Annotated in this window: 211 protein-coding genes, 2 tRNA genes and 3 pseudogenes (1 of these 216 only partly in view); 118 read left to right on the top strand and 98 right to left on the bottom strand. The window is 60.2% G+C overall.

All coding sequences use genetic code 11. From position 1 onward, the window contains the following. Positions 1 to 242 precede the first annotated feature (242 nt). From HBO23_RS15205 to HBO23_RS15215, 3 genes are all read left to right on the top strand, one after another. The gene (locus HBO23_RS15205; RefSeq protein ID WP_170037369.1) at positions 243 to 455 is read left to right on the top strand and encodes a type II toxin-antitoxin system MqsA family antitoxin; all 213 of its coding nucleotides are present in this window, start codon (positions 243 to 245) and stop codon (positions 453 to 455) included. Positions 456 to 541: 86 nt separating this feature from the next. Continuing rightward, positions 542 to 919, top strand: coding sequence for a hypothetical protein (locus tag HBO23_RS15210; RefSeq protein WP_170037372.1), 378 nt, complete (start codon positions 542 to 544; stop codon positions 917 to 919). Positions 920 to 1,423: 504 nt separating this feature from the next. Continuing rightward, entirely contained in the window at positions 1,424 to 1,585 is a 162-nt protein-coding gene (locus HBO23_RS15215) for a hypothetical protein (protein WP_170037375.1), read from the top strand. Between the two features lie 312 nt (positions 1,586 to 1,897). Here the strand turns inward: HBO23_RS15215 and HBO23_RS15220 are convergent, their stop codons facing one another. The 3 genes from HBO23_RS15220 to deoC form a co-directional block, all read right to left on the bottom strand. After that, positions 1,898 to 2,152, bottom strand: coding sequence for a hypothetical protein (locus HBO23_RS15220; protein WP_170037378.1), 255 nt, complete (start codon positions 2,150 to 2,152; stop codon positions 1,898 to 1,900). A 238-nt stretch (positions 2,153 to 2,390) separates the two neighbouring features. Continuing rightward, complete coding sequence (locus HBO23_RS15225) at positions 2,391 to 2,906, bottom strand: cupin domain-containing protein (RefSeq protein WP_170037381.1); 516 nt, start codon at positions 2,904 to 2,906, stop codon at positions 2,391 to 2,393. Between the two features lie 78 nt (positions 2,907 to 2,984). Then, positions 2,985 to 3,668 carry a deoxyribose-phosphate aldolase gene (deoC, locus tag HBO23_RS15230; protein WP_170037384.1) on the bottom strand — a complete coding sequence of 228 codons (684 nt, stop codon included), beginning with the start codon at positions 3,666 to 3,668 and terminating at the stop codon, positions 2,985 to 2,987. A 127-nt stretch (positions 3,669 to 3,795) separates the two neighbouring features. Here deoC and deoR point away from each other — a divergent pair, with 127 nt between their 5' ends. After that, the gene (gene deoR / locus HBO23_RS15235; RefSeq protein ID WP_017135707.1) at positions 3,796 to 4,554 is read left to right on the top strand and encodes a DNA-binding transcriptional repressor DeoR; all 759 of its coding nucleotides are present in this window, start codon (positions 3,796 to 3,798) and stop codon (positions 4,552 to 4,554) included. On the opposite strand, the gene HBO23_RS15240 is transcribed toward deoR, so the two are convergent. The 3 genes from HBO23_RS15240 to rbsK are packed head-to-tail and all read right to left on the bottom strand — an operon-like array spanning position 4,551 to position 7,871. Then, the gene (locus HBO23_RS15240; protein ID WP_138451775.1) at positions 4,551 to 5,597 is read right to left on the bottom strand and encodes an aldose 1-epimerase family protein; all 1,047 of its coding nucleotides are present in this window, start codon (positions 5,595 to 5,597) and stop codon (positions 4,551 to 4,553) included. The two genes, deoR and HBO23_RS15240, sit on opposite strands and share 4 nt — an antisense overlap. After that, positions 5,594 to 6,922 (bottom strand): L-fucose:H+ symporter permease, encoded by a 1,329-nt coding sequence (fucP, locus tag HBO23_RS15245; protein WP_017135709.1) that lies wholly within the window; start codon positions 6,920 to 6,922, stop codon positions 5,594 to 5,596. The genes HBO23_RS15240 and fucP overlap by 4 nt, the downstream gene beginning before the upstream one ends. Before the next feature lie 28 nt (positions 6,923 to 6,950). Beyond that, positions 6,951 to 7,871, bottom strand: a complete 921-nt coding sequence (gene rbsK, locus HBO23_RS15250) for a ribokinase (protein WP_170037387.1) — start codon at positions 7,869 to 7,871, stop codon at positions 6,951 to 6,953. 207 nt (positions 7,872 to 8,078) lie between these two features. Between rbsK and HBO23_RS15255 the strand changes: the two genes are divergently transcribed. Then, a complete protein-coding gene (locus tag HBO23_RS15255) occupies positions 8,079 to 9,275 on the top strand; it encodes a multidrug effflux MFS transporter (protein WP_017135711.1) in 1,197 nt (398 codons plus the stop codon). A 95-nt stretch (positions 9,276 to 9,370) separates the two neighbouring features. Beyond that, the gene (locus HBO23_RS15260; RefSeq protein ID WP_017135712.1) at positions 9,371 to 10,228 is read left to right on the top strand and encodes an SDR family oxidoreductase; all 858 of its coding nucleotides are present in this window, start codon (positions 9,371 to 9,373) and stop codon (positions 10,226 to 10,228) included. A gap of 196 nt (positions 10,229 to 10,424) precedes the next feature. Here HBO23_RS15260 and HBO23_RS15265 read toward each other — a convergent pair whose 3' ends face one another. Together HBO23_RS15265 and HBO23_RS15270 are read right to left on the bottom strand one after the other, a co-directional pair. After that, positions 10,425 to 11,339, bottom strand: coding sequence for a tyrosine-type recombinase/integrase (locus HBO23_RS15265; protein WP_099549753.1), 915 nt, complete (start codon positions 11,337 to 11,339; stop codon positions 10,425 to 10,427). Positions 11,340 to 11,460: 121 nt separating this feature from the next. Then, on the bottom strand, positions 11,461 to 12,279 hold the full coding sequence (locus HBO23_RS15270) for a hypothetical protein (RefSeq protein WP_170037390.1): 819 nt from the start codon (positions 12,277 to 12,279) through the stop codon (positions 11,461 to 11,463). Between the two features lie 468 nt (positions 12,280 to 12,747). Here HBO23_RS15270 and arnC point away from each other — a divergent pair, with 468 nt between their 5' ends. The 12 genes from arnC (at position 12,748) to HBO23_RS15330 (ending at position 25,773) form a co-directional block, all read left to right on the top strand. Then, the gene (gene arnC, locus HBO23_RS15275) at positions 12,748 to 13,782 is read left to right on the top strand and encodes an undecaprenyl-phosphate 4-deoxy-4-formamido-L-arabinose transferase (RefSeq protein ID WP_099549751.1); all 1,035 of its coding nucleotides are present in this window, start codon (positions 12,748 to 12,750) and stop codon (positions 13,780 to 13,782) included. Continuing rightward, the gene (arnA, locus tag HBO23_RS15280) at positions 13,779 to 15,770 is read left to right on the top strand and encodes a bifunctional UDP-4-amino-4-deoxy-L-arabinose formyltransferase/UDP-glucuronic acid oxidase ArnA (RefSeq protein WP_170037393.1); all 1,992 of its coding nucleotides are present in this window, start codon (positions 13,779 to 13,781) and stop codon (positions 15,768 to 15,770) included. The genes arnC and arnA overlap by 4 nt, the downstream gene beginning before the upstream one ends. Next, positions 15,770 to 16,654, top strand: coding sequence for a 4-deoxy-4-formamido-L-arabinose-phosphoundecaprenol deformylase (arnD, locus tag HBO23_RS15285; RefSeq protein WP_099549750.1), 885 nt, complete (start codon positions 15,770 to 15,772; stop codon positions 16,652 to 16,654). Before arnA ends, arnD begins: the two co-directional genes overlap by 1 nt. After that, the gene (gene arnT / locus HBO23_RS15290; RefSeq protein ID WP_017135716.1) at positions 16,651 to 18,306 is read left to right on the top strand and encodes a lipid IV(A) 4-amino-4-deoxy-L-arabinosyltransferase; all 1,656 of its coding nucleotides are present in this window, start codon (positions 16,651 to 16,653) and stop codon (positions 18,304 to 18,306) included. The genes arnD and arnT overlap by 4 nt, the downstream gene beginning before the upstream one ends. Further along, positions 18,303 to 18,650 carry a 4-amino-4-deoxy-L-arabinose-phosphoundecaprenol flippase subunit ArnE gene (gene arnE / locus HBO23_RS15295; RefSeq protein WP_017135717.1) on the top strand — a complete coding sequence of 116 codons (348 nt, stop codon included), beginning with the start codon at positions 18,303 to 18,305 and terminating at the stop codon, positions 18,648 to 18,650. Before arnT ends, arnE begins: the two co-directional genes overlap by 4 nt. Further along, entirely contained in the window at positions 18,647 to 19,060 is a 414-nt protein-coding gene (gene arnF, locus HBO23_RS15300) for a 4-amino-4-deoxy-L-arabinose-phosphoundecaprenol flippase subunit ArnF (protein WP_017135718.1), read from the top strand. The genes arnE and arnF overlap by 4 nt, the downstream gene beginning before the upstream one ends. Further along, positions 19,057 to 20,436: a UDP-glucose/GDP-mannose dehydrogenase family protein gene (locus HBO23_RS15305; protein ID WP_017135719.1), complete on the top strand. Its 1,380-nt coding sequence runs from the start codon at positions 19,057 to 19,059 to the stop codon at positions 20,434 to 20,436. The genes arnF and HBO23_RS15305 overlap by 4 nt, the downstream gene beginning before the upstream one ends. Before the next feature lie 4 nt (positions 20,437 to 20,440). After that, positions 20,441 to 22,063: a phospholipid carrier-dependent glycosyltransferase gene (locus tag HBO23_RS15310; protein ID WP_170037413.1), complete on the top strand. Its 1,623-nt coding sequence runs from the start codon at positions 20,441 to 20,443 to the stop codon at positions 22,061 to 22,063. 267 nt (positions 22,064 to 22,330) lie between these two features. Beyond that, positions 22,331 to 22,519, top strand: coding sequence for a type VI secretion system contractile sheath small subunit (locus HBO23_RS15315; protein WP_256349256.1), 189 nt, complete (start codon positions 22,331 to 22,333; stop codon positions 22,517 to 22,519). A 164-nt stretch (positions 22,520 to 22,683) separates the two neighbouring features. After that, positions 22,684 to 23,397 (top strand): HPP family protein, encoded by a 714-nt coding sequence (locus HBO23_RS15320; protein WP_170037416.1) that lies wholly within the window; start codon positions 22,684 to 22,686, stop codon positions 23,395 to 23,397. A 117-nt stretch (positions 23,398 to 23,514) separates the two neighbouring features. Continuing rightward, on the top strand, positions 23,515 to 24,618 hold the full coding sequence (locus tag HBO23_RS15325) for an enoyl-CoA hydratase/isomerase family protein (RefSeq protein ID WP_170037419.1): 1,104 nt from the start codon (positions 23,515 to 23,517) through the stop codon (positions 24,616 to 24,618). 3 nt (positions 24,619 to 24,621) lie between these two features. Beyond that, on the top strand, positions 24,622 to 25,773 hold the full coding sequence (locus tag HBO23_RS15330; protein WP_099549746.1) for an acyl-CoA dehydrogenase family protein: 1,152 nt from the start codon (positions 24,622 to 24,624) through the stop codon (positions 25,771 to 25,773). A 146-nt stretch (positions 25,774 to 25,919) separates the two neighbouring features. On the opposite strand, the gene HBO23_RS15335 is transcribed toward HBO23_RS15330, so the two are convergent. The 5 genes from HBO23_RS15335 to HBO23_RS15355 are packed head-to-tail and all read right to left on the bottom strand — an operon-like array spanning position 25,920 to position 31,474. After that, complete coding sequence (locus tag HBO23_RS15335; RefSeq protein ID WP_017138783.1) at positions 25,920 to 26,693, bottom strand: enoyl-CoA hydratase; 774 nt, start codon at positions 26,691 to 26,693, stop codon at positions 25,920 to 25,922. A gap of 11 nt (positions 26,694 to 26,704) precedes the next feature. Beyond that, positions 26,705 to 27,832: an acyl-CoA dehydrogenase gene (locus tag HBO23_RS15340; protein ID WP_017138784.1), complete on the bottom strand. Its 1,128-nt coding sequence runs from the start codon at positions 27,830 to 27,832 to the stop codon at positions 26,705 to 26,707. 9 nt (positions 27,833 to 27,841) lie between these two features. Then, positions 27,842 to 29,026 carry an acetyl-CoA C-acyltransferase gene (locus HBO23_RS15345; RefSeq protein WP_138450501.1) on the bottom strand — a complete coding sequence of 395 codons (1,185 nt, stop codon included), beginning with the start codon at positions 29,024 to 29,026 and terminating at the stop codon, positions 27,842 to 27,844. A 12-nt stretch (positions 29,027 to 29,038) separates the two neighbouring features. Continuing rightward, a complete protein-coding gene (locus tag HBO23_RS15350; protein WP_099549743.1) occupies positions 29,039 to 29,806 on the bottom strand; it encodes an SDR family NAD(P)-dependent oxidoreductase in 768 nt (255 codons plus the stop codon). A gap of 21 nt (positions 29,807 to 29,827) precedes the next feature. After that, complete coding sequence (locus tag HBO23_RS15355) at positions 29,828 to 31,474, bottom strand: AMP-binding protein (protein WP_017138788.1); 1,647 nt, start codon at positions 31,472 to 31,474, stop codon at positions 29,828 to 29,830. A 227-nt stretch (positions 31,475 to 31,701) separates the two neighbouring features. On the opposite strand from HBO23_RS15355, the gene HBO23_RS15360 reads away from it, so the two are divergent. The 4 genes from HBO23_RS15360 (at position 31,702) to HBO23_RS15375 (ending at position 37,145) form a co-directional block, all read left to right on the top strand. Then, positions 31,702 to 32,595: a bestrophin family protein gene (locus tag HBO23_RS15360; RefSeq protein WP_170037422.1), complete on the top strand. Its 894-nt coding sequence runs from the start codon at positions 31,702 to 31,704 to the stop codon at positions 32,593 to 32,595. Between the two features lie 78 nt (positions 32,596 to 32,673). Beyond that, positions 32,674 to 33,732: a HEAT repeat domain-containing protein gene (locus HBO23_RS15365; protein ID WP_017138790.1), complete on the top strand. Its 1,059-nt coding sequence runs from the start codon at positions 32,674 to 32,676 to the stop codon at positions 33,730 to 33,732. A 243-nt stretch (positions 33,733 to 33,975) separates the two neighbouring features. Beyond that, a complete protein-coding gene (locus HBO23_RS15370; protein ID WP_017138791.1) occupies positions 33,976 to 35,478 on the top strand; it encodes an ATPase domain-containing protein in 1,503 nt (500 codons plus the stop codon). Further along, positions 35,475 to 37,145 (top strand): ATP-binding protein, encoded by a 1,671-nt coding sequence (locus HBO23_RS15375; protein WP_170037425.1) that lies wholly within the window; start codon positions 35,475 to 35,477, stop codon positions 37,143 to 37,145. Before HBO23_RS15370 ends, HBO23_RS15375 begins: the two co-directional genes overlap by 4 nt. Positions 37,146 to 37,171: 26 nt before the next feature. Here HBO23_RS15375 and HBO23_RS15380 read toward each other — a convergent pair whose 3' ends face one another. From HBO23_RS15380 to HBO23_RS15400, 5 genes are all read right to left on the bottom strand, one after another. Continuing rightward, positions 37,172 to 37,549: a response regulator gene (locus HBO23_RS15380; protein WP_003217591.1), complete on the bottom strand. Its 378-nt coding sequence runs from the start codon at positions 37,547 to 37,549 to the stop codon at positions 37,172 to 37,174. Between the two features lie 78 nt (positions 37,550 to 37,627). Beyond that, positions 37,628 to 38,821: a hybrid sensor histidine kinase/response regulator gene (locus tag HBO23_RS15385; protein WP_017138793.1), complete on the bottom strand. Its 1,194-nt coding sequence runs from the start codon at positions 38,819 to 38,821 to the stop codon at positions 37,628 to 37,630. Continuing rightward, positions 38,815 to 39,414, bottom strand: a complete 600-nt coding sequence (locus tag HBO23_RS15390; RefSeq protein ID WP_017138794.1) for a chemotaxis protein CheB — start codon at positions 39,412 to 39,414, stop codon at positions 38,815 to 38,817. Before HBO23_RS15390 ends, HBO23_RS15385 begins: the two co-directional genes overlap by 7 nt. Then, positions 39,411 to 40,226 (bottom strand): protein-glutamate O-methyltransferase CheR, encoded by an 816-nt coding sequence (locus tag HBO23_RS15395; protein WP_026013819.1) that lies wholly within the window; start codon positions 40,224 to 40,226, stop codon positions 39,411 to 39,413. Before HBO23_RS15395 ends, HBO23_RS15390 begins: the two co-directional genes overlap by 4 nt. Before the next feature lie 15 nt (positions 40,227 to 40,241). Beyond that, positions 40,242 to 43,739 (bottom strand): response regulator, encoded by a 3,498-nt coding sequence (locus HBO23_RS15400; protein ID WP_170037428.1) that lies wholly within the window; start codon positions 43,737 to 43,739, stop codon positions 40,242 to 40,244. Positions 43,740 to 44,004: 265 nt separating this feature from the next. Here HBO23_RS15400 and HBO23_RS15405 point away from each other — a divergent pair, with 265 nt between their 5' ends. From HBO23_RS15405 to HBO23_RS15415, 3 genes are all read left to right on the top strand, one after another. Then, positions 44,005 to 47,520, top strand: a complete 3,516-nt coding sequence (locus tag HBO23_RS15405; protein WP_170037431.1) for a hypothetical protein — start codon at positions 44,005 to 44,007, stop codon at positions 47,518 to 47,520. 212 nt (positions 47,521 to 47,732) lie between these two features. Continuing rightward, on the top strand, positions 47,733 to 48,098 hold the full coding sequence (locus HBO23_RS15410) for a response regulator (protein WP_170037434.1): 366 nt from the start codon (positions 47,733 to 47,735) through the stop codon (positions 48,096 to 48,098). 284 nt (positions 48,099 to 48,382) lie between these two features. Continuing rightward, positions 48,383 to 49,783 carry a DUF1254 domain-containing protein gene (locus HBO23_RS15415; RefSeq protein WP_099549738.1) on the top strand — a complete coding sequence of 467 codons (1,401 nt, stop codon included), beginning with the start codon at positions 48,383 to 48,385 and terminating at the stop codon, positions 49,781 to 49,783. Positions 49,784 to 49,880: 97 nt separating this feature from the next. On the opposite strand, the gene HBO23_RS15420 is transcribed toward HBO23_RS15415, so the two are convergent. Continuing rightward, complete coding sequence (locus HBO23_RS15420; RefSeq protein ID WP_099549737.1) at positions 49,881 to 50,549, bottom strand: DUF3313 domain-containing protein; 669 nt, start codon at positions 50,547 to 50,549, stop codon at positions 49,881 to 49,883. A gap of 216 nt (positions 50,550 to 50,765) precedes the next feature. Beyond that, a complete protein-coding gene (locus tag HBO23_RS15425; protein ID WP_170037437.1) occupies positions 50,766 to 51,764 on the bottom strand; it encodes a succinylglutamate desuccinylase/aspartoacylase family protein in 999 nt (332 codons plus the stop codon). Positions 51,765 to 51,848: 84 nt separating this feature from the next. Here HBO23_RS15425 and HBO23_RS15430 point away from each other — a divergent pair. Then, positions 51,849 to 52,394, top strand: a pseudogene (locus tag HBO23_RS15430) (TetR family transcriptional regulator C-terminal domain-containing protein); the annotation flags it as partial. Here HBO23_RS15430 and HBO23_RS33880 read toward each other — a convergent pair. From HBO23_RS33880 to lpxO, 6 genes are all read right to left on the bottom strand, one after another. Continuing rightward, complete coding sequence (locus tag HBO23_RS33880; protein WP_186616871.1) at positions 52,350 to 53,348, bottom strand: DMT family transporter; 999 nt, start codon at positions 53,346 to 53,348, stop codon at positions 52,350 to 52,352. The pseudogene HBO23_RS15430 and the gene HBO23_RS33880 sit on opposite strands and share 45 nt — an antisense overlap. Next, a complete protein-coding gene (locus HBO23_RS15435; RefSeq protein WP_017138806.1) occupies positions 53,345 to 54,043 on the bottom strand; it encodes an ABC transporter permease subunit in 699 nt (232 codons plus the stop codon). The genes HBO23_RS33880 and HBO23_RS15435 overlap by 4 nt, the downstream gene beginning before the upstream one ends. Before the next feature lie 7 nt (positions 54,044 to 54,050). Continuing rightward, positions 54,051 to 54,755 (bottom strand): ABC transporter permease subunit, encoded by a 705-nt coding sequence (locus tag HBO23_RS15440; RefSeq protein ID WP_170037440.1) that lies wholly within the window; start codon positions 54,753 to 54,755, stop codon positions 54,051 to 54,053. Beyond that, positions 54,755 to 55,609: a transporter substrate-binding domain-containing protein gene (locus tag HBO23_RS15445; RefSeq protein ID WP_170037443.1), complete on the bottom strand. Its 855-nt coding sequence runs from the start codon at positions 55,607 to 55,609 to the stop codon at positions 54,755 to 54,757. Before HBO23_RS15445 ends, HBO23_RS15440 begins: the two co-directional genes overlap by 1 nt. 24 nt (positions 55,610 to 55,633) lie before the next feature. Next, positions 55,634 to 57,628, bottom strand: coding sequence for an aminotransferase class I/II-fold pyridoxal phosphate-dependent enzyme (locus tag HBO23_RS34060; RefSeq protein WP_026013822.1), 1,995 nt, complete (start codon positions 57,626 to 57,628; stop codon positions 55,634 to 55,636). Between the two features lie 323 nt (positions 57,629 to 57,951). Beyond that, positions 57,952 to 58,851 (bottom strand): lipid A hydroxylase LpxO, encoded by a 900-nt coding sequence (lpxO, locus tag HBO23_RS15455; RefSeq protein WP_017138809.1) that lies wholly within the window; start codon positions 58,849 to 58,851, stop codon positions 57,952 to 57,954. 363 nt (positions 58,852 to 59,214) lie between these two features. Between lpxO and HBO23_RS15460 the strand changes: the two genes are divergently transcribed. Beyond that, on the top strand, positions 59,215 to 59,601 hold the full coding sequence (locus tag HBO23_RS15460) for a TIGR03067 domain-containing protein (RefSeq protein WP_017138810.1): 387 nt from the start codon (positions 59,215 to 59,217) through the stop codon (positions 59,599 to 59,601). Positions 59,602 to 59,742: 141 nt separating this feature from the next. Here the strand turns inward: HBO23_RS15460 and HBO23_RS15465 are convergent, their stop codons facing one another. Further along, complete coding sequence (locus tag HBO23_RS15465) at positions 59,743 to 60,555, bottom strand: class I SAM-dependent methyltransferase (RefSeq protein ID WP_017138811.1); 813 nt, start codon at positions 60,553 to 60,555, stop codon at positions 59,743 to 59,745. A gap of 154 nt (positions 60,556 to 60,709) precedes the next feature. Here HBO23_RS15465 and HBO23_RS15470 point away from each other — a divergent pair, with 154 nt between their 5' ends. The 3 genes from HBO23_RS15470 to HBO23_RS15480 all read left to right on the top strand — a co-directional run bounded on the left by HBO23_RS15470 (position 60,710) and on the right by HBO23_RS15480 (position 65,157). Further along, complete coding sequence (locus tag HBO23_RS15470) at positions 60,710 to 61,948, top strand: MFS transporter (protein ID WP_170037754.1); 1,239 nt, start codon at positions 60,710 to 60,712, stop codon at positions 61,946 to 61,948. Positions 61,949 to 62,090: 142 nt separating this feature from the next. Then, entirely contained in the window at positions 62,091 to 63,677 is a 1,587-nt protein-coding gene (locus tag HBO23_RS15475) for an ABC-F family ATPase (protein ID WP_074854431.1), read from the top strand. 304 nt (positions 63,678 to 63,981) lie between these two features. Then, on the top strand, positions 63,982 to 65,157 hold the full coding sequence (locus HBO23_RS15480; protein ID WP_170037446.1) for an MFS transporter: 1,176 nt from the start codon (positions 63,982 to 63,984) through the stop codon (positions 65,155 to 65,157). Here the strand turns inward: HBO23_RS15480 and HBO23_RS15485 are convergent. The 3 genes from HBO23_RS15485 to HBO23_RS15495 form a co-directional block, all read right to left on the bottom strand. Then, positions 65,151 to 66,188 (bottom strand): dienelactone hydrolase, encoded by a 1,038-nt coding sequence (locus HBO23_RS15485; protein WP_017138815.1) that lies wholly within the window; start codon positions 66,186 to 66,188, stop codon positions 65,151 to 65,153. The genes HBO23_RS15480 and HBO23_RS15485 overlap by 7 nt on opposite strands. A 241-nt stretch (positions 66,189 to 66,429) precedes the next feature. After that, positions 66,430 to 67,041, bottom strand: coding sequence for an FMN-dependent NADH-azoreductase (locus HBO23_RS15490; protein WP_017138816.1), 612 nt, complete (start codon positions 67,039 to 67,041; stop codon positions 66,430 to 66,432). A gap of 129 nt (positions 67,042 to 67,170) precedes the next feature. Continuing rightward, positions 67,171 to 68,097 carry an AraC family transcriptional regulator gene (locus HBO23_RS15495; protein WP_017138817.1) on the bottom strand — a complete coding sequence of 309 codons (927 nt, stop codon included), beginning with the start codon at positions 68,095 to 68,097 and terminating at the stop codon, positions 67,171 to 67,173. Positions 68,098 to 68,254: 157 nt separating this feature from the next. On the opposite strand from HBO23_RS15495, the gene HBO23_RS15500 reads away from it, so the two are divergent. The 3 genes from HBO23_RS15500 (at position 68,255) to HBO23_RS15510 (ending at position 71,005) form a co-directional block, all read left to right on the top strand. Then, a complete protein-coding gene (locus HBO23_RS15500) occupies positions 68,255 to 69,634 on the top strand; it encodes an NAD-dependent succinate-semialdehyde dehydrogenase (RefSeq protein WP_170037449.1) in 1,380 nt (459 codons plus the stop codon). A gap of 112 nt (positions 69,635 to 69,746) precedes the next feature. Then, positions 69,747 to 70,655, top strand: a complete 909-nt coding sequence (locus HBO23_RS15505; RefSeq protein WP_017138819.1) for a LysR substrate-binding domain-containing protein — start codon at positions 69,747 to 69,749, stop codon at positions 70,653 to 70,655. Further along, a complete protein-coding gene (locus HBO23_RS15510; protein ID WP_017138820.1) occupies positions 70,652 to 71,005 on the top strand; it encodes an MmcQ/YjbR family DNA-binding protein in 354 nt (117 codons plus the stop codon). The genes HBO23_RS15505 and HBO23_RS15510 overlap by 4 nt, the downstream gene beginning before the upstream one ends. Before the next feature lie 4 nt (positions 71,006 to 71,009). Here the strand turns inward: HBO23_RS15510 and HBO23_RS15515 are convergent, their stop codons facing one another. The 3 genes from HBO23_RS15515 to HBO23_RS15525 form a co-directional block, all read right to left on the bottom strand. Further along, a complete protein-coding gene (locus tag HBO23_RS15515; RefSeq protein ID WP_170037452.1) occupies positions 71,010 to 72,296 on the bottom strand; it encodes an amidase in 1,287 nt (428 codons plus the stop codon). Between the two features lie 121 nt (positions 72,297 to 72,417). After that, positions 72,418 to 72,801, bottom strand: a complete 384-nt coding sequence (locus tag HBO23_RS15520; RefSeq protein WP_170037455.1) for a DUF1294 domain-containing protein — start codon at positions 72,799 to 72,801, stop codon at positions 72,418 to 72,420. Beyond that, the gene (locus HBO23_RS15525) at positions 72,798 to 73,628 is read right to left on the bottom strand and encodes an undecaprenyl-diphosphate phosphatase (RefSeq protein ID WP_170037458.1); all 831 of its coding nucleotides are present in this window, start codon (positions 73,626 to 73,628) and stop codon (positions 72,798 to 72,800) included. Before HBO23_RS15525 ends, HBO23_RS15520 begins: the two co-directional genes overlap by 4 nt. A 224-nt stretch (positions 73,629 to 73,852) precedes the next feature. Between HBO23_RS15525 and HBO23_RS15530 the strand changes: the two genes are divergently transcribed. The 3 genes from HBO23_RS15530 to HBO23_RS15540 all read left to right on the top strand — a co-directional run bounded on the left by HBO23_RS15530 (position 73,853) and on the right by HBO23_RS15540 (position 76,744). Further along, positions 73,853 to 75,487: a methyl-accepting chemotaxis protein gene (locus tag HBO23_RS15530; RefSeq protein ID WP_170037461.1), complete on the top strand. Its 1,635-nt coding sequence runs from the start codon at positions 73,853 to 73,855 to the stop codon at positions 75,485 to 75,487. A 175-nt stretch (positions 75,488 to 75,662) separates the two neighbouring features. Beyond that, positions 75,663 to 76,226 carry a nicotinamide riboside transporter PnuC gene (gene pnuC, locus HBO23_RS15535; RefSeq protein WP_017138825.1) on the top strand — a complete coding sequence of 188 codons (564 nt, stop codon included), beginning with the start codon at positions 75,663 to 75,665 and terminating at the stop codon, positions 76,224 to 76,226. After that, a complete protein-coding gene (locus tag HBO23_RS15540; protein ID WP_017138826.1) occupies positions 76,223 to 76,744 on the top strand; it encodes an AAA family ATPase in 522 nt (173 codons plus the stop codon). Before pnuC ends, HBO23_RS15540 begins: the two co-directional genes overlap by 4 nt. 36 nt (positions 76,745 to 76,780) lie before the next feature. Here HBO23_RS15540 and ggt read toward each other — a convergent pair whose 3' ends face one another. After that, complete coding sequence (ggt, locus tag HBO23_RS15545; protein ID WP_170037464.1) at positions 76,781 to 78,505, bottom strand: gamma-glutamyltransferase; 1,725 nt, start codon at positions 78,503 to 78,505, stop codon at positions 76,781 to 76,783. Between the two features lie 159 nt (positions 78,506 to 78,664). On the opposite strand from ggt, the gene HBO23_RS15550 reads away from it, so the two are divergent. Further along, positions 78,665 to 79,312: a TetR/AcrR family transcriptional regulator gene (locus HBO23_RS15550; protein ID WP_170037467.1), complete on the top strand. Its 648-nt coding sequence runs from the start codon at positions 78,665 to 78,667 to the stop codon at positions 79,310 to 79,312. Between the two features lie 349 nt (positions 79,313 to 79,661). Here HBO23_RS15550 and HBO23_RS15555 read toward each other — a convergent pair whose 3' ends face one another. The 3 genes from HBO23_RS15555 to HBO23_RS15565 form a co-directional block, all read right to left on the bottom strand. Next, entirely contained in the window at positions 79,662 to 79,973 is a 312-nt protein-coding gene (locus tag HBO23_RS15555; RefSeq protein WP_017138829.1) for an AzlD domain-containing protein, read from the bottom strand. Continuing rightward, positions 79,970 to 80,665: an AzlC family ABC transporter permease gene (locus HBO23_RS15560; RefSeq protein WP_017138830.1), complete on the bottom strand. Its 696-nt coding sequence runs from the start codon at positions 80,663 to 80,665 to the stop codon at positions 79,970 to 79,972. The genes HBO23_RS15555 and HBO23_RS15560 overlap by 4 nt, the downstream gene beginning before the upstream one ends. Positions 80,666 to 80,740: 75 nt before the next feature. Further along, the gene (locus HBO23_RS15565) at positions 80,741 to 80,956 is read right to left on the bottom strand and encodes a hypothetical protein (protein ID WP_017138831.1); all 216 of its coding nucleotides are present in this window, start codon (positions 80,954 to 80,956) and stop codon (positions 80,741 to 80,743) included. A 179-nt stretch (positions 80,957 to 81,135) separates the two neighbouring features. Between HBO23_RS15565 and HBO23_RS15570 the strand changes: the two genes are divergently transcribed. From HBO23_RS15570 to HBO23_RS15615, 10 genes are all read left to right on the top strand, one after another. Then, entirely contained in the window at positions 81,136 to 81,492 is a 357-nt protein-coding gene (locus HBO23_RS15570) for a metalloregulator ArsR/SmtB family transcription factor (RefSeq protein WP_138454111.1), read from the top strand. Between the two features lie 19 nt (positions 81,493 to 81,511). After that, positions 81,512 to 82,795 (top strand): arsenic transporter, encoded by a 1,284-nt coding sequence (locus HBO23_RS15575; protein WP_170037470.1) that lies wholly within the window; start codon positions 81,512 to 81,514, stop codon positions 82,793 to 82,795. Positions 82,796 to 82,808: 13 nt separating this feature from the next. Next, positions 82,809 to 83,279 carry an arsenate reductase ArsC gene (locus tag HBO23_RS15580; protein ID WP_170037474.1) on the top strand — a complete coding sequence of 157 codons (471 nt, stop codon included), beginning with the start codon at positions 82,809 to 82,811 and terminating at the stop codon, positions 83,277 to 83,279. 12 nt (positions 83,280 to 83,291) lie between these two features. Continuing rightward, the gene (arsH, locus tag HBO23_RS15585) at positions 83,292 to 83,978 is read left to right on the top strand and encodes an arsenical resistance protein ArsH (RefSeq protein WP_170037494.1); all 687 of its coding nucleotides are present in this window, start codon (positions 83,292 to 83,294) and stop codon (positions 83,976 to 83,978) included. Positions 83,979 to 84,026: 48 nt separating this feature from the next. After that, entirely contained in the window at positions 84,027 to 84,821 is a 795-nt protein-coding gene (locus HBO23_RS15590; protein WP_170037497.1) for an AraC family transcriptional regulator, read from the top strand. Positions 84,822 to 84,893: 72 nt separating this feature from the next. Next, entirely contained in the window at positions 84,894 to 85,505 is a 612-nt protein-coding gene (locus tag HBO23_RS15595) for a LysE family transporter (protein ID WP_170037500.1), read from the top strand. 318 nt (positions 85,506 to 85,823) lie between these two features. Beyond that, on the top strand, positions 85,824 to 86,132 hold the full coding sequence (locus HBO23_RS15600; RefSeq protein ID WP_099549718.1) for a hypothetical protein: 309 nt from the start codon (positions 85,824 to 85,826) through the stop codon (positions 86,130 to 86,132). Positions 86,133 to 86,367: 235 nt separating this feature from the next. Further along, positions 86,368 to 89,082 carry a magnesium-translocating P-type ATPase gene (mgtA, locus tag HBO23_RS15605; RefSeq protein WP_170037503.1) on the top strand — a complete coding sequence of 905 codons (2,715 nt, stop codon included), beginning with the start codon at positions 86,368 to 86,370 and terminating at the stop codon, positions 89,080 to 89,082. 65 nt (positions 89,083 to 89,147) lie between these two features. After that, a complete protein-coding gene (locus HBO23_RS15610; RefSeq protein WP_026013827.1) occupies positions 89,148 to 89,495 on the top strand; it encodes a DUF2493 domain-containing protein in 348 nt (115 codons plus the stop codon). Positions 89,496 to 89,513: 18 nt separating this feature from the next. After that, positions 89,514 to 90,335, top strand: a complete 822-nt coding sequence (locus tag HBO23_RS15615) for a hypothetical protein (RefSeq protein WP_170037506.1) — start codon at positions 89,514 to 89,516, stop codon at positions 90,333 to 90,335. Here HBO23_RS15615 and HBO23_RS15620 read toward each other — a convergent pair. Then, positions 90,332 to 91,048: a tellurite resistance TerB family protein gene (locus HBO23_RS15620; RefSeq protein WP_170037509.1), complete on the bottom strand. Its 717-nt coding sequence runs from the start codon at positions 91,046 to 91,048 to the stop codon at positions 90,332 to 90,334. The genes HBO23_RS15615 and HBO23_RS15620 overlap by 4 nt on opposite strands. A gap of 122 nt (positions 91,049 to 91,170) precedes the next feature. On the opposite strand from HBO23_RS15620, the gene HBO23_RS15625 reads away from it, so the two are divergent. Next, positions 91,171 to 91,698 (top strand): DinB family protein, encoded by a 528-nt coding sequence (locus HBO23_RS15625; RefSeq protein ID WP_170037512.1) that lies wholly within the window; start codon positions 91,171 to 91,173, stop codon positions 91,696 to 91,698. Positions 91,699 to 91,700: 2 nt separating this feature from the next. On the opposite strand, the gene HBO23_RS15630 is transcribed toward HBO23_RS15625, so the two are convergent. Further along, positions 91,701 to 92,159 (bottom strand): GFA family protein, encoded by a 459-nt coding sequence (locus HBO23_RS15630; protein WP_017138845.1) that lies wholly within the window; start codon positions 92,157 to 92,159, stop codon positions 91,701 to 91,703. A 184-nt stretch (positions 92,160 to 92,343) separates the two neighbouring features. Between HBO23_RS15630 and HBO23_RS15635 the strand changes: the two genes are divergently transcribed. Further along, the gene (locus tag HBO23_RS15635; RefSeq protein ID WP_017138846.1) at positions 92,344 to 92,625 is read left to right on the top strand and encodes a hypothetical protein; all 282 of its coding nucleotides are present in this window, start codon (positions 92,344 to 92,346) and stop codon (positions 92,623 to 92,625) included. Positions 92,626 to 92,690: 65 nt separating this feature from the next. On the opposite strand, the gene HBO23_RS15640 is transcribed toward HBO23_RS15635, so the two are convergent. The 4 genes from HBO23_RS15640 to HBO23_RS15655 form a co-directional block, all read right to left on the bottom strand. Then, positions 92,691 to 93,926 (bottom strand): cytochrome c, encoded by a 1,236-nt coding sequence (locus HBO23_RS15640; RefSeq protein ID WP_170037515.1) that lies wholly within the window; start codon positions 93,924 to 93,926, stop codon positions 92,691 to 92,693. A gap of 2 nt (positions 93,927 to 93,928) precedes the next feature. Continuing rightward, positions 93,929 to 94,468: a (2Fe-2S)-binding protein gene (locus HBO23_RS15645; protein WP_017138848.1), complete on the bottom strand. Its 540-nt coding sequence runs from the start codon at positions 94,466 to 94,468 to the stop codon at positions 93,929 to 93,931. Further along, positions 94,461 to 97,292, bottom strand: coding sequence for a xanthine dehydrogenase family protein molybdopterin-binding subunit (locus HBO23_RS15650; protein ID WP_170037519.1), 2,832 nt, complete (start codon positions 97,290 to 97,292; stop codon positions 94,461 to 94,463). The genes HBO23_RS15645 and HBO23_RS15650 overlap by 8 nt, the downstream gene beginning before the upstream one ends. Positions 97,293 to 97,668: 376 nt before the next feature. Then, positions 97,669 to 97,755 (bottom strand) — tRNA-Leu (locus HBO23_RS15655). A gap of 263 nt (positions 97,756 to 98,018) precedes the next feature. On the opposite strand from HBO23_RS15655, the gene HBO23_RS15660 reads away from it, so the two are divergent. Further along, entirely contained in the window at positions 98,019 to 98,429 is a 411-nt protein-coding gene (locus HBO23_RS15660; RefSeq protein WP_017138850.1) for a VOC family protein, read from the top strand. A gap of 20 nt (positions 98,430 to 98,449) precedes the next feature. Here HBO23_RS15660 and HBO23_RS15665 read toward each other — a convergent pair whose 3' ends face one another. The 12 genes from HBO23_RS15665 to HBO23_RS15720 all read right to left on the bottom strand — a co-directional run bounded on the left by HBO23_RS15665 (position 98,450) and on the right by HBO23_RS15720 (position 114,451). Then, entirely contained in the window at positions 98,450 to 98,995 is a 546-nt protein-coding gene (locus tag HBO23_RS15665) for a GNAT family N-acetyltransferase (protein ID WP_170037522.1), read from the bottom strand. 81 nt (positions 98,996 to 99,076) lie between these two features. After that, on the bottom strand, positions 99,077 to 99,496 hold the full coding sequence (locus tag HBO23_RS15670; protein WP_017138852.1) for a hypothetical protein: 420 nt from the start codon (positions 99,494 to 99,496) through the stop codon (positions 99,077 to 99,079). 35 nt (positions 99,497 to 99,531) lie between these two features. Further along, positions 99,532 to 100,656 (bottom strand): fimbrial protein, encoded by a 1,125-nt coding sequence (locus HBO23_RS15675; protein WP_099549708.1) that lies wholly within the window; start codon positions 100,654 to 100,656, stop codon positions 99,532 to 99,534. Further along, positions 100,653 to 103,238 carry a fimbria/pilus outer membrane usher protein gene (locus tag HBO23_RS15680; RefSeq protein WP_225932990.1) on the bottom strand — a complete coding sequence of 862 codons (2,586 nt, stop codon included), beginning with the start codon at positions 103,236 to 103,238 and terminating at the stop codon, positions 100,653 to 100,655. The genes HBO23_RS15675 and HBO23_RS15680 overlap by 4 nt, the downstream gene beginning before the upstream one ends. A gap of 33 nt (positions 103,239 to 103,271) precedes the next feature. After that, positions 103,272 to 104,018, bottom strand: coding sequence for a fimbria/pilus periplasmic chaperone (locus HBO23_RS15685; RefSeq protein ID WP_017138855.1), 747 nt, complete (start codon positions 104,016 to 104,018; stop codon positions 103,272 to 103,274). A gap of 74 nt (positions 104,019 to 104,092) precedes the next feature. Next, positions 104,093 to 104,641 (bottom strand): fimbrial protein, encoded by a 549-nt coding sequence (locus HBO23_RS15690; RefSeq protein ID WP_017138856.1) that lies wholly within the window; start codon positions 104,639 to 104,641, stop codon positions 104,093 to 104,095. Between the two features lie 285 nt (positions 104,642 to 104,926). Further along, positions 104,927 to 107,218, bottom strand: coding sequence for a transporter substrate-binding domain-containing protein (locus HBO23_RS15695; RefSeq protein WP_169986157.1), 2,292 nt, complete (start codon positions 107,216 to 107,218; stop codon positions 104,927 to 104,929). Beyond that, positions 107,218 to 109,608, bottom strand: coding sequence for an ATP-binding protein (locus HBO23_RS15700; protein WP_262378168.1), 2,391 nt, complete (start codon positions 109,606 to 109,608; stop codon positions 107,218 to 107,220). The genes HBO23_RS15695 and HBO23_RS15700 overlap by 1 nt, the downstream gene beginning before the upstream one ends. Continuing rightward, on the bottom strand, positions 109,605 to 110,270 hold the full coding sequence (locus tag HBO23_RS15705) for a response regulator transcription factor (protein WP_017138859.1): 666 nt from the start codon (positions 110,268 to 110,270) through the stop codon (positions 109,605 to 109,607). Before HBO23_RS15705 ends, HBO23_RS15700 begins: the two co-directional genes overlap by 4 nt. A 134-nt stretch (positions 110,271 to 110,404) precedes the next feature. Further along, positions 110,405 to 111,070 (bottom strand): response regulator transcription factor, encoded by a 666-nt coding sequence (locus tag HBO23_RS15710; RefSeq protein ID WP_170037525.1) that lies wholly within the window; start codon positions 111,068 to 111,070, stop codon positions 110,405 to 110,407. A 234-nt stretch (positions 111,071 to 111,304) separates the two neighbouring features. Continuing rightward, positions 111,305 to 112,642, bottom strand: a complete 1,338-nt coding sequence (locus HBO23_RS15715) for an EAL domain-containing protein (RefSeq protein WP_017138861.1) — start codon at positions 112,640 to 112,642, stop codon at positions 111,305 to 111,307. 90 nt (positions 112,643 to 112,732) lie between these two features. Continuing rightward, complete coding sequence (locus HBO23_RS15720) at positions 112,733 to 114,451, bottom strand: hydrogenase maturation protein (protein ID WP_170037527.1); 1,719 nt, start codon at positions 114,449 to 114,451, stop codon at positions 112,733 to 112,735. A 211-nt stretch (positions 114,452 to 114,662) separates the two neighbouring features. Between HBO23_RS15720 and HBO23_RS15725 the strand changes: the two genes are divergently transcribed. The 3 genes from HBO23_RS15725 to HBO23_RS15735 are packed head-to-tail and all read left to right on the top strand — an operon-like array spanning position 114,663 to position 116,237. Further along, positions 114,663 to 115,277, top strand: coding sequence for a 2OG-Fe(II) oxygenase (locus HBO23_RS15725; protein WP_170037530.1), 615 nt, complete (start codon positions 114,663 to 114,665; stop codon positions 115,275 to 115,277). Next, complete coding sequence (locus HBO23_RS15730) at positions 115,270 to 115,539, top strand: metal-binding protein (protein WP_099549701.1); 270 nt, start codon at positions 115,270 to 115,272, stop codon at positions 115,537 to 115,539. The genes HBO23_RS15725 and HBO23_RS15730 overlap by 8 nt, the downstream gene beginning before the upstream one ends. Then, positions 115,536 to 116,237: a 2OG-Fe(II) oxygenase gene (locus HBO23_RS15735; protein ID WP_170037533.1), complete on the top strand. Its 702-nt coding sequence runs from the start codon at positions 115,536 to 115,538 to the stop codon at positions 116,235 to 116,237. The genes HBO23_RS15730 and HBO23_RS15735 overlap by 4 nt, the downstream gene beginning before the upstream one ends. Positions 116,238 to 116,243: 6 nt before the next feature. Here the strand turns inward: HBO23_RS15735 and HBO23_RS15740 are convergent, their stop codons facing one another. Continuing rightward, entirely contained in the window at positions 116,244 to 117,113 is an 870-nt protein-coding gene (locus tag HBO23_RS15740) for an alpha/beta fold hydrolase (protein WP_170037536.1), read from the bottom strand. 228 nt (positions 117,114 to 117,341) lie between these two features. Between HBO23_RS15740 and HBO23_RS15745 the strand changes: the two genes are divergently transcribed. Next, positions 117,342 to 117,947: a cysteine hydrolase gene (locus HBO23_RS15745; RefSeq protein WP_170037539.1), complete on the top strand. Its 606-nt coding sequence runs from the start codon at positions 117,342 to 117,344 to the stop codon at positions 117,945 to 117,947. A 48-nt stretch (positions 117,948 to 117,995) separates the two neighbouring features. On the opposite strand, the gene HBO23_RS15750 is transcribed toward HBO23_RS15745, so the two are convergent. From HBO23_RS15750 to HBO23_RS15760, 3 genes are all read right to left on the bottom strand, one after another. Further along, positions 117,996 to 118,388 carry a tautomerase family protein gene (locus HBO23_RS15750; RefSeq protein ID WP_169986173.1) on the bottom strand — a complete coding sequence of 131 codons (393 nt, stop codon included), beginning with the start codon at positions 118,386 to 118,388 and terminating at the stop codon, positions 117,996 to 117,998. A gap of 185 nt (positions 118,389 to 118,573) precedes the next feature. After that, positions 118,574 to 120,640 carry a maltose alpha-D-glucosyltransferase gene (gene treS / locus HBO23_RS15755; RefSeq protein ID WP_170037542.1) on the bottom strand — a complete coding sequence of 689 codons (2,067 nt, stop codon included), beginning with the start codon at positions 120,638 to 120,640 and terminating at the stop codon, positions 118,574 to 118,576. Between the two features lie 72 nt (positions 120,641 to 120,712). Continuing rightward, the gene (locus tag HBO23_RS15760; RefSeq protein WP_017138870.1) at positions 120,713 to 121,471 is read right to left on the bottom strand and encodes an AraC family transcriptional regulator; all 759 of its coding nucleotides are present in this window, start codon (positions 121,469 to 121,471) and stop codon (positions 120,713 to 120,715) included. Between the two features lie 321 nt (positions 121,472 to 121,792). Here HBO23_RS15760 and HBO23_RS15765 point away from each other — a divergent pair, with 321 nt between their 5' ends. From HBO23_RS15765 to HBO23_RS15785, 5 genes are read left to right on the top strand one after another with little or no spacing between them, the layout of a single operon-like run. Beyond that, a complete protein-coding gene (locus HBO23_RS15765) occupies positions 121,793 to 123,418 on the top strand; it encodes an APC family permease (RefSeq protein WP_017138871.1) in 1,626 nt (541 codons plus the stop codon). A gap of 11 nt (positions 123,419 to 123,429) precedes the next feature. After that, positions 123,430 to 124,356: a 4-hydroxyproline epimerase gene (locus HBO23_RS15770; protein ID WP_170037545.1), complete on the top strand. Its 927-nt coding sequence runs from the start codon at positions 123,430 to 123,432 to the stop codon at positions 124,354 to 124,356. Positions 124,357 to 124,394: 38 nt separating this feature from the next. Then, the gene (locus HBO23_RS15775; protein ID WP_169986179.1) at positions 124,395 to 125,342 is read left to right on the top strand and encodes a dihydrodipicolinate synthase family protein; all 948 of its coding nucleotides are present in this window, start codon (positions 124,395 to 124,397) and stop codon (positions 125,340 to 125,342) included. 60 nt (positions 125,343 to 125,402) lie between these two features. Beyond that, positions 125,403 to 126,974 carry an aldehyde dehydrogenase (NADP(+)) gene (locus HBO23_RS15780; protein WP_170037548.1) on the top strand — a complete coding sequence of 524 codons (1,572 nt, stop codon included), beginning with the start codon at positions 125,403 to 125,405 and terminating at the stop codon, positions 126,972 to 126,974. A 3-nt stretch (positions 126,975 to 126,977) separates the two neighbouring features. Beyond that, positions 126,978 to 128,234 carry an FAD-dependent oxidoreductase gene (locus HBO23_RS15785; protein ID WP_170037551.1) on the top strand — a complete coding sequence of 419 codons (1,257 nt, stop codon included), beginning with the start codon at positions 126,978 to 126,980 and terminating at the stop codon, positions 128,232 to 128,234. 167 nt (positions 128,235 to 128,401) lie between these two features. Here the strand turns inward: HBO23_RS15785 and HBO23_RS15790 are convergent, their stop codons facing one another. The 4 genes from HBO23_RS15790 to HBO23_RS15805 all read right to left on the bottom strand — a co-directional run bounded on the left by HBO23_RS15790 (position 128,402) and on the right by HBO23_RS15805 (position 132,273). Beyond that, positions 128,402 to 129,385 (bottom strand): GlxA family transcriptional regulator, encoded by a 984-nt coding sequence (locus HBO23_RS15790; RefSeq protein ID WP_170037760.1) that lies wholly within the window; start codon positions 129,383 to 129,385, stop codon positions 128,402 to 128,404. A gap of 447 nt (positions 129,386 to 129,832) precedes the next feature. Beyond that, on the bottom strand, positions 129,833 to 130,438 hold the full coding sequence (locus HBO23_RS15795; protein ID WP_170037554.1) for a LysE family translocator: 606 nt from the start codon (positions 130,436 to 130,438) through the stop codon (positions 129,833 to 129,835). A 235-nt stretch (positions 130,439 to 130,673) separates the two neighbouring features. Next, the gene (locus HBO23_RS15800; protein ID WP_017138878.1) at positions 130,674 to 131,138 is read right to left on the bottom strand and encodes a hypothetical protein; all 465 of its coding nucleotides are present in this window, start codon (positions 131,136 to 131,138) and stop codon (positions 130,674 to 130,676) included. Between the two features lie 424 nt (positions 131,139 to 131,562). Beyond that, positions 131,563 to 132,273, bottom strand: coding sequence for a CerR family C-terminal domain-containing protein (locus tag HBO23_RS15805; RefSeq protein WP_170037557.1), 711 nt, complete (start codon positions 132,271 to 132,273; stop codon positions 131,563 to 131,565). Between the two features lie 112 nt (positions 132,274 to 132,385). Between HBO23_RS15805 and HBO23_RS15810 the strand changes: the two genes are divergently transcribed. From HBO23_RS15810 to HBO23_RS15835, 6 genes are read left to right on the top strand one after another with little or no spacing between them, the layout of a single operon-like run. Next, on the top strand, positions 132,386 to 133,495 hold the full coding sequence (locus HBO23_RS15810) for an HlyD family secretion protein (protein WP_170037560.1): 1,110 nt from the start codon (positions 132,386 to 132,388) through the stop codon (positions 133,493 to 133,495). Then, entirely contained in the window at positions 133,488 to 135,056 is a 1,569-nt protein-coding gene (locus HBO23_RS15815; protein ID WP_099549688.1) for a DHA2 family efflux MFS transporter permease subunit, read from the top strand. Before HBO23_RS15810 ends, HBO23_RS15815 begins: the two co-directional genes overlap by 8 nt. Further along, positions 135,053 to 136,474, top strand: a complete 1,422-nt coding sequence (locus HBO23_RS15820; RefSeq protein ID WP_170037562.1) for an efflux transporter outer membrane subunit — start codon at positions 135,053 to 135,055, stop codon at positions 136,472 to 136,474. The genes HBO23_RS15815 and HBO23_RS15820 overlap by 4 nt, the downstream gene beginning before the upstream one ends. 31 nt (positions 136,475 to 136,505) lie before the next feature. After that, the gene (locus HBO23_RS15825) at positions 136,506 to 137,039 is read left to right on the top strand and encodes an N-acetyltransferase (protein WP_170037565.1); all 534 of its coding nucleotides are present in this window, start codon (positions 136,506 to 136,508) and stop codon (positions 137,037 to 137,039) included. Further along, positions 137,040 to 137,291 carry a hypothetical protein gene (locus HBO23_RS15830; RefSeq protein ID WP_099549685.1) on the top strand — a complete coding sequence of 84 codons (252 nt, stop codon included), beginning with the start codon at positions 137,040 to 137,042 and terminating at the stop codon, positions 137,289 to 137,291. A gap of 26 nt (positions 137,292 to 137,317) precedes the next feature. After that, the gene (locus tag HBO23_RS15835; RefSeq protein ID WP_017138885.1) at positions 137,318 to 137,551 is read left to right on the top strand and encodes a Pathogenicity locus; all 234 of its coding nucleotides are present in this window, start codon (positions 137,318 to 137,320) and stop codon (positions 137,549 to 137,551) included. A gap of 202 nt (positions 137,552 to 137,753) precedes the next feature. Here the strand turns inward: HBO23_RS15835 and arr are convergent, their stop codons facing one another. Continuing rightward, a complete protein-coding gene (gene arr, locus HBO23_RS15840; protein WP_017138886.1) occupies positions 137,754 to 138,170 on the bottom strand; it encodes an NAD(+)--rifampin ADP-ribosyltransferase in 417 nt (138 codons plus the stop codon). Between the two features lie 118 nt (positions 138,171 to 138,288). Between arr and HBO23_RS15845 the strand changes: the two genes are divergently transcribed. Beyond that, positions 138,289 to 138,930, top strand: a complete 642-nt coding sequence (locus tag HBO23_RS15845; RefSeq protein ID WP_170037568.1) for a hypothetical protein — start codon at positions 138,289 to 138,291, stop codon at positions 138,928 to 138,930. A gap of 64 nt (positions 138,931 to 138,994) precedes the next feature. Here the strand turns inward: HBO23_RS15845 and HBO23_RS15850 are convergent, their stop codons facing one another. Beyond that, positions 138,995 to 139,336, bottom strand: coding sequence for a hypothetical protein (locus HBO23_RS15850; RefSeq protein ID WP_225932992.1), 342 nt, complete (start codon positions 139,334 to 139,336; stop codon positions 138,995 to 138,997). A gap of 229 nt (positions 139,337 to 139,565) precedes the next feature. Between HBO23_RS15850 and HBO23_RS15855 the strand changes: the two genes are divergently transcribed. Next, the gene (locus HBO23_RS15855; RefSeq protein WP_170037571.1) at positions 139,566 to 139,820 is read left to right on the top strand and encodes a DUF3077 domain-containing protein; all 255 of its coding nucleotides are present in this window, start codon (positions 139,566 to 139,568) and stop codon (positions 139,818 to 139,820) included. 118 nt (positions 139,821 to 139,938) lie between these two features. On the opposite strand, the gene HBO23_RS15860 is transcribed toward HBO23_RS15855, so the two are convergent. The 7 genes and pseudogenes from HBO23_RS15860 to HBO23_RS15885 form a co-directional block, all read right to left on the bottom strand. Further along, positions 139,939 to 140,133 carry a hypothetical protein gene (locus tag HBO23_RS15860; RefSeq protein ID WP_170037574.1) on the bottom strand — a complete coding sequence of 65 codons (195 nt, stop codon included), beginning with the start codon at positions 140,131 to 140,133 and terminating at the stop codon, positions 139,939 to 139,941. Positions 140,134 to 140,912: 779 nt separating this feature from the next. After that, positions 140,913 to 141,893 (bottom strand): MBL fold metallo-hydrolase, encoded by a 981-nt coding sequence (locus HBO23_RS15865; protein WP_217858118.1) that lies wholly within the window; start codon positions 141,891 to 141,893, stop codon positions 140,913 to 140,915. Positions 141,894 to 141,998: 105 nt separating this feature from the next. Next, positions 141,999 to 142,193 (bottom strand): annotated as a pseudogene (locus HBO23_RS33895) (kinase); the annotation flags it as partial. 116 nt (positions 142,194 to 142,309) lie between these two features. Further along, entirely contained in the window at positions 142,310 to 143,248 is a 939-nt protein-coding gene (locus HBO23_RS15870; RefSeq protein WP_225932993.1) for a DUF481 domain-containing protein, read from the bottom strand. 311 nt (positions 143,249 to 143,559) lie between these two features. Continuing rightward, positions 143,560 to 144,312 (bottom strand): alpha/beta hydrolase, encoded by a 753-nt coding sequence (locus tag HBO23_RS15875; RefSeq protein WP_017138893.1) that lies wholly within the window; start codon positions 144,310 to 144,312, stop codon positions 143,560 to 143,562. 338 nt (positions 144,313 to 144,650) lie between these two features. Next, complete coding sequence (locus HBO23_RS15880; RefSeq protein WP_170037577.1) at positions 144,651 to 145,955, bottom strand: serine hydrolase; 1,305 nt, start codon at positions 145,953 to 145,955, stop codon at positions 144,651 to 144,653. Positions 145,956 to 146,043: 88 nt separating this feature from the next. Then, positions 146,044 to 146,142, bottom strand: a pseudogene (locus HBO23_RS15885) (hypothetical protein); the annotation flags it as partial. A gap of 123 nt (positions 146,143 to 146,265) precedes the next feature. Here HBO23_RS15885 and HBO23_RS15890 point away from each other — a divergent pair. Further along, positions 146,266 to 147,228: a LysR family transcriptional regulator gene (locus tag HBO23_RS15890; protein ID WP_017138895.1), complete on the top strand. Its 963-nt coding sequence runs from the start codon at positions 146,266 to 146,268 to the stop codon at positions 147,226 to 147,228. On the opposite strand, the gene HBO23_RS34115 is transcribed toward HBO23_RS15890, so the two are convergent. The 3 genes from HBO23_RS34115 to HBO23_RS15905 form a co-directional block, all read right to left on the bottom strand. After that, positions 147,208 to 147,624 carry a hypothetical protein gene (locus HBO23_RS34115; protein ID WP_026013832.1) on the bottom strand — a complete coding sequence of 139 codons (417 nt, stop codon included), beginning with the start codon at positions 147,622 to 147,624 and terminating at the stop codon, positions 147,208 to 147,210. The two genes, HBO23_RS15890 and HBO23_RS34115, sit on opposite strands and share 21 nt — an antisense overlap. Before the next feature lie 294 nt (positions 147,625 to 147,918). Beyond that, positions 147,919 to 147,992, bottom strand: a tRNA-Cys gene (locus HBO23_RS15900). A gap of 212 nt (positions 147,993 to 148,204) precedes the next feature. Beyond that, positions 148,205 to 150,484 (bottom strand): acylase, encoded by a 2,280-nt coding sequence (locus HBO23_RS15905; protein WP_170037580.1) that lies wholly within the window; start codon positions 150,482 to 150,484, stop codon positions 148,205 to 148,207. 239 nt (positions 150,485 to 150,723) lie between these two features. Between HBO23_RS15905 and HBO23_RS15910 the strand changes: the two genes are divergently transcribed. Beyond that, a complete protein-coding gene (locus HBO23_RS15910) occupies positions 150,724 to 151,101 on the top strand; it encodes a fe2+ zn2+ uptake regulation protein (RefSeq protein ID WP_099549681.1) in 378 nt (125 codons plus the stop codon). A gap of 27 nt (positions 151,102 to 151,128) precedes the next feature. On the opposite strand, the gene HBO23_RS15915 is transcribed toward HBO23_RS15910, so the two are convergent. Then, positions 151,129 to 151,323, bottom strand: a complete 195-nt coding sequence (locus HBO23_RS15915) for a hypothetical protein (RefSeq protein WP_017138898.1) — start codon at positions 151,321 to 151,323, stop codon at positions 151,129 to 151,131. A gap of 172 nt (positions 151,324 to 151,495) precedes the next feature. Here HBO23_RS15915 and HBO23_RS15920 point away from each other — a divergent pair, with 172 nt between their 5' ends. Continuing rightward, positions 151,496 to 151,639, top strand: a complete 144-nt coding sequence (locus tag HBO23_RS15920) for a hypothetical protein (RefSeq protein WP_169986206.1) — start codon at positions 151,496 to 151,498, stop codon at positions 151,637 to 151,639. Between the two features lie 47 nt (positions 151,640 to 151,686). Here HBO23_RS15920 and HBO23_RS15925 read toward each other — a convergent pair whose 3' ends face one another. The 5 genes from HBO23_RS15925 to HBO23_RS15945 are packed head-to-tail and all read right to left on the bottom strand — an operon-like array spanning position 151,687 to position 156,091. Beyond that, complete coding sequence (locus HBO23_RS15925; protein WP_170037583.1) at positions 151,687 to 152,448, bottom strand: ABC transporter permease; 762 nt, start codon at positions 152,446 to 152,448, stop codon at positions 151,687 to 151,689. Next, on the bottom strand, positions 152,445 to 153,644 hold the full coding sequence (locus HBO23_RS15930) for an ABC transporter substrate-binding protein (RefSeq protein ID WP_170037586.1): 1,200 nt from the start codon (positions 153,642 to 153,644) through the stop codon (positions 152,445 to 152,447). Before HBO23_RS15930 ends, HBO23_RS15925 begins: the two co-directional genes overlap by 4 nt. Next, positions 153,631 to 154,434, bottom strand: coding sequence for an ABC transporter ATP-binding protein (locus HBO23_RS15935; RefSeq protein ID WP_170037589.1), 804 nt, complete (start codon positions 154,432 to 154,434; stop codon positions 153,631 to 153,633). The genes HBO23_RS15930 and HBO23_RS15935 overlap by 14 nt, the downstream gene beginning before the upstream one ends. Then, positions 154,431 to 155,492 carry an acyl-CoA dehydrogenase family protein gene (locus tag HBO23_RS15940; RefSeq protein WP_169986208.1) on the bottom strand — a complete coding sequence of 354 codons (1,062 nt, stop codon included), beginning with the start codon at positions 155,490 to 155,492 and terminating at the stop codon, positions 154,431 to 154,433. Before HBO23_RS15940 ends, HBO23_RS15935 begins: the two co-directional genes overlap by 4 nt. 38 nt (positions 155,493 to 155,530) lie before the next feature. Continuing rightward, complete coding sequence (locus HBO23_RS15945; protein WP_170037592.1) at positions 155,531 to 156,091, bottom strand: carboxymuconolactone decarboxylase family protein; 561 nt, start codon at positions 156,089 to 156,091, stop codon at positions 155,531 to 155,533. A 102-nt stretch (positions 156,092 to 156,193) separates the two neighbouring features. Here HBO23_RS15945 and HBO23_RS15950 point away from each other — a divergent pair, with 102 nt between their 5' ends. From HBO23_RS15950 to HBO23_RS34065, 22 genes are all read left to right on the top strand, one after another. After that, a complete protein-coding gene (locus tag HBO23_RS15950) occupies positions 156,194 to 157,105 on the top strand; it encodes an AraC family transcriptional regulator (protein WP_017138905.1) in 912 nt (303 codons plus the stop codon). Positions 157,106 to 157,429: 324 nt separating this feature from the next. Next, positions 157,430 to 158,326 carry a calcium-binding protein gene (locus tag HBO23_RS15955; protein ID WP_080593797.1) on the top strand — a complete coding sequence of 299 codons (897 nt, stop codon included), beginning with the start codon at positions 157,430 to 157,432 and terminating at the stop codon, positions 158,324 to 158,326. 161 nt (positions 158,327 to 158,487) lie between these two features. After that, complete coding sequence (locus tag HBO23_RS15960; RefSeq protein WP_170037595.1) at positions 158,488 to 160,482, top strand: methyl-accepting chemotaxis protein; 1,995 nt, start codon at positions 158,488 to 158,490, stop codon at positions 160,480 to 160,482. Between the two features lie 90 nt (positions 160,483 to 160,572). After that, complete coding sequence (locus tag HBO23_RS15965; RefSeq protein ID WP_017138908.1) at positions 160,573 to 161,031, top strand: SRPBCC family protein; 459 nt, start codon at positions 160,573 to 160,575, stop codon at positions 161,029 to 161,031. Positions 161,032 to 161,143: 112 nt separating this feature from the next. Next, positions 161,144 to 161,590 carry a DUF411 domain-containing protein gene (locus HBO23_RS15970; protein ID WP_169986211.1) on the top strand — a complete coding sequence of 149 codons (447 nt, stop codon included), beginning with the start codon at positions 161,144 to 161,146 and terminating at the stop codon, positions 161,588 to 161,590. A gap of 3 nt (positions 161,591 to 161,593) precedes the next feature. Beyond that, positions 161,594 to 162,037 carry a YqaA family protein gene (locus HBO23_RS15975; RefSeq protein WP_017138910.1) on the top strand — a complete coding sequence of 148 codons (444 nt, stop codon included), beginning with the start codon at positions 161,594 to 161,596 and terminating at the stop codon, positions 162,035 to 162,037. Between the two features lie 44 nt (positions 162,038 to 162,081). Further along, positions 162,082 to 163,098, top strand: coding sequence for an alpha/beta hydrolase (locus HBO23_RS15980; protein WP_170037598.1), 1,017 nt, complete (start codon positions 162,082 to 162,084; stop codon positions 163,096 to 163,098). Positions 163,099 to 163,124: 26 nt separating this feature from the next. After that, positions 163,125 to 164,075, top strand: a complete 951-nt coding sequence (locus HBO23_RS15985; protein WP_170037601.1) for a D-2-hydroxyacid dehydrogenase family protein — start codon at positions 163,125 to 163,127, stop codon at positions 164,073 to 164,075. Between the two features lie 603 nt (positions 164,076 to 164,678). Then, positions 164,679 to 166,235, top strand: a complete 1,557-nt coding sequence (gene glgA / locus HBO23_RS15990) for a glycogen synthase GlgA (RefSeq protein WP_169986213.1) — start codon at positions 164,679 to 164,681, stop codon at positions 166,233 to 166,235. A 39-nt stretch (positions 166,236 to 166,274) separates the two neighbouring features. Beyond that, on the top strand, positions 166,275 to 168,020 hold the full coding sequence (gene treZ, locus HBO23_RS15995; RefSeq protein WP_170037604.1) for a malto-oligosyltrehalose trehalohydrolase: 1,746 nt from the start codon (positions 166,275 to 166,277) through the stop codon (positions 168,018 to 168,020). After that, entirely contained in the window at positions 168,017 to 170,101 is a 2,085-nt protein-coding gene (gene malQ / locus HBO23_RS16000) for a 4-alpha-glucanotransferase (protein WP_099549667.1), read from the top strand. The genes treZ and malQ overlap by 4 nt, the downstream gene beginning before the upstream one ends. After that, a complete protein-coding gene (locus HBO23_RS16005; RefSeq protein ID WP_170037607.1) occupies positions 170,098 to 172,854 on the top strand; it encodes a malto-oligosyltrehalose synthase in 2,757 nt (918 codons plus the stop codon). Before malQ ends, HBO23_RS16005 begins: the two co-directional genes overlap by 4 nt. A gap of 24 nt (positions 172,855 to 172,878) precedes the next feature. Then, entirely contained in the window at positions 172,879 to 173,148 is a 270-nt protein-coding gene (locus HBO23_RS16010; RefSeq protein WP_017138916.1) for a DUF2934 domain-containing protein, read from the top strand. Between the two features lie 124 nt (positions 173,149 to 173,272). Further along, positions 173,273 to 175,432 carry a glycogen debranching protein GlgX gene (glgX, locus tag HBO23_RS16015; protein ID WP_170037610.1) on the top strand — a complete coding sequence of 720 codons (2,160 nt, stop codon included), beginning with the start codon at positions 173,273 to 173,275 and terminating at the stop codon, positions 175,430 to 175,432. 1 nt (position 175,433) lies between these two features. After that, positions 175,434 to 176,432 (top strand): acyl-CoA dehydrogenase family protein, encoded by a 999-nt coding sequence (locus HBO23_RS16020; RefSeq protein ID WP_170037613.1) that lies wholly within the window; start codon positions 175,434 to 175,436, stop codon positions 176,430 to 176,432. Next, positions 176,429 to 177,187 (top strand): PIG-L family deacetylase, encoded by a 759-nt coding sequence (locus HBO23_RS16025; protein ID WP_099549663.1) that lies wholly within the window; start codon positions 176,429 to 176,431, stop codon positions 177,185 to 177,187. Before HBO23_RS16020 ends, HBO23_RS16025 begins: the two co-directional genes overlap by 4 nt. Then, a complete protein-coding gene (locus tag HBO23_RS16030; RefSeq protein ID WP_099549662.1) occupies positions 177,184 to 177,783 on the top strand; it encodes an SAM-dependent methyltransferase in 600 nt (199 codons plus the stop codon). Before HBO23_RS16025 ends, HBO23_RS16030 begins: the two co-directional genes overlap by 4 nt. After that, on the top strand, positions 177,780 to 178,439 hold the full coding sequence (locus tag HBO23_RS16035) for a glycosyltransferase family 2 protein (RefSeq protein WP_170037617.1): 660 nt from the start codon (positions 177,780 to 177,782) through the stop codon (positions 178,437 to 178,439). Before HBO23_RS16030 ends, HBO23_RS16035 begins: the two co-directional genes overlap by 4 nt. Before the next feature lie 177 nt (positions 178,440 to 178,616). After that, the gene (locus tag HBO23_RS16040; RefSeq protein ID WP_017138922.1) at positions 178,617 to 179,378 is read left to right on the top strand and encodes a PIG-L family deacetylase; all 762 of its coding nucleotides are present in this window, start codon (positions 178,617 to 178,619) and stop codon (positions 179,376 to 179,378) included. 244 nt (positions 179,379 to 179,622) lie between these two features. Then, a complete protein-coding gene (locus HBO23_RS16045) occupies positions 179,623 to 182,172 on the top strand; it encodes an autotransporter outer membrane beta-barrel domain-containing protein (RefSeq protein WP_170037620.1) in 2,550 nt (849 codons plus the stop codon). 139 nt (positions 182,173 to 182,311) lie between these two features. Further along, complete coding sequence (locus HBO23_RS16050) at positions 182,312 to 183,331, top strand: alpha/beta hydrolase (RefSeq protein ID WP_170037623.1); 1,020 nt, start codon at positions 182,312 to 182,314, stop codon at positions 183,329 to 183,331. 148 nt (positions 183,332 to 183,479) lie between these two features. Continuing rightward, positions 183,480 to 184,973, top strand: a complete 1,494-nt coding sequence (locus HBO23_RS34065) for a methyl-accepting chemotaxis protein (RefSeq protein ID WP_170037626.1) — start codon at positions 183,480 to 183,482, stop codon at positions 184,971 to 184,973. Positions 184,974 to 184,997: 24 nt separating this feature from the next. Here HBO23_RS34065 and HBO23_RS16060 read toward each other — a convergent pair whose 3' ends face one another. Together HBO23_RS16060 and HBO23_RS16065 are read right to left on the bottom strand one after the other, a co-directional pair. Continuing rightward, the gene (locus HBO23_RS16060) at positions 184,998 to 185,978 is read right to left on the bottom strand and encodes a 2-dehydropantoate 2-reductase (RefSeq protein WP_099549658.1); all 981 of its coding nucleotides are present in this window, start codon (positions 185,976 to 185,978) and stop codon (positions 184,998 to 185,000) included. A 244-nt stretch (positions 185,979 to 186,222) separates the two neighbouring features. Then, positions 186,223 to 186,711 (bottom strand): DUF2867 domain-containing protein, encoded by a 489-nt coding sequence (locus tag HBO23_RS16065; protein WP_170037629.1) that lies wholly within the window; start codon positions 186,709 to 186,711, stop codon positions 186,223 to 186,225. Positions 186,712 to 186,961: 250 nt separating this feature from the next. Between HBO23_RS16065 and HBO23_RS16070 the strand changes: the two genes are divergently transcribed. The 7 genes from HBO23_RS16070 (at position 186,962) to HBO23_RS16100 (ending at position 193,505) form a co-directional block, all read left to right on the top strand. After that, positions 186,962 to 187,582 (top strand): LysE family translocator, encoded by a 621-nt coding sequence (locus HBO23_RS16070; RefSeq protein ID WP_170037632.1) that lies wholly within the window; start codon positions 186,962 to 186,964, stop codon positions 187,580 to 187,582. 39 nt (positions 187,583 to 187,621) lie between these two features. Then, positions 187,622 to 188,035, top strand: coding sequence for an ester cyclase (locus HBO23_RS16075; RefSeq protein WP_170037635.1), 414 nt, complete (start codon positions 187,622 to 187,624; stop codon positions 188,033 to 188,035). 35 nt (positions 188,036 to 188,070) lie between these two features. After that, positions 188,071 to 188,550, top strand: a complete 480-nt coding sequence (locus HBO23_RS16080; protein WP_017138934.1) for a VOC family protein — start codon at positions 188,071 to 188,073, stop codon at positions 188,548 to 188,550. 162 nt (positions 188,551 to 188,712) lie between these two features. Then, positions 188,713 to 189,687 carry an alpha/beta hydrolase gene (locus HBO23_RS16085; RefSeq protein ID WP_170037638.1) on the top strand — a complete coding sequence of 325 codons (975 nt, stop codon included), beginning with the start codon at positions 188,713 to 188,715 and terminating at the stop codon, positions 189,685 to 189,687. Positions 189,688 to 189,974: 287 nt separating this feature from the next. Further along, positions 189,975 to 190,826 carry a 4-hydroxy-tetrahydrodipicolinate synthase gene (gene dapA / locus HBO23_RS16090; RefSeq protein WP_170037641.1) on the top strand — a complete coding sequence of 284 codons (852 nt, stop codon included), beginning with the start codon at positions 189,975 to 189,977 and terminating at the stop codon, positions 190,824 to 190,826. A 139-nt stretch (positions 190,827 to 190,965) separates the two neighbouring features. After that, on the top strand, positions 190,966 to 192,342 hold the full coding sequence (locus HBO23_RS16095; protein ID WP_170037644.1) for a cystathionine beta-synthase: 1,377 nt from the start codon (positions 190,966 to 190,968) through the stop codon (positions 192,340 to 192,342). Next, positions 192,339 to 193,505, top strand: a complete 1,167-nt coding sequence (locus tag HBO23_RS16100) for a cystathionine gamma-synthase (protein ID WP_099549649.1) — start codon at positions 192,339 to 192,341, stop codon at positions 193,503 to 193,505. The genes HBO23_RS16095 and HBO23_RS16100 overlap by 4 nt, the downstream gene beginning before the upstream one ends. A 120-nt stretch (positions 193,506 to 193,625) precedes the next feature. Here HBO23_RS16100 and HBO23_RS16105 read toward each other — a convergent pair whose 3' ends face one another. Then, entirely contained in the window at positions 193,626 to 195,824 is a 2,199-nt protein-coding gene (locus HBO23_RS16105) for an OsmC domain/YcaO domain-containing protein (RefSeq protein ID WP_169986243.1), read from the bottom strand. A gap of 134 nt (positions 195,825 to 195,958) precedes the next feature. Here HBO23_RS16105 and HBO23_RS16110 point away from each other — a divergent pair, with 134 nt between their 5' ends. Continuing rightward, the gene (locus tag HBO23_RS16110) at positions 195,959 to 196,579 is read left to right on the top strand and encodes a LysE family translocator (protein WP_017138939.1); all 621 of its coding nucleotides are present in this window, start codon (positions 195,959 to 195,961) and stop codon (positions 196,577 to 196,579) included. A gap of 3 nt (positions 196,580 to 196,582) precedes the next feature. On the opposite strand, the gene HBO23_RS16115 is transcribed toward HBO23_RS16110, so the two are convergent. Beyond that, entirely contained in the window at positions 196,583 to 197,239 is a 657-nt protein-coding gene (locus HBO23_RS16115) for a class I SAM-dependent methyltransferase (protein ID WP_170037647.1), read from the bottom strand. A gap of 111 nt (positions 197,240 to 197,350) precedes the next feature. On the opposite strand from HBO23_RS16115, the gene HBO23_RS16120 reads away from it, so the two are divergent. After that, complete coding sequence (locus HBO23_RS16120; RefSeq protein ID WP_170037650.1) at positions 197,351 to 197,983, top strand: TetR family transcriptional regulator; 633 nt, start codon at positions 197,351 to 197,353, stop codon at positions 197,981 to 197,983. A 265-nt stretch (positions 197,984 to 198,248) separates the two neighbouring features. Beyond that, complete coding sequence (locus HBO23_RS16125) at positions 198,249 to 198,809, top strand: cysteine hydrolase family protein (protein ID WP_017138942.1); 561 nt, start codon at positions 198,249 to 198,251, stop codon at positions 198,807 to 198,809. On the opposite strand, the gene HBO23_RS16130 is transcribed toward HBO23_RS16125, so the two are convergent. From HBO23_RS16130 to HBO23_RS16140, 3 genes are read right to left on the bottom strand one after another with little or no spacing between them, the layout of a single operon-like run. Then, a complete protein-coding gene (locus tag HBO23_RS16130; RefSeq protein WP_138451234.1) occupies positions 198,806 to 199,255 on the bottom strand; it encodes an NUDIX domain-containing protein in 450 nt (149 codons plus the stop codon). The two genes, HBO23_RS16125 and HBO23_RS16130, sit on opposite strands and share 4 nt — an antisense overlap. Further along, positions 199,248 to 199,679, bottom strand: a complete 432-nt coding sequence (locus HBO23_RS16135; protein WP_170037653.1) for a VOC family protein — start codon at positions 199,677 to 199,679, stop codon at positions 199,248 to 199,250. Before HBO23_RS16135 ends, HBO23_RS16130 begins: the two co-directional genes overlap by 8 nt. Next, positions 199,676 to 200,122: an HIT domain-containing protein gene (locus tag HBO23_RS16140; RefSeq protein ID WP_170037656.1), complete on the bottom strand. Its 447-nt coding sequence runs from the start codon at positions 200,120 to 200,122 to the stop codon at positions 199,676 to 199,678. The genes HBO23_RS16135 and HBO23_RS16140 overlap by 4 nt, the downstream gene beginning before the upstream one ends. An 85-nt stretch (positions 200,123 to 200,207) precedes the next feature. On the opposite strand from HBO23_RS16140, the gene HBO23_RS16145 reads away from it, so the two are divergent. Both HBO23_RS16145 and HBO23_RS16150 read left to right on the top strand, forming a co-directional pair. After that, positions 200,208 to 200,852, top strand: a complete 645-nt coding sequence (locus tag HBO23_RS16145; RefSeq protein ID WP_170037659.1) for an aspartate/glutamate racemase family protein — start codon at positions 200,208 to 200,210, stop codon at positions 200,850 to 200,852. Between the two features lie 140 nt (positions 200,853 to 200,992). Next, a complete protein-coding gene (locus tag HBO23_RS16150; protein WP_169986249.1) occupies positions 200,993 to 202,933 on the top strand; it encodes a methyl-accepting chemotaxis protein in 1,941 nt (646 codons plus the stop codon). A gap of 58 nt (positions 202,934 to 202,991) precedes the next feature. Here HBO23_RS16150 and HBO23_RS16155 read toward each other — a convergent pair whose 3' ends face one another. Both HBO23_RS16155 and HBO23_RS16160 read right to left on the bottom strand, forming a co-directional pair. After that, positions 202,992 to 203,753: a nucleotidyltransferase domain-containing protein gene (locus HBO23_RS16155; protein WP_170037662.1), complete on the bottom strand. Its 762-nt coding sequence runs from the start codon at positions 203,751 to 203,753 to the stop codon at positions 202,992 to 202,994. After that, complete coding sequence (locus HBO23_RS16160; protein ID WP_170037665.1) at positions 203,750 to 204,229, bottom strand: ATP-binding protein; 480 nt, start codon at positions 204,227 to 204,229, stop codon at positions 203,750 to 203,752. The genes HBO23_RS16155 and HBO23_RS16160 overlap by 4 nt, the downstream gene beginning before the upstream one ends. Positions 204,230 to 204,352: 123 nt before the next feature. Between HBO23_RS16160 and HBO23_RS16165 the strand changes: the two genes are divergently transcribed. From HBO23_RS16165 to HBO23_RS16175, 3 genes are all read left to right on the top strand, one after another. Beyond that, positions 204,353 to 204,865, top strand: a complete 513-nt coding sequence (locus HBO23_RS16165) for a GNAT family N-acetyltransferase (RefSeq protein WP_017138949.1) — start codon at positions 204,353 to 204,355, stop codon at positions 204,863 to 204,865. A gap of 126 nt (positions 204,866 to 204,991) precedes the next feature. After that, a complete protein-coding gene (locus tag HBO23_RS16170) occupies positions 204,992 to 205,417 on the top strand; it encodes a DUF2231 domain-containing protein (protein WP_170037668.1) in 426 nt (141 codons plus the stop codon). Continuing rightward, entirely contained in the window at positions 205,414 to 206,706 is a 1,293-nt protein-coding gene (locus HBO23_RS16175; RefSeq protein ID WP_170037671.1) for a sorbosone dehydrogenase family protein, read from the top strand. Before HBO23_RS16170 ends, HBO23_RS16175 begins: the two co-directional genes overlap by 4 nt. A 137-nt stretch (positions 206,707 to 206,843) precedes the next feature. On the opposite strand, the gene HBO23_RS16180 is transcribed toward HBO23_RS16175, so the two are convergent. Further along, complete coding sequence (locus HBO23_RS16180) at positions 206,844 to 208,247, bottom strand: MFS transporter (protein ID WP_099549644.1); 1,404 nt, start codon at positions 208,245 to 208,247, stop codon at positions 206,844 to 206,846. 143 nt (positions 208,248 to 208,390) lie between these two features. Then, entirely contained in the window at positions 208,391 to 208,921 is a 531-nt protein-coding gene (locus tag HBO23_RS16185) for a GNAT family N-acetyltransferase (protein WP_017138952.1), read from the bottom strand. A gap of 153 nt (positions 208,922 to 209,074) precedes the next feature. On the opposite strand from HBO23_RS16185, the gene proP reads away from it, so the two are divergent. Continuing rightward, on the top strand, positions 209,075 to 210,577 hold the full coding sequence (proP, locus tag HBO23_RS16190; RefSeq protein WP_017138953.1) for a glycine betaine/L-proline transporter ProP: 1,503 nt from the start codon (positions 209,075 to 209,077) through the stop codon (positions 210,575 to 210,577). Between the two features lie 52 nt (positions 210,578 to 210,629). Beyond that, positions 210,630 to 211,136 carry a GAF domain-containing protein gene (locus HBO23_RS16195; protein WP_017138954.1) on the top strand — a complete coding sequence of 169 codons (507 nt, stop codon included), beginning with the start codon at positions 210,630 to 210,632 and terminating at the stop codon, positions 211,134 to 211,136. On the opposite strand, the gene HBO23_RS16200 is transcribed toward HBO23_RS16195, so the two are convergent. Next, positions 211,111 to 212,028: an AraC family transcriptional regulator gene (locus HBO23_RS16200; RefSeq protein ID WP_170037674.1), complete on the bottom strand. Its 918-nt coding sequence runs from the start codon at positions 212,026 to 212,028 to the stop codon at positions 211,111 to 211,113. The genes HBO23_RS16195 and HBO23_RS16200 overlap by 26 nt on opposite strands. Positions 212,029 to 212,194: 166 nt before the next feature. On the opposite strand from HBO23_RS16200, the gene HBO23_RS16205 reads away from it, so the two are divergent. Together HBO23_RS16205 and HBO23_RS16210 are read left to right on the top strand one after the other, a co-directional pair. Continuing rightward, positions 212,195 to 213,217 (top strand): alpha/beta hydrolase, encoded by a 1,023-nt coding sequence (locus HBO23_RS16205; protein WP_099549642.1) that lies wholly within the window; start codon positions 212,195 to 212,197, stop codon positions 213,215 to 213,217. Beyond that, positions 213,217 to 214,404: an MFS transporter gene (locus HBO23_RS16210; protein WP_170037677.1), complete on the top strand. Its 1,188-nt coding sequence runs from the start codon at positions 213,217 to 213,219 to the stop codon at positions 214,402 to 214,404. The genes HBO23_RS16205 and HBO23_RS16210 overlap by 1 nt, the downstream gene beginning before the upstream one ends. On the opposite strand, the gene HBO23_RS16215 is transcribed toward HBO23_RS16210, so the two are convergent. After that, positions 214,397 to 215,218 (bottom strand): helix-turn-helix transcriptional regulator, encoded by an 822-nt coding sequence (locus HBO23_RS16215; protein ID WP_065931628.1) that lies wholly within the window; start codon positions 215,216 to 215,218, stop codon positions 214,397 to 214,399. The two genes, HBO23_RS16210 and HBO23_RS16215, sit on opposite strands and share 8 nt — an antisense overlap. A 97-nt stretch (positions 215,219 to 215,315) precedes the next feature. Between HBO23_RS16215 and HBO23_RS16220 the strand changes: the two genes are divergently transcribed. After that, positions 215,316 to 216,527: an MFS transporter gene (locus HBO23_RS16220; RefSeq protein ID WP_017138958.1), complete on the top strand. Its 1,212-nt coding sequence runs from the start codon at positions 215,316 to 215,318 to the stop codon at positions 216,525 to 216,527. A gap of 110 nt (positions 216,528 to 216,637) precedes the next feature. Then, a complete protein-coding gene (locus tag HBO23_RS16225; protein ID WP_017138959.1) occupies positions 216,638 to 217,798 on the top strand; it encodes a GGDEF domain-containing protein in 1,161 nt (386 codons plus the stop codon). On the opposite strand, the gene iolG is transcribed toward HBO23_RS16225, so the two are convergent. Both iolG and HBO23_RS16235 read right to left on the bottom strand, forming a co-directional pair. Beyond that, complete coding sequence (iolG, locus tag HBO23_RS16230; protein WP_099549640.1) at positions 217,795 to 218,799, bottom strand: inositol 2-dehydrogenase; 1,005 nt, start codon at positions 218,797 to 218,799, stop codon at positions 217,795 to 217,797. The two genes, HBO23_RS16225 and iolG, sit on opposite strands and share 4 nt — an antisense overlap. 33 nt (positions 218,800 to 218,832) lie before the next feature. Beyond that, positions 218,833 to 219,858, bottom strand: coding sequence for a LacI family DNA-binding transcriptional regulator (locus HBO23_RS16235; RefSeq protein ID WP_099549639.1), 1,026 nt, complete (start codon positions 219,856 to 219,858; stop codon positions 218,833 to 218,835). A gap of 123 nt (positions 219,859 to 219,981) precedes the next feature. Between HBO23_RS16235 and HBO23_RS16240 the strand changes: the two genes are divergently transcribed. The 3 genes from HBO23_RS16240 to HBO23_RS16250 are packed head-to-tail and all read left to right on the top strand — an operon-like array spanning position 219,982 to position 222,917. Next, a complete protein-coding gene (locus HBO23_RS16240) occupies positions 219,982 to 220,827 on the top strand; it encodes an SDR family oxidoreductase (RefSeq protein ID WP_017138961.1) in 846 nt (281 codons plus the stop codon). Further along, the gene (locus HBO23_RS16245; protein WP_170037680.1) at positions 220,827 to 221,951 is read left to right on the top strand and encodes a phytanoyl-CoA dioxygenase family protein; all 1,125 of its coding nucleotides are present in this window, start codon (positions 220,827 to 220,829) and stop codon (positions 221,949 to 221,951) included. Before HBO23_RS16240 ends, HBO23_RS16245 begins: the two co-directional genes overlap by 1 nt. A gap of 42 nt (positions 221,952 to 221,993) precedes the next feature. Beyond that, positions 221,994 to 222,917: a sugar ABC transporter substrate-binding protein gene (locus HBO23_RS16250; RefSeq protein WP_017138963.1), complete on the top strand. Its 924-nt coding sequence runs from the start codon at positions 221,994 to 221,996 to the stop codon at positions 222,915 to 222,917. A gap of 91 nt (positions 222,918 to 223,008) precedes the next feature. On the opposite strand, the gene HBO23_RS16255 is transcribed toward HBO23_RS16250, so the two are convergent. Both HBO23_RS16255 and HBO23_RS16260 read right to left on the bottom strand, forming a co-directional pair. After that, a complete protein-coding gene (locus HBO23_RS16255) occupies positions 223,009 to 223,431 on the bottom strand; it encodes an MAPEG family protein (protein ID WP_099549637.1) in 423 nt (140 codons plus the stop codon). Then, positions 223,424 to 223,729 carry a DUF2834 domain-containing protein gene (locus HBO23_RS16260; RefSeq protein WP_170037683.1) on the bottom strand — a complete coding sequence of 102 codons (306 nt, stop codon included), beginning with the start codon at positions 223,727 to 223,729 and terminating at the stop codon, positions 223,424 to 223,426. The genes HBO23_RS16255 and HBO23_RS16260 overlap by 8 nt, the downstream gene beginning before the upstream one ends. Positions 223,730 to 223,812: 83 nt before the next feature. Between HBO23_RS16260 and HBO23_RS16265 the strand changes: the two genes are divergently transcribed. Both HBO23_RS16265 and HBO23_RS16270 read left to right on the top strand, forming a co-directional pair. Continuing rightward, on the top strand, positions 223,813 to 224,595 hold the full coding sequence (locus tag HBO23_RS16265) for a helix-turn-helix domain-containing protein (RefSeq protein WP_170037686.1): 783 nt from the start codon (positions 223,813 to 223,815) through the stop codon (positions 224,593 to 224,595). 55 nt (positions 224,596 to 224,650) lie between these two features. Further along, positions 224,651 to 225,381 carry the 5' end (the start) of an amidase gene (locus HBO23_RS16270; protein ID WP_170037690.1) on the top strand. Its footprint extends 970 nt past the window's final position, so 731 of the gene's 1,701 nt are visible here — the first part of the coding sequence; its start codon is at positions 224,651 to 224,653; its stop codon lies beyond the right edge, outside the window.

The following is a 225,381-nucleotide window of genomic DNA, read 5'->3' on the forward strand; positions in this document are numbered from 1 at the left end:
ACTATGTCAAGCCCATGGCACGCAACATAATTAGCGGTATGCTTTCGAGCTTAGAGCTCGAGGACTACTTTCGAGACCTTGGCGGGCCCCGAAGGTAGAGTGTCGGTGTAAAGGTGCGCTATTTGGGTATGAGCAGGAAGCCATGAGATACGTTTACCGCCCCCAAACCCCTGCCGTCCGGGCCTACCTGAAACTCACTGTGATCGAGGACGTATTGGTCGTCTCGGTCAAGAGGTTATGACATGAAATGTCATATTTGTGGCGGCGCCGACCTGGTGGTAGACACCAGGGACTTACCGCATACCTACAAAGGCGAAACTACGGTTATCGCTGGTGTGCATGGCTCTTTCTGCCCTGCATGCGGGGAGGCGATTCTTGACGCGGCCGAGTCGCAACGCGTAAGCGTGGCCATGGTGGTGTTCAACAAGAGCGTAGCCAAAAGCGGGACGTGTTAAGGCTTGAAAGTATGGAAAACCATACCAAAGTGGGGGTGTAACAGCACCCCCACCCGCTTCGCTCCCGTACAAGCCAGAGAATCGATATGCAGCAAGAAAGTCAAAACGTCACTGCGCTACGAACAGCAGTGAAAATCCTGAAAAAATGGCAAGCCTCAGAAGAACAGATTGAGGCCGTCTTGAAGGTGTCTGAAAGCATCTATAAGGGCGAAAATCAGGACGACGAATCAGCTACGGACCTGGACAAAAATCAGTTACAGCGCATCAGCATGGTGCTGAACATCCACGCAGCTCTACGCACAGTGTTTGAAAATCCCAAAAACCTGTATGCCTTCCCAAGCATGAAAAACGACAACACCTTTTTTAATGGGAAAACGCCGCTGGAAGTAATGTCTCAGGGTGGCCTTGCAGATCTGCAAGGCACGCTAAACAGCATCGAATCACTAAAAAATGCAGCCTGGTAAGCGACTGACGCGCTGCGCTTGTCGGCCATATCTGTGCACCTGACTAACTCGTCACGTTGTTCCTCATCTAGCCAGGCACACAGCTGCGGCTGAGACCAAAAATCATTTTATAAAACAAAAAAACCAGAGTTCAAAAGAACACTGGGTGTGATTTTTCGCATTGCGAAATTTCAGCCTGATCGATGAAAAATGCGCCTCGCATAATGGACGTTATGGCTAAATTCAGCGCCGGGGCTTCGCGATTATCCCGGCGCTAAATTCGTCGATTCCGACGGCATAGCTACCATAACGTCACAGAAATTATACGTAACACGATGTTACTTAATCAGGAGCAGTACGCGTCAGATTTTGAGTCAGCGTCTCCAGGCTTTTCCTCCTCTCACTGATCATCACCACTCAGTTGCCAGTACGCCGCAACCTCATCGTTTTCACCCACCACATGGCAACGCCCTCAGGTTTGATCTTTACTCGTCCCAACGCCACCCGTGCTCAAGGAAGATCTGCATGAAGCTCTATGCCGCCGTATTGCTCACTGCTGCGTTGCTCGGCGGCTGCGACGTCAGTAAGCGCTGCGTCTCGATCTGGGTTCTTTACAGGCGCGAAAACCCGAAAGCATTGGCTTTATTGTTGATCTGCCAGATGCATCTGCGGGACTCCAAGCAGTGATCAAATTCGCCTCGACGATACTGCAGGCCGGTACGGGATTCCGTACTAAAGTGGGGGTGTAACAGCACCCCCCCCCCCACTCCAATCACCAAGAATGCGAATCCAGTTTGTAGGTTTGATTGACCGCGCCTGTGAAAGACGCTTTGGGGAAATCAGAGGCTCAAGGTGAGATAACATCTCTAGCATTCGTCTCGCGAAGAAAAACCCCAGAGTTCTGGTGATCTCTGGAGTTTTCCGTCTGGGTTGAGATCAGCCGGCTTAGCCGGTTACCGGCGCGGATGTTGATTTTCCTGACTGTCAATCAGGTGGCGGCTATTGCTTTGCGGGCAGGTCGAGGTTTTCTGAAAAGTTCAGGTCCTCATCTGATTGGTACATCTCCTCTATTTCTTTGGCGTACTTCTGTGAGACCGTTATAACCTCATCCATGGTGCTCCAATCGACGGGATTAGTTTCCCGTTCTCGCTGCTCGCGCAGTAATTCGTCTCGCTTTTTCAATTGCTGTGATGTCAGATTTATCAGTTTTTCTTTAGGAAGATCTAAGAGTTGTTGTTCCGTGTAATCGGGCATGGGAGTTCTCCTTGTGTAGAAAATACAGCATTCCAACAATCCCCATACTTCGGTAATCAACTCTATTTTTGTACTGTTAGAAATAACAGGGTTTTAGACTTTTTTACGTTAATCGTCATTCAGAAAAATCATAAAAAATCCTCTGATATGGACGTTCTGGATAAATCTTCACCGGAACTTCATCATTTTCCCGACTACGCTTTCCCTCCAACCTGATAATCCATTGAATCCGCATCCCTCAATCCTCATCCCGCGTCAGCTTTTCAATCAACGCTCGATGCTGTGGAAACGCTGTCGTGAGCTTATGGCGATTTCCCATCTCCATGTCGGCAAAATCAAATCCTGGCGAAACCGCTTCACTGATCAATCCAAATCCGTTTGTCCCGTCCAGCAATCGTGATGATTTCCAGATGCCACCCGGTACGTGCAATTGCAAACACTGTTCTGCGAGAACATCGTTGCCCATGATGACTGTCTGCAATGAACCGTCCGCATGGATCAGGCTGTATTCGAGTGCGTCGCCCAAGTGGAAATAATGCAGGATGTCAGACTGATTGAAATGAAACTGGCCCACCGCTGATTGCTCGGTCAGCAGATAGTAGATCGACGTCATCAGGTAACGCGGTCCTGCAGCGGTTTCGAGCCAGTCGCGATGGTCCGCCTGATAGGTTCTGCGAAAGTAGCCGCCTTCGAGATGCGGTTCGAGATCCAGCGCATTGATTACGTCTTGTGCGCTTGCTTTACGTTGAATCATCGCCCGCTCCCTTGATTTTATGGTGGTTTTTTATAGCTCAACTAAATGTCTATTTAGTTGAGTTATATAAGCAGCGTTTTAATAACCACCCACCGCCGCCATTTCCCCACCCACAATCGCAACCCCCGAACTGCTGCCCAAACGCGTAGCCCCGGCCTCAATCATCTTCAGCGCCGTCGCATAATCACGTACGCCACCGGAGGCCTTGACCCCAACCTTGGCACCCACGGTTTTACGCATCAGTGCCACGTCCTCAACTGTGGCACCACTGCGGCTGAACCCCGTGGACGTCTTGACGAATGCCACGCCCAAATTCCGGCAGATTTCGCAGGCCTGGACCTTTTGTTCGTCGCTGAGCAGGCAGGTTTCCAGGATCACCTTCAATGGCACGGCGCCGCAGGCTTTATGCACCAAGGCTATGTCTTCGCGCACGGCTTCAAGCAGGCCTTCCTTCAGCCAGCCGATATTGAGCACCATGTCGATCTCCCCTGCCCCGGCGGCTATCGCCCGTTCGGCTTCAAAGGCCTTGGTGTCGCTCAGGCCGGCGCCCAACGGGAAGCCCACCACCGCACAGATCACCACGCGATCGTCGGTCAGGCAGGACGCGGCGTAAGGCACCTGCCCCGAGTTCAGGCATACGGAATAAAAGCCGTGCGCCTGTGCTTCTTCGCACAAGGTGCGAATCTGTTCACGGGTGGCATCGGGGGCCAGCAAGGTGTGATCGATGTACTTGGCCAATGCTGCGGGTTGAAGCGTATTCATATAACGTGCCCTTGCCTGTATGTTGCCAATGGTGGTGTGCCGCGTGTTGCGGCGCTCACATTAAACGTTACAATATTCACAATTAATGTTACTTAGTTAACACAAACAATCAAGCCCTGGAATGCCCGTGGACAGTAAAAAAGCCGAGCGACTCAAGCTTATCCAGCAAGCCCTGCAGGACCAGAGCGCCATTCACCTGCGGGAAATGGCGGCGCTGCTGGATGTTTCCGAGATGACCCTGCGCCGCGACCTCAGCCACTTCAGCGAGCATTTGCGCCTGCTCGGTGGCTACATCACACGGGTCGGCAGTGAGGCCGGTGATTACCGGGTCGCCGACCAAGGCACGCGTCACGTCGAAGAAAAACGCCGCATCGGCAAACTCGCTGCGCGGTTGATACAGCCCGGCGACACGGTATTTTTTGACTGCGGTACCACCTCGCCGTTTGTGATTGATTTCATCCCCGACGAGTTGGAGTTCACCGCGGTGTGCAGCTCGTTGAACGTGTTGCTCAAGCTGCAGAACAAGCCCAACTGCCATATCGTGCTGTGCGGCGGCACCTTTCACCGCAAGAACCAAGTGTTTGAAAGCAGCGCCGAAAGCAGCATTCTCGACAGCGTGCGCCTCACGTGGGCCTTTGTGACGGCGGCGGGCGTCAGCCAGGAATTTGGCGTGACCTGCTTCAACTTCAATGAAGTCGAGGTCAAGCAAAAGGTCCTGCGCCAAGCCCAGCAGCGCGTGCTGCTGGCGGACTTCAGCAAGTTCGACACGGTGCGCACTGCGCACTTTGCCAGCCTTGCAGACTTTCAATACGTGGTCAGCGACAAGAAAATCCCCCAAGCGTACAAAGAAGCCATCCAGGCCAGCGGCGCGCAATTGCTGGTTTAACCCAGCAACGTTTGGCGCTCCCGCGCATTCAAGTAGCCGGTGGTCACGCTGAACGAAGCGCTGGCCCCGGCCGCCAGCACACGCACGTGACCTTTGGCTTTTTCGGCGTTATAACCTTCGGGTTCACAGGTTGACGGCAGTACGAACGCCGCCACTTGCTGGTCCGGTGAGTGCAGGATCCAGCGTGCGGCGTGCTCGAACTCCTTGGGGCGATAACGGGTGTAAAACGCCGCACCATTCGGGTGGTCCAGCAGAAAATGTGCATGGCCGCTGGCGTCTGTGCCCACGTCGTCGAAGAAAAACACGATTTCAGGGTCGTACAACGCCGGTGTGTCGAGACACGCCAACTGCGCCGGATGCTCGGCCAGTTGCGCCATATAGGCGCTCCAGTCAGGCGTGGGCTTGACGTGGTCCGGCACGCTGGTGCGCAGGCGCAGGCGCTGCATGCCCAGCGGCTCGACAAACCGCGCGCCGGCCACATAGGCGTAGTTCATATGGGCCATGTACATCAGTTCCATGGGCTTGCCGGCCAGGTTGGTGACGTCCATATCGATATCGAACAGGGCTGAATCGGCGCGCAGTGTCACGCTCGGGGTTGCCCTGTATCGATCGCCAAAGCCCTTGGCATATTGGTAAGTGCCACCCAGGCTCACAACGCCCTCGCCTATTTCCAGCCAAGCTGTGTCCATGGGCGCGCAGGGCATTTCGCCGTGCAAGGCATGGGTGTCATCCGGCGCCGGGCAACCGTTGCGCAGCAGGCCACTGTGAAACATAAAGCAGCCATAAGTATCAATGACGGTCGGGCTGGGCCTTGGCTGCTCGAACAGGTTGGTCATGGTCAGGTCGCAGCCGTCGAACACCGCCGACCAGATCATCTGCCCTTGATAAGGCAACACCACCAGGCGTCCACGGCTGTTCTCCAGGCCCACGGCCAGCACGCCGGACGGGTAAACCCAGGCGCTGACCTTGAAGTCTTCGGACTGTAGCAAGACCTTTTCCTGCTCGCTGAACAGCACCGGATACAGCGGGATACGCGTGTTCATGAGGCCACCGCCGCCGCACCCGACGGCACGCTGTCCGACTGGCGCATGCACTTGAGCGCATACATCACGATCACGATAAAGCACAGCAACGGCACGCTGTAGGCCAACTGCATGTTGCCACCGCTGGCGTCAGACAACAGGCCCTGGAAGATCGGAATCACCCCGCCACCGACAATGCTCATCACCAGCAGTGAACCGCCGACACCGGTGTCCTCACCCAGGCCATCGATGGTCAGGCCGTAGATGGTTGGCCAGCACGGTCCGAGAAAAATGCTCACGCCAACCGCCGCATACACCGCCGAAATATTCGGCACCAGGATGGTGTAGGCCAGCAGCACAATGCACAGCACGCCGTAAATCGCCAATACCCGGGCCGGGTGCAGGCGGCGCATCAGCAGGTTGGCGATCATCTTGCCGACAAAGTAGGCGGCAAAGGTCGTCAAAAGGAACCATGAAGCGCTGCGCTCATTCATGCCGCCCATCTGCATGGCCAGGCGAATGGTGAAACTCCACACACCAACCTGCGCGCCCACGTACAGAAACTGCGCGAGTACACCAAAGGTAAAGCGCGGGTTGCGCCACAGTCGGCCCAGGCTTTGGCGCAGGCTGCCGGATTTATTGTCGACGGGCTTATTGCCCTTGCAGGCCGGGAACCGGGTGATGGCGATCAGGATAAACATCAGCACCAGTACGGCGATCATCCATTTGTAGGGCAACAGCGTGGACTGGATCATCTGCAACTGCTGCACCGCCGCCTCGGAGGCGCTCATCTGCGTCAGTTGCTCGGTGGTGGCATCGGTGTCCTTGAACATCACAAAGCTGCCCACGTACACCCCGGCCATGGCGCCGAACGGGTGAAAGGTTTGCGAGATATTCAAGCGCCGCGTCCCGGTTTCCCTTGGTCCCATCAGGGTTGAATAGGTATTGCACGCGGTTTCCAGGAACGACAGACCGGCGGCAATCACAAACAGGGCCAGCAGGAACATGCCGTACTTGGCGGTGGACGCCGCAGGAAAAAACAACAGGCAGCCCAGCATGTACAGCAACAGGCCGATCAGAATGGTGCTTTTGTAGCTTAAGCGGCGCACCACCATCGCGGCCGGAATCGCCACGAAAAAGTACCCCAGGTAAAACGCCGACTGCACAAAGGCGGTTTGGAAATCGCTGAGCAGGAAGGCTTTCTTGAAGTGCGCGATCAGCACGTCGTTCATGCTCGCCGCTGCAGCCCACAATGCAAAAATGCTGCACAGCAGGATAAACGCGAACCAGGGCGTGCGGTTCAGATAGAAGCCATCGGGTGTCTGTTGCAGCGCAGGTTTGTTCATTATTGTTCTCCGGGCTGGGTTGAGAGTCTTACCGCTGTTGCTGGAAACGGGCGAACGCTTCGGCGTCGGGATAGGAGGTCTGTGTACCCAGCGCTGTGACCGAACAGGCGGAATACGCCACCGCTTGCTCCATGGCCTGGCGAATAGCGCCGTCGCGGCTCCAGTGCTGGATGAAACAACCGATAAACGCATCACCGGCGCCGGTAGTGTCGCGGGCCACCACCCGCTGGCCGGGCACCTGGAACTCGCCCTCCGCGCCCACGTACAGCGCGCCGTGCTCGCCGAGGGTGACGATCACGTGGCGAATGCCGCTGGCCACCAACGTACGCGCGGCGCTGCGGGCCGAGTCCGGCGAGTCCACGACGCGACCGGTGATCAACGCCAGTTCCGATTCGTTGGGAATCAGGAAATCCAACTGCGCCAGGTGCTCGGCACTCAAGTCGGCCAGGGCCGGCGCCGGGTTGAGCAGCACCGTAATGCCATGACGGCGGGCAAATTCGATGGCGTAGTAGACCGTGTCCAGGTTGATCTCCAGTTGCAGCACGATCAGCGTGCATTCACGCAGGTCGGCAGCGGCCGTCTCGATGTCCGCTGGCAACAAATGCGCATTGGCACCTTTGACGATCAAAATGCTGTTATGGGAATCGGCGCGCACAAAAATCGGCGCCACGCCGCTGGAGACGCCCGGCACACGCTGCACGTAACGGGTGTCGATACCAAAACGCTGGAAGTTGGCCAGGGTGTTGTCGGCGAACATGTCGTCACCGACTTTACTCAGCATCAGCACCTGCGCCCCAAGCTTGGCTGCCGCCACCGCCTGGTTGGCGCCTTTGCCGCCACACCCCAGGGCAAAGCCCGGCGCTTCCAGGGTTTCGCCCTGGTCCGGCATGCGGTCGATGTAGGTAATCAAATCCACCATGTTGCTGCCGATGACTGCGATCTTGCCCATTGCTATCTCACCTTGTTGCGGCACGACCAGGCAGGTCGTAGCGCTCTTGTTTTGTTATTTAAATAACATTAAGTGTGATTATTCAATCTTTATTTTATGAAGATCAGTCAAGCCGCAGGAAAATGTAGCGTCTGTGTAAGCATCATCTTGTGTGCCCAGGTACAGCTCACTAAGCTGGCCGATCTTTTGCTGTGACCCGGAACCCCCATGTCTCGAAGTATTGCCCACCTCGCCTTGTTGCTCGGGTTGATCACCGCCATCGGCCCTTTCGCCATCGACAGCTATCTGCCTGCGCTACCCACCCTGGGTGCCAGCCTGCAGGCGTCGCCGGCGGCCGTGCAGATGAGCCTGACGGTGTTCTTCATGATCATTGGCGTGTGCCAGTTGTTTTACGGGCCGATCAGCGATGTGTACGGTCGCAAGCCGCCGATTTACGCGGGTCTGGCGATTTTTGCGGTGGCCAGCGTCGGCTGTGCGCTGGCGCCGACGATTGAAGTGCTGATTGGTTTTCGTGCCCTGCAAGCCTTTGGCGCCTGCGCCGGCATGGTGATCCCGCGGGCGGTGGTGCGTGACCTGTACACCGGCCACGAAGCCGCACGGTTGATGGCCCTGCTGATGCTGGTGATGAGTGTTTCGCCGATCCTCGCGCCCTTGGCCGGCAGCGTGGTGATTTCACTCTGGAGCTGGCGTGAAGTGTTCGTGGTGCTCGCAGTGGTTTCGCTGTTGTGCCTGGTGATGACCTTTGTGCAACTGCCCGAAACCCATCCTGCCGAACGCCGCCTGGGCAAGACCCTGGGCAGTGCGATCGGCAGCTACGGCGCCTTGCTGCGCGACCCGGTATTCACCGGCCTGTCGGTGGTGTGCGGGTTTGGCTTGGCGACGTTCTTTGTGTTTATCGGCAGCGCGCCGTTCGTGTACATCGAGTATTTCGGCCTGACGCCTACGCAATTCAGCCTGTGTTTTGCAGTAAACGCCGCGTCCTTCTTCGCCATGAGCCAACTGACCGCACGCCTGAGCGCGCGTTTTGGCCTGGCGCCGCTGATTCGCGGGTCGGTGATCGGCGTGGCGGTGGTTATGAGCGCGCTGGCCGTCACCACCTTGTGGAGTGACAACCTCGCCTTGATGATGGCACTGCTGTTTATCGGTTTCGGTTTTCTCGGCCTGTTATTGCCAGCCGCGGGGGTGTTGTCCATGGAGGATCACGGCGCAGTGGCAGGTTCTGCCTCGGCGCTGCTCGGTGCTATCCAGATGATCACGGCGGCCGTGTCCATGACGCTGGTTGGCGTGTTTGCCGACCATACACCTGCGCCCATGCTGGTCGGCATCGCGCTGTGTGCGGTGGCGGCGATGCTGGTGACCTTATGGACCCTGCGTCGTTTGCCGGCTCACCTGGCGCGTGATTGACGCCATTCGTCGGGGGCGTGGCCCATCCATTACAACTATCGCGGGCGGCAAAACACCTAACTCCATAGCACCTTTGACGTTCTATGGAGTTAGACATGACCGACTACCCTCGCCCACCCTTCGCGCCTCAAGCCCAGTCCGTACCGGGCACCCAGAAGAAAATGGACCCGTACCCCGACTGCGGCGAGAAGAGCTACAAAGGCTCCGGCCGGTTGGCCAACAAGATCGCCCTGATCACCGGCGCCGACAGCGGTATCGGCCGCGCGGTGGCGATCGCCTTTGCCCGTGAGGGCGCCGACGTAGCCATCGCGTACCTGGATGAGCATGAAGACGCCCAGGAAACCGCACGCTGGGTCGAAGAAGCGGGCCGTCAATGCCTGTTGTTGCCGGGCGATATCGCGCAAAAAACCAACTGCCAGGCGCTGGTGGACAAGACCGTCGAGCAGTTTGGCCGCATCGATGTGCTGGTCAACAACGCCGCGTTCCAGATGACCCACGAAACCCTCGAAGAGATCGAGGATGAAGAATGGGTCAAGACCTTCGATATCAACATCACCGCGATGTTTAGGATCTGCAAGGCGGCCCTGCCGCATATGAAAGCCGGCAGCTCGATCATCAACACCAGTTCGGTTAATTCCGATATGCCCAAGCCAACCCTGTTGGCCTACGCCGCCACCAAAGGCGCGATTGCCAACTTCACCGGTGGCCTGGCGCAGTTGCTGGGTGACAAGGGTATTCGCGTCAACAGTGTGGCACCAGGGCCGATCTGGACGCCGCTGATTGTAGCGACCATGCCCGACAAGGATGTGCAGAGCTTTGGCAGCGAAACACCGCTCGGGCGGCCAGGCCAGCCTGTGGAGGTGGCACCGATCTATGTGCTGCTGGCCTCGGACGAAGCCAGCTACATCTCCGGCTCGCGGTACGCGGTCACTGGCGGCAAACCGATTCTCTAACTCATTGCGACTGTGTGGCAACGGCATTCTTGTGGCGAGCAGGCTTGCCCTGCGTTGGGATGCGAAGCAGCCCCAAACTCAGAGACTGAGTTCTTTCAGGAGAAATTCAGTACCTTTACTGGGACTGCTTCGCAGTCCAACGCAGGGCAAGCCTGCTCGCCACAGAGGGGCTCCAAAATCTTTGCTGTGTTAAGAACTACAAATCAAACCTGTCCACCGCCCGGCGCCGCTCATTGTCATCGCGCACGTCATAACTGGCGGTGGTCTGGATATTGGTGTGATGCGCCAGTTTCTGCGCAATCGACAGGTCGTGTTCTTCAATCACCCGCGTGATGAACGAGCGTCGGAAGTCATGGGGCATGATCTTCACGCCCACCTGCTCACCGCGTTGACGGGCGATGTAGTAAATCGCGTGCTTGGTGATGCGTTCACGGGTGATATGGCTGCCACGGCGAATACGATTGAACAGGAAGCTATCGTCCTGCTCGCCTTCCTTGAGCTGCTCGCGACGAAACGCCAGCCAGGCCTGCAACTTGTCAAACGCCCAGGCTGGGGCGTACTTGATCAGTTCTTTGTTGCCTTTGCCAATCACACGCAAGCTGCGTTCATCGAAGTTGATCTGCGCCAGGTCCAGGTTGACCGACTCCGACTTGCGCATGCCTGAACCATACAAAATGCCGATCACGGCGGCATCCCGCAGGCCTTGAGGGCGTGGGTCGGCGGCACAGACTTCCATCATTTCGCGGATCAGGGTGCGGCGCAGGTTACGGCCCTGGCTGAGGCGTGTGCCTGGCGTGGCCTTGACCGAGCGCATCTTCAACAGGTGGTCCTGGCTGATCAGGCTCATTCGCCAGGCCTCGTTCATCACCCCGCGTACCGCATTCACATACAGCGAAGAAGTGTTCGGCGCGCAGCCGTCCTCGCGCAATGCGCCGACCAGCGCAATCACCTGTTCGGGTTGCAGCAGGTGCCAGTCGATCTCTTCCAGGTTGATATCTTCATAGCCCAGGCGGTCGGCGGCATCTTGCAGCACGTAGCGCATGGTCAGTTGGCTGGAGGGCGCCAAGCGGGTGAGGTAAAGGGTCAGTGGGTTGCGGATAGACTCAGTCAAGGTAGATCAGCCTTTGGATTAAATACCTCATTCAAGCCTTTGTTTAATCAAGGTATTTAGTGAATTGGCGAAGGTCGAGTCTAACTCAGGACCGGGCTTGGCACCAAATCACGGCACAACATCACGGCGCCGATTCGTCGTCCTCGGTCGGGTTTTCAGCCTGAGGTTGCGCCTGGGATTGGCTCCAGTCGGCATCCTGTTTGTGCATCAGTGCAAACCAGTGCTGACGCATGAACGCCAGGTAGCTTTCCGGCGCTTTCGCAAAGTCGCTTTCATCGCCATAACAGCCCGGCAGCGGCAACTCGGTGCCCTGCTCCTTGTACTGGCTGACCAGTGCCTGCTGTGCGGCAACGCTGCAGTCAGTAGGCAGCGGCATACCTCGCAGGGCACCGGCATCCTCGTCCCACCAGCTTGCACCGACGCGATCGACACCGCGCAGGCGGTACTTCTGGGACTTGCCGACATGCATGATCAGCTTGAACTCACGCGGGCTGACATCGCTGGTGCAGGTGCGCGAGTAACCCACCGTGGCCTGGGTAATGCCATCGCCGGCAAGGTCAGTGACCTTGGTTGCCGCCCTGTCAAAACGCAGCCCTGCATCGAATTCGCAATGCTGCACATCGTCATAGAGCATCCAGACACGCTTGGGGCGGTCGCCGCCGAGCAAATACTGGGCCGCGTAGACAAATGCCGACTGGGTACCGTCGTCATCACGCTCGCTGACTTGCTCGGCGAGTACCAGCAAGTTCTTGCCTTGGTGGTCGTCCCAGGTATAGGCCGCGACCTGTTTGCCGCGCACTTCCACGCCGTCCGGCACCTGCTCGATGCTGGTAAGCGCCACGCCATCGTCGGCTCGAACGGTGGTGACACAGGCCACCACCATCAACAAGCCCATCAATGCAGGCCGCAACTGGCCGTGCAAAATCCGCACACTATTCATCCGAGTACCCTGGCAAGAGATGGCTTACTTTACCGGCACTTGAGGGCCATTGCAGAGAAGTTTGTTGAATTACCTTACGCGCCTGCGCAGTGGTGCAGAATCCGTCGCGGTTTTGCCTGCAGAACCAATCCCCAGGCGCTTCAGCGGTTTAGCTGAACCCTACCTGTCTACCTGTCAAATAAACGAGTTTTTCATCCGCCTTTCATATTCGTTCAACAATTTTCCGCTTAATCTTGACCGCAGGACTTGAGAACGAACCGCGTCTTCCCCGACTAACCTGTTGATTACGCTTTACCTTTCATAGTTTTCGTCTTTACTCTGCTAGCCCATGGAAGAAACCGTTGCCCGTCCTCAGGAAAGTCGAACGAATGCCGCACACCCACGCTACATTTAATCGGCCGGCGTTGTTGCCGACTGATTACTGCTGTTTTCACGCTCCAATTGTTCTAGCCCCGAGGTCATGAATCTTTGAAACCCTACCCTATTCATTGCGTGTCGATCGTTATCCCGGTCTACAACGAACAAGAGAGCCTGCCTGAATTGCTGCGTCGCACGACTGCAGCTTGCAAGCAATTGGCTTACGAATACGAAATCATCCTGGTGGATGACGGTAGCCGCGACAACTCGGCCCAATTGCTGGAAGACGCTGCCGCAGAAGACGGCAGCAACGTGGTGGCGGTGATTCTCAACCGCAACTATGGCCAGCATGCCGCGATCATGGCCGGCTTCGAGCAGTGCCGTGGCGAGGTGGTCATCACTCTTGACGCCGACCTGCAGAACCCGCCCGAAGAAATCCCGCGGCTGGTCGAGCAAGCCGCCCTGGGCTACGACGTCGTCGCCACTGTGCGTAACAACCGTCAGGATTCGGCCTTCCGCCGCTGGCCTTCGCGCCTGATCAACCTGGCCGTGCAACGCTCCACCGGCGTGGCCATGACCGATTACGGCTGCATGTTGCGTGCTTACCGACGCACCATCGTCGACGCCATGCTCGCCTGCCGTGAGCGCAGCACCTTTATTCCGATTCTGGCCAACGGCTTTGCCCGGCACACCACCGAGATCCTGGTGCACCACGCCGAGCGTGAGCATGGCGAGTCCAAATACAGCGCCATGCGCCTGATCAGCCTGATGTTCGACCTGCTGACCTGCATGACCACCACCCCGCTGCGTCTGCTGAGCATCGTCGGCTTCAGCCTGGCGGCACTGGGCATGCTGTTTGCCTTTGCGCTGGTGTTCCTGCGCTTGGTCTTCGGCGCCGAATGGGCCGGTTCAGGCATGTTCGTGCTGTTCGCGGTGCTGTTTGTGTTCACCGGCGGCCAATTCATCGGCATGGGCCTCTTGGGTGAATACCTGGGCCGCATGTACAGTGACGTGCGTGCCCGTCCACGGTTCTTTATTGAAAAGGTGCTGCGTAACCAACCCGCAGAGCCGGCTCCGGTCGTCGTGGTCGACGGCCTTACAACTTCCCACTCTCCTACTTCTCCTTCCGATCAGGTTTCGTCATGAATTCAAAAGCTGTTGTCTTCGCTTACCACGATATTGGCTGTGCAGGTATTGAAGCCCTGCTGACCGCCGGCTACGACATTGCTGCCGTGTTCACCCATGCCGACGACCCCAAGGAAAACAATTTCTACGGCTCCGTCGCCCAACTCTGCGCACGCAACGGCATCCCGGTACATGCTCCGGAAGACGCCAACCACCCGCTGTGGATCGAGCGTATTGCCAAGCTGAACCCGGATTTCATCTTCTCGTTCTACTACCGCAACCTGCTGAGCGAAGCCCTGCTGGCCACTGCCAAAAAAGGCGCGTTCAACCTGCACGGTTCCTTGCTGCCTAAATACCGTGGCCGCGCTCCGGCCAACTGGGTGCTGGTCAACGGCGAAACCGAAACCGGCGTGACCCTGCACCGCATGGTCAAGCGTGCCGATGCCGGCGCGATCCTGGCCCAGCAAAAAGTCATTATCGACCGCACCGACACCGGCCTGACCCTGCACGCCAAACTGCGTGATGCGGCCACCAACTTGCTGCGTGATGCCCTGCCACACCTGGCCCAAGGCAAATTGGCCGAAACGGCCCAGAACGAAAGCCAGGCCACCTACTTCGGTCGCCGCACTGCCGCTGACGGCAAGCTGGACTGGAAAAAACCGGCTGAAGAGCTGTTCAACCTGGTTCGTGCCGTGACCCAACCGTACCCAGGCGCATTCTGCGCTGTCGGCGAGCACAAACTCATCGTTTGGCAAGCTGAAGTGGTCAAGGGCAACGAAGGCCTGGCGCCAGGCCGTGTGATCAGCGTCAACCCGCTGCGCATCGCCTGCGGTGAAGATTCCCTGGTGGTCAAGTTCGGCCAGCGCAACGAAAACGGCCTGTACCTGGCCGGCCCTTCCCTGGCTGACGAACTGGGCCTGGTCGACGGTTCCGTGCTGCGCGGCGCCGAGTCCGGCCGCAAGCCACGTCGCACTCGTGTACTGATCCTGGGTGTGAACGGCTTTATCGGTAACCACCTGTCCGAGCGCCTGCTGCGTGACGACCGTTATGAAATCTACGGCCTGGACATCGGCTCCGACGCCATTGAGCGCCTGCGCAGCCACCCGAACTTCCACTACGTGGAAGGCGACATCAGCATCCACTCCGAGTGGATCGAGTACCACATCAAGAAGTGCGACGTGGTCCTGCCGCTGGTGGCCATCGCTACGCCAATCGAATACACCCGTAACCCGCTGCGCGTATTCGAACTCGACTTCGAAGAGAACCTGAAACTGGTTCGCTACTGCGTCAAGTACAACAAGCGCGTGATCTTCCCGTCGACCTCCGAAGTCTATGGCATGTGCCAGGACCAGTACTTCGACGAAGACACCTCCAATCTGGTGGTTGGCCCGGTCAACAAGCAGCGCTGGATCTACTCGGTCTCCAAGCAACTGCTGGACCGCGTGATCTGGGCTTACGGCGACAAGGGCCTGAACTTCACCCTGTTCCGTCCGTTCAACTGGATGGGCCCGCGCCTTGACCGTCTGGACTCGGCACGTATCGGCAGCTCCCGTGCCATCACCCAGTTGATCCTGAACCTGGTGGAAGGTACCCCGATCCGCCTGTTCGACGGTGGTGAGCAGAAGCGTTGCTTCACCGACATCGCCGACGGCATCGAAGCCCTGGCACGCATCATTGATAACGACAACGATATCTGCAACGGTCAGATCATCAACATCGGCAACCCGGAAAACGAAGCCAGCATCCGTCAGCTGGGCGAAGAACTGCTGCGTCAGTTCGAAGCTCACCCGCTGCGCAGCAACTTCCCTCCGTTCGCCGGTTTCCGCGACGTAGAAAGCAAGGCGTTCTACGGTACCGGTTACCAGGACGTGGCGCACCGCAAGCCAAGCATCGAAAACGCCAAGCGCCTATTGAACTGGGAGCCAACCGTTGAGATGAGCGAGACCATTGGCAACACGTTGGACTTCTTCCTCAAAGAAGCCATGCTCGAAATCGCGGACAAGAAGTAATGCAGGCAGGCTTGCGAATCGACGTCGACACCTACCGTGGCACCCGTGAAGGTGTGCCGCGGTTGCTCGAATCCCTGGATGAAGCCGGGGTAAAAGCGACGTTCTTCTTCAGCGTCGGGCCGGACAACATGGGGCGCCACTTGTGGCGCCTTATCCGCCCGCAATTTCTGTGGAAGATGCTGCGTTCCAATGCTGCCGGCCTGTATGGCTGGGACATCTTACTGGCCGGCACCGCCTGGCCAGGCAAGCCGATCGGCCGTGACCTGGGGCACTTGATGCGCCAGGCCAAGGCCGCCGGCCATGAAGTCGGCCTGCACGCATGGGACCATCACGGTTGGCAAGCCAACACCGGGCGCTGGAGCGACGCACAGCTGGTCGAGCAGATCCGTCGTGGCGTGGACACCCTGAGCGACATCCTGGGTGAACGCATCGACTGTTCCGCAGCCGCCGGCTGGCGTGCCGATGAGCGCGTGGTGCAAGCCAAGCAAGGTTTCAACTTTCGCTACAACAGTGATTGCCGGGGCACCAGCCTGTTTCGACCAACCCTGGCCGATGGCAGTGCGGGCACCCCACAAATTCCGGTAGACCTGCCGACCTTCGACGAAGTCGTCGGGCCGGTGGTGGCTGCCAAAGATTTCAACGGCTTCATTCTTGACCGGTTCGCCGAGTCGAAGCTGAACGTCTATACGATCCACGCAGAAGTAGAAGGGATTCTGATGGCTGAAGATTTTCGCCAACTGCTCGCCCAGGCCGGGCAGCGCGGCATTGACTTCAAACCCTTGGGCGACCTGTTGCCCGCGGATGTGACCACCCTGCCCCAGCAACAGCTGGTACGCGGCGCGCTCAGCGGCCGCGAGGGTTGGCTCGGAGTACAGCAGGCATGATCCGGCGCTGGGCATTGCCCCTGCTCCTGTTGGCGTTTGCTGTGTTCTACCTGTTGCCACTGGCCAGCCATGGCCTGTGGATCCCGGATGAAACCCGTTACGCGCAGATCAGCCAGGAAATGCTGCTGACCGGCAAATGGGCCTCGCCGCACTTCATGGGTATCCGTTACTTCGAAAAACCCGCTGCCGGCTACTGGATGATCGCGCTGGGCCAGGCGATTTTCGGGCAGAACCTGTTCGGCGTGCGCTTTGCGTCGGCCTTGAGCACCGGGCTGAGTATCCTGCTGGTCTATCTGGTCTCGCGCCGGCTGTGGAACAACCCGCAAAAAAGCCTGGTCAGCAGCGTGCTGTACATGAGCTTTGTCAGCGTGGCGCTGCTTGGTGGTTACGCCAACCTGGACCCGCAGTTCACCTTCTGGGTCAACCTCACCGGCGTTGCGCTGTGGTTCTGCTTCGACAGCACCACGCGCAACGGCCGCTTGGGGTCTTGGGCCTTGCTCGGCTTTGCCTGCGGCATGGGCTTCATGACCAAAGGGTTTCTTGCCTGGCTGCTGCCAGTGTTGATCGCCCTGCCCTACGCTATTTGGCAGAAACGCTTTCGTGAATTGCTTGGCTATGGTGTGGTCGCTGTGGCCGTCGCAATTATCGTCAGCCTGCCGTGGGCACTCGCCGTGCACCTGCAAGAGCCGGACTACTGGAACTTCTTCTTCTGGCATGAGCACATCCAACGCTTTGCCGGCGATGACGCCCAGCATGCCGAGCCGTTCTGGTTCTACCTGCCGCTGATGGTTGCGTTCTCGTTGCCATGGATCGCCCTGCTGCCGTCCACGGTCAAACAGGCCTGGCTGGAAAAGCGCCTGCCCAAGACCGCGTTCCTGCTGCTGTGGCTGTTGATGCCTCTGGCGTTCTTCAGTTTGGCCAAAGGCAAGCTGCCGTCCTATGTCATGCCGTGCCTGCTGCCCTTGGCCCTGCTGATGGGGTCGACGCTCAGCGACAAGTTGGCCAAGGGCCATGGCCGCGCCTTGCGCATCAACGGCTGGTTGAACCTGGCTATCGGAATCGTGGCGTTGCTGGCCATCAGTTGGTTCCAATTGAAAAAACCGGTGTATGAGCCGGGTCAGGAGACTTTCAGCCTGGTGCTGGTGTTTACGTTCCTGTTCGGCTGGATCGTGGTCAACCTGCTGCAAGCTGCACGCCCATTGAAGCTATGGGCTGCGCCGGCCATCGGCAGTTGGTTGCTGGTGGCCCTGGTGCCGGCTGCGCTTCCGCATTCGGTGGTTTATAACAAGACCCCGGACCAGTTCATCATCGACCATTTGCCCGAACTGCAACCCACCGCGGCACTGCTCAGCAATGACCTTGGCGCTGCCTCGGCGCTGTCGTGGCGCCTGGGCCGCCCAGACGTTGCGCTGTACAACACGGTCGGTGAAGTGAAGTACGGCATTGCCTATCCAGACACTGCGTATCGCAAGATCGGCACCGCCGACGTCCAGCAATGGATGAGCGAGGCGCGTAAAAAAGGCTCGGTTGGCGTCGTCATGCGGGTCAAGGGCGACGATGAAGTGGCCGAAGTGAACCTGCTGCCCCAAGACGGCAAGCGCTATGAGCAAGGCAATATCGTCATCCTGATCTTCCCACAGGCTGCGCAATGATCACCTTGCTTCTCCTGTTGAGCGCCTGTCTGCTCACCTGCATGGGCCAGGTTTCGCAAAAGTTTGCGGTAGAAAGCTGGCGTGACCAGCCCGACGGTTGGGCGCCGAAACTGCGCTCGCCGTGGCTGTGGTCGGCGCTGGTGTGCCTGGGCCTTGGCCTGCTGGTATGGCTGCTGGTGTTGCAGCGCCTGGAAGTGGGCATCGCCTACCCCATGCTCAGCCTCAATTTTGTGCTGGTGACACTGATGGCGCGGTTTGTCTTCCATGAGCAGATCGATGGCCGTCATTGGCTGGGTGTCGCGCTGGTGATTGGCGGCGTTGTGCTGCTAGGGCGTCACGTATGAGCCGCACACAAGGGTTTGCCCTGGCCTTGGGCAGTGTTGGCCTGGTCAGTGCTGCTCAATTGGGCATGCGCTGGAGCATGACGCGCCTGCCGTTGCCCACTGAGTGGCTCAATGCGTTTAACAGTCAATCGATTGATCTTGGCGCCCTGGGCGTGGTGATCCTGGCGATCATCGCCTATGCGCTGTCGATGCTGTGCTGGCTCGGCGCGCTCAAGCACTTGCCCCTGGGCCGCGCCTATTCGCTGCTAAGCATCAGCTACGCGCTGGTGTACCTGCTGGCGGCCAGCCTGCCGGTGTTCAACGAACATTTTTCGCTTTCAAAAACCCTGGGGGTGGCCTTGGTCATTCTCGGTGTTCTGGTTATTAACTCTCGTCGTGCTAGCGTTGCAAGCCCCAGGAATGCCCCATGAAAATCAGTGTATTTGGTAGCGGTTACGTCGGTCTGGTACAGGCCACCGTATTGGCCGAAGTCGGTCACGATGTGATCTGCATGGACGTGGACAAGAGCAAAGTCGAGTCGCTGCAAAAAGGCCACGTGACCATCTTCGAGCCAGGCCTGGCGGCCATGGTCAAGGAAAACCTGGAAAGCGGGCGCCTGCACTTTACCTATGATGAAAAACTCGCCGTAGAACACGGTGAGGTGCTGTTTATCGCCGTGGGCACGCCGTCGGACGAAGACGGCTCGGCCGACCTCAAGTACGTGCTTTCGGTGGGCGATGCCGTATCCCGCCATCGCGTGGAACCGGTGATCCTGGTGGAAAAATCCACCGTGCCGGTCGGTACGGGCGACACCCTGCGTGCCCATATCGAAAAAAACCTGCACATTGCCGGTCGCCACCTGGAGTTCGATATCGTCTCCAACCCCGAATTCCTAAAGGAAGGCTCGGCCGTTGCCGACTGCCGCCGCCCGGACCGCATCATCATCGGCTGTGAACGCGAAGAAGTGCGCGAAGTGATGCGTGATTTGTACGCGCCGTTCAACCGCAACCATGACCGCATCATCTTCATGGACCTGCGCAGCGCCGAACTGACCAAGTACGCCGCCAACTGCATGCTGGCCACCAAGATCAGCTTCATCAACCAGATCGCCGAGTTGGCCGAACACTTGGGCGCCGACATCGAAGCCGTGCGTTTGGGCATTGGCGCCGACTCACGCATCGGCTACCACTTCATCTACCCGGGCTGCGGCTACGGCGGTTCGTGCTTCCCCAAAGACATGCGCGCCCTGATCCACAGCGCCAAGGAAGCCAACTGCTCCAGCGACCTGCTCGAAGCGGTCGAAGCGATCAACCAGCGCCAGAAGAGCAAGCTGTTCGAGCGTATCAATGCGTATTTCAAAGGCGAACTGCAAGGCAAGACCTTCGCCTTGTGGGGCCTGGCCTTCAAGCCCAACACCGATGACATGCGCGATGCCCCAAGCCGCGTGCTGATGGAAGCCCTGTGGGCGGCCGGCGCCAATGTCCGTGCGTTCGACCCCGAAGCCATGCAGGAAACCCAGCGCATCTACGGTGACGAGTCGCGTCTGACCCTGCTGGGCACGCCGGAATCAGCCTTGAGCGGCGCCGATGCGTTGATCGTGTGCACCGAGTGGCAGCAATTCAAGGCGCCGGATTTCGAACTGATCCACGCCCGCCTGAAAAACCCGGTGATCTTCGACGGTCGCAACCTGTACGACGGCGAGCGCCTGGCGCGCAAGGGCTTCAAATATTTCCCGATGGGCCGTGGCGACTCCTGCGAGCTGCCGATTCCACAGCAAAACTGGGTAGCGCCAGCCAAGGAAGACTAAAGACGTGAACAAAGCTCAATCGCCGCTGCTTACAGCAACGATCCGCAATCAGTCGCTGGGGCTCGGGCTCCTGGCGCTGGTGCTGTTTATTGTCGGCAACTGGCACCAGGCAATCATCGGCTTTGACTCGCGTTTCGTGGTGTTTGCCCAGGAAATGCTGCGCCATGGACCGAGTTTTTTCCCCACCACCTATGGCCAGCCTTACGCGGACTACCTGGCGACCTCGACCCTGCTGACCTGGCTGTTGTCCCTGCCGTTTGGCGAGGTCAGCAGCCTCACCGCGTGGTTGCCTACCTCCATCGCCTCGGCGGTGATCGTGGTGCTGGTGTATCGCCTTACGGCGCCCTACTCCACGCGCTGGGGTTTGCTCAGCATCGCGATGCTGCTGCTCAGCAGCACCTTCATCAGCGAAACCCGCGCGGTGTCGCTGGACCAGATGCTCGCGGCCATCGCCTTGACCGTGTTCTATCTGGGCTATGCCCATGACCACTTCGGGGCAGCCAAACGCTTGCATTGGCTGTTTTTGCTGCTGATCCTGGGCTTTGCGGTGCGTGGGCCAATCGGCCTGGTGATCCCCACTGGCGTGCTGTGCAGCTATTACCTGATCAACCGCCAATGGCGCCAACTGTTCACCTTCGGCTTTATCGCGCTGGCAGTGCTGTCGGCGTGTGTCGGCCTGTTGTTGCTGCTGGCCAAGCTCAGTGGTGGCGAGGACTTCATGCAGGACGTGATCCGCATGCAGTTCCTGGGGCGTATGGACGGCACCGAAGGTTCCAGCGGCGTGCTGTATTACTTCACCAGTTCCATGGGCAACTACGCGCTGGCTTATCCGCTGGCGTTGCTGGTGCTCCTGGCAATCGCCATCGGCGGTCGTCGGTCACCCGACCCGGCACTGAAACTGGTGCTGTATTGCGCGGCGGCAGGTTTGCTGGTGATGCTCGGCCTGTCGGTCCCTCAGGCCAAGAAGGCACGTTACATCCTGCCGATGCTGCCCATGGCGGCGATCATTGCAGCCTACCCGTTCCAGGTCAGCCAAGGGCGGCTGTTCGCCTGGCTGCGCGGCTTGATGCTGGGCATCTGGACACTGCTGCCGGCGCTGCTGATAGTCGGGCTGGTGGTGGCGCGCAAGCGTTACCCGGCACAGCTGGACAACCTGGGCGTGGTCTTCGGCGTGCTTGGCGTGCTTCAGGTCGTGTCGCTGCTGTCACTGCTCAAGGCGCGTCTACGCCCGCTGGGGTCGGCACTCGCGGCGGTGCTGGCGCTGTGGTCGACCTACATTGTGGTGGTCGAGCCATTGGAGCGTACGCTTTACGACACCCGCACATTCAGCCTTGGCGTCAAAGAACAGATCATGCAGCAACCGGCCCCCGTGGTGCTGCATGGTTTGGGCAAAGATGCAAAAGCCATCAAGTTCATGGTCAACTTCAACTGCGATAAGGTGCCGCTGTTTACCCAGTCGGCTGCAGACCTGGCGCCACTGCAAGGTCCGGCATGGCTGGTAATGAGCACGAAAGACTTCGAAAATCTGCAGGATCCGCGCTTGCGTTCGATCACCCCGACACTCACCGGGGAGTTCGACAAAGACCCGTATGTGTTGCTCCATCTAGAGAAAGTCAGCGCGCCGTAATTACGCTGACAGTGGTCTGACGGAAACAGCGCCCACTCCTTCAAGAGTGGGCGTTTTTCGTTATGACTGCCCGGAAAGCCCCTACATGGCTATGCGTAAACGCTGGCGCACTTTGCCTTTCGATGCCCGGAACCCAAATGTAGACTCCTTTGTCATGTGCGTTAACTATCTACTACCGGGCGCCGTCAGCCTTCCACGCACACAGACCTGCTTGATCAAAAGGGCAATGCCGTGCCAGAAGACCTGTTGCTTATCCCTGCGCCGAGGCTGGATCGATTGATGGCATTGCGCGATGCCTTGGTGGCATTGAAGGGGCCTTTGGCCGACGACCCTGCCTTGCGGGAGAACCTGCAAAGGCAGCTGTTCAACGAAGAGGCTGATAGCCGCGTGCTCGGACGCATCAGCACGCCGCTGCCGCAACCGACGCATCGCATCACCTATGACGAGGGACACTAACTGCATTATTTTTGCATTTAACCCTCATTAATATGCATTGGCGCCATAGCATCAAGCTCGGCACACTGCACAGGTTCCTCCCCCAAATGTTGGAACGTTCAAAGGGCTTATCCGGGCAACCAGGCGAGCCTTTTTTTTCGTCTGCTGCTTTATGGATCGTGTCGATGCTCGCTCGCTGGTTACCCGCTGCAATCAGTACCCGCCCCGCCGAATGGAGCCGCGCCGCCATTGGCATGGCCTTGGGCACGCTATTGAGTGTCTGGGTGTGTGCCCAGGTATTCGGTATGGAAGTCGCCTTGCACCTGCTCGGCCCGCTGGGGGCATCGGCGGTTTTGCTGTTTGCCGTGTCCTCCGGTGCGTTGGCACAGCCCTGGTCGATTATCGGCAGCTACTTGTGCGCTGCCATTGTGGCTCTGCTGGTGGCGCGGGTGCTTGGCCGCACGCTGGGCAGCGCATGCCTGGCTGCGGGCATGACCGTCGTGTTGATTTGCTGGCTGCGCTGCCTGCACCCGCCCGCCGGTGGCTTGGCCATGACGCTGGTGCTCGCCGATCCGGCCTCTATCGCCCTCGGTTGGCAGGAAGTGGGGCCGGTGATGCTCGGGGCTGGCGCGCTGCTGGCCGGTGCGCTGGCCTATAACAACGTGACACGCACGCGTTACCCCAAAGGCGCGATCGAATCGCCCGCCGTGGTCCTGGGCAGCACAGCGCCGGTGACAGATGCCGCCATCACGGCAGCCGATCTGAAACTGGCCCTGGCCGAGATGGAGCGGTTCTTTGATGTGGAGCCGACGGAGTTGGAGCAACTGATACACGCGGCTGAAGGGCATGCCCGGCGCCGCAGCATCGGTGAAGTGCTGGGTGGCCGCAGCGCTGCATAAATGCAAAAACGACCTGCATGATTCCGGGTTGTACTGGGCAAATTTGCACTGGTACGATCGCGAGATAGTTCGTGCGCGAACATCTTGATAAAGAACAATAAAAGCAGGGAGTTAGTGATGACTGCTCAGGTTTCATCCGAAGCAAGCCACACCAGGATTCTTCAGGGCGAGGTGCTGGCCGAAGTCCGTAACCATATTGGCCACCTCACCCTCAACCGCCCCGCTGGCTTGAATGCCATCACTCTGGAGATGGTCCGCAGCCTGACCACACAACTGCTGGCTTGGGAGAGCGATCCGCAGGTGTATGCCGTGGTCCTGCGCGGTGCCGGTGAAAAAGCGTTCTGCGCCGGTGGCGACATTCGCTCTCTCTACGACAGCTTCAAGCAGGGCGACAGCCTGCACCAGGACTTCTTCGTCGAGGAATACGCCCTCGACCTGGCGATTCACCATTACCACAAGCCCGTGCTGGCCCTGATGGACGGCTTTGTCCTCGGCGGTGGCATGGGCCTGGTGCAAGGCGCCGACTTGCGTGTGGTGACCGAGCGCAGCCGCCTGGCGATGCCGGAAGTGGCCATTGGTTATTTCCCGGACGTAGGTGGCAGCTATTTCCTCTCGCGCATCCCTGGCGAGCTGGGGGTTTACCTGGGTGTCACCGGCGTGCAGATTCGCGCCGCCGATGCGCTGTACTGCGGGCTGGCGGACTGGTGTATCGACAGCGCGAAACTCGCCGAACTCGACCAGAAGCTCGACCACCTGCAATGGCAGGATTCGCCGCTCAAGGACCTGCAGGGCGTATTGGCAAAGCTCGCGGTACAACAATTGCCCGACGCCCCGCTGGCCGCGCTGCGCCCGGCGATCGACCACTTCTTTGCGTTGCCGGATGTGCCGAGCATGGTCGAGCAACTGCAGCAAGTCACTGTCGCCGACAGCCACGAATGGGCGCTCAGCACCGCCAGCCTGATGCAGACCCGCTCGCCGCTGGCAATGGCCGTGACCCTGCAGATGCTGCGCCGTGGCCGGCGCTTGTCGCTGGAGCAGTGCTTCGCGCTGGAATTGCACCTGGATCGCCAGTGGTTCGAACGCGGCGACCTGATCGAAGGCGTTCGCGCGTTGATTATCGACAAGGATAAAACCCCGCATTGGAACCCCGCGACGATCCATGAGTTGGACGCCAGCCATGTCGAGAGCTTCTTCAGTGACTTCAAGCAGAGTGGGAAATAAGCCATGCAAGATATTGAATACACTGAAGAACAAGTGATGATTCGCGACATGGCGCGCGACTTTGCCCGTGGCGAAATCGCCCCGCATGCGCAAGCCTGGGAAAAAGCCGGCTGGATCGATGACGCCCTGGTCGCGAAGATGGGCGAACTCGGCTTGCTGGGCATGGTGGTGCCGGAAGAATGGGGCGGCACCTATGTCGACTACGTGGCGTATGCCCTGGCCGTCGAGGAGATTTCCGCCGGTGATGGCGCCACCGGCGCACTCATGAGTATCCATAATTCAGTCGGTTGCGGGCCAATCCTCAACTACGGCACCGATGCGCAGAAACACACCTGGCTGGCTGACCTGGCCAGCGGCCAGGCCATTGGTTGCTTCTGCCTCACCGAGCCTCAGGCCGGTTCCGAAGCCCATAACCTGCGCACCCGCGCCGAGCTGCGCGACGGCCAGTGGGTGATCACCGGTGCCAAGCAGTTCGTCAGCAATGGCAAGCGCGCCAAGTTGGCCATTGTGTTTGCGGTGACGGACCCGGAACTGGGCAAGAAAGGTATTTCTGCCTTCCTGGTGCCCACTGACACACCAGGCTTTGTGGTCGACCGTACCGAACACAAGATGGGCATTCGTGCCTCGGACACCTGCGCCGTCACGCTGAACCAGTGCACAGTACCCGAAGCCAACCTGTTGGGTGAACGCGGCAAGGGCCTGGCCATCGCCCTGTCCAACCTCGAGGGTGGACGCATCGGCATTGCCGCCCAAGCGTTGGGCATCGCCCGTGCAGCCTTTGAGGCGGCGCTGGCGTATGCGCGTGATCGGGTGCAATTCAACAAGGCGATTATCGAGCACCAAAGCATTGCCAACCTGCTGGCCGACATGCAGACCCAGCTCAATGCCGCCCGCCTGCTGATCCTGCACGCCGCACGCCTGCGCAGCGCCGGCAAGCCGTGCCTGTCGGAAGCCTCCCAGGCCAAGCTGTTTGCTTCGGAGATGGCCGAAAAGGTCTGCTCCTCGGCGATGCAGGTCCATGGCGGGTATGGGTATCTTGAGGACTACCCGGTGGAGCGCTACTACCGGGATGCGCGGATTACGCAGATTTACGAAGGCACCAGCGAGATTCAGCGGATGGTGATTGCCAGGGAGCTGAAGAACTACCAGCTCTAAAAGCCACACAAGACCAATGTGGGAGCTGGCTTGTCGAATCGTCGCACCGCTGCGATAGCATCACCTCGGTCTAACCGATAAACCGAGGTGTCTGCATCGCAGGCAAGCCAGCTCCCACATTTTGATCTTCAGTGTTTACAGCCGGGTTACTGGTCCTTGAACTCCGGCGCGCGCTTGGCCACAAACGCCGCCATGCCTTCCTTCTGGTCCTGGGTGGCAAACGCGGCATGGAACACCCGCCGCTCAAAGCGCACGCCTTCAGACAGGCTCACCTCAAACGCACGGTTCACGCTTTCCTTGACCATCATGCTGATCGGCACGGACTTGCCGGCAATCAAGGTCGCGGTTTTCAGCGCTTCTTCAAGCAGGTCATCGGCCGGCACAATGCGCGCCACAATCCCGCAGCGCTCAGCTTCAACGGCATCAATAAAGCGCCCGGTCAGGCACATTTCCATGGCCTTGGCCTTGCCCACGGCGCGGGTCAGCCGTTGGGTGCCGCCCATGCCCGGCAGTACGCCGAGGTTGATTTCCGGCTGGCCGAACCTGGCGCCGTCACCGGCCAGGATAAAGTCGCACATCAAGGCCAGTTCACAGCCGCCGCCCAGGGCGAAACCGTTGACCGCAGCAATGATCGGCTTGCGGCGGTTGGCGACGCGGTCGCTGTCGCTGAACAGGTCGTCGAGGTAGATCTGCGGGTAGGTCAGCTCGGCCATCTCTTTGATGTCGGCGCCGGCGGCGAAGGCTTTTTTCGAGCCGGTCAGCACGATGCAGCCGATCTGCGGGTCGGCTTCCAGGCCGTCCAGTGCCTGGTTCAACTCGCTCACCAACTGGGCGTTCAAGGCGTTCAGGGCTTGCGGGCGATTGAGGGTAATCAGCCCGACGCGGCCCTGGACTTCGAGCAAAAGGGTTTCGTAACTCATGTATCGGCTCCTTAAAGGTTGCGTGAGATGACCATGCGCTGAATATCGCTGGTGCCTTCGTAAATCTGGCAGACCCGCACATCGCGGTAGATCCGCTCCAATGGGAAGTCGCTCAGGTAACCGTAACCGCCCAGGGTTTGCAAGGCGGCCGAGCAGACTTTTTCGGCCATTTCCGAAGCAAACAGCTTGGCCATCGACGCCTCGACCAAGGCCGGCTTGCCGCTGTCACGCAGGGCTGCGGCGTAATGCACCATCTGCCTGGCCACCGCGATTTGCGTGGCCATGTCGGCCAGACGGAAGGCCACCGCCTGGTGTTCGATCAACGCCTTGCCAAAGCTTTCGCGCTCACGGGCATAGTCACGCGCGGCTTCGAAGGCGGCGCGGGCCATGCCCACCGATTGCGAGGCGATGCCGACGCGGCCGCCTTCGAGGTTGGCCAGGGCGATCCTGTAGCCTTCGCCCTCCTCGCCCAAACGGTTGGCGACTGGCACTTTTACGTCTTCGAAGAGGATCTGGCAGGTGTCGGACGCATGTTGGCCGAGTTTGTCTTCAACCCGCGCCACCGTGTAGCCCGGCGAGTCGGTCGGCACGATAAACGCGCTGATCCCACGCTTGCCTGCGGCCGGGTCGGTGACGGCAAACACAATCACGATCCCGGCGTTCTGCCCGGAGGTAATGAACTGTTTGCAGCCATTGAGCACGTAATGGTCGCCCTCAAGGCGTGCGCGGGTTTTCAGGCTGCTGGCATCGGAGCCTGCCTGCGGCTCGGTCAACGCAAAGGCACCGAGCATGGCGCCACTGGCCAGCGGCGTGAGGAACTGCTGTTTCTGCTGCTCGTTACCGAATTTGAGGATCGGCACGCAACCCACCGAGTTGTGCACACTCATGATGGTCGAGCACGCGCCATCGCCGGCGGCAATTTCTTCCAGGGCCATGGCGTAGGCCAGGTAGCCCGTGTCGCAACCACCCCACTGTTCCGGTACCAGCATGCCGAAAAAGCCCAGCTCGGCCATTTCGCCAATGGCTTCCTTGGGGAAACGGTGCTCGCGGTCCCACTCGGCGGCGAAGGGTTTCAGGCGTTCCTGGGCAAATTGCCGGGCCGCTTCGCTGATTTGCAGTTGTTCGTCATTGGGCAGCATGTTGAGTCCTTAATACAGGCATTCGACGGCCATGGCCGTGGCTTCACCGCCGCCGATACAAATGGCGGCAACCCCGCGCTTGAGGCCTTTCTGGCGCAGGGCCGAGAGCAACGTCACCAGGATGCGCGCACCGGAAGCACCAATTGGATGCCCCAAGGCACAGGCGCCGCCGTGAATATTGACCTTGCTGTGGGGGATTTCCAGCTTGCTCATGGTCACCAGGCTGACCACCGCGAAAGCTTCGTTGATTTCAAACAGGTCAACGTCGCCCAGGTTCCAGCCGGTCTTGCTCATGAGCTTGCGAATCGCACCCACGGGCGCCACCGGGAACAGCCCCGGCTCGTCGGCAAAGGCCGCATGCCCGTGGATCACCGCCAAGGGCTTGAGGCCACGCTGTTGCGCCTCGGACTGGCGCATCAACAGCAACGCCGCCGCACCATCGGAAATCGAGCTGGAGTTGGCCGCCGTCACCGTACCGCCCTCGCGGAACGCCGGTTTCAGGCTGGCGATCTTGTCCAGCTTGGCCTTGGGCGGTTGCTCGTCATGCAGGATGGTCTTTTGCTCTTTGCCGACGGTGACCTGCACCGGGACGATCTCAGCAGCAAAGCTGCCATGGGTGATGGCCTCTTGCGCGCGGGTCAGCGAGGCAATGGCGAAGGCGTCCTGGGCTTCACGGGTGAAGCCATTGTGCTCGGCGCAGTCTTCGGCAAAGGTGCCCATCAGGCGGCCCTTGTCGTAGGCGTCTTCGAGGCCGTCGAGGAACATATGGTCAAGCACCTTGCCGTGGCCCATGCGGTAGCCGCTGCGCGCGCGGTCGAGCAGGTACGGCGCGTTGGACATGCTTTCCATGCCGCCGGCGACCACCACGTCGACACTGCCGGCCAGCAGCGAGTCGTGGGCGAGGATGGTCGCTTCCATGCCCGAGCCGCACATCTTGTTCAAGGTGGTGCAGCGCGTGGCCTTGTCCAGCCCGGCGCCCAGCGCCGCTTGACGCGCAGGCGCCTGGCCCAGGCCCGCGGGCAGCACGCAGCCGAACAGCACTTCGTCCACGGCATCCGGGGCAATCCCGGCGCGTTCGACGGCGGCGCGGATCGCGGCAGCGCCCAGTTGCGGCGCGGTCAGGCCCTTGAGGTCGCCCTGGAAGCCGCCCATGGGTGTGCGCACGGCGCTGACAATAACAATCGGATCGTTCATGGGGTGTTCTCCTTACTTGGCTGCCATACGCAAGGCGCCGTCGAGACGGATCACCTCGCCATTGAGCATGCTGTTTTCAATGATGTGGCGTACCAGCGCGGCGTACTCGGACGGTTTGCCCAGGCGTGGCGGGAATGGCACACCCGCGGCCAGGGAATCGCGCACTTCGGGGGTCATGCCGGCCATCATCGGCGTTTCGAAAATGCCCGGGGCAATAGTCATCACGCGGATGCCAAAGCGCGCCAGTTCGCGGGCAGCGGGCAAGGTCAGGCTGGCGATGGCGCCTTTGGAGGCGGCATACGCCGCCTGGCCTATCTGCCCGTCAAAGGCGGCTACCGACGCGGTGTTGATGATCACGCCGCGCTCACCGTCGGCGTTCGCCGCGGTTTCAGCGATGGCGGCAGCCGCCAGGCGCAACAGGTTGAAGCTGCCGATCAGGTTGACGTTGATCACCTGGGCAAAGCTGGCCAAGGCGTGTGGGCCATTTTTGCCGAGGATTTTTTCGCCGCGTACCACCCCGGCGCAGTTCACCAGGCCGTGCAGGCCGCCAAAGGCTGCAACGGCGGCGTGTACGGCCGCTTCGGCGGCGGCTTCCTGGCTGATATCGGCCACAGCGCTGCGGGCGTTATCGCCCAGTTGCTTGGCTTTGGCCGCCACAGCGTCGGCGTTCAGGTCGACCAGCATCACCTTGGCACCAGCGGCAATCAACATCTCAGCGGTGGCCGCGCCGAGGCCCGAAGCACCGCCGCTGACCAGGAATACCTTGTTTTCAATCTGCATCATTGTTTCCTTAAAAGTGGATCAGGCGATGGCCTGTGCCTTCGCAATTTCCTGATTACGCAAAATAAAACGTTGCAGCTTGCCGCTAGGGGTCTTGGGCAAGTCGCTGACAAATTCGATTTCCCGTGGGTAGGCGTGGGCCGCCAAACGCTTGCGCACGTGCAGACGCAGCTCCTCGGCCAGCTCGGGCGTAGCGCGGTACTGTTCGTTGATCACCACAAAGGCTTTGACCAGCTCGGTGCGCTCCGGGCAGGGTTTGCCGACCACAGCGGCTTCGATCACGGCCGGGTGCTCGACCAGTGCGCTTTCGACATCGAATGGCCCTACGCGGTAGCCGGATGTGGTGATCACATCGTCACTGCGCCCGACAAAGCTGATGCTGCCGTCCGGGTTGAGCTCCACGGTGTCGCCACTGAGGTAGTACTTGCCGACAAACGCCTTGGTCTTTACGCCGTCGTAGCCGGCGAACCAGCACATCGGCGACTGTTCACGGTCGATGGCGAGAATACCGGGCTGGCCTGCCGGCAATTCCTGGTTCTGATCATCGAGCACCACAATGCGGTGGCCCGGTGAGGCAAAGCCTGCCGAGCCGACGTGCACGGGGTGTTCCAGGCCGTGGTGGTTGCACAGCACCATGCCCAGTTCGGTCTGGCCGTAATGGTCATGAATGGTCACGCCCAGGTTGTCGGCAAACCAGCGGATCACTTCCGGGTTCAGCGGCTCGCCGGCGCTGCTGACGATACGCAGCTTGCCCTTGATAGCGCGCGCGAACTGTTCGCCACCGGCAATCAGCAGGCGGTAAGCGGTGGGCGAACCGGTGAGGTTGGTAATCCCATATTTATTGATCACCCGGCAGGTGCTTTCCAGGGTGAACGGCCCATCGTAGAACGTAATCGGGTGGCCCATGGACAACGGCCCGGTCACGCCAAAATAGATGCCATAGGCCCAGCCCGGGTCGGCGACATTCCAAAACGCGTCTTCGGGGCGCAAATCCACCGCGTCGCGGGTGTAGCTCTGGAAGGCGACAATGGCCTTGAGCGGCACCGACAGGGCTTTTGACGGGCCGGTGGTGCCCGAGGTGAACATCAGCAGGAACGGGGCTTCTGCGCCCAGCAGCACCGGTTCGCAGGTATTCGAATAGTTCGGCAGTTCAGCCCAGAAGCTGTAGTCGCCGCGCACGATGCCTTCGCCCTTGTCCCCGGCCACCGTGACGATGGTCGGGCAGCCTTCGACTTCAGCCAGCTTGGGGCGGTTGACCGCATCCGTGACCACCAGTACGGCGCCGGAGCTGTTCAGCCGATGCTCGATGGCCTTGGGTCCGAAGGCGGTAAACAGCGGCTGATACACCGCGCCGATACGCCAGGTGGCGAACACCACCACCAATAACTCTGCCGTGCGTGGCAGCAGCCCCGCCACCTTGTCACCCTGTTGCACGCCTTGGGCCAGGAGGAAATTGGCAAAGCGCGCCGCCTGGTCCTGCAATTGGGTGAAGGTCACACTGGCGCTGCGCCCATCCTTACCTTCCCAAAACAACGCAATGCGCCCCGGCAGCGCGTGGCGATCGCAACACTCCACACAGGCATTCAGGGCTTGCAGGTTGCCGGACAGGGCGGCGTTGACGGTGTGCTGGTAGTCGAAGGCAGTGGTGGCAGCCAAATACTCACGCATGGTTCCAAATCCTTGTGTGTTTTTATTTTCAGGACATTTTTCACGACGAGAATCGCTGAAATAGTCGCTCTAGAGCGCTTTGGCGGCAATGGTCAAAGCCTTCAACTTGGCTGACTGGTTTGGCCAATCATTGATCCGGCTTATCAGCCGGTCAGCCGCAGTGATTGGACGCTCTGGGCGCAAACTCCTAATCTCCAGGCCTGCGCCGCCAAAGAAGCCGTGTCCCGATGATCGTCCGCCCCAAACCCAACCTAATGGGTATCCTGTTTTCCCTTAAAGGTTCGATTGCCAAGCGCATTGCCTTGCGCAGCCTGATGGTCACGTTGCTGGCTTCAGTGATCGTGCTGGTGGAGACCCTGCACCCGGCCTACTTCTCCAAGGTCAATGCCACGCCGTTCACCTTGCTCGGGTTGTCGTTGTCGATCTTCATGAGCTTTCGCAACAACGCCTGCTACGACCGTTGGTGGGAAGGCCGCAAGCAGCTGGGGCAGATGATCATTGAGGTGCGCTCGCTGATCCGCGAAACCCAAGTGCTGGGCAACTCACCCGAGCGCGCCAGCCTGCTGCGTGGGGTGTGCGGGTTTGCCCACGGCCTGGTCGCGCACCTGCGCCATGAAGACGAGGCCCGCGTTATCACACCCTGGATAACTGTTGACCGGGCGCATCCCAATCTTCCCGACAACGTGCTGCAACAACTGGGCGCGCGCTTTTCGCGGCTGGCCGAACAGGGTGTGATCAGTGAATGGCGCTACACCCAGCTGGAAACCCGGCTGGTCAGCCTCAGCCTGGTGCAGGCCGCCTGCGAGCGGATCAAAAGCACGCCACTGCCCTTCCCTTACACGCTGCTATTGCACCGCACCATCTACCTGTTCTGCATTTTGCTGCCGTTCGCCATGGCCGAACCGCTGGGCTGGTTGACGCCGGTGTTCACCGCCATCGTCAGCTACACGTTCTTCGGTTTGGATGAAATCGGTGATGATCTGGAAGACCCGTTCGGTTTCGATGAAAACGATCTGCCCTGCAATGCGATAGTGCGCACCCTGGAGCGCGAGATTCTCGCCGCCCTGGGCGAGATCAATCTGCCTCCTGCCCTGGAACCAGTGGAATACGTGCTCGGCTGATACGGGTTTGACACTCGTCGTGGTCTGACCGAAGCTTGAGGCTTTGCGATTAGCTGCCCCCAGCTTTTGGACGCCTGCATGTCAAAGTCACGCCGTTACTCCATCGTCGGCCTGTGCGCCCTGTTGTTGCTTGTCCTGGTCACCTGGTTTTTCTCCCGCTCCACTCCGGTGGCCGTGCCGCCGGCGATCGCCCATGGTTACGCCAAGGCGTTGAAGCAAGCACGTAACGGCGAACCCGGCGCCGCCCGTGTGCTGTATCAACAGCTGGGCCGCCCGGACTTGTCGCCTGAACGTCGCGCCGCATTGCACGCCGAACTGCCCAATTACCCAAGCCCTCAGGCGTTGAAGCTGGCGGATAAAGACCTGGCTGATGAGTCGCCGTTGGTTCGTGAAGCGGCGATTCACAGTATTGTTGGCCTGGTGCCCAGCGGCCAACGCACCTTACTGCTTGGCCCGGCACTGGACGATCCTGAACAAGCCGTGCGTTTTGCCGCCGCCAACGCCCTGCTCGGCCTGTCGCCGGATACCCTGGGCCTGTATTTCGGGCCTTTGCAGCAAGTGCTCGATGAGTTTGTGAAAAAGCTCAAGGCTGAGCCCGAAACCGCCGAAGGCTGGATTCAGCTCGCGCGCTTGTACATCCACAGCGCCCTGCTGCCGGACGCGCAACATGCACTGGAGCAGGCCATGCGCCTGCAACCGGACAACCTGCAAGCTGTGGTCGCACAAATCGAATTGCTCGATAAGCAGGGCAAGACCGATGAGTCCCGCCAGTTGCTGGCGCGGCAATTGGCGGCACATCCGGAGTCGGCCTACCTGCAACACGCCCTGGGCATGTGGCTGTTGCACCATGGGGAGCGGCCATACGCGTTGCTTGGCCTGTCCAAAGCCGTGGAGCTTGAGCCTGACAATCAGGATTACCGCTTCGACCTCGCCACCACGCTGCACGACCAGGAAGAGGTGGACGCCGCCCAGCGTCAGCTGGAAGAAATCGTCCAGCGCCACCCCGCCAATCGCAAGGCGCGTGTGTTGCTGGTCAGCTATTGGAAGGAAACCGGGCAGTTGCAGAATGTGCAGGTGCTACTGGCGCAGCTGGAGCAGCAGAATCCGGATGATCCGGCATTGCAGCAAGGGCTTTAGTTTCGCGCGCTATGTGGGAGCTGGCTTGCCTGCGATGCAGACACCTCGGTCTGACAGATAAACCGAGGTGATGCTATCGCAGGCAAGCCAGCTCCCACACAAAAGCAGCGCTTTGGCGCAGGTCACAAATCCACCACGATTTATACGACAGGTTGAACCGCCACAACCCGCTACGGTCAAGTAAATATGGCGCGTCCAAGCCGACGCGCCTCCCTTTACTTGTACGTGACCCGAGGGCACTTCTTGTCTACATCCAAAGAGCTGTTCAGTGAAAAGGCGGCCACCGGCATCGAAGGTCTTGATGACATTCTTTCCGGGGGGCTATCACGCAGCCACCTGTTCCTGCTGGAAGGCGAACCCGGCACCGGGAAAACCACCGTAGCGCTGCACTTTCTGCAAGCCGGCGCGAAAAACGGTGAGCGATCCTTGTACATCACCCTGTCAGAAACCGAACGCGAGTTGCGTCAGGGCGCCAAGTCCCACGGCTGGGACCTGGACGACAACATTCACATCTTCGAGCTAACCCCGCCAGAAAGCCTGCTCAACGCCGAGCACCAGCAAAGCCTGCTGTATTCCTCCGACCTGGAGCTGGGTGAGGCAACCCGGCAGATTTTTGAAGTGGTGGAACGGATCAAGCCCACTCGCGTGGTGGTCGACAGCCTTTCGGAAATCCGCCTGCTGGCGCAAAGCTCGCTGCGCTATCGCCGCCAGATCCTGGCGATCAAACACTACTTTGTGCGCTACGACGCCACCGTACTGCTGCTTGACGACCTGACCACCGAATCCCTGGATAAAACCGTGCACAGCGTGGCCCACGGCGTGATTCGCCTGGAAGAGTTGACGCCCACCTACGGCGCTGAACGCCGCCGCATCCGCGTGGTGAAGTACCGTGGCCAGAAATACCGTGGTGGCTTTCACGACTTCACCATCATGCAAGACGGCATCCACGTGTTCCCGCGCCTGGTGGCCGCCGAGCATCGTGGTGGTTACGTGCGTCAGACTTTGAGCAGTGGCATCCGTGAAATGGACGCCTTGATGGGCGGCGGCGTAGAAACCGGCTCCAGCACGCTTATCCTCGGCCCGGCCGGAACCGGCAAATCCTTGATCTCGATGATATTTGCCGCCGCCGCAGTGTCGCGTGGCGAAAAAGCTGCGCTGTTTATTTTCGATGAAGAGCTGGGCCTGTTGTTCGAACGCATGAAAAATATGGGTATCGACCTCGCTGCGCTGCAAGACACCGGCAACCTGCTGATCGAGCAGGTGGATGCGGCAGAGCTGTCACCTGGCGAATTCTCCCACCGAGTCAGGCGTTGCGTCGATGAACGCGGGATCAAAACCGTGGTCATCGACAGTATCAACGGCTACCAGGCGGCGATGCCTGAGGAAAACTCTCTGATCCTGCATATGCATGAGTTGCTGCTGTACCTGAACCGTCGCGGCGCGGCGACGTTCATGACGGTGGCCCAACATGGGTTGGTAGGCGACATGCAGGCCCCCGTCGATATTACTTACCTGGCTGATACCGTGATCCTGTTGCGTTATTTCGAAGCACTCGGCAAGGTTCGCCGGGCCATTTCGATCATCAAGAAACGTACCGGCAGCCACGAGTCCACCATTCGTGAATACCGTATCGGCGGCAGTGGTTTGACAGTGGGCGAGCCGCTCGACAACTTCCAGGGCGTACTGCGCGGTATCCCGACTTATATGGGCGCCGGTTCCCCACTGCTCAAGGAAGAGGGCGTGTGACCGGCCTTTCTCCCCTCTCCGAGCGCGCAATTATTCTCGCGCCACTGGGCCGTGACGGCTCCCTGGCGCTGATGATGCTCAAGGAAGCCGGCTACACCGGCATGGTTGCCGGGAACCTGACTGAACTCTGCGAAGCACTTGGGCAAGGCGTCGGTATGTTGGTGATTGCCGCTGAAGCCCTGCGCGGTGTCGATCTGGAGCCCCTGCTGCATTACCTGCATGAGCAGCCGGCCTGGTCCGATTTGCCCATCGTGCTGATGACCCACCATGGCGGCCGTGAACAGAACGGCTCATCCCACCTGAGTGGCCTGCTGGGCAACGTGACCTTCCTGGAGCGCCCTTTCCATCCAGTAACCCTGATCAGTCTGGTGAGCGCGGCCCTGCGCGGCCGGCGCCGGCAATACGAAGCGCGTGACCGCCTGATCGACTTGAGCGAGAGCGAGTTGCGCCTGCAACGCACCCTGGAAACCCTTGAGCAGCAGGTTGAAGAGCGCACGGCGCAACTGCGCAACAACGAAGATGCGCTGCGCCAGTCACAGAAAATGGAGGCCGTCGGCCAGTTGACCGGCGGTATCGCCCATGACTTCAACAACATGCTCACCGGCATTATCGGCAGCCTGGAGCTGCTGCGCAGGCGGGTGGCCCGCGGCAAGTTGGACGACCTGGACAGCTTGATCGACTTGGGCGTGACCTCGGCCAACCGCGCTGCCGGCCTGACCCACCGCTTGCTGGCGTTTTCACGGCGCCAGTCGCTGGACCCCAAACCCGTAGAGATCAACCAGTTGGTCAGTTCCATGGGTGAACTGCTGCAACGCAGTATCAATGAAAGCATCGCCTTGGACATGCGTCTGACCGATGAACTCTGGACCGCCGAGGCCGACCCCAATCAGCTGGAAAGCGCCCTGCTCAACCTGGTGATCAATGCGCGCGATGCCATGCCCAGCGGCGGTAGCCTGACCGTTGAGACCACCAACCGCCACCTCGACAATGTGTTCACGGCCGCCTATGGCACCTTGCTGCCAGGCGATTACGTGGAACTGAGCGTCAGCGACACCGGCTGTGGTATTCCCGAAAGTCTGTTGGGTCGCGTCTTCGACCCGTTCTTCACGACCAAGCCAATCGGCCAGGGCACCGGCCTCGGCTTGTCGATGATCTACGGCTTTGCCCGCCAATCCCATGGCCATGTCACCATCCATAGTGAAGTCGGCAAGGGCACGACAGTCAGCCTGTTCCTGCCGCGTTTTATCGGTGAGCGCGTCGCGGACGCCGTCACCAACCCGGCACTGCTGCCATTCGCCAATGCCGGTGAGACAGTATTGATCGTCGAAGACGACGCCGCCGTACGCGTGCTGGTCAGCGCAGTGCTCAAGGAATTGGGCTATGCCTTTGTCGAGGCTGGCGATGCCAATACCGCCGTGCCGATCATCGAATCCGACCAACGCATTGACCTGTTGATCAGTGATGTGGGCTTGCCCGGCATGAACGGGCGACAGCTGGCAGAAATCGGGCGGCAATTGCGCCCGGAGCTCAAGGTATTGTTTATCACTGGCTACGCCGAGCATGCGGCGGTGCGCGGCGGGTTCCTGGACCCAGGGATGCAACTGATCACCAAGCCGTTCACCTTCGACCTGCTGACGGCCAAGGTGCGTGAGATGATCAAGCAATAGGGCTGCTGCGAGGCAGCCCTATTGCTTCAGGCCAGCAGGCGCTGGATATGCTCTTGCAAGGTGTCCAGATCAAACGGCTTGGCCAGGATTGGCGCGTTGCGCGTGATCGGGCTGTTGCAGTCGAGTATTTCTTGCGGGTAACCGCTGATAAAGATCACTTTCAATTCAGGTCGCAGCTTGATCGCAGGCTCAGCGATCTGCACCCCGGAAATCCCGCCCGGCAGGCGGTAATCCGTGACCATCAGGTCCAGGTGCGGCTTGGTCGCCAGAATCTCGAAGGCCTGCTCCCCATCGATCGCCTTCAGCACCCGGTAGCCCAGGCCTGCCAGGTATTCACCCAGCACAAACATAATGGATTCGTCGTCTTCGACGATCAGTACGACATCTTGTGCATCTTCACTCATGGGAAGCCTTTGTCCGGTCAGTTGCTGCAAGTACGACCATGGGGTCACGCAGAGGTTGCGTCGAGGCGACGATTGATTTCATTGCGGCTCGCCAAGTGGCAGGCACACCCTGAACAACGCGCCCTCGCCTATCTGGCTTTCCACCTCGATGGTGCCGCCATGGGCCGTCACGATCTGCTCGGAAATAAACAGCCCCAAGCCCAGGCCTGCCGCTACATGGCTGGCCGAAACGCGTTCGAATTGCTGGAAAATGCGCTTCTGGTTGTCTGCGCTGATGCCGATGCCACGGTCACGCACCTCGACGCGCGCCTCACCGTGCTCGGTGTACACACGCACATCCACTGGGCTTTTGGCACCGTAACGCAAAGCGTTGGTGAGCAGGTTGGTGACCACTTGCTCAATACGGAACTCATCCCAATTGCCCTCCACAGGTTCATCGGCAACCAGGTGCATCGAAGAACCGGCGGATGCCACTTGCGGGGCGAAGTTTTTCACCAGGTTGCGCACCAGTTGCGCCAGGTCGAAGCGCGCCGGACGAATCGACAATTTGCCGGTGCGGATGCGCGACACGTCGAGCATGTCCTCGATCAGACGGATAAGGCTCTGGATCTGACGCTCGTCGCGGTCAACCATGGCGTGCATCTTGTCCAGGGTAAACGCGGCGGCGTTATCCCGAGCCAGGTGCATCTTGCGCAGCTGCGTTTCCAGAATCAGCCCGTTAAGCGGTGTGCGCACTTCGTGAGCGACGATCGACATGAAGTCGTCACGCATGCGCACGGCCTGTTCAAGCTCTGCCTGGGTGGCCTGCAGGCGCGTCAGCAGCAGCTCCTGCTCGCGGCGGCTGCGCTCCAGGGCTTCGACCTGCTGTTTCATGGCCTTGCTCTGGCGGTACAGGTCGACGAACACATTGACCTTGCTTTTCACCGCATGGATATCCAGCGGCTTGTGCAAAAAATCCACCGCACCGCTTTCATAGCCTTTGAAGGCATAGTTGAGTTCGCGGCCGGCGGCGCTGACGAACACAATCGGGATGTTCTTGGTCTTTTCGGTGCCGCGCATCAGTTCGGCCAGCTCGAAACCGTTCATGCCGGGCATCTGCACATCGAGAATCGCCATGGCGAACTCATGCTCCAGCAACAGTGACAAGGCCTCGTCAGCGCTCAAGGCCTTGAAAACCTGCCGATCTTCGCGCTTGATCAGCGCCTCAAGGGCCAGCAGGTTTTCCGGCAGATCGTCGACGATCAGCAGTTTGGCCTGGACAGTACTTAACATGGGGAAGATTCCAGGGAAGCCAGCAGTGAGCCAATCCGGCTCAAGGTGAGAATATGATCAGGTGTGTGCAAGGCCAGCGCCGCCAAGGGCATCACGGCGATACGTGCTTCTGTGGGCTCTTGGACGATGGTGGTGCCACCCGAGTCTTTGACGTGGGCAAGGCCACGCGCGCCATCCTGGTTGGCGCCGGTCAGCAGAATCGCCAGCAGGCTGTTGCCGTAGGTGTCGGCAGCCGAGGCGAAGAGGTAATCGATGGCCGGCCGCGAATGGTGCACGCGGTCTTCCTGGCTCATCGACAGGCTACGGTCGCTTTCTACCGACAGGTGATAGCCGGGGCCGGCGAAATACAGGGTGCCTGGCGTAATCGTTTCCTTGTCGCGTGCTTCTTGCACCGGAATGCTCAGGCGCCGCGCAAAGACTTCGGCCAGCTGGCTGCGGCGCTCATCCGGCAGGTGCAACACGGCAATAATCGGCAAACTGAAGGTGTCAGGCAACGTACCAAAAATCGTCAGCAACGCCTCAACACCGCCGGCGGAGGCGCCGACGACGATGGCTTCAATCCCGCGTGGCGGGTTAGTTGCGGCCTCGCTCATGATTTTCGGTAGATCCGTTCCTGTTTGACCAAGGGTTCGAATTGCTTGCTGTAGGCGGAGAAATCCAGGGTTTCCTTACTGCCCAGCACCAGGAAGCCGCGATGGCACAGCGATTCATGAAACAACCCAAACGCTCGATCCTGAAGCTTTTTATTGAAATAAATCAGTACGTTGCGACATGAAATTAACTGAGTTTCTGAGAAGACGCTATCGGTTGCCAGGCTGTGATCGGCAAAGGTCACGTTCTCGCGCAGCGTCTTGTCGAAGATCGCGTAATCGTAAGCCGCTGTGTAGTAGTCGGCAAATGAACGTTGGCCGCCCGCCTGCTGATAATTGGCAGTGTACGCACGCACGTTCTCCAGGGAGAAAATCCCTTGCTTGGCTTTGTCCAGGGACGCCGGGTTGATGTCCGTGGCGTAAATGATGGTGCGCTCCAGCAAACCCTCTTCGCGCAGCAGGATCGCCATGGAGTACACCTCCTCGCCCGTGCTGCACCCGGCGATCCAGATTTTGATCGAGGGGTAGGTCTTGAGCAGCGGCACCACTTCCCGGCGAATCGCCAGAAAGTGCGACGGGTCGCGAAACATCTCGCTCACCGGGATCGTCAGAAACTGCAGCAACTGCATGAACGCCGTCGGATCATGCAACACCCGCTCCTGCAGCGCAGAAATGGTCGCGCAATCGAACTGGCGCAGTGCGTGGGCCACGCGGCGCTTGACGGACGCGCCGGAATAGTCGCGAAAGTCGTAGCTGTACTTGAGGTAAATCGCCTCAATCAGCAGGCGCAGCTCAATGTCGCTGCTTTTTTCCAAGAAAACTTGCTCCACTTAAATGCGTTCCATCTTTGGCAGCCATACGCGAATCAGCGAGAACAGCCGGTCCAGGTCAATCGGCTTGGCCAGGTAATCGTTGGAGCCCGCCGCGAGGCAGCGTTCCTGATCGTCCTTCATGGCTTTGGCCGTCACTGCAATAATCGGCAGTTTCTTCCAGCGTGGGTCCTGGCGGATCAAGGCAGTCGCCTCGTAACCGTCCATCTCCGGCATCATTACGTCCATCAGCACCAGGTCGATGTCCTCGACTTCATTGAGTTTGTCGATGGCTTCATGACCGTTACGCCCGATCACCACCACCGCGCCTTTGTGCTCCAGGGCACTGGTCAGGGCGAAGATGTTGCGCACATCGTCGTCGACCAGCAGGATCTTGCGCCCCTCGAAGACCTTGTCGCGGCTGCGGGCGGTCTTGAGCATCTTCTGGCGGTCATGGGACAGCTGGGATTCGACTTTGTGCAGAAACAGTGTCACTTCGTCCAGCAAGCGTTCAGGTGAGCGCGCGCCTTTGATGATGATCGAGCGCGAATACTTGCGCAGCTCGGCTTCTTCATCGCGGGTCAGGTTACGCCCGGTGTACACGATCACCGGCGGGAACGAGCAGATATCCTCGGTGGCCATGCGCTTGAGCAGCTCATTGCCGAGCATGTCCGGCAGCTTGAGGTCGATGATCATACAGTCGTAGACGTTAGTGCGCAGCAGGTCCAAGGCGGCCTGCGCGTAGCCGACGTCGGTGATTTCGATGTCATCGTCGCCGATCAGGCGGGCAATGCTGTCGCGCTGCAGGTCATCGTCCTCCACCAGCAACACGCGCTTGACCTTCTGGGTCAGCTTGGCTTCCAGGCGCGCAAACACGTCCTTGAGCTCTTCGCGGGTGGTCGGCTTCACCGCATAACCGATGGCGCCCATGTGCATGGCGGCTTCGACGCGGTCTTCAACGGAGATCACATGCACGGGAATGTGGCGGGTATTGGCGTGCTCCTTGAGGCGTTGCAACACGGTCAGCCCGGAATGGTCGGGCAGGCGCATGTCCAGCAGAATCGCGTCCGGGATGTACTCCTCGGCCAGACTGTAGCCTTCGTCTGCGCCGTGGGCGACCAGGCAGTTGTAGCCCAGTTCGTGGGCCAGGTCGTAAAGGATGCGGGCGAAATTGGGTTCATCTTCCACCACCAGGATGCAGCGGGTAGCGAACGGTGCCTTGTCGCGGTCGTCGGCAAAGCGCGGAATCTGCTTGGCATCGGCCACCGGCAGCGGCGAGATCGCGATGGGCTTGGGTGCAGGTGCCGCCACCACTTGGCGCGGCGGCTCGATCGGCGCGGCACCTTCCTCGCGCTCTACATATTGCTCCGGCAGTACCAGGGTGAATACGCTGCCCTTGCCCGGTTCGCTGGTCACGCTGATATAGCCGCCGAGCAAGGTCGCCAGATCACGGGAGATCGACAGGCCCAGCCCGGTGCCGCCGTAACGGCGGTTGGTGGTGCCATCGGCCTGGCGGAAGGCTTCGAAGATACTTTCCTGCTGGTCTGGCGCGATGCCAATGCCCGAGTCGCGCACGGTAAAGGCTACGCCCTCCCCTAGTGCACGGGATACCGACAGGCTGACATCACCCTGCTCGGTAAACTTGACCGCGTTGGACAGCAGGTTCTTGAGGATCTGCTCCAGGCGCTGGCGGTCGGTGAACAGCATCGGCGGCGCATCCGCTTGAATGTCCACCTGGAAGCCCAGCTTGCGGTCAGCCGCCAGCGGCTCGAACATCCCGCGCAGGCCATCGACCAGGCGCGCCACGCTGGAGTTTTCCGGGCGCATTTCCAGCTTGCCGGCTTCGACCTTGGAAATATCCAGAATATCGTTGATCAGGTTCAACAGGTCGTTGCCCGCCGAATAGATCGACTCGGCAAACTTGACCTGCTCGGTGCTGAGGTTTTCCTGCGGGTTCTCGGCGAGCAATTTGGCCAGAATCAACGAGCTGTTGAGCGGCGTGCGCAGCTCGTGGGACATGTTGGCGAGGAATTCGGACTTGTACTTGCTGGAGCGCTGCAGCTCGTCGGCACGGTCTTCCAGTTCCAGTTGAGCCTTGTTCAACTCGACGTTCTTGCGATCCATGGCGTCGCGCTGTTCGGCCAGGGTCTGGGTCTGTTCGGCCAGTTGCTCGTTGGTCTGCTCAAGCTCAGCCTGCTGGGTTTCCAGATGGGCCTGGGACTCCTTGAGGATACGTGACTGTTCTTCGAGCTCTTCGTTGGCGGTTTTGAGTTCTTCCTGCTGCACTTGCAGCTCTTCGTTGAGCTGCTGGGTTTCGGCGAGCACTTCCTGCAGGCGTTGGCGATAGCGCGCCGCTTCGATGGAGGTGCCGATATTGCCGGCAATCAGCTCCAGCAGCTCGACGTCACGATCATCCAACGGGCGCAGGAAGCCGAGTTCGATCACGCCGTTGACGCGATCATCGTCGCTGGTCGGTACCACCAGTACGCTGCGGGTCGAACCTTCGCCCAGGCCGGAACTGACCTTGAAGTAATCCACCGGCACATCATCCAGGCGAATCAGGCGATCAAGCTGGGCGGCCTGCCCGACGATGCCCTCGTCGCTGTAGATCGCCTGCTCTTTTTGCTCCTGCTCACGGGAGAAGCCGTAGGTGGCCACGCGCTTGAGGCCGCCGTGCTCTTCGCGCACATACAGCGCCGCTACCGCCGAGCCCATGTATTGGGCGAAAAACTGCAGGATATTGCGCCCAAGCATGTTCAGCGTCAGTTGGCCGAGCACCTGTTCGGCCAGTTCGGTCTGGCCGTTACGCAGCCAGGCTTGTTGCTCCAGGCGCCGGGCGATCTTCTGTTGTGACGCGAGGTTTGCGCTGTAACTCTCTGATAATGCAATTAAATTCTTTCTACCGATGTAGGCCAGAAAACCGCTCAGTCCAAGCACGAAGGCCAGGTACAAGGTCACGCTGATGATCGTGGTGCGGGTGACATCGGCATTGCGCGTGACACGGAACGCTTGCTCCATCGCCACCGCATCCGTGTATTCGTTGCGAATCGCGTCGGTCAGGCTCTTGCCGCGGCCGGCCTGCACCGCCCCGCGGTAATCGCCACTGCTGCGCTGCAAGTCGATCATCGATTGGGCGTACTTGTTCCACTCGTATTGCATGGACTCCAGACGCTTGAGGCGGTCGACCTGCTGTGGGTTGTCCGCCACCAGCTCCTGCAGGTTGCGCAGGTCACCAATGATGCGGGGCTTGGCCACTTCGTAAGGGTCGAGGAAATGCTCGTCGCCAGTGATCAGAAAGCCACGCAGGCCGGTTTCCAGGTCCACCGTCAGCTTGGATGACTCATTGAGGTTATTGATAACCCGGTCGGTGTGCTCCACCCACTGGATAACCGACAGCAAATAAGTGATCAGGCAGACGAAAAACACCGCGCTGAGCACGCCGACGCCCAAGGGTAACGCGACGTTTCGGCTCAACAGGGTACGGAAGCTCTTTTCATCGACGGACGACGCGGGAGTCATGGGCATGCCTTGGCCAAGTGCGGAAAAAGGGGGAGTTTGCCCGAATATCAGGGGGCAAGGCTATGTTTGTGCGTTGTTTTGAAGCGCTGGCCTACAGGCTGCGAGTGAGTTACACGCCAATTCGGGCCGGTTTCATCAGACCCCTTACATACGTGCATACAGATGCGGCGGAACGTAGGTGAAGGGTTGCGGCACTCAGGACAGCGCCTCACGAACACGGAAGATCTTTTGGAAGGCGTCTTTTTTGCCCCCCAAGGTACCCCCAATGAGCATAACCGCCCCTACCCGCACACTGGCAGACAACCCCAGCGCCTTTGTCGTCGAAGCTCCCGCGCCGGTTGCGCAAGACGCTTCACACACGTTCACTACGACCGCCTCAGATTCCCCACGCGCGGGTCAAACACCTGCCCCCGCCACCTTGCGCACACAACTGGCAGACCAGCAGAACCTGCGCAACCTGGCCGAGCAACTGCGCGGCATTGATACCCGGACGTATGGCAAGCCCGTTACCCCGGACAATGTCTCATTCGGGTTGAGCAATAGTCGTCTGACGCCCCATAAAGACTCGGCGTACGCCCACGTGCAGCCGGCAGCGCAAACCCTGGCGACAGTGATCACGCACTTGGGTTTTGAACTGCCGCGCACGGTCGATGAGATGGCGGCACTCGCGCAGAAACTGGAGCAAAAGGCCTTACAGCACCCCCTGGGTGATTTCGGTGGCGCTCTCACCTGGCCAATTCCCATGGCGAAGGCGGACCAGCACAGCATTCGCGCCTTCCTCAAATCCGACACAACAGGTTTGCCAGGTTTGCCGTTGCCACCCCATGGCAATGGCGTACTGACCTATCTGCTGAGCGGCAGTTCGGTCAGCCAAAGCGACTTGCAAGACCCGACCGTGACGATGCAAAAGCTGCTCGACTCGCCTAAGGCCCGAGCACTCGGCCTGGCTTTGCAGGCCCACCTGCAGGGCGCGGCCACGGACAACAGCCTCTACGACTACGTATTAGCGGCGATTCACCTGGGGCTCGACCCGGAGTCACTCAGGGCACCTGAGCGCAACAAAATCGCCGAATGGCCTTTGCATGCCCCTGATCACTGGGGGCAGCGACCCTCAGAGGTTACGGCGTGTTTGAGCCGCCATCTTGAGAAAAATGGCCGCGCCAATTCCAGCACGGTCAAACTCGCTACCCATCTGTTGCTGTCCAGGGTAGCGCCGCAGTTTCTGATTAAAGATATTCCCGACAGTGTAAAAATCGGCAGCGTGGCGTGGTTCAACCTGACGGTTGCGGCCGCGGCTATCGAAGCCGAGCGGCCAGGTACCGTCGCCAATATGACCTTTGCCGAGGTCATGTGCGATGCACAAAAATGTGCACCATCGGCTGCGAATGCGCACGCTCAGACCCGCGCACTGGTGGATTGGGGAGTCGCCAACGGTGTATTCGTTGCAAATGCAGAGGACAGCTATAGCCCCGAACGACTCAATACCCTCAAGGATGCATTCAACAGACAAGTCAGCAAGCGGTTGGTTGCCAGCCAGACATTGGACAAAGCACTACCCACGCGAGAAGGTATTGCGCGGACCAAGCTCATCGAGCGATTTGGCGACCTCGGAGCGCTTTTCGACTTGAAGGTGCTCGGTACAGACCCGTATCGCGGGGAGCCTGGTCAAGTCGGGCTGGGCGGCATGCATTCGCTATTGGACATCGCCATGATGGACATGCCGAATCTGCGCCCCTTTATGTCAACTGACCCGCGTATCCCATTGGAAGCCTTGAACAGTAACCCAAGGTTTGGCGTCCAGGAGGCGTTCGATCAGCAATTTGCACGCGCAATCGCTGATAAAAAGGACGCGGTCGCTACGACCGTTCAGCACATGATCTCCCAACTTCTCGTAGAGGACCGAGAAAAATTCGATTTCGGGAAGCTCGAGTTTTTTTATGAGCGCACATCCAGGCTGTCGACCGGCTTCTGGGGCAGCACGCCAGATAAAAATCAACCGGAACTGTTGGTCAAGGTTGAGCTGGAGGGGCAGATAACTACCTACGAAATCGACCTGAACCGCGGCACGATTGAAGAGGTGCCGCTGTCCAGGATCACGCAACCCAAGCCAATGATTGCCAACAGGGTATTTACCGTCAATCAGGTCAAGCTCGAGGGGGCAGACAGTCGTCTGAGCACGGAGCAACCGGTAAAGGACGGCCCCTTGGATAGCTTCAATAGCGAGCGCTCCCATCGCATAGGCACAGTATTTGCCGAACACCTTGAACTTGACGACCCCGCGATAAAAGAACAGGCGCGCGGCCAGACCACCCTGGATACATTGCAGGGCGGGCCAAAACCACTGAGTAATTTCCTGTTAAATCTGATTCCTTTCAGATCAGCTGTCATCAACTTCCAGAACGGCAACTATGGCGATGGAATATTCGACCTGACACTGGATATCTTCGGGTTCCTGAGTGCCGGTGCCGCCACCGCAGGAAAATTGATCAAGATAGGCGGCTCGGCTCTTTCCACGGGCGCCAAGGGGTTAAAGGCCGTCCAGATTATCGGCGCCTCCACGCTCGGCCTGCTCAACCCCGTGAGTGGTTTGGGTGATTTGGCGGTTGGAGGCCTCAAGCTATTGGGTAAAGGCGGCAATTACCTGTTGTCCAAAGGTGCCGATGCTATCAGCGCGCTCAAGGCAGCCAGTAATACCCACGGCATAGTGGCGACGGGGACCTTCAAACGTACAGGGCGGGTTGTTGAAGAGGCGGCGGTGTTTCAAAAGGGCAAGTGGTATAGCTATAACCCTGGCACGCAACAACCGTATGGTACCGGGCTCACCGATTTCAAACCTGTAACCGTCGCGGCCAATGGTGAAATAAACAACAACTTCATAGATTGGCTGGCCACTTATGTGGCTCCCGTACCACAGGCAACCGGAGATCAGTTCAGGCAAGCCTTACAGGCAGCGCAACAAAGCAACCCAGTTGCTTACGCTCGAGGTCTTTCCGGGGTTGTCGACGATATCCCGGGCTATCACTCGAGCATGAGGGTCTCGCAGATAAAAAGCTTGGCCGTCAGCAAGGCCGGGAATCCCGAAGCCATCGGCACATTGGCCAAAGAGATAGAAAAGCGCATGGCGATCCAGAGTCTTGAGAGCTTCAAGACGTTTGAAGCGGAAGTACTGGCCGAAGGTGGCAAGGCCTACATCATGCCGCAGAACTTCTATCTCAGCCAAACTGACCTGGCGTCCAATGGTGAGTGTGCAGCCCTGGTGAATACGATGGCGCTGGCCATTCTTAACAACCGCAGGGACGCCTTCATCAATAACTTTTTCAAAGCCGCCAGGAATGCTAACGACACCAAGGTTCGGGCCTTTCGCAAAGAGCTGAACGAAATGCATCAGGTGCTCCGCGAACAGTTTCACGGTATTCAACGCGTCAGCCAAGTGCCGTATACCGACGTTGCTGCGCGTTTAAGTACCGCAAGCCCTCCCACGCTCCTGAAGATCAGCACCCAGAACCATGGGCTTCTGGCGGGCGTCACGCTCGATAAAAACAACCAGAAGGAATGGTTTTTCTTTAATCCAAACTTCGGTCTTGCAACTTTTCCAAATGAAGCCTCAATGCGAAAAGGCTTGGAAGTCTCCTTGAACAGCGGGAAGACGGCGGGCACCCTTGATCCAGTGGCTGTGACCAAAGGTGTGCCGGAGTACCACATCAGCGAATTCAGTGATGGAGACTTTGTTATGACGGTGCCCTACAACAAACCGTATGCCCTGTTTAACACCACACTTTGACTTTCGCTTGCCCCCCTGGTGTCAATGGCCCGCTTGTAGCGTGTCATTGACGCATTGCCCGCTCAGCACACCGCCTCCATGCCACGCGACATTTGCCCCCTTTCCCTTCACAATGCCCCACCAATGGAACTTGCCGAGATGGCCGTGACTCAGTAGAGAACGGTCTTACAACCGACAGACACCTGCCCTTCCATTTTTCAGGAATTCCCCCTATGTGCGCTGCCCCCTCCACCATCCTTGTAGTCGAAGACGACGCCATCGTGCGCATGCTGATCGTCGATGTACTCGAAGAGTTGGAGTTCTCGGTGTTTGAGGCTGCAGACGCCGAAGAGGCCCTCAAGTTGGCTGAAGATGCCGACAAGCATATCGACCTGATGATGACCGATATGGGCCTGCCAGGCATGAGCGGCAAGGATCTGGCCACCCAAGTACGCGTGCTTCGCCCTAGCCTGCCGATCCTGTTCGCCAGCGGCTATGCCGAAAACATCGACGTACCCGCAGGTATGCAGGTAATTGCCAAGCCGTTCTCCATTGATCAACTGCGTGACAAGGTCAAATCGATGTTGCCTGCCGCTTGAGGGCACTGCCTCACAGGCAATGCCCACAACTGCGGCGCTCAAAACCGTGAACACCCCCACATCCACTGCATTCCCATCGACTGGGCACGGGCACGGCCTGGAAAGCCGGCAGTCATATCCTTGGCGCTTTTGACGAACCGCCATGGACAGTGGCACGCAAGGCCGACGGAGTCACTCAGTTCACGTTGTTTGCAGGGATTAACGTGACGTTCGGCCAATAAAACAGGAAACTCTGGGCTTTGATCCCACGCCCTCTAAAAAGCACTCAGGAAGGACGCAACAACATGATTGGAAAACCGACGCGTCTGCTGTTGGCGAGCCTCTCGATACTCATGAGCACCGGCGCCTGGGCCGATTTCACGGCGACCCCGACTGAAGCCCGGGCCATTGCCAAGGAAGCCTACCTGTATGGCTACCCGGTAGTGGAGATGTACAAGACGCTCTACACCCAGGCCGTTGATAAAGGCGGTGCCAACTACAAGGCACCGTTCAATCATATCGGCAACACCGCCCAGGTGTTCACACCCAGGGACACCGCATTCGTCACCCCGAACTCGGACACACCCTACTCTTTCGTGTGGATGGACCTGCGCAAAGAGCCGTTGGTGCTGACCCTGCCCAAGATTGAAGACAACCGTTACTACTCGGTGCAGTTGATCGATCTATACACCCAGAACATCGCCTACCTGGGCACCCGCAGCACCGGCAACAATGGTGGCCACTACATGATCGCCGGGCCGGACTGGAAAGGTCAGCAACCTGTCGACGTCGATCGCGTGATCTACAGCGAAAGCAACATTGCCTATGCGCTGTACCGCACGCAGCTGTTTGATGAAAAGGACTTGAACAAGGTCAAGCAGATCCAGAATGGCTACAAAGTGCAGCCGCTGAGTGCCTACGTGAAACAGCCTGCGCCGGCCAAAGTAGCGAAGATCGAATGGCCCAAACCCATGGCAACCATGACCGAAGGCCCGCAGCTGTTTCGCTACCTCAACTTCATGCTGGCCTTTGCCGCGCCTCAGGACAGCGAGAAAGACCTGATGACGCGCTTTGCCAGGATCGGTATCGCCCCCGGCGCGCCCTTCAAGGTCAAGGACCTGACCGCTGAACAGCGCAAAGCCCTGGAAGACGGGATTGCCGATGGCCGCGCTGAGTTCGCCGCGTTCAAGAAAGACAAAATCGACACTCACCAAGTCACCAGCAGCGACCTGTTCGGCAGCCGTGACCGCCTGAAAAACAACTACCTGTACCGCTATGCCGGCGCAAACATGGGGATTTTCGGCAACTCCACCGACGAAGCCATCTACATGAGCTACTTCGTCGACAGCGAAGGCAAACCGGCCAACGGCGCACGCCACAGCTACACCGTGCACTTTGCCAAGGACCAACTGCCACCGGCCGAAGCGTTCTGGTCGCTGACCATGTACGACGCCAAAACCAAGCTGCTGGCGCCCAACCTCAAGAAGCGCTACCTGATCAACTCAGCGATGCTGCCCAACCTCAAGCTGGACGCCGACGGTGGCCTGACCTTGGCCTTGCAGCATCACGAGCCGCCAAAGGCCGAACAGAGCAACTGGTTGCCGGCCCCGCCCGGTCCGTTTTACGCCGTACTGCGGATTTACCTGCCCAAGCCTGAGGTGGGGAATGGCCAATGGAAGCTGCCGCCACTGACCCCGCTTAAATAACGCTCGGGTGAAAGCAGCGTGCCCGTACGCAAGGGCGGGCACGCGCCTGAAGACATCAGGCCAACAAGGGTGCTTGCGCCCTTGCCACAGTTAGTAGTCAGGGCTTTTTGAGCTTCACAAAGGACTGATGCAAGTCCGACGCCCAGCCGTCAATCACGCTTTTTACGTCATCGGCCTTCATCACCTGCGAGTCGTTGGACAACGGCTTGCCGGTGCCTTTGCGCACCACCTGGGCAATTACTTTGCCGCTGCCACCGTCGAGGAACTGCGCTTCAGTGCCCAGGGTGGTTTCCTGGTCACGAATGCCGGTGCCGGTGCTCACTGCAGCAGCCACCAGCGCCACAGGGACATACTCGTAGGGCTTGAGACTTTCGGTCTTGCTGCTGACGGCGGTAATGGCCGCGCGCACCACGATCACACCTGGGCCTGGCGCGTTGGCCAGCGGCAGCGATTTGGCCAGCTCACGCTTGAGCGCCTGGTTGTAATAGGTGTTGATGCCGTTGAGGGTGCTGTCGGGAATTTTCGCGGTAGCTTGGGGCTTGGGGTAAAACTGCGTCGGTTCGATGAACACCGCCGTGAAGTTATTCAGACTCAGCTCGGGATCAACCCAACGCATCACCTCGGCCCCTGAAGGCGACTTCGCCTCTTTGAGGTGGCTGTAGTCCGCGAGAAAACCTGAATATTCGTCCGGTTGCGTTACCTTGCTGGCACAGCCGAGCATTGCGATTGCAACGCACAGCGTGCTGATCATTAGCCTTGATTTCATCATTGAACTCCCTGGCAGTCATCGTCGATGGTCCTGAACTGTAGGTATAGCCCACTTATCCATTGATCGAAGGCGACCTGGTTGCCGATTACGAGGGTAAATTGTGGGAGCGGGTTTGCTCGCGAATGCGGTGGGTCAGTCTACACGCCCTTCTCTAGATACTCCGCTTTCGCGAGCAAGCCCGCGCCCACAAGGGTTATGTGTAGGTCTGGGGATCTAAGGGTCCAGCACACCGCCGCTGTAGCTGTCCGACAACCGTGTGCCAGTGAATTTGGCCACCACCGCCCCCTGGGCCACCCGGCGCTCACGGTGGCGTGTCACCATGCGGCCGGTTTGCGCTGCCTGCAAAAACACTTCCGAAGACGGGTCGCCAGGGCAGCCTATAATGCGCGCGAAACGCTCGCCCTCTTCAACCAGGTCACCCAGGCTTTTTTCAAACACCAGCACGCCGGCACAGGGCGCGAGGACGGTTTCCATGCAGCCCATGTCCACCACTTCGCCCTGCCATTCGCTGATCGTGGCGACTTCATCAATCACGCCATTGATGCACAGCCACGCCCACAGCCCGTCGGCGTCTTGTTGCGCGAGCGCATCGCTGACATCGGCCTGCCCGCGCAATTCGACAGTCGCGGCCAAGCGCGGCGTGCCATGGTTGATGATGGTTTCTTCAAAAGAGCCGTCACCGCCTTCATCCCAGACAATCACCACCTCGACCTGCAACGCGGCCGCCAGTGCCAGGCCTTGTTCAGGCCAGAAACTGCGATGAATGTAAAGGTACGGCAAGGCCTCATCGTCGGTATGCAGGTCCAGCACCAGGTCGGCGTCGGACGCCAACTGCACTAAACTTTTTTGCCAGTGCGCCAGGTTGCTCGCCGGGCGTTCCATGGCCAGGGAATGATCGAAAGCACGGTTGAAATTCTGCCCGGTGGCCTCATGAAAACGCCCGAGCAATTTGCCCTGGCGAAACTGGCCAATGCCAAAGGGGTTGGCCTGGGGCACCACGGTCACACTGCCGCGCAGGCGGCCCTGGGCCTGGCATGCCTGCAAGCGCGGCAGCAGTTGGTGCAGCACCAGCATTCCGGCGATTTCATCGGCGTGTACACCCGCTTGCAGGTGCACCTTGGGGCCACTGCCGTCGCCTTCAAAGCGCCAGGCGCCGATGTGCAGTGTGTTGCCGGCATCGCCTGGCACCTGCCACGAAAGGTCTTTTGCCATGCCTTGCCCTCCTCTGATCATTTAATCGCTAGAGATTGAACACACGTTCAATTAACCTGAGCACCCTGGTCTTTTATCAAAGGCATGCCCGTGACCATCGACCCTCCCAAACTGCGCCGCGCCGACCCCGATGAACGCCGCGACTTATTGGTTGCCGCGACCCTTACCTGCCTGGCCCGTGACGGCCACGCCGGGATTTCCGTGCGCCGCATTGCCGCCGAAGCCGGCGTTTCGGTGGGTTTGCTCAACCACCATTTCGGCAGCATCGACGCATTGATCGCCGAGACTTACCACAAGCTCGCCAATGAGCTGACCAGCGCGTTATGGGCGCAAGTCGAGCTGGCCGAAGGCGCCGCTGCGCGCCTGGACGCGTTTCTTAGCGCGTCGTTTTCGCCACGGGTGATGGACCCCGACCTGCTCGGCGTGTGGGTGGTGTTCTGGAGCCTGATCCGCCACTCGCCCCACGTAAACCAGTCCCACGAAAACAGCTACCGCGCCTACCTGGCGCTGATCCAACAGCTGCTGGACGACCTGGCCCGCAGCGAAAACCTGCTGATCCACGACAGCCACCTGGCCGCCATTGGCCTATCGGCGATGCTCGACGGGCTCTGGCTCGAGGGGTGTCTGAACCCCGGTACTTTCAGCCCCGCCAACGGGCTGCACATCTGTCGTTGCTGGGTACAGGGGTTGCGTTACGGAGCATTCGGCGCCGACCACATCTTGTGATTCCGAGTGGCGGGCGCTGAGCATGGCCAGGGTGCCGCTGACCGCGATCAACACGGCGCCGATGATCAGCGACACATCCATTGACGTGCCCCAGATCAGGCTCGAAAGCAAAAACGCCCAGATCAACCCGGTGTATTCGAACGGCGCCAGCAAGGTCGCCGTGGCCCGGCGGAAACTCGCAAACAACAGGAACTGACCTATGCCGCCGACCAGACCTGCGGCCAGCATCCCCAACCAGGCGGGGGTCGGCGCTGGCGTGTGGGTCCAGGGCAAGGTCAGCGCCATACAACCCACGAACACCACATTGGTGATCAGCATCTGCTCCAGCACCGAGGTTGCCGGGTCGACCTGGCGCAGCTGGATATAGGTGAACGCCCAGCACAACGCGGCCGCCAGGGTCAGCGCGATAGGCATTGGATCGAGCATGTTGCTGGGGCGACAGGCGATCACCACACCCACAAACCCGATGATCAGCGCCACCCATTGCCCACGGCTGGCGCGCTCCTTGAGGATCAGCGCAGCCAGCAGCGTGACCATGACCGGCGCGGAGAAATACAAGGTGGTCATTTCCGCCAGGGTCAGGTCCTTGGCGGCGGTGTAATACAGCAACCACGCCAGCAGCGAGAGCAGCCCACGAATGATCAGCAGCTTGCGGCTCACCGAGCTCCACGCCCGACGCAACAAGCCCATGCGCCCGGCGATCACGCACGCACCGACCACCACCAGGCTGCGCCAGAACAGAATGCTGAACACCGAATAATCGGCCACCAGCCATTTGATCACCGCGTCCTGCAACGCCAGAAACGCGTAGGCCAATGAGCACAGGGCTATCCCTTGCAGCGCGCGGTCCTGTTTCATCCCGCCGACCTGCGCAGCGGCGTGCCGCGCCGTTCGGCGATGGCGTAGACGCCCTCGATGAGGAAGGTCAGGCACAGGTAAACACCGGCCACCAACAATAAGGGTTGATAGATCTGCAAGGTCTGCGCACGTACGACGTTAGCCGCGCCCAGCAGGTCGACCACGGCGATGGTCGATGCCAGCGCGGTGGATTTGAGCAGCATCACCGTCTCACCGGCCAAGGTCGGCAACAGCAGACGCATCGCCCGTGGCAAGCGCACCCGCAGCAGGGCCTGGCGCGGGGTCATGCCAAATGCCGAAGCGGCTTCCATCTCGCCCTTGGGCACCGCCAGCAGGCCACCGCGAATCACTTCACCGACGTAGGCGCCCACCGACAACACCAGGGCGAACACGATGTACCAGTAGCCGTCACGCAGGAACGGCCACAAAAAACTGCCCCGGATCATCGGGAACTGGGCAAACAGGCTGCCCAGGCCGTAGTAGAAAATGTAGATCTGGATCAGCAGCGGTGTACCGCGCAGCACACTGGTGTAGGCCAGCGCACCGCGCGCCAGCCATTTGCGCCGTGATAACCGCGCCAGGGCCACCAGCACCGCGAGGGCAAAACCGAGCACGGCGCTGATCAACAGCAATGACAAGGTGGTCTGCAAGCCCTTGGCGATCAGCCCGGCGTAGTAACTTATCCACTCAGGCATGCGCGCCTCACTCGACAACCGGCATCCAGCGACGAATACGTCGTTCCAGGCGTCCGGACAGGTAGTTGGAAGCCAGCGTCACCAGGTAATACAAGGCGGCGGCCGTGAGGTAGAACAGCAAGTAATGACGGGTGGAACCCGCCGCCTGCTTGGCGGTGTACAGCAGCTCATTGGTACCGACCACGCTGATCAAGGCACTGTCCTTGATCAAGTTGATCCACAGGTTGGACATCCCCGCCAGCGCATACGGCGCCATGATCGGCAAGGTCACCCGGCGAAACAGGCCAAAGCCGCTCAAGCCAAAGGCCCGCGCCGCTTCGATCTGGCCGTGGGGAATCGCCAGGATCGCCGCGCGGAAAATCTCTGACGCATAGGCGCCCTGTACCAGCCCTAATACCAGGATCGCCACCAACGGCCCGCTGATGTTGACCTGGGCAAAACCCAGCCACAGCATCAACGCGTTGAGGCCCATGGCGCCTGCGTAATACAGCAGCAGGATCAGCAGCAGTTCCGGCACCGCGCGAAACACCGTGGTGTACCCGCGCATCAACAGCGCAATCGGGCGCGGCGCACTGAGCTTGGCGCAGGCCACCACCAGGCCGATCAGCAAGCCCACGGCAAACGCGCCAACGGAGATTTGCAGGGTCATCCATAACCCTTTGAGCAGTGCGTTGCCCCATCCTTGGTCACCAAAGCTGAGGAGATCGAGCATTATTCGGTCTTCTGGGCGATTTGCTGATAGGGGCTGTCACAGGTCTTGCTCACAAAGGCCGGCGTGTCACCGCGCTTGCACGGGCTGACCGACAGGCCGAAATAGTGCTGGGACAAGTCGTCATAGTCCTTGCTCACCAGCAGTTCGCCGATGGCTTTGTCCAGGCGTGTCTTGAGCGCTGTGTCTTCCTTGCGCAAACCAGCGCCGACGCCACGCCCGATGATCGGGTCGTAGGGCACGCTGGCGATATGCGCCAGGCCGCTGGCTTCCGGGGTCTTGACCATCATGGCGATGGCGGTGTCGTCGGCCATCATGTAGTCGATACGCCCGGCGATCAGGTCGGCATTCGCCGATTCCTGGGTGTCGTAGTACTTGAGGTCAGCAATGTTCTCGTAGTACTTCTTCAGGTAGTTGGCGCTGACCGTGGAGATCTGCACGCCGATCAACTTGCCCTTGAGGCCTTCGGGGGTGATGTCCACCGTAGCGCCTTTGGGGCCTGCCACGCCCAGCAGTGAATCGTAATAGGCGCGGCTGAAGGCGATTTGTTTTTCACGTTCATCGGTGACCGACATCGAGGAGAAAATCACGTCGATTTTCTTCGCCAGCAACGACGGAATGATGCCGTCCCACGCCACTTCCTTGATCTGACATTCGGCTTTCATGCCTTCACACAGCTTGTGGATCAGGTCCACTTCAAAGCCCGACCACTGGCCGTTACCGCCTTTTACGGTGAACGGCGGATAGGGTTCGGCCGCCACCGCGAACACGATGGGTTTTTCTGCCGCCAGGGTAAAACCTGCGGTCAACATCAACACTGCACTGCCCAACCACGTTGCCATGCGTTTGCATTTCATGATTTGCCCCGTCTTTTTCTGGAGTTAGCGAGTTTGATGCGCGTTGACGAACTGTCGGCAACGCTCACTGCGTGGGTCGAGGAACACCGCGTCCGGCGTGCCGGTTTCTTCGATCAAGCCTTGGTGCAGAAAAGCCACTTTGGAGGACACATCCCGGGCGAAGGCCATTTCATGGGTGACCAGGATCATGGTGCGGCCTTCTTCGGCCAGGGAGCGGATCACACGCAGCACTTCGCCCACCAGTTCGGGGTCGAGGGCTGAGGTGGGTTCGTCGAACAGCATGACTTTGGGGCGCATGGCCAACGCGCGGGCAATCGCCACACGCTGCTGTTGGCCGCCGGACAGGAACGCCGGGAATTCATTGCGTTTGGCGGCCAGGCCAACGCGGTCGAGCAAGGCTTCGGCGCGCTCGATGGCCTCGGCACGGCTTTCGCGCAGCACCTGGGTGGGCGCTTCGATAAGGTTTTCGAGGACGGTGCGGTGCGGCCACAGGTTGAAGTTCTGGAACACCATGCCCAGGGTCGAGCGGATGCGTACCAATTGCTTGGCATCGGCCACCAGCGGCGCGCCGGGCATGCCGTAGTTGAGCTTGATGCTTTCACCGTCGACATGGATGCTGCCCTGGTCGGGCACTTCAAGCATGTTGATGCAGCGCAGCAAGGTGCTTTTGCCTGAGCCGCTGGCGCCGATCAGCGAAATCACCTCACCTTCGTTGGCCGTGAGCGAGATGCCTTTGAGCACTTCGATATTGCCGAAGCGCTTGTGCAGGTCGATCACCTCAATCATCTTGCGCGCTTCGACAGGCGGCAGCACGTCGATCTCAGGCGTCGGCGCCACACGCGGCTCGCCCGCAAGCTTGGCGACGAACCTGGCGATACGCTGGCAGGCTTCGGCCAGGCGTGCTTCGCCCAAGGTGAACGACAGCCGCACAAACCCTTGCGCCGGCTCGCCAAACGCCGCGGCATCCAGCACCGAAACACCCGCCTCGCGGAACAGGCGCCAGGCAAAATCCAATGAGCCCAAACCCGTGCCGCGCACGTCCACCAGCACAAACATCCCGGCTTGCGGCGCTTGTACCTTGATGCCGGGGCACGCACTCAGGCCGGCCACGACCAGGTCACGGCGGCGCCGGTAGATGTCGCGCATGCCCACCGTCACTTCGTCATGGGCCAGCACGGCTGCTGTGGCGGCTTCCATCACAAAACCCGGCAGGCCGTAGAGCATGCTCAGCACCAGGGTTTCGGCGTGGGCGATCATTTCCGGCGAGGCGATCAACCAGCCGGTTCGCCAGCCGGTCATGGCGTGGGATTTGGACAGGCTGCCAATCACGATGCAGCGCTCGGCCATGCCGGGTAACGCGGCGAGGCTGTGGTATTGGCCGTCAAACACCAGGCTTTCGTAGACCTCATCCACCACCACCCACAGGTCGTGGGCGGTGGCCAGGTCGGCTATCGCTTGCAGTTCCTGCGGGTTGAGCACCACGCCGGTGGGGTTATTGGGGTTGGAGAAGAAGATGGCACGGCTGCGCGGGGTGATGGCGGCAGCCAGGCGTTGTGCATCCAGGCGAAACCCGGACTCCGGCGAGCACGGTACGCGCACCAGGGTGGCGCCGCTGGCTTTGAGCGTGGCTTCGTAGGTGACGTACATCGGGTCGAGCACCAGCACTTCATCACCGGCTTGCAGCAGGCACAGGGAACTGATGAACAACGCGTTCTGTGCGCCGGGCACGATGATCACGTTGTCGGCGTTTAGTGAGCGTGCCAGGGTCTTGCTGTAGCGCGCCGCCACAGCCTCGCGCAGGGCGGCGCGGCCGGGGATTTCGGTGTAGTGCGTGTCACCGCTGTGCAATGCGCTGACTGCGGCTTCGGTGATGAAGGCCGGCGTGGCGAAATCGGGGTCGCCGACGCTGAGGATGATGATGTCTTCGCCCTGGCTGGCAGCCTGGAACGCGGCGTGGTGGATGTCCCAGGCGGCGACGCCCTGCCCTGCAATTCGTTCGACGAAGGGGGAAAACCGCATGCCAGAGCCTCTCGTTCAAGAAGAAAAAGCGCGAACCCGGTTGTGTGAAAACGGGTGGATGCGGTCAACATAGTGCAAACTGAACAGTCGTTCAATGGGTATGTTTGAGGGGGTGTCGTTTATCGAGTGAACAGGTCGTGAATAACATTTGCGGGGGGAGTTTGAGTGTGGCGGATGAGTGCATACCCGTTATTGGGGTAACGGCGGCTAAGGGTTGCGCCCTGACGGCGGTTCACCTTGGCAACAGCAGAGCTGCACGCGATCAAATGTGGGGGCTGGCTTGTCGAGCCAGCTCCCACACTTGGAGCAGCAGGCAGATCAGATCAGATCAGGATAAAAATCAGCGCCAACCCAGCGAAAATCGCCCATTTTTCCAGGTAATACCGCGCACGATTACGCTTTTTCAGTTCCTTGCCACGCAAACGAATCTTGTACAACCGCGTAAACGCGCGGTTCAAACCACCGGTCTTGTCACCCTCATCATTAGGCGAACCCGCAGCCGCCATTACATTACGACTGAACCAACGGTTAAACGCCGCCGCCCAGCGGTACTTCATCGGGCGCTCAATGTCACAGAACAGAATGATGCGGTTCTGCTGCGTAGTGTTTTCCGCGTAGTGAATGTAAGTCTCGTCAAACATCACCGGCTCACCGTCCCGCCAGTAGTAACTCTCGCCATCCACATTGATGTAGCAACCCGGATCGTTCGGCGTGTCCAAGCCCAGGTGGTAACGATAAGAGCCTGCATACGGGTCACGGTGGCGCACCAGCTTGGAGCCCGGCGGCAGCTCGGCAAACATCGCCGCCTTGATCGAGCCAATGCCTTGCACCAGCTCAGTGGTACGCGGGCACAGCTTCATCGCCGAAGGGTGACTGTCGCCGTACCACTTAAGGTAAAAGCGCTTCCAGCCCGACTTGAAAAACGAGTTGAAACCCACGTCATTGTATTGGTCCGAGCGCTTGATCTCGCCCGCGCGCATCAGGTTCTGACCTTCCTGGCGGATTTCCTCCCAGTGCTCCTGCAGCGGGCTCAGGTCCGGAAAGTCGCTGGGCGACAGAAACGGACGGCTTGGCTGCCTGGAAAACAAGTAGAGGAAACAGTTGATCGGCGCAAGGAACGTCGAGTGATCGCTAAGCTGGCGACCCAGCTTGTGTCGCACTCTGCCACGCAGGTGAACATACGCAATGGAGGCAACGTAGAGAACAACAATGATGAGTTTCAAGGGATTCGTCACAAGTTAGAAGAGAACAGGCTGCTCCTGCATGCCCACAACGGCCGAGGATAAATAAGCAGCACCTGAAATCACGATTACATAGTGGCGGCTGGCCGGACGAGTCACTTCCTAAACCACGCCTTAGACCTTTATTTAGCCACAGTTTGTAACCAAAGGTTAACTAAGAATTGTGAAAAGCTGTCTACGCAACGCGTAGGACTCACGTGCGCCTGCCTGGATGCAAGCCCAGAGTGAGGCTATTTACAGCGCAGGCGGTTGCGCTGGCAACCCACAAAAAACTCGGCACCCAACCAGGTTCAATCCCCTTTCAGTTATCATCGCGCCAATCAATCTCCAGCAAAAGGAACTTGCATGAAACTTCAACCAGACCCGGACTTCACCGCGCTTCAGGGCGCCTGGGAGCAGACTTCCCTGGAAGACAGCGGCGTACTCAACCCTGCGGACGCACACAGCGCGCCAGGCGCCATTACCACGATTGAGGGTGATCAGTTCGAAGTCCGAACCGTCGCTGGCAACGTATTGCTGGCTGGCCGGTTTTCCCTGGACAGCAGCACCACGCCCAAACGTATTACCTGGGTAGATTCCATGGGCGATGACGCCGGCAAAGCGTTACCCGCCAGTTATCGCCTCGAAGGCGATAATTTTGTGTTTATCGCAGCGGATGAAGGCATGCCCCGCCCAACGGTCTTCAGCACCGGGCCAGGGCAAACCATGCGCGCCTTCGTGCGCCGCACCTGAAAACCGCATGCCATCCGAAACGCCGACATGCTTTTCACACGGTGTTTACTTCCTGGCCTTTAGCGTAAGGCCACCTACTCCAGTGAATCACTTGGCCCGCCTCTTCTCTCGCGGGCCTTTTTTTGTGCGCGAAAAACCCGCTCAAACAGCGCGCTTGATGGCCGTCAGGGTGAAACACAACGGCAATTGGGCCGACTGGTGCTCGTACTGGTCATACAGCTCCTCGCGGTTGGAGTGCGGATACTCCTGCAGATGCTCGATCTGCAAGTGCGCCGCAATCGCCGCGGTGACGACGCTGCCCAGGGTATGCACATACCAGTAGGACGTCGGCCCAGGCACCTCTGTCAGCCCTTCATACACAATTGACGCCTGCAACACGAACGGATCGCGTTGAAAATACGAGCTGTCGGGCAAAAACGGGTTGCTGGCCTGAGGGTCGAAGACTTCCAGGAAAGGGTGAGTCTCGTAGATCACCAGGGTGCCGCCGGGCTTGAGGGTACTGGCCACGTGCTGCATGAACAGCGCCACATCCGGCATCCAGCCGAGTACGCCAATCGTCACCAAGGCAATATCGAACCGGCCAAGCAAACGCTCAGGCAGGTGATGGATATCGGCTTCGATGAATTGCGGGTTATGCGGGGAAATATCAGCCAACTCCCGAGCTTGCGCCAGAAAGGCTGTCGATTGATCGACACCCACCACCTCGCGCGCGCCCAGGCCAAACAGCGACAGGCTTTCACGCCCGTTGTTACAGCCGACTTGCACCACCGACTTGCCGGCAACGCCGACAGTTTGCAACAACGCGGTGATGGTGGGATCGAGGCAGGAAAAAGCCGGCTCAACGACTGATTGCAGCAAGGTATTCCAGGTCGCAGTATCTTTGTGCAGCGCGGCAGAGGCGTCCCAGGCGGCCTTATTATCGGCGATTGCCTGTTGGGCTGAGGGCATGTCCATTGCGTCTCCAGGGAGTCATTTCAGCGGGCTACGGAAAATAATCCAAACGCCCGTCAGATGAAACCCTCAGCGGCAGCGAAACTTCTGTTCAGGCCCACGGGTCACTAGCCCAATGAGTGTCCAGCCCCTGAACACCCTTTGCGAAGACAACGCCGTGGCCAATCACTCTGACTTGCGTAATACCTTGTCCCTGGACAGCCTCAATTTTTTCCTGGCCGATGTGCGCGACGGCCTCGGGCCTTACCTGGCGATTTACCTGCTGGCCGTGCACAAATGGGACCCGGCCAGCATCGGCGTGGTCATGACCCTGGCGGGCATCGCCGCACTGGTCACCCAAGGCCCGGCGGGCGCGCTGATCGACCGCACACGCAGCAAGCGCGCGGTGATTGCGGCGGCTGCCATCCTGGTGACCATCAGTTGCCTGATGCTGCCATTTGTCAGCGCCTTCAGTTGGGTGGCCTTGACCCAGGCCGCCAGTGCCGTGGCCGCCTCGGTGTTTGCACCGGCCATATCGGCCATTTCCCTCGGAATTACCGGGCCACGCGCCTTCACCCGCCGAACGGGGCGCAACGAAACCTTCAACCACGCCGGCAATGCTGTGGCAGCGCTGCTGGCCGGCGGCCTGGCGTACCTGTACGGCCCGGTGGTGGTGTTTTACTTGATGGCCTTTATGGCGCTGGCCAGTATCGTGGCCGTGAGCTGTGTGTCGGCCGAGGCGATTGACCATGAAGTCGCCAGGGGCTTTGACCCGGCCCACCAAAGCGATCACGAACAACCGTCCGGTGTGAAAGTCCTGCTGGCCAACCGGCCGCTGCTGGTATTCGCCATCTGCTGCGCCCTCTTCCACCTGGCCAATGCGGCGATGCTGCCGTTGGTCAGCCAGAAGCTTGCGCAGATCAACTTGCAAATGGCTACGCCGCTGACCTCGGCGTGCATCGTCGCCGCGCAGTTGGTGATGGTGCCGATGGCCTGGCTGGTGGGGCTCAAGGCCGATGTGTGGGGGCGCAAACCGTTGCTGCTCGCAGGTTTCCTGATCCTGCCACTGCGCGGCGTGCTCTACACCTTGTCCAGTGATCCTTACTGGCTGGTGGCGGTACAGATGCTCGACGGCATCGGCGCGGGGATCTTTGGCGCGCTGTTCCCGGTGATCGTCAAGGACCTGACCCAGGGCACCGGGCGTTTTAATGTGAGCCTTGGCGCGCTGTCCACGGTGTTTGGCCTGGGTGCGGCGTTGAGTAGCAGCCTGGCCGGTTTCGTGGTGCAACAGGCCGGCTACAACGCGGCATTCCTGACCCTGGCAGGCGTGGCGGCCGTGGCCTTGGCGCTGTTATGGCTGGCGATGCCGGAGACCTTGGAGAAACCATCGTTCGCCTGCCATACAACTGTCGCCTGACATATGCGACAATGCGCGCCAAATTCCAACACACAGCCAAAATTTTCTGCTCAGCGACCGGGTTTCGCGCCTTGATGTCGCTGTTGACGCATGCCTGAAGGCTCCTGCCGCCACGCTCGCAACTCATTGATAGGTAAAGTAATTGATCTCCACAGCTAACATCACCATGCAGTTCGGCGCCAAGCCGCTCTTCGAGAACGTCTCGGTCAAATTCGGCGCCGGCAACCGTTATGGTTTGATCGGTGCCAACGGTTGCGGCAAGTCGACCTTCATGAAAATCCTCGGCGGCGACCTCGAGCCGTCCGGCGGCCAGGTCATGCTGGAGCCAAACGTGCGCCTGGGTAAACTGCGCCAGGACCAGTTCGCCTACGAAGAATTCACCGTACTCGACACCGTGATCATGGGCCACGAAGAGCTGTGGCGGGTCAAGGCTGAGCGTGACCGCATCTACTCGCTGCCGGAAATGAGCGAAGAAGACGGCATGGCCGTTGCCGAGCTCGAAACCGAATTCGCCGAAATGGACGGCTACACCGCCGAATCCCGCGCCGGTGAACTGCTGCTGGGCCTGGGTATTCCGCTGGAGCAGCACTTTGGCCCGATGAGCGAAGTCTCGCCAGGCTGGAAACTGCGCGTATTGCTGGCCCAGGCGCTGTTCTCCGATCCTGAAGTGCTGTTGCTCGACGAACCGACCAACCACTTGGACATCAACACCATCCGCTGGCTGGAAAACATCCTGACCCAGCGTTCCAGCCTGATGATCATCATCTCTCACGACCGTCACTTCCTGAACAGCGTGTGCACCCACATGGCTGACCTGGACTACGGCGAGCTGCGCCTGTTCCCGGGCAACTACGACGAGTACATGACCGTGGCGACCCAGTCCCGCGAGCAGCTGCTGTCGGACAACGCCAAGAAGAAGGCGCAGATCTCCGAACTGCAATCCTTCGTCAGCCGCTTCTCGGCCAACGCCTCGAAAGCCAAGCAAGCCACGTCCCGCGCCAAGGCGATCGACAAGATCCAGCTGGCCGAGGTCAAGCCGTCGAGCCGTGTGAGCCCGTTCATCCGTTTCGAGCAGAACAAGAAGCTGCACCGCCAGGCTGTGATGGTCGAAAAAATGGCCAAGGGCTTCGACGGCAAGCCGCTGTTCAAGGACTTCAGCTTCCAGGTTGAAGCCGGCGAGCGCGTGGCGATCATCGGCCCGAACGGTATCGGCAAGACCACCCTGCTGCGCACCCTGGTCAACGAACTGACCCCGGACGCCGGCAGCATCAAGTGGACCGACGCCGCAGAGCTGGGCTACTACGCCCAGGACCACGCCCATGACTTCGAAGACGACGTGACCCTGTTCGACTGGATGGGCCAGTGGACCCAAGGCGAGCAGATGATCCGTGGCACCCTGGGCCGCATGCTGTTCTCCAACGACGAGATCCAGAAGTCGGTGAAGGTGATTTCCGGTGGTGAGCAAGGCCGCATGCTGTTCGGCAAGCTGATCCTGCAAAAGCCGAACGTGCTGATCATGGACGAACCCACCAACCACTTGGACATGGAATCCATTGAAGCGCTGAACCTGGCGCTGGAAAACTACCCGGGCACGCTGATCTTCGTCAGCCACGACCGTGAGTTCGTATCGTCCCTGGCCACCCGCATCATCGAGTTGAGCGCCACCGGCGTGATCGACTTCAGCGGCACCTATGACGACTACCTGCGCAGCCAAGGCGTGGTGTTCTAAGCACCCGCGGCTAGCCGGCTTGCTGTGGCGAACCCGCTTGCTGTGGCGAGCAGGCTTGCCCTGCGCTGGGCTGCGAAGCAGCCCCAATAAAAAACACCGCGTTCTGCCAGGCAAAACGCGGTGTTTGGTTTTAGGGCCGCTGCGCAGCCCAGCGCAGGGCAAGCCTGCTCGCCACATCGAGCCTGTTCACCACAATAGAGCGGCTTATGATGACGGGCCTCTTCAGCAAAACCCGTTAGCCAGCTTCCTTTTCCCCCACGCCCTTGCCATCATGCCCTCACCGCCCGCCCGCGAATGAGTGACCATGCCTGCCGCCGCCCCCAGCTCCCTGTCGATCACCCTGCAGATCGTCTCCATTGTCTTCTACACCTTTATCGCGTTTATCTGCATCGGCCTGCCGATTGCGGTGATCCCAGGCTATGTGCATGAACAACTGGGCTTCAGCGCCGTAGTCGCCGGGGTCACCATCGGCTCGCAATACCTGGCCACCCTGCTCAGCCGCCCGATGGCTGGGCGCATGTCGGATAACGTCGGCACCAAACGCGCCATTGTGTTGGGTTTGGCCGGCATCCTGGTCAGTGGCGTGCTGACACTTATCGCAACCTTGCTTGAAAGCATCCCCGCCGTGAGCCTTGGGGTGTTGATCGTCGGCAGGTTGTTGCTCGGCGTGGCCCAAGGCCTGATCGGCGTTGGCACCATCAGCTGGTGCATGGGCGCGGTCGGTGCCGAACACACGGCGCGCTCGATCTCCTGGAATGGCATCGCGTCCTACGGCGCCATCGCGATTGGCGCGCCGCTGGGCGTGGTGATGGTGGCCGATTATGGCTACACCAGCCTGGGCATCGCGCTGTCCGTGTTGGCCGCCTTGGGCCTGGTGTTGATCCGCAATAAACCGTCGGTGCCGGTGGTGCGTGGCGAGCGGCTGCCGTTCTGGTCGGTGTTCGGGCGCATCGCGCCGTTTGGCGCCAGCCTGTGCCTGGCGTCTATCGGCTACGGCACGCTGACCACCTTTATCACCCTGTATTACCTCAACCGTGGCTGGGTCGGTGCGGCGTACTGCCTGACGGTGTTTGGCGTGTGTTTTATCTTGTCGCGCCTGGTGTTTATCTCCGCCATCAGCCGCTTCGGCGGGTTCAGCGCGGCGATTGCCTGCATGACCATCGAGACCGTCGGCCTGACCCTGTTGTGGCTGGCGCCCTCCACCGGTGTGGCGCTGATCGGCGCCGGGCTGACCGGCTTCGGTTTGTCGCTGGTGTACCCGGCGCTCGGCGTGGAGGCCATCAAGCAAGTGCCCAACAGCAGCCGGGGGGCGGGGCTGAGTGCGTATGCGGTGTTTTTTGATCTGGCCCTGGCGATTGCCGGGCCATTGATGGGCGCCGTGGCACTGAACCTCGGCTATGGCTGGATCTTCTTCTGCGCCGCGCTGCTGTCGGTCACGGCCCTGTGCCTGACCGTGCAGCTCAAGCGCCGCGCTTACTGATCAGCGGTCTGCAAACCGGCGCGGGTCGACTGACCCAGGGTATGCACGAAGAAGCGCCCCGCCTCCGAGATCAGGTCGCGGTGGATGCCTTCGCGGTCGACACCGTCGGCATCCGTGCAAATCGCCGGCATGGCCAGCAGTTGGTCGCTGTCACACGGCGCCATGAACACAAAGTGCCCGGCCCCGGCCAATAGTTTGAAATCCGGCGGCTGCGGCAGTTTGCGCGCCAGGGCAGCGGCGTTCTTGTCCACGGCCACCAGCTTGTCGCCGTCGCCACTGTAGAGCAGCACCGGCACGTGCACATCGGCCAACGTGTGGCGGCCAAACATCAGGCTCAACGGCGCCATCAGCATCAAGGCGTGAATACGCGGGTCGGCTTGCGGCTGCAGGTCTTCACGGTCGACCACCAGCTCACCTTTGGTGGTGCAGGCGTCGCGGTCTTCCGGGCGCTCCTGGCAATAGCGGCGCAGGCGGTCGAAATCCGGCTTGGCACCGGCCAGGATCAGCGCGGTTTCGCCGCCGGCGGAATAACCGATAACCCCCACTTGGTCGACATTGACGAACGGCGACAGCATCGTGTCGCCCAGGGTCGCGGTAATGGCTGCGGAAATCTGAATCGGCCGCCCGTACAAGTTGCTCACCGTGCCCAGGCGGCTGTGATCCTTGTAGTTGTCGCCGGGATGCAGCACGGCTACCACTACAAACCCCTTGCGCGCCAGGGAAGTGGCCAGGTCGTGCAGCGCCAGCGGTGTACCGGTGTTGCCGTGGGACAACATCAGCATCGGGAAACGCCCGATGGCCACTTTGGAATCCTGGGTGGCAGCCACGTGGTAGGGCCCCAACTGCGTGGAATGCTCGTCATCGGTGGACGGATAGAACGCGATGGCGTTCATCGGCTGCTGATCCAGCGGGTCGAGAAAACTCATGCGATGAAAGCCCACACTCCAATGCGGGTGCGGCGCCGGGGCGGCGTGCACTGAAATCAGGCCACCGAGCAGGGAAAGAACCAAAACAGCACAAAGACGCATCATGGGGATGTCCACCTTTGCTGCGCGACCACGTTCAACACCCGCGGCATGTCGGTTTGAAAAGTCCATGGGCCAAGGCACTCGCTCCGGGTGATAAACCCATGCGTGCATAACCTGGGCCAAAGTAATGACAGCGGGTAAACGAAAAAACTCCGTACTCCGGTCGCGTTCAGGCGATCAGAATACAGAGTTTAGGCGCCCCGGTTCAGATTGGAACCGAACAGAGGCGAACTTTACACAAGCCTTACGCGGCGGCGAACAATTGTTCGTTGATCACTACGTTGGCGTCGCTCAAGGCCTTGCTGCGAACTTCTTCACCGTACGCCAGGCCTTGGGCGCGGACAAATTCGATATCAGTGATGCCGAGGAAGCCAAACACCAGTTTCAAGTAATCCTCGTGCCCCACATTGCTCGCCTGGCCCGCATGCAGACCGCCAGCGGTGGAAACAATGATCAGCTTCTTGCCGCCGCACAGGCCTTCAGGGCCGGCTTCGGTGTAACGGAAGGTTTGGCCGGCCACGGCAATACGGTCGATCCAGGCCTTGAGCTGGGACGGCACCGAGAAGTTGTACATCGGCGCACCGATGACTACAGCGTCGGCGGCGATGAATTCAGCCAGGGACGTAGCGCTCAGTTCGGCCTCGTGTTTTTGTACGGCGTCGCGCAATTCGGCAGCGGTGCCCAGGGCGCCCAGGGTCAGGCCGGAAAAGTGGCTGATGCCTTCGGCAGCCAAGTCACGATAGGTCACTTCCACACCTGGCTCAGCCGCTTGCCAGGCCTTGACCACACCAGCGCTGAGCTGACGCGAAGCCGAGTTGTCGCCGAGGATGCTGGAATCGATATGCAACAGTTTCATGCGGGTTCTCCAAGTGAGGATCGCGGCTGGGCGATCGAATGAAGTTAATCCTACACATGAACCCAATAGTCGATTAGACGGCACAAATGTGATTGTTCGTCCTGCCAGCAGGACAATCAGCTCGCCAACTCAGTGCGACGACACATAAATAGACGTCGACGAGGGCGCCGGCAGCGCATAGGTGCGTTTCATCCACTGAATCTCCTCCTGGGGCGTACGCCCGAACAAGCGCTTGAACTCTCGGCTGAACTGCGAGGCGCTTTCATAGCCCACCTGAGCACACGCCGTGGCGGCAGTGATGTCGTTGCGCAGCATCAGCAAACGCGCCTGGTGCAGGCGCGTGGACTTGAGGTATTGCATCGGCGAGGTGTCGGTGACCGTGCGAAAGTGCGCATGAAAACTCGGCACGCTCATCATCGCCTCGCGCGCCAACGCTTCCACGTCCAGGTGCTGGTGGTAGTCCCCATGAATCTTGCGGATTGCGCGTGCCACCTTGCCGAACTGGCCTTGGCGGTTAAGCGCGGCGCGCATCGAACCGCCCTGCTCGCCTGTAAGGATGCGGTAGTAGATCTCGCGCATCAGCGCGGGGCCGAGAACCTGTGCCTCCATCGGCGCACTCATGGCTTCGAGAAACCGCAGCAGCGACTCACTGAGTTTGTCGTCCATGGGCGAGGAATACATGCCGCGCGGCTTGGCTTCGAGCAATTCGGGAAACGCATCCAGCGCCAACATCAATTCGGCGGCGAGGGTGAAATCCAGGCGCAAGTACACCGCCAGCATCGGCTCTGCTTCGCTGGCCTCGGTTTCCATGGTGAACGGCACCGGCACCGACACCACCAGGTAATGCTGGGCGTCGTACAGGTAAATCTCTTCACCCAGGTAACCGCGCTTGCGCCCCTGGCAGACGATCACGATGCCGGGGTCGTACAGCACCGACACCCGGTGCAGCGGCCGATTTGAGCGCAGGAAACGCACATCCTCCAGAGCGCTCAGGTTATAGCCTTCGACAGGCGCCAAGCGCCCCATCAGCTCGATGATTTTTTGGGTGCGGCCCATGGCGCATGGCTCCTGGCGAAAACAGCACGGTACTGCGCAAACACCGGTATGGCTATGCACTCATAGGAATAGGCAATCAGCACATTGGAATGGATATTCGCTCAAACCGCAGTGTTCCGTAGCCTGAAACAGCACTTTCAGCCTTCGGAGTTTGCCCATGCTTATCGTCTACAACCCTGCCACTGGCGAAGAAATCGGCCGTGTGACCAAGCACACCTCAGCCCAGGTCAAGGCCGCCGTTGACCGCACCTGCGCCGCCTTCCCCGAATGGTCCGGCAAACTCGCCAAGGAGCGCAGCGACATTCTGCGCCGCTGGCACGACAGCGTTAAGGCGGACAAGGAGGCCTTCGCCGAACTGCTGTGCCGCGAAAACGGCAAGTGCCTGAGCGAAGCCCGAGGTGAAATCGACTACGGTTTGGGCTTTATCGAGTGGTACGCCGAAGAGGCCAAACGCGTCTACGGCGACACCATTCCCACCCACGACCGCAATGCCAATGTCATGGTGACCAAAGAAGCCATCGGCCCCGTAGCGGCCATTACGCCGTGGAACTTCCCGTTCATGATGATCACCCGCAAAGTCGCCACGGCCCTGGCCGCCGGCTGCACCATGGTGATAAAGCCCGCCGAAGACACACCGCTCACCGCCCTCAAGCTGCTGGACTACGCACGCAAGGCCGGTATCGAAGCCGGTGTGCTTGAAGTGGTGGTGGGTGATCCCAAGGAGATCGGCCTGATCCTCACTGGCGACCCACGTATCCGCAAGATCTCGTTCACCGGCTCCACCGGTGTGGGCAAATTGCTCGCAGCGCAGTGCGCAGCGACTATCAAGAAGATGACCCTGGAGCTGGGCGGCAATGCGCCGTTTATTGTGTTTGAGGACGCCAACCTGGATGAAGCGGTAAAAGGACTGGTCGGCGCCAAACTGCGCAACTCGGGCCAGGTGTGCATCTCGCCGAACCGGATCTTTGTGCAGCACAGCATTCTCGAAGACTTTATCGAACGCATGAAGGCTGCCGTCGCCAACATCGAAGTGGACCAGGGCCTGCGCGAAGGCTTTGTGGTCGGGCCGCTGGTCAATCAACTGGGTTTTGACAAAGTCGTGCGTCTGGTCGAGGACGCCAAGGCGGCGGGCGCCAAGGTGCTGATGGGCGGCAAACCCCACGCCAAGGGCGGGCTGTTCTATGAACCGACCGTATTGACCGGCTTGCAGGACGATTCACCGCTGGCGACCGAGGAGATCTTCGGCCCCGTGTTCGCCGTCTACTCGTTCAAGGACGAAGAAGAAGTCATCGCCCGCGCTAACCAGACCGAGTTCGGCCTGGTGGCCTATGCCTACACCAGCGCGCTGGGCCGGTCGTTGCGCCTGTCACGTCAACTGGAGGCCGGCATGGTGATCCTCAACTCGGGTTCTGTGGGCACGGCGTCGGTCCCGTTTGGTGGCATCAAGCAGTCCGGCTATGGGCGTGAAGGCAGCTATTACGGGATCGAGGAGTACGTGCACGTGAAGTATGTGTTGATGGCGGGGGCGCAGTTCTAAGCCCTCTCACCCTCCAAAAGCCAGTGCCTGCAAGGTGCTGGCTTTTTTTAGGCTGGATTTGCGCACGCCACACGCGGATAGTTCGTCCCACTGACAGGACAATAGGTTGACCATGCAAGACCTCAACGACCTCTACTACTTCGCCAAAGTCGTCGAAGCCGGCGGCTTTGCGGCGGCCGGCCGGCTGCTGGGGATTCCCAAGTCACGGCTGTCGCGGCGCATCGCTGAACTGGAAGAACGCCTTGGCGCCCGCCTGTTGCAACGCACCACGCGGCAATTGACCCTCACTGCCGTCGGCGAGCGCTACCTGCGCCATTGCCAGGCGATGCTGCTGGAAGCGGAAATGGCCGACGAGGCCGTGGCCAGCATGTCCAGCGAACCCCGCGGGCGCCTGCGCGTGAGTTGTCCGGTGGGCATGGCGCAGCACATGTTGCCAGGCATCGTTGCCGGCTTTCTCGCCGCTCACCCACTGGTGCAGCTGGAGATGACCCTGGTCAACCGACGCGTCGACCTGGTGGCCGAAGGTATCGATGTGGCCCTGCGCGTGCGCGAGTTGGGCGATGAAGACCCGTTGCTGGTGACCAAGCGCCTGCGCCAGGCCCAGACAGTCTTGGTGGCCAGCCCGCAGTTCCTGCAAGGCCGCCAAATCAACACCCCGGACGATCTCAAGCAATTGCCGGTACTCGCTGCGCTTGAGGCCGATCGCCTGGTGCACTTGCGGTTGATCGACCCGCAGGGCAATACCGAAAACCTATCCATGGAAGCGCGCCTGGGCATCGACGACTTTATCGTGCGCAAAGCCTGCGCCTTGCAGGGCCTGGGCTTTACCCTGCTGCCAATGATGTATTGCGAAGAGGAGCTGGCCAGCGGCCAATTGGTGCAGTTGCTGCCGCAATGGTCTTCGCCGGGCGGCTGGTTGCAGGCGGTCTACCCGCACCGCCGTGGCGTGTTACCGGCGATTCGGGCCTGGATCGACTATCTGGAAGAAGCCTTCAAGGGTTGCGGAGACCGTTTGCTATGAAGATGAGCGAAGCACAAGTCGCGGCATTCTGCCTGGGCCTGCCCGGCGCGCGGGAAGACTACAAATGGGGCGGCGTGCGCGTGTTCTCGATTGCCGGCAACAAGATGTTCGCCCTGCAGAACCTGCGCGGTGACTCGCTGGCGTTCAAGGTCGACAAGGAGCTGTTCCTCGGCCATGTGGACCGCCCTGGCATCCACCCCGCGCCGTACCTGGCGCGGGCGCAGTGGGTGATCATGAACACGCCCTACCCGCTGGGCGCCGAGGAACTGCGTGGCCTGTTGCAGCGCTCGCACCAGTTGGTGGTAAGCAAATTGCCCAAGCGCGCGCAGGTGGGACTGAAGCTGGATTGATGGTTCAACGCGCAAACGGCAGTGCGCGCTCAATGGCCATCGCCGCCCCCAGCGCCAAATGCTCGTGCCAGGGCCGTGCAACGATCTGTACACCCACCGGCAAACCCGAGTCAGCAGTACCGGCGCGCACCACCACACAGGGCCAGCCGGCCAGGCTGTATGGCAGCGTATGGCTGAACAACCCTGGCCGGGCGGTGCCCAGCAGCGGCGCCGAGGCCGCGTCAACCGGGCACAGGATAATGTCGTAGTCCGCCATGAACCCCAGCATGGCACTGCGAAACTGATCCCAATCCGAGAGCAACTGTATCGCCTGTGCCCCGGAGCCTTTGCCCATTGCCCAGTAGCGCTCGGTAATATCGCGAGCATTACGTAATGCCGAAGGGAACGCCTGACGGACCACGGCGCCCGCACCTGCCAGCAAGTCGGCAGCCACCTGCAGCGTGACCTGGGTACATGTGTCTACCGGTTCGATGCCGCCCTCGCTGTACCAGGCGACGCGCAAACCATTCAGTGCCTGTGGAGGCATATCCGGCAGCGGCATTGGAATCACCCCACAATCGTGCCCATCCTCACCGGCGATCACCCGGAACACCAGGTCCAGGTCTTCGACATGCCGGGCCATCGGGCCGATCTGGCTGCGGCTATCACTCAACCCACCCGGGTGATCGAAAACCCCGGTGTTGGGCACCCGGCCCGTGGTGGGCTTCAAGGTACTGACCCCGCAAAAATGCGCCGGTATGCGCAGGCTGCCACCCGAATCGCTGCCCAGCCCCAGCGGCGAAAGGCCGGCAGCCACCGCAGCAGCTTCGCCACCGCTGCTGCCGCCGGGGCCATGGGACAGCGCATGCGGGTTACGGGTAGCGCCGTAGACCGGGTTATCGGTCACTCCACCGCCACCGCCCGGCGGGCAGTTGCTTTTACCCAAAAGAATGGCGCCGGCCGCTTTCATGCGCGTCACTGCAACAGCATCGTGCTGAGGACAATAATGAGCCCGATCAACCAGACCCGCTGCCGACACCACCCCACGGGTATCGAAAACATCTTTGACCGTGAAGGGAACGCCCTGCAACACGCCGCCATACTCGCCTTGGGCGATAGCGCGATCAACCGCCCAGGCATCGGCCAACGCCGTATCGGCACAGACCTGCACCAGCGCGTTGACCGAGGGGTTGAGCGCCTCGATACGCGCAAGGTAAAAGCTGACGATAGCGGTGGAAGTAAACTTGCGCTGTTGAATCAGCGCTGCAAGCTCAGTTGCCGAATGATGGAGCAATGAATCTGAAAAAGACATTCGTGTGGGCCCCGTGCGCTCAAGTGCCCGAAGCATAACGCGAGCCTGTTGCCGGTTTACAGGGCCGTCTGGGTAAGTTGCCTCCCGCAATCGCGTAGGAAATATCCCAGACGCCTCAACACTATAAAACCGAGAGCAGCGTGCCGCCCAGGAGCAACTGGTCCAGCCAGAACACTTGGTGCAGCAACACAATCACCCAGAACAGCACCTGATACGACACCTTGCGCGTCTTGTGGCGAAACACCTGCTGGGCAATCAGCGCCCCCGGCCAACCGCCCGCCAGCTCCACGGCATGCAGGATATTTTCGCGCACGCGCGGGCCTTCGGCTTGGGCCTTGCGTTTGTCGCCCCAGTACAGGAAAAACGCCACCACGCTGACCACGCCATAGGCGGCCAGCGGGATCAGCGTCTCGCCGCGATGCCACAACAGTGCCGCGCCAGTCAGCGGCGCGGCGCATAGCAAAACAAAGATGAACGCCTTCAAGCGCGGGTGTTGAATGCTCATGGCTTGACCGCCGTCCAGTCGATCCAGCCAAACTGCCAGGTCGCCAGGATCACCAGGCCAAACGCAATCCGATACCAGGCAAACGCCGCGTAACTGTGGCTGGCGATGAACTTGAGCAACGCCTTGACCGCAATCATCGCGAAGATGAACGAGGTGACAAAGCCGATGGCAAACACCGGCACGTCATCGGGCTGGAACAGGTGACGGTACTTGTAGCCCGAATACACCGCCGCGCCGACCATGGTCGGCATGGCCAGGAAGAACGAGAACTCGGTGGCGGTCTTGCGCGACAGGCCGAACAACAGGCCGCCGATAATGGTCGCGCCGGAGCGCGAAGTGCCTGGAATCATTGCCAGGCACTGGGCCACACCGACCTTGAGCGCGTCTTTCCAGGTGATCTCATCCACCGTTTCAGCGTGCACTGCATGTTGGCGGCGCTCGGCCCACAGCATGATCACCCCGCCCACCACCAGCGCGGTGGCCACCGTGATCGGGTTAAACAGGTAATGCTTGATCAGGTCGGCAAAAATCACCCCCAACACCACCGCCGGCAGCACTGCGATGATCAGGTTGACGGTAAAGCGCTGGGCGTTGCTCTGGGTCGGCAAGCCGATCACCACGTCGAGGATCTTGCGCCGAAACTCCCAGACCACCGCGAGGATCGCGCCCAGTTGAATAATGATGTTGAACGCTTCAAAGCGTTCTCCGCCGAAGCCGATCAAGTCGGCGACGATAATCTGGTGCCCGGTGCTGGAGATCGGCAGGAACTCGGTCAGCCCCTCCACCACGCCAAGAATCAATGCCTGTATGGCGGTCCAAAAATCCATGTATCCCCCAAAGGTCATGCGCTGCGGCATGCCTTGTCTGTCTTTTTAATGTTCACTGACCACGTGCAATCGTGATGCGCTGCGGATTTTCACCAGCCGTGCGCAAAAATTTCGTGAAAAATCAGGGAGTACTCAGGTTTTTCGATTACAGGCCGAAAGCCTATCAGACAAGCTGGAATTGTCGATGCAGCACACAATTATAAAAAGCACGGAGTGACAGGACGATGAACAGTTTGCGCAGCATGTCGATCAGCCGCCGTCTTTGGCTGATCCTGATAGTCGCCGTGTTGATGCTGCTAACCTTGGGGCTGTTGATGCTAAAGCAGATCCATGGCGACCTCTACCAGGCCAAACGCCAGCAGACCCAGCACGTGGTGCAAACCGCCAGCGGCGTGCTGGCTTACTACCAGAACCTTGAAAAAACCGGCGTTCTCACCCGCGAGGCCGCGCAACAGCAAGCCCTCAGCGCAGTCCGTGGCTTGCGCTACGACCACGATGATTACTTCTGGATCAACGACCTGACGCCCGTGATGATCATGCACGCGGCCAACCCCAAGCTCGACGGCCAGAACCTCTCGGCCATCCGCGACCCGGACGGTTTTGCGGTGTTCAATGAATTTGTGATCCTGGCCAAGGCCAAGGGCGCCGGCATCGTCAACTATCGCTGGCCCAAACCGGGCGCCGACGCGCCGGTGGAGAAGACCTCGTATATCCAACTGTTCGAGCCGTGGGGCTGGATTATCGGCTCGGGCGTGTACGTGGACGATGTGCAGGCCGAATTCACCGGCCAGGTGTGGAAAGCCTCGTTGATCGGCCTGGGCATTGCGCTGCTGATGGCGCTGTTGGTGATCCTGATCGCGCGCAGCATTGTGCATCCATTGCAGGCGGCAGTGAATGCCATGGGCAATATTGCCAGCGGCGAAAGCGACCTGACCCGCACCCTCGACACCCACGGGCGCGACGAGGTCACTCAATTGTCGCAGCACTTCAATAGCTTTACCGCCAAGCTGCGCCAGGTGGTCGGCCAGTTACAGGAGTGTGCCAACGCGCTGGGCCAATCTTCCACGGAACTGGGCACCAATGCCAGCCAGGCCCACGACCGTAGCCAGCAACAATCCCAGCAGATGGAGCTGGTGGCTACCGCGATCAACGAAGTGACCTATGGCGTGCAGGACGTGGCAAAAAATGCCGAGCATGCCGCCAGCGAAATGCGCGACGCCCAGGCCCAGGCGCAGCAGGGCCAGGTGAATATCGACGGCAGCCTGCAACAGATCGACCAGCTCTCCAGCACCATCAGCCAGGCCGTGGAGGTGATCCGCACGCTGTCCAGTGAAAGCACACAGATTGGTGGTGTGCTGGAAGTGATCCGTTCGATTGCCGACCAGACCAACTTGTTGGCCCTCAACGCCGCCATCGAGGCGGCGCGTGCCGGTGAACAGGGTCGCGGGTTTGCCGTGGTCGCCGATGAAGTGCGGCTGTTGGCCCAGCGCACGCAGAAATCCACCGCCGAAATCCAGGTGATGATTGAGCGCCTGCAAGGGCATTCGGAAGCGGCGGTCAAAGTGATCAGCGACAGCCACAGTGCCTCGCAACTGACCATTGAACAAGCTGGCCAGGCAGGTGCGAGCCTCACCGCCATTGGCCAGGCGTTGCGCAACCTCAATGGGCTGAATGCCTCGATCGCCAGCGCGACCTTGCAACAGGCGCACGTGGTGGAGGATATCAACCAGAACGTCACCCAGGCGGCGGGTTTGTCCCACAGCACGGCGCTGGCGGCGGAGCAGTCCAGTGTGGCGAGCGCGCATTTGCGTGGGTTGAGTGAGCAGCTTGGAGGGTTGTTGCGCCAGTTCAAGATCTAGCACTCATGCTCGTTCCCACGCTCCGCGTGGGAACGCCGCCACGGACGCTCTGCGTCCAGGCCTGACGCGGAGCGTCTGGGGATGCATTCCCACGCAGAGCGTGGGAACGAGCATTCCTCCGTCCCACCATCTTGGTTACAATCACCGCCCTCACCCACTCTCCCAAGGAACCGCCATGTCCGGGCTTGAATTGTTCGCCGCCGCCCTGGGGGTGATCGCTGTCTGGCTGACGGTCAAGCAAAACCCCTGGTGCTGGCCCATCGGCCTGGTGATGGTGCTGCTCTACACCTGGGTGTTCTTCGACGTAAAACTCTATTCCGACATGCTCCTGCAAGTGGTCTACGCCGCCCTGCAACTCTACGGCTGGTGGCAGTGGACCCGCGCCGGTGAGGTCGCGCAGGGTCGCCAGGTCACCAGCCTGGGCTGGTCCGCGATCATGGTCAGCCTCACCGTCGGTGCCGTGTTCAGTGGCCTGCTCGGCGCCGCCATGGCCCACTGGACCGATGCCGCGCAACCCTGGCTCGACGCCGCACTCACCGGTTTCAGCCTGGTGGCGCAAATGTGGATGGCGCAAAAACGCGTGCAATGCTGGCCGCTGTGGATCGCCGTGGACGTGATCTTCGTCGGCCTGTTCCTCTACAAAGGCCTCTACCTTACCGCCGCGCTGTATGCACTGTTCACCGCGATCGCCGTACAAGGCTGGCGTGAATGGCGCGCCGACCCGGCGTTGCACGCATGAAAGTGGTGGTACTGGCCGGCCCCGAATCCAGCGGCAAAAGCTGGCTGGCCGCGCAACTGCACGCCCGTTTCGGTGGGTTGATGGTGGGTGAATACGTGCGCTACTTCATCGACCATTACCAGCGCGACACTACCCTGGCGGACATCCCGGCCATCGCCCGTGGCCAACTGGCCTGGGAAGACGCTGCGCGCGCCGAGCAGCCTCGCCTGCTGATCCTCGACACCCACCTGCTGACCAACAAACTCTGGAGCCAGACCCTGTTCGGTGATTACCCGGCGTGGCTGGATGATGAGTTGCTGGCCCGCCATTACGACCTGCACCTGTTGCTGTCCCCCGAGGACGTGGAATGGAGCGCCGACGGCCAGCGCTGCCAGCCGGAACTGGCGGATCGCCGGGTGTTTTTCCAGGGCAGCCTGGACTGGATCGAACAGCATCAGCAACCCGCCCTGGTGATTCGTGGCGACTGGGAAGCACGCCGCGCCATAGCCTTTGAGGCGGTCGAGCAACTGCTCGCCTAGCCGTGCCAGGCACCACCTGTATAAATACCTCCCGCCTCAGTAACCGAGCGACAATCCGGTATTGCGGCGTGGGTCGTTAGCCCCGTAGAAACGGTTGTTGCCCACCGGCTTGCCGCCCAGCGAAGGCGCGCCCACCAGGATCGCCGCCAAGTGGTTGGCATCCTGGGGGCCGGCAAACTTGTGGCCCCAGCTTTCCAGAATCTTCTGGGTGTCAGGGCTTACCGCGAAGGTTTCCAGGTTGGTGGTTTCAGGCATCCACTGCTGGTGGAAGCGTGGCGCGTCCACGGCTTCCTGGATGTTCATCTTGTAGTCGATGACATTGAGGATGGTCAGCAAGGTCGCGGTGATGATCCGGCTGCCGCCCGGCGTACCGACCACCATCACCGCCTTGCCATCCTTGGTGACGATGGTCGGGCTCATCGACGACAGCGGCGCCTTGCCCGGTGCGATGGCGTTGGCTTCGCCCTGCACCAGCCCGTACATGTTCGGCACACCGACCTTGACGGTGAAGTCGTCCATTTCATCGTTGAGGATCACCCCGGTCTTGCTCGCCATCACGCCGGCACCGAACCAGTCGTTGAGGGTGTAGGTCACGGACACCGCGTTACCCCACTTGTCGACGATCGAATAGTGCGTGGTGTTGTTGCCTTCATGGGGCGACACACCCGGCTTGATCGCCTGGGAATCACCCGCCTTCTGCGGCTCAATGGCGGCACGCAGCTTGGCGGCGTAGTCCTTGTCCAACAGGTGCGCGATAGGGTTCTTGACGAAATCCGGGTCACCCAGGTAGCTGTTACGGTCCACGTAAGCGTGACGCATCGCTTCGATCTGGTAGTGCAGGCCTTGGGCCGAGTGATAGCCGAGGTCGGCCATCGGGTAACCTTCGAGGATGTTCATGATCTGGCAGATCACCACACCGCCGGAGCTTGGCGGCGGTGCCGAGACCACGTGGTAGCCACGGTAATCGCACTCGATGGGCGCCAGTTCGCGGGTCTTGTATTTGTCGAGGTCGGCCTGGGTGATGATGCCCTTGCCGGCCTGGCTGGAATCCACCAGCGCCTTGGCCACCCAGCCTTTATAAAAGCCGTCGGTGCCCTTGGCGGAGATTTCCTTGAGGGTCTTGGCCAGGTCTTTCTGCACCAGTTTCTGGCCGACCTGCATCGGTTGGCCGTTGTGCAGGAAGATCCCGCGCAGGTCTTTGTCTTTTTCGAACTCGCCGGTGGCGGTGTGCAGCAGGTCGATATCGCCCTGCTCCAGTTCAAAGCCGTTTTCGGCCAGTTTGATCGCCGGCGCAATCACCTGGGCGCGCTTGAGGGTGCCGTATTTGTTCAGCGCGGTTTCCATGCCGGACACGGTGCCGGGTACGCCGACGGCCAAGTGGCCCTTGGCGCTGAGGCCGTCGATCACCTTGCCGTCTTTGTCCAGGTACATGTCGGCAGTGGCCGCCAGCGGGGCTTTTTCACGGAAGTCCAGGAAAGTCTTGCGCCCATCTGCCAGCTGCACGGTCATAAAGCCGCCGCCACCGAGGTTGCCCGCTGCCGGGTACACCACGGCCAGCGCATAGCCCACGGCAACCGCCGCATCCACCGCGTTGCCGCCGGCCTTGAGTACATCCACGCCAACATGAGTGGCCAAATGCTGGGCGGTCACCACCATGCCGTTTTCACCGGCCACCGGGGCCTGTGAGGCGGCTTGCACGCCGTTGACCGTCAACACCAGCGCAGTGGCAATCAGGGTACGGCTGAAGGGTTGGTATTTCATCCATGGCTACTCTATTTATTGAGGTGCACCAAAATAGCCCGACTAGGATCCAATCCCCAGCGCAATGGCGTTTTTATTACAGAACTTGTCGGTCATAGAACGGGCACGAAAAAGCCCATGCTATATTTCGCGCCCAGACTGGCGGCAAGGCGCTTTGTGATGGCGATCAAGAAGACCGGAATTCGAGCGCAACAGGCCGACCAGACACGTGCGCGTATCTTGCAGGCGGCAGTCAAGGTGTTCACTCGCGACGGCTATTCCGGTGGGCGCGTCGACACTATTTCCAAGGCCGCCGACTCCAACGACCGCATGCTTTATTACTATTTCGGCAGCAAGGAACACCTGTTCGTCTGTGTGCTGGAACATGTCTATGAACAGTTCAATAAAGCCGAAAGCAAACTCAAGCTGGACCTGGGAGACCCCGTGCAAGCCTTGCGTGAACGGGTGGCATTTATCTGGAGCTACTACGTCAAGCACCCCGAGTTCGTGGCGATCCTGAGCATCGAGAATCTGCACCAGGGCAAGCATGCCCAGCAGTCCGGCGAAATGCGCAGGCTGTCGGGCGAAGCGGTTGGCGTGTTGCGCCCGATCATCGAAGCCGGCCAGGCCCAAGGTGTGTTTCGCCAGGACCTCGACCTCAAGCACGTGTATTTGATGATTGCCTCGCTCTGCTACTTCTACAACTCCAACCGCCACACGCTCAGTTCGTTCCTGGGTGAAGACTTGGGGGATAAGGAGCATCAGCAGGATTGGCTGGGGTTTATCAGTGACTTGGTGCTGCGTGGTGTAACGCCGATTCCACTGTAGCAACCGGCTCATCCTGTGGGAGCTGGCTTGCCTGCGATGGCCATAGGTATCTACACAACTTTTGAAGGCAGCCAATTTCTCCTGTGGCGAGCAGGCTTGTCGAATCGTCGCACCGCCTGCGTTGGGCTGCGAAGCAGCCCCAAACCCAGTCGCTGAGTTCTTTCAGGAAAATTGCAGTGCCTTTACTGGGGCCGCTTCGCAGCCCAACGCAGGGCAAGCCTGCTCGCCACAACAGCCCACTTACAACAGACTTCGTGTTAACCGGTTGTGTAGATGCCTACGCTGCGATGGCGGTCTTTTGGTGTACATATCCGTCACCGCAGCAACGGATATACACCCATAGCCCCTCTCAAAAGCACCACCGAAACAAATAAAACAATCCCATGCTCAACAGCACCGTAATCAACACGCTACGCGTCCAAAACATCAAGGCCACCGCGCAGACTCCCGCCAGCAAGTAAGGATTCGTCGGGCTCAAATTCAGCGTGTGATCAGCGAGAAAAATAATCGGCCCGCAGATCGCCGTCAGCATGCCCGGCACCGCAAACCCCAGGAACTCCCGCGCCCCCCGATTAAGCCGTACCGGCAGGCGCGGCTCGATAAACAGGTATCGGTTAAGGAAAACCACCAGCCCCATGGCCACAATCATGATGTAGATCACTTCTGCCCTACCCCCAGCCGCTTGCAGGCAAACCCCGCACTCATGCCCAACACCCCGGACACCACCACCGCCGACTCCCAGTGCAAAAAGCTCAACCACACCGAAAACAGCAACGACACCGCCACGCACACAACCGTCGGCACATCACGCACCACGGGTGTGATCAACGCGATAAAGGTGGCGGCAATCGAAAACTCCAACCCCAACTGGTCAAGCCCGGGAATGCTTTTGCCAAGCACGATGCCAGCCAGGGTGAAGAGGTTCCAGGCGATGTAGAACGTCAGGCCCACCCCCAGCGCATACCAGCGATTGAACGTCTCGCGGTCATAGTGGTTGACCAGCGCGAAGAACTCATCGGTCAGCAGAAAGCCCAGGCTCATGCGCCAGCGGGCGTTGAGTGACGAGAGTGTCGGGCGCATGTGCATGCCGTAGAGCAAATGTTGGGAAGTCAGCAGCAGCGTGGTCAGCACGATCGAGATCAGGCTGGCGCCGCTCTTGACCATGCCGATGGCCACCAGCTGCGCGGCACCGGCAAACACGATGGCGGACAAGCCCTGGGCCTGCAGCGGGGTAAACTGCGCATCAATGGCCATGGAGCCGGCGAGCAGCCCCCACGGCGCACAGGCCAGGGATAACGGGATAACGGCGATAGCGCCGCGGGCGAAGGCGTAATGCGGTAAGGCAGTGGGCATGGAGACGGCTCATCGACAGACAGTCGACAAGCATGCCAGCGTTTAAAGCGGGTTGTCTTGAACGATCTTGCTCACTCAGGCGAGCTTGACCGATACCTGCTCCACCGAGTCGCGCGCCTCACGCAATTCATGGGCGTCCTGATTGAGCCGGTGAATGGTGTTGAGCAGGCGTTGGCGCAGCACTTCATCGCCGAGCTTTTCGACGGCGCGCATCAGGTCAAACGCCGCGGTTTCGTTATTGTCCGCGACGGAATCGAGGGTCTTGCGCAGGTTGCGAGTGGCACGGGTCACGCGGGTTCATCCTTCATCAGCAATGGGCAGGCACTTTAGGACATTCGTGTTTCATTTTAATTTCAGTCACTTGTGGTGGATTGAGCGGGGTTTGATCCACATCAATCGAATTCAGGAATTGACCTACATATATGTATATTCGTATATTCGGATAACCATACACAAAGAAGACCCTGATCATGTCGGCCCCCTTCTCACCGCCCACCCTGTTCAAATGCCTGGCTGACGCGACTCGCGCCCGCTTGACGTTATTGATCCTGCGCGAAGGCGAACTTTGCGTGTGCGAACTGATCCATGCTCTGGACGACAGCCAGCCAAAGATCTCCCGGCACCTGGCGCAACTGCGCAGTTGCGGGCTGCTGCTGGATCGTCGTCAGGGCCAATGGATCTACTACCGCATCAACCCGGCACTGCCCGCCTGGGTCACGCAAGTGCTGGACACTACCTTGCAAGCCAACCAACCCTGGTTGCACCACGACGCGCAGCGTCTTGATGCCATGGGTGACCGACCACAACGGGCCAGCACCTGCTGCTGAGCCATCGGAGCGTTTATTCATGCTTGTCGCAATTGGCATTTTTATCTTCACCATCGTTCTGGTCATCTGGCAGCCCAAAGGCCTTGGGGTCGGCTGGAGTGCAAGCATGGGCGCCATTCTGGCCCTGGCCTGCGGGGTGATCAGCCTGGCGGATATTCCGGTGGTGTGGCACATCATCTGGAACGCCACCGGCACCTTCGTTGCGCTGATCATCATCAGCCTGTTGCTCGACGAGGCCGGCTTCTTTGCCTGGACCGCTCTGCACGTGGCGCGCTGGGGCCGTGGGCGTGGCCGGCGGCTGTTTGCCTATATGGTGTTGCTGGGCGCGCTGGTCTCGGCGCTGTTTGCCAACGACGGCGCCGCGTTGATCCTCACGCCCATCGTCATGTCGATGCTGCTGGCCTTGCGCTTTTCCCCGGCGGCCACCCTGGCGTTTGTCATGGGCGCTGGGTTTATCGCGGATACCGCGAGCTTGCCGCTGGTGGTGTCGAACCTGGTGAATATCGTCTCGGCGGATTACTTCAAGATCGGCTTCAACGAGTACGCAGCAGTAATGGTGCCGGTGAACTTCGTCAGTGTCGCCGCCACCCTTGCGGTACTGCTGTGGTTCTTTCGCCGCGATATTCCCCAGGCCTACGACCCGGCCGACCTGGAAGACCCCGCCAGCGCCATCCATGATCGTGCGACCTTCCGCGCGGGCTGGTGGGTGCTGGGTATCTTGCTGGTGGGTTGTTTCGCGCTAGAGCCGCTGGGCATTCCCATCAGTGCAATTTCCGCCGTGTGCGCCGTATTGCTGCTGGTGATCGCCGCCAAGGGCCACAAGATCTCTACGCGCAAAGTATTGAAAGAAGCGCCGTGGCAGATCGTGATCTTTTCCCTGGGCATGTACCTGGTGGTCTACGGCCTGCGTAACGCCGGCCTGACCACCTACCTCGCGACCTGGCTCGACACTTTTGCCACCTACGGCGTGTGGGGCGCGGCCATGGGCACCGGCGTGCTGACGGCGCTGTTGTCGTCGGCGATGAACAACCTGCCGACGGTGCTGATCGGCGCGCTGTCGATCGAGTCCAGCCATGCCGTGGGCGTGGTCAAGGACGCGATGATCTACGCCAACGTGATCGGCAGCGACCTGGGCCCCAAAATCACCCCGATCGGCAGCCTGGCCACCTTGCTGTGGCTGCATATCCTGGCGCGCAAAGGCATCACCATCACTTGGGGTTATTACTTCAAGGTCGGCATCGTGCTGACCTTGCCGGTGCTGTTGATCACCCTCGCCGCCCTCGCCTTGCGCCTGAGTCTCTGAAGGAAATACCGCTATGAAAGTCCTGTTCATGTGTACCGCCAACAGCTGCCGCAGCATCTTGTCCGAGGCGATGTTCAACCACCTGGCGCCGGCAGGTTTCGAGGCGATCAGCTCCGGCAGTTTCCCCAAGGGCCAGGTACTGCCGCGCAGCCTGAGCACGTTGCAGGCAGCGGGCATCAGTACCGAAGGCTTGTACAGCAAGGGCAATGAGGCCTTTGAGGGCAGCCCGCCGGATGTGGTGATTACCGTGTGCGATAAAGCTGCGGGTGAAGCCTGCCCGGTGTATTTCGGGCCGGCGGTGAAGGCGCACTGGGGGTTGGAAGACCCGTCGGATGTTCAGGGTGACGAGGCCCGTGTAGACGCCGCCTTCAAGGCCACGCTCAGCACCATCGAAAGGCGTTGCAAGGCGTTCCTGGCCTTGCCCTTCGCCCAACTCAGCGCTGCCGAGTTGAAGGCAGAACTGGCCCGCATCGCAGCGCTTTAACCGGAGAATATAATGACCACCCTGCCCAACCTCAACAGCACCCTCGCAGGCCCGCTGCCTGTCGGGCCAGGCCACCCGCCGCGCATCCTGCTGCTTTACGGCTCCACACGCCCGCGCTCATTCAGCCGCTTGCTGGTGGAAGAAGCCGCGCGGCTGTTGCGCCACTTCGGAGCCGACACGCGAATTTTCAACCCTTCGGGCCTGCCGTTGCCCGACGATGCGCCCATCGATCACCCTAAAGTCCAGGAGCTGCTGGACCTGATGCAATGGTCCGAAGGCCAGGTGTGGTGCTCGCCCGAGCGCCACGGTTCGATGTCGGCAGTGTTCAAGGCCCAGCTCGATTGGGTGCCGCTGGCCCTCGGCGCCGTTCGCCCGACCCAGGGCAAAACGCTGGCGGTGATGCAGGTGTCCGGCGGCTCGCAATCGTTCAACACCGTCAACCAACTGCGCGTGCTGGGGCGCTGGATGCGCATGTTCACGATCCCCAACCAATCCTCGGTGCCCAAGGCGTTCATGGAGTTCGATGACCAGGACCGCATGAAACCATCGGCGCTTTACGATCGCGTGGTGGATGTGATGGAAGAGTTGGTGAAGTTCACCGTTTTGCTGCGTGATCGCCCGGAGCTGGTGGACCGCTATTCAGAGCGTAAGGAAAGCGCCGATGAGCTGTCGCAGCGTGTCAACCAACGGTCGATTTGAGCGGCCCTGCTGGCGTATGCTCGTGCCAACCGCATCCTGAGCTGAATCATGAGCACTCTGCACCACGCCTGGCTGGGCAACTACGAAGTCAGCAGCACCGACTGCACCGGCCTGACCTTTGCCCGCCATAGCCACGATGAATGCGTGATCGGCGTCAACCTGGTCGGTGAGGAAAAGGTCTGGCTCGACCGCCGCGAATTCAAAGCCGGGCCGGGCAGCATTACGCTGTACAACCCCGGTCAGATCCAGGGCGGTGGCGCGGCGCAAGGCGCGCCCTGGCAGTTTGTCAGCCTGTATGCCACAGCCGATCAATTGGCCGCTGACCTTGGTTTGGCGCAGCTGGAGTTCGATCGTTCGATGTGCTTTCAGCCTGATCTGGCGCAGCGCCTGGCTGCGGCGGTGAAAGGTGCCTTGAGTACCGATGCATTGGTCCGCGATCTCAATGAGGAAGCCTTGGTGTTGCTACTGGGTGAGGTGGTCGGCGTCAGTGGTGTGCGTGTACCCGGCAGCACAGCAACGGGCAAAAGCATGATCAGCCGCGCCCAGGAATTGCTCGCTGCGCACTTGCATCAAGTGTTGCCCCTGGACCACCTCGGCGATGAACTGGGATTGTCCAAATTTCACCTGCTGCGCGCCTTCCAGAAGGAAACCGGGCTCAGCCCGCGGCAATGGGCGATGCAACTGCGCACCCGCCGCGCCAAAGGCTTGTTGCGCAATGGCATAGCGGCCAGCGAAGTCGCCCATGACCTGGGCTTTGCTGACCAAAGCCACCTCAACCGGCATTTTCGCGCCGCCTATGGCATCACGCCCGGCCGCTATCAAAGCGTGTTGTTTAAACGCTGAAGCGCAATCTGGTTCAAGACGCCTGCCCCACCTGCCGCCACACTGCCCGCCCTCTCTTGAAGGAACGCGGGCATGTTGACGATCTTCTTTTACGCGCTAGCATTCGGTTTTGTGTTTTGCCTCTCGCCCGGCGCCGTGCTGGCAGAGACGCTGCGCCGGGGCCTGCTGCACGGTTTTACCCCGGCCTTGCTGGTGCAGATCGGCTCGCTGGTAGGCGATGCGGTGTGGGCAGTGATCGGCCTTACCGGCATCGCCCTGCTGATCCAGCATGACGCGGTGCGTGTGCCGCTCACGGTGGTCTGCGCGCTGTACCTGGCCTGGCTGGGTATCCGCAGCTTGATTGATGCCTGGCGCTTGCCCGAGGCGAGCGACGCGCCCGCCAGCTCCGGGAAAAATGCGCTGGCGGTGGGCGCGGCGATTTCACTGGCTAACCCGAAAAACATCGTCTATTGGGGCGCGCTGGGCAGCGCCTTGTCCGGCATCGTCGGGGCTGCGCCCAGCCATGGGCAAACGCTGATGTTTTTTGCAGGCTTTATGCTGGCCTCGGTGTTGTCCTGCTTTCTGATTGCAGCGTTGGTCAACCTGCTGCGCAAGAACGCCTCAGCGTTATGGCAACGCATCAGTTATGGCGCCTGTGGTGTGGTATTGATTTATCTGGCAGTTCTAGCCGCGCAAGGCATATGAAGTTATATAAGGTGAAACTTGTCTGCGCCTCTTATCTGAATGAACTCTGAACACAGGGTAATTTAACTCATCCTGCGTTGACATTTTGCAACCAGCTAAGTAGATTGCCCCTGCCCACAACTGGGGCCTTTTTTAAACCTCACAAAAGAAGCCAATGGACACAGTATCTAGTCGCTGTCCGAGCACCGTTCACGCGGGCATCGGGCGCCAAACCCAGAATATGACAGGACTCGCCTTCCAGGTCCGGTAAGCTGCGCTAGAGCTTGATGCTCCACCGTAACTGCCTCACCGGTCGCCCGTCCGGTCCCGAGGTGTGTTATGACCTTTCAACTGATTGTTTTGCCTGACATTCGCACGCTAGCCGCAGCCCTGCGCGCCAAGCTGTGCCGCGAGCCCGCTGGCTTTTCACCTACCCGCTCGGCCTTTGCTGCACCCTCTCCCCTAGCCAGTAAAGATCAGCTGCGCCCAGCTCCCCCGCTGGCGCACTGGCGTGTCTGCCCTGCCAGCGGCCAATTGCTGCAGCACTGGGACCACGCCGACCCTCAAGACCCGCAGAGACCTCAGGTTTCCACCCTGGCTCAAGCCAGCCTGTTGCTCGGTTTTTACCTGAGCAATCGCGCCGCTTAAACCAGCTGGGAACAGCAACTTCCTGATAATTATTCTGGAGTTCGTTATGAACACATCCAGTAGTAGCCCGCTGCGCGCCAGTTAACTAACGCGCACTTGGCGGGCGCTGTAGAAGTTATGTGAACACCCTATTTAAACCGATCGCGAAGTCCGCGGCTCGGCATGCTTTCGCTCGCCTGTATTCAGGTAAGTACCGGGTATGTTTTGTCGAGAATTGGCGACAGGAGTACAGATAATGAGCGCCGTAAAAAACACGCCTCTGCACAAAAAGAATGGCACCGACACCGACACCAAACTGTCGATGCGTGCCGCCCGTGAAGCCCAGAACGGCCTGTCGGCCACCCTCGCCAATGTGCGTGCCACCCAGGACGGCCTGACCGAACTGGACGCCTCGGCACGTCTGCAACGCGAAGGCTACAACGAAGTGGCCCACGACAAGCCGCCTCACGCCATCGTCCAGTTCCTGCAGGCACTGAACAACCCGTTTATCTATGTACTGCTGACGCTCGCCGGGATCAGCTTTGTCACTGACTACTGGTTACCATTGCAGGCCGGTGAAGAAGTGGATTTGACCAAGGTCATCATCATCATGACCATGGTGCTGCTCAGCAGCCTGCTGCGTTTCTGGCAGGAGCACCGCTCGGCCAAATCCGCCGAAGCCCTCAAAGCCATGGTGCGCACCACCGCCACCGTATTGCGCCGCGAGCAAGTCGGCAGCCAGCCGATCCTGCGCGAAGTGCCGATGCGCGACCTGGTCGCCGGTGACATCGTGCAGCTGTCTGCCGGCGACATGATTCCGGCCGATATCCGCCTGATCGAATCCCGCGACCTGTTTATCAGCCAGGCCGTGCTGACCGGCGAAGCCTTGCCGGTAGAGAAGTACGACACCCTGGGCGATGTCACGCAAAAATCCGCCTCTACACTGGCGGCCGACCAAGGCAACCTGCTGGACCTGCCGAACATCTGCTTCATGGGCACCAACGTGGTCAGCGGCCGCGCCAAGGCCGTGGTGGTCGCTACCGGGCCGCGCACTTACTTCGGCTCCCTGGCCAAGGCAATTGTCGGCTCCCGCGTGCAAACCGCCTTCGACCGTGGGGTGAACAGCGTCAGCTGGCTGTTGATCCGCTTCATGCTGGTGATGGTGCCGATCGTGTTCTTCCTCAATGGCTTCTCCAAGGGTGACTGGGGCGATGCGTTCCTGTTTGCCCTGGCGGTGGCCGTGGGCCTGACCCCGGAAATGCTGCCGATGATCGTCAGCGCCAACCTGGCCAAGGGGGCTACCGCCATGGCCAAGCGCAAAGTGGTGGTCAAGCGCCTCAATGCGATCCAGAACTTCGGTTCGATGGACGTGTTGTGCACCGACAAGACCGGCACGCTGACCCAGGACAAGATCATCCTCGAGCATCACGTCAACGCCTTCGGCCAGCGTGATGACGCGGTGCTGTCCCTGGCCTGGCTCAACAGCTTCCACCAGAGCGGCATGAAGAACCTGATGGACCAGGCCGTGGTGCAGTTCTCGGAGCAGAACCCCAAGTTCCAGTTGCCACTGGCCTACAGCAAGGTCGATGAACTGCCGTTCGACTTCGTACGCCGTCGCTTGTCGATTGTGGTACGCGACACGGCCGGCGACCAGTTGCTGGTGTGCAAGGGCGCCGTGGAAGAGATGTTGAGCATCTCCACGCACATGCTTGAAGGTGGCACCGCCGTGCCGCTGGATGATCAACGTCGTGAAGAACTGTTGGCATTGGCCAACGACTACAACGAAGACGGCTTCCGCGTCTTGGTGGTGGCGACGCGCAATATCCCTAAATCCATGGCGCGCCAGCAGTACACCACGGCCGATGAGCGCAACCTGGTGATCCAGGGTTTCCTGACCTTCCTTGATCCACCCAAGGAAACCGCAGGCCCGGCGATTGCCGCACTGCAACAAATCGGCGTAGCCGTAAAGGTACTGACCGGCGACAACGCCGTGGTCACCAGCAAGATCTGCCGCCAGGTCGGCCTCGAACCCGGCCAGCCGCTGCTGGGTGTGGAAATCGAAGCGATGGACGACGCCACCCTGCTGCGCCGCGTCGAAGAACGCACAGTGTTTGCCAAGCTCACGCCACTGCAGAAGTCCCGCGTACTCAAAGCCTTGCAAGCCAACGGCCACACCGTGGGCTTCCTCGGCGACGGCATCAACGATGCCCCGGCGCTGCGTGATGCCGACGTGGGTATCTCGGTGGACAGCGGCACCGATATCGCCAAGGAATCGGCCGATATCATCCTGCTGGAAAAGAGCCTGATGGTGCTCGAAGAAGGCGTGCTCAAGGGCCGCGAAACCTTCGGCAACATCATGAAGTACCTGAACATGACCGCCAGCTCCAACTTCGGCAACGTGTTCTCGGTGCTGGTGGCCAGTGCGTTTATCCCGTTCATGCCGATGCTGGCGATTCACCTGCTGCTGCAAAACCTGATGTACGACATCTCCCAGCTGGCCTTGCCGTGGGACAAGATGGACAAGGAATACCTGGCCAAACCGCGCAAGTGGGATGCGAAAAACATCGGCCGCTTCATGATCTGGATCGGGCCGACCTCGTCGATCTTCGACATCACCACCTTTGCGCTGATGTGGTACGTGTTCAGCGCCAACAGCGTAGAAATGCAGACGCTGTTCCAGTCCGGCTGGTTTATCGAGGGCCTGCTCTCGCAAACCCTGGTGGTGCATATGTTGCGCACCCGCAAGATCCCGTTCTTCCAGAGCACGGCTGCCTGGCCGGTGTTGATGATGACCACTATCGTCATCTGCCTGGGGATCTACGTGCCGTTCTCTCCGCTGGGCACCCTGGTCGGCCTGGAGCCGCTGCCGCTGGCGTACTTCCCATGGCTGGTCGGTACCCTGCTCGCCTACTGCTGCGTGGCCCAACTGATGAAAACGATCTACATCCGCCGCTTCAAGCAGTGGTACTGATCACCCCCGCCGTTTAAACGGTGGCGGTCGCCCGATCGCCACCGTGCATCACAAGGACCCTGACTATGCGCATCCTGATCTGTGCAGGTCGTCATTACGCCGACACCAAAAAGACCCGCCAAGTGCTGGACGCCTACCACCGCTTGCGCCCGGTGCAGGTATTGATACACGGCGGCAACCAGTTCCTGGGCAGCGACATCGAGGAATGGGCGCGGGAAATGAGCATCGACGTGGTGCGCTACCCGCCCAATTGGCAACGCCACGGCAAGCAGGCGGAACGCCAGCGCAACCATTTCATGCTCGCCGACAGCCGCCCCGACGTGATCATCGCCCTGCCGGGTGGTGACGACACCTCGGAGCTGGTCTGCCAGGCCAAAGCCAGCGGCATTTCGGTGCTGACCGTAGAAAGCTGAATTCAAGAGAGGTGCATCATGCACAAAAAACACAGCCCTGACCGTCACGACGGGTTTGCCAAATATCGCGCGCGCCATTATCGCGGCGCTCGCCACACCCTGCTGTTGCTGCCACCGGCCAAGCGCCGCGCGCTGCAACGTAACCTGATCTTTATCGGCACCACACTGGGCCTTATTTTACTGATCGCGCTGTTTTCAAAAGCCCAGGCGGCCGGCGGTTCCTATGTGGTCGACGACGGCGGGATCAACGATCCGGGCGAGTGCAGCGTCGACGCCTGGTACACCGCCAACCGGCATCAAGGCAACATTCATAACCAGACGCTTAACCCGGCGTGTACCTTCAGCGCGCTACCTGCCGTGGAATGGAGTGCAGCACTGTCGCGCGCCAGCAATGCGGGGGATGCCGAGACGCAAATCAGCCCGCAGGTAAAGGCCCAAGTGTGGTCGCAGGAGGCGTTGGGGCTGCAAATCGCGGTGTCTGCCACCAGCCACTTTGCCCTGGACCGCCAGCATGCATTCGACGGCGCGGACTTTAATGTACCGTTGACCTGGCAACCGGTGCAGGCATTGCGCCTGAGCCTCAATGGCGGCTGGACCCATGCCTACAACGGCGGTGAACAAAACCACCGCCTGACGTGGGGCGCAGGCTTTGAGTACCAGTTGGCAGACGCGCTCACGCTGATCGGGGAGCGCTACGGCCAGGAAGGCGGCGACCAGGCTTGGCAGGCCGGGCCGCGGTTCCATGTGGGCAAACTGGTGGATGTGGATGTGGTGGTCGGGCAGAGCCTCACCGGTGATCACAACCAATGGTTGACCACCGGCGCGACCGTGCGTTTTTAAGGTTTTTTAGCTTGCTGCTCCAGGTGTAGTTGCAACTCTGGTTCGAGTCGCAACTGCGCCGCCAGTTCGTCTAGATAGCTGCGCTCCTTCGGCGCCTGGTCATTAACCAGCATCACGCTGGCCAGGTAGACCTCGGCCGCCATCGCCCCGTCACCGGCATATTCGGCAAAATCGGCGGCGTTCAGCGGCTTGGCGACTTCTTCGTCGAGCCACTGCTGCAATTGAGGGTCGTCGGTATGGCGGCCTATCTCGGCTGAGATCATTTGCTTCTCGTTGTCATCGATACTGCCGTCGGCCTTCGCTGCCGCAATCAGAGCGCGTAACACCGCATGGCTATGAGCTTCAGCTTCCGGACCATCAAGCTGGTCAACCGTCTGGATGGCTTGCTGCGGTGCGCTGGCCTGCTGGCGTTGCCAGGCCTGGTACGCCTGGAAAGCCGCCATGCCCAAGGAGGCCAATGCTGCGTAGTTCATCCCACCGGAGCGCGTTTGGGGGGTGCCACCTGCAGGTGCACCGCCCAACAATCCGCCCAGGCCACCTAATAAACCACCCAGCCCACCGCCTGCCGAAGCGTTGGTGCCGCTGGCGGAGCTGTTCAACAGGCCGCCCAGCAAACCACCCAGGCCGCCGAGCCCACCGCCCTGCGCACCGCCTGAGCCGCCGCCTTGCTGGCTGGCACGCAGCAGTTGTTCCAGTAAATTGCCGGTATTCATGGTGTCACTCTCCCGCAGCGTAATATTGGCGTTCAACAACCATAGCCCGCCTGCGCAGGAACACCAAGACCGCCGAGCGGGCACGCCTTATGATGGCCTCACCACGTTGAAGGAGAAACCTTGTGAACCGTCTTGAGCACATAGTGTTGATGGCTGACTACAACCAGTGGATGAACCGCAAAGTCTATGCCGCCGCCAGCCAGCTTACCGACGCAGAGCTGACCACGGACCGGCAGGCGTTCTTCGGCTCGATCCTCGGCACACTCAATCACCTGACGCTGGGGGACACGGTGTGGCTCAAGCGATTTGCCGAGCATCCGACAGGCTTTGCCCGGCTGGCGCCATTAACGTCGATTGCCACGCCCTCTGACTTGAAGCAACTGGCTTTCGCCAACCTGCGCGAGCTGGCGGCCCGCCGCACCTGGCTGGACCAACTGATCATCGACTGGGCCAACAGCCTGCGCGAGCCCGATCTGGACCAGCGCCTGCAGTACCACAACATGCGCGGCGTGGCGAACCACAAGCCGTTCTTCGCGCTGCTGGTGCATTTTTTCAACCACCAGACCCACCACCGAGGCCAGGCAACCACGTTGCTGACCCAGGCGGGCGTGGACGTCGGTGATACCGACTTGCTGGCCCTGATTGATTGAACTCAGCGGGCACTGAAGGTGGCGTAAGCCTGCATCAAGCGCGGGAAGTCCTGCGGCTCGGGCAGTTGCGCGAAGCTTTCGAGCGCCGGCGTCGCGGCCCAAGGCAGTTTTTCGCTGGTCCAGGTTTCCATGAACGGCACATAGTCGCGGGCGTTATCCAGCAAGGTTGCGCGCACATTGACGAACTCATCGATGCCATGGGGGCGCGTAAACAGCCAGCTCATGCAGTGCGGGCAGCAATAATGGCGGTCCACGCCGTGCAAGCCACCTATCACCGGGCAACCCTGGGTCACGGTGAAGCCTGCGGCCGGAATCAACGCGCTAAGGGAAAACGCACTGGCGGTCATCTTCTGGCAGCCGTTGCAATGGCACGCCATGGTGATTACCGGCGGCAAACTCACACTGAAACGCACCCGGTTACAACGACAACTGCCTTCCAGCGGCAAGGTTTCGACGCTCATCACTCACTCCTTTTCATGATTGTTGGCACCGCAGGGTAACGTGAACTGCCCCCGGAATAAAACCGAACGCCGCGCCGCCTGCGAGGTCACAACCCTGAGGGTGCGGGGTTGTTTGCCCGCGCCCTGCCCACGCGCCGCCGCTGCTTTATGGCCGCGCGTACCCCCATAAGAAGGAGACGCTTACATGGTCACTCACTTCAAGGTCGCCGGGCATCTGGCTTGCGGCCATCACGGCACCAACCTCACCTCCAGCACCGAGCTGAACCGAGTCAAATGCCGCACCTGCCGCAATACCGACGCCTACAAAGAAGCGCGCCGCACCCAGCGCAACGCTGCCCGCCGCTCCGCGCGCAAAGCCAAAACCCATACTGCCGTTGACTGGCGCAGTGCCTGGACGCAACGCCTCACCGACTTGCCTGGGCTGCAGCGCCTGCCACGCGGTTTCAGTGGGCAGCCATTTGTCTGAGCTGTTCAGGCGTTGAAAACAGATTAACCCGGTTCCCATCGGGATCCTGCAGCAGATGCTAGATGTCAGTGCGCCTTGTGCTCGGCTGGCGGTGCATCGGCCTGCAACTTCTGCACGTCGCTGACCGCCAGCTCCCTCGACTGGCCACCCCAACCCTGGCGCAGATAGTTGAGCAGGTCGGTCAGCTGTTGGTGATTGAGCTTGTCGGCAAAGCCCGGCATCGGTTGCATGCGCTCGAACCCGGTGAATTGCTGCTCGCCGATGCCGTCCTCGATCACCCGCAGCAGGTTGCGCGGGTCTTCCAGGCGCAGCGTGGTGTTGCCGCGCATGGCCACCGCGATGTGCGGCTTGCCCTCGCCGTTCGGCGCGTGGCAACCGGCGCAGACGTTCAGATAGTCCTGGCGGCCGCGTTGGGCGCTTGGGCTCATGGCGTCCAGCGACGTCTCGCTCAGCACCTTGGCCACCGGCGGTTGATCGCCCAGCAGGAAAGTCGCCATGGCGGCCAGGTCCGGATCGCTCAGGCCCTGGGTGCTGTTGTGGAACACCGGGAACATCTCATTGAACATCGTGCCCTGGGCACTCATGCCGTGCTTGAGGAACGTGCTCAGGTCCTGATGATTCCAGCCGCGAGCGGCCAGGTCATTGGCCAACAGGCTGGGTGCCAGATAGCCATTGAGCAGGCCGCCGGTCAGGCGTTTATCCTGCTGCATTGCGCCGGGCAAGCCCCGAGGCGTGTGGCATTCGCCGCAGTGGCCGAGCACCTCGACCATGTATTGGCCACGCTGGAATGCTTCACTTTTGCCCTCGGTCGGGGCAAGTTTTACATCCTTGCCGTAGAGCATGTTCCAGCCCATCAGGCCCAGACGAACGTTGAACGGAAAGCTCAGGCGGGTAACCGGCGCCGCACGCTCGATAGGCTCGATGGTTTTCAGGTACGCATGGATCGCGTCCGAATCTGCACGGGGCATCAAGTGGTACGAGGTGTACGGCATCGCCGGGTACAGATTCGCGCCGTCCCGGCGTTTGCCTTCAGTGAGCGCGGCGAAGAATTCGTCATCGGTGTACAGGCCAATGCCGCGCTCTTTGCTCGGGGTGATGTTGGTGCCATAGATGGTGCCGAACGGCGAAATGATTGGCAGACCGCCCGCAAACGGTGCGCCACCCGGTGCGGTGTGGCAGGCCATGCAGTCAGCGGCGCGGGCGAGGTATTCGCCGCGTTTGACTTGATCGTCCGCGTGCGCCAACACCACCGGCGCGGCCAGGCCAACCGCCAGCGCAAGACGGGAAAGTAGTTGCTTCATGCTTAACCCTCCTTGACCAGGCCGAGATCGGTCAGCACGTTGCGGGTCGCGTTGTAGTAACGCACGTAGCCGGTGCAGCGGCAGATGTGGTGGCCGAGGCTGTCCTCAATGACTTTTTCCAGCTGGCTTTTGACGATGGGCTGACGCTGCAGCTTCTCGACCAGCACGGTCGCGGCATTCACGAACCCCGGCGCGCAGTAGCTGCACTGGAAGGCGAATTCATCGACAAAACGCTGCTGGATCGGGTTCAGCTCAGTGACTTTACCCTGATCGTCGCGGGTTGCGTGGCCTTCGATGGTGCGGACTTTTTTGCCTTCGAAATAGTGTGCCCCCGTGATGCAGGTGCGTACTTCTTCGCTGGTGCCGTCCGGGTTGTCGACGATCACCACACAGGCGTGGCAAATGCCCTGGCCGCAGCCGAGGCGCGAGCCGGTGAGATTTTTGTATTCGTGCAGGTAATCGATCATCGGCAGGTCATCAGGGATGTCCACCGGGCCGACGGATTGACCGTTGAGGGTCAGTTGAAACGGACGGTTAGCCATTGAGGGCCTCCTTGATGCGCGCAGAAGTGATGGGCAGGTCGCGGACACGTTTGCCGATGGCGTGGGCCACGGCGTTACCGATGGCGCCGACAATCGGGATCATCACCACTTCGGCAATGCCCTTGGACGGGTCGCTCGGCGACAGCGGCGCCAGGATTTCGGCCGTCTGGTTCCACACCGCAACGTGGCGGGCCATCGGCAAACGGTAACGGTTGAAATTCCAGTCACCCTCCCCCGGCCCGCCTTCGTACAGCGGCATCTCTTCCATCAACGCATGGCCAATGCCCATGGCGATCCCGCCTTCGAGCTGACCCTTGACCAGCTCTTCCACCAGCACCCGACCGCACTCGACCCACGAGTGATGGTTGAGCACTTGCACGTCGGCGGAGCCCTTGTTCACTTTCAATTCCACCAGCGTCGCGACCGGGCTGTAGTAAGTCACCGCCGCGTTGTTCAACTGGGTGTCCGGGTAGTGGACGTTCTGGCGATCCAGCAGGTGGAAACCGTTGCTGGTCATTTGCGCCTGTTTCGCCTTCGGCGCGCCGTCGCCGTACTTCACGGCCAGGCCGTCGAGCGGCAGGCGTTCACGCACGCCGTCGATGCTGTAATCGGCCTCGGCCCAGCTCCAGCGGTTAAAGCCGTGCACGGTAGCGCCGGTCACCAGGCCTTTTTCATGGGCGTGTTTGGCCAATTGCGCAAAGCTCAGCGGCTGCATGCCGTTGGCGGTAAGTTTGCCGTCCACCCAATGCGCGTCTTCGCGGCGCACCACATACGGGTTGGCCTGGCCGCCGTAAGGGCCTTGGCCCCAGATCTGCAACGCCGCCGGCCACAGGCCGTGGTTGAACAGCACCCGAGAGGCTTCACGGGTGGCGTGGCTGAAGTAATACGCAGAATTGGTCGCCGACGAGGCCGACGCCAGTTTGCCGACCCAACGTGGGTTGCGCAAAAAACCATCCTGCTCGGCCTGGCTCATGACGTAAGGGTTGCCGCCCGTGATCAGTTGCAACTCTTCCCATTCGGTTTCGCCGGTCTTCACTTGCGTGGCCGGAATGCCGATGAAATCCGCCACCACCAGCGCTTGCGAGGTGGACATGCCGGTGCCGATTTCAATGCCGATATGGCGCAACGTCACGTGGCCTTCGGCGGTGAATTCGATGCTGGCCATCGGCGCCTCGGAACCGGTGCCGAAGTCTTTCTGGCAGATGGCAAAACCCACGCCATACCAGTTATCCGGGTCAGCGGCTTCGCGCGTCTTTTTGATTTGGTCGCGGTTTTTCCAGACGTCGTGGGCAGCCGCTTTGTCGAGAATCTCGTGTAAGCGCAACGCCCCGGCCGGCACCGCGCCCTGGGTGTTTTTCATGCCCGAGAGCATGGCGTTTTTCTTGCGCAGGTCGATGGCGTCGATGCCCAGACGCCCGGCGATTTCGTCGACCATCATCTCGGTCGAGGCCATGCTCTGCAGGGTGCCGTAACCGCGCATCGAACCCGCTTCAACCGCGCGGGAATGGTAGGCCGTGACCTGCAAATCGTTCTGCGGCATGTAGTAGATCGACTGCGCTGCCGTGGCGCCAACCGCCGCCACCGAAGGGCTGTAGTTGATCCGCCCGCCGCCATCGACGTTCATCTCGGCGCGAAAAATCTGGAAACTGTGATCGTTCTTGTCCACCGCCAATTGGTAGCGGATGTCGAACGGGTGACGCTTGATGCCACTCTGGAACTGCTCATAGCGGTCGTTGGCCAGGCGCACCGGGACACCGGCGCCATACAACGCGGCGAGGGCTGCGTAGTAGACAAAAATGTTGTGGTCCTTGGAACCGTAACCGACGGTGTAGCCCGGGTGCATGTTCAGGTTCGCCAGGCCGAAGCGCGATGGCGCGATCATTTTTGCGGTTTCGGTGGCGGCTTCCAGAGGGCACTGAGTCGCGACGACAAAGTGCAAGGTTTTGGTGGCCGGGTCGTACCAGCCGTTGCCGTTGTCCGGTTCCATCGCCGCCGGTTCGATTGACGGGGTTTTGTAGCGCTCGTCGAACACCAGCCAGTTGTCGGGCGGCGCGTCGATTTGCTGCTGCATCCGGTCGGCGTAAAACAGCCCGCGCTCGGTCAGGTTGCCGTGCAGGTCCGGCTGGGAATTCCACACCGGGCGACGGTTTTTCAGCATGGGGAACAGGATCGAATCCTTGAGGCTGGCGAATTCATCCTCGTCCGCCGAGGTCGCACCGCCGACGCGCACGTAGCGAAAGCTGCCGTATGGGTCACGTTCGTAGTACGGCACCTGGGCGCCGTAACGGATGGCTTTGTCATTGAATTTGAGTTTGGCCTTGGCCTGGCGGAAACGCTCGAAGTCGTTCCAGATCAGGATCGCCACAGGGTGACCGATGAACATCGGCACCTTGCCTTCCGGCAGCAGTGGATCCGGCGCGTGTTCTTCCGGGAAGACGATACCGTCCTTGTCCAGGTCGGCGGCGGTCACAATGCGGTCAGGCTGCAAGTCGGCACCGAGCCACGACAGATCGTAGCCGGCGTAGATGCGATCGGCCTTGGTTGTTTTCAGCAACATGGCGTGGCCCTGCTGCTGTGGCCAGCCCGGCATGTCCTTGGCGCGGATGTCGCGGGCAAAGACCTTGCTCCCGCAGACCTTGGACAAGGCGTCGTTACGCGAGCGCGCCTTGCCGTTGTTGCCCAGCCACTGCTCGGACGGCACGGTCACGCTGTTTTCCATCAAGGCAGCCAGCGCCTGGGTGCTGAGCGGTGTAAGCGTCACGCTCACACCCGCCACCAGCCCGCCCTGAAGGAACGAGCGCCGGGAAATATCACGGTTGGACATGGATCATCCTCTGGGCGGTTATGGGTCCGCCCTTTTAGTTATGTTCTGGGGGTCTCGATCCTTGCAGGAGCGCTTTCGCTGGAAACAAAAGGCTGGAGTTGACAGTGCAAAGCTGACCGAAAGGTTAACTTTATAGGTTTCTGCGCCTGCCGCAAACAATCTGTTACAAAAACCGAACAAAGAATCAACGCGTTGCCGCTTTGCTCTGAGTAAAAGCAAAGGTCGCGAAGGATCAGGGGAATGTCAGGAGGGATACACACGCAAAAGGATCGGCAAACAGGTCATGCCGACAAAACGAGCGGTGGAGTTTTCTAATTTGGGGGAGCACAAACGAAAAAGGGCTCGCATGAAAAATCATGCAAGCCCTTGATATCTATGGTGCCCGAACCCGGAATCGAACCGGGACGCCCTTACGAGCGGGGGATTTTAAGTCCCATGCGTCTACCAGTTTCGCCATTCGGGCGGTAGCGCGGTGTTGCAGGGTTGGGAATATATAGACCCCGGCGCTTGGATGCAAGGTCGAGGCGCACCTTTATCGTGCTCATCCTGAGCTGAAAAACCTTGTCAGATCAGTGATCTACGCAGCCAACCTGGCATTGCACCAAGCGGGTTGGCTGACTGTCCTGGGCCGATGCCACGGGTTAAATGCAGCACTCGTTTTCCAGAATCAGCTAAGTTGAAGACTTTGGCGACACCAAAACCAATGATCAAACAGGAATGATCGCAATGCGCACCTTTTCAATCCAACATATAGATCATGTCGTTTTACGCGTGAAAGACATCACCCGCAGCCTGGCGTTTTACACCTCGGTACTGGGCTGTGAGGTCAAAAAGCGCCGTGACGACCTCGGCATGATCCACCTGAGTGCCGGGACGTCCCTGATTGACCTGGTCGATGTGAACGGGTCGATCGGTCGTGAAGGTGGGGAGCCGGCGGGCAAGCAAAGGCATAATGTCGATCACGTCTGCCTGAGGGTTGAGCCTTTTGATGAATCCGCGATTCTCAACCACTTGGCTGAGGCGGGTGTGTTTGCGGAAAAGGCGCAGAAGCGCTATGGCGCAGACGGGACAGGTTGGTCGATCTATTTCAATGACCCGGATGATAATCGGATCGAGCTCAAAGGCCCTGCCATTTAGGCTGGCGTCAGGTTTTGGTTTCAGCTGCCTGTTTCGGCTCGCTCAAATGCAGCTCGCTCAACTTTATAAAAACGATTCTCTTGCGAACGCCCAGCGAACGTTTTTACCGAAGTATGCGAAAGCTGCCCGCCGATTTTCTCCATTGCCCGTTGCGAGCGAATGTTGTCGGTGCCGACGTGGAACCATACGGTATCGACCCACTGAAAGGCGTGCTTGAGCATCAGTTGCTTAAGCTCGCCATTGGCCCCGCCGCCCCATTTTTCACGGGCCAGAAACGTGTAACCGATGGCCACCTCAGTTTGCGGCTCACTGAAGTCGTAGTAACGAGAGCTGCCCACCACCCTGTTGCTCTCAAGGTCGATTACCACCAGTACGCTGGGGGATGCCAGCGCCTGCTCGAACCATTCGCGAAACACCGGTTCCTGGTAGCGCGTGGGGCTGGGGTGCTGGGCCCAGATCAACGGGTCGCAGGCGACGCCATACAGGGCCTCGAAATCCCCGGTTTCCAGCGGGCGCAGCTCAAGTAACACACCCTTGATGGAGAGCGGTATGGGTAGCGATTGCATCACTGTACTCCAGGCGCTGACAGTGCCAGATCATCGCGCATGGGCGATGGCATTCGCAACAACCGGTGAGCCACCGTGAAGCTACACCCCCACTTCTCTGTTGCGTGCAGTGGCCACAAGGCTGGGATCAACCCTGGCCATGAGCTGGGTGAGCGTGTCGAGGTCCGGCAACGGCAATGCACTGATCAATACCTTGTCCTGACGGCACACCAGAAACGCCGGGATACCCGATTGCCTTTCATCGTAGATCATTGCGTAACGCACGTACGGGTTGTCCATGCAGAACGAAAACAGATCAAATTTCACGCCTTTCACCAGTGAAGCGTTGATGATCAGCAGGTCCAAGGGTTCGCAGTCATACTCCAGCGCGCTTAATACCTCCTCCAGCCGGTGCATCGGCGCAATCCGGTAGTAACCCAGATGGTTCAGGGCACGCTCGATCCTCAACCGGGAGAAATGCTGGTCATCTGCGATCAGAATCCTGAGTGCTTTATTTGGCATCTTTCGCATCCTCGCGATTAGTCTTACGTACTCCATCACTGATAAATAATCGTAAACGTTGCCGACGCGTTGGCCGGCCCCGGCGTGACCTTGGACTGGGTTTGCAGATAACGTGCGCGCAACGGGATTGAATAGCTGCCCTCGGTCGCTCGCAGGGCCAGGCCACTGTTTTGATTCGTCGCTAAAGGCAAGCCGATTCCGTTAGGGGTTGCGACCTGCACACCTACGCCTGTGGCGGCAGGTGCACTGCCGCCCGTTGTAGAGTCGAGGCTCAGCACGCCATTGCCGCCGTTGATCGCAGTCCGCGACGGGTCGACGCGATATTGCAGGGTGTTATTGACCACGGTGCCAGGCGTGCTGCTGCCGGAGGGTGAATTGCCGCTCTGGGAAATCCAACCGGGACCTGTGGTCCTGAAGGTCCCCGTAAACGCCGGGCAATCATTTAATCGAATGGCAAAATCGACCCAGGCGCTGGCAGTGTTGACTCCCGTAAATGTCTTGGTCTGATGTGTACCCATAGGGACGTTCACATCCGGCGTGCTGCAGGTGCGCGAGACAATCTGGATAGTGCCGGAGATACCCATTTTGAAGCCCAGCATTCTGGCGTCGCCAAAACTGCCAAATAGGCTCACGGTCGGCAACGTATTACCCACCAATACACCCGGTGCCACATCGCCCAGTTTGATTAATATCAATTCAAAATTGGAAGGTCCGTCAAACGGGACCAGGCACCGCCAGCCCGGCGTACACGAGGTCCAAATTTTGCTCGTTGCCCTTGGCAGAGGGCCGCCCGTGCTAGTGAAGGCGACCCCTAGTCCTTGAATGCTGGTTCTGTAGACTTTGTTGGCATACACCCCGCTGGTGACGTTGGCCAGGCCATAGCCCGAATCAACCGTAAACTCGGTCGACTGTTCATATGGGGCATACAGGCACTCCAGCTTTACCGCCTGGCCCGCGGCCATGCTGAACTTCTGTCGATAAACTTCGGCGCCTACCGGCACATCGCGCCCGACGGTGATCGCCGATATTTGCAACGGCATGGAGCCATTCGCTGGCTGGATGCCATTCATGTAGGTGCAGGTTACCGCCATGGCCGTGTTGGCTGCAGCCCACAACGCCATAACTGCCAATCCCGAGTTGATCAAAGCCCTGATGTTCATAACGGTACCTTTTGCATAGTGTTGGGCCGCACGCGGTCAGCGACCTGTTTGCCTGCCGCACACACGGCGTCCAGCTGCTGCAACTGCTGGCCCTCGCCCGGGCCCGGTGGAATGACCAACGCACACTGCTGGTGCGCTTTGCTGCCCCAATTGATCAGCAACTGGCGGGTGTCCGGCTTGATGCGTGCGTAGAGCTGACCGCCCTGCCCGACCACGCCCACCGTGGCGCCTTCGCCGTCCGTTACGCCGGCACCGAACGGCAAACTGTTGCCATCGTCCAGGCGCACATTGAGCAGTACTGCCCGCCCCTGGTTGGTGGTGTATTTGAGGTGCACTACGGCGCCGGCACGCGGCGCGACCTGCTGGCTGGTTTCGTTGAATTCAACGTCCAGGGAACTGCCGATCGGGTCGATGGCGACCTCGTTCAATTCATAGGGGCGCAAATACGGCACCACGGCGTTACCGCTTGCATCAAGCCTCAGACCTGGATAGCCCGACACCTTGGCACCCTGCGCACCCGGCGCGCTGATCACCGCCATGGTCTCGCCACGATAAGGCGTCATGGTCATACCGTCGGCATGGGCCACCAGCGTGCCGCTGGCACCCACGGAAGCACTGGTGTAGCCGTCGCCACGCCCCAGTGCGGCACTGAGCATCGCCCTGGCACCGGTGTACTGCCCGTTGAGCGCTACACTTTTGCTATTGCTGCCACCGTCATGCCCGAAGGTTGCGCCGTAGCCGTACTGGCGATCGTCGCCCGCGGTGCCGCTGATGCCGGCCTGCTCGCTGTAGTTGCCGCGCGTGTCACGGCCAACCTGCGCCGTCACCTGTGGGCCATAACCAGACCCACCAAACTCCAGGGGCATGCTCATGGTCAGCAGGAAGCTGTTCTCCATATCGCCCAGGCCCATGCGGCTGCGATTGGCGTTCACGCTGAAACTCACGCGATTGAATTGCTTGCTGTAGCTGAACTGGTACTGCACATCACTGCCCGGCTGGTTCCAGTAATTCTGCGCATAGCCGCTAAGAGTCACTTGGCCCCAAGGCCCCAACGTCTGGTCTGCGGTGATGGACAGGCGGCTGCGCGGGCGTCCGAACATACGGGTGTCCCAACCATTTTTCTCGGCATCCACCAGTTGCACGGCATTGCTGAAATCCAGGTAGTCACCGGTAGAAAAACGGTAAGCCGCCACCGAGAAGTTGCTGCCGGTACTGAGTACATTCTTGCTATAGGACACACGCATGCTCTGCCCTTTGGCCGTCCCGGCAGCCAGCTCGGTCTGTGCGTGAGTCACGTCCACCGCCATGGCGCCGATGGGCGTGCCAAACGCCAGGCCCGTGAGCAGCGCCGTGTAGTGGTCGCTCGACTGCAGGCCACCGAAGCCTGTGAACGTGTTGTTCAGGCCATATTGCAGCGTGCCTTGCAGCACGCGTGCCTGTTGGTCGACAAAGTTGTTGCGGGTTTCACCGGCGGTGAAGCTGAACCGCGAGGTACCGGGGCGCAACAACTGGCTGACCGAGGCATAGGGCACGATAAAGTTTTGCTCGGTGCCGTCTGCCTCGGCAACGCTCACGTTAAGGTCTCCGCCGTAGCCGGTGGAGTACAGGTCATCGATCACGAAAGCACCCGGCGCTACGGTAGTCTCCAACAGGACGTTGCCGGCCTGGCGAATGGTCACGCGGGCGTTGGTGCGGGCAATGCCGCGGATGACCGGGGCATAACCGCGCATGGAATCAGGCAGCATGCGGTCATCGCTGGCCAACTGCACGCCGCGAAAGGACAAGGTGTCGAAGATCTCGCCGCTGGTGTTGGACTCCCCCACCGTCAACTGGCTTTTCAGCGCCGTCACATCACGTTGGGCGTAGGTGTCCAGAGCCTGGTACTTGTTGCCCTGGCGCGACTGCCAGCTCATCGACGCGTTGTGGCGCAGGCGCCAGTCACCCAGATTAAGGCCCGCATTAAGGCCCATGAACGCCGAGTCATAGTCGCCCGTGCGGGTGCGATTACGGTTGGCGTTGAAGGTATAACTGAGCATGCCGGCGGTCACACCGCGGTCCCATAACTCAGGGCTGACGTAACCCCGGGAATTACGCTTCAAGGCGGCCTGAGGAATGCTGAGGTCGAGCGCCTGGTTCTCCGGTGAAAAACTCGCACTGGCACCTTGGATCAAACTGCCCAAAGACACGCAGCCTGTGGTGTCCAGCGGTTCGGACAGCTTGGACATGTCCACGCCCTGACGTTCAAGCAAGCCATGGTCCATGCACACCACCGGTTTGCTGCCGTCGGGCTGGGCCTCAATGCGAATGTCCTGGCGGCTGTTCAACTGGCCGTTGAGCAACACATCGGCGCGGTATTGCCCCGGCGTCACCGGGTTGCCGGTCTGGTATTTACCCAGGTCGAGGTTACGCGAGTCCTCAGGCAGGAATGCGTCGTTGAACTGCACCTCTTGCGCCAATGCGCCCTGTATTCCCCATGCACCAGGCGCGATGGCCAGCACCTTGAGCACCAAGGCTGTAAGCGGATTCAAGGCAAAGCGAGGCTGCGCCCGCAGGGCAAGCCTGGAGCTGGAAGAGGTTTGCATAATTAACTCGCGTGTAAAGACGTCAGGAGTTGATCAAGGCTTGAGTGCTTTCCGAGTCGGGATCAGCGCGCCGTAATCGTTGATGGCGTTGAACTCCACTTGGGCATCGGCGGCAGGCCGAGTCTTGAGAGTCGGCAGCGGGAACTGTCGGGTTTCACCCGGAGCGACCATGCCGTCCTCACTGCGAGCACGTACTGAGCCCGACACCAGTTCCAGTTCAACCAGCGACACGTAAAAGGCCGACGGGTTGAACGCCTGCAAAGCCAGGCCCAAGCCATCACGGCTGGAAACCACTTGCCATTGCACCTGTTCAATCGCTTCAGTGGCGGTTCCGGGCAACTCGGTGGGGCGATAGAACAGCTTGATCCGCGAGCGAAATGCCATTTGCAGGGTGTTAAGGTCCTCACCCGCCTCGGGCTTGGGCGGAATTTCCAGCACGTTCAGCCAGAACACCGACTCCTTGTCCGAGGCCAACGCCGCCCCCGTGAACAATACCCGCAGGCTTTGGCCTTTGGCCGGGTCGATACGTGCCACCGGCGGCGAAAGCAGAAACGGTGCCTTGGAGCTGGTGGGCGTGGACTCGACACTGCCAGTATCGATCCAGGCTTGCATCAGTGCAGGCTGCGTGCCGTTGTTATTGAGTTTGACGGTGACTTCCTTCTGGCCAGCCGGGTAGATCACCCGCGTGCCGGTAATCACCACGCCCGCAATGGCTTGGGCGCTTGCCAGGGCCAGAAGGCTTGCCAGCAGCAACTGTTTGAGTGGAAGTTTGCAAGGCATGACAGTGTCCCATCGCCGCCAGAAAACACGCCCTTTTATCGACCACACAGGGCGTGTGTTCATTGGCGAGCGACTTACTGATAATTAATGGAGTACGTCACGTTACTGATAACGGTGCCCGGCGTAGTTGCGGCCTGGGCGTAGTACTGGACGGCGTAAGGCAGGTCGGCACTCAGTGTTGTTGTATCGATGCTGATACGGCTGGTAGACGCCACTTGCCCGGTGTCACCGGCTTTGATGGCTTTACCATTTGAGGCGTCAACCAATTGCAGTTGCGCCTTGGTGGCGGTGCCGCTCAAGTTCTTCAAGTTGCCGCTGGCCGGGTCCACCGAGCCACCTGCTTCAAAGAACGCAGAGGCGGTTTTAAGCGCCGCAGAGCACTTGCTCAGTTGAATGCTGAACCCGGTCTGGCCCGCCACTTGGCCCTGTGCAGCCAGCGAAGCGGTCGAAATCGTCGGCAGCGTGACGGTGCTGCCTGCTGAGCCTGCCGCGCCATTGACTGCGACTTGGCAAGTTTCGGCTTTCAGTTCACCGTTGAAGTTGATAGTACCGTCCGACGCCATGGCGGCGGAGGTGGCAGTGGCGGCGACCAGTACAGCGAGGACGCGGGCTTTGTAATCCATGAGTAACTCCAAGAGCGCAAGATGCTGAGTAGAGAGTGAGTTCCCTGTTGCAGGAGAACTGCTGTGTTGTTGCGGAGTTAAGTGTAAGGAAGTCACCGAACTGTCCAAATAGGACTGCTCCGAAAAAGCAACTAAGCCCCGCAGATTTTAATTAATTAACTTGGCGATGGCCGCGCAAAAAAAATTCAATCTACCGAGGAGGGTTTTTATTCTGCAGACAACTTTATGGTCAATAGGAGTGCTCCTAAAAACAACGCCGTCACCCCAATAATTCAAGGGCAACACTCAAGCGCTTAATGCTGCCCACTGTTCAACCATACGGCTGAGATGACCGGCAATAACGACAGTTGGCCAGGCTGTTTTATCCTGCAAGGCCGCATCGATCAGGTCAGCCGTGGTCGCGATGTCTATCCACCCCGCCACTAGCGCGGCAGCCTGCAGGTTATGCGCGGCGAGCAACGCCAGGCTGCGATCACGCAGGGCTGCCGCCTCAAGCAAGCCGCCAAGCTGTTTGCGCAGTATTTCAGGCCCGGAAGTACTCGGCGCCGATGAGGGTTGCAGCAAGTTGACCTCGCACCACAGTTCAATGGTTTCGCGTAGAAGGCCCTCGCCAATGGGTTTGCTCAGCGCGCCATCCATACCCGCTTCAAAGCAGCATTCCAGCATGTCATTGCCGGTAAGCTGTGAGACCGCGATGATCGGGCAGTGTGTACGCTGTCGCTGGCTCTGCACCTGCCTGAATTCACCGGCCAGTTTATAGCCAGCGCCTGCTGGCAGGTCGCAGTCGATAAGTATCAAATCAACCTGGTGTGCATTGAAAAACCTTAAACCCTGGTTGGCATCGTCCATTGGTAAGGGATGGCAACCTAACGCGCGCAGCTGCGTCACCAGCCCTTGCTGGTCGACATTGGTGCCCCCCACCACCAACACCGTCAAGCCCACAGGTTCGTCGGGCGAAGGCATCACCTGCGCAGGTGAATCAAGCGGCGCAGCCCATTCAACCGGCAACCTCACACCCACGCGGGTGCCTTTGCCCTGGAGGCTGCTGAGCGTCAACTCGCCCCCCATCAACTGCACTAACCGCTGGCAGATCACCAACCCCAGCCCGTTACTGCCACTGGCACGCGCGGATGAACTCAGCAATGAGGCGTGTGCCTGGTCGGACAACCCGATCCCATTGTCGATGACCTCAATCATCAGGTGGTGATCGCCCTCAAGCACCTGAAGCCGAATCTCTACATGGCCCCTGTCGGAGAACTTGATGGCATTGACGATCAGGTTGCGCAAGACCTGCGCCACGCGCAGTTCATCCAGCAATAACGGGGCGTGCAGGTGCTCACCCGTTACCGTCAGTTCAAGGCCTTTTGCCTCGGCAGACGCGCGCTGGCTGTCCACCACGCGCTGGACCAGCACACCCAGGTCCACGGCTTCCACATTCAGCGTCAATTGCCCGGCCTCCATCCTGGAGATATCCAGCACATCGTCCACCAACCGCAACAGGGTATTGGCGCCGTTGTTCGCAAGGGCCGCAAAGTGATGTTGCTGTTCGTCAAGTGCGGTGTGCTCCAGCAACTCAACAGCGGCCAGTATTGCGTTCATGGGCGAACGGACTTCGTGGCTCATAACCGCCAGGAACATCGCCTTCTCCCGTTCGTTATGGATGGCGCGCCGGCGTTGCACGCGGCTTTGCCACACCAGCGTGATGAGTATCAGCACGCTGCTGAGCAGCAACCACAACTCACTTTTGTAGTGATCAAGGATGGCCTTGATGGGCGGGATATCGAGGTTCATGTCCGCGAACCAGGCATCGTAGATCGCCTGGCGCTCATCGCCCGAAATGGACCCCAGTACCTTCTGCAGAATCGATAGCAAAATCACGTCGTTGTCGCGCACCGCCATGCTTACCCCAGTACGCTGCTCGGGCACCACACCGGAAACCTGCAGCACGCCCTGGTACTGGCGAGACAGATACGGGATCAGCAACCACTCCGAAGCAATGGCGGCGTCCGCATCGCCGTCCTTGACCATTGCCATCATGTCGATCGCGTTCTGGGCCGAAATGATCGTGATGCCCGGCGCCCGCTCACGCAAAAACGCCGAATAGCCTTCACGCCCCAGCATCACCAGGCGTTTGCCGGCGAGCTGGCCCAGTTCGGCAAACGGCTGGTCGTCAAAACGGCTGATAAGGATGGTCGAGCTGGTGTTGTAAGGCGCGGTATAGAGAACGCCGCGATCTTCAGCAGGGTCGTCCGACCGGCGCCGGGTGGACAAGATATCCACCTCACCACTGAGCAGCATGTCTTTGCGCGCACTGCGTGAGGTAGTCGGCACAGACTTGAAACGCAGCCCCGTACGCCGTGCGATCAAGTCCAGGTACTTGGCCGACAGCCCTCGCAGTTCGCCACCGCTGATGTACTCAAAGGGCAACAGGTTATCGAACACCCCCACACGCAATACCGGGTGGGCTGCAATCCAATCGAGTTCCTGTGGTGTCAACGCCAACGCCGGCGCGTTGGCTTGCGCAACACACAGACCAATCTGGCCCATCAGCGCCAACACCGCCAACAAGCGCCACATCAAGGCAGCATCCGGTGCGAACGAGTGGCAGGCAGTGCATCAACCTGCCGATCGCCGCCCAGGTCACGCCATTGCTGGAGCAGCAACCGCAAAGCCTGCGCATACGCCGGGTCATCCCATCCCGACTGCGCGCGCAGCAGGTTCTGCAGGTTTTCGGCAGCCTGACCCATCGCCGACCATTCCATGATCAGCGCTGCGCCGTGCAAACGGTGGGTCACGTGCAGAGCGGAGGAGCGATCACACAGCGCAAGCGCTTTGGTCAGGCTGCCCAGGTCAGCGGCCACTTCGCGATTGATCCCGGCCTGGTCCAGCACAGGGGCCATCAGGTTTAACCGAGGGTCTGCCAGTGTGACGTCGCACCAACGCTCAATCACCCCGCGCAATGGCTCCAGGCGAATAGGCTTGCTCAACACCGCGTCCATTCCCGCCGCCAGGCAGCGCTGAAGATGTTGCTCACCGGTCAAGGCAGAGATGGCAATGATCGGGCAACGCAGTCGGCCCACCTGCTGTTCGAATCCGCGCAGTTCGCGGGTCAGGCTGTAGCCATCCTGGTCCGGCAGATCACAGTCCATCAGGACCAGGTCGTAACGGGTATGCACAAACAAGGCGCGGGCTTGGGCGGCATCGCCGGCTATCACCGGCAGGCTGCCGAAGCTGTTGATTTGCGCGCCCAACACCTGCTGGTTCGCCCGGGTGTCCTCCACCACAAGGATCTGCAATGCTTTGCCAGCGTTTGCCGTTAATGGCGCCTCTGCCGGTTGCGATGCAAGGGGTTGCGGGGCGTTTATCACGGGCAAGCAGATCGTCACCGTGGTGCCCGCGCCCGGCGCGCTCTTGAGCGTCAACGTCCCGTGCATCAAGTTGACCAACTGCTGGCAGATCACCAGCCCCAAGCCTGAGCCGCCCGCGCGTTTGTATGACTGGCTATGCTGCGCGTAGGGTCGAAACAACGACGCCTGAACCGCCGCCGAAATGCCGATGCCGGTGTCGCGGACCTCGATCTGCAAGCGGCCGTTGCTCGCGTCCAGGCCAACCTGGCGCACGTCGATATCAATACTGCCCGCATCGGTAAACTTGATCGCATTCGAGAGCAGGTTATGCAGGATTTGCGTCAGGCGCGCACTGTCGAGCATCAACAGGGGCAACGCCTCTTGGATATGCGCATTGAGCTCCAGGCGTTTTTCCCTGGCCCGCAGGCGATGCAGCCCGACGACTGCCTGCACCAACGCTGTCACATCGGTCGACTCGACCTTCAGGCGTTTCGGCTTGACCTGCGACCCGGAGGTTTCAAGGACATCGTCCAGCAAATGCAGCATCGCGTCGGCGCCACTATTTGCCAGCTGGGCAAAGTGGCGTTGTTGCTGATTGAGCCGTGTGTGCCCCAGTAACTCCATCGCCGCCAGCACTGCGTTCATGGGCGAACGTATTTGATGGTTCATGACCGCCAGGAACATGGATTTTTCTTGTTCATTGCGCAACGCCCGCCGGCGCAACCGATGACCGCGATAGACCAGCGCGCAAAGGCTGGCCAACGCCAACACGCCGAGGATGAACACATGCGCATAATGATTGACGATGTTTGACAGGGACGGCACGTCCACTTCCAGGTCGTGATACCAATTCTCATAGATATCATTGCGCTGCTCCGCCGTTATGGAGCCCAGTACCTTTTCAAGTATGGAGCGCAACATGAGGTCATCAGCGCGCACGGCCATGCTCACATCCAGCATCTGGCTGCCGACCACGCCGGAAACTTCCAGCACGCCCTGGAATTGTCGATACAGGTAAGGCATTAAAAAGGTTTCCGAGGCCACTACCGCATCGGCCTTGCCCTCCTTCACCATGGTCAGCATCTGCAGGGCCGAGGTGCTTCTGATCAGATGGGACTTGGTCGCCTTGTCCCGGAATATCGTCTCGTAATATTCCACATCGGGAATCATCACGTTTTTGCCCTGTAGTTGTTCAAGGTCGAAGACACCCGGGCTGTCGACACGCGTGACGATGATGGGCGAAGTGGTGTGGTAAACCAGCGCAACAATGCCCTGGGTCGCAGGCTCAGAGCGAAAGCGCAAGTATGAGGACAGCAGGTCCACCTGCCCTGCCAGCAGCATGTTTTCGCGTGCGGCCATTGTATTTCCGGGCACGTAGCTGAAACGAAGGCCCGTAGCGGCCGTCACGAACTGCAAATACTGCATGGACCGCCCGCGCAGTTCTCCACCGCTCATGTATTCGAAGGGAATCAAGCCCTCCACCACCCCGACGCGCAACACCGGGTGCAGTGCTATCCACTGCAGTTGCTCGTCGCTCAACGCGACGGCACCCGCACAGACGAGCGGCGAGCCCAGCACAATCAGCGCCAATAGCACTGCCCTCCACAACCCGATTGTCATGGCGTGCCGATGAGTTTATTCAGCTTGAACAGCTCATTGTTCGAGGTGACCCCAAGCTTGCGAAACGCTGCGGTTTTCTGGGTGCTGATGGTTTTGATGCTGCGGTTGAATTTCTCGGCAATCTCACTCACCGTCATGCCCGCCAGGTAACAGCGAATGACTTCCTGCTCACGGCTGGTCAACTCCGCCTGGACCAACGCGTCAGGCGCATCGCCACGGCCTTGGCCAGTATCGCTGGTCACCGTCTCCGCCAGGCGGTAGGTCATGTCGGTACTCAGGTACACCGCACCCGCCGCCACCTTGCGGATGGCCTTGACCAACTGCGCCATTTCTTCACCCTTGCCGACAAAGCCACGGGCACCGACACGCATGGCCAGGCTGACCGTCGCCGGGTCGTGATGCGTGGACAAAACAAGGATATGACAGCTGGGAAATTTGACCCGCAAGGCGCGGATCAGTGAGACCCCGTCCAGCTCGTCAGGGTTCAGGGAGAAGTCCAGCAGCAGCAGGTCTGCTGGCGCCGAGGCGAGGCCGGCGATCAGGTCGCGGCTGCGCGCATAAATGCCAACCACTTCAAAGTTCGCCTCGGCCGCCAACGTGGCGGCTAGCCCGTGTCGAACAACTGCGTGATCATCCAGCAAAGCAATACGTATTGGTTTCATCGTGATCGACCCACTCGGCACAACGCTGTCGGAATACTGGGATACCCCACCGCTACAACGTTCAACCCGTCTTTGAGTATAAGCAAGGATCGGTAAATCACACCCCGCTCGTTCCCGGGTGTCGGAAACCAGGATCAAATACCATCAATAATGTGTTTGATCCTGAACAACTCATTGTTCGATACCACGCCCAACTTGCGAAACGCCGAGGCTTTTTGTGAGCTGATGGTCTTGATGCTGCGATTGAATTTTTCGGCGATATCGGTAATGGTCATACCCGTCAAGTAACACCGAATCACGTCCTGTTCACGCGCGGAAAGGCTGACAAAACGCAAGGCTTCATCGCGGTTCTGCTCGTCACCGATATGGTTCACCGCCGTCGCTTCGGCTACCCGGTAGGCCATGTCCGGGCTCAGGTAGACCTCCCCGGATGCCACCAACCGAACCGCACTGATCAACTGGTTGATATCTTCACCCTTGCCAAGAAACCCGCGCGCGCCGACACGCAGGGCCAGGATCACGGTGGCGGCATCGTGATGCGTGGAGAACATCAGAATGCGGCATTGCGGGTACTTCACTCGCAACGCACGAATCAACAAGATGCCGTCCAGTTCACTGGGCCCGAGCACGAAATCCAGCAACAGCACATCGGCGGGCAGCAACGCGAGCCCGGCCATCGCTTCACGGCTGCGGGCGTAGACACCCACCACTTCAAAATCAGGTTCCTGCTGCAATCGATTGATTAACCCGTGCCGCACGATTGCATGATCATCGAGCAAAGCAATTCTTAAGCATTTCATAACGTGGAAGGCACTCTTTATAACGAGCAAAAGGATGAGGCCTGCAACATTCTCATCTTTAGTAAGTTCTCGTCATCGCAGACGAACCTATAAAATCAACGGCATCCGTGATATTGAACAATCGCACATAACACACATAACAACAGCCAAACCAACTCAGCAACCGATAGTTCTTAAACAGTGAGCGGATGCGAAAGTTAATGCACGGGCACTCATTCGGGTATCAGATCACTCCTAAAAGCGCTCAGCACCCGCACTATTTTCCCGCTGAATAACAAAGTTCAAGAAATCGTCCATTTCCATTGGGCGAGCCAACGCGTAACCCTGCCCCACTCGGCAACCCAAACGATAGAGCAACGCAATCGTCGACTCGTCTTCGATGCCCTCAGCCACCAAATTCAAACTGAGCAGTCGCGCCCAATTGACAATACCGGCAATGACTTTGCGTGAAGACGAGTGCTGTTCAACCCCACGCACAAACGATCCGTCGATTTTCATCTCATCAAACGACAGGTTCGCCAACAGGTTCAACGTAGCAGCGCCCGTGCCGAAGTCGTCCATCGATACCTGGAACCCCTTGGCCCGAATCGCCGTCAACGAGGCGGATAGGTAGAGCTCATCCGGTTCGGGTACATCTTCAGTAAGCTCGATTTTCAGCAGCCGGTTCGGCAGGCCGGCCTGGCGCATCCGCGCAGCCAGGCGCTCGGAGAAATCGGGGGTGCAAATGGTTTTAGCCGACGCGTTTACAGCAATGGGAATCCCGATATGTTCGCGTTTGAGCGCGAGCATGGCCTTGATCGTCCACATCTCCACCAGGCTGAACAGCAGCAGGTCCAGGCCCAAGCGGTTGACCAAGGGCATCAATACCGAAGGGGGGATTTCCCCAAATCGTGGATGCTTCCAACGCACCAGCGCTTCGGCCCCCACGATACGCCGGCTCAGCAGCTCAAATTGCGGTTGGAACACAAAACGCAAGCCCTCGCCTGTGGTCAGCGCGTTGATCACCTCATCTTCGGCCAAGTCATCAAAAGTGTTCATATTCAGCCTTGCATCCGGCTGCGCGCGCGTCAGCACGACCGCGCGCAAGGCGTCGCCCAGCGCCAGGGTTGCGCCTTCGCGCAGGATTTGCACGGAGATCCCCGCCGTTCGCGCCAACCGCGCATGGGACTCCAGCGCACTGACCGCAACCCCGCCCATGTACTTGATCCAGAGCGGGCTTGCAGGCGTTTTACGGGTCACGTCGACCTCGCCCGCGGGCGCGTCCAAGGCCGTCTCTCCGGTCCAGAAGATGCAGGGCAACCGGGCCAGTGTGCCTGCTTCGTGCAGCCCCCTGAGCAGGCTCGGCAACATCAGCCCATCACCGCACTCTGGGCGAATTTCGCAGACAATGACGTCGATCGGGGACTCGCGCAGCCAAGCCTCAACGGCGCTCAAGGTGCCAATATTGGCAATCGGAGTTACCCCCATGCTGCTCAAGGCGAAGGCGAGCCGATGCGCACAGGCAGCATCGGATGCCAACGTGACGACACGTAGCGCGCTGAACTCGTTGGGCACGACGGCATTTTGGATCATGACAAAAATTTCCCGAGATTGTTTCAGGAAAAAAGCTTATCAGCGCCAAAACAGAAACAAATAGGACTGGGACTAAAACCGCAGTACCGCTCAGTCGACCAGTTCGCCCTTACGCGCCAACGCCCACGGCGCAATCAACCGTTGCGGCGTCTGGCAGGCTTTACGCTTGAACACAAAGTTGCGGCACTTCTCGGCAAACTGCTGGCGGTTGTGCACCATGTCCAGTTCCATCTGGGCCAACTCGTTTTGGCGGCAGCGATCCATTGGCTCAAGGTCGATAGTGGCTTTGCGCATGCGTTGCGCGGCGTATTTCTCATCGCTCAGCGCGCCTTGGGCCGCTTGCAGCAACCATGCACTGAACGCAGTCGGGCAACGTGGCCCAATGTCCTGCACCATGCCCCACTGCTGTGCCTGAATGGCGCTGATCGGCAGGCACTCTTCAGTGAGCTTATGGGCAATTTCACTGCCCACCGCACGCGGCAGGCTGTAGGTCCAGTATTCGGAGCCATACAGGCCCATGCTCTTGTAATGCGGGTTGAGCACTAAGCCGGCACGGGCGAAGACGATATCGGCCGCCATGGCCAGCATTACACCGCCGGCACCGGCACTGCCGGTCAGGCCGCTGACCACCAGTTGCCGGGCGGTCAGCAGTTCCTGGCACACATCATCGATCGCCTGGATATTTGCCCAAGCCTCCAGCCCCGGCACGGGTGCGGCCTGGATGACGTTGAGGTGTACGCCGTTGGAAAAGCTGCCGCGCCCGCCTTTGATCAGCAGCACCTGGGTGTTCCGTGCCTTGGCCCAGCGCAGTGCAGCGACCAGCCGCTGGCATTGTTCAGTGCTCATGGCGCCGTTGTAGAACTCGAAGGTCAATTCGCCGACATCGCCGCATTCACGGTAGCGAATCGGTTGATAGGCCTGTTCATTGAAGGCTTGGTGGGCAATTGAGCTGTCCAGCACGGGCACACGCGCCAGGCGCCCGGCCAACACGTGACGGGCCGGCAACTTGAAGGTTTCCTCGCCTGGCTGGGCCTTGCGTTTAAGTGAGCCGACCCACACGCTCTGATCGCCGGCTGCGACCAATACCGCATCATCCTGTACCGCGAGCATTTCACCCGGCAGGCCCCGGCGTGCATCCAGGTGCGCGTCGTACAAGTAGTACTGCTCGCCTTGGATGCTGGCCAACACACCCGGCTGGCCGTCGGCGGCGTCGATGCTGCGTTTGATGAAGCCCGCGCAGTCGTGCCAGCTGAAAGCACGGTCTACCTGCTTCATGTTCGGCTGCAAGCGCCCGATAACGTTGGGCTGCGTGTAATCCAGTGGCGCAGGGAGCACACCACGGGTGAATTTTTCCACCACGTCGCGAATACAGGTGATCGCAGCGTCACTCACCAGGCCGTTGTACAACTCGGACTTTCGCACCTCGGCGGGCATGTCGAACTCACAGCTCGACCAGACCGGCCCTGCGTCCATCTCCTCCACCGCCTGCAACGCGGTGACGCCCCAGCGACGGGCCTGCTGGGTGATGGCCCAGTCCAACGCGCTGGCGCCACGGTCACCGACAATACCCGGATGAATGATCACCACCGGGCGGTCGAGGTTGCTCCACAACTGCTGCGGCACGCGGTCCTTGAGAAACGGGCAGATCACCAGGTCGGCGTCCGCCGCCTCGATTTGCCGGCACACCGTGGCTTCATCGGTGAACAGCACCACGCTGGGGTCGAAACCAGACTGGCGCAAATCCAGCCAGGCCCGTTGGGTCAAACCGTTGAATGCAGAGGACAACAAGATGATCTTCAGTGATCGCATGGCAGACTCTTCCTTGAGGTGCACGGCCACAGGCTCGCATTGAGCCGTCCCTGGCCTTTGATGGAAGCGCAAGGTTAAAAGGCCTGTCAGGCGGGGCACCTGACCGAGATCAATCTTCGGTCAGCCAGGGAGAATTGCGTCGCAAGAACCGGAGTTTCAGTGATTTGGCGCCTGCCTACACTGGCGCAAATGCACAGTGACCGAGGCTTTCATGACTCCCCTTGCCGCCACCCTGGTACACCTGGACTGGCAAACCATCGGCCTGGAACTCGACCGCGAAGGTTTCGTCGTGCTGCCCGGCATGTTCGGGCTTGAGGTCCCAGGCTTGTTCACCCACCTACTGAACGGCTTTTATCCGCCATTGGCACAGCTTTCCAACCGGTGGAACGACATCCTGCAACTGCCCTACCGCTACCCTCCCCAACTCACCGACTTTCATGCGCAGTGCCGCGCCGTCGGCCAGCAGCAAGCACTGCCCCAACTGACATGCCTGCGCAAAGACGAGCACCAGGCGCTGGGGCAGGACGCCGAGGGCGAGCACGTATTTCCATTTCAGTTGGCCGGCGTGCTGTCTGCGCCCGGCGAGGATTTCACCGGCGGCGAATGTGTCCTTACCGAGCAACGCCCCAGAATGCAATCGCGGCCGATGGTGGTGCCGTTGCAGCGCGGCGATCTGGCCGTGATCACCACGGCACACCGCCCGTTCAAGGGCAGTAAGGGTTACTACCGGGTGAATATGAAACACGCGATCAGCAGCGTCCGAAGCGGCGAACGGCGCGGTTTTTTGCTCAGTTTTCACTTATGCCCTGGGGCGGCGCATGACTGACGAGCGCATGTGGCGGCTATTGGGCAGCGATGGCCAAGCCTACTCAAGCGCCGAACCGGGCACATTGGCTGGTCATCGACGCGGTAAACGCTACGGCACGCTGGATTGCCGTGCGGCACTGCACGCCATCGCCCGTGGCTGCTATGTGCAGCACAGGGTGTTTTTCCTCAATCAATCCAGCGCCATCGCAGCGGGCTATCGCCCTTGCGCCGTGTGCATGCCGGCCGAGTATCGCCAATGGAAACTTCAGCAGCCTTTATGAACACTCACTTGGAAAATCTCGACTGGCCAATGATCGAAGCGGCCTTGATGAACGACGGCTTCGCCCTGCTGCCAAGGCTGCTGACGCGGCAAACCTGTCAGCAACTGGCAGCACTCTATGCCGATGAAAGCCACTTTCGCAGCCGCATCGCCATGCAGCGCTACGCCTTCGGGCGTGGCGAATACCAGTACTTTCGCTACCCGCTGCCGGCACTCGTCGACAGCCTGCGCTCGCATCTTTACGCGCGCCTCGCACCAGTCGCCAACCGCTGGCACGCGGCGCTGAAGATGAATCAACGATTCCCCGACACCCATGTGGAATTCAAAGCGCTATGTCACCAGGCCGGCCAATGCAGGCCCACGCCGCTGATGCTGCGCTATCGGCAAAATGACTACACCTGCCTGCATCAGGACTTGTATGGCGAGCAGGTGTTTCCGTTTCAGGCGGTGTTTCTGCTGGATCAGCCAGGTGTGGACTTCGAAGGGGGTGAGTTCGTCCTCACCCACTCCGGCTCCAGCAAACCCGCACGGGCTGAGGTAGTGCCCCTTGAACAAGGCCAGGCACTGATCTTTGCCGTCAACAGCCGCCCGGCACGTTCCGCGCGTGGTTTTTGCACAGTCAGCGTGCGTCATGGGGTGAGCCGCCTGCATCGCGGAGAGCGCCACACGCTGGGCATCATCTTTCACGATGCCAAATGAATGCTGTCAACGGGTTAGCTTCACGCCCTTGATCCACTTAACCGCATCATCAACCGACTGGCCTGCACCGCCGGGCGAGACGTTGTGCCCCAACTCGGGATACAGCCGGTACTCAAAGGGTTTGCCCTGGGCTTTAAGCGTACCCAGCCGTTCGATGGCCATGAACGCCGGGGTTTGCAGGTCCTGGCCGCCCAGCAACCAGAGCCCCGGCACCGAGATGCTGGCGAGTGCGTCGCGTGGGTCGGTAGCGGCAAAATCATAGCGGTCCGGGTCTTGCGCGATATGTTGGCGGGCATCGGCCTCGCTGTGGGTATGCCAGAAATCTGCCTTGCCCTGTGTCAGAAACTGGAACCGTAGCTGCTCAAGTGTCGTCAGCAGTGGGCCGCTGAATAGCACCATGAAGTTGATGCTCCGATTACGCTCGGCGGCAAGGGGAATGATCCAGCCCGCCTGGCTGAAACCCACCAGCCCAACGGGCACTGGGTTGGCCGCAAGCGTGGTGGATAACACCACGAGCGCCGCATTCGCATCACCCGCCAGCGCCGCCAGATTGGAAGCGTCGAGGTTATTGCCGCCGACTTCCGGGCCAGCGTACACACCGCCAGATTGCCCGACGCCGCGTTTGTCATAGGTCAACACCGCGATGCCACGTTGGGCCAGGGTTGTGGCAAAACTACTCATACGCGGCATCTGGCCGGAACCGTGTACCAGCACCACGCCGGCTACTGGATGCTCGGGCAGGTAAACCGTGCCGGCCAGTGCAACATCAGCGTTGGCAAATGTAATGTCCCGCGTCACAAAAGTGGCGGGGGCAGCCAGGGCCAACCCAGGCGTCAACATGAAAAGGCCCAGCCAAAAGCCGATGTTTCGCAGCATGATTCAATCCGCACAAAGGTACGTCCGAGTACCGGTGCGCCACTGTGCCTGGGCAGCGTTACTGTCTTATGACTGGCGGCTTTTATGTGGGATACGCTGTGTCAGACACCTGGGTTTTGACTGACCCACCGCATTCGCGGGCAAGCCCGCTCCCACACGAAGAGTGCGGCCCTTGGATTTGGCGCCTATAACTGCTGTAGTGAAAAAACCACCTGACGGAGCATCACTATGAACCCGACGAAAACCGCATTGGTCCTGATTGAATTCCAAAATGACTTCACCACTGCGGGTGGGGTGTTTCACGACGCGGTCAAAGGCGTCATGCACAGCACCGACATGCTGGCGAACACTGCAACCACCGTTGAGCAAGCCCGAAAACTCGGTGTGAAGATCATCCATATGCCGATTCAATTTGCCGACGGCTACCCCGAGCTGACGCACCGCTCCTACGGCATTCTCAAGGGTGTGGCAGACGGCAGTGCCTTCCGGGCCGGCAGCTGGGGCGCCGAAATCAGCGAGGCGCTCACCCGTGAGCCGGCTGACATCCTCATAGAAGGCAAACGCGGCCTGGATGCGTTTGCCACCACCGGCCTGGACCTGGTGCTGCGCAACAACGGCATCCAGAACCTGGTCGTCGCAGGCTTTTTGACCAATTGCTGCGTTGAAGGCACGGTTCGTTCGGGCTATGAGAAAGGCTACGACGTGGTGACGTTGACCGACTGCACCGCGACCTTCAGTAATGAGCAACAACACGCCGCCGAGAACTTCACCTTGCCGATGTTCTCGCAAACGCTGAAACACACCCAGTTTCTACAAGCGTTGAACGCCCAATAAAAACGGCGGCGACTCATCACTGAGTCGCCGCCTGCTTGCGGGCCTGCCTCACTCGTCGGGCACGTACTGCATCTCTCCGTTGCCAAACGACCAATCCTCGCGTTTCACATCCACCAGGTTGATCCACACATCTTCTTTGCGCAGCCCTGTTTTGGCGTGGATGCCCTCAGCGATACATTTATAAAAAGCCTTTTTCACTGCGATGCTACGCCCGGCGCTCCAGGTCACCTGGATAAACACGATGTTTGGCGTGTAGGTAACCCCCAGATAACCCGCCGCCGGATACACCAACTCATCCTTGGCGTGACGATTGATGATCTGGAATTTGTCGTGCTCAGGCACATTGGCCACGCTGGTCATGGCGGCGTAGACCACATCGCCAATTGCAGCGGCGGTTTCAGTGGAGGTGTCGGCGGCCAGGTCGATTCGAACTAAAGGCATGGGAAATTCCTCGGCAGGTCAGTGGCCGGTGCTCGAAAGTGGCCATTGGCACTACGCTAGCTCGAACAACAAAATTCATCAAGCGCATATTAATTTATTTAATAATGCGTAAATGGCATGTTATTCATTCTCCCGGCAAATGCATAATCAGCGCTGATCGACCAGGCGATCAGCGCTTCGCGCCCCTAAAGCATCGGCGACAGGCTGACCACCCGCAGCGCCAGCCCCTCATATGCGTCCAGCGTGATGGTGAACTCACCTTCAGCGGTGAGATCGCCCTCGACCCGCTCATTGATGATGTCCACCACCGGCCCCGGCGCAATGTCGGGCAGGTGCAGGGTTTCGGTCAGCGCCGTACTGCCGAAGTTGAGCGCAGTGATTTGCGTGCCCTTCCCGGCCGGCAACTCGTGAACCATGATCAGCAGCCCCGGGTGCTCCACATCCGGCACCAGGATCTGGCGGCTGGCGGCGATTCCATAGGCGTTGCGCACCGCGAGAATTTTCTGCAGCTGTGACGCGAACGAATCCGGGTTCTGCAACTGGCTGTTGAGGCTGCCGTAGAGGGTTTTCGCCCTTGGCATCTGGCCGGCGGACAGTTCGGCATCCGGGTTCAAATCCACCAGGTCATAGGCGCCGCGATGAATCCAGCGCGTGTCGCCATCGCCCATCAAATGGGCTACCGCATCGGCCGCCAACGGCAACGCGCCGACCAGGTCCCAGCCAGACAGGGCAAACACCCCAGGCTGCATGGCGTTGTACATCACCAGCAGCACATGGATCCGGCGGATCTGCTCGATATCGGCCGGCGTGATCGCCTCCAGGTCACGGATGCCCAGGGCCGCCGTGATAATGCTGGCGGTGGTGCAGGAAACCCCATTGGTGACGAACTTGAGGTTATACGGCGCATGCTCGCCGGCCAGGCGCTCGTACATCTGCTCGCGGATATGCTCACGCAGGCTGTTGCCGGGGAACGTCTGGCCTTGGTAGAGGTAACTGTCGTGGGCGTGCAGGGTCCAGAAATGCACCAGCTCCAGGGTCAGCTCATCGTGGTTTTGCAGCGCATGGATCAAAGAGCCTGGGTCAATGCCCTGGCTGTGCATCTCACGCAGCATCAGGCGCAGAAATTCGGTGTCGCCCAGCAGTAACGCATGCTGATACGCCGGGCGCGTGATGAAGTCATAGGACAGGTCGGCGCCGCCGTGGGACATGGCGGCAATATCGTCGACAGTGAGGTTCAACTCCTGAAAGCTGAACCCGCCCGCCTTGCGAATCGCCCCGCCCAGCAACTGGTTGCCGGTGATCGACAACGGGTGGCTTTCCGACCAGGCAGTGCCGTCCAGCTTGCGTTCCACGCCGAGGAAGCCGTTGGCGTCCAGGCGCAGGATCTTGGCGCCCATCACATCAATGGCATGCAGGGCGTCGCCGATGATCATCTGCTGCGCGGCAAACGAGGGGTCCAGCCAGTTCAGCGACGGCTGGCCTTCCTTGAAGTAATGCAGGTACACCCAGCGGCGCGGCTTGTCATCCACACCGATGACCACCGGGGTTGCACTCCAGTCAGTTTCCTTGACGCCGGGTTCGAAGAAGATCACCCGCTGCAACTGGCCGACGATGTAATGCTTGTCGCGCAGCGCATCCACCTGCGCGGGGCTGAGGTTCTGCGCATCACGCCCTTCGGCGACGTCAGGTAACAGCGGCCAGTCTTCCTCGCGGATCTCGACCATGTGGTAGAGCCCCGGATAGTCCTCATACGCCATCTCGGCCAGGCGGAAGTCCGCGCCCTTGCCCGTGTGGGAGGGGATCACATCGTCGATGATCACCGCGTTGTGCGCGGCGGCCATGCGCGTCAGGGCCTGCAACTGCGCTTCGGTGCCCAGCTGTGGGTCAATCTCGAAGCTGATGCGGTCGAAATTGCCATCGATGGTCGGCGTATGCCGTGTGCCGTCGAGCCCGCCGGACTTTTTCAGCGGGCCGTTGTGAATGCCCTGGATGCCGATCTTCGACAACGCCTGCCACAGGCTTTCATCGCCCAGGGCTTCGAGCACCGTGCCGTTCTCACGGGTCACAATCGAGGCCGGATAAGCGGTGAACCATACCGACGACAACGCTGAGGCATCACGCGGCCGGGTCTGCGCATACGGCTGCTGCCACAAACGCCCTTGCCCGCTGTACAGCCTTGCCCGCTGACGCGCCGCATTGAGCATGGATTGTTGCACCAGCCAGTTCACATGATCGTTATCCGCCGCCGTCATAAGCCTGTTTCCTATTGCCGTGAAAAGGTGATTGGTAAGCATAGGAGCGGCGGAGGCCTTGATTCGTTGCATTTACTCCAATTGCCGGTACTGCCTGGGCGTAAACCCGGTCAATGCCTTGAACTGGCGGGTAAATGCGCTGTGGTCGGTGTAGCCGCATTGCAGCGCCACCTCGGTGATCGGCAGGTCGGTGTGCAACAGCCGGTGCGCATGCTCCAGGCGCACCTTCTGGATCATCTGCCGGGGTGTGAGGTGGAATACACGTTTGCAGTAGCGCTCCAGTTGCGCCACGGAAATCCCGGCAATGCGGGTCAGCTCGCCGAGGGTGACACGGCGGTTGAAATGTTGGCGAATGTGCTCATCCACGGCGGCCAGGCGCTGGTAGGCCGGATGCTTTTCGCTGGCCGATTGCAGGTCCACCGAAATACCCGCCAGGCCGATGATCGCGCCCTTGTCGTTGTACAGCGGCCATTTGTGCGTCAGGCACCAGCCCGGTTCGCGGCTGCCATACAGGTGCAGCTCTAGCTGGTCTTCTAGCACAAAACCCTGCTGCAGCACGCGCCGGTCCTGCTCGGTGTAGCCCGGCCCCAATTGTGCAGGGAACACTTCGGCGCTGGTCTTACCCAGCAGCGGCTGCAACTGTTTGAGGCCGCAGCGTTGCACCAGGGTGTGGTTGGCGAGGACGTAGCGGGCGTCGATATCCTTGATGAAAATCGCCGCGTTGGGGATTACGTCGAGCAAGGGCAACAACTGCGCGACCCCCGCCAATAGTTGCTCGATGCTGTTGGGGCGGTTGGTCTGTAGAAAGCTCGCAAATGCACTGGGCAGCATGGCCTGCACTCCATTTTTCTTAAGCAGATTGCCCTATGCCAGCCTGAGTATCTACACAAGGTTGTGGCAGCCTTGGAAGCCACACTCGATCAAAAATGTGGGAGCTGGCTTGCCTGCGATGCAGACGCCTCGGTCATTCAGGCAAACCGAGGTGATGCAATCGCAGGCAAGCCAGCTCCCACAAAAAAGCCTGGATCTACGCATTCAAACTGTGCCGAATTCGTCATTCACATCAACGCAAAACATCAATCGCAGCGCCCTTGATCGGTTCAGGATATCGCCACTGCATGCCTATCCAATAACTCACAAGAAGGCGCCGCCATGTCTGCTCAAGGCAAGTTCAAGAAACAACTTTCACTGATGGACCTGACCTTTATCGGGTTAGGCGCCATCTTCGGTTCGGGCTGGTTGTTTGCGGCCAGCCACGTGTCCGCCATCGCCGGCCCGGCGGGGATTATTTCCTGGCTGATCGGCGGTTTCGCCGTGCTGCTGCTGGGCATTGTGTACTGCGAACTCGGCGCCGCCCTGCCCCGCGCCGGTGGCGTGGTGCGTTACCCGGTGTATTCCCATGGCCCGCTGCTGGGCTACCTGATGGGCTTTATCACGCTGATCGCGTTCTCCAGCCTGGTGGCGATCGAAGTGGTCGCCTCGCGCCAATACGCCGCGGCCTGGTTTCCCGAGCTGACCAAGGTCGGTTCCAGCGACCCGACCACCCTGGGCTGGTTGGTGCAATTTGCACTGCTGTGCCTGTTCTTTGTGCTCAATTACCGCAGTGTGAAGACCTTCGCCATCGCCAATAACCTGGTCAGCGTATTCAAGTTCATCGTGCCGCTGCTGGTGATTGGTGTGCTGTTCACCTTCTTCAAACCGGCGAATTTCCAGACCCAGGGTTTTGCCCCGTTTGGCCTGTCGGGCATCGAGATGGCGGTGTCGGCCGGCGGAGTGATTTTTGCCTACCTGGGCCTCACGCCGATCATCTCGGTGGCCAGTGAAGTAAAGAACCCGCAACGCACGATTCCGATTGCCTTGATCCTCTCCGTGCTGCTGTCGACTGCCATCTATGTGCTGCTGCAAACCGCCTTCCTCGGTGGCGTGCCGACCGAGATGCTGGCCGATGGCTGGGCGGGTATCAGCAAGCAACTGGCGCTGCCTTATCGTGATATTGCCCTGGCGTTGGGCGTGGGTTGGCTGGCCTACCTGGTGGTGGCCGATGCGGTGATCTCACCCAGCGGCTGCGGCAATATCTACATGAATGCCACGCCGCGTGTGGTGTACGGCTGGGCGCAGACCGGCACGTTTTTCAAGATCTTTACGCGCATTGATGAGAAGTCCGGCATCCCGCGCCCGGCGCTGTGGTTGACCTTTGGTTTGTCGGTGTTCTGGACCCTGCCGTTTCCGTCCTGGGAAGCACTGATCAATGTGGTGTCGGCGGCGCTGATCTTAAGCTACGCCGTGGCCCCGGTGACCGTCGCCGCGCTGCGCCGCAATGCGCCCGGCATGGCCCGGCCGTTCCGGGTCAAGGGCATGGCGGTGCTCGGCCCGCTGTCGTTCATCATCGCCGCGCTGATTGTGTACTGGTCCGGCTGGAGCACCGTGTCGTGGCTGCTTGGCCTGCAAATCCTGATGTTTGTGGTGTACCTGCTGTGCGCACGCTGGGTGCCGACCGCGCACCTGAATCTCAAGCAACAAGTGCGCTCGTCGGCCTGGCTGATCGGCTTCTACGCGGTGACTATCCTGCTGTCCAAGCTCGGCAGTTTCGGCGGTATCGGCGCGATCAGCCACCCGTTTGACACGCTGGTCGTCGCCCTCTGCGCCCTGGGCATCTACTACTGGGGCGCCGCCACCGGCGTGCCCGCGCACCTGGTGCGCCTGGAACACGAAGACGACGAAAGCGAAGCGGTCAGCGACGCGCATTACAGCGCGCCACTGTCGCCAGCCACTCACTGATGGAGCCTGTTATGAAGCGCCTGCATGTTATCGACTCCCACACCGGCGGCGAACCGACGCGCCTGGTCATGGACGGCTTCCCTGCGCTCGCCGGCGCTACCATCGCCGACCAGTTGCACACCTTGCGCAGCGAACACGATCAATGGCGCCGCGCCTGCCTGCTGGAGCCACGTGGCAATGACGTGCTGGTCGGCGCGCTGTACTGCGCGCCGGTCACGCCAGGCGCCACCTGCGGGGTGATCTTTTTCAACAATGCCGGGTATCTGGGCATGTGTGGCCACGGCACCATCGGCCTGGTCGCCTCCTTGCACCACTTGGGCCGCATAACGCCCGGCGTGCACACCATCGACACGCCGGTCGGCCCGGTAGCCGCCACCTTGCACGACGACGGCGCGGTGACCTTGCGCAACGTACCCGCCTACCGTCATCAGCGGCAGGTGCCGGTGGACGTGCCGGGCTATGGCGTGGTGCATGGCGATGTTGCCTGGGGCGGCAACTGGTTTTTCCTGGTGTCGCAGCACGGCCACAGGCTGGCGATGGACAACGTCGACACCCTCACCGACTACACCTGGGCGATGCTCAAGGCCCTCGAAACCCAAGGCATCCACGGTGCGGACGGTGCAGTGATCGACCATATCGAACTGTTCGCCGACGACGCCCACGCCGACAGCCGCAACTTCGTCATGTGCCCCGGCAAAGCCTACGACCGCTCGCCGTGCGGGACCGGCACCAGCGCCAAACTCGCGTGCCTGGCGGCTGACGACAAACTCGCCCCCGGCGCCACCTGGGTGCAAGCCAGCATCACCGGCAGCCAATTCGAAGGCCGTTATGAGTGGGATGGCGAGCGCATTCGCCCCTTCATCACCGGCCGCGCCTTCATGACCGCCGACAGCACCTTGCTGATCGACGAACAGGACCCTTTTGCCTGGGGCATCTGAGCCCGGGCCTTATTTAACTGAACGCTGGAGTTAGAACAATGAGCGACAACATCTTCACCGGTTGCATCCCTGCACTGATGACCCCGTGCACGCCTGAACGCAAACCGGACTTCGACGCCCTGGTCGCCAAGGGCCGTGAACTGATCGATATCGGCATGAGCGCCGTGGTGTATTGCGGTTCCATGGGTGACTGGCCGCTGCTGACCGAAGCCGAACGCCAGGAAGGCGTGGCCCGTTTGGTTGCCGCTGGCGTGCCGACCATCGTCGGCACCGGCGCGGTCAACAGCCGTGAAGCGGTGGCCCACGCCGCCCACGCGGCCAAGGTCGGCGCCCATGGCTTGATGGTAATCCCGCGCGTGCTGTCCCGTGGCGCTTCGGCCACCGCGCAAAAGGCGCACTTCTCGGCGATCCTCAAGGCCGCGCCGAACCTGCCGGCAGTGATCTACAACAGCCCGTATTACGGCTTCGCCACCCGCGCCGAGCTGTTCTTTGAACTGCGCCGTGAACACCCCAACCTGATCGGCTTCAAGGAATTCGGCGGCGGCGCCGACCTGCGCTACGCGGCAGAGAACATCACCTCCCAGGACGATGCCGTGACCCTGATGGTCGGCGTAGACACCCAAGTGGTACACGGCTTCGTCAACTGCAACGCCACCGGCGCCATCACCGGTATTGGCAACGCACTGCCGCGCGAAGTGCTGCAACTGGTCGCCCTGAGCAAAAAAGCCGCCAAAGGCGACGCCAAGGCCCGGCGCCTGGCACGTGAGCTGGAAGCCGCGCTGGCCGTGCTGTCGTCCTTCGACGAGGGTTGCGACCTGGTGCTGTATTACAAGCATTTGATGGTGCTCAACGGCGACCAGGGCTACGCCCTGCACTTCAACGAAACCGACGCACTCAGCACCGCCCAACAGCGTTACGCCGAAAACCAGTACGCACTGTTCCGCCAGTGGTACGCCAATTGGTCGGCTGAACAGAACGTGGCCTGACACCCTCGCGCGCCGCTGTGGTTCTCACAGCGGCCAACCCTCATTTTTCAAGGACACCCCATGACTCTGACGGGCAAGATGCTGATCGGTCAGCACGCAGTCTGCGGCCATCGCGAAGCGATCCAGGCCATTAATCCCGCCACCGACCAGCCCCTGGCGCCCGCCTACCCAGGCGGCGCTGGCGAGCATGTCGAACAGGCCTGTGCCTTGGCTTGGGCGGCGTTTGACAGCTATCGCGACACCTCGCTGGCAGCACGCGCGGCCTTTCTTGAAACCATCGCGGACAACATTGAAGCCCTCGGCGATGAGTTGATCGAACGCGCCATGGCCGAAACCGGCCTGCCACGCCCGCGTATCCAGGGCGAACGCGGGCGCACCTGCGGGCAATTGCGCACATTCGCCCGCACGGTGCGCGCCGGTGAATGGCTGGACGTGCGCGTCGACACCGCGCAACCGGCGCGTCAGCCATTGCCACGTGCAGACCTGCGCCAGCGGCATATTGCGCTGGGGCCGGTGGCAGTGTTTGGTGCGAGCAATTTCCCCTTGGCGTTCTCAGTGGCGGGCGGCGACACCGCCTCTGCACTCGCCGCCGGTTGCCCGGTGATCGTCAAGGCCCATGGCGCGCATCCCGGCACCAGCGAACTGGTCGGCCGTGCGCTGGCCAAGGCCGTTAAAGACTGCGGTTTGCCCGACGGGGTGTTTTCGCTGCTGTATGGATCGGGTCGCGAAGTCGGCATCGCATTGGTCACCGACCCGCGTATCAAGGCCGTGGGGTTTACCGGCTCACGCAGCGGCGGTATCGCCCTGACCCAGGCGGCGCAAGCGCGGCCGGAGCCGATTCCGGTGTATGCGGAAATGAGTTCGATCAACCCGGTGTATCTGTTTCCTGCGGCGTTGCACACGCGTGCAGAGGCGTTGGCCCAAGGTTTTGTCGCCTCGTTGACCCAAGGCGCCGGGCAGTTTTGCACCAACCCTGGCTTGGTGGTTGCGGTCGCAGGCCCGGCACTCGAGCGCTTTGTCGCCACGGCGAGTGAGTTGCTCCCGGCGTGCGCCGCCCAGACCATGCTGACGCCAGGTATTTTCCAGGCCTATGAAGCGGGCGTCGGCAGCTTGACTGAACACGCACAAATCGCCGCCAAAGGCTTGGCGGCGCAAGGCCCGAATCAAGGCCAGGCGCAGCTGTTTGTGACCCAGGCCAGCGCGTTTTTAAGCAATGAGCATCTACAGGCGGAAGTCTTCGGCGCGGCCTCCCTGGTGGTGGTGTGTGCCGACGACGAGCAAGTGCGTCAGGTTTCCGAGCATTTGGAAGGCCAGTTGACCGCCACACTGCACCTGGACGACGCGGACCTGGCACGCGCCCAAGCCCTGCTGCCGGTATTGGAGCGCAAGGCCGGGCGCCTGCTGGTCAACGGCTGGCCCACCGGCGTGGAAGTGTGCGACGCCATGGTCCACGGCGGCCCGTTCCCGGCCACCAGCGACTCGCGCAGCACCTCGGTCGGCACCGCAGCGATCCTGCGTTTTCTGCGCCCGGTGTGTTACCAGGACTTCCCGGACAGCTTGCTGCCCGCCGCGCTGCAACACGCCAACCCGCTGCTGTTGCGACGCTTGCTCGACGGCCAGAGAGAGGCCTGAACGATGAGCGACAGCAACCGTGCTGATTTCGCTGTGATTGGCGCCGGCATCATTGGCGTCGCCTGCGCCCTGCAATTGGCCCGTCAAGGCCAACGCGTGGTGGTCATCGACCCACAGGCGCCGGGCATGGGCGCGTCCTATGGCAACGCCGGGCATTTAGCCACCGAGCAAGTGTTCCCGATTGCCGACGCATCGATCCTCAAGCGCCTGCCCGCCATGCTGATGGACCCTATGGGTCCGTTGCGCCTGGACTGGAAGTACCTGCCACGCGCCCTGCCCTGGTTCGTGCGCCTGTTGCTCAACCTGCGCCCGACGAACTACCGGCGCACGGTGGCGGGCATTCGTGCGCTCAATGAGGCCAGCCTGGGCGCTTGGCAGCGTCTGCTGCAGGCCATTGAGCAGCCGCAGCTGTTGCGCGCCGAGGGTTCGTTGCTGGTATTTGAGCGTGCCGCGTCCGGGGAAGCCATCGACGCATTGCGCCAACGCATGCAGCAGCAGAATGTGCCGGTGGATTTCTGGTCGGGCGAGACAATACGCAAGGCCGCGCCGCAACTGAACGAAGCGATCCAGGGCGGCCTGTTCTTCCCAGGCACCGGGCATTTTATTGATCCGTACAGCGTGGTGTGCGCACTGGTGAGCGCGGCCAAGGCTTGCGGTGTGCAGTTTGTGCAGCAACGCGTGCTCGATGGGCGCCTGGAATCGGACGGCGTATCGCTGCTGACCGATCAAGGCAGCCTGACTGCCCGCCAGGTGCTGATCGCCTGCGGCGCCCATTCGGCCAAACTCACCGCTGCACTCACCGGCAAGCAGGTCCCGCTGGACACCGAGCGCGGCTATCACCTGATGCTGCCCCACGAACACCAGCGCTTGCCCTTTGCCGTGACCTCGTTCGAGCGCAAATTTATCATGACCCCCATGAACGATGGCTTGCGCCTGGCCGGCACGGTCGAATTCGCAGGCCTGGAGCGCCCCGCCAATATGCAACGCGCCTGGCAGTTACACCGGTTGAGCCAGGGCTTGTTTCGCCAGGACTTGAGTACCCGGGACGCAACCCCATGGATGGGCTTTCGCCCGTCGCTGCCGGACTCGCTGCCGATCATTGATCGGGTGGCGGAAGGCAAGGTACTGCTCGCGTTTGGGCATCAGCATTTGGGGTTGACGCAGGCGGCGGTGACGGCGGAGATGGTCGTGCAACTGGCCACGCCAGGTAAGCGCATGGCGCTGCCGGACCTGGCCCCTTACCGATTGGCGCGCTTTTAGGTCTTTGGCGTTATTGTGGCGAGCAGGCTTGCCCTGCGTTGGGCTGCGCAGCAGCCCCATACCGTTACACCTGACTCACCGAGTCGTCTGAATGAGGGGCGGCTTCGCCACCCAACGCAGGGCAAGCCTGCTCGCCACAGTGACAATCACAGTGCTCGCGCTCAACGCTACTTGACCAAGCGCTTCTCTTTGGATGGCCGATAGCCGAAATACGCGCTGTAGCACTTACTGAAATGGCTCGGCGACACAAACCCGCACGCCACCAGCACATCCACCTGTGACAGTTCGGTGTGCTGTAACAAACGCCGCGCCTCGGTGACGCGTAACTCCATGTAATAGCGTTGCGGCGTAGTGCCCAGTTGCTCCTTGAACAGGCGTTCGAGCTGGCGCCGCGAACGGCCGGCGTAGACTGCCAATTGGTCCAGTTCCAAGGGTTCTTCGAGGTTGGCGTCCATCAGTTTCACCACTTCACGCAGTGGCGCGCTGACGCTGATGTTCTCCGTGGGTTTGATACGCCGGTAGCGTGACTCTTCAAACGCCAGGATGTCTTCGATACCTTCGACCAAGGCCTTGCCATGCAGGCTTTTGATCCAGTCCAGGGCCATATGGAACGCGCCCGATGGGCTGGAGGCGGTGAGGCGATCGCGGTCAACCACGTAGGGTTCGCTGGTGACCTGCGCAGCTTTGGACACTTCCGACAGCGCCGGGCGATGTTCCGGGTGGATCGCGCAGCGGTAACCCTGCAACAGCCCGGCGCGACCAAGGAACCAGGCGCCGTTCCATAGGCCGGCGAGGCTCACACCCTGTTCGGCGGCGCTGCGCAACAGCTGGATGAAATCCTCGCCGGCTTTGAGTTCGGTGCGAAAACCGCCGCAGATCACCAGCAAATCCAGGTCGGGCAATGCCGACGCTTGCAGGCGGGCATCCGGGCGGATCACCAGGCCCAGGTCGCTGATAACTTCGCCCTCGTCACACCCGAAGGTACGCGTGGCAAACAGCTCGGGGCGCAACAGGTTGGCGGTGATCAGGGTGTCGAGGGTCTGGGTGAATGCCGGCAGGGAAAAGTGTTCGAGCAGCAAAAAACCAACGCGGGTGACCGGCGACGGCTGCTGGAAGTTTTCATTCAGGTAGCGCAGGTTCTTGCCTTTCATGCCACCGCTGAACTGGCGTCTTTCCATCGAGGGTTGGCCCACTCTTTTTGTTTATGCAATGGGCGCTATCTTAGGGGCAAATGCGCCGGCTGTCGTGCCGCATTCCCACGAAGAATAATGACTATGCTGCGTGGCCGCCGCCACGATGGAGGACGCTTGCCTGTTGATAGTCAACACGACCTTTAAGCCTGATCTTTACAAAAGCAACCGCATCCCAGGCCCGCAGCCTGGCAGCTGCGGGACCATCTGATACGGTTTTTTCTTTGCTATCTGCGTCTGTATCGAAACGCCAGTGAAGCGGACAATGGGCGCCATTCCGACACTCCTGTCGACTCCCTTCCCTTCGGAGGCCTTATGACCAAGATGGCAATTTTCCTGTTCGGTTTTCTGGTGCTGACCATCGGTATCGGCTTGCTGGCAACCATCTCGCCGGTGTGAGGCACTGCTTCACACAAAAAACATCGGGTACAACGACAGCACCAACAGCGCCGCCATCGACCCGTTGAATACCCGCAACCAACGCGGCTCGCGCAGCACGTTGCGCAATCCACTGCCGCAGCCCACCCACACGCACACACTGGGCAGGTTGACCACCGCAAATACCAGCGCAATCACCAGTACATTGGTCACATAACCTTCGGCCGGCGTATAGGTGGTGATTGCTCCCAGCGCCATGATCCATGCCTTGGGGTTGACCCACTGAAACGCGGCCGCGCCAAGAAAGGTCATGGGTTTGCCACGCTCGTCAGGGTTCTCGGACATGCCGCCAGCGGTGGCAATCTTCCACGCCAGGTAGAGCAAATAGGCCGCTCCCACATAGCGCAACACCGTGTAGGCCCACGGGAATACCTTGAACACTTCGCCCAGGCCCAGGCCTACCGACATCACCAACAGCATGAAGCCGATGCTGATCCCCAGCGCGTGGGGCATTGAGCGGCGAAAGCCAAAATTCACCCCCGAGGCGAGCAACATGGTGTTGTTCGGGCCGGGCGTGATCGAGGACACGAAGGCAAACAGGACAAAGGCGGACAAGAGGCTGGTGGACATGAACATGGCGCGGCATCCAGGCGGTAGTGGTATGCCTGCGACAGTAGTGGGTTACAGCCCTTGCCGCCCCGTACAGCTAGGGGCGGATCGAGGCATACACTTTGGCGTTATCGAGCTGATCGGTAGAGTTGCGCGCCTTGCTTGAGTCTGCGCTGAACACATCACAACGGCTTACCGCGCCGACTACGGTTCCCGCTGAGCCCGCCGGGAACCGTTGGTGTTGGCAGACAACCCACGCGTCTCAGTTTTGGGGCCGTTGCTTGGTCGAGTCCAGCTCAGCCTTTTTGCCCGTGGAGATCTCGGTGATCTGCGCGGACTTGGCGATGGCAAAGTCGAAGGTGTCCTGCATTTTGGCGATGGCGTCGGTCGAGGTGCCATCGAGCCCACCCTTGGCCGCCCAATCAAAGTTCCACACGCCGGAGAGGTTGTCGGCCCCCGCCACGTCGTGGGTTTCAATCGCGGTGAACACGTCCGGGTGGCGCTCCATGTACTTGGCAGCGTCGGACACATCCGTGGGCACTTTGCCCGAAGCGTTGTTGGCCAGTTGCGTGAGCTCCTGCTTGGTGATCGCTGACTTGCCCGTTTGGCGCATGTAGTCGGCAATAACCTTGCTGGACTTGGCAATGTTCAACTTGTCGTCGAACGTGGAAGGCGAAGACTTTGGCGTATTCGACCCGCCAGACGCGGGCGTTACGGTAGTAGACATCGGCGCTGCTCCTTCAATGGAACGAATGAAATCGTCAAGCTGACGATACCCCGACGCGGACGTTAGCATGGGCAAAGGGCCATTCCGCACGCTTCACAACATTTCACAACGCCAGGCGGGTTTTGCCGGTGTTTTCGAAGCGCCGTTACCCTGTGCTAGCTGACAACCTCTAGTATGAGTGGGCTGTTGTGGCGAGCAAGCTTGCTTGCGCTGGGGTGCGAGCGGCCCCAATAAAGGCACTGCAATGTTCCTGAAAGAACTCAGCGAGTGGGTTTGGGGCTGCTTCGCAGCCCAACGCAGGCGGTGCGACGATTCGACAAGCCTGCTCGCCACAGGAGAAACTGGCTGCCTTGAAAAGTTGTGTAGGTACCTAGGGCCATCGCAGGCAAGCCAGCTCCCACATACAAGCAATTCGAAAAAATCATCAAGCCGGGCGCACATCCCGCTGCCTGGCCAACCCTTCCAGCGTAAACCGTGCCTGCATCAGCACCACATCGCGCACCGCCTCCATCTCCTTCTGATTCACCTCGGTCCACTTCAGCGCTTCCAGCAACTTGGGCTTCTGCACCCGAAACGCCAAGCCCTGGGTGAACAGCGCCATGGAGTGAATCACCGTGCGCTCGTCTTCCACGGCAAAGCCGGAAAGGCGCGCGATCAGTTGGCGTATGACCCGACCAATGCGTGCCTTGAAGCGGTCTTCAAAGGCGGTGGTTGCGCTTTGCGGGCACAGGCCGGCCTGATGACGATCCATAAATGCGCGCCAGATCGTGGTCTGGGGGCTGTCCTGGATGGTGGAGACCACCGTACCCAGAATGCCCAGCGAGACGTCGATCAAGGTTTTATCGCTCGCCTTGGCATCCGCCAACGCGGCCTCGGCCGCTTCCACGCACGGCGACATCTTGCGCCACAGCAGCGTGACCAAGTGCTCGACACACTCCAGGTACACGCCTTCCTTGCCATCGAAGTAGTACTGGATCGCGGGCGCATTAACCCCGGCAGCCGTGGCGATGTCACGGGTGGACGCGCGGTCATAGCCGCGTTCGCCAAACACCTCGACCGCCGCTTCGACGATACGTGCGCGGGTTTCTTCACCGCGCTGGTAACCACCTTCGGCAGCAGGTTTATGTCGTGCCATGTGCAGCTCCTCTCGAATACCGGACCAAAATATACCAGTTGACAAAAATTCGCGAAAAATAGAATTTATTCCATCCGATATAAAACCGGCCCTCACAAACAGGAATGACCCGATGTCCGCTGCAACACCCTCCCCTCAGGTCATTCCTGAAGACACCGTTAACGGCCAGCGCAGCAAAGCGCGCCGCATTCTCCTGAGCATCGCCACCCTCGCGCTGCTGGGCGGCCTTGGCTGGGCCGCGTGGTGGTGGCTGGACGGGCGCTTTATCGAGACCACCGACGATGCCTACCTGCAGGCCGACAGCATCAGCGTAGCGCCCAAGATCAACGGCTATGTGGCCGAGGTGCTGGTCAGCGACAACCAGAACGTCAAGCGTGGCGACGTGCTGGTGCGCCTGGATGCGCGCAAATACCAGGCGGTGAGCGACGAAGCCTCGGCGACGATAGCTGCGCGCAATGCCGACTACGCCAAAGCCCAGGCCGACCTGGTACAGCAAGATTCCACCATTGCCGAAGCCCGCGCCCAATTGCAAGGCGCCCAGGCCGACGCGCAACACGCACAAACCGAAGTGGCCCGTTATGCACCGCTGGCCCGCTCCGGCGCCGAGCCAGAAGAACGCCTGGCGCAACTCAACAACCAACTGGCGCAGGCACGCAGCACCGTGGCCGCCAAACAGGCTGCGCTGCGCTCCAGCGAAACCCGCTACGGCACCCTGCAAGCCCAGCTCAAGCAGGCCCAGGCGCAACTCGGCGTGGCCAAGGCCAGCGAAGCGCAGAGCCAGCTGGATGTAGATGATGCGGTGATCCGCAGCCCGCTGGAGGGTCGGGTGGCCGACCGTGGTGTGCGCGTCGGCCAGTATGTGCAGCCCGGCACGCGCTTACTGACGGTGGTGCCGATCAGCGCGATCTACCTGACCGCCAACTACAAGGAAACCCAGATCGGCGCCATGCGTCCCGGCCAGGCCGTCACAGTGCACGTGGATGCACTACCCGGCCGCAACCTGCAGGGGCATATCGACAGCCTGTCGCCCGGTACTGGCGCGCAGTTCGCCTTGCTGCCGCCCTCAAATGCCACCGGCAACTTCACCAAAATCGTGCAGCGTGTGCCGGTGAGAATTGCCCTTGATGTACCCGATGATATTCGCGCGTCGTTGATGCCCGGCCTGTCGGCCACCGTCGAAGTCGACACGCGTAGCCACGCGGCGGATGCCAATCATGGCTGAGGCGCTGATGGCCGAGGCCGTCGCCGAAAAACCGCGTAACGCCTCGTTGACCGACTGGATCGCCGTGGCTGCCGGGGCATTGGGCGCGTTGCTGGCGACGCTGGACGTGTCGATCACCAACTCGGCGCTGCCGCAGATCCAGGGCCAGATCGGCGCGACCGGCACCGAAGGCACGTGGATCGCCACCGGCTACCTGATGTCGGAAATCGTCATGATCCCGCTCGCCGCATGGCTGACGCGGGTATTCGGCCTGCGCCGCTTTCTGATCGGCACCGCGCTGATGTTCACCGCGTTTTCGATGTTCTGCGGCTTGTCCTCCAGCCTCGGTGCGATGATCGCCGGGCGCATCGGCCAGGGCTTTGCCGGCGGCGCCATGATCCCCACCGCGCAGACCATCGTGCGCACGCGCCTGCCCCCGCACCAACTGGCGATCGGCACCACCATGTTCGGCATGACCGTGATTCTCGGCCCGTTGCTGGGCCCGGTGATCGGCGGCTGGCTCACGGAAAACATCAACTGGCGCTGGTGTTTCTTTCTGAACCTGCCCATCAGCATTGCGCTGATCACCTTGCTGATCACCGGCCTGCCGACCGAGCGCATGAACCTGCAACGCTTTATCAGCGCTGACTGGTTGGGCATCCTCGGCCTGGCCATGGGTTTGAGTTCGCTGACCGTGGTGCTCGAAGAAGGCCAGCGCGAACACTGGTTTGATTCGCTGCTGATCATCTGGCTGAGCATCGCCACCGTCACCGGGTTCTTCCTGATTGCCGTGGGGCAACTGCGCTCAACAACCCCGATCCTGCGCCTGCAACTGGTGCTCAACAAAAGCTTTGGCAGCGTGCTGTTGATCGGCACAGCGGTCGGCGCCGGCATCTATGGCACGGCGTACCTGGTGCCGCAATTCCTGGGCATTTTGTCGGGCTACAACGCGCAGCAGTCGGGCGCGATCATGCTGTTATCGGGGATTCCGGCGTTTGTGTTGATGCCGATTCTGCCAAGAATGCTGGGCCGCTACGACCTGCGCTGGATGGTCGGCGCCGGGCTGTTGCTGTACTGGGCCAGTTGCTACGTCGACACCACGCTCACCACTGACAGCGTTGGCCATGACTTTATCTGGTCGCAACTGCTGCGCGGGTTCGGGCAGATCCTGGTGATGATGCCTCTAAGCCAATTATCCATGCGCTCGGTGCAAACCCACGAAGCCGGGGACGCTGCCGGGCTGTACAACATGTCGCGCAACCTGGGCGGCACCATCGGCCTGGCCCTGCTCGGCGTGTTGATGGACCGGCGCAGCCACTTTCACGACGACATGCTGCGCGAAGGCGTCCAGGCCAACAGCCAATTGGCCCAGGACCACATGGCAAGCAGCACCGCCAGCTACCTGGCACAAACCGGTGATGCGTCCACCTCACAGCTGCAAGCCTTCGCGCAACTGGCCAATGACATCGCGCGGCAAGCCTCGGTCATGGCCTACAACGACTCGTTTTATCTACTGGGACTGGCGATGCTGGCGTGCCTGCCCCTGATCTTTATTCTGAAAAAGCGCACGGTAACCCGATGATCCCTCGCAAGCTTGCTCTTCTGTTCAACGTTGCGCTGCTGTCCGCCTGCACGGTCGGCCCCGACTACCAGGGTGCCCCCAACGTTGCGCCAAAAACCCTGGCGGCCGGGCGCCTGCCGCATGCCGATAACACCTCCGCTGGCGCACCCGCTGTCGCGCAGTGGTGGCGCACGCTGGGCGACGCGCAGCTCAACGAACTGGTGGACAAAGCCCTGCGCAACAGCCCCGACATCGCCACCGCCCAGGCCCGGTTGAAGCAATCGCGCGCCAGCCTTAGCGGCGCACAGGCCAACGCGATGCCCAAGGTCAGCGGTGATGCTGCGATGCTCAAACTGCGCTCGCCCGACACCTCCGCGCTGGGTGGCAACAGTGGCGGCGGCCGCGGCCCGCTGAACCTCTACCTCGCCGGCTTCGATGCCAGTTGGGAAGCCGACCTGTTCGGCGGCACCCGTCGCGCCGTCGAGGCTGCGCAGGCCGAAGCCGACGCGTCCCAGGCGCAATTGGCCGATGCCCAGGTGCAACTGGCCGCCGAAATCGTCCAGGCCTACACCGACCTGCGCGACCAGCAAACACGCCTGGCACTGGTGGACTCCAGCGTCGACATCGAAAACCAGGCCCTGGACCTCACCCAGCAGCGCCGCGAGCGCGGCGTGGCCTCGCAACTGCAACTTGAACAAGTCATCACCCAAGCCGAAAACACCCAGGCCCAGCGCCTGCCACTGCAAGCCGCCATCGTCGAATCCCTCGACCAACTCGGCCTGCTTTGCGGCCTGGAACCCGGCGAACTGGATGGCCAACTCGCCACTGCCCGCGCCCTGCCCGCCTTACCCAGCGCCGTGCCGTTGGCCGACCCGGCGGCGCTGCTGAAGGCGCGCCCGGATATCCGCATGGCCGAGCGTAAACTGGCCTCCGCCAACGCACAGATCGGCGAAAAAACCGCCGACTGGTTCCCCAAGCTCAGCCTCACCGGCGACCTGTCCTTCTCGGCCAGCGACCCCGGCCACCTTGCGCGTAAAGACAGCGGCACCTGGCTGGTTCTGCCGCGCATCACCTGGAACGCCCTCGACTTCGGCCGCGTCGCCGCCAGCGTCAAAGGCGCCGAGGCCGGACGCGATGAAGCCTTGGCGCAGTACAAGAGCGTGGTATTGAGTGCATTGCGCGATGCGGATGTGGCCTTGGCACGCTATGGGCATCAGCGCCAGAATGTGGTGCTGCTGCGTAACGTGGAATCTTCGGCAGTACGCGCCGCCGACCTGACACGCCAGCGTTATCGCGCGGGCACGGCCAGCACCCTCGATTGGCTGGATGCCGAGCGCACGCGCTACCAGGCGCAAGAGAGCCGGATATCCGGCGACGCTGAACTGCTGAAGGATTTTGCCTCGCTGCACAAGGCGCTTGGGTTAGGCTGGACGCTGTAAAGGGTTCTACGCACATAAACCAAGGAACAACATGATCACCCTTCGTAAAGCGACAACGGCCGATATCGATACGCTGCGCGAGGTCGGTTGCCAGACCTATCGCGAGCATTTTTCGACATTATGGTCGCCTGCCGGTATGCACGGTTTTCTTGAGCAGGATTTTTCATCCAGTGCGCTGCGCCAGTCACTCGAGTTGCCAGGCAAGCATGCGTGGTTCACTGCTTTCGATGAACAAGGCAACGCCGTCGGGTTTGCCAAAGTAAATTGGTCGGTGCCGGCGCCGTTAACCGGTGAAGTGGGCGCGGAGCTGCAGAAAATCTACCTGCTCAAATCCGCCGCCGGCAGGGGTTACGGCAAACAACTGTTGCAGTGTGTTCGCGATGAAGTGGCGCAACGTGGTGAGCATTTACTGTGGCTGGACGTGCTCAAAACCAACGTCAGTGCACAGGGCTTTTATGAGGCATTCGGGTTTCGGCGCATGGGCGAAATCCCCTTCAGCACGGACCTTGCCGACATAGGGATGGTCGTCATGGGACTTCAATTGAAACAGCAGGCGCAGCGCTAAATGGCCGAACTGATAGAGGGGCTCGACGGGCCCAGAACCGCACAACAAGAACTGTTTTACGACCTTGACGATGCACGCGCAGTTATCGGCTGGTCGGTGGTGGAGCTGACGGCGATGGCCGCGAACGGCCGAACACCCGATGAAGCGGTGGCGCTAATGAAAATGTGTGCATTGCTGGCTGCGCAGCAGGAAAAGCTTGGCGTGTACGCCGAAGAGGTGAAGGCACAGCGTATTGTCCGCGCTGAGGCCTAGCGAGTAATAAAAAAAGGAATATATACATGCCGTTTTCATTGGAAGAAAGAACCGCTTTGCTCGCTCTCAAGGGCGTAGGCCCCACCGTGATTACACGGCTGGAGCAGTTGGGCATTGACTCATTGGAAGTGCTTGGAAAGTCGAACGTGAGCGACATTCTGGCGCAAGCATCGGCAGCAGTCGGGTCGACCTGCTGGAAAAACAGCCCTCAAGCGCGGGCGGCCATTACTGCAGCTGTGGCGCTGGCGCAAAAAGCCTGACAAGAAGGTCTAAACCACTGCCGGAATCCTGCACGTTGGTTAATGGCCGTTACCCATCACTTAAAGGCGAACACCGTTACTGTGGCGAGCAGGCTTGCCCTGCGTTGGGCTGCGAAGCAGCCCCAGTTCACTCTAACTGACACATCACGTCGCCTGAATTGGCTTGCACCGGGCCAAGCCCGCTCACCACAAGGCCACTCAATCAGTCGATAATCACATCGCGACCTTCCGCCTTCAAACGGGCAAGGTTGTCCTTCATCTGCTGCAACCGCTCAGGCGCATGCCCCTGCCACTTCGTCACCTCAGCCACCACCCGTAGCGGCTCCAACGAGCGATAGGACAGCGTCGGGTTACCGGCAAATTTCTTATCCGTCACGTTGGGGTCATCCAAGATTGGCCCGGTGGCCTCTACCACGTAAATCCGTTCTGGACCGTCACCCAACGCCAGCTCAGCGCCCCAAATCGCAGCGTCCAACGTGCCCGCGAAATACACCCAGGACAGTGGCTTGCCCGTTGTGAAGTTGGAGGGGTAGCCGACGCGGACGGTGTCGCCTGGCTCAAGGTCAGCCCGGGTGCCGTGGAAGAACTGGCGGGTGAATACGCCGGCAGTAGTGGACATGGCTGGGTGCTCCTTGGAGGAAGGGAGTTGGGGGTAATAACACAAAAAATGGATGAAATGGAGAAGCCAAAACAGTGATGGCACTGTAGCATCACTGCTTTTCTTTTGAGGCCCCCGCGTGAACAAGAAATTTCTATATTGCACTGGCGCGTTCATTCCGTTGGCCGCTGTCGTTTATGCCTTCCCCCTTTACGTCCGTGTTGACCCGTCGATTAAATTCTGGCTTTTCCTTGGGGTTCTGGCGCTCATCGTGATGATCATGCACGTGGCTGCGCACCTTGGCGCACTCGCTGATAACAAAGCGTTTCTGGAGGCAATAAATCGCCTTCCCACCGTGCGCATCACCCACCGACTGACTCGGGAAAACCTGATCAAGAAAATGCAGGCTGGCGTATTGATGCCCTACCCGGCAAAGCGCGGGCGCCTGCCAGAATGGTTCGCCCATTGGATGGATGGCAAACACCCCGCCACCTGGGTATCCATTGGCAAACCTGAAGACGTCAGCCCTGCTCTGCTGGGGTCCGTTCGTCAAAAAGAATGGCCCATGGCAATTTCGTTCCATGTGCCAAGTACAGACATCGTGATGCCACCTGGTTTTCTGAAACACCTGTATGGCTGCTACCAACAGCGGCTGCTCAATACGGTGAAGATCCCACACAACGCCGATCTGTATAAACGCGTCGGGAAAAATTGGCAGTTGCTGAGCCTTCTGGAACGCCAAGCACTGTACGCTCCGGTTGCTACGGCGGTGGCGGCTTAACAAAAGAAAGGGATGGATTCATGTCACTGAACATAGGTCCGTCCCTTCTCTCGGCAGCAGAGCATCAGCGCTGGTCGATTTCGATTTTTTGAGTTGGATCGGGGCTGTACTTTTGGCGTTTTAATTGCGGGTCGCCTTTGGCCAGGCAAAAGAAGAATATCTCCGCCTCCCCGCAGCCGCCGTGCAAGGCGCATTCGCTTGACTGCATGTGGTCTAGAAGAATTTCCCGGCCTTGAGACTCACAAAACTGATTCGCTTCTTTCAGCGCCTGGCCTTTCGCCGAGGCCGGCCCACCAAGGGGAACTCGCGTTGAGATGGTGTAGGTGTCAGGCCCCACTTTTATAGGACCGCTGTCGGCGCAGGCCGTGAGCATCGCAGTGACTAAAACCATTAGCCAGATTTTCATTGTTATCCCCCAGGAAAGGCATGAGGGTACATGGCAGCTCGCCAGCTCGCCTTATAATTTTACTTTCTGAACATCGCTAACGCTGCTCTGCTTGGTCTCGGACGTTTCCCACAAACTAACGAGGTTGAGCCATAGGAAGTGACTTGGTTAGGATTTGCCGTCGCAGTAATTACTGTGACCGGGCGTCGCAACCTGAATTATCTGAGTATTGCCCTTTGGAGCATCACTCTTGAAAACACCCACACCTGGCAACGACCATTCGACTAACGCGTTTAAAGTGAGGACAGAATTAAGCACGGAAGATGCGCTAGTGAATGCAAGTGAAATTTTGGCTTCGGCATCGGTTATGGCGAATGAACAAGCGTTCGGATCAACTGGATCTCGACGGTTTCAAATATTTGGGTTGGCGCAGCTGATTGAGAACGCGCAACTGCTCGTGGATGATGCGTTGGAGAAATTGAGCCCAATAGCCGCTGACCATTGACCGCCTAGCAATTGAACATGGGAAGACCACCTTTTTTAACATTCAGAAATTGTGGCCTGACCCCTTTTAGTCAAAAAAACCTCGCCGAAGCGAGGTTTTGACCGTGGCACAACAGCAATCAACTATTCGCCTGCGCTAAAAACTGCCGAATTTCCTCGTCGGTCTTGCCCTTCAACAGTTCTTTTAAGAGTTTGAATTGCTCTTCATCAGTAGGCTTAAAAAAGTCTAAAACTTCAAGCGACTGCTCCTTATCTAAAATGTTGTCTTTATCTTCCGATAGCGTGTAAGCATAAACCATATGATCAATAGACATAACAATCTCCTTTACATTAATATTTAATGGAGATGAAATCATCCATCGTCATTGATTTTTGTGAACCTGTGAAAATTAGCAGTTTCTTATACTGATTTGTAATTAAAAAGCGCATTCGACCGACATGCAAAATTATCAAAGTGCATCAGCAAAAGCCCTGGATAAAATCGCCCCAACATCCGAAATGAAGTCCTGCAACGCATTGTTCATGTAGTTGGCCCGAGGCTCAATGCGCGAGACATGCGCGGGGTTGCGGAACGGCTTTCAAATTGCAGGCATTAAAAAACCCCGTAGACCGTTGATCTACGGGGCTTCCAAGAGTGGAGGCCGAGGTCGGAATCGAACCGGCGTAGGCGGATTTGCAATCCACAATTAAAACTCTAAAAATCAATTAGTTAAATAAATTACTTTTCCGCATTTGTGATGTATTTAAACGGCCGGAGACCTTTGTTTGCGCGACGTTGATTTTTCATTGCGGAACTGTTTTTCGCTCCAATCTTGGCTGATCAGCATCGCCGCCGTCGCTTCACCCACTCCCTGAGCTGGCCCTCGACACAACGGCAAGACAGGCAGCTATCGGCCCAAAACATTCCTTCACGAAGAGCAGGAATTGGCTGATTCCTGCTGCCTGCAACCGACACAAGACCGAGCGCATGGGGCTATTTTTTGGGCGCCATAGATCACTCCCCCCATATTTCTTTGAGAAAATCGGGTCCTTGCGTTTTCTTAATTTACCGGTGGCTTCTTTAGGCCAACCGAGTCGCCGGCCTATTCGATGGCTACAAGGCATCTAGATCGATCGGGGCGAAAGCGACAGGCAGTTGCACCTTCACAGCGTCCCGTTGTGCCAGGGGTATCAACATGCCCATGCTCTGATCGAAAGAGTCCAATATGCGCGGCATAGCGGTCAACGGTTGGTCCAAGGGCTCAAAAAAATTATCCCAATGGATCGGGATCACGATTTTAGCGCCCGTCTGGACAACCGCCTCTTGCCAATATTGCGCGACAAACTCCGGGGTTTGTTTACCTAACGTTCCGATGCCAAGGAACACCACATCTGCCCTGACATCCTTGAACTTGCCTGGACTGTAATTACCACTGGCGATCACCAGAAGACGACGGCTGCCATGAGTAATCAGGTACGAGAAGTTTTCGCCAACTTTGAAATCCTCCTGCCGGGCAGGAGTGTGCAGCGGATGATCGATGAAACCTGGTGAGGTGGGATGTGGTGAATGCGGGGTCTCGAAGGCTTTGATTTGAAATTGACCAAACGAAAAAGAATCTCCGTCTTTGATTACCTTGATACGCTCAGGAGGTAATCCGGCACCCATAACGGCGTTGGCAGTCGATGCTGTACCCAATACCGTAGCGCCTGTTTTGAGAGCAACCAAGCCACTGTCCAGGACATGGTCGTAATGCGAATGCGCGACGAATATCGCTGCAAGCTTGGAAATGCCAGCGCTGCGCAAACTTGCATCAATGCGCTGCTCATTAGGCTGTATAGCCGTCAGTAGCACCGAATAAATACTTGGCCGTGAGAAAAAACCGTCCTCCATGATCGCAGTCTCCCCATCATCGAAGCTCAATGTGCCAGCGCCCAGAAAACGCACCGTCAAGTCCGGAGATCCTTGACCGACTTGCGGTCTTAGCGAAGCAAAGGGTTGAACCGAGGGTGATGAGAATTTCCATGCCCCCCAGAGCGCCCCTGCCAACACTGCCATAACAAATGCACAGCCCAACACTTTTTTGCTACGACTCACGCTACATCTCCTGATATTGATATTGAAATGGATAGGCATCGCTGCCCTCCATAGCCGGATCTAGTTTTTTATCTAAGCTGCCCGCCTCATATAAGACGAGACGCATTAAGCTACGCTGTAAGCGCCCGCTAAGTAAGCGTTGCCAATCACACTTTGCGATGACGCCAAGACTGTGTCTATATTAAACGGATCGTTTCCCCACGTCTCATATTCGTAATCCAGTCCAGATTGCCAGGTCGGCGGAGTCAGCCCAAGAATATCAATTTCCCTGGTTACTACCCGGCGCTGGTGTCCATGTTTGCAGTAGCGCTACAGCGCTGCCCAGAATTTCAGGCTGTCATCGATTGCTTTGCTGATGGCCGAACCTTCGGGCTCGAGGTCGCACTGGGCGCTCATCCAGGCATGCAAAATATTCATCACCAATTCACACCAAAACCGGCTGTATATCTAGCACTGTCCAAGTTGCTATTATCGGATTTACCCGCGACTACCGCGTGTTCATATTTCAGATTTAAGGAAGCCCATTCCGTGACACTGTAACGCAAGCCTAGCTCAGAGTCATAAGCATAATATGCTATATCGCTGAGTGGCCTTCCCAACTCACCCGATGTAAAAAATTCAAACTTTTTTCCAACCAGATATCGTTTGAAGTCCCAGCGGGCAGACGTGAAGTAAAACGTACTACTGCTACCGTCTGAGTACCCGAAACGCATACGATTCAACAGCGCTACGATGGTAAGCTTGCCTAATTGATCGTCCCAGAATTGGTAACCGGGACCGGTGCCAATTTTTCGCCTGGTTATTAGGTCTTCGAACTGATCCTTTTTGTAATTGAAGCCTCCTTCCCAAAGCCAGTTATCGGTTAGGAAACGATCCACGGAGTACTCGGCACTCCAGTTTGCCGTACTTGCAACCTCTGCGTCATCTTCGCGGACGTGAGCAGTCGCGCTATGCCGCCAAGAGCCACTGACAAAACTTGTTTGTGCCGCAAGTTCAACATTTTCACTCTCTGCCTTAGCCTTTTCGGCATGAAGCGCAAGGTCAATGTTCCCCTTCCAAATTGCAGCCGTGAGGTTGGGTTGGGGCTTCATAATCTGGTCGATATTGTTAAGGTCGACAAGACTCAAACCAACGCCCACACCAACTCGCACGTTGCCTTGCGGACCGGTTTGAATCGATTCAACAGTTCCTTGCAACTGGCCCACTTGCTTTACCATGAGCGGCTGTTTGCTTTCCAAAGTTTGAATCTGGTCCTTACTGATCGTTATATCGCCTCCGTAATTCGTACTCAGAACAAGATTTGCGCCCTCCATCAAAATGATGTCTCCGCTAACACGGTCACCATTTTTCAGCATTACATTGTCCGCAGATGCGCACAGTGAAAGAACGCTCACGTAGACAGAGCACGACAATATCACCGCTGTTAATCGCATGACGAACCCACCGGGCTTGAGAAACCTGCCATATGTCACAATTACCGTGTTTTACATTATGAAGAACCGCCCTCCGTTCGCTTTGCAGCGTGAAGTCAGCATCGCAATCTCAATGCCGTCGTTAGCCGCGAGATCTAAGTTTCTAAATAGAGCTATTTAGCTTGACCGATTCGAAATCATACAGGACTGCTGCGCATCACTTATTTACTTGACAGTTGACGCTCATACCAGCATTAAAGAAAACAAGCTATTTTATCCATAGCTTGTTTCGCTTCAGGTATCGGAAGGATTGGCCACACGTGAATCATTCCTCTCCCGATATGCAACTGAACCTCACCTCCAAGCGCCAACGTTTTCTCACAGAAATTAATTGCATCGTGGTGAATAATGTCGCGGGTGCCAGCGAAAATAAGGATCGGAGGTAGATTTTCTGGATCTCCGTTAATCGGACTTACGTAGTTGTGGTCCGTACCAAGATCTCCCGCATACATCATGCCGGCCGCTCTTAAACCTCTCGCGGAGAGCATTGGATCTGACTTCTCGGTTTTTGAAATTAACTCGTTACTCAACGTGACATCCATCCAAGGGCAGATCAATACTAGCTTAGTAGGTTGCACATATCCGATATCTGTTAACGCGAAGCAGAGGGCAACTGCAAGGCCGCCGCCAGCTGAGTCGCCCATTACATTCATTGCGTGACATCGAGCGTTAAAACAAGCAAGCTTATATATAGACAACATGCGAAAAATAACGGTTTTACATTTAGTCTCTGGTGCAAGGGGATAAAGCGGCACTATGATAATATAGCCATATCTTTCGACTAACGTTTGAAGAAAGCGCCAGTGCAGAAACGTAATAGGCCAAACGTAAGCTCCACCATGAAGATAGAAAATATGTTTGGAGCTTGCTTGGTCATCTTTAGGGGCTAGCCTGTAGACTTCGATACCATCAACCATTTGGAGTTCGATGGAGATTTTCTTTTGCATTTTAATAGTTGGTCTTGCAGGGCCCTGCTCTCGTGATTTCCGAAAACTCTTCAGCACTCTATCCAAGGAGCCATAAACTGATTTTCGCCTGACCAGCAAAAGATATGCTATAAGTGCGCGACTTCTAAAACTAGGTTTTTGAGGATTAGTTAGCGAGCCCACAATATATTCCAGTATAAATATTATTAAAAATTAAAATAAGTAATCGTTCAAACCAGCGTTGGTCAACCGGTCTAAGCAGTATTCGTTATTGCGAAACGACTCAACATTGGCGAATGGTACATCGCGGAACACTGCCGCCCACTCTCCAATGCCTGCTATTACCGCTTTTCATCGCACTATAGCGAGTTGGCCATCAGATGATTGGCCACCGCTCGATAGGCGGGCAAGGTAGTCGGATCGAAGTTCGAACTGCTAGCCAAGGGGTGCGAGGCATAACGCACAATGACCATTTTCGCCTTGGGGTCGATATACATGCTTTGTCCGTGGAGCCCACGTGCCGAGTAGACGCCATGAGTGTCGTGGGACACCCACCACATGTTGCGATAACTCCAGTTTGGCAGCAGCTCATAGCCTGCCTTGGCGAAGTCTTGCTGGCTGGCGCCCCCACGAATATTCGCGATCACGCTCTTGGGCACTATCTGCTGGCCATTAAACTTGCCGTCCAGGCGCATCATCTCGCCGAAACGGGCCAAGTCGCGCAACGAGGTGTTGAAACCGCCACCGGTAAACGCGGTACCCACCTCATCGACGATCAAGTAGGCGTCCTGCTCGGCCCCCAGCTTGCTCCAGATGCGCTCTTGTAGATTGACTGCGATGGGTTTGCCCGTCGCGCGCTGGATCACCCAGGACAAAACGTCGGTATTGACCGTCTTGTAAGCAAAGGCCTGACCGTGCTCGCCCTCTTTGCGCAGTTTCATCAGGTATTCGGTCACCGCGGTTGCGCCGACGTATCCCTCCGGTCGCGATGTCATATGGGCGGCTCGTAAGTACTCCCAGATTTCCGCTTTGGGGTCGGCGTAGTCTTCCGAGTAGCGAACACCGACTGTCATATCCATTACTTGGCGTACCGTGGCATCGCCAAATGCACTGTCCCTCAACTCCAGAACGTAGTGGCTGACCTTCGCCTGTGGGTCGATACTACCTTCCTCGACCAGCATCGCCGCCAAGGTGCCGATAAAAGATTTGGTGACCGACATGGCAATGTGCTGGCCCTGATCAGTCAACGCGCCGAAGTAGCGTTCATAGACCACTTGCCCGCGGTGCAGTACCAGGATCCCATCGGTGTAGTTGGCCTTCAGTGACTGTTCCCAGGTCATAGTGCGGTCGCTGCCCAGTAGGGTGAAGACCAGGGCGTCGATGTCTCCGCGTTCGGCGCGAGGTAACGGGCTGGCTGCTCCCTTTCCACGCGCGACCTGCACGCTTGGCAACAGCTCGCGCAGATGCGAGAACGACCAGCGCGTCTGGGGGAACTGCAGGATGTTGCTGAATCGCACGACCTTTTCCGGCACCGGCGGTGAACCTTGCATCCAGCCTATGACCTGCGGATCGCTGGCGTCGGCGCTGAGGAACTGCGGCTGGACGTCAGACTGGGCTATAGCGCTGCCCGGCAAGGTTTGCAGAGCGTCTATTTTCACTTGCATTTTAGTCTCCTTCGCACGCTTGATTACTCGGATTGCGTCGCAATCGGGTGGCCAGCAGGCCTTTTCTGTTCACGGCAACCAATTAGACCTAAGGCCGCAAGATCACACGGAGCTCTGTACTCAATTGCAGGTCGTGAATGCCTTTGAAGATCTTCGAGAAGGTCTCACCCTTTTTAAAGTTGAGCCGGCCGTCATCGTTTCAGGGCATCGAAACGCAAACGCACAGGTTGCCAGCCAAGCGCAAACTCTGGCGAATTTTCTGGGAGTGAGGTACAACCGTCCAATGCAAATATGAAGAGCGATTGATGCATTGAGCGACTTAATTGACTTGAAGCGAATTCGTCACCTGGTCTTGCTTGGAGAGGAACTGCACTTCTCCCGGGCTGCGGAGCGAGCCCATCTTTCGCAGACGGCGTTCAGCCGTAGCATCCAATCGCTGGAAAAAGACCTAAAGGTGCGCCTGTTTGATCGGGACACCCGCTCAGTGACGCTGACATGCGCTGGTCACCAGCTCATTGCTCGGGCGCGCGAGATGCTGGCGTGCGCCGACAAGTTGGTCGCGGAGGCCAGCGACATCGCCGGGGGGCAGGGAGGTGAACTCAACTTCGGCGTCGGCATGATGACCGCCAACACCACCCTTCCCAACGTGCTGCTGGCCTTGCGCAAGAGCGCGCCCAAGCTGGTGGTGACCCCTGAAGTCAATTACTGGCATCACTTGGCCAACCAACTGGCACAGGAAGACATCGAGTTTGTCGTAGCGAGCGTGCGGGTCGAGCAGGGGGTAGACCCACGCTTTGACGTTCGGAGTTTGCCGCCACAACCGGCCTCTATCTTCTGTCGCCACGAGCACCCACTGGCTCGACAGGCCGAGCCGGTGACGCATCAGCAACTACTCGCCTACCCGTGGGCTGCTGTGACCACGGACGACGTGCACGCCCGGGCGCTATTCGGAATGCCCTCGACGACACTACTGCCGTGGAAGTTGGTATGCAATGAGCTGAACTGCCTGCGTCAGGCCACGCTGACTAGCGACGCGCTACTGCTCACTTGGCAATCTTGGCTAGCGCCTGATTTGGAGAGTGGCGTGCTGATCGATCTAATCGAAAAAATCCAGCCTGCGATCCCCATACATTTGCGCTCTATCCCGGAAACCATCGTGTTTCATGCCGGCCGTACGTTGTCACCCATCGCCAGAAAAACCATCGCACTGATTATCGACGAGGCAGAAAAACGCCTGCCTGTCGTAACTCAGTCAGCGGCCATCTCGGACTAACTTCAGACTACGGTCGAGCTCCATCTGAGCAAACGAAGCGCTGGTCAGCATGAGAACCGAACTTTCTCTCTTTCCCCTCCGTTGTATGCAGGGCTGACTGACAAAGCAAACCCTTGCTTTGACGTTCGCCGAAACAAGGAAAAGCCACGGGACTATTATGCCGGTGAAACCGTATGGAACGCGGTATACGCGGAAGCGGTACAGGAGTTCAAGGACGCGATGGATCTGGCCTACCTGACCGGCCAACGTCCCGCCGATGTGCTCAAGATTGCAGCCACCGACTTGAACAATGGCTTTTTGCTGATTGGCCAGGGCAAGACCGAAAAACGCCTCCATCTTCGTTTGGAGGATGCCGGAATCCAATCCGGCCTGAGTAGCTTTATCGACGACCTGCAAGAACGCAGAGCCGTCAATGGAATCCGAACGTCAACCTTGATAACAAACGCGTCTGGACTTCGGATGAGCCAGCAGATGCTACGTATGACCGCTTCCGGCCGTTGTGGGCGCTTAGGCTCCTTAGTCTCAAGCACAATCCCACGTCCAATCGAGGAGAGGCATAACGATAACGGCGTCTTGAATTTCCCGAAAAAAGGCAGTGTTGCGGAAGTGATCCGAAAAATTGCGAAAGCGATGAGCAAATCTCAGACAATAAAAAACCCCGTAGACGTTAATCTACGGGGTTTTCAAGAGTGGAGGCCGAGGTCGGAATCGAACCGGCGTAGGCGGATTTGCAATCCGCTGCATAACCATTTTGCTACTCGGCCTCAAACGATCAATGCCCTGACTGCTGACATTCACCGCATAAAAACTTGAGTGGGCTGTAAAACCCTGTCTCTACTCTAACTCATTGAATGCATTGAAGTTTTAAATGCTTCGTTGCGTTCGATGGGCGCCATTATGTACGCATTTGCTTTTACCTGCAACCCCTTGATTTCAAAAATATTTCGTATAGTCATCAAGGAGTTGCGGGCCTGCCCTACTCCTGGATGCGCTGTTGCTGATAGTGCGGGTCGGCCTTGATCTGGGCTTCGGTGAAAGGCAGCGCGCGCAGCTTTTTCTCGGAGAAGGCTTGGGTCTGGTCCTTGGCGTGTTTGGATGCGGGGTTGCTGGATTCGGAGAAGGCCAGCACGCCCAGTGCCTGGGGGCCTTTGTCGTCGAAGGTGACGATTTGCAGGTAGCTGGTGCCGCTGACGACTTCGCGTTTGCCATCGGCGCGGGGCACGGTTTGCATGGCGTTGTAGATGCCCAGCTGTTGCGGGCCGCCGTGCATGGGGGTTTGGCCGCTGACCTGGATGTCGCCCCAGCGGGTGGCCTTGAGTTTACTGACCTCTTCACTGGAGGCCAGCATGGCTTCGCGCAGGGCTTTGGCCACCTCGATGTGGTCGATGGCCAGGCCACGGGGTGTGGTCAACGGCTGCGCCGGGTCGAAGGCAACGCGCCAGGCGTCGGGGATTTGTTGCAGGTGTTCGACCAGGTTAATGAAATGCACCAGGCCGATGCCACTGTCGAGGTTGGCGTGCTGGTCCCAGGCTTTCAGGCTGGTACACAACGGTTGCAGCGCGGCGGCGTCAGTGCCCAGATGTTTGGCGCAATATTCGAGCAGGTCTGGCATGACTTGGCTGGCGAGGTACACCTCGTTGTCCATGACCATGTTTTGCAGGTCGGCCACGCTGATCGGTTGCTTCTCCAGGGATTGCAGGCGCTGCACGGCGAAGCGTGCGCGCGGGCCGAGGCCGATGTGGTCCTGGCTGATCACCGGGGAGAAGCCGGTGAGTGGCGACTTGGGGTTGGCCAGCCACGCCGAGTCGTTGGAGTGTTGCACGTAGTCGGTGCGTTGCAGTTGCGGCAACTGGTCGGCAGCGAAGATGCCAGGTTGCGCTGCACGCGGGTCAACGTCCCAGGCGCAGGCGCTGTGGGCGCCGTCGAGCATGATCATTTGCAGGCCCGCGCGAGGGTCGCTGCATTGCGCCAGTTTGGCTGCGCTGACGTTGGGCACCACCGACAGGTTCATGTAGAGGCTCTGGCCCTGGTCGTCGGCGGCCACGGTATTGACCCACGGTATGCCTTGCAGGGTGTGCACCGAGGTTTGCAGTTCTTTAAGGCTGGTGGCGCGGTTCATCGCGTACCACTGTTGCAGCACGCGGTCGTTACCCAGGTTGGCGTCGCGCAGGCTGAAGGCGTAGTGGCTGTCCCAGTCGAGCTTGCCGGGCCATTGCACCACGGGGCCGAATTGCGAACTGTAGACCGTATGAGTGACCTCTTTGAGGCTGCCATCGGGTTGTTTGACTTGGACCTTCACCGCACGATGCTCCATAGCGATGGATTTCCCATCCAGCAGATAACGCGTGGAATCCTTGGGATCGAGGGTCAGCCGATACAGGGTGAAATGCTTGGACGTGTCCACCGTGTGGGTCCAGGCCACGTGCTGGTTAAAGCCGATATTGATCACCGGCAAACCCGGCAGTGCTGCGCCCATCACGTCCAGTTGGCCCGGGATGGTCAGGTGCATCTCATAAAAACGCATGCCACCGACCCACGGAAAATGCGGGTTGGCCAGCAGCATGCCACGGCCATTAAATGAACGATCACGGCCCACGGCCACGGCGTTGCTGCCACGGTCGAGGCTGAAGCGTTGCTGATTGGCTGCTGCCAGTTCAAAGGCCTTCATGCTCAACGGCACAGCGGCAGTGGCGTTAGGCGGCGTGGCGCCGACCAGGGCTTCGGCGAATTGGCCGACACCGCCTTCCACCAGCAGCCTGCGGGTCAGCTTGACCAGGTCTTCCACCACCAACGGGCGCACCCAGGTGGCGTGGCACTGGGTCGGTGCGCCCTGCTCTTTCAGATAACGGTTGTAGCCGGCGACATAGCCTTCGATGCGCTGCTGCATCTGTGGGGTTTGCGCCTTCCAGAATGCGGCAACCGCCTGGGGCGTATTCAGCCAGTTGAAAAACACATCACTGGCCAGGTTGTTGCGCTCTTCGAGGGCCGCCTGGTCCGGGCCGAAAAACCGCGCACGCTCGCCGTTCACCGTGACCACTTCATTGGCCAGCAGGCACAGGTTGTCTTGCGCATACGCGTAACCAATACCGTAACCCAAGCCACGCTCATCATTGGCGCGGATGTGCGGCACGCCGAAGGTGGTGCGGCGAATATCGGCTGAAGCCTGTGTCACCTGTTCACGCGCTGAAGCGTTCAGGCTCAGCCCCAGCAATAGCCCTGCCACGCACGCCTTGGACAACCGGTTGGAAATAATCACGCAAGCTCCACAGTCAATTTGGACACCCTTACAGGGGGCAACGACCCCACCGTAAGAACGCAGGCAACCGGGAATAATTTAGCCGCAGCGGGTGTTTTTTAAGGGCGGTCGACGTGTGACAAAGCGGATACCGACAAAATTTCTACATCCAGGACTTCATGATTTCGCTCGCTCGTTCGTCTTATTCAAATAAGAGCGCCATCATTTTCCTGATCAGGCTCTGATAAGGAGTTTTTTGCATGTACAACCCGCAACCGCCCATGGATGGACATTCACCGGCTGCCGACGCCAATTACGGCGGCGGCGCACAAGCGTTCGGCAAAGCGCCGGAGCACGGCAACCAGCGTATCCGCCATTTGCTCAAGTGCTTCGGTTTGCGCACCAGCCTGATCCGGCTGAAGGTCATTGACGCCCTCCTCACTGCTGCCGACAACCAGCGCACATTGGGCGTGCGCGGTGTGCACAGCCATTTGCTGGAGCTGGGCATTCCGTTGTCGTTTCTCAGTGTGCGCGAGGTGCTGAAGCGCCTGTGCAGCGAGGGCGTGATCACCCTCAATGCCGATAAGAGCTACAGCCTCCATGCAGAGGCTGCCAAAGTGCTCGACAGTCGCGCCTGACGCTTTCGCTCGGCGCTCCAGCAGGCATCAGAAGTGAGGCTTGACCTTGCGACGCATGATGCCGTTGATCACCACTACCACGACGGCAATCGCAATCGCCAGGTACTGGAACGTTTTTTCGCTGATCACGCCGGTGTTTTGCAGATAAGACAGGCCAAACATCGACGCCAGTACTGTCAGGGCGATCAGAATCGAATATTTCAAACGTTGCTTTTGGGTCATGACGGGTTCCTGAAGCTTAAGAATGTATCCACTTTGTATCGCCGAGCATGCCAAGCACATACCCGGTTACGGGGATGGCACCGGTTCGGCAGGGTCATATGTTACAGGCGCTGAGAAATTTTGGCTTGTTCCGCGCCTGATTGAACCTGTCGGTACTTTAGAGGATTTGAAAATGCTCCGTCGAATCACACTGTTGATTCCATTGCTGATCATGTTGACCATGAGCGGCTGCTTCTTTTTCCCACGTGGCGGCGGTGGCGGCTGGCACGACCACGACCATCGCTACGATGGCGGCCGTGGCTACGAGCACCGCTGACACCACGCGCGTCTCGCTTTGCAGTGAGCAAAGCGAGACGCCTGCAGTCAGCCTGCATGCACCCAACGTTGATATAGCCAGCGCGCAAAGGCATCCAGCGCAAACCCCAGCAAGCCGATCACCACCACCATCGCCATCAACTCCGAATACGCCAGGCGGTCACGCGTGTCGAGGATGTAATACCCCAGCCCCGCGCTCACCCCGAGCATTTCGCACGGCACCAGCACGATCCACAAAATGCCAATGGCCAGGCGCACGCCGGTCAGCACATGCCCGACTACGCCGGGAATGATCACCCGTCGCAGGGTTTCCCAGCGCGTGGCGCTCAGGCTTTTACTCAGTTGCAACCAACGCGGGTCCAACTGGCGTACGCCAGCGGCGGTGTTGAGCATGATCGGCCACACCGCCGCAAACGCCAGCAGGAAGTAAATCGGCTGGTCACCCACGCCCATCAACATCACCACAATGGGCATCCAGGACAGTGGCGAGATCATCCGCAGAAACTGGAACGCCGGTGTGGTGGCGGCCTCCAGGTTGCGCGAACTGCCCACCAGCAGCCCCAACGGCACACCGACCAACAAGGCCAGAAACAGCCCAACGAATATGCGCTTCAGGCTCACCGCGATGTGCAGGTACAGCTCGCTGCGCCCGAGCAATTCCCACAAGCTGCTTGCCGTTGCCGCCAGCGAAAAGCGCGCCGACAAGCCATCGGTATCGCCAAACACTTTCACACCCAACCACCACAGCAACAGCAAGCCGGCCAAACCACTCAGCCCCAGCCACCAGCCAGGGATTCTGCCGTTGTTCAAACGCCGATCTCCTCGTGCCGTTCGTAACCGTCGGGCAAACCGAAGGTTTTCATGCCGCCCACGGATTCGATGGCATTGCGCACGAAGCGGTCGTCCACCAGGTCCTTGGCCACGAACGTTGGGTCCAGGTCAGCGAGGAATTTCTTGTCGCCTTCGATCAAAGTGTCCTTCAAGCGCCGTACCAATTCCTCGGTGTAGCTGGGAAATGGGTACGGCTGGAAGTCGATGCGATGCTCGTCCCAGTTGGCATGCTGGATCGCGCCGTCAGCCAGGTACGCGGCACGGTCGGCGGCGGCCGGGGCCAGCACCTTGCTCAACACCGGCTCGGCGTGCGGTGTATAGCGGTTCGGGCCGTCCTTGGACAGCAGCTTCACCGCCTCTTCGCGGTTCTCGCGAGTCCACACCTGCGCCTTGACGATGGCATTGACCACCTTCTGCGACCACTCCGGGCGGTTGGTCAGGTCATGCTCGTGCATGAACACCACGCAGCAGGCGTGGTTGCGCCACACATCGCCGGTAAAGCGCTGCACGCGGCCGACCTTGAGGTTTTCCGCCAGGGCGTTGAACGGCTCGGCGACGATGTAGCCGTCAATGCGTTTACTCGCCAATGCCGGCGGCATATCCGAAGGCGGCAACACGATCAGGTTGACCTCATTGGCCGCAATCGCAGCCCCGGCGGCACGCGCTACTGGCGTGAGGCCGTTGTCGCGGAACAGTTGCTGCACCACTACGTTGTGGATCGAGTACCAGAACGGAATCGCCACCGACTTGCCGCCTAATTGCTTCACCTCGGTAATGCCCGGCGAAACCGTCAGGCCCGAACCGCCGACATGGTTCCAGGCCACGACTTTGGCCGGCACCTTGCTGCCGTAGCGCGCCCATACCGTCATCGGCGACAGCAAGTGAATCACGTTGACCTGCCCGGAAATAAACGCCTCGATCACCTGCGCCCAACTGCGCAACAGCACCGGGCGCTCGGCCTTGATGCCTTCGGCCTCGAACAAACCGTTGTTATGCGCCACCAGCAAGGGCGTGGCGTCGGTGATCGGCAAATAGCCGATGCGTACCGGCGCGTCCGGCTCGCTGGCGGCGCGGGCTTGCAGGCTGCTGAGCAGCGGCAAGGCACCGGCGGCACTGAGCACCGCCGAGAGTTTGAGAAAGTCACGGCGCGAGTGCGTAAGGTCATCCAGACACATGTGAAAACTCCTGTTGATCAATGGGGTTGGGTTGAGGGCGGCTCGCCTGCCGTAAGGTTTTCAGAATCTCGATACGCAACGCGCCGATGGCTTCAACCTGCTCTTCGCGCGGTTGCGGCAAATCTATGCGCCATTCGCCCAAGGTCCGCGCCGGGCGGTTGCCCAGTAGCAGGATGCGGTCGGATAGCAGCAGCGCTTCGTCGATGTCGTGGGTGATCAATACCGCCGCCGAACCCTGCTCGCGATTGACCTTGAGCAGCAGGCGCTGCATGTCGGCGCGGGTGACTTCATCCAGCGCGCCGAACGGCTCATCCAGCAGCAACACCTGCGGCTGGCGGGCGAGGCAACGGGCCAACGCGGTGCGCTGGGCCATGCCGCCGGACAACTGCGCTGGAAACTGCTGGCGCGCATGTTCCAGGCCGACCGCCGCAATGGCGTGGTCGACGCGCTGGCGGCGCTGCTCAAGGCTCAAGTGCGGCTGACGGGCGAAATCCAGGCCAAAGGCGACGTTCTTTTCCAGGTTCAGCCAGGGCAACAGGCTGGGGTCTTGAAACGCCACTGCCACCCGTGGATGCGGCCCGGCCAGCGGCTCGCCCAGCACCTGCACGCTACCGCCATGCGGCGCCTGCAAACCGGCCAGCACGCGCAGCAGGCTGGATTTACCCACGCCGCTGGGGCCGAGGATCGACACCACTTCGCCCGGCTGCAGCTGCAAATCAAACCCTTGCAACACCGGCCCGCTGGCATAGCCCAGGCAAATACCCTCGGCGCTCAGTACCGCCTGACTCATAGGTTGGCCTGACGGTGCAGCTCGGTGCGCAGCTGCACCAGGCTTGGCGTCACGATCGGCACAAAGGCCGACTCGCGCCAGCGCCGTGCAAAGCCACTGCCATGGGCTGTGAGGTAGGCCTTGCCACCACTGGCTTGCAGTTCCAGCTGCACCGCGCTGGCGGCGGTTTCGGCCAGGGCGATGCGCAGTTTGAACAAGGGCACCGGCTCGACGGCAAAACGACCGGCCAACAGGCCGCCTTTAAGTTCTGTGACCAGGTGATCGAGGGTCGCTCGCAAGGCTTCCAGCTCGTCACGCAACACCGTGCGTGAGGAGCCCAAATGGTTGGCCACTTCCGCCAGTGAGCGCCTCGCCAGGCCAATGGACATGCCGCACTGCAAACCCAGGAACGCCGGGCGTACGGCCGGCAGAAACTTGCGTGCATCTTCATGCAGCAACCAGTCGCGGCTCAGCTCCACGCCTTCCAGGCCCAGGGCCGCGGTATTGCTCGATTGCAGGCCCATCAGTTCCAGGTCACGCGAACGCTGCAGCCCTGCGACCGAATCCGGGATGGCCAGAATAAACGGCGCGCCGCCGCCGGCATGCTCAATCGCCGCCGCCGCAACAAAACCGTTCTTGCGCAGGTTGGTCACCCAGTGCAGGCGGCCATTAAGGGTCCAACCGTCTTCGGTCGGCTCCGCGCTGATTTGCAGGGTCTCGATGCCGGACAAAAATTTCATCGCGTTCGACAGCCCGGTCGCCCCGGCCAGCTTGCCGCTGAGCAGGTCCGGCAACAGTTGCTCGCGCAGCCGCTCATTCGGGCTCTGCAACAAATATTCGATAAAAGAGCGCTGGCCCCAACACACAAACGCCGCCGCCAGGGAATGGCTGGCCACGTTGGCAATGGCTTCCACCGCGCCGGTCACATCACCGCCCAAGCCGCCCAGCGCCTTGGGCACGCCAATGCTTAATACATTCGACTCTGCCAGCCTTGGCAGCACTTCCTGTGGATCGCAACTGCCCACATCCAGGGCCTGCGCTTGAACATCGAGCCAACGGCTCAAGATAGGGTCAAGCATTCGTTTCTCCTTTTTACAGCAGGTGGACCATCGCCGATTCAGCTTGCCGGTTTTTCCCAACGGTATTGCGCCAGCTCCGGGTTCAGCGGGGTACGGGCAAACACGTTAGCGAAGTTGCACAGGGTTGCCAGGCTGACGCCCAAAATAACTTCCAGCGCCTGGCCCTCGGTATAACCGGTGGCGCGGAACGCTTCAAAACCCGCGTCGCTGACATCGCCACGGGTAGCGATCACTTCGCGGGTGAAGGCGGCGAGTGTCTCATAACGGGCGTTGGGCAATTCACCGCGCTGGCGCAGGGCGTCAATCACGTCTTCGGGCAGCTTGGCTTTATTGCGCGCGACAGCGGTATGGCCGGCCACGCAGAAATCGCAGCCGTGGGTGGTGGCGGCAATCAGCTGCACCACTTCGCGGTCGGCCAGGCTCAGCTCAGACTTGGCGTTGAGCCCGGACACGGTGATGTAGGTTTCCAGCGCCGCCGGTGCATTGGCCAACACGGCGAGCAGGTTGGGAATGAAACCCGAGCCTTTGAGGGCATTTTCCAGGAAGGGCTTGGCCGCTTCCGGAGCGGTTTCGGGGGTGAGCAACGGTACACGGGACATGGAGTGGTCTCCTGATGGGTTCATCGCCTAAGTCTGTTGGTTATAAAAAAACGCCTCAATAGGCTAAAGTAGCGATTACTTGCTCTAGAGTCTTTCCGTTAGATGAATTCGTCCAGTGCGCTCGTTGATTGGTTATTAGACAGCCTCGAACTCAACACCAGCCTGTTCCATGTCGGCCGCTATTGCGGCGCGTGGCATGCCAGCACCCATGGGCTGGCCAGCGCGAGTTTCCACCTGATTGTGCAGGGCCAATGCTGGTTGCATATTGACGGCGAACCCCTTCCCCATCACCTGAATAATGGTGATGCGGTGTTTCTGCTGCGTGACCTCGAGTATCGGCTGTCTGGCGAGGCCACGGCCGCGGCAGCGCAGGAATGCCCGCGCCGACCGATGCTGGCGCTGGACAGCAACGCCGAAGATGGCGTCGGCCTGGTCTGCGGTTTTTTTCACTTCCATTCCGGTTTGTCGGCGATGATCGTCGACGGCTTGCCCGCCTGGATCATCCTGCGCGCCGGCGACCCATCGCTTACTGCCGCGCGTAATCTGTTCGAATTGATCCTGCAAGAGTGCGAGCGCGTCCCGGCGCCCTCCTCGGCATTGCTCGAGCGTTTGTGCCATTTATTGTTTCTGTATGTGCTGCGTCAGCAAGTCATCGATAACAGCGAACTGGGCGGTCTGGCGGCACTGGGCCGACAACCGGCATTCGCCGAGTTGCTCGAGCAATTGATCGCCCGACCGGCAGACCCATGGACCCTGGAAAGCATGGCAGCCTGCACCGGTTTGTCGCGCTCGGCATTTTTCAAGCGTTTCAGCGAGCTGTGCGGGCAATCGCCGGGGCAGGTGCTGTTGATGATGCGCATGCGCCATGCCTGCCGCCTGTTCAAAGAAGACATGACCGTGGCCGATGTGTCACTGGCGGTGGGTTATCAGTCGGTGGCAGCGTTTACTCGGGCGTTCTACAAGACCACCGGCCAGCAGCCTGGGGCTTATCGCAAAGGTCAATGGCGGAATTAGCAACCAGGAAAGCCGGAAATCGCATGAAAACGCACCACACAACAGGCCCGGCTCACGTGCCGACGCGGCAGTGGTGTATTGCGATCCGACCGTTTTAGGCGATGAGAGAGGCTTCCTGTTTATACCTGCAGTCGTGAAATGGACCGGCCTTTGCGCAAGCGCTACCTGGTCTGACCCTCTACGGCCGATCATCACCGGACGAACGACATATCCAGTCGCAAGCTCTGCGCGGTTGCCAGGAACGCTCTTGCATCGATCGCCCACGTAAGAGGAGCCCTGACATGCGGTCAGGTTTATACCTTGGTTATCGAGAAGGACATCACCATGCTCTCTCCCTACGCTCACGCCCCAGCAACCGCGCGTCACCTTGTGCCAAGCGTCGAGCCGGTCAAGCCCAAACCTTCACCCTATGATCCACCCGCCGACCTGTCACCGGGCGCGCGAGACGTCAGGACACACATACTGCTCCAAAAAGGCGATGTGACCTTTAGCCGCGAAATCACCTGGAGCACGGCGTACCCCGGTAAACCTAAGATTGTTGCCAATCAACTTAAGGTTGAAACCGGTAACGACGACGACATCATTCGCGTGCGCAGCTGGCCAGGTGACAAGTTGCAGTTCATCGTCAACGGACAGTCGTATGTGGTCGATATCCCACCCCAACAAAGCTTGAACAACAACCTGTTGATCAAGACCAATGGCGGTAATGACACAGTCATCGTCGAGGATGACGTCAAGCATTACGTGTTAATCGAGGGGGGTGATGGCGACGACAGACTCCAGGCCGGCGCAGGCCCGACCGGACTCCTTGGGCAAGACGGCAACGATACGCTGCGCTTGGGCAGTGGCTTTGGCGTTGCACAAGGTGGCGACGGCAACGACAGGCTGTACGGCGGCAGCGGCCCTACCATTCTGTTCGGCGAGGCTGGCGACGACCACCTCCAGGCCGGGTTCAGCAGCGCGCATAAATGGAACCTTCTCAATGGTGGTCCCGGCGACGACACGCTCTTGGGTGGGAGTGGGGACAACTACCTGCACGGAGAAGGCGGCGACGACGAATTGGTGGGGCATGACCGTACGTCGTTCTTCACCGGCGAAGGTAATGACCGCATTCGGAATAATCGGAGCAAGGACCGTATTTTCGCTGGCGCCAATGATCACTTCGACACCACGCAAGGCTCGGCTTTCACTGAGGTGAAACCGAGCACCACTGGCCAATAAGGTCAGCTCAAGGGGTGACCTTGCAGTGGCGAACACCGGCAAGGTCACCGTTGCCCACTCACTTTGCACCATCGTACCTAAAGCTCCTTCTCTCCAAGCCGATAGCCCTACGAAGCTCTAACAAAGCCGCGTCGATAATAACGCTTCGTAAGGACGATCCCATGCCCCCTCTGCGCTCCATCCAAACCCGCTACACCTTGTTTCTGGTGCTGTTCGTCCTGCTGATATTGGTGTTGACCGTTGTCGGTATCGGCCAGTTGGTGGCCCCCACGCTGCGCCATACCGAAGAACAGGTGGTGCTCAACCGCGTCGCCGAAGTGGCTGAGCGCATCCAGGGCGAACTGAACAAGGTTCAAGCCCAACAACGTAGCATCACCCAAACCATTCCCCTGCTCGACAGCGATGCCATCGACAAGGTGCTGCCCGGCCTGGTGGACCAGTATGGCGAGCTGAAAGTCTTCGGCGGCGGTATCTGGCCACTGCCCAACCAGCGCGCTCCAGGGCGCAACAAGTTCAGCACCTTCTGGCACCGTGATGCGTCGGGCAAACTGGCGGTCAACACGTTCTGGAACAGCGACGCTGCGCCCAACTACTACGACCAGAGCTGGTACAAAGGCGGCCTCGCCTCGCCGCGCGGCCAGTGCGCCTGGGCCGCCGCCTACAAGGACGACGCCAGCCAGGAGCCACGCACCAACTGTGCCATGGCCATTCAGCGCGATGGCGCAGCCTATGGCGTGGCCACCATTGACGTAACCCTGGGGTTCTTCAATGAGCTGGTGGCCAGCAAGGAAAAAGACATCGGCGGCCAGATGCTGATCGTTGAAGGCGACGGCAAGATCATCAGCAACAGTTCGCGCATCAGCGGCCCGGTGGTGTTGAAGAACATCAGCGAGCTGGCCAGCACCTCGGCGTTTGCCGCCCAAGTGAGTCAAGCCCTGGCCCATCGTGACCAAGGGCTTGTGCGTAACGAGTTCGACAACCAGGGCGTGGCCAGCACCTTCTACCTGCGCCCGATCGAGGGCACGCCGTGGTTCCTCGCCACCGCCCTGCCGACCTCGTTGATCACTGCCCAGCGTGATGACGTGCTCGGCAGCCTGGCCCTGCTGCAAATTCCCATGGTGTTGCTGCTGGTGCTGCTGGCCGCCTATGCGATCCGCCAACTGGTGCAGCGCATGAAGTCGTTGAAGACCAATATCGATGCCTTGTCAGCCGGCGACGCCGATCTGACGCGACGCATCACCATTCGCGCCGAAGACGAACTGGGCGCCATCGGCCATTCGGTCAACCACTTTATCGTCTACTTGCAGAACATGATTGGTGAAGTGACCCAGGCCACGGGCGCCATGTCGTCGAGCCTGGCGCAACTGCAGCAGACATCGGCCCACACCAACCAGATCCTGGTGCGCCACGCCTCGGAGACCGACCAGACCGTCACCGCCATCACGCAAATGAGCTCGACTGCCGACACCGTCGCGCAAAACGCGGCGGAAACCGCCTCGTTCACCCAGCGCGCCAACGAGCATGCCGACCGCTCCCGCGTGGTGGTGGGCGAAGCGTCCACCAGTGTCAGCGCCTTGATCGGCGAAGTCGCCAGCGCCACCCACACCGTGGAGGCCATGCGCCAGGACGCTGCACGCATCACCGAAACCCTCGGCGTGATCGGCGCGATTGCCGGCCAGACCAACCTGCTGGCCCTTAACGCAGCCATTGAAGCAGCGCGGGCTGGCGAGCAAGGCCGTGGTTTTGCGGTGGTGGCCGATGAAGTACGGGCGCTGGCGGCACGGACCCAGGCCAGCACCTCGCAGATCAACGAGATGCTCGCGCGCCTGACCACCGGCGTGAGTTCGTCGGTGGCGGCCATGGAAAACACCCAGGCCAGTTGCCAGTCGGCGGCGGATGCCACGGCACGGGTGAACACCGGGCTGGATGAGATGGCCGGTTCCGTCAGCCATATCAATAACCTCAGCACCCAGATCGCCACGGCGGCCGAGCAGCAAAGCGCAGTGACCGAGGAGATCAACCGCAGCATGGTGCAGATCCGACAGATGGTCGATGAGTTGGTAGAAAGTGGCCACGCCACCCAAACCAACACTCAGAGCCTGTTGGATGCCAATGGCCGGGTCATTGCATTGATGGGCCGCTTCAAGGTGCGCTGATAAAAGACTGAGACACTCCCGTGCAATGCGCGGGAGTGGGACTATTCTGACAGTTCTCAGGACAAACTCTCGCCACACAGGAGGTGTGTCATGCATGCAGCTGAGCATTCGGCCCGCTTGGAGCGGATCAGTCAGGAACGCTTTATCCAGGCGCCAATCGAGGTCATCTACGACTATGTGACCCAGCCGGATCGCTGGCACGAGTGGCACCCCACCTCCCTGAGTGCCGACACCGGCACCACCGGCTCACTGCCGGCCGGCACGCGCTTTACCGAAATCATCGACCTGCTGGGCGTGCGCGTCCCCATGAGCTATCGCGTACAAATCGCCCGCCGCCCCAGTGAATTCAAGACCGTGTTCACCTCCCTCGCGGTAGACGGTTCGATTCACTACTTCCTGCAACCCCACCGTGGCGGCACGCTGTTCAAACGGGTGCTCACCTACGAAACCGAATTGCAATTGGCCACCTTGCACGCGCGCATGATCGACCTGTCGACCATTGCGCTGGACCAACTCAAGCACCGCCTTGAAAACGCGGCTTTCGTATAATTTAGAAACATTACTGCCACCCCGCTCACCCTGTGGGAGCTGGCTTGCCTGCGATGACGTCGTCATGATCGCCGCAAAATCCCGACGCCGTCCTCTTGCCCACGAGCCCCACATGAAAAACCCCCTGCGACTGGCCCTACTTTGCGCCCTGTTCACCACCACACTGGCCCAGGCGGCCGACCTGATCCCAATCGACGTGCACCGCGATGCCAACTGCGGTTGCTGCAAAAAATGGATCAGTCACCTTGAAACCAACGGTTTCAAGGTTAATGACCATGTCGAAGCCGATATGAGCGCCGTCAAGCAGCGCCTGGGCGTAGCGCCGCGCCTGGGCTCGTGCCATACCGCCGTGATCGACGGCAAGTTCGTCGAAGGCCATGTGCCCGCCGAGCAGGTGCTGGCACTGCGCGAACGCGATGATCTGCTAGGCATTGCCGCGCCCGGCATGCCCATGGGCTCGCCCGGTATGGAAATGGGTGACCGCCGCGAGGCCTACCAGGTCATCGGCCTGACGCGCGACGGTCAGGATGTGGTGGTGGCTGACTACCCGGCCCACTGATTAATGCTCGCCGGTTACCTGGGGCTGTTTTTTGCCGCCTTTGGCGCAGCAACCTTGTTACCACTGCAATCGGAAGCCGTGCTGGTTGGCTTATTGCTCAGCGGCCACTACAGCCTGTGGCTGCTGCTGGGTATTGCGACGGTGGGCAATGTCCTGGGGTCGGTGGTCAATTGGTGGCTGGGCCGCTGGGTTGAACACTTCAAGGATCGCCGCTGGTTTCCGGTCAGCGCAAAGCAACTCGACAAGGCCAGTCGCCATTACGAACGCTGGGGGCACTGGACGTTATTGCTCAGTTGGGTGCCGATCATCGGTGACCCGCTGACCTTGGTCGCTGGGGTAATGCGCGAACCGCTGTGGCGGTTTTTGCTGTTGGTCACGCTGGCCAAGAGCCTGCGTTATGGCGTGCTGGCGGCGCTGACCCTGCACTGGGTGTTAATCCCCACTTAATCCCCTCGCAACAGCATCCGGGCATTCCTTCCGGAGCCCTGTTCATGTCGCTAATCCGCGCCTTTTGCATCACCGGCCTGCTCACGGCGAGCGCCGCTCCCGCCCTCGCCGCTGCTCCCCTTGCCACTACCTATGGCCCCGAGCTGCAAGGCTTTCAATACCCTCACCCGGTCGAACATTTCAGTTTCCAGTCCCAAGGCAAAACCCTGCACATGGGTTATATGGACGTGCCCGCCAAGGGCCGTGCCAATGGCCGCAGCGTGGTGTTGATGCACGGCAAGAACTTTTGCGGCGCCACTTGGGAAGATTCGATCAAGGCCTTGAGCGAAGCGGGTTACCGTGTGATCGCGCCGGACCAGATCGGGTTTTGCACCTCCAGCAAACCGGACCACTACCAGTACAGCTTCCAGCAACTGGCGATCAATACCCACCAACTGCTGGAGAAACTCGGCATTCAGAAGGCCACCCTCATCGGCCATTCCACCGGCGGCATGCTCGCCACCCGTTATGCACTGTTGTATCCGCAACAAACCGAGCAGTTGGCACTGGTCAATCCCATCGGCCTGGAAGACTGGAAAGCCTTGGGCGTACCGTATCGCAGCGTCGACCAGTGGTATGAGCGCGAGTTGAAACTCAGCGCCGACGGCATTCGCCAGTATGAACTCAACACTTACTACGTCGGGCGCTGGAAACCGGAATACGAACGTTGGGTCGACATGCTTGCCGGCCTCAATAATGGCCCGGGCCATACCCAGGTCGCATGGAACTCGGCGCTGATTTACGACATGATCTTCACCCAACCGGTGTACTACGAGTTCAAGGATTTGCAGATGCCCACGCTGCTGTTGATCGGCACGTCCGACACCACCGCCATTGGCAGCGATATCGCGCCGCCGGCGGTCAAGGCCAGGCTCGGTCACTACGACGTGCTGGGCAAGCAGGTGGCCAAGCTGATCCCCCATGCGACCCTGGTGGAATTCCCGGGCCTGGGCCACGCACCGCAGATGGAAGAACCGGCGCAGTTTCATAAGGCACTGTTACAGGGGTTAAACACCCTTTAATCCAACCTTTTTCGAGGCACTCCTGAATGTCGGTACAGATCGCAGTCATTGATGATTGGCAGAATGTGGCCAGTGGTGTGGTGGATTGGTCGGCATTGGCGGCGGTGGGCCAGGTGCATTTTCTGCACGATTACCCCGCCGATACCGCCACGATGGTTGAACGTTTGCAGGGGTTCGACGTGATTTGCCTGATGCGCGAGCGCTCGACCTTCGATCAGGCCCTGTTGCAAGGCCTGCCCAAGCTGAAACTGCTGGTGACCGGCGGCATGCGCAACGCGGCCATCGACATTGCCGCGGCTAAAGCCCTGGGCATCCAGGTGTGCGGCACCGACAGCTACAAGCAGGCGGCGCCGGAGTTAACCTGGGCGCTGATCATGGCCTCGACCCGCAACCTGCTGGCCGAAGCCAACTCACTGCGCGCCGGCGGCTGGCAGGTCGGGCTGGGTGGCGATCTGTATGGCAAAACCCTGGGGGTTCTCGGACTGGGCAGCATCGGCCAGAAGGTTGCGCAGTTTGGCCAGGCATTTGGCATGCGCGTGATTGCCTGGAGCGAGAACCTTACGCCGGAGCGGGCCGCAGAGGCGGGTGTGAGCTGGGTCAGCAAGCGTGAGTTGTTCGAACAGGCGGATATTCTGAGCGTGCATCTGGTACTCAGTGAGCGCAGTCGCGGCCTGGTGGATACGCAGGCGCTGGGTTGGATGAAACCGAGTGCGCGCCTGGTCAATACCTCACGTGGGCCGATTGTGGATGAGCAGGCGCTGATCGAGGCGTTATCGGCCGGGCGACTGGCGGGGGCCGCATTGGATGTGTATAGCGAAGAGCCACTACCGGTTGATCATCCCTTCCGGCGCTTGCCGAATGTGTTGGCCACGCCCCACGTCGGGTATGTGAGTGAACAGAATTATCGGCAGTTTTATCAGCAGATGATCGAGGACATTCAGGCCTGGGCCAGCGGCACGCCGATTCGCAGCCTATAAGCGGCATCGCAAGCAAGCTTGTCTTGCCATGCAGGCTTGTTGTGGCATGCAAGCTTGTTGTGGCGAGCAGGCTTGCCCTGCGTTGGGCTGCGCAGCAGCCCCATAATGAGCACACCCGGTCTATCTGATGCACCGATTGAGCGATTTGGGAGCGCTGCGCGCTCCAACGCAGGGCAAGCCTGCTCGCCACAACAAGCCTGCTCGCCACACCAGCTCTTTTCACTTCAATTACCCGCCGTTCTCCCAGAATCACCGCAAGTTCCGAACGGTGCATATCGTTACAAGTTTTTTGTCCTACAAAAAACCCCTAGAAACCGTACAGTCTCTGGGATCTGTCCTAGACTGATGACCGATGGGTCCGTTTCAAAACAAAAACCCCGCAAAAAATCGAAACTTTACAACTCTGCCGCAGGTCAAGTTTTTAAGGGAGACGAGCGCAGGCGCTTCAGCCGAACGCCCGTCCATCCACTCTTTTTTCGCAATGGGTGCAACTGGCATACGCCTTGCCAGCTTGTACTGTGCTTGTGCGCCTGGCCGCAGGATGTGGCCAATCGGAGCCGATGGCAGCGGGCCATCAGCCGACCAAACATGTAGGAGAGAACTATGATCAGTGCTGCAGTCGATACTCAGGGAGAGCGTTTTAGTCAGCCGGCAGGGGGACCGACTTCGTTGGCCGACCTGCCCAACACTGTGCGGCCGATCGTGAGTCAGAACCCTAATCGTAAGAAAGTCCTGTTTGTGACGTCCGAATTCGCCGACCTGGTGAAAACCGGCGGCCTGGGCGACGTCTCCGCTGCCCTGCCCCGCGCCATGGCGCACCTGCATGATGTGCGCGTGTTGATCCCGGGCTACCCGCAGGTAATGGAAAGTGACAACCCGATCCATATCATTGGCGAGCTGGGCGGGCACGCAGCGCTGCCGCCGTGCAAGATCGGGCGCATGGACCTCAAGGATGGCCTGGTTATCTATGTGCTGATCTGCCCCGAGCTCTACGAGCGTGAAGGCACGCCCTACGGCGCCAACAATGGCCGCGACTGGCCGGACAACCATATCCGCTTCGCTCGCCTGGGCCTGGCCGCCGCCGACATGGCCGCCAACCTGGCGCAGATCCACTGGTGCCCGGACCTGGTGCACGCCCATGACTGGCCGGCTGGCCTGGCGCCGGCTTATATGCACTGGCGTGGGTCGCGCACCCCCACGCTGTTCACCATTCATAACCTCGCCTACCAGGGGGTGGTCAGCCTGGCGTCGACCCCGGAATTGGGCATTCCACCCCATGCCCTGCAACAGGAAGGCATGGAGTTCTACGGCAAGATGTCGTTCCTCAAGGCGGGCATGGCGTATTCCAGCCATATCACCACCGTGAGTGCGACCTACGCCCAGGAAATCACCACCCCGGAATTCGGCTGTGGCCTCGACGGCTTCCTCGCCAGCAAGACCCAGCAAGGCCTGCTCAGCGGGATTCCCAATGGCATCGACGAAAGCTGGGAAACCTCCACCGACACGCATCTGACCCATAACTTCAATATTGGCGACTGGGAGGGCAAAGCCGTAAATGCCGCCCATGTGCGCGAGCTGTTCGGCCTGCACGAGTCCAGCGGCCCGCTGTTCGCGGTGGTATCGCGCCTGGTGTACCAAAAAGGCCTGGACCTGACCGAAGCGGTCAGCAGCTTTATTGTCGAGAACGGTGGCCAGATCGCCATCATCGGCCGTGGCGAGCCGGAAGAAGAACACGCCATGCGCGAACTGGCCCTGCGCTTTCCTGGCCAGGTCGGGGTGCGCATCGGCTTCAACGAAACCGATGCACGGCGCATGTTCGCCGGCAGCGATTTCCTGCTGATGCCCTCGCGCTATGAGCCGTGTGGCTTGAGCCAGATGTACGCCCAGCGTTTCGGCTCGCTGCCGGTGGCGCGCAATACCGGCGGCTTGGCGGACACCATCGAAAATGGCGTCACCGGCTTCCTGTTCAATGAGTCCACTGTCGAGAGCTATAAAGAAGCACTGAGCCGCGCGTTCAGGGTGTTTGCCAATAAAGGCCTGCTTAACGCCATGCGCAGCCGCTCCATGACCCAACCGTTCAACTGGTGCCAGGCGGTGGAACCCTACGCCGAGCTTTACGAGCAACTGGTGGCCAAGGCCCTGGGGAAACCCACGAAGTAATTTTTTGGTTGTTGTTTCAAAAAAGGGAGGTCTTCATAGATGCCGTCACGGACTCTGGAAACCTGGCCCCACGGCGCAATCATGCTGGACGCGCAACACACGCGTTTTGCCTTGTGGGCGCCAGACGCGTTTTATGTCAGCGTTGAATTGCAAGACGGCAAGTCCATCGCCATGCTGCCCCAGGCAGATGGCTGGTTCGAGGTAGAAACCGAGTGCCCGGCGGGCACTTGTTACCGCTACAACATTGATGGCGAACAGGACGTGCCGGACCCGGCATCCCGGGCCCAGGCACTCGACGTGCACGGCTGGAGCGTGGTCGTCGACCCCCTCGCCTACGAATGGCGACACAGCCAGTGGCAAGGGCGCCCTTGGCATGAGGCGGTGATCTACGAACTGCATGTGGGCGTACTGGGTGGCTATGCCGGCGTGCAAAAGCACCTGCCACGCCTGGCCGAACTGGGCGTGACCGCCATTGAACTAATGCCGCTGGCGCAATTTCCCGGCGAGCGCAATTGGGGCTACGACGGGGTTCTGCCCTACGCCCCGCAAGCCTCCTATGGCTCCCCCGAACAACTCAAGGCCCTGATCGACAGTGCCCACGAACACGGTTTGGCGGTGATCCTGGATGTGGTCTACAACCACTTCGGCCCCGATGGCAATTACCTGGGCCAGTACGCCCAAGGCTTCTTTGAAGAAGACGTGCACACGCCGTGGGGCGCCGGAATTGATTTTGATCGCCGTGAGGTGCGCGACTTTTTCCTCGACAACGCACTGATGTGGTTGCTCGAGTACCGCTTCGACGGCCTGCGCCTGGACGCGGTCCACGCCATCGACAACCCCGGTTTCCTCAAGGAACTTGCGCAACGGGTACGTCAGCAGGTGGACACCGGCCGGCACGTGTGGCTGGTGCTGGAAAACGAACTCAACCAGGCCCGCCTGCTCAAGCACGACTTTGATGCGCAGTGGAATGACGACTTCCATAACGTACTGCACGTACTGCTCACGGGCGAAACGGATGCGTATTACAGCGACTTCGCACAAGACCCCACCGAGAAGCTCGCGCGCTGCCTGGGCGAAGGTTTTATCTACCAAGGCCACACCACCCGTCACGGCCATGCGCGCGGCGAACCCAGTGGTGATCTGCCACCCAGCGCCTTCGTGGCGTTTTTGCAAAACCACGACCAGGTCGGCAACCGCGCCTTGGGCGAGCGCCTGCACCAACTGTGCTCGCCCCAGGCGTTGAAGGCGGCCACCACCTTACTGCTGATGTCGCCGATGATTCCGCTGATGTTTATGGGCGATGAAGTCAACGCCGAGCAGCCGTTCCTGTTTTTCACCGATCATCACGGTGAGCTGGCCGAAGCCGTGCGCGAAGGCCGACGCAACGAATTTGCCGATTTCGCCGCGTTTAAAGACCCTGAGCGGCGCGAACAGATCCCCGACCCGAATGCGCTGCCGACTTTCCTGCAGTCGGCGCCCCTCTTCACTGAGAACGAACACGCGCAGCTTTACCGTCAGCTGCTGAGCCTGCGCCATCGGCACATCGTGCCGCACTTGCCCGGCAGCGTGGCCCTGGGCGCGCAGGTACTGGCCGACGGCGCCGTCACCGCGCGCTGGCGCCTGGGCAACGGCAGCCTGTTGCAGATTGACCTGAACCTGGGTGCCACGCCGCTGGATCACCCGGCGCCGCCGCACCTGCTATTCGAGACGTCTGCCCATGAAGGCGCGCAACTGGCGCCGTTCAGCGCACGCGTCGCCTTATCCCCTGTTGGAGATCACCCTTGAGCGAAGCGAACCTGGAAATTCTCGCCAGCCGCGCGGGCCTGGCCGTCGATTGGATCGACGCAAACGGCCGCCCGCAACATGTCGAACCCGCCGCCTTGCGTGCCGTCCTCAAAGGCCTGGGCCACCCGGCCGATACTGACGCCGAGATCAATGCCAGCCTGCTCGAAATGGAACGGGTGCAACAAGACAAGCACCTGCCACCGCTGATGACCGTGGACACCGGCGTGGGTCTGGACCTCGCGCATTACTTCGCCCCGGACACACCGTGCCGCGTCAGCCTGGAACAGGGCGAAACCCTGGAATTGCGCCTGGACGGCAATGCCGAACTGCCCGGCGTAATCGCGCTGGGTTATCACCAGGTGCATATCGACGACCAAACCTTCACCCTGGCCGTGGCCCCTACCCATTGCTACAGCGTCGCTGAAGCGGTCGACAGCCAACCGGCCCGCGCCTGGGGCCTGAGTGCGCAGCTGTATGCACTGCGCCGCCTGGGTGACGGCGGCTTCGGTGACACCCTGGCATTGGAGCACCTGGCCCGCAGCGCCGCCGAACGCGGCGCCGATGCCTTGGCCATCAGCCCGATGCATGCGATGTTCAGCGCCGACACCGAGCGCTACAGCCCCTACTCACCTTCCAGCCGCCTGTTCCTCAACAGCCTGTATGCCTCGCCCGCCTGCATCCTTGGCGAGCGCGAAGTGCGCAACGCCATCGAGGCACTGGACCTTACGGATGAGCTGCACGCCCTGGAACAGCTCACCTTGATCGACTGGCCCACCGCCGCCCGCGCCAAGCAGCGCCTGTTGCGTGCCTTGTATGAAGATTTCCGCCACGGCCAGCACCCGCAACACGCCGACTTCCTGAGCTTTCGCCAGGCCGGCGGCGAAGCCCTGGAGAACCACTGTCGCTTTGAAGCCGTGCAAGCCTTGCGTGCCGCCGCCGGTGAAGACCTCGACTGGCGCCACTGGCCCGAAGCATGGCGCTCGCCTCAGAGCCCGGCGCTGACGCAATTTGCCGCCGACCATACGAATGAGATCGGCTATTTTGCCTTCTGCCAATGGCTGATCGCACGCAGCCTGGAGCGCGCGCAACAAGCCGCGCGTGGCAGCGGCATGGGCATCGGCCTGATCGCAGACCTGGCGGTCGGTGCCGATGGCGGCGGCAGCCAGGCGTGGAGCCGGCAGGACGAGCTACTCGCCAACCTTACCGTCGGCGCGCCACCGGACATTCTCAACCGCGCGGGTCAAGGCTGGGGCATCTCGGCGTTTTCCCCTGAAGGTCTCAAGCGCAACGGCTTTCGCGCCTTTATCGAAATGCTGCGGGCCAACTTCGCCCACGCCGGCGGCCTGCGCATTGACCATGTGATGGGCCTGCAACGCCTGTGGGTCATCCCCATGGACGCTACGCCGCGCGAAGGCGCGTATTTGTACTACCCGGTGGATGACCTGCTGCGCCTGCTGGCGCTGGAATCCCACCGCCACCAGGCCATCGTGCTCGGTGAAGACCTGGGCACCGTGCCCGATGGCCTGCGCGAAAAACTCAGCGGCCGCTCGATCCTGGGCATGCGCGTCTTACTCTTTGAACAAAACCACGACGGCCACTTCAAGCCGATCCTCGACTGGCCGGACAACGCCCTGGCTACCACCAGCACCCACGACTTGCCAACCCTCAACGGCTGGTGGCACAGCCGCGATATCGAATGGAATATCCAGCTGGGCCTGATCGATGCGCCGACCGTGGAGCAATGGAGCGAACACCGCCTGCGCGAACGCCAGGCGCTGCGCCAGGCCTTGAGCCAGGACCCGCAGAACTTCGTCGATGAAATCCGCAATGACACCGACCATATGCTCGACGCCAGCGTGCGCTACCTGGGCCACACCCGCGCGCCGTTGGTGCTGTTGCCGCTGGAAGACGCGCTGGGCATCGAGGAACAAGCCAACCTGCCCGGCACCACCGACACCCACCCCAATTGGCGCCGCCGCCTGCCGGGTGAAGCCGCCAGCCTGCTCGACAACGACAGCGCCGCCCGCCGCCTGGAGCTGCTGGCCGTGGCGCGCAACCAGGCCCATGAGCGTGACCGATGAACGCATTACCCCTGCGCGCGACCCAGCGCCTGCAATTTCACAAAGGCTTCACCCTGGATGATGCCGTGCCCCTGGTGCCCTACTTCGCCCAACTGGGCATCAGCCACCTGTATGCCTCGCCGCTGCTGGCCGCCCGCGCCGGTTCCATGCACGGCTACGATGTGGTTGACCCGACCCGCGTCAACCCCGAACTTGGCGGCGAGCCGGCCTTGCACAGGCTGGTTGCGGCACTGCGTGAGCATGGGATGGGGCTGATCCTCGATATCGTCTCCAACCATATGGCCGTCGGCGGTGCAGACAACCCGTGGTGGCTGGACCTCTTGGAATGGGGCCGCCTGAGTCCCTACAGTGAGTTTTTCGATATCCAGTGGCACTCGCCGGACCCGCTGCTCAAGGGCCAATTGCTGATGCCGTTTCTGGGCAGCGACTACGGTGAAGCGCTGCAAAGCGGCAACCTGGCGCTCAAGTTCGATGCCGTGCAGGGCGGTTTTTACGTCGAGCATTACGAGCACCGCTTCCCGATTTGCCCGCGTGACTACGCCATGATTCTGGGCGGCGATGAATTGTTGAAGCCCCTGGCCGAGCGTTTCAGCGCCCTTGCCTGCCAGGATGACGCCTACACCGAAGCCGGCTGGCTCAAACACGTGCTGGCCGAACGGGCCACCGAAGCCTCGGTGCTGCACGCCATCGAACGCCAGCTGGCCGAATTTGATGGGCGCCAGCCGGACGGCTTCAATCACTTGCACGCCTTGCTGGAACAACAGGTTTATCGGCTGGCCAGTTGGCGCACCGCAGCGGACGATATCAACTGGCGGCGCTTCTTCGACGTCAACGAACTCGGCGGCCTGCGCGTAGAACGCAGCGCCGTGTTCGAAGCCACCCACGGCAAGATTTTCGAGCTGATCAGCCAAGGGCTGGTAGACGGCTTGCGCATCGACCATATCGACGGGTTGGCTGACCCACGCGGGTATTGCCGCAAGTTGCGCAGGCGCGTGGATTCCCTTTCGCCCAACCGGCATTTGCCGATCTTCGTAGAAAAAATCCTCGGTGAAGGCGAAACCCTGCGCGAAGACTGGCAGGTAGACGGCACCACCGGCTATGAATTCATGAACCAGCTGTCGCTGTTGCAGCACGACCCAACAGGCTTTGCGCCGTTGGCGGAGCTGTGGACGCGCTACAGCGAACGGCCTGCTGCCTTTATCGAAGAAGCCTGGCTGGCCCGCCAGCAGATTCTCAACGGTTCCCTGGCCGGTGACTTCGAGAGTGTGGCCCAGGCCCTGCTGCAAGTGGCTCGCGACGACGTGATGACCCGCGACCTGACCCTGGGCGCAATCCGCCGTGCCTTGCAGGAGCTGATCGTGCACTTCCCGGTGTACCGCACCTACATCAGTGCCCGTGGGCGCAGCGCCCATGATGATGTGTTTTTCCTGCAAGCCTTGGCCGGTGCTCGCAGCACCTTGGGCGAAGGCGACTGGCCGGTGCTCGACCACCTGGAAAAATGGCTGGGCGGCCAGCCGTGGCGCAACCGCCCGGTCGGGCGTGAACGCAAGATGCTCAAGCATGCCTGCGTGCGCTTCCAGCAGCTCACGTCGCCGGCGGCGGCCAAGGCCGTGGAAGACACCGCCTTCTACCGCTCGGCGGTGCTGCTGTCGCGTAACGATGTGGGCTTCAGCACCGAACAGTTCAGTGCACCGCTGGCGGACTTTCATGCGGCCAATCAACAGCGCCTGCAGACCTTCCCCGACAACCTGCTGGCCACCGCCACTCACGACCACAAGCGCGGCGAAGACACGCGAGCGCGCCTGGCAGTACTGAGTGAATGCGCACCTTGGTACGTCGAACAAGTCGAGCATTGGCGCCGCCTCGCCGCACCGTTGCGCGACGATGCACACAGCCCGTCGGCGGGCGATGAACTGATCCTTTACCAAGTGCTGCTCGGCAGTTGGCCGCTGGATAGCAACCCGGACATGCAGGGTTACCAGCAACGCCTGTGGCAATGGCAGCAAAAAGCCCTGCGCGAAGCCAAGTTGCAAAGCAGTTGGAGCGCGCCCAACGAAGCCTATGAACAGGCGGTCGATGCCTTCCTGTCACGCCTGTTGCTCAGCGATGCCGGCACCCCGTTACGCAAGGCCATCGGCAGCGCCGCCCAGGCCATCGCCCCGGCGGGCGCACTGAACGGCCTGGCGCAATCCTTGCTTCGTATCACCGTGCCGGGTGTACCGGATTTGTACCAGGGCGATGAGTTCTGGGACTTCAGCCTGGTAGACCCGGACAACCGCCGCCCGGTGGACTTCAACGCACGGCAACAGGCGTTGAACACACCGCCGGACGTCGGCGAGCTGTTGTCCCATTGGCGCGACGGGCGTATCAAACAGGCGCTGATTGCCCAAGTGCTGGCCGTGCGCAAGGCCAACGCCGAACGCTTCCAACGCGGCAGCTACACGCCGCTGGAAGTGGTAGGCAAGCACGCCGATCACGTCGTCGCATTTTGCCGCACGTATCAAGGCAAACACCTGCTGGTGGTGGTGCCACGCTGGCCCCATCGCCTGCTGGAAAACGGTGAACAACCCCATATCAATGCGCAGGTTTGGGGCGATACGCGGGTGAAATTACCGTTCGCCACCACAACACAAAACTGGAAGGGACTTTTTCATACAGGCGCAGTCACACCAAACAAGGAGCTGTTGATCAGCGCTGCCCTGGGGGATTTCCCGGTCAATGTCTTTATCAATCCCGATGATCAAGAAAGCTGAAAATTTTCTGTGAGGAGTATTGTGATGAGTACTGAAGACAAACGCATACGCGAGTTGGCGCATCAGATCTGGGAATCCGAAGGCAAGCCCCACGGTGAAGATGCACGCCACTGGGAGATGGCGCGCAAATTAGCCGAAGCCGAAGCGCTGACCCCAAGCAAACCCAAAGCTGCGGCCAAACCCAAGACCGCTCCCAAGCCTGCGCCAAAAGCCAAGCCGCCGGCCCCGGCGGCCAGCAAGCCCGCACCGCCAGCGGCCAAAAAGCCTGCGGCGCCGAAAAAGCCCAAGCCTTAACAGCCCACGCGCCTCCTGCCGACACTGTCGCCAGGAGGCCCTTTTTACTTTTCAGTGCGCCAGCTGAGCAACCGTCGGCACGGTAGCGCTCGGCCCGAAAAAAGACCCTTGCAGGAGCAATTTAATGAGCAAACCCGATAACAACCCAGCCACGCCGGAAAACGAGCCGTCGCGGATTCGTGAAGGTTTGCCCTTCCCTCTAGGCGCCACCTGGGATGGCCTGGGTGTCAACTTTGCGCTGTTCTCAGCCAATGCCACCAAGGTCGAGCTGTGCCTGTTCGATGATACCGGCGAGGTCGAGCTTGAACGTATCGAACTGCCCGAATACACCGACGAAATCTTCCACGGCTACCTGCCCGACGCCCATCCCGGGCTGATTTACGGCTACCGCGTGTACGGTGCGTATGACCCGGCCAATGGTCACCGCTTCAACCACAACAAATTGCTGATCGACCCGTATGCCAAACAGCTGGTGGGTGAACTCAAATGGTCCGAGGCACTGTTCGGCTACACCATCGGCCACCCGGACGACGACCTCAGTTTTGACGAGCGCGACAGCGCGCCCTTTGTGCCCAAGTGCAAGGTCATCGACCCTGCGCACACCTGGGGCAACGACCAGCCGGTACGGGTGCCATGGGACCGCACGATCATCTACGAAACCCACCTGCGCGGCATCAGCATGCGCCACCCTTCGGTGGGCGAGTCAGTGCGCGGCACCTGTGCCGGGCTGATGGAAGATGACGTGCTCAAGCATATTCGCCAGCTCGGCGTATCGTCCGTCGAGCTGCTGCCGGTGCATGCCTTCGTCAACGACCAGCACCTGCTGCAAAAAGGCATGACCAACTATTGGGGCTACAACAGCATCGCGTTCTTTGCGCCTGACCCGCGTTACCTGGCCAGCGGCAAGATCGCCGAGTTCAAGGAGATGGTCGCGCACCTGCATGAGCAGAAGCTCGAGGTGATCCTTGATGTGGTCTACAACCATACCGCCGAGGGCAACGAGCGCGGCCCTACCCTGTCGATGCGCGGCATCGACAACGCCTCGTACTACCGGCTGATGCCCGACGACAAGCGCTTCTACATCAACGATTCCGGCACCGGCAATACCCTGGACTTGAGCCACCCCTGCGTGCTGCAAATGGTCACCGACTCCCTGCGCTACTGGGCCACCGAAATGCACGTGGACGGCTTCCGCTTTGACCTGGCGACCATTCTGGGGCGCTACCGCGACGGTTTCGACGAGCGCCACAGCTTCCTTGTGGCCTGCCGCCAGGACCCGGTGCTGCGCCAGCTGAAAATGATTGCCGAACCCTGGGACTGTGGCCCCGGCGGCTACCAAGTGGGCAACTTCCCACCCGGCTGGGTGGAATGGAACGACCGCTTCCGCGACACCGTGCGCGCCTTCTGGAAAGGCGATGACGGCCAGTTGGCGGACTTTGCCGGGCGCATGACCGCCTCGGGCGAGATGTTCAACCACCGTGGGCGCAGGCCTTACAGTTCGGTGAACTTCATCACTGCCCACGATGGTTTCACCCTGCACGATCTGGTGTCGTACAACGACAAGCACAACGAGGCCAACGACGAAAACAACCAGGACGGCAGCAACAACAACCTGTCCTGGAACCACGGCGTCGAAGGCCCCACCGAAGACCCGGAAATCAACACCCTGCGCCTGCGCCAGATGCGCAATTTCTTCGCCACGCTGCTGCTGGCCCAAGGCACACCGATGATCGTGGCCGGTGACGAGTTCGCGCGCACCCAGCACGGCAACAACAATGCCTATTGCCAGGACAGCGAGATCGGCTGGGTTAACTGGGACCTGGACGACGACGGCAAGGCACTGCTCAAGTTCGTCAAACGCCTGATCAAATTGCGCCTGGCCTACCCGATTCTGCGCCGTGGGCGTTTCCTGGTGGGCGACTACAACGAAGATCTCGGCGTAAAAGACGTCACCTGGCTGGCGCCGGATGGCAACGAGATGAGCACCGAACAGTGGCAAGACAGCCATGGCCGCTGCCTGGGCATGCTGATGGATGGCCGCGCCCAGGAAACCGGGATTCGTCGCGCTGGGGGTGATGCGACCCTGTTGCTGGTGGTCAATGCCCACCACGACATGGTGAATTTCCGCCTGCCGCCGGTGCCCCAGGGTGAATTCTGGACCTGCATGCTCGATACCAACGCCCCCGCAGTGCGCGGTCAGGAGCGTTTTGACTTCGAGCACGAGTACGCGGTGACCGGACGCTCACTGCTGCTGTTCGAATTGCAACGCGACGACGAGGTGTGAGATGGCTCTGCATGGATTCCTTCAAGGCAACCGCAGCTACGCCGACACGCAGGCGCTGGGCGTTGCACTGAAGAAGCTTCAGGAAGAAGGCCTGGACCAACTGCCATTGCCCGGCAGCGGCCAGACGTTGGAACGCTTCAGCCGGCTGGCGCAGGTGGCAGGTCATGACCTGCGCCTGTGCAAGCTGTTCGAAGGCCACACCGATGCCCTGGCGATCATCGCCGAGCTCGACAGCCCCTTGCCGCCCGTGGGCAGTGTTTGGGGCATGTGGGCCGCCGAACCGCCGACGGCCAAGGTACGCGTGCGCCGCGACGGCCAGCGCTTGATCGTCGATGGGCGTAAAGCCTGGTGTTCCGGTGCAGCGGTGGTCAGCCATGGTTTGCTGACCGCCTGGGACGAAGACGACAGCCAACAGTTGGTGGCGGTCGAGATGGACCAGCCCGGCGTCACCGTCACCCACGAAGGCTGGAAAGCCGTGGGCATGGCGGCCACCGGCAGTGTCGAAATCATCTTTGATGAGGCCCGCGGCATCGCGGTTGGCGAGCCGGGCGACTACCTGTCACGGCCTGGCTTCTGGCACGGCGGCGTCGGTATCGCCGCGTGCTGGTATGGCGGTGCGCAACGTCTGGCTGAGGTGCTGCGTGCGCATTGCAGCCAGCGTCCCGAACAGCATGCGCTGGCGCACTTGGGCGCGGTCGACAGCGTGCTCAACAGCGCCGCCTGTGTACTGCGCGACGGTGCTGAGCAGATTGACCGCCACCCTCGCGCCAATGCGCGGCAACTGGCCCAACAGGCACGGGCGTGCGTCGAGGATACCGTCGAGCAGGTCATTCATCACGTCGGGCGCGCGGTGGGTGCCGGGCCTTACTGCAAAGATCCGCATTTCGCCCAATTGATGGCGGACTTACCCGTATATGTACGTCAAAGCCACGCCGAGCGTGACCTGGCGGCGCTGGGAAAGCTGGTTGCGGACGACCCCACAGGTAGGTGGCTGTTATGAAACTCAACCCGATCGTTGGCCAGGGCACGCCGTTGCATCAATGGCAGGGTTCAGCCCATATGGCCCAATTGCCGCAAATCAGTGTCGAGCAGTTGGTGCCTGCGGGGCATCGCGCCGTTATTATTGCTCCGCACCCGGACGACGAAGTGCTGGGCTGCGGCGGCCTGCTGCAAGGCCTGGCCTTGCTGGACCGGCAGATCCAACTGATTTCCGTCACCGACGGCAGCGCCAGCCACCCAGGCTCCAGGCGCTGGCCGGTCGAGCGCTTGAGCATCGTGCGCCCGCAGGAGTCGGCCCAGGCCCTGCACCGTCTCGGCCTGCCATTGCACAGTTTGCAGTGGCTGCGCGCAGGCTTTGCCGACAGCCAGGTGGCGGCCCGTGAAGATGAGTTGAGCGCGTTCATAGAGCGGTATCTCAAGCCCACCGATGTGGTGTTCACCACCTGGCGCGAAGACGGGCATTGCGACCATGAAGCCGTTGGCCGCGCCAGCGCCAAAGCGGCGCAGGCGGTAGGTGCGACCCTGTACGAACTGCCCGTTTGGACCTGGCATTGGGCAACGCCCGAAGACAGCCAGGTGCCATGGCAACGAGCGCGCAAAATCGTGCTGACACCTGAAGCGGTGGCGCGCAAACGGCATGCCATTCACGCCTTTGCCAGCCAACTTGAAGGCGACCCGCAAGTGGGTCTGGCACCGGTGCTGGCACCCTATGTGGTGGAGCGTTTGCTGCAACCTTTTGAAGTGGTGTTTGTATGAGTGTGGCCACACCCTATTTTGATCAACTGTTCGCCGGTAATGACGACCCTTGGGCCTTTCGCCAGCGCTGGTACGAACAGCGTAAACGCGCACTCACCCTGGCGGTGCTGACACGGCCCCGCTATCGCTCGATTTTTGAACCCGGCTGCGCCAACGGCGAGCTGAGTGCCGAATTGGCGCCGCGCTGCGAGCGCCTGGTGTGTTGCGACACGGCCGCCGCTGCCGTGGCGCTGGCGCAAACCCGATTGCGGGGGTTCAGCCACGCCCAGGTTCATCAAAGCCGTTTGCCTGAGGAATGGCCGCCCGGCCAGTTCGAACTGATTGTGTTGAGCGAACTCTGCTACTACCTCGATGCCGAGGATTTACAGCGCTTGATCGACTGTGCCCTCAACGCACTGACCGACAACGGCCAACTGCTCGCGTGCCACTGGCGCCCGCGCATCGATGGCTGCCCGCAAACGGCCGAACAGGTGCACGAAATGCTCGCGCAACGCCTGGGCATGGCCCACCTCGTCCAGCATCACGACAGTGACTTTCTACTCGACCTGTGGAGCCGTGACGGCACCTCGGTCGCCACCCATGAGGGCTTGCGATGATCGGCATTCTGATCCCGGTGCATAACGAAGAAGCGCTGCTGGGCGAGTGCCTCAAAGCCGCGATGATTGCCGCCAGCCACCCTGATTTGCTGGGTGAGCCTGTGCAGATCCTGGCCGTGCTCGACAGCTGCAGCGATGGCAGTGCGGCGATTGCCCAGGCGTATCCGGTGCAGTGTTTACACGTGCAGGCACGTAACGTCGGGCAGGTGCGCGGAGTGGGTGCGCGGCACTTGTTAAACCAGGGCGCGCGCTGGATTTCGTGCACCGACGCCGACAGCCGTGTCGCCCCCGACTGGTTGGTGGCGCAACTGGCCTTGGGCGCCGATGCTGTGTGCGGCACAGTGACGGTGGACGACTGGAGCGAAGGCTTCTGCGTGGCAGCCCAAATCCGCTACACCCAAGCCTATGAGGCTCGCGACGGCCATCGCCATATTCACGGTGCCAACCTGGGCGTGAGTGCCGGGGCGTATGTGCAGTCCGGCGGATTCGAACCGTTGGCCTGCCACGAAGATGTGCAACTGGTGCGCAACCTGGAGCGCTGCGGCGCTTCAATCGCCTGGAGTCATACGCCACAGGTAATTACCAGCGCACGCCTGGACTGCCGTGCCCAAGGCGGTTTTGGTGATTACTTGAAGAGTTTGATGCAGGCCACCTGAATATTTCGACCCTGCACGATGTAAAAACGCCGAATCCTTGACTATGCTGAAATCGCCTTGCTGGTCATCCAGGGTTGGATGGCCGCAGTTCATCGCAGCGGAGCCTGTGCTGAGTACAAAAGCGTCGTCCCGTCAACGGGGTACGACCCGGCATCATTCGACAAGGACGTGACACCGATGAAATCTGCCTCATTAAGTGAGGGCCGTCGCGGCCCTGCGCAAATCTGGAACAGTGCGCCACAGTTGGCGCAAATCCCCTTTATCAAGCCCTCCTCCCTGGTGCCACGCGGCGCGCGCGTGGTGGTCATCGCGCCTCACCCCGGCGATGAGGTGTTGGCGTGTGGCGGATTATTGCAACTGCTCAGCACCCTCGACCACCCACTGCAACTGATCTCGATCACCGATGGCAGCGCCAGCCACCCAGGCTCGAATGCCTGGCCGGCAAGCCGCCTGAGTGTGATCCGCCCGCAGGAAAGCGCTGAAGCGCTGCGGCGCCTGGGGATGCCGCTGCACAGCCTTAAGTGGATTCGCGGCGGCTTTTGCGACGACGCCCTGGCCGCCCGCGAGCAGCCCATGAGCCAGTTCATTGCGCGCTATCTGCAACCGGGCGACGTGGTGTTTACCACTTGGCGCCACGACGGCAAGGACGACCATGACGCCGTCGGCCGAGCCAGCGCCAAAGCCTGCCAGCTCACCGGCGCGCGCCTGTATGAACTGCCGATATGGGCCTGGCATTGGCCGCTGCGTGAAGGCTCGGTGATCCCCTGGCATCGCGCGCGCAAGGTGCGCCTGGACAGTTGGAGCGTTGCGCGCAAGCTTCACGCCGCCCATGCGTATGCCAGCCAATTGGTCGGCGACCCGGAGATCGGCCTGGCGCCCATGCTTGCCCAGGAGTTGCTGGAGCGGATGCGTGAGCCCTATGAGATCGTGTTTGCCTAGGCCAGCACTCGCCTGTACCTGTCAGTTCTCACAGTAGCACCCGGCTCACTCTGCGACTAAGGTGCAAAAAGCCTGCACAGCTTGATGTGCAGTCGAGAAAGCCATGCCAACCCCTTGCATTCGCCGGTGTTTTCGTAGAACAGGCAACCCGTCGTGCCTGCTCCGTATCGCGCTCTACCTTCCCATGGCTTGAACCGCACCTGATTGCTCAGGTGCGGGAACTTCCTTCGGACAAGGAGCCGTCATGCGCACACTGCCAGTTTTTCTGACTTACCTGGGTATCACGTTGATGGCGGTGTGGCCGCTGCCGTCGCTTGGCGCCTGCACGATCAACATTACCGCCGGCAATGACACCTCGACCTGCAACAGCGGCGCCGCGCCGGGCTTTACCGACACCGCCGGCAACAACACGCTGAACCTCAGCGGCAGCGGCTCCCTCAACGGTGATGTCACCTTGGGGGCCGGCAACGATCTGGTTGACATCAACGGTGCGACAGCGGCAATCAATGGGATGCTGCACCAGGGCGACGGTGCGAATACGTTTCGTCTGACGCTGGGCGCGGTCACGGGGTCCATTACCCAGGGCGATGGTGTGGATCTGGTGCAGATCAACGGTGGGCACGCGGGGGCGATCATCCAGGGCGGGGGCATTGACAGTTTTGTCATGCGCGATGGCACTGTCGAGTCACTGGCCCAAGGCGACGGCCATGACACATTCGTTATGAGTGGTGGCACCATCAAGGGCGCCTTTGAAGACGGCGATCAAGCATTGATGACCGGCGGCACCATCGGCCGGGTCGACATGAAACTCGATAACAACGTCTTCGATATGCGCGGCGGCACCATCGTCGGCAACCTTGTCACAGGGCTTGGCAGGGACACCATTCTCGTCTCGGGCACCAGCACCATCGGCGGCAACATCAGCACCAGCGCCGGCGTGGATTTGATCCAGGTCAGCGGTGGCAGGGTCAACGGCCAAATCCTCACGAGCTTCGGCGCCGATCAGTTCATTTGGACCGACGGGGGAACAATCAACGGGGCAATTCTCATGGGTGCCGATGATGATTCTGCCCTGCTGAAAAACCTCCGCGAAACCTTGCTGGCCGCCACCCCCCAACTGGACGGCGGCGCGGGTAACGACACCCTCACCTTTGACGCAACGCAAACCAGCGTCCCGAGCCGCTACACCGGCTGGGAGCGGGTGTCTATGGTCAATGGGTCGGCCCTGACACTCGGTGGCACATTCGTATTGGGAGGCAGCGATACCGGTACCGGCGCAATGAGCATTGATGCAACGAGCAGATTGATCGTCACAACGGGCACTCTCGCGCCCTTCACGTCCGGACAATTGGCAACCTTGAACAACGCCGGTCTGATCGATATGAGTACCGACAGTTCCAGCACGACCGACAGCTTGACGGTCAACGGCAATTACATCGGCACGGGCGGTCGGCTGGCGCTGCAAACGATGTTGGGCGCGGATAACTCACCCAGCGACAAACTGGTGGTCAGCCAAGGCACCCTGCTGGGCGCCACGGCGATCAGCATCACCAACCTGGGCGGTGCAGGTGCGCTGACCGTGAAGGATGGCATTGAGGTGGTACAGGCAACCCAGGGCGCAACCAGCAGCGTCGGTGCGTTCTCGCTGGCTGGCCCCGTGTCTGCTGGTGCGTTTGACTATCACTTGTTCAGAGGGGGCGTGACCGCGGGTACGGAACAGAATTACTACCTGCGCTCCACCGTGCCGGCGCAGCCCACGCCGGATGCGGTGATTACCCCGCCCACCCCAGCGCCTGGCACCCCAGCATTGCCGCCCAATCCAGGCAACACCGCAATCCCCCTTTACCGCGCCGAAGTGCCGGTGTACGCCGTGCTGTTTCAAGCTGCCGAGCAAATCGTGCAAGGCATGCTGGGGACTTACCACGAGCGCGTGGGCGATCAGCGCCAGCAGCAACAAACCGGGGTATTCCCCACGGGTTGGGCCAGGGTGTACGGCGGCAACAGTCGCCAGAGTTTCGCGGGAACGGTCAGCCCGACACTGGACAGTTCGCTGTCGGCCTTCCAGGTGGGCAGCGACCTGTACGCCACCACCACGGACAGCGGCCAGACTCACCGGCTTGGCTTCTTTGTGGGCCACAGCCGCCTGCAAGGCGACGTCAAGGGTTTCAACGCTGGCTTCCAAGACAAGGACGCAGGCCGCCTGACCTTGCGCGGCGACAGCCTGGGCGCCTACTGGACACTGATCGGCGCCAACCGCGCCTATCTGGACCTGGTGGTAATGGGCACCCGCTTCACCGGCAACAACGAGTCCGACCGGGGCATCAAGATGAAAACCAAAGGCAGCAATGCATTGGCGTCCGCCGAAGCGGGCTGGCCTTTTACTGTGAGTGCCCAATGGAAACTGGAGCCACAAGCCCAGCTCATCGTCGACCGCACGCGGCTGGACAGCCAGAACGACCGAATCTCCGCCGTCTCCTACGACGCTGACACGCATGTCACCACCCGCCTGGGTGCCCGCTTGCGTGGCAGCTATGAGGTGAGTGGTATGCCCCTGCAGCCATACGTGCGTGCCAACGTCTGGCATGCCCGCGCCGGCACCAACACCGTAAGGTTCGATGATGCTACCGACATAAACACCGAGCAAAAGTCGACCACGCTGGACCTCAACGTCGGCGCCACCTTGACCGTTGCCCAAGGCATCAGCCTGTACGGCCAACTGGGCTACAACCGCAACCTGGACAGCAATGCCCTCAACGGCCGCCAAGGCACGCTGGGGCTTCGAATGGATTTCTGATCCGCGTATGTGTATCGCACTGTATCCAGGGCCCGTTGCGATACACAACGTTTAACCCATGGCACTTGCTGAAACACAGCCGATACAGCACGACGTTCAACTGAGCACCCGGCACACATCAAGCCCCAGGAGGCTCGCCATGCACGCTCAGTTGAAACGCCACCCACTTTTCCTGGCTTTTGCCCTGTTGCCATTCGTGGCCATGGGCATGGCCCATGCCGAGATGCCCGAACCGCAAACCCCGGCACCGCAGCATCAATCGGCGTTCGGGACGCTCAAGCACATCAAGGCCGGCCTGCTGGACGTGGCCTACGCCGAGGTCGGCCCGGCCAATGGCCAAGTGGTGATCCTGTTGCATGGCTGGCCCTACGATATCGACAGCTACGCCAACGTCGCACCGCTGTTGGCCGCCAAGGGCTACCGCGTGTTGGTCCCCTATGCGCGGGGTTATGGCGACACGCGTTTTCTGTCGGATAAAACCTTGCGTAACGGTGAACCGGCGGCGCTGGCTCAGGACGTGATCGATTTCATGGATGCGCTGAAGATCAATCAAGCGGTGCTGGGCGGTTACGACTGGGGCGCGCGCTCAGCAGATATCGTCTCGGCGCTGTGGCCGGAACGGGTCAAGGCATTGGTGTCAGTCAGTGGCTACCTGATCGGCAACCAGGCCGCCGGTAAGAACCCGCTGCCACCCAAAGCTGAGTTGCAGTGGTGGTACCAGTTCTACTTCGCCACCGAACGCGGCGCCGCCGGCTACCAGAAAAACACCCACGATTTCGCCAAGCTGATCTGGCAGACCGCCTCGCCGAAGTGGGCCTTTGACGAGGCCACCTTCGAACGCAGCGCCAAAGGCCTGGACAACCCCGATCACGTGGCCATCACCGTCTTCAACTACCGCTGGCGCCTGGGCCTGGTACAGGGCGAAGCGCAATACGCTGCCCTGGAGCAAACACTTGCGCAGTCGCCGAGCATTGGCGTGCCGACTATCACGCTTGAAGGCGACGCCAACGGTGCGCCGCATCCATTACCCGAGGACTACGCCAAACGCTTTACCGGCAAGTACCAGTTCCGTCTGGTGAGCGGCGGCATCGGCCATAACCTGCCGCAAGAAGCGCCGGCGGCGTTTGCCAAGGCCATAGTGGACGCCGATCACCTGTGAAGCGACGTGAACTGCGTAGCAGCCGTGCCTAAAGTCGCCCAAAGGAATGCCGATACGCTTCTGGCGCCGCCCTTTGGCGTTCCTTTTGCGAGCCGTCATGGCACGCCGCATGCTTTGTTCCTGGCTCGACCACATGGAGTAAGAGTGAATGCCCGAACGCGCCCGCTTCCTGGAGCACTACCGCAAAGCCGACCGCATCATGCTGGCGTTGATCTGGCTGATGTTTTTATTCTCCCTGGGCCTGGCCTTCTGGCACGACACCTGGCTGCAAGCGGTGATCGTCGGCGGCGGCGCCAGCGTGGTGCTCACCCTGCTCTATCGCGCCCTCGGTGGCACCCGTTTGATGCGTTGTTTGCTGGGCGCCGGCCTGATGGTCATGGCGGCGCTGCAGATTAACCAGGCGCAGGGCTTGATCGAAGCGCACTTCGGTATCTTTGCGCTGCTGGCGGTGCTGACGTTTTACCGCGACTGGCTGCCGATCCTCGTCGCGGCGGTGACCATCGCCGTCCACCACGTGGTGTTTCACGCGTTGCAACATCAGGGTTTCCCGGTATTTGTAATGGACCATCATGGCGGTTGGAACATGGTGTTCGTGCACGCCTTCTACGTTGTGATGGAGACGGTCGCCTTGCTCTACCTCGCCATTCATAGCCAGGCCGAGGCGGTCGAAAGCCAGGAGATGCTGGAAAAAATGCTCGCCGTGACCTCCCAGCTCACCGTTGAAACCGCCCAGGGTGAAGGCAAGGTGCATGTGTCCCTGGCCAAGCGTTTCGACCACTTCCTGCAGCAGATCACCCACCTGATCGATGGCGTGACCCGTGACTCCCACGGTCTCGGCCAACTCGGCCAGGCATTGGCCAGCGCCAGCGGCACCCTGGAAACCGGCGCACGCCATCAGTTGACGGAAATCAACCAGATGACCGGCTCCATGCAGCGCATGGAAGACGCCACGGCCCATATCACCCAGCACGTCGAACACGCGGTGGAACACGCAGGCCAGGCCCGCGAACAGATCGTGCGCGGCCAGCAAAGCGTCGGCCGTGCCCAACATGAAATCACCCAACTGGCCTCACGCATCGACGGCACCAACCACACCGTACAAGGCCTGGCCACCCAGGCCGAGCAGATCGGCTCGGTACTCGAAGTGATCAGCAGCATCGCCAACCAGACCAACCTGCTGGCGCTCAACGCCGCCATCGAAGCCGCCCGCGCCGGCGAGCAAGGCCGGGGTTTTGCGGTGGTCGCCGATGAGGTCCGCAGCCTGGCGCAACGCACTGCCGTCTCCACCCAGGAAATCAAACAGATCATCGAAGGCCTGCAACACGGCAGCCGCCAGGCCGTCGAGGCAATGCACGACAGCCAGGCAGGTGTAGCGCGTTGTGTGGAGGACAGCCAACTGGCGGTGGACATGTTGCAGGCCGTGGGCGCCGACATCGCGCATATCGACGAGCTGAACGGGCGAATCGTGATGACCACCCGCGAACAAACCTCGGCCAACCTGGAGATCGTCGGGCGCCTGCAGTCCGTGCAGAACATTGCACAAAACACCGCGGATGATGTGGAAACCCTCGCGCGCAGCAGTGAGCAGTTGCCGCCGATTGCGGTAAGGCTGGATGCGTTGGGGCGCAGGTTTCACCCCTGAAAAACGCCTCAACGTGAGGATGGCTCAGCCTGGCAAAATCCCCAGGTTTTTAGCCCGCATGCGCGCCAAGGCATACACGGTGCGCGTGCGAGGTATCGGTGCCCCGATGCGATCAGCCACTGAAACAAGCGTGCCAAGGATGGCCTCGATCTCCACCGGTTTGTGCCCCTCAACGTCTTGCAGCATCGAGGTTTTCACCTTGCCGAGCTTGCGGGTGATCGCAATGCGTTGCGCGGAATCAATCTGGGGCGCGATGCCCAGTGTGCGTCCCAAATCCAGCAACTCATCCATCATGCCGATGAACAGTGCGTGCAGGAATGGGTCGTCGATCAACTCATCGGTTGCGCAGCCCACCAACAGGCTGACCGGGTTGAAGCAGGCATTGCCCAGCAGCTTCAACCATATTTCTTCGCGCACATTGGCGTGGGCGTGGGCATCAAAACCTGCCTCACGAAAAGCCTCGGTGGTTGCATCTACGCGCGCGCTATTACCACCGGCCGGCTCACCGAACACCATTCGGCTTCCGGACATGTGCTTGATCACACCGGGACTCAGCACGGTACATGAGGCAAATACAACGCAACCGACAACGGCTGCAACGGGCACAGCCTTTTCTATCACGCCACCGGGGTCGACAGCCTCAAGACGCATACCCGCCAAAGCGCCTGCCGACTGCAGGAAATACCACCAGGGTAAGCCGTTGAGTGCAGGAATAACCAGGGTTTGCGGGCCAATCAATGCCTTGGCCTGTTCCACCACACTGGGCAATGCCGGCGCCTTGACGGCAAATATGACCATCTCCTGAATGCCAAGCTCTTCAGGTGCGCAGGTCGCTTTCAGTGGGGCAACCAACACCTCATCGCCCGTGTGCAGCTTCAGCCCATGCTCGCCAATGGCGGCGAGTGTTTCGCCACGCGCGATCACGCTGACGTCGTGGCCGGCGGCGAACAATTTGCACGCTAGGAAACCACCGATTGCTCCAGCACCTACGACCGTGACGCGCATGGGTAAACCTCACTGAGGGAGTGGAACAGAATACTGGCTAAACAGGCCGGAACAAGCCCGTCTCATTGAAAAACAGCCGCACTTGGCTCAAACCCATCAGCCAAGGCAAACATAGCCTCTGTGGCGAGCGGGCTTGCCCCGCGCTGGGTGGCGAAGCCACCCCACTTCAGGCAACGCGGTTAGTCAGTTAGCAAGGCAGGGGCTGCTACGCAGCCCAACGCAGGGCAAGCCTGCTCGCCACAGGTTACTTTTGCAGCGCATCCAGCTTGCGTTTCAGTCGCCTCAGGTTGCTGTTGACGATCAGCTTGTGCGCCGGCCCAACCGGCAACATGTACAGACGCCCAAAGGTGTTATGGGTGAGCACCGATGAGGTGATCGTAAACACCCGCTCACTGATCGACAGGCAAATCATCACATCCAGGTGCCGGTCGCGCTCGGTCAGCACCAACACGTCCGGGGCGCTGTGTTCTACCAGGAAAAAATCCAGTCGCTCGCCCGCTTGTACGCTGATTCGCGGCGAGCCCGAGAACCCACCGATGCGTTTCACACCGAACAACGAAGAAATCCGGTCGCGGATTCGAAAGGCCAACCGCATGAACATGCCAGGTTCGGCGGTCATGATGTTCCACGCCGCCAGTGCAGTGATATCAACGGGCAACACAACCGACCTGCGGTCGTAGTAATCAAGCGCTGTCGGTGCACCCAGCGTGTGAACAATGTTCGTGGTAACCAACTGATTTTCTCCCTGAAAAACGCGGTTTGTGATGAAACAGGGCGATGCCTGAAGGGCGCAGGTTATTTTGCACCGCAACTCAAGTAAAGCGCGGGACAGGCTGGGTATCGTGGTAAGCCAAGATAAACCTGACCTCACGGGCTGCCTTCTTGATTGTGCCCCACGCGCGTTGGGGTTCACGTGCTAATTGCTCAAGCGCCTCAACTGCATTTATCCTCAACGCTTCCATCCGCCCCCACCCAGAGCCGCCATGGACCTCGCCACCCTCGCCCTATTCTTGCCCGCCTGCTTCGCCCTGAACATGGCGCCCGGCCCCAACAACCTGCTGTCCGTGAGCAACTCCACGCACTATGGCTATCGCACTTCTTGCCTTGCGGGTATTGGCCGTTTGCTGGCCTTTGCCGGCATGATCGCCCTCGCCTCTGCCGGCTTGGCGGTGGTGCTGCAGACTTCGGAGCTGTTGTTCTACGGGATCAAGATTCTCGGTGCGGCGTATCTGTTTTATCTGGCGTTCCAGTTGTGGCGGGCTAATCCGCAGAAAGAAGCTGAATCAGCCACGCACAAAGTGGGATTGTGGGCCTTGGCACGTCAGGAGTTCCTGGTGGCGGCTGGCAACCCGAAAGCCATCCTGATCTTCACCGCGTTCCTCCCGCAATTCGTGGTACCCGGCCAACCGATCACCCCCCAATTCGCGCTGCTGGGTGGGATGTTCCTGGGTTTAGAATGGATAGCGATCAGCGCCTATGCCTACATGGGCACGCACATGCGCCGCTGGTTTGCCGAACCCAGCGGCAAGCGCCTATTCAATCGCTGCTGTGCCGGGTTGTTGTCGGCGGCGGCGACGGTGTTGTTGATGGCGCGCAGGGCGTGAGGACAAGCCTGCGCACTCAACGAACAGGGAAAACGCGACATGACCCGAATCGAACTCGCCGACTTTTACCAAGGCTACATCGACTGCCTCAACCGCCAGGACTGGGAGCACCTGGGCCACTTCGTCCACCCGCAGGTGACCTACAACGCCACCACCGTCGGCCTGGCAGGCTACCGCGCGATGCTGGAACGCGACTTTCGTGAGATCCCGGACCTGGTGTTTCGCATCCAGCTGCTGGTAGCCGACCCGCCTACCATCGCCAGCCGGTTGAATTTCAACGTCAGCCCCAAAGGTGAGTTCTTCGAGCTGCCGATCAACGGCAGGACCGTGGCCTTCGATGAAAACGTATTCTACGAGTGCTGCGACGGGAAAATTGCGCAGGTCTGGTCGGTCATCGACAAAGCCGCGATAGCCCAACAGCTGACACCCGATAAACCTTGCTCGACCGTCTAGACTCTCTACACCCAACCACCCCGTGGAGACCCAAGATGAACAAAAACACCCTCTGCCTCTGGTACAACGGCACCGCCCTGGAGGCGGCCACTTTCTACGCCCGGACGTTTCCGAACAGCGCTGTGACGGCCGTGCATCACGCCCCTGGCGACTTTCCGGCGGGCAAGCAAGGCGATGTGTTAACCGTCGACTTCAGCGTGCTGGGCATTCCCTGCCTGGGCCTGAATGGTGGCCCGGCGTTCCCGCACAGCGAGGCGTTTTCGTTTCAGGTGGCGACGGACGACCAGGCCGAAACCGACCGCTATTGGAATGCCATTATCGACAACGGCGGCCAGGCCAGCGCTTGCGGCTGGTGCAAGGACAAATGGGGCGTGTCCTGGCAGATCACCCCGCGCGTCTTGTCTGCGGCGGTGACGCATGCCGACCCGGCCATCGCCAAGCGTGCGTTCGATGCGATGATGACCATGACCAAGATCGACGTGGCCGCCATCGAAGCTGCGATAGCTGGGCGTTGAACGCAACACAGACCAGTGTGGGAGCGGGCTTGCTCGCGAATGCAATCTTTCAGACAGGCAGATATTGACTGACCCACCGCTTTCGCGAGCAAGCCCGCTCCCACACCCGCCCGCAGTCTGGCATTCTTGCGGCCTCAGTCGTCGAACACGAGTCTCAGGCCCATGAACCATGGCGTAAAACTTGAACCGCGCACCATCCCGGTCCCAAGCTCGATCAGCGCCCCAGCCCAGGCGACACTCCAGCGCCTGGTCGGGGCTGATGGCGTGCCGTTGAACGCACTGCACAGCATGCCCGCGCCGCACGACCACGATGGCTGGCGCCAGCTGCAAGCCGTCGTCGACCAGAACTACACCAGCGCCAATGCCGGACAGGCGGACGGCCTGCGCGCCAGCCTGCACACCATCACAGTAGAAAGCGCCACCGTGCACGTGGCCACACCGCCGGGCTACACGCCCTTTGCCTACATCGATCTGCACGGCGGCGCACTGGTGTTCGGTGGCGGCGAAAACTGCCGTATTGCCGCCGGCAAGCAGGCCGACCTGCACAACCTGATGTGCTACGGCATTGATTACCGCATGCCGCCTGATCACCCGTACCCGGCGGCGCTGGATGACTGCGTGGCCACCTACCGCCATGTACTCAAGCACCATGCGCCTGAGCACATCGTGATTGGCGGCCGTTCGGCAGGCGGTAACCTGGCGGCGGCAATGGTCTTGCGCGCCCGTGACGAAGGGTTGCCAATGCCAGCGGCGCTGGTGCTGCTCTCGCCGGAGGTCGACCTGACCGAATCCGGCGATAGTTTCCATGTCAACCGAGACGTCGACGTGGTTCTGCCCATGCCGCTGATGAGCACCAACCTGCTGTATGCCAACGGCGCGGATTTGTCCCACCCGTACCTGTCGCCCCTGTTTGGTGATTTGGCCGGCTTCCCGCCGACCTTCCTGCAAAGCGGTACACGGGATCTGTTCCTGTCCAACACCGTGCGCATGCACCGCGCCTTGCGCCAGGCGCAGGTGCCGGCGCTGCTGCATGTGTTCGAGGCCATGCCCCATGGCGGCTTCATGGGCGCACCGGAAGATGCGGAACTGGCAGCCGAGGTCGCCGCATTTGTGCGCGAGCACCTTCGGCGGAGTTGACATATTCAGTCACATCCCCTGAAGATGGAGATCTTATTCAGGGTGTGCCAGCGCATGTCAGCAACGTCTTTCGTTAACCTTTGTGCCATTGGCTTGATTGCCAAGGCGCAAGGTTGCGTGGCGCACGCCCTAAAATCGAAGAAACAGTCGCTCATGTGACCGGGGCGCGCTGTCCCGTCAGATGAGCTGACAGGACATTGAGCGCGGCGGCCCCCTCCTCCTCCTTCTGCACAATCCCTCTGCCCTTCTGACGGTGACTTTAGCGGTCAACCATCAGGAGAAAGTGCATGTCATCGTTTCAAGGTATCTGGGTTCCCATAGTCACGCCGTTTCAGGATGGCGCCATCGACTTTATCGGCCTGCACCGGCTGGTCGGTCACCTGCTGGAAAAACACGTCGCCGGGATCATGGTCTGCACCACCACGGGCGAAGCCGCGTCGTTGAGCCGTCAGGAGCAGCTCGCCGTGCTCGATGCCGTGCTGCAATGGGTGCCCGCGCAGCAGGTGGTGATGGGCCTGGCGGGCAACAACCAGATAGAACTGCTGCACTTTCAAAGCGAAATTCTCAAGCGCCCGGTAGCCGGTCTGCTGGTGCCCGCGCCCAGCTATATCCGCCCTTCCCAGGCTGGCCTTGAGGCGTTTTTCCGCACGTTGGCGGATGCCTCCAGCGTGCCGATTGTGCTCTACGACATTCCCTACCGCACCGGCGTGACCTTTGAGCAGGCCACGTTGTTGAGCATCGTCAAACACCCGCGAATCAGCGCGATCAAAGATTGTGGCGGCAACCTGGCCAATACCCTGGCGTTGCTGGCCAGTGGTGACGTGAATGTGTTGTGCGGCGAAGACGTCCAGATTTTTAACGCGCTGTGCCTGGGCGCCAGTGGCGCGATTGCGGCCTCGGCGCATCTGCATACCGAGGCCTTTGTGGCGCTGTGCCAGCAAGTACGCGATAACCAATTGGCCGAGGCCAGGACGACGTTTTTCACGTTATTGCCGCTGATCAACACGATGTTCATAGAGCCCAACCCGGCGCCGGTGAAGGCTGGGTTGGCGTTGCAGGGCTTGATCGGCAGCGAACTGCGCGCGCCGATGCAAGCTGCCAGTGCGCGCGTACAACAGGCGTTGGGCGCGCTGCTGTAAACGCCCTGTCGGGTTCATGCGCCAAAAAAAGACATCCAACGGACCGCCCGGTTGCGACCGGCGCGATCCCGGCCTATGTTCCAAGGCACGCCTTTACTTTGCTGCACCACCTCTGTCTGCTCGCAACCAAGGTGAATTCATGCCCAGCCTCCCACGTCCCGCCGTGCTCGAACTGATCGGCAACACGCCGCTGGTCAAGGTCAGCCGTTTCGATACTGGCCCTTGCACGCTGTTTCTCAAGTTGGAATCGCAAAACCCCGGTGGCTCGATCAAGGACCGTATCGGCCTGGCCATGATCGACGCCGCCGAACGTGACGGCCGCCTGCAACCAGGCGGCACCATTATCGAAGCCACCGCCGGCAACACCGGCCTGGGCCTGGCGCTGGTCGGCCGGGCCAAAGGCTACCGTGTGGTGCTGGTGGTGCCCGACAAGATGTCGACTGAAAAGGTCTTGCACCTCAAGGCCATGGGCGCCGAAGTACACATCACCCGTTCCGATGTCGGCAAGGGCCATCCCGAGTACTACCAGGATGTGGCCGCGCGCCTGGCCAAAGACATTCCCGGTTCATTCTTCGCCGACCAGTTCAACAACCCCGCCAACCCGCTGGCCCACGAAACCAGCACCGCCCCGGAAATCTGGGCGCAAACCCAGCATGATCTGGACGCGATTGTGGTCGGTGTCGGCTCGGCCGGCACCCTCACCGGGCTTACGCGCTTCTTCAAACGCGTGCAGCCCGAACTGGAAATGGTGCTGGCCGACCCGGTGGGCTCGGTGATGGCCGAATACAGCCGCAGCGGCAACATGGAAACGCCCGGCTCCTGGGCCGTGGAAGGCATCGGCGAAGACTTTATCCCCTCGATTGCCGACCTCTCCAGTGTGCGCCATGCCTACTCCATCAGCGATGAAGAAAGCTTCGACCACGCCCGTCAGTTACTCAAGGCCGAAGGCATCCTCGGCGGCTCATCCACCGGCACCCTGCTTGCCGCCGCACTGCGTTACTGCCGCGAACAAACCGAGCCAAAACGTGTGGTCACCTTCGTCTGCGACACCGGTACGCGCTACTTGTCCAAGGTCTACAACGACCAATGGATGAACGACGCGGGCCTGTTGCAATACAAACACTACGGCGACCTGCGCGACCTGATCGCGCGGCGCTTCGAAGACGGCCGGGTGATCAGCGTGAGCCCCGACGACAGCTTGCTCACCGCCTTCCAGCGCATGCGCCTGGCGGATGTCTCGCAGCTACCGGTGCTGGTGGACGGCCGTGAATTGGTCGGCGTCATCGACGAATCCGACATCCTGCTGGGCCTGCATCAGGACGCCACACACTTTTCCATGGTGGTGGCAGACGCCATGAGCAAAACCTTGCAAACCCTGGCCCCCAGCGCCAGCCTGGCCCAATTGCAGGCGGAACTGGATCGCGGCCTGGTCGCGATTATTGCCGACACATCCGGCTTCCATGGCCTGATCACCCGCGTCGACCTGCTTAACCACCTACGGAGATCCCTTGCATGAGCCTGCCCGATAAAAGCGCGTTTGCCACCCGTGTGATCCACGCCGGGCAATCCCCCGACCCAACCACGGGCGCGCTGATGCCGCCGATCTACGCCAACTCCACCTATTTGCAAGACAGCCCCGGCGTACACAAGGGGTTTGATTACGGGCGCTCCCACAACCCCACGCGGTTTGCCCTCGAGCGCTGCGTGGCCGACCTGGAGGGCGGCAGTGCGGCGTTTGCGTTTGCTTCGGGGCTGGCGGCGATTTCCACTGTGCTGGAACTGCTGGATGCCGGTGCGCATATTGTCTCCGGCAACGACCTGTATGGCGGCACGTTCCGGCTGTTCGACAAGGTGCGTCAACGCAGTGCCGGGCACCGTTTCAGCTTTGTCGATTTAAGCGACCTGTCGGCCTTTGAAGCCTCACTGCAGAGCGACACACGCATGGTCTGGGTCGAGACCCCGAGCAACCCGCTGCTGAGCCTCACCGACCTCAGCGCCATTGCGCGTATCTGTCGCGATCGCGGCATCATCTGCGTGGCCGATAACACCTTCGCCAGCCCATGGATCCAGCGCCCACTGGAGCTGGGCTTCGACATCGTGGTGCACTCCACCACCAAATACCTCAACGGCCACTCCGACGTGATCGGCGGTATCGCCATCGTCGGCCACAACCCGGAACTCGCCGAGCGCCTGGGCTTTTTGCAAAACTCGGTCGGCGCGATTGCCGGCCCGTTCGATGCGTTCCTGACCCTGCGCGGGGTAAAAACCCTGGCACTGCGCATGGAGCGCCATTGCAGCAACGCACTGGACCTGGCCACCTGGCTGGAACAGCAGCCGCAAGTGTCGCGGGTGTACTACCCAGGCCTGGCCTCGCACCCGCAGCACGCACTGGCGCGCAAGCAGATGCGCGGGTTTGGCGGGATGATTTCGGTGGATTTGAACAGTGACCTGGCGGGTGCCACACGTTTTCTGGAAAACGTGAAAATTTTCGCGTTGGCCGAAAGCCTCGGCGGCGTGGAAAGCCTGATCGAACACCCGGCGATCATGACCCATGCAAGCATTCCTGCGGCGACGCGGGCGCAGTTGGGGATCGGCGATGGGTTGGTGCGGTTGTCGGTGGGGGTTGAGGATGTGGAAGATTTGAGAGCCGATCTGGCTCAGGCGCTGGCCCTGATCTAGACGCCTGTGGGAGCTGGCTTGCCTGCGATACAGACACCTCGGTGTATCAGTTGCACCGCGGTGATGCTATCGCAGGCAAGCCAGCTCCCACACAAGCCAGCTTTCACAAGGGGGATTGTGTCAGGCTGAAGTGACGTTGGCCCGCGCCGAGTGCAGTTTTTTATAGCTCTCAATCAAGCGCAAATGCCGATCCAGGCCTTCCAGCTTCATGCTGGTCGGGGTCAAGCCATAAAACCGCACACTGCCATCGACCGAACCCATCACCGCATCCATCCGCTCGTTACCGAACATTCGGCGGAAGTTGGCCTCGTAATCGGCGAGGTCCAGGTCGTCGTCCAACTGCATCTCCAACACTGCGTTCACAGCCTGGTAGAACAGGCCGCGTTCAGCGGTGTTGTCGTTGTATTGCAGGAACATCTCCACGCACTCCTTGGCCTCCTCATATTGCTGCAAGGCCAGGAAGATCAGCAGTTTCAACTCCAGGATGGTCAACTGGCCCCACGCCGTGTTGTCGTCGAACTCAATGCCGATCAAGGTGGTGATGTCGGTGTAATCGTCCAGCTCGCTTTCGATCAGACGCTCGACCAACGCCTGCAGCGCCTCCTCATCAAGGCTGTGCAGGTTGAGGATATCGGCACGGAAAAACAGCGCCTTGTTGGTGTTGTCCCAGATCAGGTCGTCCACCGGGTAGATTTCCGAGTAGTCCGGCACCAGGATCCGGCAAGCCGTGGCGCCGAGGTGTTCGTACACCGCCATATAGGACTCTTTGCCCATGCCTTCGAGAATGCCGAACAGGGTGGCGGCTTCTTCGGCGTTGGAATTTTCACCTTCGCCCGAGAAGTCCCACTCGACGAACTCATAGTCCGACTGCGCACTGAAGAAGCGCCACGACACCACGCCGCTTGAGTCAATAAAGTGCTCGACAAAGTTGTTCGGCTCGGTCACCGCCTGCCCTTCAAAGGTCGGCTGCGGCAGGTCATTCAAACCTTCAAAACTGCGGCCCTGGAGCAGTTCGGTGAGGCTGCGTTCCAGCGCCACTTCCATGCTTGGGTGTGCGCCGAACGAGGCGAATACGCCGCCGGTGCGAGGGTTCATCAGGGTGACGCACATCACCGGGAACTCGCCGCCCAGGGATGCGTCCTTGACCAGCACCGGGAAGCCCTGGGCCTCCAGGCCTTCGATACCCGCGACAATGCCGGGGTATTTGGCCAGCACTTCTGCGGGCACGTCCGGCAAGGCGAACTCGCCTTCGATGATTTCGCGCTTCACGGCGCGCTCGAAGATCTCCGACAGGCACTGCACCTGGGCTTCAGCCAAGGTATTGCCCGCGCTCATGCCGTTGCTGAGGTAGAGGTTTTCGATCAGGTTGGACGGGAAATACACCACTTCGCCGTCGGACTGGCGCACGAACGGCAGCGCAACAATCCCGCGTTCTTCATTGCCCGAGTTGGTGTCGAACAGGTGCGAGCCACGCAGCTCGCCCTCACGGTTGTAGACCTTCAGGCAGTAGGCATCGAGGATTTCACTCGGCAGCTCGTCCTTGGGCCCAGGCTGGAACCAGCGTTCGTCCGGGTAATGCACGAACGGCGCGTTGGCCAGCTCCTCACCCCAGAACTGGTCGTTGTAGAAGAAGTTGCAGTTAAGCCGCTCGATAAACTCGCCCAGGGCAGACGCCAATGCGCCTTCCTTGGTTGCGCCCTTGCCGTTGGTGAAACACATCGGCGAGTGTGCGTCGCGGATATGCAACGACCACACGTTGGGCACGATATTGCGCCACGAGGCGATTTCAATCTTCATGCCCAGGCCGGCGAGAATGCCGGACATATTGGCGATGGTCTGCTCCAGCGGCAGGTCCTTGCCGGCGATGTAGGTGCCCGCCTCGGAGGTGGAATTGGGCATCAACAATGCCTGCGCATCCGCGTCGAGGTTTTCCACTTCCTCGATCACAAATTCCGGCCCGGCCTGCACGACTTTCTTCACGGTGCAGCGGTCGATGGAACGCAGGATGCCCTGGCGGTCCTTGTCGGAGATGTCCGCTGGCAACTCGACCTGGATCTTGAAGATCTGGTTGTAGCGGTTTTCCGGATCAACGATGTTGTTCTGTGACAGGCGAATATTCTCGGTGGGAATATTGCGTGTTGCGCAGTACAGCTTCACAAAGTACGCCGCGCACAACGCCGACGAAGCCAGGAAGTAATCGAACGGACCCGGGGCCGAACCGTCGCCTTTGTAGCGAATCGGCTGGTCGGCAATCACCGTGAAGTCATCGAACTTGGCTTCAAGCCGAAGGTTGTCGAGAAAGTTGACCTTAATTTCCATGCGGGCACACCAGAATAACGAGCTAAACAAATTGGCCGCCATTATGAAGATTTTCGCCGGGAAGTCTCAGGGTTTTGCGAATCGGCTGCCGATCGGTGCTAACGTCCACCCACCACACTTTGAGCCATCGGCCCATGTCCATTACCGATAACCTCCTCGCCTTTACCTTCGCCGCCACCCTGCTCACGCTCACGCCGGGGCTGGATACCGCGCTGGTGCTGCGCACCGCCACAGTCGAAGGCAAACGCCAGGCGCTGCACGCCACCTTCGGCATCAACGCCGGTTGCTTGCTGTGGGGCGCGGCCGTGGCGTTTGGCCTGGGCGCTTTGATTGCAGTGTCGGAGCTGGCGTACAACCTGCTCAAATATTGCGGCGCGGCTTATCTCGCGTGGCTGGGCCTGAACATGTTGGTGCGCCCACGCCGCTCACTGTCACCCGCCAAAGCCGAGGGCAAACCGGGCGGCAACTGGTTCCTCAAGGGCATGCTGGGCAATGTGCTGAATCCCAAAGTGGGCATCTTCTACGTGTCCTTCCTGCCGCAATTCATCCCCCAAGGCCAGCCGCTGATTGCCTGGACCTTTGGCCTGGTCAGCATTCATGTGCTGCTGGGCCTGCTGTGGTCACTGCTGCTGATTGGCGCCACCCGACCGCTGTCCGGTTTCCTGCGCAGGGAAAAGGTGATCCGGTGGATGGACCGCACCACCGGCATGATCTTCGTGTTGTTCGCCGCGCGCTTGGCATTGAGCAAGCGCTGAACCTTAGCCGAGGCGGATCGACAGTTCGATATCATCGGCAAACGGCACCGACAGATAGCCGTTCCCAGGTTCGCGCACGTGCGCCAGGTATTCAGGGCAGTAGTTGGTGTTGTCAGCCACCACCAGCGCGCCCGGCCGCAGGTGCTTCTCTACCAGGTTCAACACATCGCCATACAGCGACTTGGCGCCATCGAGCAGCAGCAGGTCGACCGTTTGCGGCAGGTTTGCAGCCAATGAGACCAGCGCGTCGCCTTCGCGCACCTCGATCAGGTCGCTGACGCCGCCTTCGATGAAATGTTCGCGCGCCAGGGCAATCTTTGACGGTTCGAATTCGCTGCCGATCAACACGCCGCCGCCGTTGTCGCGCAGCGCGGCAGCCAGGAACAAGGTGGACAACCCGAACGAGGTGCCGAACTCGACAATAGCTTTTGCATGGCTGCTGCGGGCCAGCATATAGAGCAGGTTGCCGGTGTCACGCGATACAGGCAGCCACAGATCCTTGAGCATCGTGTAAAGCTCAAGGTACTCGGTTTTGCTGTACATCAGGCGGTTGCGCTCTTGCGGCGATACAGTATCGATGAGCGGGCTGGTCGCCGCATTGGCTTGGGCGTAGAGGCGTTCGATCAGGGCTGCAAGAGGCGCGGTGGTCAGGGTGGTCATGATTGATTTCCGTCGAATGGGGACTAAGATGCGATTAATTCGTCGCATTAAAAGTATGCGAGTGATTCATCGCCTTCGCTATTCGCGTTCGCCCAGCGCTCGGAACCCGAAATGACCACCCGCCAGACGCCCCGTATTGCCTCGCGCAAACAGCCACAACAAGCACGCTCGACCGAGTTGGTGGCGGCGATTCTCGAAGCCGCTATTCAGGTTTTGGCCAAGGAAGGCGCTACGCGTTTCACCACCGCGCGGGTCGCGGAAAAAGCCGGCGTGAGTGTCGGTTCGGTGTATCAATATTTCCCCAACAAGGCCGCGATCCTGTTTCGATTGCAGAGCGATGAGTGGCAGCAGACCACCCAAATGCTGCGCGACATCCTCGAAAAAACCGAAATAGCGCCGCTGACCCGCCTGCGCACACTGGTGCATGCATTTATTCATTCCGAGTGCGAAGAGGCGCTGATGCGCGGTGCGCTCCACGACGCGGCGCCGCTGTACCGCGATGCACCGGAAGCCGTGCAAGTGCGCGCGGCCGGCCGGCAAGCCTTTGAGACCTTCATGCACGAGTTGCTGCCCGAGGTGCCCGACGCAACCCGCGCACTGGCGTGTGACCTGATCCGCAGCACGCTGGGTTGCGTGGGCAAGGACTTTTCCTTCAGCCCGCGCACCGCTGCCGAAATCGAGGTGTATGCCAATGGCATGGCCGCTATGTTCAGTGCTTATGTGAATACACTCAATCGGCCCTGATTGCTTACGAAGCCGTAGCGCAAGGTTCACACGGCGATTGAAGGCACCAGCGCTCGATGGGAGTATCGGCGACTGTGGGAGCTGGCTTGCCTGCGATGGCGGTGGGTCAGTAACAGATTTATGCACTGATAGACCGCTATCGCAGGCAAGCCAGCTCCCACTTTGGATCGATGTGCATCGTGCAAATGAGCTTCGAACAATAGACCTGTTTAAGCACGCCCAATCGCTGCTATGTTTCGCGCCTGATCCAGCTAAAGGATGTGCCATGGAACCGCTAGCCACAAACGCCGCGTTGTTGATCATCGACATGCAGCAAGGCATGAATGACCCCACGCTGGGGCGCCGCAATAACCCCGACGCCGAGGTGCAGATACAGCACCTGCAGCGTGCATGGCGGCAGTCCAATCGCCCCGTGGTGCATGTAAGGCACATGTCCCGCAGCGAAGGCTCGGTGTTTTGGCCGGGCCAACCGGGCTGTGAGTTCCAGCCGGCACTGGCACCGCTCAAGCATGAGCATGTGGTGGAAAAAAACGTCCCGGATGCGTTCGCCGCCACCGGCCTGGAGCGTTGGCTGCATGTGCGTGGGATCCGGCAATTGGTGATCGTTGGGGTGATCACCAACAACTCTGTCGAGTCTACGGCGCGCTCCGGCGGCAACCTGGGTTTTGAGGTAACAGTGGCGGCGGACGCCTGCTACACCTTTGATCAAGCCGATTTATCGGGCCGCCTCTGGCCTGCCGAGGATGTGCATGCACTGTCGCTGAGCAACCTGGCGATGGATTACGCCAGGGTCACAGCCACTGCCGATATCCTGGCCATGCTTTAAAAAACGCCTGCCTGCGCGAGCATGTCGATAAGCCCTTCTGGCCATACCGTGTCTGCCGTCGAATGCAGCTCCTCGGTGGACCACCAATGGTGATCCGCCATGACCTGGGCTTCTTGCACTGTCCATTCGTCTCGCGACAGGTGCTCGTTTTGCGCCTGCACAACAAAGTACTGCTCAATGGCCAACACCGTTTCACCACTGGGTAGCATCAGCTCAAATCGGCGATCTGCTACCGGCGCTTGTACGTCACTGACCACAATGCCGGTCTCTTCGCGCAGCTCACGGATCGCAGCGGTGTGAAAGGTTTCCCCGGCTTCAACACCGCCGCCGGGCGTCGCCCAGTAATTCCTGCCGGCCAGTGCCCCGTCCTTGTGGACGAACCGGAACAGCAGCACTTTTCGAGCCGGGCTGATCACCAAAAGGCGTGCCGCCTTGCGCTCACGCATTGTCTCTCGTCCTTTCACCAAGCCGCTCTACCAGTCTTACCAGATAACCATCCGGGTCCTGCACCAGAAACTCGCGCTGCCCAACCTCGACCTCGCCTGCCCGGTACCACACGTCTTTGCAGGCCTTGAACACGGGATAGGCCGCCCTCTCCAGCCGTTGAATAACCGGATGTACCGCCACGACATCAATTTGCAGGTTCATGCCGCGCCCGAATGGCCGTTCCAACGCCCCCGTGAGCCATTGACTGGCGAGTGGGTCGACTTGTTCAAGCATCACCTGGGCTCCGTCCAGGTCAAGATACGCGAAGCCGTCTTCCAGGCGCTGATAAGCCACCGTGAACCCCAGACAACCGACCCAGAACTCAAGGCTGCAGTTCAGGTCGGTCACCATCAATTCCGGGACCAGATTATTTCTATGCATCATCCAGCTTCCATGGCGGATTTGAGTAACTGCGCGATCGTGTTGCGCAACTCACCGTGTTGATCTTCAGCGTAAGGTATGGCGGTTTTCCAGTCGTAGAACCACACCGGCATCTTGCGTTTGCCCTCCGGCTCCGAGGCGTAACGCGGGAAAATATGGCAATGCAACTCCGGTTCCGAGTTGCCCAGAATCTCGTAGTTCATGCGCAGGGCACCGGTAGCCGCCAGCACGGCATCGCCAAGGCGCGCCATATCGAGCAGGTAGATTGCACGCGCCTCGGCATCCAGATCATTGAGGCTGGCAACCACCGGGTCGGGCAACAACAAACAATAGCCCGGCAAGAACTGCACATCGCCCATCACCGCCCAGCCTGAGGCCATGCGGCAAATAACCTTATCGTTGGCGCCGTTGCGGGCCAGCGCTACACGTTCCGTGATCAGTGGCATGCATTGTCCTTAATGAGAAGATGTCGACGGCATCTTAACTGTGATAACACTGTGGGGCTCAGCACTTCCAACCTGGCGACCCCCTATGCGAATCACCTGCCTTCATACCGCAGCCAGCAACATTGCCGTCTTCGACGCAGCCGCACAAGCACTGGGAATCGCACCCGCCGTTTTGCAGCATGAAGTGCGTACCGACCTTCTGGCTGCGGCGGAAGAAATGGGTAATCTCACGCCTGAAATTGCGGCCTCAACCGCCAACGCATTACTTTCACTCGCTCAACACGCTGACGTCGTGGTACTCACCTGCTCGACGTTGGGGCCATCGGTTGATGAGCTTGACGAGTGTACCCAGTCATCCATCCTCAGGGCGGACCAAGCCCTCGCTCTCACAGCCGTTCAAGCAGGCGGCAAGGTTGTGGTGTTATGCGCCGTCGAAACCACCCTCGCCCCCACCTCGAGCCTGTTCCACCGCGCAGCGTTGCACTCAGACGCAACCGTTGACGTGCAGCTGGTTCCAGGCGCCTGGGCGCTGTTCAAGGCGGGCGATATTGATGGCTACCTGTCGACCATCGCCAGGGCGGCCGATCAGGCCTATATCGATGGCGCATCCGTGATTGCGCTGGCCCAAGCCTCCATGGCCGGGGCCGCTGCTCTCGTGACGGCAGGGCCGACGCCGCTGACCAGCGCGACCGGCGGCCTGAAGGCTGCCTTGAAGGCAATCAAGGGTTAATCCAAGTGCGCCTTCCGGCAGGTTAATTTCTCAGGACAAAATCAATTGTTGTTGTACACAAAATAAAGCTAAAGCTTTATAACCCTCGGGCCGAGACAGTCAGTGATATCAAATCGCCTCTTCGCCCAGTGGTCGTCTCGATGAAAATAAAAAACAAGCTCGTTCTCGCGTTCGTCTCTGTCGCCTTTATCCCGGTTAGCCTGGTTGCAGTTATCTCCGTCATGAACACGCGGACTCAGGCGGTCGATCAGTTTATTGATGGCAGCACCCGCGAAATACGTCAGATCGATGGCAATATCCGGCAATTCTTCGACGGCACCTTGCAGAACGTCGATCAAATGTCCGCTGATCCTGTATACACTTCAGTGAACACTCTAAAAGATTATCAGCCTGCAAACGCCGCGAGTCAGCCAATGCCCGCCCAGGCGCAGCAGGTAATCGACCAGTTTGCCCGTTTTGGCGCCACCCACCCTTCCGCTGCGATTCTGTCCATTGGCCTCGAAGACGGCACCTACGCCAAATGGCCCGATGACCCACAACTGGCCAAATACGACCCGCGCACCCGCCCCTGGTACAAGGCTGCCATGGCCAGCCCCAACAAGACCGTGCGCACACCCGCTTACTACTACGACAAGGATGATGTGGCGCTGGTGGGCACCGCACGTGCGCTGCTCGATAGCAGCGGCAAGGCCAAGGGCGTGTTCGTGGTCAGCGTGTCGCTGAAGAACCTCACCGAATTGCTCAAGAGCATCAAGCTGGGTGAAAGCGGCTACGTGATGTTGATCGAAGACGGCGTGGTGCTGGTCGACCCGCGCAACGCCGCGCACAACTTCAAGCCGCTCAAGGACCTCGGCGCGCCGTATGCGCACTTGGCCGAGACGCCCCAGGGCTCAACCGAGGTGGTCATCGACGGCGTGCGCTACATGGCCAACGTGTGGACCTCGCCGGGCCTGGGCTGGCGGTATGTGGGGCTGATCGAATACAGCGAAGTCATGGCAGCGGCGACGCGCATGACCTACCTGACCACGGCAATCGTGGCCGTGCTGGTGCTGATCTTCGGGCTGATCGCCGCGGCGTTTTCCAAGGTGATCGTCAAACCGATCGGCCAGGTCAGTACCGGCTTGCAGTCCATCGCCCAGGGTGAAGGCGATTTGCGCCATGAGCTGCAAGTACAGGGCAAGGATGAAACTGCCGAGCTGGCGGGCTGGTTCAATAAATTCCTCGCCGCAATCCGTCAGCTGATCCAGCATATTGGCGCGGCCTCCACCAATCTTCAGGACGCGTCACGGGTCAACAGCGAAGTGGCACACAACATGAACGAAGCCGCCGGGCGCCAGCGTGAGGCGGTGGAATTGGTGTCTACCGCGTTCAATGAAATGGTCGCCACCGCCAACGAAGTCGCACGCTCGTGCAGCGGCGCGGCGGAGTCGGCCGAGAACGGCCATCGCCGTGTGGCCGAAGGCAAACAGCAGATCGAAGTCACCACCGATAACGTCAACCGCCTGGGCCGCCGCCTGACCGAGTCATCCCAGGCCATGGTCGAGCTGGAAGCCGGCAGCCGCAGCATCAACCAGATCCTCGGCACTATTCGCGCCATCGCCGAGCAGACCAACCTGCTGGCCCTCAACGCCGCCATCGAAGCCGCCCGCGCCGGTGATCAGGGCCGTGGTTTTGCCGTGGTGGCCGACGAAGTGCGCGCACTGGCCAAGCGCACCTCCGACTCCACCGGCGAGATCGAGCAGTTGCTCGGCACCCTCGGCAGCAAGACCGAAGAAGTCACCCAGAAGATGAGCAGTTGCCTGGACCTGTCCCGCGCCAGCGTGTCGTCCATCGAAAACGCGCGGGACAGTTTCGAGGGCATCCAGTTGTCGGTAAACGAGATCCGCGACCAGAACCTGCAGATTTCCGCCGCCGCCGAGGAACAACACAGCGTGGCCGAAGAAATCAACCGCCATATCCAGCAGATCTATGACGAGGCAAGGTTGGTGGAGAGCCTGGCCAATGCTGCGCAGGATGATTCGGGGCGGTTATCGAGCCTGTCGCAGGAGCTGAATGGCTTGGTCGGGCGTTTTAAATCCTGATGTGCGCAGCGTAGGTAAAGTGAGCCTGAGTGCCAAATTACCTATCTATACCTGCTGTCTATACCTGCTGTGAAACCATCCAGTCGATAAAGGTTTGCAGTCGCACGCTGAAGGGCTCGCCCACGGCACTCGGGTTTCGCGCCTCGAACAGGAAATACGCGATCTGGATGCGCATCGCGGGGTGATGCTGTACGAACAAGGCAACGTGCTCTTCGAGGGTGTACGGCCAGGGCGCGTCGGGGCCGCGCAATATGTTGGTCGCTCGAATCAGCTTGCGAGCCGCTTCGCGTTGCAGCCGCAGGCGCTCGGTTGGGGTATTGGCCTGATGGATGAGGTTGAGATAGCCGCTCAACACGGATTCAAAATCACCATTCAACGCCAGGGCGATTTCGCGCGAAGGCTGGAAGCGTTCAAAGCGCAGCGAAAGATCCTCGCCCCACACACAACGGCAATGATGCTTGAGCCAGAAACCCCATTTATTTGCATTTTCGGGCGCCAGTACTTCGGCGCGGTGGCCGATATCGAAGTCAATCTTGGTGACCACCGGGTGGCGTTGCTCCAGCGCCTGGCGCAGCGTTTCCAAGTGTGCCAATACCTGTGCATCCGGCGGTTCGAGCAGAATCAGGCTAAGGTCCAGGTCCGACTCACCTGGGCGGGCTTCGCCCCTGGCGACACTGCCATACACATAAATGCCGTCCAGCCCGGACTGGGAGAGGCTGGCGATAACATCCGCCAGCAGCGGCTCAAACTCAGGCTGGAAGGCGGCATTGCCCAGCGTCAGCACACAGCCCTGGGCATCCACACCGGTCACCGTACTCATGGGTGATGCACCTCGATCACCAGGCCTTCCGCCTCACTCGGCACACAGAAATGGCGGGTGATCAGGTCAAACTCGGCGTCGGTGGCGGCGAAATCATGCTCGCCCTGGGCATTGCGCGCCTGTAAACGGCTGCGGCAGGTGGCGTCATCCAGCTCCAGATAGTGCAGGCAGTGCGGCGCTCGCGCAGCCTGGGCCAAGCTCAGCAGCCACTCGCGATTAGCCAGCGTATTGGCCGGGAAGTCCAACACAACGCTGATGCCCGATCGCAGCACGTTGATCACCAACGGCCCGAGCACACCTCGAATACGCTGGGCGCAGCTCACGTAATCGGCAATCGAGAGGACTTCACCGGGGTAAAGGGTGGCGAGCCAATGGTCTTCGCTCAACAGGATGGCGGCGTGTTCAGCGGCCAAAGTGTTGGCCAGGGTGGATTTGCCGGAGGCGATCTTGCCGCACAGCAGGTGCAGGGTTGGCATGGACACGGTTCCTTTTGTCAGGCCCTGAAGCATGCCAGTTTTCAGGGCTCTGCATAATGAGAACCTATTCTGTAACAGTGAATGGGCACCCTGGTTTCGACAAATTAACGACAAGGGATGGTTATGATTCGTGATGCATTGCCCAAGGACGCCAAGCACATCGCTCAGGTGCATGTGAGCAGTTGGCAACAGGCTTATGTAGACCTGATGCCAGCAGATTTTCTGGCCTCGCTGAGCACAACACTGCCGCAGAAAGAGGCTAACTGGGCGCGCTTGATTGAAAGCCAAGACGCTGGCGTATTAGTCGCCGAAGTGGATGGCAACGTTATCGGCTGGCTGTCGCTGGGCCTTTGCCGGGATACGGACACGCCCGAGGTCGCATCGGGAGAGGTCATGGCTATCTACGTGTTGGCGGACTACTGGGGTCACGGCATCGGCGCGCAATTGTGGCAGGCGGGTTTCCAACGTTTGGTTGAACAGGGTTATAAACGCATTTCCTTATGGGTTTTAGCCGCCAACCAAAGAGCCGTACGTTTCTATACACGCTTTGGCGGCACTGAAGACCCAGGTAGCCGTCGCACGCTGGTGCGCGGTGGCGTGACGCTGGAAGAGGTGCGCTATGTGTGGACCCGTTAAAGCCCTCTCAAACCCTGAAATAATATTTCGACACGAATTGCGCTGAACTATCCGCCAGGCTCTACGCTCCTTCCCTATGCGCTGCCCCGCCCCGGGGCGTTGGATAAAACAAGGAGCCGCGACCCTATGACCACCCTTCCCGCCTACCCACTCGTCAGGCCTGGCCCGCTGCACTCGACCCTGTTGGCCGGCACCGTGCCGCTGTTTCTCGGTGCGTTGCTCAGTGACATCGCCTACGGCCAGACCTATCAGATCCAATGGGCCAACTTCGCGTCCTGGCTGATCGCCGGTGCCTTGGTGTTTTGTGGCTTTGCATTGTTGTTCGCGCTGGTCAACCTGGTGCGCGCCGAGCATAAAGGCGGACGCCCCGCCGCGTACTTCCTGCTGTTACTGATCACCTGGGGACTCGGGCTGGTCAACGCCTTCCAACATGCCAAGGACGCCTACGCCATGATGCCTGTTGGCCTGGTACTGTCGGTGATCGTGACGGTTCTGGCGATTTTTGCCACATGGGTCGGCCTGACCAACCTGCGCTCGGGAGCTGCCAAATGAACCCACTCAATACGCTGACCTTACTGAGCGCAGCGCTGTTGCTGAGCGCGTGTGGCGACGCCGGCGACAAAACCCAGGCACGCGGTCCCGATCCCAAACTGCCCGAGCAACAAAGCAGCCTGCTGCCGAGCATGAAGATTGCCGAGCCGACACCCTGGGGCGAGCAAAAACCCACGGTGCCGCAAGGCTACAGCGTCACGGCCATCGCCACCGACCTGGCCATTCCTCGGCAAACCCTGGTGCTGCCCAATGGCGATATCCTCGTCGCCGAAGGCCGTGGCGGCAGTGCGGCCAAGCTCAAGCCCAAGGATGTAATCGCCAGCGTGATCAAGGCTCAGGGCAACACCAAGGTCAAGGGTGGCAACCGCATCACGTTGCTGCGCGATGCCGACGGTGACGGCAACTACGAGCTCAAGACCGTGTTTGCCGACAACCTCAACGCGCCCTATGGCCTGGCTTTCGCCGACGGCAAGCTGTACGTGGCCAACCAGGATGCCCTGGTGCGCTTCGACTATACCGACGGCCAGACCCAAGCCAGCGGCGCGCCGACCAAAATCACCGACCTGCCGGCGCAGATCAACCATCACTGGACCAAATCCCTGGCCATCAGCGAAGACGGGCGCCAGCTCTATGTGGGCATTGGCTCCAACAGCAACATCACCGAGCGCGGCATGGAAGTGGAGATCGACCGCGCCATGGTCTGGCAGATCGACGCAGCCAGCGGCGCGCACAAGCCCTACGCCACCGGCCTGCGCAACCCGACCGCACTGACCATTCAGCCGGGCTCGGGGCAATTGTGGACGGTGGTCAACGAACGCGATGAACTCGGCCCCGACCTGGTGCCGGACTACCTCACCTCAGTGCGCGAAGGCGCCTTCTACGGCTGGCCCTACAGCTACTGGGGCCAGAACGTCGACCCCCGCGCGCAACCGCAGAACCCACTGAAAGTGGCGGCCGCGATCAAGCCGGATTACAGCCTGGGCTCGCACGTTGCGGCACTGGGCGTGGATTTTTCGATACCGGCCATGGGTGAACAATTCGCCGACGGCGTGTTTGTCGGCGAACACGGCAGCTGGAACCGCGACAACCCGGTGGGCTACAAGGTGATCTTCGTACCGTTCAGCAACGGCAAGCCGGCTGGCGAACCGATTGATTTCGCCACCGGTTTCCGTGGCGACGACGGAAAGACCCGTGGCCGCCCGGTGGGCGTGACGGTCGACCCCAAAGGTGCGCTGATCATTGCTGACGACTTGGCCAACACCGTTTGGCGGGTGACACGCAATCGGTAACCGCCGTTGAACCTTGTCACTGTGGCGAGGGAGCTTGCTCCCGCTGGGCTGCGAAGCGGCCCCTGCTCTTTGCTTCAAGAGCATGGGACTGCTACGCAGTCCAACGGGAGCAAGCGCCCTCGCCACAGGGGACGGGTTTACAGGTCAGTGATTTCCTTATGCCGCGGCACCAGCGCCTTCATCACGCTCCACGCGACCAGGTACGCCAAGGCACAAATCGCAAACATGATCATATAGCCGGTGTGAATGTCGTTGATGGACTTGTAGTAGTCGAACACCCAGCCACCGATCTTGGTCATCACCACACCGCCCAGGCCGCCCGCCATACCGCCGATGCCGACCACCGACGCCACGGTTTTTTGCGGGAACATATCCGACACGGTGGTGAAGATATTGCACGACCACGCCTGGTGCGCCGAGGCGCCCACGCCGATCAACAACACCGGCACCCAGAAGCTCAGGTAACCGAACGGTTGCGCCAACAGCACCACCAGAGGGAACAGCGCGATCACCAGCATGGCTTTCATGCGGCCGTCATACGGGGCATCACCGCGCGCCATAAAGTAGCTGGGGAACCAGCCGCCGCCGATACTGCCGACCATGGTCATGCTGTACAGCACGGCCAACGGCATCACGATATCCGCGCCTTTCATGTTGTATTGCGCCGACAGGTACGTGGGCAGCCAGAACAGGAAAAACCACCACACGCCGTCGGTCATGAACTTGCCGAAGGCGAACGCCCAGGTCTGGCGGTAGGTCAGCAGCTTGAACCACGAGACTTTTTTCGGCGTCGCCCCCACAGGCTCAGGCGCGAAAGGCTGTACGGTCTGGTCACTGCGAATGTAGGCGAGTTCTTCGGCGGACAAGCGCTTTTGCTGCTCCGGTTTCTCATAGAGCATCGACCACACCGCCACCCACACAAACCCGAGCATGCCGATCACGATAAACGCGGCTTCCCAGCCCCACATGCCGGCAATCAGCGGCACACAGATCGGCGCGAGGATTGCACCCACGTTGGCGCCGGAGTTGAAGATGCCGGTGGCCAGGGAGCGTTCTTTTTTCGGGAAATATTCCGCAGTAGCCTTGATCGCGATGGGGAAGTTGCCCGCCTCGCCAATCGCCAGCACGGCGCGGGAGAGCATAAAGCCAGCAATCGATACCGGAATCACCGCCAGGCCGATGGCGGCGCTGAGCGAGGCAATCCCCGCGCCCATCGGCACCGAGAACGCATGCATGATCGCGCCGGTGGACCAGATGGCAATCGCCACCACATAGGCCGCCTTGGTGCCGATCTTGTCGACAAACCGCCCGGCAAACAGCATGGCAATCGCATAAACGAACTGGAACACCGCAGCGATGTTGGCGTAATCGGTGTTGCTCCAGCCAAATTGCGTCGACAGTTGCGGCGCCAAGAGGCTGAGCACCTGGCGGTCGAGGTAATTGACGGTGGTGGCAAAGAACAACATCGCGCAGATGGTCCAGCGATAGTTGCCGACTGCCTGGCCGACGCGGTGGGCGTTGATGGGCTCATTCAAATTCATGGCATCACTTTTTATTTTTGTTAGATAGGACATATGTAACGTCATATGTCGTCGTACAACTGCGACTTTTATAGCCGGGCGCCTTGGCGGTGTCAATCTGAAAGATTGCCGTTTCTTCAGGTATTACTTGGGCGTATAAACAATCAGTTCAAAGCGGTTGTAGGATGACAAACGCGAAACACCCGGCTAGGCGCCTTGCCCGGTACATCGTCGAGCAGGCCGTAGGGCTGCATGCCTAGCTTTTCCAACACACGGATCGAAGCCGCATGATCGGGTCGCACCAGACCGAAAACCTCCGGCAGATTCAGTGTTTGGAAGGCCAGCGCCAGCGCATCCCGACCCAGCTCGGTGGCGTAGCCCTGCCCCCACGCCTCCACGGCGAAGCGATAACCCAGGTTGATGCGCCGCTCGGTCAGGTAATTAAGCGGCGCTATGCCGCCAAAGCCAATGAGGTGCCCAGGCTGCTCCTTACGGGCGATCGCCCACCAGCCATAACCCTGGGCGGCCCACTGTTCGAGCCAATGGTTGAGCACACGCTGGGCGTGCTCCAGGCTGGCCATCGGCCCTGCGGGGTTGAACATATTTGTCTGCGGGTCACCGAAGATCGCGAACAATCGCTGCACATCGTTGGCTTCGGGCTTGCGGTAGATCAGGCGTGAGAGGGTGTCAGGCATGCGCATAATTCCTTGTTGATGCCATGAAGTTCAACGCATCAGCAAAAAAACGCAAATAGAGGTGAATTATTTCATGTCGGCTTGTATCTGAACTGACAGAGCGGTGCCATCGCAACGATGGCACCTCCCCTGTTCAGTTTTAGAGTGACCCGCATGAAATTACGTAAGAAAAGCGTCAAACCCATCGGTTTGAAAGACATCACCATCGTCGACGATACCAAGGTGCGCAAGGCGATCACCGCCGCCGCACTGGGTAACGCCATGGAGTGGTTCGACTTTGGTGTCTACGGGTTCGTCGCCTATGTGCTCGGCAAGGTGTTCTTCCCCGACGCCTCGCCCAGCGTACAAATGATCGCTGCCTTGGGTACCTTCTCCGTGCCCTTCCTGATTCGCCCGCTGGGCGGCCTGTTCTTCGGTGCCCTGGGTGACAAATACGGGCGGCAGAAAGTATTGGCCGCCACCATCGTGATCATGTCCCTGAGCACCTTCGCCATCGGCCTGATCCCCGGCTACGCCTCGATAGGCATCTGGGCGCCGATCCTGCTGCTGTTGTGCAAAATGGCCCAGGGCTTCTCGGTGGGCGGTGAATACACCGGCGCCTCGATCTTTGTCGCCGAATATGCGCCGGACCGTAAACGCGGGTTCCTTGGCAGCTGGCTGGACTTCGGCTCCATCGCCGGTTTTGTGCTCGGTGCCGGCGTCGTGGTACTGATCTCGACGATCCTCGGTGAAGCCGACTTCGAGGCCTGGGGCTGGCGCCTGCCGTTCTTCCTCGCCCTGCCCCTGGGCATCATCGGCCTGTACCTGCGTCACGCGCTGGAAGAAACCCCGGCCTTCCAGCAGCACATGGACAAACTCGAACAAGGCGACCGCCAGGGCCTGACCCACGGCCCCAAAGTCTCGTTCAAGGAAGTCGCGACCCAGCATTGGCGCAGCCTGCTGACCTGCATCGGTATCGTCGCGGCCACCAACGTGACGTACTACATGCTGCTCACGTATATGCCCAGCTACCTGTCGCACAACCTGCATTACAAAGAAAACAGCGGCGTACTGATCATCATCGCGATCATGGTCGGCATGCTGTTCGTGCAACCGTTCATTGGTTTTGTGAGTGACAAGATCGGCCGAAAACCCTTCATCATCGCCGGCAGCGTGGGCCTGCTGTTCCTGTCCATTCCGGCGTTCATGCTGATCACCAGCGGCAAGATCGGCCTGATCTTCGCCGGCCTGCTGATCCTGGCGGTGGTCCTCAACTTCTTTATCGGCGTGATGGCCTCGACCCTGCCGGCTATGTTCCCCACGCACCTGCGCTACAGCGCGCTGGCCAGTGCGTTCAACGTCTCGGTATTGATCGCCGGTGTCACCCCCACCGCCGTGGCGTGGCTGGTGGAAAGCACCAACGACCTGTTCATGCCCGCCTACTACCTGATGGTGTTTGCCGTGGTCGGCTTGATCACGGGCCTGACCATGAAGGAAACCGCCAACAAGCCACTGCGCGGCGCCGCGCCTGCGGCCTCGGACATGGCAGAAGCCAAGGAAATACTGCAAGAGCACCACGACAATATCGAGCAGAAGATCGAAGACATCGACACTCAGATTGCCGAACTGGAAGCCAAGCGCCAGAACCTGGTGCAGCAGCACCCACGCATCAACTGACTACTGACCTGGTGTGGCGGCCCCTGCCGCCATGCCTTTGGAGTGCCTGAACATGGTTCCAAGCGTCACCGCAGCACACTCGCTACTCAGCGCCGACGAACGCGCTGCCATCGCCGAAATAGAAGCCACTACCAGCATCCTGCAACTGGTTACCCGCCTGACCGGCATGCGCTTTGCCGGCATCGCCAAATTCACTGACCTTGAGTGGGTCGTCTGCTCGGTGCACGACACGGCCGATATGGGCATTCATGTCGACGACGTGCTCGACCTCGAAACCACACTGTGCAGTGAGTTCTGCATCAACCCGCAGACCCTGTTCATCCCGCAGATCAGCCACAACGGCCGCTTCGCCGCGCGCCCGGTGGTCAAGCAGTTCGCCATCGAAAGCTACGCCGGTGCGCCGATATTCCTGCCTGATGGGCGCCTGTTCGGCGCATTGTGCGCGCTGGATTCACGCGCGATGCTGTTTGAAGACCCCAACCTGCCGGAAACCCTGAGCCTGTTTGCGCGGCTGATCGGCTGTATTTTTTTCGCTAACTTGAGCTCGGTTGATCAGTGAGCTTGCCGCGCAAGGCGGCCATGTCGCGCTTGGGCGGCACACCGAACAGCCGGCTGTACTCACGACTGAACTGTGACGGGCTTTCATAACCCACCTTGAACGCCGCACTGGACACGTCTTGATGTTCGTTGAGCATCAAGCGCCGCGCTTCATTCAAGCGCAGCCATTTCTGATACTGCAAAGGGCTCATCGCGGTCAGGTGACGAAAGTGATGATGAAAGGTGGCAGCGCTCATCTGCACCCGCGCCGCCAACTCCTCCACCCGCAACGGTGCGGTGTAGTTGAGCTTCAGCCAATCGATCGCCTTGGCGATCCGATAGCCCTGCCCGTCAACGGCGCAGATCCTGCGCAGGCGCCCGGCCTGGTCGGTGTTTAACAGCCGGTAGTGGATTTCACGCTGAATCAACGGCGCGAGTACCGGGATCGCCTCGGGTTCGTCCAGCAAAGCGACCAAGCGTGCGAACGCTGCCAGCATGCCTTCGGTGACCGTGCCGATTCCCACCCCTTTCATCACTGCCCGCTCCCGAGTGGGCGGCAACTCACTCTGGGCGATCAGCTCGGCGAGGATGCGCAGGTCCAGTTTGTAGGTCAGGCCCAGGCAGGGCCGGGTCGGGCTGGCAACCAGCACTTCGGAGTTGGCCGGGATATCCAAAGACGTCAGCAGAAACCGCGTCGGGTCATAGGGGTAGCCTTCACCGCCAACCCACAGTTGTTTTTCACCCTGGGCGACCAGCACGACGCACGGCTCGACCATGCACACCACCGGCGCTGCCGGCTGCTCACGCCGATAAAAGCCCAGGCCCGGGACTGGCATGGGGTAATCGCCGGGCGCCGTGACCTGCGCGTTGATCGCCTGGATCAAGGCGTCCAGGGGCAATGGATTAATCGTCATAAAAGGCTCTTTTAACGCGTGACCGAACTGTACCGCGCACACCAAGCAAGTGTCACCGACAACCCACAAGACTCAGAGGATCAGGCAAGTAATCCACTGGAACGCACTACAGAACGCCGGTCCATGCCGGGAAAATGCGCGGACCAACCTTATCCGGGATCACGCCATGAAAAGCCTTTTGCTCGCCCTGAGCGTGCTGCTGACGTCTTTTTCTTCATTGGGAGCCGATATGTCCAACGGTGCTGACAACTTCTACAAAAGCGACAAAGTGACGGTGCAAAACGTCACCTTCAACAACCAGTACGGCATGGCGGTGGCGGGCCATTTGTTCATGCCGAAAAACCTCGCCCCCGGCGCAAAAAACCCAGCCCTTGTGGTTGGGCACCCGATGGGCGCCGTCAAAGAGCAGAGCGCAGACCTCTACGCCACCAAAATGGCCGAACAAGGCTTCGTCACCTTGTCTCTGGACTTGTCATTCTGGGGCGATAGCGCAGGCTCACCACGCAATGCGGTGCTGCCCGACCTCTACGTCGAGGACTTCAGCGCTGCCGTGGATTTCCTCGGTACCCGCCCGCAAGTTGATCGCGAGCGCATCGGTGTGATCGGTATTTGCGGCAGTGGCAGCTTCGCCATTGCCGCCGCGAAGATTGACCCACGCTTTAAGGCAATCGCTACCGTGAGCATGTACGACATGGGTGCGGCCAACCGCAATGGCCTCAAACATAGCGTGACGCTGGCGCAACGTCAGCAACTGCTGCGCCAGGCCGCCAACCAGCGTTATGTGGAATTCCAGGGCGGCGAGACCGTCTACACCGGCGGCACGCCAGCCACCCTCACCGGCGATGCGGTGGGTGATGAGTTTTACGATTTCTACCGTACGGCGCGCGGCGAATTCACACCTGTCGGCGGCTCACCGCAAACCACCACGCGGCCGACCCTGACCAGTAATGTGAAGTTCCTGAACTTCTACCCCTTCAACGATATCGAGACGCTATCCCCTCGCCCGCTGTTATTGATCGCCGGCGCCGACGCGCACTCACGTGAATTCAGTGAAGACGCCTACCAACGCGCGGCCGAGCCCAAGGAACTGCTGATTATCCCGGGCGCAGGCCATGTCGATCTTTACGACCGGGTCGATCTGATCCCTTTCGACAGACTCGCCACTTTCTTCAAAGGCCACTTGAAATAATGCCCGATAAATCACAGATGCATAGCTGGGCCGCGGTGTTTGCGATGTCGTTGGCGGCGTTCGCACTGGTGGCCTCTGAGTTCATGCCGGTAAGCCTGCTGACGCCGTTGGCCGCCGACCTGCAGATTTCCGAAGGCCAGGCCGGCCAAGGCATCTCGGTGTCCGGTCTGTTCGCCTTGCTCACCAGCCTGGTCATCGCTGCCGTCGCTGCGCGGGTTGAGCGCAAGCGTCTGCTGTTGGCGTTGACCGTCCTGATGATCCTGTCTGGAACCGTGGTGGCGCTGGCGCCGAACTACCTGACGTTCATGCTCGGTCGCGCGCTGATCGGCGTGGCCATCGGCGGTTTCTGGTCGCTGTCGGCGGCGACCGCCATGCGCCTGGTGCCCACGGCCCAAGTACCGCGCGCGTTGGCGATCGTGAATGGCGGCAACGCACTGGCGACGGTGATCGCGGCGCCCTTGGGCAGTTTTCTCGGCGCACTGATCGGTTGGCGTGGCGCATTTTTCTGCGTCGTGCCGGTGGCGGTAGCGGCTGGCCTATGGCTGCTGTTCAGCTTGCCCGCGATCAAGGTGCAAGGCCAGGCCAAGACTGGCAACGTGCTGCGCTTGTTCAAACAGACGCCTGTGGCCCTGGGCATGCTCGCCATCAGCGGCTTTTTCATGGGCCAGTTCATGCTGTTCACTTACCTGCGTCCGTTTCTGGAAAGCGCCACGCGGGTCAGTACCTCCACACTCTCGTTGCTGCTGTTGGTGCTCGGCCTGGCCGGGCTGGCGGGCACTGTGCTGATAGAGCGCGTGCTGAAAAACCGCCTGTATCCTGTGCTGATTGCCATTCCATTGATCATGGCGGTGATCGCCGTGGCTCTGGTGGCCTTCGGCGGCTCGCCGGTCACCACAGCCGTGTTACTCGGTTGCTGGGGTTTCGTGGCAACCGCCGCGCCGGTGGGTTGGTGGACCTGGTTGGCGCACGTGTTGCCGGACGATGCCGAGGCCGGCGGTGGATTAATGGTGGCAATCATTCAATTGGCGATTACTGCCGGTGCCACTGTCGGTGGCGTGGCGTTCGACCACAGCGGTTATCAGGCCACCTTTGAACTGAGCGCAGCCACGCTGGGGGTTGCCGCGCTGCTGGCAGGCCTGGCCGCGCGGCACTCAGCGCCGGGGTTGATGGCCAGCCGCCCTACCTGAAAAACTGACTCGGCGTCTTGCCAAACTGTTTCTTGAACATGCTGGTAAAGGCGCTCGGGCTCTCGTAGCCCAGTTCGATGGCAACATCGATAATCTTCTGCCCCACCGCAATCCGCTCCAGCGCCAGCAGCAAGCGCGCCTGCTGGCGCCATTGGCCAAAGGTCAACCCGGTTTCCTTGCGAAACAGACGCTGGATGGTCTTCTGGTCCAGCTCAAGGCGCCCACTCCAATCCTCCACCGTCGACGCATCCCCGGGATCCTGCTGCAGCGCCAGGCAAATCCGGTTGATACGCGGGTCGCCCGGTTGTGGCAACGACAGCGGCAAGGCCGGCAGAATCGCCAGCTCATCGAGGATCAGGTGCATGATCCGCGCATCGCGTGAGTCCTCGGCATACGGCGGTTTCAAACTCACCGACGCCTTGATCAGCTCACTGAGCAACGGTGAAACGCTCACCGCCTTGGTCTCGGTCGGCAGGTTCGGGAACGCATCGGGGCGCACAAACACACTGCGCATTTTCAACGGGCCGACACAGCGCAGCGAGTGGACTTGCCCGCAAGGCATCCAGAAGCCACGATTGGACGGCACCGTCCATTGGTTGTGCGCCGAGTGCACCACCATCACGCCCTCGATGGCGTAGAGTAACTGGTGCTTTTCGTGGCTATGCTCGGGGATCACCCAGTTTTCGGGGTAATCGGTAGCGGAACTGATGACAGCCCAGTCGCCTGCGTCGATTTCCTGCAAAAATTCATTCAGTGGTTTGATCATTTCGCCCTTTTTGCGACAGTTGCCTCCCGAATTTCGTGAGACAGGCATTGGCACCGAATTTAGCATAACCGCCGAAACAATTAGAAATGGGTGCCGGGCTCAAGTACTCGCCACCTCAGTTTGCTGCCCTGTATGGAATGCCTGCATGACGACCGTTACCGCGTCACCCGCCGCTGCAACCACTACACCCCAAGTGAGCCCCTTGGTCATGCGCGTCCTCGGCGCCTGCGCCTTGGCCCACCTGATCAATGACCTGATCCAGGCCGTGCTGCCCTCGATCTACCCGATGCTCAAAGCCAACTACGGGCTGAGCTTTACCCAGGTGGGCCTGATCACCCTGACCTTCCAATTGACCGCCTCGCTGCTGCAACCCTGGATCGGCTACCACACCGACCGCCACCCCAAGCCCTGGCTGTTGCCGGCCGGCATGGTGTGCACCTTGATCGGCATTCTGATGCTGGCGTTTGTCGGCACCTTCCCGGCCATTTTGCTGGCGGCGGCCCTGGTGGGCGTCGGCTCGTCGACCTTTCACCCGGAAACCTCGCGCGTCGCACGCCTGGCCTCCGGTGGGCGTTATGGCCTGGCGCAATCGACCTTCCAGGTCGGCGGCAACACCGGCAGCGCCTTCGGCCCATTGCTGGCGGCGGCGATCATCATTCCTTACGGCCAGAGCCATATCGCCTGGTTCGGGCTGTTCGCCGTGTTTGCGATTCTGGTGCTGTACGGCCTGAGCCGCTGGTACCGCAACCACCTCAACCTGTTCAAGCTCAAGCAAGGCGGCAAGGCCACTCATGGCCTGTCCAAAGGCCGCGTGACCTTTGCCCTGGTGGTGCTGGCGCTGCTGGTGTTCTCCAAATACTTCTACATGACCAGCCTGACCAGCTACTTCACGTTCTACCTGATCGAGAAGTTCCAGCTGTCGGTGGCCAGTTCGCAGATGTACCTGTTCCTGTTCCTTGGCGCGGTGGCGGTGGGCACCTTCGCCGGTGGCCCGATTGGCGACAAGATCGGGCGCAAGAAAGTCATCTGGTTCTCGATCCTCGGCGCGGCGCCCTTCACCCTGGCCCTGCCCTACGTCGACCTGTTCTGGACCGCCGTACTCAGCGTGGTCATCGGCTTTATCATCGCCTCGGCCTTCTCGGCCATCGTGGTCTTCGCCCAGGAACTGGTGCCGGGCAATGTGGGCATGATCGCCGGTATCTTCTTCGGCCTGATGTTCGGCTTCAGCGGCATTGGTGCTGCGCTGCTGGGCTTGCTCGCTGACAACCACGGCATTGAGTACGTTTATAAGATCTGCTCGTTCCTGCCACTGGCGGGCATCCTGACGATATTGCTGCCTTCGACCAAAGGCGTCTGACCCGCCGATTATCGGCTGGCCGTGTGCTATTAGCCGGAATGCTCTGAAAAACCTGCGTGTGCGCTTACAATCCCGATTTTCAAGCGCACACCCAGGCAGCCCGGCACGACATGACGCTCGACCCTCCTACGATTCTGATTCTGACCATCGCGCTGGCCGCCGCTGCCGCGTTGTATCTGGCCATTGAATGGCGCAGCGTACGCGAGGCTTCCCTGCTGTTCTGGGCTGCAGGTTTTGCGACCATCAGCGTCGGCTCCACCCTGGCGTTGCTGCGCGGCAGTGGCCTGTTAATGATCGGCATCTGGTTCGCCAACGGCTTGCTGGTGACTGCGCACTTTCTGTTCCTGCTCGGCGTGGCGCGTTTTACCCAGGCGCGCCTTTCACCGCTATGGCTGTTGATGCTGCTGGTGTGGCTGGGAATGCTGATGCTTCCAGCCGAGCTCCCATGGTCCAAAGCCATGCTGGCGGTGCAGTCGCTGCTGGTGGCAGCGCCGACTCTGCGCGCCAGCTTTTTGCTGCGCCCGCACGGCAAATCACTCAGCATCGGCGCGGTGCAGTTGCGCTATGTGCTGCTGATCCATGGCGCGTTTTATGTAGCCAAAGCGTTGTCAGTGATGATCCCCGGCACACTGATTGACCTGGCTGCCTTCAAGGGCGAAATCATCCAGGTGTCCCTGGTGGAAGGTGCGATGGCGATCATGTTGATCGCGCTGTCGATGACCGGCTCCGAACGCTACCGCCGCGAGCAGCACATCGCGCGGCTGGCGGCCCGCGACCCACTCACTGCGCTCTTCAACCGCCGCGCCCTTGACCTGCAAGCGCCCCGCCTGTTGGCGCAAGTCTCGTCGGCCCAGCCAGGCGCCGTGCTGTTGATCGATATCGACAACTTCAAAGGGGTCAACGACCTCTACGGCCATACCGCCGGCGACCGTTTGCTCATCGCCCTCAGCGAGATGATCCGCAGCGTCGTACCCCAAAGTGCGTTAGCTGCGCGCCTGGGTGGGGACGAGTTTTTGATTCTACTGAACAACACCTCGACCCAGCAGATTGTCGAGCTGGGCAGCCGCTTGCGTGAACAGTTCCAGCAAGTCGCCGCTGAAACCTTTACCACGCCGGCGCCGGTGACCTTGAGCATCGGCGCCAACCTGTTCGACCAACCACCGGCAAGCCTGGCCGCGCTGATCGAACAAGGCGACACCACGCTCTACGAAACCAAGCGTGGCGGGCGCGACAGCATTCGTCTGGTGGACCAGACCGGCACGTTCGGCTAAAGGTCGTAATGCACCGCTACGCTGCGCCCGGTCTTCACCGACTCCAATGCACTATCGGCCAGGTGCAAGGCATACAGGCCATCACGCACGCTGGTCGGTAGCTCTCGGCCAGCGTTCAGCGCGTCAATAAACTGTGTTAGCTCATTGCGATAAGCATCCGCGTAACGCTCGAGGAAAAAGTGCTGCAACGGCTCCAGCGCTTCGGTGTGGTCGGCACTCCAATGGCGCAACGTGCTGGGGCGGTGGTTGTCGGTGAGCAGCACGCCCGTGGCGCCGGACACTTCCACGCGCTGGTCATAGCCGTACACCGCCTGGCGACAGCAGTTGATGTGGCATTGCTTGCCGGAGGCCGTGCGCAGCAGCACCATCACACTGTCGTAGTCGTCGATGTCGGCCAGGCTCGGGTCCACCAAGCGGCTGGCGAAGGCACTGACTTGCACCGGCTCCTCGCCGAGCAGGTGGCGGGCGGTGTCGAAGTCATGGATGGTCATGTCGCGCAGGATGCCACCGGAGTGTTCCAGGTAGTCACGCGGCGCCAGGCCGGGGTCGCGACTGGTGATGATCACCTGGCGCACCGCGCCGATCTGGCCGGCGTCCAGCGCCTGGCGCAGACGCAGCATGTCGGGGTCAAAACGTCGGTTGAAACCGAGCATCACCTTGCCGCCCAGGCGTTCGACGGCCTGGGCGGCGCTGCGAGCCTTGGCGATATCCAGGTCGATGGGCTTTTCGCACAGTACCGCCTTGCCTGCGGCCACCGCTGCCAGCAGCAAGTCGATATGAGTGTCGGTGGGCGTGCCGATCACCACGGCATCAATGTCTTGGCGGGCAAGCACGGCGGCGCAGTCATAGGCCGCTTCGCAGCCCAATTGTGTGCTGAGCGCATCGACACCTTCGCGCCAGGGGTCGGCCACCAGCACCAGCGTGGCGTTGGGGTGAGCGGCGACGTTGGCGGCGTGGATCCTGGCGATGCGCCCGGCACCTAAAACGGCAATACGTAGCATGGTCGAACTCCTGGCGTTGTTATTGAGGGAGCTTCAGTCCGGCAGGTTGAACGGTGTCACGATCTGCACCTGTGACGGCGCAATCGGCCCGGTTTTCCATAGCCGGTGGTGTTGCAGGATGTGCAAAAACACGCTGCGGGCATCGATCTGCAGGTTGTGGTCGATGATCGCGGCGACTTTTTCTTCCAGCAGCAGCTGGCGATTTTCTTCGTCCAGGTCATGGCCGATAAACACTTCCAGCGGGCGCTCGAGCGCGGTGAAGGCATCGACAATCGCGCGGTTACCGCCGCCGACGCTGTACACCGCCTTGAGTTCGGGGTGTTGCTTGAGGGCCTGGGTGACGCGCTCAAACGTGCGGTCGTACACGCCATAGCCGCCGCTGATATCCAGCACCCGCAGGTGCGGGGCACGCCCACGCAGCCAGGCGCGAAAGCCCATCTCGCGCTCTTCTTCGCCACGGAACAGTTCGCTGCCGATCACCACCGCTACGTCCTGGGGTTGCGCCGGCAGCCAGCGCGACATCAGGTAGGCCGCGGTTTGGCCGGCGGTGCGGTTGTCCATGCCTACATAACCGATGCGCTCGCTTTGCGGCAGGTCGGTGACCAGGGTTACCACGGGAATGCCGGCCGCGATCAGCTGCTTGACGGCCTGATTCACCGCCGGCTCATCCGCCGCTTTAAGCACCACGCCCTGGCTGCCGGTGTCGAGGCAGCGCAGTAATTGGTCATGCATGGCCTGGGGTTCGATTTCTTCAAACAGGTGAAAACGCGGCGCGATGCGAAACGGCGCCAAGCTGCCCAATTGCGCGGTGATCGCCGCCTGCACCGCCGCGCTGAAGCGCTGGGGTGTGTGCATGATCACATCGACGTGAAACGTGCGCCCCACCGCCAGACCGTTTTTTTCCTGGGCCTCCAACTCATCCAGCGCCTGCTCGATGCGCCGGGTGGTCTGCGCATGCACGCTGCCGCGCTGGTGCAACACGCGGTCGACCGTGGCTTTGCTCACGCCGGCCTGGGTCGCGAGCTGCTTGATGGAGAAGTGTTTTGCGCGTTCGAGCATGCGGTTCGCCTGAGGTGTTTTTGAGGTCTTTTTTGGGCGTTACTGAGGTTTTGCAATGCTAGTCTCAGTTTTGCCCGGCGTCGAGCCGGGTCGATAAAACAACAACAATTTCAGGAGAACCGCATGCCTCACACCGATCTCGCTAGCGCATTCAACGGCCAATATTTTGTTGTCACCGGCAGCACTCAGGGGCTGGGCGCTGCCGTGGCACATACCCTGGCGCAGCGTGGCGCTGCCGGGCTGATCGTCTGCGGGCGCCGCCGCGCCGAGGGCGAAGAGCAGGTCCGGCAACTGGCACAGCTCGATTGCCAGGCATTTTTTGTCGAGGCCGACCTGGAAAACGTCGAGGATTGCCGTGCGATCATCGACGCAGCACGCACCCACTTCGGCACCTTGCACGGGCTGGTGAACTGCGCCGGCATGTCGGATCGCGGCACTATTCTCGACACCTCGCCCGAGCTGTTTGACCGGCTGTTTGCGGTGAACGTGCGGGCGCCGTTTTTTCTGATGCAGGAAGCACTCAAGCTGATGATCAGCACCGGCGTGGAAGGCGCGGTGGTGAATATCCAGAGCATCACCGGGCATGGCGGGCAATCGTTTTTGAGCGCCTATGCGGCGTCCAAGGGCGCGCTGGCGATTTTGACCAAGAACGTGGCGTTCAGCGCATTGCGTAATCGCATCCGCGTGAATGGCCTGAATATCGGCTGGATGGACACGCCTCACGAGGATCAGATCCAGCGCCAATACCACGGCGCGCAGGACGGCTGGCTGGCCGAGGCCGAGCGCGCGCAGCCGTTCGGGCGGCTGCTCAAGCCCGAAGAAGTGGCGCAAAGCGTGGCGTTTTTGCTCTCGCGTGAAGCCGGGATGATGACCGGCTCGGTGATCGACCTAGAGCAAGGCGTGGTCGGCTGCACCGACAGCGGCAGCCCGCAACCGCACCAGGCACTGAGCCTGCCGGGAGGTGTGTGATGTCGGCGTTCGTGACCGGCGCGGCGGTGCGCCTGGCGGATTTCAGCCGTATTTGCGCCCAACGGACCAACGCCGAGGACTACCCGCTGTGTGCCGAGGTGGTGAGCAATGTGCCGATCTATCAGGCCGGCACTTTACGCAACAGCGAGCGCTTGCGCGTCATGGATGAGCTGCATCACCTGTTCCGCGACGGGCCTGGGGTGATGGTGGTGCGCCAGGCCTATGAAGACCTGGCGGTGGTCGATCGCCATAGCCAGGTATTCGAGGCGATCTTTGCCCATGAGGCTGCGCAAGGCGTGGCCGCCGACCATTTTGCCCAGGCCGGCAGCAACGGGCGCATCTGGAATTCGCTGCAGAAAGCCGCGCTGCAGTCGCCGGAATCGTTTGCCGAGTACTACGCCAACCCGCTGCTCGGTTTGATCGCCGAAGCGTGGCTAGGCCCGAGCTTTCAGATGACGGCGCAAGTCAACGTGGTCCACCCTGGCGGGCAAGCACAGCAGCCGCACCGTGACTATCACCTGGGCTTTCAGACCACTGAGGTGGTTGAACGCTTTCCGCTGCCGCTGCATCTGTTGTCGCAATACTTGACGCTGCAAGGCGCGGTAGCCCATTCGGATATGCCGCTGGAAAGCGGGCCGACCCAACTGCTGCCCTTCTCCCAGCAATACCCGCTGGGTTACCTGGCCTGGCGCCGCGCGGAGTTTATCGACTACTTCCAGCAGCACGCCGTGCAACTGCCGCTGAACAAGGGCGACCTGCTGTTCTTCAACCCGGCGCTGTTCCACGCGGCGGGCAGCAACCGCACGACACATCACCGGCGCATGGCCAACTTGCTGCAAATTTCCTCGGCATTCGGCAAACCCATGGAAGCCCTCGACCGCGACCGCATGATGCTCGCGGTGTACCCGGTGCTGCTGGCCAACCCTGCGTTGAATGCCGAAGCGGTGATCGCCTGTACGGCCGACAGTTACGCCTTCCCCACCAACCTTGACACCGACCCGCCCTTGCACGGGCTCGCCCCGCAAACCGGGCAACAATTAATGCAACAAGCCCTCAACGAACGCTGGCCCTCTGCGCACTTCGCCGCTGCCGTGGCGCAGCTGCGGGCCAAGCGCCAGGCGTGAATCACACTGCTTTTACAGCAACAAAAAGAACGGAGCACCACCATGAAGAAGCAACTTCTCGCAGCACTGCTGACCCTCGCTGTTACGCCCTGGGCCTGGGCGGATATTCGTATCGGCGTGAGCATCGCCCAGGTCGACGATGTGTTCCTCGCACAGATGCGTGACTACATGGCCGCCCACGCCAAGGAGCTGCCCGGCGTGACTTTGCAATTTGAAGACGCACAGGGCGATGTGGTGCGCCAGCTCAATCAGGTGCAGAACTTTACCGCCCAGGGCATGGACGCGATTATCGTCAACGCGGTGGACACGGCGGCCACGCAGAAAATGACCGTCAATGCCCAGCAGGCCAAGATCCCGCTGGTGTACGTCAACCGCCGCCCGGAGTTCCAGGACGTGCCGCCGGGCGTGGGTTATGTTGGCTCGGATGAGATCAAGGCCGGGGAAATCCAGATGCGCTACCTGGCAGAGAAAATGGGCGGCAAGGGCAACCTAGCGATCATGCTCGGGCTGTTGTCCAACAACGCCACGCACAACCGCACGCTGGGGGTGAAGACGGTGCTCAAGGATTACCCGGACATCAAGATTGTCGAGGAGCAAAGCGCCGAATGGCAGCGCGGCAAGGCGATTGACCTGATGAGCAACTGGATTGTGTCCGGACGCAAAATCGATGCCGTGGCGGCGAATGCCGATGAAATGGCGATTGGCGCCGCCATGGCGATCAGCCAGGCGGGCATGCAACCGGGCAAGGATATCCTGGTGGCCGGCAGCGATGGCGGCGCAGCGGGGCTGGACGCGGTGAAGAAGGGCCAGTTGCTGGTGACGGTGTATCAGGACAACAAAGGCCAGGCCGTCGGCTCGATTGATCTGGCGGTGAAGATGGTCAAGAAGGAACCCTATGTGGCTGAGCTGACCATTCCTTATCAGCAGATCACCAAAGACAATTACCAGGCGTTTCTGAACCCTTAATCCCTTGCCTATGGCCAGGTTTTCTTGTGGCGAGCGGGCTTGTTGTGGCGAGCGGGCTTGCCACAATAAGTTTGCTCAGCCAGGGGGGATTTCATCTCAGCCTCAAGACCACCAGGGCACCGAGCCCGAAGAGGCAGGCCACGCCCACTGCATAGGCCAGCGTGCGCCAGGGTTGCAGCCCTGCCAGATACGTCACCGTGTGCGCCAATCGAGCCAGGGTAAACAGGCCAAAGAGCCAACCCGTGACACCCTGGGAACTCCCCAGCGCCACACATAATCCGCCCAACACAAAAAACAGCGGGATGTTTTCCAGGTCATTGGCCCACGCCCTTTGCGCCCTCACGACGTGCGGCAATTCTTGTGGCTGCGCCATGCGGCTGAAGAACGCCGCATCTTCAAGGTTGGTGAACGCCCGCCGCCGAATCCGCCAAAAACCCTGATAGCAGGAAATCGCAAACATTTTCAGGCACAGCACCAGCACACAGCCTGCGTAGATAGCCAGCAGGTCATTCATCGCGCAACCCATTGACGACGATATAAAGCAACGGCCCCACCGAAACAAACACCGCCGTCAGCGCAAAATACGGCAGCACAGACACGACTGACCGCCCGCGACCACGCGCATCCCGATACATCCACACACACGCCAGCACCGCCATCAGGTACAGGTCCATCACTACCTGCGCGGTGTCCGGACGCGACATCAATTGCCGCCCGAAGGCCAGCAGCGATTGCTCGGCGGTGAGCATCGTCACCAGTGTATAGAGTGAAAATCCAACTAACCCGACCAGGGCAATAGAGGGTCTGTGCATGGTCTCGTCCTTGAAGTGAATGAAGCTCACGATAGTGATAAGGTCTTGGCCCTCGCAATGACCTCACAGGTTATGAACCCGCCATGGACACTACTGCCGGCGACCAGCTGCGCCAACTGCGTCGCCACGCCAAGCTGAGCCAGCTGGACCTGGCGCTGATCACCGGCGTTTCGCAACGCCACCTCAGTTACATCGAAACCGGCCGCGCCAAGCCGAGCCCGGGCACGTTGCACAATTTACTGACCGCGCTGGATGTGCCGCTTGAGCAGTGCAATCGCGTGTTCCTCGCCGCCGGCTACGCGCCACGCTACACCGCCACCCCGCTCGCCTCACCGGCCATGGCCGCGATTCGCGAAGCCGTCAGCCATGTGTTGCACGCCAATAACCCGGCCCCGGCGATTCTGCTCGACAGCCAATGGCAAGTGCTGGCGGCGAATGCGAGTACCGGCGTTCTGTTTGAATTGTTGGGGCTTGAACCGGATGCGGCAGACGGGCTGAACCTGCTGACCACGCTGCTGCAAACCGGCGGCTTGGGCGACCACCTGATCAACGCCGAAGAGATCCGCACGCTTGCCTGGCAACGCGCCAGCCGTGAGGCGTTGGGCAATCCTGAATTGGCGGTTTTATTAGCCAGCCTGCCGACGCCCACCCACACCGAACCATCCGGCCACATGCCGCCCTTGGTGCTGACGCGCATCCGCTCACCCCAGGGCGAGCTGAGCTTTCTGTCGACCTTCACCACGTTCGGCATGCCCCAGGACATCACCCTCACGTCGCTGCGTATCGAGCATCTGATTCCGGCTGACGAGCCGACGTGGCAAGTCATGCGCGCCGCCTATGCGGAGCATGCCGCGCTGGTTTTGTGAAATATCTGTCCGTAGACTGCCGCCATACCTCCCACTTGAAGGCGGCGAAAAAAACGTGATGCAAGTTACCGAAGTCTCCATTGCCCAACTGCGCGCGGCGCTTGAAACCGGCCAGACCACTGCCGTTGAACTGGTAAACGCCTACCTGGCGCGGATCGATGCCTATGACGGCCCGCAGACCGCCACCGCCTTGAACGCCGTGGTAGTGCGCAACCCCGAAGCCCTTAAAGAAGCCGAAGCGTCCGATGCGCGCCGGGCCAGGGGCGAAACGTTGGGGCCATTGGACGGCATTCCCTATACCGCCAAGGACAGCTACCTGGTCAAGGGCCTTACGGCCGCATCCGGCAGCCCGGCCTTTGCCAAGCTGGTTGCGCAGCGCGACGCCTTCACCATCGAACGCTTGCGAGCGGGCGGCGCCATCTGCCTGGGCAAGACCAATATGCCGCCGATGGCCAATGGCGGGATGCAGCGGGGTGTGTATGGCCGTGCCGAAAGCCCTTACAACGCCGACTACCTGACTGCACCATTTGCCTCCGGTTCGTCCAACGGCGCGGGTACCGCCACGGCGGCAAGCTTCGCCGCCTTTGGTGTGGCTGAAGAAACCTGGTCGAGCGGGCGCGGCCCGGCGTCCAACAATGGTTTGTGCGCCTACACACCGTCCCGTGGGGTGATTTCGGTGCGCGGCAACTGGCCGCTCACGCCGACCATGGACGTGGTGGTGCCCTATGCACGCACCATGGCCGACCTGCTGGAAGTGCTGGATGTGGTGGTCGCCGAAGACTCCGA

This window comes from Pseudomonas sp. WS 5532 (assembly GCF_012985445.1).
In the GTDB taxonomy this organism is placed as follows: Bacteria; Pseudomonadota; Gammaproteobacteria; order Pseudomonadales; family Pseudomonadaceae; genus Aquipseudomonas; species Aquipseudomonas edaphica.

What these genes read in the sequence shown, in the direction of transcription:
- HBO23_RS15205 (WP_170037369.1), top strand. Translation starts at nt 243, where the DNA reads ATGAAATGTCATATTTGTGGCGGCGCCGACCTGGTGGTAGACACCAGG.
- HBO23_RS15210 (WP_170037372.1), top strand. Translation starts at nt 542, where the DNA reads ATGCAGCAAGAAAGTCAAAACGTCACTGCGCTACGAACAGCAGTGAAA.
- HBO23_RS15215 (WP_170037375.1), top strand. Translation starts at nt 1,424, where the DNA reads ATGAAGCTCTATGCCGCCGTATTGCTCACTGCTGCGTTGCTCGGCGGC.
- HBO23_RS15220 (WP_170037378.1), bottom strand. Translation starts at nt 2,152, where the DNA reads ATGCCCGATTACACGGAACAACAACTCTTAGATCTTCCTAAAGAAAAA.
- HBO23_RS15225 (WP_170037381.1), bottom strand. Translation starts at nt 2,906, where the DNA reads ATGATTCAACGTAAAGCAAGCGCACAAGACGTAATCAATGCGCTGGAT.
- deoC (WP_170037384.1), bottom strand. Translation starts at nt 3,668, where the DNA reads ATGAATACGCTTCAACCCGCAGCATTGGCCAAGTACATCGATCACACC.
- HBO23_RS15240 (WP_138451775.1), bottom strand. Translation starts at nt 5,597, where the DNA reads ATGAACACGCGTATCCCGCTGTATCCGGTGCTGTTCAGCGAGCAGGAA.
- fucP (WP_017135709.1), bottom strand. Translation starts at nt 6,922, where the DNA reads ATGAACAAACCTGCGCTGCAACAGACACCCGATGGCTTCTATCTGAAC.
- rbsK (WP_170037387.1), bottom strand. Translation starts at nt 7,871, where the DNA reads ATGGGCAAGATCGCAGTCATCGGCAGCAACATGGTGGATTTGATTACC.
- HBO23_RS15255 (WP_017135711.1), top strand. Translation starts at nt 8,079, where the DNA reads ATGTCTCGAAGTATTGCCCACCTCGCCTTGTTGCTCGGGTTGATCACC.
- HBO23_RS15260 (WP_017135712.1), top strand. Translation starts at nt 9,371, where the DNA reads ATGACCGACTACCCTCGCCCACCCTTCGCGCCTCAAGCCCAGTCCGTA.
- HBO23_RS15270 (WP_170037390.1), bottom strand. Translation starts at nt 12,279, where the DNA reads ATGAATAGTGTGCGGATTTTGCACGGCCAGTTGCGGCCTGCATTGATG.
- arnA (WP_170037393.1), top strand. Translation starts at nt 13,779, where the DNA reads ATGAATTCAAAAGCTGTTGTCTTCGCTTACCACGATATTGGCTGTGCA.
- arnD (WP_099549750.1), top strand. Translation starts at nt 15,770, where the DNA reads ATGCAGGCAGGCTTGCGAATCGACGTCGACACCTACCGTGGCACCCGT.
- arnT (WP_017135716.1), top strand. Translation starts at nt 16,651, where the DNA reads ATGATCCGGCGCTGGGCATTGCCCCTGCTCCTGTTGGCGTTTGCTGTG.
- arnE (WP_017135717.1), top strand. Translation starts at nt 18,303, where the DNA reads ATGATCACCTTGCTTCTCCTGTTGAGCGCCTGTCTGCTCACCTGCATG.
- arnF (WP_017135718.1), top strand. Translation starts at nt 18,647, where the DNA reads ATGAGCCGCACACAAGGGTTTGCCCTGGCCTTGGGCAGTGTTGGCCTG.
- HBO23_RS15305 (WP_017135719.1), top strand. Translation starts at nt 19,057, where the DNA reads ATGAAAATCAGTGTATTTGGTAGCGGTTACGTCGGTCTGGTACAGGCC.
- HBO23_RS15320 (WP_170037416.1), top strand. Translation starts at nt 22,684, where the DNA reads ATGCTCGCTCGCTGGTTACCCGCTGCAATCAGTACCCGCCCCGCCGAA.
- HBO23_RS15325 (WP_170037419.1), top strand. Translation starts at nt 23,515, where the DNA reads ATGACTGCTCAGGTTTCATCCGAAGCAAGCCACACCAGGATTCTTCAG.
- HBO23_RS15330 (WP_099549746.1), top strand. Translation starts at nt 24,622, where the DNA reads ATGCAAGATATTGAATACACTGAAGAACAAGTGATGATTCGCGACATG.
- HBO23_RS15335 (WP_017138783.1), bottom strand. Translation starts at nt 26,693, where the DNA reads ATGAGTTACGAAACCCTTTTGCTCGAAGTCCAGGGCCGCGTCGGGCTG.
- HBO23_RS15340 (WP_017138784.1), bottom strand. Translation starts at nt 27,832, where the DNA reads ATGCTGCCCAATGACGAACAACTGCAAATCAGCGAAGCGGCCCGGCAA.
- HBO23_RS15345 (WP_138450501.1), bottom strand. Translation starts at nt 29,026, where the DNA reads ATGAACGATCCGATTGTTATTGTCAGCGCCGTGCGCACACCCATGGGC.
- HBO23_RS15350 (WP_099549743.1), bottom strand. Translation starts at nt 29,806, where the DNA reads ATGCAGATTGAAAACAAGGTATTCCTGGTCAGCGGCGGTGCTTCGGGC.
- HBO23_RS15355 (WP_017138788.1), bottom strand. Translation starts at nt 31,474, where the DNA reads ATGCGTGAGTATTTGGCTGCCACCACTGCCTTCGACTACCAGCACACC.
- HBO23_RS15360 (WP_170037422.1), top strand. Translation starts at nt 31,702, where the DNA reads ATGATCGTCCGCCCCAAACCCAACCTAATGGGTATCCTGTTTTCCCTT.
- HBO23_RS15365 (WP_017138790.1), top strand. Translation starts at nt 32,674, where the DNA reads ATGTCAAAGTCACGCCGTTACTCCATCGTCGGCCTGTGCGCCCTGTTG.
- HBO23_RS15380 (WP_003217591.1), bottom strand. Translation starts at nt 37,549, where the DNA reads ATGAGTGAAGATGCACAAGATGTCGTACTGATCGTCGAAGACGACGAA.
- HBO23_RS15385 (WP_017138793.1), bottom strand. Translation starts at nt 38,821, where the DNA reads ATGTTAAGTACTGTCCAGGCCAAACTGCTGATCGTCGACGATCTGCCG.
- HBO23_RS15390 (WP_017138794.1), bottom strand. Translation starts at nt 39,414, where the DNA reads ATGAGCGAGGCCGCAACTAACCCGCCACGCGGGATTGAAGCCATCGTC.
- HBO23_RS15400 (WP_170037428.1), bottom strand. Translation starts at nt 43,739, where the DNA reads ATGACTCCCGCGTCGTCCGTCGATGAAAAGAGCTTCCGTACCCTGTTG.
- HBO23_RS15405 (WP_170037431.1), top strand. Translation starts at nt 44,005, where the DNA reads ATGAGCATAACCGCCCCTACCCGCACACTGGCAGACAACCCCAGCGCC.
- HBO23_RS15410 (WP_170037434.1), top strand. Translation starts at nt 47,733, where the DNA reads ATGTGCGCTGCCCCCTCCACCATCCTTGTAGTCGAAGACGACGCCATC.
- HBO23_RS15415 (WP_099549738.1), top strand. Translation starts at nt 48,383, where the DNA reads ATGATTGGAAAACCGACGCGTCTGCTGTTGGCGAGCCTCTCGATACTC.
- HBO23_RS15420 (WP_099549737.1), bottom strand. Translation starts at nt 50,549, where the DNA reads ATGAAATCAAGGCTAATGATCAGCACGCTGTGCGTTGCAATCGCAATG.
- HBO23_RS15425 (WP_170037437.1), bottom strand. Translation starts at nt 51,764, where the DNA reads ATGGCAAAAGACCTTTCGTGGCAGGTGCCAGGCGATGCCGGCAACACA.
- HBO23_RS33880 (WP_186616871.1), bottom strand. Translation starts at nt 53,348, where the DNA reads ATGAAACAGGACCGCGCGCTGCAAGGGATAGCCCTGTGCTCATTGGCC.
- HBO23_RS15435 (WP_017138806.1), bottom strand. Translation starts at nt 54,043, where the DNA reads ATGCCTGAGTGGATAAGTTACTACGCCGGGCTGATCGCCAAGGGCTTG.
- HBO23_RS15440 (WP_170037440.1), bottom strand. Translation starts at nt 54,755, where the DNA reads ATGCTCGATCTCCTCAGCTTTGGTGACCAAGGATGGGGCAACGCACTG.
- HBO23_RS15445 (WP_170037443.1), bottom strand. Translation starts at nt 55,609, where the DNA reads ATGAAATGCAAACGCATGGCAACGTGGTTGGGCAGTGCAGTGTTGATG.
- HBO23_RS34060 (WP_026013822.1), bottom strand. Translation starts at nt 57,628, where the DNA reads ATGCGGTTTTCCCCCTTCGTCGAACGAATTGCAGGGCAGGGCGTCGCC.
- HBO23_RS15460 (WP_017138810.1), top strand. Translation starts at nt 59,215, where the DNA reads ATGAAACTTCAACCAGACCCGGACTTCACCGCGCTTCAGGGCGCCTGG.
- HBO23_RS15465 (WP_017138811.1), bottom strand. Translation starts at nt 60,555, where the DNA reads ATGGACATGCCCTCAGCCCAACAGGCAATCGCCGATAATAAGGCCGCC.
- HBO23_RS15480 (WP_170037446.1), top strand. Translation starts at nt 63,982, where the DNA reads ATGCCTGCCGCCGCCCCCAGCTCCCTGTCGATCACCCTGCAGATCGTC.
- HBO23_RS15485 (WP_017138815.1), bottom strand. Translation starts at nt 66,188, where the DNA reads ATGATGCGTCTTTGTGCTGTTTTGGTTCTTTCCCTGCTCGGTGGCCTG.
- HBO23_RS15490 (WP_017138816.1), bottom strand. Translation starts at nt 67,041, where the DNA reads ATGAAACTGTTGCATATCGATTCCAGCATCCTCGGCGACAACTCGGCT.
- HBO23_RS15495 (WP_017138817.1), bottom strand. Translation starts at nt 68,097, where the DNA reads ATGGGCCGCACCCAAAAAATCATCGAGCTGATGGGGCGCTTGGCGCCT.
- HBO23_RS15500 (WP_170037449.1), top strand. Translation starts at nt 68,255, where the DNA reads ATGCTTATCGTCTACAACCCTGCCACTGGCGAAGAAATCGGCCGTGTG.
- HBO23_RS15505 (WP_017138819.1), top strand. Translation starts at nt 69,747, where the DNA reads ATGCAAGACCTCAACGACCTCTACTACTTCGCCAAAGTCGTCGAAGCC.
- HBO23_RS15510 (WP_017138820.1), top strand. Translation starts at nt 70,652, where the DNA reads ATGAAGATGAGCGAAGCACAAGTCGCGGCATTCTGCCTGGGCCTGCCC.
- HBO23_RS15515 (WP_170037452.1), bottom strand. Translation starts at nt 72,296, where the DNA reads ATGTCTTTTTCAGATTCATTGCTCCATCATTCGGCAACTGAGCTTGCA.
- HBO23_RS15520 (WP_170037455.1), bottom strand. Translation starts at nt 72,801, where the DNA reads ATGAGCATTCAACACCCGCGCTTGAAGGCGTTCATCTTTGTTTTGCTA.
- HBO23_RS15525 (WP_170037458.1), bottom strand. Translation starts at nt 73,628, where the DNA reads ATGGATTTTTGGACCGCCATACAGGCATTGATTCTTGGCGTGGTGGAG.
- HBO23_RS15530 (WP_170037461.1), top strand. Translation starts at nt 73,853, where the DNA reads ATGAACAGTTTGCGCAGCATGTCGATCAGCCGCCGTCTTTGGCTGATC.
- pnuC (WP_017138825.1), top strand. Translation starts at nt 75,663, where the DNA reads ATGTCCGGGCTTGAATTGTTCGCCGCCGCCCTGGGGGTGATCGCTGTC.
- HBO23_RS15540 (WP_017138826.1), top strand. Translation starts at nt 76,223, where the DNA reads ATGAAAGTGGTGGTACTGGCCGGCCCCGAATCCAGCGGCAAAAGCTGG.
- ggt (WP_170037464.1), bottom strand. Translation starts at nt 78,505, where the DNA reads ATGAAATACCAACCCTTCAGCCGTACCCTGATTGCCACTGCGCTGGTG.
- HBO23_RS15550 (WP_170037467.1), top strand. Translation starts at nt 78,665, where the DNA reads ATGGCGATCAAGAAGACCGGAATTCGAGCGCAACAGGCCGACCAGACA.
- HBO23_RS15560 (WP_017138830.1), bottom strand. Translation starts at nt 80,665, where the DNA reads ATGCCCACTGCCTTACCGCATTACGCCTTCGCCCGCGGCGCTATCGCC.
- HBO23_RS15570 (WP_138454111.1), top strand. Translation starts at nt 81,136, where the DNA reads ATGTCGGCCCCCTTCTCACCGCCCACCCTGTTCAAATGCCTGGCTGAC.
- HBO23_RS15575 (WP_170037470.1), top strand. Translation starts at nt 81,512, where the DNA reads ATGCTTGTCGCAATTGGCATTTTTATCTTCACCATCGTTCTGGTCATC.
- HBO23_RS15580 (WP_170037474.1), top strand. Translation starts at nt 82,809, where the DNA reads ATGAAAGTCCTGTTCATGTGTACCGCCAACAGCTGCCGCAGCATCTTG.
- arsH (WP_170037494.1), top strand. Translation starts at nt 83,292, where the DNA reads ATGACCACCCTGCCCAACCTCAACAGCACCCTCGCAGGCCCGCTGCCT.
- HBO23_RS15590 (WP_170037497.1), top strand. Translation starts at nt 84,027, where the DNA reads ATGAGCACTCTGCACCACGCCTGGCTGGGCAACTACGAAGTCAGCAGC.
- HBO23_RS15595 (WP_170037500.1), top strand. Translation starts at nt 84,894, where the DNA reads ATGTTGACGATCTTCTTTTACGCGCTAGCATTCGGTTTTGTGTTTTGC.
- HBO23_RS15600 (WP_099549718.1), top strand. Translation starts at nt 85,824, where the DNA reads ATGACCTTTCAACTGATTGTTTTGCCTGACATTCGCACGCTAGCCGCA.
- mgtA (WP_170037503.1), top strand. Translation starts at nt 86,368, where the DNA reads ATGAGCGCCGTAAAAAACACGCCTCTGCACAAAAAGAATGGCACCGAC.
- HBO23_RS15610 (WP_026013827.1), top strand. Translation starts at nt 89,148, where the DNA reads ATGCGCATCCTGATCTGTGCAGGTCGTCATTACGCCGACACCAAAAAG.
- HBO23_RS15615 (WP_170037506.1), top strand. Translation starts at nt 89,514, where the DNA reads ATGCACAAAAAACACAGCCCTGACCGTCACGACGGGTTTGCCAAATAT.
- HBO23_RS15620 (WP_170037509.1), bottom strand. Translation starts at nt 91,048, where the DNA reads ATGAATACCGGCAATTTACTGGAACAACTGCTGCGTGCCAGCCAGCAA.
- HBO23_RS15630 (WP_017138845.1), bottom strand. Translation starts at nt 92,159, where the DNA reads ATGAGCGTCGAAACCTTGCCGCTGGAAGGCAGTTGTCGTTGTAACCGG.
- HBO23_RS15635 (WP_017138846.1), top strand. Translation starts at nt 92,344, where the DNA reads ATGGTCACTCACTTCAAGGTCGCCGGGCATCTGGCTTGCGGCCATCAC.
- HBO23_RS15640 (WP_170037515.1), bottom strand. Translation starts at nt 93,926, where the DNA reads ATGAAGCAACTACTTTCCCGTCTTGCGCTGGCGGTTGGCCTGGCCGCG.
- HBO23_RS15645 (WP_017138848.1), bottom strand. Translation starts at nt 94,468, where the DNA reads ATGGCTAACCGTCCGTTTCAACTGACCCTCAACGGTCAATCCGTCGGC.
- HBO23_RS15650 (WP_170037519.1), bottom strand. Translation starts at nt 97,292, where the DNA reads ATGTCCAACCGTGATATTTCCCGGCGCTCGTTCCTTCAGGGCGGGCTG.
- HBO23_RS15660 (WP_017138850.1), top strand. Translation starts at nt 98,019, where the DNA reads ATGCGCACCTTTTCAATCCAACATATAGATCATGTCGTTTTACGCGTG.
- HBO23_RS15665 (WP_170037522.1), bottom strand. Translation starts at nt 98,995, where the DNA reads ATGCAATCGCTACCCATACCGCTCTCCATCAAGGGTGTGTTACTTGAG.
- HBO23_RS15670 (WP_017138852.1), bottom strand. Translation starts at nt 99,496, where the DNA reads ATGCCAAATAAAGCACTCAGGATTCTGATCGCAGATGACCAGCATTTC.
- HBO23_RS15675 (WP_099549708.1), bottom strand. Translation starts at nt 100,656, where the DNA reads ATGAACATCAGGGCTTTGATCAACTCGGGATTGGCAGTTATGGCGTTG.
- HBO23_RS15680 (WP_225932990.1), bottom strand. Translation starts at nt 103,238, where the DNA reads ATGCAAACCTCTTCCAGCTCCAGGCTTGCCCTGCGGGCGCAGCCTCGC.
- HBO23_RS15685 (WP_017138855.1), bottom strand. Translation starts at nt 104,018, where the DNA reads ATGCCTTGCAAACTTCCACTCAAACAGTTGCTGCTGGCAAGCCTTCTG.
- HBO23_RS15690 (WP_017138856.1), bottom strand. Translation starts at nt 104,641, where the DNA reads ATGGATTACAAAGCCCGCGTCCTCGCTGTACTGGTCGCCGCCACTGCC.
- HBO23_RS15695 (WP_169986157.1), bottom strand. Translation starts at nt 107,218, where the DNA reads ATGTGGCGCTTGTTGGCGGTGTTGGCGCTGATGGGCCAGATTGGTCTG.
- HBO23_RS15700 (WP_262378168.1), bottom strand. Translation starts at nt 109,608, where the DNA reads ATGACAATCGGGTTGTGGAGGGCAGTGCTATTGGCGCTGATTGTGCTG.
- HBO23_RS15705 (WP_017138859.1), bottom strand. Translation starts at nt 110,270, where the DNA reads ATGAAACCAATACGTATTGCTTTGCTGGATGATCACGCAGTTGTTCGA.
- HBO23_RS15710 (WP_170037525.1), bottom strand. Translation starts at nt 111,070, where the DNA reads ATGAAATGCTTAAGAATTGCTTTGCTCGATGATCATGCAATCGTGCGG.
- HBO23_RS15715 (WP_017138861.1), bottom strand. Translation starts at nt 112,642, where the DNA reads ATGATCCAAAATGCCGTCGTGCCCAACGAGTTCAGCGCGCTACGTGTC.
- HBO23_RS15720 (WP_170037527.1), bottom strand. Translation starts at nt 114,451, where the DNA reads ATGCGATCACTGAAGATCATCTTGTTGTCCTCTGCATTCAACGGTTTG.
- HBO23_RS15725 (WP_170037530.1), top strand. Translation starts at nt 114,663, where the DNA reads ATGACTCCCCTTGCCGCCACCCTGGTACACCTGGACTGGCAAACCATC.
- HBO23_RS15730 (WP_099549701.1), top strand. Translation starts at nt 115,270, where the DNA reads ATGACTGACGAGCGCATGTGGCGGCTATTGGGCAGCGATGGCCAAGCC.
- HBO23_RS15735 (WP_170037533.1), top strand. Translation starts at nt 115,536, where the DNA reads ATGAACACTCACTTGGAAAATCTCGACTGGCCAATGATCGAAGCGGCC.
- HBO23_RS15740 (WP_170037536.1), bottom strand. Translation starts at nt 117,113, where the DNA reads ATGCTGCGAAACATCGGCTTTTGGCTGGGCCTTTTCATGTTGACGCCT.
- HBO23_RS15745 (WP_170037539.1), top strand. Translation starts at nt 117,342, where the DNA reads ATGAACCCGACGAAAACCGCATTGGTCCTGATTGAATTCCAAAATGAC.
- HBO23_RS15750 (WP_169986173.1), bottom strand. Translation starts at nt 118,388, where the DNA reads ATGCCTTTAGTTCGAATCGACCTGGCCGCCGACACCTCCACTGAAACC.
- treS (WP_170037542.1), bottom strand. Translation starts at nt 120,640, where the DNA reads ATGACGGCGGCGGATAACGATCATGTGAACTGGCTGGTGCAACAATCC.
- HBO23_RS15760 (WP_017138870.1), bottom strand. Translation starts at nt 121,471, where the DNA reads ATGCTGCCCAGTGCATTTGCGAGCTTTCTACAGACCAACCGCCCCAAC.
- HBO23_RS15765 (WP_017138871.1), top strand. Translation starts at nt 121,793, where the DNA reads ATGTCTGCTCAAGGCAAGTTCAAGAAACAACTTTCACTGATGGACCTG.
- HBO23_RS15770 (WP_170037545.1), top strand. Translation starts at nt 123,430, where the DNA reads ATGAAGCGCCTGCATGTTATCGACTCCCACACCGGCGGCGAACCGACG.
- HBO23_RS15775 (WP_169986179.1), top strand. Translation starts at nt 124,395, where the DNA reads ATGAGCGACAACATCTTCACCGGTTGCATCCCTGCACTGATGACCCCG.
- HBO23_RS15780 (WP_170037548.1), top strand. Translation starts at nt 125,403, where the DNA reads ATGACTCTGACGGGCAAGATGCTGATCGGTCAGCACGCAGTCTGCGGC.
- HBO23_RS15785 (WP_170037551.1), top strand. Translation starts at nt 126,978, where the DNA reads ATGAGCGACAGCAACCGTGCTGATTTCGCTGTGATTGGCGCCGGCATC.
- HBO23_RS15790 (WP_170037760.1), bottom strand. Translation starts at nt 129,385, where the DNA reads ATGAAAGGCAAGAACCTGCGCTACCTGAATGAAAACTTCCAGCAGCCG.
- HBO23_RS15795 (WP_170037554.1), bottom strand. Translation starts at nt 130,438, where the DNA reads ATGTTCATGTCCACCAGCCTCTTGTCCGCCTTTGTCCTGTTTGCCTTC.
- HBO23_RS15800 (WP_017138878.1), bottom strand. Translation starts at nt 131,138, where the DNA reads ATGTCTACTACCGTAACGCCCGCGTCTGGCGGGTCGAATACGCCAAAG.
- HBO23_RS15805 (WP_170037557.1), bottom strand. Translation starts at nt 132,273, where the DNA reads ATGGCACGACATAAACCTGCTGCCGAAGGTGGTTACCAGCGCGGTGAA.
- HBO23_RS15810 (WP_170037560.1), top strand. Translation starts at nt 132,386, where the DNA reads ATGTCCGCTGCAACACCCTCCCCTCAGGTCATTCCTGAAGACACCGTT.
- HBO23_RS15815 (WP_099549688.1), top strand. Translation starts at nt 133,488, where the DNA reads ATGGCTGAGGCGCTGATGGCCGAGGCCGTCGCCGAAAAACCGCGTAAC.
- HBO23_RS15820 (WP_170037562.1), top strand. Translation starts at nt 135,053, where the DNA reads ATGATCCCTCGCAAGCTTGCTCTTCTGTTCAACGTTGCGCTGCTGTCC.
- HBO23_RS15825 (WP_170037565.1), top strand. Translation starts at nt 136,506, where the DNA reads ATGATCACCCTTCGTAAAGCGACAACGGCCGATATCGATACGCTGCGC.
- HBO23_RS15830 (WP_099549685.1), top strand. Translation starts at nt 137,040, where the DNA reads ATGGCCGAACTGATAGAGGGGCTCGACGGGCCCAGAACCGCACAACAA.
- HBO23_RS15835 (WP_017138885.1), top strand. Translation starts at nt 137,318, where the DNA reads ATGCCGTTTTCATTGGAAGAAAGAACCGCTTTGCTCGCTCTCAAGGGC.
- arr (WP_017138886.1), bottom strand. Translation starts at nt 138,170, where the DNA reads ATGTCCACTACTGCCGGCGTATTCACCCGCCAGTTCTTCCACGGCACC.
- HBO23_RS15850 (WP_225932992.1), bottom strand. Translation starts at nt 139,336, where the DNA reads ATGAAAATCTGGCTAATGGTTTTAGTCACTGCGATGCTCACGGCCTGC.
- HBO23_RS15860 (WP_170037574.1), bottom strand. Translation starts at nt 140,133, where the DNA reads ATGTCTATTGATCATATGGTTTATGCTTACACGCTATCGGAAGATAAA.
- HBO23_RS15870 (WP_225932993.1), bottom strand. Translation starts at nt 143,248, where the DNA reads ATGCTGAAAAATGGTGACCGTGTTAGCGGAGACATCATTTTGATGGAG.
- HBO23_RS15875 (WP_017138893.1), bottom strand. Translation starts at nt 144,312, where the DNA reads ATGCAAAAGAAAATCTCCATCGAACTCCAAATGGTTGATGGTATCGAA.
- HBO23_RS15880 (WP_170037577.1), bottom strand. Translation starts at nt 145,955, where the DNA reads ATGCAAGTGAAAATAGACGCTCTGCAAACCTTGCCGGGCAGCGCTATA.
- HBO23_RS15910 (WP_099549681.1), top strand. Translation starts at nt 150,724, where the DNA reads ATGTACAACCCGCAACCGCCCATGGATGGACATTCACCGGCTGCCGAC.
- HBO23_RS15915 (WP_017138898.1), bottom strand. Translation starts at nt 151,323, where the DNA reads ATGACCCAAAAGCAACGTTTGAAATATTCGATTCTGATCGCCCTGACA.
- HBO23_RS15920 (WP_169986206.1), top strand. Translation starts at nt 151,496, where the DNA reads ATGCTCCGTCGAATCACACTGTTGATTCCATTGCTGATCATGTTGACC.
- HBO23_RS15930 (WP_170037586.1), bottom strand. Translation starts at nt 153,644, where the DNA reads ATGTGTCTGGATGACCTTACGCACTCGCGCCGTGACTTTCTCAAACTC.
- HBO23_RS15935 (WP_170037589.1), bottom strand. Translation starts at nt 154,434, where the DNA reads ATGAGTCAGGCGGTACTGAGCGCCGAGGGTATTTGCCTGGGCTATGCC.
- HBO23_RS15940 (WP_169986208.1), bottom strand. Translation starts at nt 155,492, where the DNA reads ATGCTTGACCCTATCTTGAGCCGTTGGCTCGATGTTCAAGCGCAGGCC.
- HBO23_RS15945 (WP_170037592.1), bottom strand. Translation starts at nt 156,091, where the DNA reads ATGTCCCGTGTACCGTTGCTCACCCCCGAAACCGCTCCGGAAGCGGCC.
- HBO23_RS15950 (WP_017138905.1), top strand. Translation starts at nt 156,194, where the DNA reads ATGAATTCGTCCAGTGCGCTCGTTGATTGGTTATTAGACAGCCTCGAA.
- HBO23_RS15955 (WP_080593797.1), top strand. Translation starts at nt 157,430, where the DNA reads ATGCTCTCTCCCTACGCTCACGCCCCAGCAACCGCGCGTCACCTTGTG.
- HBO23_RS15960 (WP_170037595.1), top strand. Translation starts at nt 158,488, where the DNA reads ATGCCCCCTCTGCGCTCCATCCAAACCCGCTACACCTTGTTTCTGGTG.
- HBO23_RS15965 (WP_017138908.1), top strand. Translation starts at nt 160,573, where the DNA reads ATGCATGCAGCTGAGCATTCGGCCCGCTTGGAGCGGATCAGTCAGGAA.
- HBO23_RS15970 (WP_169986211.1), top strand. Translation starts at nt 161,144, where the DNA reads ATGAAAAACCCCCTGCGACTGGCCCTACTTTGCGCCCTGTTCACCACC.
- HBO23_RS15975 (WP_017138910.1), top strand. Translation starts at nt 161,594, where the DNA reads ATGCTCGCCGGTTACCTGGGGCTGTTTTTTGCCGCCTTTGGCGCAGCA.
- HBO23_RS15980 (WP_170037598.1), top strand. Translation starts at nt 162,082, where the DNA reads ATGTCGCTAATCCGCGCCTTTTGCATCACCGGCCTGCTCACGGCGAGC.
- HBO23_RS15985 (WP_170037601.1), top strand. Translation starts at nt 163,125, where the DNA reads ATGTCGGTACAGATCGCAGTCATTGATGATTGGCAGAATGTGGCCAGT.
- glgA (WP_169986213.1), top strand. Translation starts at nt 164,679, where the DNA reads ATGATCAGTGCTGCAGTCGATACTCAGGGAGAGCGTTTTAGTCAGCCG.
- treZ (WP_170037604.1), top strand. Translation starts at nt 166,275, where the DNA reads ATGCCGTCACGGACTCTGGAAACCTGGCCCCACGGCGCAATCATGCTG.
- HBO23_RS16005 (WP_170037607.1), top strand. Translation starts at nt 170,098, where the DNA reads ATGAACGCATTACCCCTGCGCGCGACCCAGCGCCTGCAATTTCACAAA.
- HBO23_RS16010 (WP_017138916.1), top strand. Translation starts at nt 172,879, where the DNA reads ATGAGTACTGAAGACAAACGCATACGCGAGTTGGCGCATCAGATCTGG.
- glgX (WP_170037610.1), top strand. Translation starts at nt 173,273, where the DNA reads ATGAGCAAACCCGATAACAACCCAGCCACGCCGGAAAACGAGCCGTCG.
- HBO23_RS16020 (WP_170037613.1), top strand. Translation starts at nt 175,434, where the DNA reads ATGGCTCTGCATGGATTCCTTCAAGGCAACCGCAGCTACGCCGACACG.
- HBO23_RS16025 (WP_099549663.1), top strand. Translation starts at nt 176,429, where the DNA reads ATGAAACTCAACCCGATCGTTGGCCAGGGCACGCCGTTGCATCAATGG.
- HBO23_RS16030 (WP_099549662.1), top strand. Translation starts at nt 177,184, where the DNA reads ATGAGTGTGGCCACACCCTATTTTGATCAACTGTTCGCCGGTAATGAC.
- HBO23_RS16035 (WP_170037617.1), top strand. Translation starts at nt 177,780, where the DNA reads ATGATCGGCATTCTGATCCCGGTGCATAACGAAGAAGCGCTGCTGGGC.
- HBO23_RS16040 (WP_017138922.1), top strand. Translation starts at nt 178,617, where the DNA reads ATGAAATCTGCCTCATTAAGTGAGGGCCGTCGCGGCCCTGCGCAAATC.
- HBO23_RS16045 (WP_170037620.1), top strand. Translation starts at nt 179,623, where the DNA reads ATGCGCACACTGCCAGTTTTTCTGACTTACCTGGGTATCACGTTGATG.
- HBO23_RS16050 (WP_170037623.1), top strand. Translation starts at nt 182,312, where the DNA reads ATGCACGCTCAGTTGAAACGCCACCCACTTTTCCTGGCTTTTGCCCTG.
- HBO23_RS34065 (WP_170037626.1), top strand. Translation starts at nt 183,480, where the DNA reads ATGCCCGAACGCGCCCGCTTCCTGGAGCACTACCGCAAAGCCGACCGC.
- HBO23_RS16060 (WP_099549658.1), bottom strand. Translation starts at nt 185,978, where the DNA reads ATGCGCGTCACGGTCGTAGGTGCTGGAGCAATCGGTGGTTTCCTAGCG.
- HBO23_RS16070 (WP_170037632.1), top strand. Translation starts at nt 186,962, where the DNA reads ATGGACCTCGCCACCCTCGCCCTATTCTTGCCCGCCTGCTTCGCCCTG.
- HBO23_RS16075 (WP_170037635.1), top strand. Translation starts at nt 187,622, where the DNA reads ATGACCCGAATCGAACTCGCCGACTTTTACCAAGGCTACATCGACTGC.
- HBO23_RS16080 (WP_017138934.1), top strand. Translation starts at nt 188,071, where the DNA reads ATGAACAAAAACACCCTCTGCCTCTGGTACAACGGCACCGCCCTGGAG.
- HBO23_RS16085 (WP_170037638.1), top strand. Translation starts at nt 188,713, where the DNA reads ATGAACCATGGCGTAAAACTTGAACCGCGCACCATCCCGGTCCCAAGC.
- dapA (WP_170037641.1), top strand. Translation starts at nt 189,975, where the DNA reads ATGTCATCGTTTCAAGGTATCTGGGTTCCCATAGTCACGCCGTTTCAG.
- HBO23_RS16095 (WP_170037644.1), top strand. Translation starts at nt 190,966, where the DNA reads ATGCCCAGCCTCCCACGTCCCGCCGTGCTCGAACTGATCGGCAACACG.
- HBO23_RS16100 (WP_099549649.1), top strand. Translation starts at nt 192,339, where the DNA reads ATGAGCCTGCCCGATAAAAGCGCGTTTGCCACCCGTGTGATCCACGCC.
- HBO23_RS16105 (WP_169986243.1), bottom strand. Translation starts at nt 195,824, where the DNA reads ATGGAAATTAAGGTCAACTTTCTCGACAACCTTCGGCTTGAAGCCAAG.
- HBO23_RS16110 (WP_017138939.1), top strand. Translation starts at nt 195,959, where the DNA reads ATGTCCATTACCGATAACCTCCTCGCCTTTACCTTCGCCGCCACCCTG.
- HBO23_RS16115 (WP_170037647.1), bottom strand. Translation starts at nt 197,239, where the DNA reads ATGACCACCCTGACCACCGCGCCTCTTGCAGCCCTGATCGAACGCCTC.
- HBO23_RS16120 (WP_170037650.1), top strand. Translation starts at nt 197,351, where the DNA reads ATGACCACCCGCCAGACGCCCCGTATTGCCTCGCGCAAACAGCCACAA.
- HBO23_RS16125 (WP_017138942.1), top strand. Translation starts at nt 198,249, where the DNA reads ATGGAACCGCTAGCCACAAACGCCGCGTTGTTGATCATCGACATGCAG.
- HBO23_RS16130 (WP_138451234.1), bottom strand. Translation starts at nt 199,255, where the DNA reads ATGCGTGAGCGCAAGGCGGCACGCCTTTTGGTGATCAGCCCGGCTCGA.
- HBO23_RS16135 (WP_170037653.1), bottom strand. Translation starts at nt 199,679, where the DNA reads ATGATGCATAGAAATAATCTGGTCCCGGAATTGATGGTGACCGACCTG.
- HBO23_RS16140 (WP_170037656.1), bottom strand. Translation starts at nt 200,122, where the DNA reads ATGCCACTGATCACGGAACGTGTAGCGCTGGCCCGCAACGGCGCCAAC.
- HBO23_RS16145 (WP_170037659.1), top strand. Translation starts at nt 200,208, where the DNA reads ATGCGAATCACCTGCCTTCATACCGCAGCCAGCAACATTGCCGTCTTC.
- HBO23_RS16150 (WP_169986249.1), top strand. Translation starts at nt 200,993, where the DNA reads ATGAAAATAAAAAACAAGCTCGTTCTCGCGTTCGTCTCTGTCGCCTTT.
- HBO23_RS16155 (WP_170037662.1), bottom strand. Translation starts at nt 203,753, where the DNA reads ATGAGTACGGTGACCGGTGTGGATGCCCAGGGCTGTGTGCTGACGCTG.
- HBO23_RS16160 (WP_170037665.1), bottom strand. Translation starts at nt 204,229, where the DNA reads ATGCCAACCCTGCACCTGCTGTGCGGCAAGATCGCCTCCGGCAAATCC.
- HBO23_RS16165 (WP_017138949.1), top strand. Translation starts at nt 204,353, where the DNA reads ATGATTCGTGATGCATTGCCCAAGGACGCCAAGCACATCGCTCAGGTG.
- HBO23_RS16170 (WP_170037668.1), top strand. Translation starts at nt 204,992, where the DNA reads ATGACCACCCTTCCCGCCTACCCACTCGTCAGGCCTGGCCCGCTGCAC.
- HBO23_RS16175 (WP_170037671.1), top strand. Translation starts at nt 205,414, where the DNA reads ATGAACCCACTCAATACGCTGACCTTACTGAGCGCAGCGCTGTTGCTG.
- HBO23_RS16180 (WP_099549644.1), bottom strand. Translation starts at nt 208,247, where the DNA reads ATGAATTTGAATGAGCCCATCAACGCCCACCGCGTCGGCCAGGCAGTC.
- HBO23_RS16185 (WP_017138952.1), bottom strand. Translation starts at nt 208,921, where the DNA reads ATGCCTGACACCCTCTCACGCCTGATCTACCGCAAGCCCGAAGCCAAC.
- proP (WP_017138953.1), top strand. Translation starts at nt 209,075, where the DNA reads ATGAAATTACGTAAGAAAAGCGTCAAACCCATCGGTTTGAAAGACATC.
- HBO23_RS16195 (WP_017138954.1), top strand. Translation starts at nt 210,630, where the DNA reads ATGGTTCCAAGCGTCACCGCAGCACACTCGCTACTCAGCGCCGACGAA.
- HBO23_RS16200 (WP_170037674.1), bottom strand. Translation starts at nt 212,028, where the DNA reads ATGACGATTAATCCATTGCCCCTGGACGCCTTGATCCAGGCGATCAAC.
- HBO23_RS16205 (WP_099549642.1), top strand. Translation starts at nt 212,195, where the DNA reads ATGAAAAGCCTTTTGCTCGCCCTGAGCGTGCTGCTGACGTCTTTTTCT.
- HBO23_RS16210 (WP_170037677.1), top strand. Translation starts at nt 213,217, where the DNA reads ATGCCCGATAAATCACAGATGCATAGCTGGGCCGCGGTGTTTGCGATG.
- HBO23_RS16215 (WP_065931628.1), bottom strand. Translation starts at nt 215,218, where the DNA reads ATGCCTGTCTCACGAAATTCGGGAGGCAACTGTCGCAAAAAGGGCGAA.
- HBO23_RS16220 (WP_017138958.1), top strand. Translation starts at nt 215,316, where the DNA reads ATGACGACCGTTACCGCGTCACCCGCCGCTGCAACCACTACACCCCAA.
- HBO23_RS16225 (WP_017138959.1), top strand. Translation starts at nt 216,638, where the DNA reads ATGACGCTCGACCCTCCTACGATTCTGATTCTGACCATCGCGCTGGCC.
- iolG (WP_099549640.1), bottom strand. Translation starts at nt 218,799, where the DNA reads ATGCTACGTATTGCCGTTTTAGGTGCCGGGCGCATCGCCAGGATCCAC.
- HBO23_RS16235 (WP_099549639.1), bottom strand. Translation starts at nt 219,858, where the DNA reads ATGCTCGAACGCGCAAAACACTTCTCCATCAAGCAGCTCGCGACCCAG.
- HBO23_RS16240 (WP_017138961.1), top strand. Translation starts at nt 219,982, where the DNA reads ATGCCTCACACCGATCTCGCTAGCGCATTCAACGGCCAATATTTTGTT.
- HBO23_RS16245 (WP_170037680.1), top strand. Translation starts at nt 220,827, where the DNA reads ATGTCGGCGTTCGTGACCGGCGCGGCGGTGCGCCTGGCGGATTTCAGC.
- HBO23_RS16250 (WP_017138963.1), top strand. Translation starts at nt 221,994, where the DNA reads ATGAAGAAGCAACTTCTCGCAGCACTGCTGACCCTCGCTGTTACGCCC.
- HBO23_RS16255 (WP_099549637.1), bottom strand. Translation starts at nt 223,431, where the DNA reads ATGAATGACCTGCTGGCTATCTACGCAGGCTGTGTGCTGGTGCTGTGC.
- HBO23_RS16260 (WP_170037683.1), bottom strand. Translation starts at nt 223,729, where the DNA reads ATGCACAGACCCTCTATTGCCCTGGTCGGGTTAGTTGGATTTTCACTC.
- HBO23_RS16265 (WP_170037686.1), top strand. Translation starts at nt 223,813, where the DNA reads ATGGACACTACTGCCGGCGACCAGCTGCGCCAACTGCGTCGCCACGCC.